Here is a 230,686-nt window from a genome sequence, read left to right as displayed (position 1 = left end):
CCTCGTCGGCCGAGCAGATCGAGGCGGGCGGCGGCTATGCTGAGTTCTCCACGAACGAGGCGAACCTCGAGAAGATGGCGGGCCTCGGCCACGGCGACGCCGATCAGGGCTACGGCGACATCGATTATGCGATCTACCTGCGCGCCGATGGGGGCCTGGAGATCTACGAGCAAGGGGTTGGACAGGGGTACTTCGGGACCTACCAGGCCGGCGACGTCTTCCGTGTCGAGGTGTTCAATGGCCAGGTGCGGTACCGCAAGAACGGGCTGGCGTTCCATACGAGCCTGACGGCGCCCACCTATCCGCTCAGGCTCGATACCAGCCTGAACCACGAGGGCGCGACCGTCACCGGCGCCCAGGTCGTGAGCTGCGCGGCCGGGGACACGAGCTGCATGCCGCCGGGGTTCTGGAAGAACGTCCGCCATGCGCCGGCGAGCGGGGGCTCGCTGACGCGCGCCGCCGGCTGGGGCTGGCATGCCGGGGCCTCGTCGGTCCAGCAGATCGCGTCGGACGGCGGCTACGTGGAGTTCTCCACGAACGAGACGAACCGGTACAAGATGGCGGGCCTTGGCCACGGCGACGCCGATCAGGGCTACGGAGACATCGATTACGCGATCTACCTGCGCGGCGACGGGGGGCTGGAGGTCGTGGAGCAAGGCTACGGACAGGGGTACTTCGGGACCTACCAGGCCGGAGACGTCTTCCGCGTCGAGGTGCAGAACGGCCAGGTGAGCTACCTGAAGAACGGGGCCGTGTTCCACACGAGCAGCGCGGCGCCCACGTACCCGCTCGAGCTGGATACAAGCCTGTACGACGACGGCGCGACCATCACGAACGCGTCGGTCTCGGGCGCCGGCGGCGGGGGGGACCCGACCACCGGCTGCGGCGAGGTGGGGCCCGGCGACGAGCTCAGCGGCACGAAGGTGCCCACGTTCTGCAATCACCCCACCACGATGCCGAACGGAGATGCGCCGCCCATGGGGCAGTACTTCGGCCATACGTGCACTTCGGTCGTGCTCCAGACCGTCTATTACACGCACACCTCCGGCAACCACAGCGGGCTCGACTTCTCCGTCCCAGCGCGCAGCCCCCTGTACTCGGTCGGCTATGGAAAGGTCATGTGCGCCGGGCCAAACGCCTGCACGGGCAGGTACCCCACCGCCCGGGGCGCGCCCGCTCAGATCGATCTCACGATCCGCTATGGCTCGGTGTACGTCATCTACGGGCACGCCGCGTCGACCCTGGTGGCGGAGGGCGATCTCGTCGTCCCGGGGCAGGAGATCGGCGAGTCGTCGGACTGGCCGGACAACGACCACCTGCACTTCGAGGTCCGCCGCGTCGCCGACAACAAGGCGCCGAACCCGGTGCCCTTCTTCTCGCCGGACATCCGGAGCTATCTCGAGGGCACCGTCACCGACGCGCACTTCTGCACGGGGCACTTCGATGATCAGGCGGACGTGGGGTTCACGTCGACCACCCAGCTCGACGAGCGGCCGTGCACGGACGCGAACGACGGCACGACCGGCCCGATCCGCTGCCAGGAGGTGTGCGACTACAGCCCTGCGGACTGCGAGGTAAAAACCTACCCCAACGGGTACAGGGAGGTGCACGAGTACTGCAGCGTCTTCAGCTGCGGCGGCGGCGCCTTCGCCTGTGGGCTCCGCCGGAACACGGCCGCCCAGGCGTGCCAGTGACACCCGCGCCGTGACGCCGCCCATCATCGGCCAGCGCTGTTGAGCCGAGCTCGCCGGCGCTGCCGCTCCTCACGGGCGCGGCGATCGCCGTGGTCGCCGCGCTCATGGCCGCCTCGGCGACCATGCAGCAGGCCACCGGGATCCTCGGCGACGCGATCGAGAGCGTCCGCCTGGTGCACAGCCTGCAGATCGATCTCCTCCGCGATGCACATCAGATCCACCGCGGCGGCGGGTCCGCCAGCGGCGGGCCGATCTCCACCTTCCACGAGTGGGAGATCGAGCTAAGGGAGGGCCTTGCGGACGCTCACCGTTACGTGAGCAGCCAGGAAGAGAGCGGCGTGCTCGTCGACGCAGAGCGGCGCGTCGACGAATACCTCGTCGGGCGTCGAGCCGGCGATGCCGGCGACTCACCCCCCTCGCCGGACGCGCCGGCGCTGGCCACCGATTCGCTCGCTTTCGACGAGGCGTTCAAGGCCCTCGACCGCCTGGTCGAGATCAACCTCCATCAGGCCCGTGCGTCCCAGGCGCTCGTAGAGCGTCTGGGCCGGCGCGCGACCACCGCCGGCGTCGCGGCCGTCCTCTTCTTCATGGCGGGCGCGTCCTCGGTCCTCATCAGCGCGCGGCGGCTCGTCTACGGCCCCGTCGTCGCGATCCAGGAGGTGATCGGCCGCTACGGCGCGGGGGACCGCGCCGCGCGCGCGCCGCTCGTCGGGCCGCGCAACCACCTTGACGTCGACCGCCACAGGTCCTGTTTGCTCCATGTCCAGCAAGGACGCCGCGAAGTCCTGGGCTGCGGAGTCCATCAAGGCAGGCACGAAATCCCCGAGCCAGATCGCCTCGGAGCGGGCCGAGCGGGCACGCCGGATCGCCGAGCGGCAGCGCGACCGCGACGCGCGGCGCGCGAGCGGCGACGCCTCCGCGAGGTGAGCCCTCTTCGCCCGGCCGCGCCGTCAGGCGCCATTCCCCGCCGCGCGCCGCCATCGGCTCTCGCGGCGCCCGGCCTTCCCCTCGCGCTCCAGCTTGAACGGATGAATTTTCGAGGCGCATCCGAGCGAGCGGCCACGCCGGCGCTGTGACATGTCATGTGACATGTCACGCTAGGATCGTGACATCCGGCCGTGCCATGTCATGGCGGCCATCCCAGCACGCCTGACCGCCGCAGCGGCTGAGGCCTCAACACGCTCAGTCGCGCGCGGATCGGGCCGACTTGGAGCGGCTCCCACGATGGCGCGGAACGTGCAATAACGTGCAATGCTGCTCGCGGGGTCCGGTCGTGCAAGCGGAGACGCGTGCACCCTGCGACAAACGATCGAGACTGTGATTTGACCATCGTCGGGCGCGGCGCCCTCCCTGCGGGGGCCATGCGAGCGGCCGGATATGCCTGTCGATGACAGGCGCTTGCCGCCTCGAGGGGAGCTCGGCTGAACCAACATCACCTGGTGGGAGGAGCAGGGGTAAGCTCACTGCGAGCTGGTCGCGGCGACGCAGGATAGTCGACGCAGCGGAGCGCGCTCAGCTGTCCGATTGACCAAACGAATCATGGTGTGATTCTCCATCGATCGCCCAACTCCGCTTACCGTCTCAAGCAGCCAAACCATCGAGCAAGATACCGTCGCAATGCATGCTTGACCAGATACGCGGCGTCACACAAAACAACAACGGTCCGGCGATGGAGCCGAGTTGAAAAGGGGGAATTGTCCGCTTGATATCGAAGAGATCGTCGTAACGGCTTCCGAGGATGAGACCCAGGGGCGCTCGCTCGCGCAAGGAGCGTTCTGTCCCCTGAGGTGAGCGTGGCGATTCGCCCTTGGCATCCTCCGAATCGTCTTGCTTTGTCTTCCACTCGCACATGGACGCCTGAGCGCCGTCGCTCGGGCATGACACCAACCCAGTACAGTATACAGGAGCAAATATGAACACCGAGATCGCCAACAATGCCGCCGTTCAGCAGACCAACGATGCCTCGCCGGCCCTGAGCCGCATCACGCTCGACAACGTCCTGCAGGCCGTCCGCCGGATCGAGGAGAGCGAGGTGAACAACCGCCTGAGCATCGCGATGTGGCCCGAGACCTGATCCTACAGGTCTGGGCGTAGACCAGGGGAGCGCCAGGGAGGGTCTCGCCGCGGCGCCGCCGTGCGTCGCTCGACCTTCCCTGGCGTTCGCTCCTGTCCTCGTTGTCGACCGACTCCGCGTCACGTGGCCGGGGTCGGCGCATGTAACATGGAATTCGAAAAAATCATGTGACGCAGATGCGAAACAGCGAATTTCAGTCCCTGGTTGACCGCTACGGCTACTACTCGAGCGCGGCGTTGCTGGTCAAGTACGTGCAGTTCCTCGACTGCCTGCAGCAGAACTGGCGCTGCGGAGACGTACGGAAGAACGTGGACGTGATGTCCCGCTACTCGCTGCTCAGGGATCACTACGCCGAAGTATCAACGAGCCTGCTCCCGAGCATCCACGCGGATCACGTCCGCGAGGTCGACCTCGGCGGGCGCTCGTATCTTCAGTACGATCGGGAAGCGTTCATCGCCCAGCGGCCCGGCGGAGCGCCGCTCAGCGGATGTGCGTACCGTCGCCTCGACCCGCGCAGCGTCGCCGACGCTGTATTTTACATCTACTCGATCGACAGGCGGGGCGAGATCATCATCAACCCGGAGCCCATGGCGGTTCACGACATGTTCTTCCGGAAGGACGGCGCGAGGGTCACCCATGCTCACCTGCTGGAGGACCGGGACCTCCTCTCCGCCTGCTCCGGAGAGGCGATATTCGTCAAGGGGGGATCCGACATCGTCTTCGCGCTGATCAACAACTGCTCGGGTCACTTCCTCCCGAGAGAGAAACATCTCCAGTACGCCGTGGGCGTGTTCTCCGCGGCGCTCGGCGTCCCCGCGGAGAGCGTCTTCGCGTTGTGCGTGGGCAGAAGGTAGCTCATGGAATTTGAAGCCTCGTTCATCATCGCCGAGCGCGACTTCCCCGAGCTGCGCGGGATGTACGTCCAGCGCTATCAGGACGCGCTCCAGTACACGCTGCGCCAGTCGCGGGTCTACATCGATTCGGACCAGCTGCTCCTCCATCGGTCGCGACAGTCTGCCTCTTTCGTGACCGAGCCGCGGGGGGCGCACTGCCTGCTGCACAAGAGGAACGTCGCCATCTACGACGGCTACGTCGCGAGAGAAGAACGCAAGCTCAAGTGCAGCGACTATGCGGACGTGCAGGCCATGGTGGACGTGTTTCAGCGCTCGGTCGGCCTCTCGGCGCCGCTCGCGCCCAGGCTCGTTCTCGTGTCGGAGCGGCGGAACGTCGTGGTGCAGACCGTCCCGCAGCCTGTGTTCATCACGTTCGACGTCGTCGATGCGTACGCGACCGACAACACGCATCTGCTGCGGTTTTACGCCGTCGAGTTTGAGTGCAATGGCGAGCGAGCGGACGACCGTTTTCTCCGCGAGGTCGCCGGCTTCAGGGAGCGCGTCTCCGACGCGGTGCTCCTGCACTCGTCGAAATATAGCCACTCGATGAGCTCCCTGTGACCTGACGCCGCGAAGTCGAGCCGCCATGGACCGAGCATTCCGCAGATACGCAGTCATCCAGTCGATCTCGATCCTGTTCAACAACATGCACGTCCTGCTGTTGCCGTACTGGTACTACGAGCTCACCGGATCCAAGCTCCACAGCACCGCGATCTTCGCAGTCGAGGGGGTCTTCGCGCTCGTCGCGGTGCCGTTCGTGGGCGTCCTCGTGGATAACCTCTCGCACCGAAAGCTCACGGTGATCGCCGAGGCGGCGCGCGGCGCGTCGGTGGCGTGCCTGTTGGCGGTGAGCGGAGCGACGCCCGTCGTCGTCATACTCATCCTGGCGGCGATCAACAGCGTCGCGTCCTCGGTCTTCTTTCCGCTCCAGCAGGCGGTGATGAAGAACAACGTCGGACACGAAGGCGTGCTCAAGGCGCAGTCGCTCTTCTCGGCGGTGCAGGGCGCCACGCTCATCCTTGGGCCGGCCTCCGGCGCCTGGTTGGCCGGGGTGGTGGGCTACAAGGCGGTCTTCGCGCTGAACGCCGCGAGCTTCCTCCTCAGCGCGGCGAGCCACGTCTACATCAGGGATCCACAGCCGCGCGGGGGGCGCGTCAGCTTCCACCGCGACATCCGCGACGCCGCCTCGTACCTGTCCAACCGCCCCGCGCTGCGGATGGTGTATTTTGTCCAGTTCGCCACGTACGTTGCCGTCGGCTCGCTGGGCATTCTGTTCATCTATTTCTTCAGGCTGCGATCGATCGGGCTCAACGGCATCTCCATGATGATGGCCGCCCAGGGCGCGGGTGTACTGCTCGGATCGCGCCTCGCGGCCAGGTCCCCGCTGCGCGCGGACAAGCACGCGCCCTGGACTTCTGGGGGAATGGGCCTCGTGCTCTGCGTCCTCGCAGCGGTCCCCTCGCTGGGCCGGCCCCTGATCGGCCTCCTGATCTTCGTGTTCGGATTCCTGTTCGTGAACCTCGGCGTGGCGACGAGAGCGCTGGTCCAGGAGAGCGCCGAGGTGCACATGATCGGGCGGCTGTCGTCGCTCTTGAGGTTGACCATGCTCGGCGGATCCATGCTGTCCACCCTGGCCGTGGTCCTCCTGTCCGAGCGCGTCGAGGCGGACGTTCAGCTGCTCTTGCTGGGGCTGCTGCTGGCGCTCGCGAGCCTCGCCATCTTGGTTGGTCGACGTAGGAGTCAGGTGGTCACATGAAACTGGTGCTGATAGATCTGGCGGACGACGGCTACAACGCTTACCCGTTCGGGCTCTATGCGCTGAAGGCATACTTGAGGCTGCACGTCGCGCGGCTGACCGTCGAGGTCAGGTCGTTCAAGTGCGGCGCGCCCCTGGACGACATCCTGGCGCACATCGAGGGAGAGCAGGCGGATATCATCGGCCTCTCGTGCTTCGTGTGGAACGAGCAGAAGAACCTCGAGATCGCGAGGCGTGTGCGCGCCCTGTCGGACTCGAGGTTCATCATCCTGGGCGGCCCCCAAATCGAAAAGGGAGCCGCAGAGGTCGAGCGGCTCCTGATCGACGGCACCGTGAACGCGGCCGTGGTCGGCGAAGGCGAGATCCCCCTGTTGCACATCGTCGAGGGGATCGCTCGTGGTGGAGCGGTCCCGTCAGGTATCGAGAACGTGGGGGTGCTCGCCGCGGGCGTCGTGCGCTGGGGCGGCGAGCCGACGTACGAGAAGTGCATCGACTACCTGCCCAGCCCCTACGCCGATCTCGATGATCTGCGGCAGATAGTCGCCGCCACGGGGGTGGCGTTGTACGAGAGCGCCAGAGGCTGCCCGTACCTGTGCACGTTCTGCGATCAGGGCGCCAAGGCGTTCCGCTCGCACTCGATGGAGCGGATCAAGAAGGACCTCTCGGAGATCTTCGCGCTCGCGCCCAGGAAAATCGTGTTCCTGGACAGCACGTTCAACGTCTCTCCAGCCAGGACGAAGGAGATCCTCAGGTTCATCATAGCGCATGGCCATGAGCTCGAAATCGAGGCGGAGGTCAAGCCGGAGCGCTGTGACCAGGAGATGGTCGAGCTGATGCGGATGGCCGGGATCAAGAGCGTCGAGCTCGGGTTGCAGTCGACGAAGAGTCAAACTCTGGAGTTCATCAAGCGACGCAACAACTTCGAGAGGGTCGCGGCTTCGGTCCAGATGCTGATCGCGTCGGGCATCAACGTGTACATCGATACCATCATCGGCCTGCCCGGGGAGTCGCTCTCCGATTGGCTGGCGACCATCGACTACTGCTTCGGGCTGGGGGACGTCGCGATCTTCTCGAGCACGCTCAAGATCCTGCCCAACGCAGAGCTGAAGCGGGATATCCAGGGCATGGGCTTCACGTACGATACGGCGCGGAGCTGCGTCATCCAGCGGAGCGACGCCATGTCCGCGGAGGACCTCGAGCTGGCGCGGCTGCACCAGAAGATGATCAAGCTGTTCTGGAACCGCAGCTCCGACAGGCCGTGGCTGCGGCAGATGATCGTCGAGAAGCTCCACGGAAGATTGACGCTGTTCACCTCGGAGCTGCTGCAGCTGCTCGGTGCAGGGACCGACCCGGAGCGGTTGAAGTCTCGTCAATTCTGGTTGGACCACGCGCCGGCGACGACGGGTGCAGGACGGTATGTGCCTCCCGCGCCGCGCGGCAGGCACCTCAAGGTCCTCTCCTGAGATCCGCCGTGTCCGGCCTCCGCTCCACCTCATCGCGCAGGAGCGCGCGCTTCGACCACCCCAGCTGGGCTTGAGCGCATCAGACAAGTCGTCTGTGCACCCGAGGCGCAGCCCTTCACTCGGTCGCCTGCGGGGAATGAGCTCCGCTAATGGCTGAGGTGCGATCCGGAAAAATATTGACCAGGGCCCGGGTTCTTCGCTATGCTCGTTCGGCTCAGCCGCTTCGGCACGTCAAGCTATCGCAGGGGCCAGGATGGAAACACGAGCGATTGAAGGCGACGACAGAGTTGAATACGGAACGTTCGAAGCTGCCGTTGAGCGAAGCAGGAAGATCGAGGAAGATCTTCCGAAGAATCCAAAGAAGTACCGCGCACTGACCGGAGACCGGCCGACAGGGAGACTCCATGTAGGTCATCTGTTCGGATCGCTGCAGAACCGCGTCAGGATCCACGAGCTCGGAGTGCCCACGTACGTCGTCATCGCCGATTATCAGGTCCTCACCGACAGGGATACGTTCGAGAACATCTCCGAGAACATGCGCCAGCTCGTCATCGACTATATCTCGGCCGGGCTCGACCCCGAAGCCGGCAATCTCGTGATATTTCCTCACAGTCATGTTCCCGAGCTGAATCAGCTCACGCTTCCATTCCTCACGCTCGTGACGAACGCGGAGCTCGACCGGAACCCTACGGTGAAAGAGGAAATTCAGGCTGCGGGCCTCAAGAGGATCAACGCGGGGATGTACGTGTACCCGGTTCACCAGGCGGCCGATATCCTCTTCTGCAAGGGAAACCTCGTGCCGGTGGGAAAAGACCAGCTCCCTCATCTCGAAATCACAAGGACCATCGCGCGCCGGTTCAATGACCGGTTCGCGAAGAGACAGCCGGTCTTTCCCGAGCCGCAGCCGCTGCTCAGTAAAGCTCCTGTCATCCTCGGGCTCGACGGATCCCAGAAGATGAGCAAGAGCAGGGGAAACGCCGTGATGCTCAGCTCCACGGAAGACGAGACAGTGGCCCTGATCAAGAAGGCGAAGACCGACTCCGACCGCGTCGTCACGTTTGACCCCGAAAAGAGGCCTGAGGTGTCCAACCTGCTTCTCCTCGTGTCGCTCGCGACCGGGGAGGATCCGCACGCGGTGGCCGCGCGGATCGGCGACGGGGGAGGCGGCAAGCTCAAATCGCTTCTCTCTGAGACGCTCAACGAGTTTCTCCGCCCGATCAGGGCGAAGCGGCGTGAGCTCGAAGCCAATCCCGACTACATTCAGTCGGTTCTCCGCAATGGAATCAGGGACGCGCGCGCGGTGGCTGAACAGACCCTCGGCGAAGTCCGCCGTGTCATGAACATGGAGATATGACTGTCGTGCGCCCGGCCAGAAGCAGGACGGGCGCGACGCCGCTCTTGTCCTCGCCGTGCCCCGCGGCGTCCGCAGCTCCGCCATGGCGTCGCCAGGCATCACCGCGGCGCTTCATCGCCCGGTACGGCGGTGAACGCCTGCGCGACGCCTCCGCGAGGTGATCCCGCTCTGCCCGGCGCGCGGTCAGGCGTCGTTCTCCGCCGCGCGCCGCCATCGGTCCTCGCGGCGCACCACCCGCCCCTCGCGCTCCAGCTTGATCAGGTGAGCCTCGAGGCTCAGCCGCGCGAGCGGCCAGACGAGCGGCGCCGTGTCCGCATAGGCGACCGGCAAGAGCGCGTCGAGCGACGTGCCGCTCGCGCCGCCCTCGCCGCCCGCGCCGGCCGCCTCGAGCGCCGCGAGCACCAGCCGCTCCCGCCCAAGCCGGTGCGCGATGTAGCGCCGGAACAGCGCCTCCGGCGCGCCGATCGGCCCGCCGTGCGCCGGCAGCGCGACCCGCGCCCCGAGCCCCGCGAGCCGATCGAGCTGCGCGAGGTACTCCGCCATGTCGCCCTCCCGGGGATCGATCAGGATGGTCCCCTCGCCGGCCACCATGTCACCGCAGACCAGGGCGCCCTGCGCCTCGTCGAGGAAGCAGAGGTGGTCGGGCGCGTGCCCCGGCGTGTGGAGCACCCGCAGCGCCGTCGGCTCCGGCCCGCCGAGCCGCACCACCTCCCCGTCCGCGAGGCGGCGCGCGAGCGGGACGCCCGGGAGGCGCGGGGCCGCCTCGGCGTGCCCCCAGACCGGCAAGCCGAGCTCGGCCGCGAAGAAGCGCGCGCCGCCGACGTGATCGGCGTGGTGGTGGGTCACCGCGATCGCCACGAGCGACCGCCCCTGGGAGGCGAAGCCGCGCGCCCACGCGAGCCACTCGCGGCGCTCGTCCTCGTACGGCGTGGCCGGCTCGACGAGCAGCACCTCGCCGCCGCCGAGCGCGTAGCTGTTCGTGTGGGTCGCGGGCGGCAGGGTCGGCGTGCGCGCGGGGAAGGCCTCCACGCCGCGCACGCCGGGCCCGACGGGCTGCGGGCGGATCACCGCTCCACGACGACCGCGAGCGCCTCGCCGCCGCCGATGCAGAGCGTGGCCAGGCCGCGCTTCGCGTTCCGGTCCTTCATGGCGAAGAGCAGCGTCGTCAGGATGCGCGCCCCGCTCGCGCCGATCGGGTGGCCGAGCGCGACCGCGCCGCCGCGGACGTTGACCTTCTGGGCGTCGAGCCCGGAGAGCTTGTTCACGGCGAGCGCCACCACCGCGAACGCCTCGTTCACCTCGAAGAGGTCGATCTGGTCCGTCGGGATGCCGAGCTTCTTCGTGGTGTTCGCGATGGCCGCGGCCGGCGCCGTCGTGAACCACTCGGGCGCCTGCGCGGCGCCGCCATAGCCGACGATCCGCGCCAGCGGCGTGAGCTTGTGCTCCTTGACGGCCCGCTCGCTCGCCAGGACGAGCGCGCTCGCGCCGTCGTTGATCGACGACGCGTTGGCCGCGGTGATCGTCCCGTCCTTCTGGAACGCGGGCTTCAGGGACGCGAACTTCTCGGGCTTGCCGGCAGGCGGGCCCTCGTCCTCCTTCACGATCACGGCGTCGCCCTTCTTCTGCGCGACGGAGACGGGCGCGATCTCCGCGGCGAAGAGCCCCTCGCGCTGGGCCGCGACCGCGCGGCGGAAGCTCTCCTTCGCGTACTCGTCCTGCGCCTCCCGCGAGAAGCCGTGCTCCCTGGCGCACGCGTCGCCCGCGGTGCCCATGTGGAAGTTGCCGTACGGATCCCACAGGCCATCGTGGATCATGCCGTCCACGAGCTTGCCGTCGCCCATGCGGTAGCCCGAGCGCGCCTGCGGGAGGTAGTAGGGCACGTTCGACATCGACTCCATGCCGCCGGCGACGACGACGTCCGCGTCGCCGAGCGCCACCGTCTTCGCGCCGAAGAGGACGGCCTGGAGGCCCGAGCCGCAGACCTTGCTCACGGTGGTGGCCGGCACCTTGCTCGGGATGCCGGCGAAGATGGCGGCCTGCCGGGCCGGAGCCTGCCCGATACCGGCGGACAGGACATTGCCGAGGAACACCTCCTCGACGGCCTCCGGAGACAGCTTTGCCCGCTCGAGCGCCGCCCGGATGGCGACCTCACCCAGGCGGGGGGCGGGCAAGGGCGAGAGTGCGCCCAGGAACGCGCCGATCGGCGTCCGGGCCGCTGCGACGATGTACACGGGGACGGGCAGGGTCATGATCTCCTCCAGCAGCGCTGATGCCATTTCATTCGATGACGCCAGCCATGCGCCTTGCGAATGTGCCTTGGGTACCTCGGTTGGCCTGGGGGGGCAAGCCGGCCCCGGGGACGCTCCGCTGCCTGCGCGGTCGCGCGCGCGGTTGCCTGCGCGGTTCGTTCGGTTCGCGGGTTCACATCGATCATCGATCGCCCCCCCGGCCTCGCTCCGCCGGCCGGGCTCTTCGCGACGCTGCTCCTCGCGATTTCCTCGAGATCGTGTGTTCCCACCCGGCCGCCGCGCGCCGCGCCTCGCGGGGCGGGCGCCGCGGCTGTGCGCAGGCGCGCGAAACCGGGAGAGGAACGCAGTCGTCGTGCGGCCGCTCTCGGACGGAATCAAGCTCCGCCCGAGCCGGATCCGGGCTGGCCCTGAGCGCCCGCGCCCTCCGGGCCGAGGCCCCGCCGACTCGTCGCCTGGGCGCGGCGCGCGGCGCGCGGCGACGCTGGCGCGGGCCGGGGGGCGCTATGTGGTACGCCGGGGACGTCGCGTGATATCGTGCGCGCCGATGGGGAAGGGGGGCTGTCCTCCCTGCGCCCGGGCGGACAAGGAGCGAACGAGCGATGGTGAATGCAGGCGATCGTGCCCCCGATTTCTCTCTCGAAAGCGACAGCGGTAAGACGGTGGGCCTCGCGGATTTCCCGGGCAAGACGGTCGTCCTCTACTTTTATCCAAAGGACGACACCCCCGGCTGCACGCGCGAGGCCCAGGCCTTCTCCGCGGCCCTGCGCGCCTTCGCCGAGGCCGGCGCCGTCGTGCTCGGCGTCTCCCGCGACTCCGTCGAACGCCACCGGAAGTTCAGGGACAAGTACGATCTCGGGGTGACGCTCCTCAGCGATCCGGATCTCGCCGCGCACAACGCCTACGGCGTCTACGGCGAGAAGTCGATGTACGGCAAGAAGGTGATGGGCACCATCCGGAGCACCTTCATCATCGGCCCCGACCGCGCGGTGAAGCACGCCTTCGGCGCCGTGAAGGTCGACGGACACGCGGACGAGGTGCTCGCGCTCGTGCGCGGAGGCGGCGGCCGCGAGGCGCCGCCCGCGAAGAGCGCGGCCAAGGCGCCCGCGAAGAGCGCGGCCAAGGCGCCCGCGAAGAGCGCGGCCAAGGCGCCCGCGAAGAGCGCGGCCAAGGCGCCCGCGAAGAGCGCGGCCAAGGCGCCCGCGAAGAGCGCGGCCAAGGCGCCTGCGAAGAGCGCGGCCAAGGCGCCTGCGAAGACGCGATAAAGGATCCCGTGAACCGTCGGACAACGACATAGCCGACTCGCGGCGTGCGGGCTGTCGATCGCCTGATGGATGGCATCGCGAGGGCCTCCGGCGCGGGGGCGGCGGGCTCGCCAAGCTGGACGGGCCCGGCGCTTCATGAAAGAATCTGTACCGTTGCTTGCAAATCGATGAAACTACCACGACACCAGGGCTCATCTCTCGATCCGCTTCGTGGCAGGTGGAGCGATGAGCGCTGGAGCGAGGGAGCGAGGGAGCTGGATCATGATGTTGAAGCATCCGATGCTACGGACTTTTGCTTTGCTGAGCTGCCTCTCAGCGATCGCCGCGTGCGGCGATGACGAGCCGCCGCCCAAGGTGACCGAGGGCGACGGCGGCGGCGGAGGCAGCGGGGGGGAGGGCGGCACCGGCGGCACCGGCGGCGTGCCGGTCGAGACGTGGGATCTCGACCGCAGCAAGCCGCTTTCGGACGTCGCTCCGGAGTTCACGGAGGCGGAGCACCCGCTCGCGCCGGGCGCCGTGCTGGCCGATCTCAAGGCCCCGCTCCCCACGAACGCCACGTGGATGAACTTCGCGCTCGGCCAGGGCGATCAGCGGATCAACGCCGCGCCGTACGACCTCAAGGCGGTCGGACAGGCGCTGTCGATCGCCCGGCCCGACGTCGTGGTGGAGAGCGCGTCCGTCACCTCGGCGGACCTGACGCAGCTCGCGCTCAGCGCGCGCCAGGCCTTCTCCGGCCACACCGTCAAGTCGGCCGATCTGCTCTCGGTCACCGTGGAGTGGGCGGCGGAGGGCGGCACGATGACGGCGCCCATCGTGTACGGAATGCCGTACGTGACGGCCACCTACGACGGGCTCGCCCCCTCCCTCCGCGCCGGCGACGGCGTGGCGATCACCGAGGTCAACGGCGGGTCGACGAGCCCCACCACGGTCACGGGCGATCGATTCGAGATCTCGCTCAACAACGGGCAGACGTGGGTGCTCTATGCGTTCCCCGAGATCAGCCTCGAGTGGGACGCCCTCTCCATGACGGCGGACGAGGCGTACGAGGGCTCGCTCCGCCTCGCGCTCGTCCCCGGGCCGAACGCCGCGGCCGCGCTCGACGACCACGCCGCCGTCATCCCGGTCGGCGGCGACATCGAGGCCTCGGTCACCGAGGACACCGCCACGGTGCGCTTCGTCTGGAAGACCGAGGGCGAGGGCGATCTCCTGACCATGGCGCTGCCGCACCATCAGGATCGCCTCGATATGTTCAAGTCGGCGGACGTCTCGTACCCGACCGTGATCGGCCAGATGAAGGGCATCTCCGGCGCGAGCTGGAAGCTCGAGTACCCGCTCAGCACGATCGGCTGGGACGCGCCGCGCCGCGCGTCGGACGAGTGGGGCATGGACATCATCACGGCCCTCGAGGAGGACAAGGGCTTCATGCCCGACGAGGCGGTCGCCGGGACAGACCCCTATTTCGGGGGCAAGCAGATCGCGAAGCTCGCGCGCCTCGCGCAGATCGCCGAGGTGGTCGGCAAGGCGGATCTCGCGGAGGAGCTCAGGGCGCGGCTCAAGTCGCGCCTCAACCCGTGGCTCAACGGCCAGAACGACAACCCCCTCGTCTACGACACGACGTGGGGCGGCCTCGTGACGACCAAGGGCCTGGCAGACCAGACCGCCGACTTCGGCCAGGCGTATTACAACGATCACCACTTCCACTACGGCTACTTCCTCTACGCGGCGGCCGTGCTCGCGAAGAGCGATGAGGCGTGGCGCGAGGAGTACGGTGACAAGGCGCTCTGGCTCGTCCGGGACATCGCGAACCCGAGCGCGAAGGACACGTTCTTCACGCCGTTCCGCAACATGGATTGGTTCAGGGGCCACTCGTGGGCGTCAGGGCTGTTCCCGTTCGCGGACGGCCGCAACCAGGAGTCGACCTCCGAGGCCGTCAACGCCTGGTACAGCATGCAGCTGCTCGGCGAGGCGCTCGAGAACAAGGACGTGGAGAACCTCGGCCGGGTGCTCCTCGCCATGGAGACGGCCTCGGCGCAGACGTACTGGCAGGTGACCGCGGACAGCACCGTCTACCCCGAGCCGTTCAAGAACAACGGCGCCGTCGGCGTGCTCTGGTCCACGAAGGCTGACTTCGGGACGTGGTTCGGCCCCAACCCCGAGTACGTCTATGGGATCCAGCTGCTCCCGATCACGCCGATCTCGGAGTCGCTCATCTCCAAGGACTGGGTCCAGGACGCGTGGCCCGTGATCTCGGAGACCACGCAGGACGCGGAGGACCCCTGGAAAGCGTTCCTGATCGCGGCGCACGCGACCGTCGACAAGGAGGCGGCCTGGGAGGACGCGCAGGCGCTCACCACGCTCGACGACGGCCTCAGCCGGACCGCGCTCCTCTACTGGATCGCCACGCGGCCCTGAGCCGGCCGCCCTCTCCCTGAGGTATCCCCTCAGATTCTCGGGAAAATTCACAGGGAGGCGGGGAGACGGGGAGGGAAATCTCCAAAATACTCCCTGTCTCCCCGTCTCCCTGTTCAATTTTCCCGCTGGAAAGGGCTGCAAAATGAGGGGGTCTCAGGCCCTCTCCCTCCAGCGCCACGCGGCCCTGAGCCGGCCGCCCCTCACTCCTCAATCGATGGGCTCGACCCGCACGTCGACCGCGAGGCGCTCCGCCCCGCCACCCACGTAGATCGTGCCCGAGGTCGGCGTCGCGTCCACGTAGTTGCGCCCGACCGCGACGCGGATGTGATCGGTCTGCGTCAGGATCCCGTTCGTCGGGTCGAAGCCCTTCCACCCGATCTCCGGCAGGTACACCTGGACCCAGGCGTGCGACGCCTCGCTCTGCCGCTGGTTCTCGTGCTTCGGCCCCGTGTAGATGTACCCGCACACGTAGCGCGACGGCACGCCGAGCAGCCGCGTCAGGCAGATGAACAGGTTCGTGAAGTCCTGGCACACGCCGCGGCGGTTCGCGTACACGTCGAACGCCGTCGTGAACAGGTTGGTCGACCCCTGCTTGTACTCGTACTCCTCGAAGATCGACGCGTTCAGGTCGAGCAGCGTGTCGAGCAGATCGTAGCCGTTCCGCTCCACGAAGGTCATCGCGTACTCGATGAGCTCCGCGAGCTCGCTCTCGGCCAGCTCCGGCGGCAGGAGGAACGGCTGCAGGACCTGGCGCTGCCACGGCATCCACACGAGCGGGATCGTCGACCGCGCGCGCAGCGGGCGGAAGCTCAGCGGATCGGTGTCGAGCAGCTCCACCCGCGACCTCGACTCGATGACGAGATCATGGAACGGCGTGTCGAGCAGCACCCGCCGCGCGCGGTTGCCGAAGACGTCGTCGTACTCGCGCTGCTGGCCCTCGACCGACACCTCGATCTCGTTGTGCAGGAGCGTCTGAAGCCGGTCGTGCGCCGGCGTCAGCCGCAGGAGGTGCGTGCTGCGCTCCACCGCGGTCGCGTAGTGGTACGACGTGCGGTGCACCACCTGGAAGCGGCGGATCGCCGCGTGCACGGGGCGCCGGACCGGCCGCGACGAGAGCGGCGGCGTGGACGACGACGGCTTGCGCCGGTCGGTGCGCGGGGACGCCGTGGCCCGGAGCGCCCCCTGCCGCAGCACCACGAGGTGCCCCGGCGGCACGCGCTTCCAGGACGCCGCCCGCCCGCCCGCGTGGACCTTGAGCTCCTCCGACGAGACGATGACGCCCTTGCGGCTCTTGACCCCCCGGCGCGTCAGGTCGACCTCCAGATCGTCGTCCCCGAACGCGAGGCGCTCGTACGGCGGCAGCACCTCCCACAGGAACGCGTCCCCCTCGCGATCGCGATCCGCGTAGACCACCAGATCGCGGCCGTCGGCCAGGACCGTCGTGAGGGGGCCGTGCTCGTTCATCTCGTCGAACCAGTCGCGCAGCACCGCCGGATCGATGTCGCCGATGCTCCGGAGGTTCTCCGACGCCATCCAGCGCATGAGCTCGCACAGGATGAGCTCCGTGTCCGTCGAGCCGACCGGCTGGAAGAGCGATTTCGGATCGACCTCGATCCGGTCGACGAGGCTGCCGCTGTGCGCGAACAGCCAGTCGCGCCCGCCCCAGCTCCGGCTGAACGGCTGCGTGTTGGCGTCGTTGACGCTGCCCCACGTCGCCGTGCGGATGTGCAGCACGAGCAGCGACGACTCGAGGTGCTCCCACGCCTTCACGAGCTCGCTGCGGATGCTCCCCTGCGGCGGCGCCGGCTCCTTGAGCACCGAGGCGCTCGGCTCGCCGCCGGGGTAGTAACCGATGCCCCAGCCGTCAGGCAGTTTGCGCCCGGGCTGCAGGCAGGTGAGATCGAAACATGGGGCGAGCTCGCCCTCGAACGACATCGCGAGGAGATTCGGCATGGGTGCGTCGGCGACTCTGGCGGCTACTGGCTCGTGACCGTGGGGCTACTGTCGGGCGGCCCGTAACCGAGCAGCTCGCGACCGATACCGTCGCAGATCATCGCCGTCTCGTCGACCACATGGGTGAGCGCCGCGTGGACCGCCATCGGGTCGAACGCCTCGGTGGCCCTGTCGGCCACCCACTGGTGCAGGAGCTGGAGCCGCTCGAGGCTCTCGCCGCCGGGGAGCGCCACGCTGTCCGGCGGCCGGATCTCGCAGAGGCGCGCGAACGCCGCGTGGACGCAGTGCCGGATCGAGCGCGGGAAGCGCGGCTCGTAGAGGAGGAACTGGGCGACAGCCTGCTCGCTCACCTGACCCTGGTTGAGCTTCATGAACGGCTCGAACCCGGAGCAGGCGCGGAGGAGCGAGAGCCAGAGCGCCGTCTCCACGACCCGGTGCTGCCTGCGCAGCGCGCCCTGCGCCTGGGTGCTCATCTCCGACGGCGGCGGCGGCGGCAGGTTGGTCAGGGCGTGGTGGTGCACGTCGAGCGTGCGCGCGGTCTGCCCGACGCGCTCGAGCAGCACGCCGAGCCAGATGAAATCGAGCGGCGTGTCGTTGAGCATCGTGCTCTGCGTGAGCCCGAGGCAGAGCTGTGTGAGCTGGCGTACGCGCCGGTAGAAGGCGTAGCGGCTCGACCTGAACTCCTCCCGCGCCTCGTCGCTGTTCACCCAGAGGTGGAGCTCGTTGACGGTCTCCCACACCTCGAGGCTGACGACCTCCCGGATCGACCGCGTGTTCCAGCGCGCGGCCGAGATCGAGCTGCGGAGGCTCGTCGGGTTGTCCTCGTCGAAGCTCATGTAGCGCTGCACGAGCTCGCCGTCGGCCGCGGCCTCCTCGCCGTGCTCGGCCCCGAAATGCGCCTTCTGCCCGGCCACGATGATGACCGGAAGCCAGCACTGGTGCGCCGGGATCTCGGCGTCGAGCGCGAGGTTCTGCGTGACGGCGAGGATGCGGGCCATGTTCTCGGTCCGCTCGAGGTAGCGGCCGAACCAGAAGCAGTGATCGGCGACGCGGGAGATCACGGGGCCTCCGGGGGGGCAGGTCCCGGCGCGGCGCCGGGAGGGTCGTTGTTCGCGGCAGCGGGGCTCGCGTCGGAGCCGCCGATCGAGGGCGTGCGCTGCGCGCTCTCGCCTGGGCCCTTCAGGACCCAGGTGTCCTTCGAGCCCCCGCCCTGGCTCGAGTTGACGACGTAGGAGCCAGCCACCAGGGCGACGCGCGTGAGCCCGCCGGGCAGCACCCACGCGCCGTCGCGGCCCGTCAGCACGTAGGGGCGCAGGTCGAGCCTCCTCGGGACCGCGGTCCTCGCGGTCGGGTCCCAGGTGGGGCTCGTCGAGAGCTCGACCCGGTGCTGGGCGATGTAGCGGCGCGGCGTCGCCTGGATGCGCGCCCGGAACTCGTCGCGCTGCGCGGCGGTCGACTGCGGCCCCATCAGCATGCCGTAGCCGCCGGCCTCGTCGACCGCCTTGACGACCAGCTGGTCGAGGTGGTCGAGCACATAGCGCCGGTCGTCGTCGCGCATGCAGAGGTAGGTGGGGACCTGCTCGAGGACCGGCTCCTCGCCGAGGTAGTAGCGGATCATCTCCGGCACGAAGGGGTACACGGCCTTGTCGTCCGCCACGCCGTTGCCGGGCGCGTTCGCGAGCGCGACGTTGCCGGCGGCGTAGGCGCGCATCAGGCCGCGCACGCCGAGCATGCTGTCAGGGCGGAAGGCCTCGGGGTCGAGGAACGCCTCGTCGATGCGGCGGTAGATGACGTGGACCCGGCGGGGGCCGCGCGTCGTCCGGACGAAGACCTCGTCCTGATCGACGAACAGGTCGGGGGCCTGCACGAGCTCGAGCCCCATCGTGCGCGCGAGGAAGCTGTGCTCGAAATAGGCCGAGTTGTAGGGCCCCGGCGTGAGCACGACGGCGCTCGTGCCGCTCGGGCTCGCGGGCGACACCGAGCGCAGCGTCTCGGCGAGCCGGGCCGGGTAATGGTCGACCCGCTGCACGCGCGCCTTGTCCAGCAGGTGCGGCAGGACGCGCTTGCTGATGAGCCGGTTCTCCAGGACGTAGGAGACGCCGGACGGCGTGCGGAGGTTGTCCTCGAGGACCCGGAAGGTCCCGGCCGGATCGCGGATGATGTCGACGCCCGCGATGTGGATGCGCACGCCGCCCGGGGGCCGCAGGCCGTGCACCTGCTTCAGGTACTGCCCGGAGCCGAGCACGAGGTCCCGGGGGACGCGCTCCTCCTTGAGGATGCGCTGGTCCCCGTAGACGTCGTCGAGGAAGAGGCCGAGCGCGCGGACGCGCTGCTCGAGGCCCCGCTCCATGTGGGCCCAGTCCGCCGCGGAGAGCATCCGGGGGATGAGGCAGAGCGGGAAGATCTTCTCCGCGCCGCGCTGATCCGCGTAGACCGAGAACGTGACGCCCTGGTTGAGCAGGGCGAGCTCCGCGAGGTGCTGCGCGCGCGCGAACTCGTTCGGCGCGAGCGCGCCGAGGAGCGTGGCAGTGCGCAGGAACTCGGGGCGAGGAGCGCCGTCTCGACCAAACAGCTCGTCGTAGGCGCCGGGGAGGGGAGTGTAGCCGGCGAAGAGGCCGGCACCCGGGTTCTCTAACAACACTGGAGTGAAGCTACCGCTGGACGGCCCTGGAGGTCCATGGGCCATTTGCGCTTTCTGCCGCGATGGAGGCAGTGGCGCGGTCGGCTGATCGACTCGGCCTACTCGGCGTCGAGGATTTGCCGCTCTCTGGAGCGCGTGAGCTCGTCGACCGCGGCGAGGAAGGCGTCGTAGTCGATCGGCTTGGGCAGCACCCGAGCGACACCGAGGCTCGTCGCGTCATGTTTTGAAGACGCGGATGAAACAATGACTGGTATACGGGCCGTCTTCTCGTTGTGCCGGAGCGCCGTGAGCAGGCCCCAGCCGTCCATCACCGGCATCATGATGTCGACGACGAGCAGATCCGGCGGCGCGATCTGGTCGAGCAACGCCAGCGCCTCCTCGCCGTTCGAGGCGCAGCGCACCTCGTAGCCGCCCTCGCTCTCCAAGATCATGCTCACGACCTCCTGGATGTTCGGCTCGTCGTCCACGACGACCACGAGCTTGGCGCGGCTGTTCGGCGCGCTCGATCGTGTTCGTACTTCTGCGTTGCGCCGCACCGTCCGACCCCCGAGCGTATCGACCAGCATGCCGTTCTCCCTCGCGCTCTCCGGACCCCGAATTCTCCGGATGAACGAGAGTATTCCCCACGCGCTCCGTTCCGTCGCTGCGTGGAATCCAAGATTGAAAGCTCAGGAGACTCCCGAAAGCGGTGGGGGCCGCACGCTTGCGTCATTACGCCCGAACCACGATCGGGCGCGCGGCGCGACCAGGACATCCACGCGCGCACGCCCATGACACGCGCGTGTCGGCCGCGCGGACGCGCGGGCGCGGGAAAGTTGGCCATTCCCGAATTTCCAGGACGAGCGCGCCATGCGTCCGCCCTGCGTCGTCGTCGGTCGCCTGTTCCGAGATTCCTACTGTCCCGCGCTCTCGAGCTCCGCCGTCGCGTCGTGGTAGGCGCGCGTGACGTCGGATTCGTCCAGGATGCCGACGATCTTGCCCTCGGCGTCGGTGACCAGGAGCTCTCGCACGCGCAGCTCCAGCAGCACCTGGAGCGCGTGGTGCAGGTCCTCCGCTTCGCTGACCGAGGCGGGGCTCGCCATCATGTCGTGCGCGATCGCGAGCCCCGAGAGCTCGGGGCTCGTCGCGGTGGCGCGCAGGATCTCGGCGTCGATGGTGCCGACGACCTTGCCGTCCTCGGAGAGCACGGGGAAGGTGTCCTGCCACTCGCACGCCGCGATGCGCTCGACGACGATCGAGGCGGGGGTCCGCGCCTCGAACGACACGAACGGGCGGCTGCGGATGACGATGTCGGCGACGCGGATGCTGCGGAGCACGTCGACGATGAGCTCACCCCGGTGCGCCGGGGACTCGCGCTTGGTCGCGACCTGCGCGCGGTACAGGGTGCTGTGCCTGAGCGCCACGAAGGCGATGCCCTCGCAGAGCATGAGCGGCACGAGCAGGTCGTAGCTGCCGGCGAGCTCGCAGACCATGACGAGCGAGGCGATCGGCACGTGCGCGATCCCGCCGTAGAACGTGCCCATCCCGACGAGCGCGAACGCGCCGGGGTCGATGCGCGGGTCGCCGAGGAGGAGCTCCGCCGCGCGCCCGAAGGCCCCGCCCGTGAGCGCGCCGAGCACGAGCGAGGGGCCGAAGTCCCCCGCGCTGCCGCCCGAGCCGACGGTGAGCGAGGTCGCGACGATCTTCGTGGCGAGCAGCACGAGCAGGAGCTGCACCGCGGTCCACCCGCCGGGCAGCCACGGGGCCCCCGTGATCGCGATCTGGGCCGCGCCATACCCCGCGCCCAGCATCCCGAACCCCTCCCCCGGCCTGTCGAAGCGCGGCCCGAGGAGCATGAGCAGCGGGGTCACGAGCGCGCCGAGCGCGAGGCCGCCGAGCGCGGGCTTCGCCCAGGGCGGCAGCGGGATCCGGTGCACCGTGTGCTCCACGGCGTGCAGCGTCCGGAGGAAGAGCGTGGCCACGAGCGAGACGACGAGCGCGAGCGCGGCGTAGAGGGGGAGGTGGCTCGGGATGAACGGGTAGCGGGGCGCGTGCGCGAAGAGGGTCGACTCGCCGAAGAAGTAAATGAAGACGGAGTACGAGACGACGCTCGCGAGGATGGAGGGGATGAGCGCGTCGGCCTCGAAGTCGTCGCGGTGCAGCACCTCGACGGCGAGGAGCGCGGCCCCGAGCGGCGTCCGGAACACGGCCGCCATGCCCGCGGCCGCGCCGGCGATGAGCAGGATCCGCCGCTCGCGCGTGTCCACCCGGAGGGCGCGCCCGATGATCGAGCCGATCGCGCCGCCGATCTGCATCGTGGGCCCCTCGCGCCCGCCGGACCCGCCGCAGCCGAGCGTGAAGATGGAGGCGAGCGCCTTCACCACAGGGACGCGGCTGCGGATGTGGCCGCCCATGTGGTGGAACGCCCGGATGAAGGCGTCGCCGCCGCCGCCGCGGGTCTCGGGCGCGAGCTTCGCCGTGAGCACCCCGCCGACGAGGGCGCCGAACGCCGGCAGGACGAGGACGAGCCAGGGCCGGAACGCCCCGATGTGCGCGCTCGAGAGCACCGCCTCGCCCTTGGCGCGGAGCGGCTCGTAGCCGGTGACCGCGATGAAGAGCTCGTGCTCGGCGAGCTCGAGGGCGGCGAAGAACACCGAGCCGGCGATGCCGGCCGTGACGCCGACGAGGATCGCGTGGAGCAGCACCCGACCGACGAGCTGGAACGGGATCGGCCCCCGCGCGCGGGGCATCGGCGTGCGCGCCGCCCCCGTGCGGCTGGGGCGTGATGGGGAGTACTCGCGGGACGACATCATGATCTCGTGGCCCAGGGCCTCCCCCCTCGAGCGATGGGCCTGGCAGGAGCGGTAGCTTCCCTGATCTTCGGCGGGTTGCCGCCTGAAATCGCCGCCAGGATCGCCGTCCCCGGAGGCGCCCTCGCGGTGTCGGCCTCCGCTCGGTCTCCGTTCGGCCTCCGTTCGGCTTCCGCTCGGCTTCCGCTCGGGCCTCCCGCGCTCCATGAGCGAGGAAGGAAGCCTGGCGCGGGCGCGGCACCCGGACCCGCCCGAGCCCGGACGAGGTGGAGTCATGACGACCGATCGGAGCACCGTCGAGTACGGCACCCTCATCACCGGCGACGCGAGCGTCACGATGGGCGACGCGGCCGTCCAGACGACGGACGAGAGCGTCCGCACGACCGCCGAGACCGTGGTCACGCCCGTGGTAGCGCTCGAGCTGGCCGCCGAGATCCTGGCGGGCTCGCTCGGCCCGCTGATCGACGAGGATTACGTGCAGGGCAAGACCCGGTTCCGGGACGTGCTCTGTGACCGGATCGACATCTCGCAGCTCGAGGCGGAGGAGCTGGTCGACGATATGGAGCGGTCGGGGCGGATCCGTTTCATCGGCGTGGCAGAGGGCCGGGGGTGGCACATCCAGCAGGGAGCGGGGGTGCGTTGATCGCCGCTGTCTCGCGCAGAAAGACGGGCTCGCCGGTGGTGCCTGACGAAACAATTCCCTTGCCGGCGTACTCGACTCGTGGCCTACGCTGAGGCGCCTATGGAGGACGGTACGAAGCCGCGCAGGGCTGTGGTCCCGAACGCTCCGCCCGCTCCGCTCGTGATCGTGGCCGGTTGTCCTGCCGAGCTCGTCGCCGTGTGCCGGGAGGCGGGGGCCCGGCTCGGGGTGACGGTGCGCGAGTGCGATCTGCGCTCGCTCCGGGCGACGAGCGCGGCGTCGCATCTGTATGCCGTGATCGTGGGGGAGGAGCTGTACCGGTTCGATCGGGAGGTGTTCGACGCGATCATCCGTCAGGCGCCGGCGTCGCTGGTGCGCGTCGATCGCCGGGAAGCGGACGACGAGTCGGCGCGGCGGCTGCTCGTCGATGCCGTCTTCGAGTCGGCGGCGACCGAGCCGAGCAGCGGGATCCGGTCCATCCTGACGTGAAGCGGCGCGGCGCGACGGCGCACCGCCACCGCCTGCGTCAGGGCCTGCGCTTCATGCCGGGGAGGGTGGCCTTCTCGGGCGGCGGCTCGAGGTACTCGATCTGCTCCGCGGACAGGATGCCGTACTTCGGGTTGGCCGCCGCGCCGCCGGTCGACTTCGTGAACGTCACGCCGTAGGTGCCGGTGACCTTGACCTTCGCGCCGACGGCCGGGATCGGGTTCGGCAGCTCCTGGCCCCAGAACTCGTCCGTGAGCTTCGCCTCGCCCTCCTTGCCGCGCGGCGCTTTGTCGATCGCCTCGATCATGCTGTAGATCTGCGCGAAGTTCGAGGCCCAGCCCATGACCTCGACCATGTCCTTCGTCTCGCCCTTCTCGTCGGCGATCGCGAAGCTGGGGACCGGCGCCTTGCAGTCCGGCGGGTCACCCTTGCCCGTCTTGTGCACGGCACAGGCGGGGGCCTCCGCCAGGTTCGTCTTGACGATGTAGCCGACGATCGAGAGCTTCTTGCCGTTCACTTCCTCGAAGTGGACGCGGCTCCGGAGGTCGTGCGTGACGCCCCAGACCGTGTAAGCGTCGCCCTGCTTCTTGTTCTTCGCGGGCAGCGTCGGCACCGCGGGCAGGGTCGCTTTGCGGCCGCTGAAGGCGGGCTTTGCCTGGTAGGGCTGCTCGTCCGTTCCGCACCCTGAAGTGCCCGCGACGAGGAGGATGGCGGCGAGGAGGGTTCGACCGAATCGGGCGTTCATGGCATCTCCAAGGTCAGCGTGACGGGCACCTCCAGCAGGAAAGATCCAGCGCTGGAATAGCCCTCGGACAGCGGTGCGCCGCGTGCGGGTCAGGCGCCTCTCGCATGCGCGCGCGACGGCGGGAAACGGCTAACACGGCCGCGAGTCGATCGTAAAGAGAAACGGAGACGTCCCCCTCTCTTCATCGATCCTCGTCGCGCATCGGCGCGCGGCAGCGCGCGGCAGCGCGCCGCGGCGGAGGGCGGGCGGAGGACGGTAGAGCGCGACGGGCCGCTGCCGGCGCCGCCCGATCGCGGGGCAGGAGGGCGTGAGAGGCGGGCTCGGCAAGGCGCGCGGCGCGACCCGCCCGGGCTCCGCCCGGCGCCGCCAGGCTGGGTTGCGCGGGCCTCCGCGGCGTTCTCCCGGTCCCGGGGTTGCCTCGAATACGCGAAGGACGTGTTTCCGCTCTTCGCGATGGCAACATCGATCGAGTACCCTCTCCGTCCCATGCGCGAGACGACCCTGCGCACCGCTTTCGAAGCCTCGAAGGTTTTGGTGATGATCCTTGCTGGCGGCGAGGGCCGCCGGCTCGGCCCGTTGACGCACGATCGGGCGAAGCCGGCCGTGCCGTTCGGCGGCCGGTACCGGATCATCGACATCGTCCTCTCGAACTTCGTCAACTCCGGGCTGCACCGCATCAAGATCCTCACGCAGTACAAGAGCGCGTCGCTAGACGAGCACATCGCCCGAGCTTGGCGCCTCTCGCCGATGCTCGACAGCTTCATCGAGACCGTCCCTGCGCAGCAGCGCACGGGCAAGAGCTGGTTCAAGGGGTCGGCGGACGCCGTCTACCAGACCCAGCACGTCATCACGGACGAGTCGCCCGAGCACCTCTGCATCTTCGGCGGCGACCACGTCTACAAGATGGACGTGCGCCAGATGCTGCACGATCACCTGTCGCGCGACGCGGAGGTGACCGTCGCCGCCATCCCGGTGACGAAGGAGGAGGCTCGGGCCTTCGGCGTCATCGAGTGCGACGAGTCGGGGCGCATCCTCGCCTTCCACGAGAAGGTGCAGGATCCGCCGAGCATGCCCGGCAGGCCGGGCATGTGCCTCGCGTCGATGGGCAACTACATCTTCAAGACGAAGGCGCTGCTCGACGTCCTCGAGCACGACGCCGCGACCGAGGACAGCGCGCACGATTTCGGGCGCGACATCATCCCGCGCATGGTCCAGAGCGGCAGCCGCGTCTACGTCTACGATTTCCACGAGAACCTCGTCCCCGGCGAGGACGAGGGCGCGGGGTACTGGCGCGACATCGGGACGATCGACGCGTACTGGGCGGCCCAGATGGATCTCGTGAGCATCCAGCCGGCGTTCAATTTCTACAACCCGCGCTGGCCGATCCGGACCGGGATCAGCCACGACCCGCCCGCCAAGTTCGTCTTCCGCGACGAGGCGAACGCGCGCGTCGGCATCGCCACGGACAGCCTGGTGTCGCTCGGGTGCATCATCTCCGGCGGCAGGATCCACCGGAGCGTGCTCTCGAACCGGGTCCGCGTGAACTCCTTCAGCCACATCGAGGAGTGCGTGCTGTTCGAGGACGTCAAGATCGGGCGCCACGTCAAGCTCCGCCGCTGCATCATCGACAAGGACGTCGAGATCCCCGCCGGCGCCGAGATCGGCTTCAACCTCGAGGAGGACCGCAAGAAGTGGTTCGTCAGCGAGGGCGGGATCGTCGTGATCCCGAAGCGCGCCAAGATCGACTCCCCGTAATGCGCCTGACCAGGGCCCAGCGCGGCGCCGTCCGGGTGGCCGGCGCGTAACTCTCCTGAATTGCATGTAAAATTCCGATCACGGCGCGTGGCGATCGCGGCGCGCTCGCCGGCGGGGCCGCGCGGTCCTGCCGCGTCCGCGCGGACGGGCCTGGGCGCCCCCCATGGAACGGGCGTCCCTGCTACGTTGGGTGTGCGATGCCGCGCACGATCATCATCGGTGACGTTCACGGCTGCCGGGATGAGCTGGCGCGGCTGATCGAGCACGTGGGCCTCGTATCGGGCGATCGGGTCGTCATGGTCGGCGATCTGATCGTGCGCGGCCCTGATCCGTGCGGAACGCTCGATCTGCTCCGGGAGGTCGGCGCGATCTCGGTGCGGGGCAACCACGAGGATCGGCTGCTCCGCTGGCGTGCCGGCCGGAGCGATCCTCGCGGCGAGCCGCTGGGGGAGCTCTCGAAGGAGACCGCGCAGCAGCTGCGCAAGCGGGACTGGGCGTGGCTCGAGACGCTGCCGTACTGGCTGGATCTGCCGGAGCACGGGCTCCGTGTGGTCCATGCAGGGTTGATCCCCGGGCTGCCGATCGAGCGACAGGATCCGCACACGTTGATGTACGTGCGCTGCCTCGGCCGCTACGGCGAGCCGGTCGAGCGCCGCGGGGGCAAGACGCTGTGGGGCCAGACGTACCAGGGCCCGCCGCACGTGGTGTTCGGCCACAACGCGCGGAGCGAGCCGCAGATGCACGCGTGGGCGACCGGCATCGACACGGGCGCGGTCTACGGGGGGCGCTTGACGGCGATGGTGCTCCACGACGGCGAGCGCGTCCCGCCGCCGGCGGCGCGCTCCGAGGTGCTCGTCTCGGTCCCGGCGCGGCGCCGCTATGTGGGGCGTTAAAAATGCTCCGCGTCTTCCAGCGGTTCCGCGCGATCGGCCGCGCCTCTCTGCGGGAATTTCGTTAGGCTCCCGTCCGCGCCGCGGCCGCTCTCCAGGCCGGCGGCCCGTCACGGAGCAAGCCAGGTGGAGCCTCGATACCCGTTCGTTGCAGTCGATGTCCCCGAGCCGGAGGCCGACGAGATCGGCGCCCTGCTCTTCGAGCTGGGCGCCAGCGGCGTCGAGCAGCGCGACGAGCAGACCCTCGTCCGCGGCGCGCGCTCGGGCCAGGTGACGCTCGTCGCCAGCTTCGAGGATCACGGCGAGGCGATGGAGGCCATCGCGGCGCTCGGGGAGCAGTCGCCGCCGCTCGCCGCGCGGCTCGAGGAGGTGGTGGGCGACGCCTGGCGCGACGCGTGGAAGGAGCACTTCGCGCCGTTCGCGCTGACGCCCACGATCACGGTCGTGCCGCCGTGGGCGGAGCGCGCGCCCGAGCGCGAGGGCGAGCGGGTGCTCCTGCTCGAGCCGGGCAGGGCGTTCGGCACGGGGCTCCATGCGACGACGGCGCTCGTGGCGGAGCTCCTCGACGAGCACGCGGCGGAGCTCCGCGGCCGCGAGCTCCTCGACGTGGGCACGGGCAGCGGCATCCTCGCGCTCGTCGCGCTGGTGCTCGGCGCGGAGCGGGCGGTCGCGATCGACAACGACGAGGACGTGATCGAGGTGGTGCTCGAGAACGCGGCGCGCAACGGCCTCGAGGGCCGCATCGAGGCGAGCGCCGGCGTGGTCGAGGGGGTGACGCGGCGGTTCCCGTGGGTCGTCGCGAACATCGAGGCGCGGGTGCTGCGGCCCTTGGCGCCGGAGCTCGCGCGTGTGCTCGATCCGGGCGGCTGGCTGATCCTGTCGGGCATCCTCGAGAGCGAGCGCGACGATCTGATCGCGCGGTACACGTCGCTGCCGCGCGCGCTCGAGCACGTCGCGACCCGGCCGGATCCCGCGTCGCCGGGCGGCGATCGCAGGGCGGGGCGGGGCGACGCGGGCGGCGAGGGCTGGGTGGCGCTCCTGTTTCGCGCGCCGGGCGGCGCGGCGTCCTCGCCGGGATGAGCGGCCCGGGGCTCTTGCGGGTGCCGCTCGGCGCGATCGCGGCCGGCGTGATCGCGCTGCCGCCCGAGGCGGCGAGCTACGTCGTGCGGGTGCACCGCCTCCGCGAGGGGGATCGGTTCGTCGTGTTCGATCCGGAGCTCGGGGTCGAGGCGGAGGCCACGCTCGAGTCGATCGGCCGCCGCGGGGCGGAGGCGCGCATCGACGCGCCCCGCCCGGCCGCGCTGCGGCCAGGCCGGCGCGTGACGTGGATCCAGGCCGTGGGCAAGGGCGACAAGATGGACGCGGTGGTGCGCGACGCGACCGAGCTCGGGGCGACGCGGATCATCCCGGCGATCTCGGCGCGGAGCGTGGCGCGGCCCGCCGAGGAGAGGAGCCAGCGCTGGCGCCGGATCGCGGTCGAGGCGGCGCGGCAGTGCGGCCGCGGGGACGCGCCCCGGGTGGAGGCGCCGATGAGCCTCGCGGCGGCGCTCGCGGAGGCGCAGGCGGCGCCGTCGACGGAGGGCGGCGCGCTGGGGATGTGCCTGGATCCCTACGCGGAGACGCCGCTCGGCGCGCGGCTGGCCGCGCTGTCGCCGGGCATGGAGGCGGCGTTCGCGGTCGGGCCGGAGGGCGGGTTCACGCCGGAGGAGCTCGGGATGTGCGCGGCGCTCGGGTTCGAGCGGGTTCGCCTCGGCGCGCTGACGCTGCGCACGGAGACGGTGTGCGCGGCGGCGCTCGGGGCGCTGATCGCGGTGAGCGACGCGCGCGCGGGGTGATGGGGCGGCGGTCGGCGAGCGGCGCGCTGGCCAGCGCTGGTCGCAGCGCCAGCGGCTCGCCGTCTCGAGGTGCGGCGCGGTGGATCGCGGCGTTGCTCGGCGCGCTCGCGGTCGCGCTCTGCGCGTGCAGCAACACGGCAGACGCTCCGAGGAGCGCGCGCGCGCCGGCGCCCGACGGCGCCGCGCTCGGTCCAGCGGAGCCCGACCCTGTGCCGGCAGCGCCGACCCCGGCCGTCACCGCCGCGACCGCGCCCCCCGAGCCGGCGCCGTGGCCCCGAGCGCGCCCGCCGCGCGTCGAGACGGACTGGTGCATCGACGGCGTCGACGCGCTCGACGAGGAGACCTGCTACGTCCTGCCCGACGCGCCGACCCGGACGCTGCTGCTCTATCTCCACGGCATCGTCCCGCCGGGGAAGGAGAGCCAGCAGAAGACCAACTTCGAGACGGTCGTGTCCCGCGCCGCACGGCGCGCGGGCGTCGCCGCGCTGATGCCGCGCGGCAAGGTCGGCCTCGCGCCGAAGGGCTACGCGAGCTGGTGGGGCTGGCCGACGGGCGGGCGGGCGTACGACGAGCACGCCGCTCCGCTCGTCGCGGCGTTCGCGGAGAAGCGGAGGAGGCTCGAGGCGATCGCCGGCGCCCCGTTCTCGCGCGTGTACGTCGCCGGCTCGTCGTCGGGCGCGTACTTCGCCGCGGCGCTCGCGCTGCGCGGCGGGATCGAGGCCGACGGGTTCGGCGCGATGTCCGGCGGAGGAGGTCGCGCGACGCCCGAGCTCTCGACGCTCGCGCCGAGGCCGTTCTACATCGGCTTCGGCGCCCACGACACGGTGGGCGGCTCGGCTCACGCCCTCGCCGGCGTCCTGCGCGGCGCGGGCTGGCCCGTGCGCGTCGCCGAGCACCCGTTCGGCCACGGCGCGAAGGAGGTGTACCTGGACGAGGCGTTCGCCTTCTGGCGCGAGCACGAGGCGCGCTGATGATGATCTCCGCGTCGTGCTTGACCATCCCGGCGATGCCGTCTCTGACCCCGAGACCTATGTCACGGTCGTGCGCGCCAAGGAGCGCCGCGGCACGGTCGTGCGAGGGAGATCACTCGCCGCGACCGAGGAAGTCCATCAGCCAGGTCATTGCCGGCCGCATCGTGCCGTCCGGGTACAGGAGGCCCGTGCGGTCCCTCCAGGTGGAGCCGACGACGTAGCCCCAGAGGGTGATGCCCTTGACGGCGCTGTGGTTGTAGAACATCGGGAACTGCTCCTCCATCACCCTGCGCTGCTCGTCGTCGTCCGCGAGGTCGATGTCGTACTCGGTGATGTACACGGGCAGGCCCGTGGCGGCGAGCCTGTCGATGTAGCCCTTCACGGTGCTGGTGTCGATCTTGTACGCGTCGTGGGCCTCCGCGCCGAGGCCGTCGATCGGGGCGCCCGCCTCCAGCGCCGCCTTCACGATCTCGACGAAGTGGTTGTGATCGCTCTCATACTCGATGTTGTTGTAGTCGTTGAGGATCAAGGTCGCGTCCGGGCAGAACTCGCGAGCCCACTTGAAGGAGTTGACGATCCAGTCATAGCCGCTCTCGCCGCCGCCTCCGATGGCGTTCATGAAGGGAGGCAAGGTGTGGGGTGGCGGCTCGTTGACGACGACGATGTACTTCGTGTCGGGGTACCGCTCGCAGAACGCCTGCATCCAGTCCCTCACGGCCTGCCGCTGCTCCTCCGCGGGGAGCCTCGTGAGCCACGCCGCCTGCGTGGCACCCCACACGAAGCTGTGCTGCATGAAGGGGATGTCGTTGTCCTGCGCGTACTCGTAGATCGCGTCGAGCCTGCTCCAGTCTCGAACGCCGCGGCTCGTCTCGACAGAGGGCCACTTGCCCTCGATCTCGGGCGTGATCTGGTTCCAGTGCTGGATGAAGCCGTCGCGCACCTGGCCGTTCGTCGTGATGTTGCCGACGAACTTGCCGGTGCTGCCGCTCGAGCCTCCCGACCCGTCGCTGGAACCGCCAGCCCCGGAGCTGCTCGGTCCAGCGCCTCCGGCGCCTCCGGCGGCCCCGGCGCCTCCGTTGCCACCGTCGCCGGAGCCGCCCGTACCAGAGCCCAGAGCGCCCGTGCTGCCCGTGCCGGCCCCGCCGGCGCCCGTTGCGCCGGCGCTGGCGCCATGGCCCCCCGCTCCCGTCGTGCCGCCCGCGCTCGACGAGCCGCTCGGGCCATCGTCAGCCTTGTCCACCTTGCCAGAGCAGCCGGAGAGGGCCGCGATCCCGAGTGCGATCGAGGTTGTGCCGCACAGCCATCGAGAAGAACGGTTCTTGTTCATGCCAACCATCCGCAAGCTGAAGGATCGTGACCGGTGACTCCCGGAGCGGGAAAGCCGAGGGGAGCAGCGCGAGGTAGAGAGCATGCGCCCAGCGCCACGCACGCCGGACAGACCGGCCCCTGGAGTTCCCGTTGCCCCTCGGATCTATCACGACCCGTGCCGTGGAGCGATCCTCCACGGTCACGAGAGCGGGCGAACAGCGTGAGAAGCGACGCGGCGCGCCGCACCCTCGCGGCGCTCCCCCGGCGGGTGCGGCGCGCGACGCCGCTCTGTGCACCTGAAAGACGCATCTCCCCGCCACAGCCAGTACAGGAGAGCATGTGAATTGAACGCCAGGGCGCCAAGGCGCAAAAAAGCAAGAGAGCGATAGGGGCATTCTTGCGACCATTGACCACGTGGCGCGAGCACGAGGCGCGCTGATCCCGCGCGTCAGGAATCCCGCCCGGCCTTCCGCTGCCGCGAGGTCCTCGACGAAGCGTCCGTGGCAGGACAGCCGGATGGCGCGGCGTCGCAGGAGGAGCACCTCCTCGCGCGGGAGCAGGAGGAGCACCTCCTCGCGCGGGAGATCGCGCTCGCGTTCGAGCAGGCCGTGGGGGCGGACTCCGTGCGCTACGGGCTCCTCGCTGGCGCGCTGCCGCTCCTGGCGGGGCTCGCCGTCGCCCGGGTGGCTCCGGCCTGCGCGGACGCGCCGCTCCTCTCCGTGTGCACCGCCCTGTGCCTGGGCGTCGGCGTTCCATCGGGTGTGTGGCTCGGCGCCCGCCTCGTCCGGGGCTCGGCGCCCGCATCGACCTGGCTCGGGGCGAGCGGCGTCGCGGTCCTGGCCGCGAGCCTGGGCTGCGCGGGCCTCGGCATCTCGGGCCTCCTCGGCGCAGGCGCTGGCCTGGTCCTCGGCGCTGCGTCAGCGAAAGTGCTCTTGCGCGCTCCGACGTAGCTGACACGGGGGGCTTCCGTGGGATCGCGCGCTCGGCGTTCTTACATTCGCTCGGGTCTCGCGGTAGAACGCGAGGTCCGTCAGGTAAGACAGCATGATCTACAGCTTCCCAAGCTATGTGCCCGGCATTGCGATCGCCGTCGCGGTGCTTGCCGCGTCGATCGGCGCGCTCCTGCTGTGGAGGCGTCAGCCGCTGGTGGTTGCCTTGATCGCATTCGGGGTTTCTGCGGTAGCGGGTGGCCTCTTCGCGCCGATGCTGGCGATGGATCGGGTCGTTCTCGACGACGAGAAGCTGGAGCAGACCACGGGGTTCTGGTTCGCGCCGACCGTGAAGGGATTTCGTCTCGCTGAGGTCGAGTCCATCGCGATTGGCACCGCCAGGGATAGAAAGAATCGCGAGATTGAGGTGTGGATTGTGAAGGGGAGGGACGGCCAGGTGCAAGAGATCGACCCTGGTGACCTCTGGGAGATGAACGGTCAGGACATCCTCCGGCGCCTGAGAGAAAAAGGGATCGACGTCAGGCGATGAGGAGAGGTTTGCTTATCCCGCGCTCGGTGTCGGCGACCGTCGCCGAGGCGCCGAGGTTGCGCGGCGCCCGAGGCCTCAGCCGAGCCACGCCTCCGCGAGCGCCAGCAGCCGTGCGTTCTCGGGGACGTTCTCGAGGAAGCACCGCCGGATCTCAGCATCCGGGATCCGGTCCGCGCGCGCGAGCAAGTCTGCGCGCGCAGCCGCCAGGGCCGCGCGCGCCTCGTCGGTCGCCCCCGTCGCGTGGAGCGCCTCGGCGTGCACCAGCGTGAGCTCGGTCGCCTCCGGAGGCCTGAGCCCGATCGCTTGCAGGCGCGCCACGAGGTCCTCTGTGATCGCCGCGGCCTCGGCGGCGCGGCCTTGGGCGAGCCTCACCTGCGCGAGCACCGTTCTCGCCCAGTCATCGGCCAGCGAGGGCATCACGGACCCCTCGATCGCCGCGAGCGCCTCGCGCTCGGCCGCGGCGAGGTCGCCGCGCAGGCAGAGCAGGCTCGCGTGCAGCACGCGCGTCAGCCCCTCGAAAAACCGATCCTGCTGCGCCGCGAGGGCGCTGGCGAGGTCGGCGATATCCGTGATCGCCTCGTCGAGCATGCCGCGCGCGCAGCGCAGGACCGCGCGCCACCACCGGGCCATCCGTCCGCTCACGTCGGCGCGGGAGCTCCCCTCGGGCAGGAGGGTGCGCAGGATCTCCTCGGCGCGGTCGTGGACCCCGAGCTCGACGTAGGCCTGGGCGATGCCCACGCGCGCGTACTCCACCGGCAACCACATCCCCGCCGCGTCGAACGCGGCCTCTGCCTGGCGCACGAGCTGGAGCGCCGCCCAGCCGTCACCGCGAACGAGGCGCGCCTCCTCCGCCTGCATCAGGCGCCGGTGGCCGGACACAAGCAGATCTCGGCGGCCGAGCGATTCGTCGAGGCGATCGAGCCGCGCGCCGTAGGCCTCGGCCAGCTCACGTCGCTCCACGAACATCAGCCGCGACCAGGCAAAATACAACGCTTCCGCGAAGGCTGCGGCCGCCTCGGGGTCGGGGTCCGTCGCGAGGAGATCTCCAGAGACCAGCTCGATGCGCTCCGCCGAGCCGCACTCCTCCAGCGCGCTCCAGAGCATCTCGGCCGTCGCCAGGCACCAGTTCCGGCTCCCGGGTCGGGCGAGGCGCTGCACCTGCTCCGCCAGAGCGCCCGCCCGATGCTTCTCCCTTACCCAGGAGAGCGCCTCGCACTGCACGAGCCGCAGCGCCCCGTGGAGCTCGCCCTCGGCGCCGCACTGCACGCCGCGCTCCGCGCGCTCGATCGCCCCCGCGGTATCGCCCCCGCGCAGGAGCAGCGCCGCCGCCTCCAGGTAGCGGGCCGCCGCCTGGGCGCGCTCGCCGCCGCGCTCCAGGTGCTCGGCGAGCACCCCGGGATCGCTCTCGCCCGCCGCCGTGAGCCACGCCGCGGCCAGCTTGTGCCCGAGCGCGCGATCGGCGTCGGTCAGGGTCGCGTACGCGCCCTCGCGCAGCAGCGCGTGGCGGAACGCCAGCTCCTCCTCGCCCGGAAAGCGGCTCTCGGCGCGGCGCTCGATCACCTCCCGCGCGACGAGCGACGCGAGCGCTCCGCTCACCGACGAGGCGGGCTCGCCGCAGGGCAGGCGCAGCGTCTCGCCCACCCAGGCCGCCGCGCCCGTCGCGGGCAGGGTCACGTCATCGCGCCCGGGCGGGGGACCGCCCTGGGCCTGCGGGGCGAGATCGCCGCCGAGCAGGCGCCGCGCCCCGCCGGCCCAGAACACCTCGCCGAAGACGCTGGCCGCGCGCAGCACCCGCCGCTCCGCCGGATCGAGCGCGCTGATCCGCGCGTGCACCATGGCCAGCACGGTCTCGGGCAGCGCCTCGCCCCGCCCCTCGCTGACCGCGCGGAGGAGCTCCTCCAGATAGAACGGGTTGCCGGCCGCGCGCTCGACAAGCTCGGCGATCCTGGTCGCGCCCACGGCGTCGCCGAGCGCGTGCACGGCAAGCCGCTCGGCCGCGCGGCGCGGCAGCGGGGCGAGCCGGATCTCCTGGACGCTGCGCTCGGCCCACAGCCCGGGGAAGCGCTCGTGCACCTCGGGGCGCCCCAGCGCCAGCACGAAGAGCGGCCGATCCTCGAGCCGGCGCAGCGCCTCACCCAGGAGCCGCACCGAGGGCAGGTCGCCCCAGTGCAGGTCGTCGAGCGCCAGCAGGATCGGCCGGGCCTCGACCTCGGCGGCCACGAAGTCCTCGAAGGCGCGGCCGATCTGCTCCGCCATTGCCGCCGGGTGCTGGCGCGCCGCGCGGAGGGCGGGGCTCTCCTCGTCGGGGAAGGGCGCGCCCGCGATCTCGCCGAGCATCTCCGCGACGCGGCGCTGCTCGGCCTCGGGCACGCGCCGCGCGACCCGCGCGCGGATCCGCGCCTGCCGCTCGCCGAGCGGCGCGCCGGCCAGCGCGCCGCTGGCGCAGCGGATGGCCTCGCCCAGCACCCCGAAGGGCGCGCCCTCGCCCACCACGTCGGCGCGGCCCGTCCAGATCTCCACGTCGGGCCGGAGCGCGCGGATGCGCTGGAGCGCCTCGTCGCAGAGGCGCGATTTGCCGATGCCCGGCGGCCCGGTCACCAGCGCCGCCCGGGCGAGCCCCTCGCCGGCGCACTCCTCGAAGAGGTCCACGAGCGCGCGGATCTCGCGGTCGCGGCCGACGCACGGGCTCTTTCGCCCGAGCAGCATGCGCGCGCCCCCGCCCGCCTCCCGCTCGCCGTGGAGCTCGAAGCCGGCCGGGCCGCGCCGCACCTCGAAGCGGGGGTCGAGCAGCGCCCGAGTCACCTCGTCGAGCATCGCGACGCCTGCCGCGCGCCGCGCGCTGGCCAACATGGTGGCGGCGCGATCGATGAGATCCCCGACCGGCGTCTGCCCGGTGAGCTCCGCGCGCCCGGTGACGACCGCGATCCGCGCCGCGCCCCCGCTGTCGTCGAGCAGCGGCCCCAGCACCATCGCGCACCGGGCCGCGCGCGCGGCCTGATCGGTCGCGCTCCCCTTGCTGTGGAGGCTCACCAGCACCCCGCCGCCGGCGAGCTGGTCCACCCGGCCGCCGAGGCGGGAGATCGCGGCCTCGAGGCGCCGCCGCCGCGCCGCCGGCACCTCGGAGGGCAGCGTCTCGCCGGCCGCGCCGGCGGCGCCCGCCGGCACCTCGGAGGGCAGCGTCTCGCCGCCGGCCGCGCAGGCGGCGTCCGCTGGCGCGGCCATGACCAGCGAGAGCACGCGCTGCTCCCCCGCGGTGAGCGCCGCGCCGGGGACCGGCGCCGGCTCGCCGCCCTGCGCCCCGAGCGCGCGCAGCGCCGCGGCGACCTCGGCGGCGCTTGCTGGCCGTGCCGCCGGGTCCTTGGCGAGCAGGCGCGCGACCAGCGCATCGAGCGCCGGCGGCACGTCGGGCCGGAGCTCGCGCACCCGCGGCGCGGGCTCGATCAGCAGCCGCGCCAGCACCGCGAGGACGTCCGTCCCCGCGAAGGCCGGCCGGCCGGTGAGGCACTCGAAGAGCACGGCCCCCAGCGCGAAGACGTCGGCGCGCGCATCGGCGCGCTCGCCGCGCGCCTGCTCCGGGGCCAGGTAGCCCGGGGTGCCCATCACCACGCCGGTCCGGGTGTGCAGGCTCGTCGCGCCGCTGAGGCGCGCGATGCCGAAGTCGATGAGCTTGATGCGGCGCGGGTCGCCGCCGACAAGGAAGATGTTCGAGGGCTTGATGTCGCGGTGGATCACGCCGCGCGCGTGCGCCGCGGCGAGCGCCTCGGCCGCGGCGAGGGCGAGGGCCACGCTGTCGTCCACGCCGAGGCCCGCGCGCGCGATCCGCGCGGCGAGGTCCTCGCCCTCGAGCCACTCCATGGCCAGCCAGCGCTGCCCCGCGTCGGTCACCCCCTGGGCGACGAAGCGCACGATGCCAGCGTGGCTCAGGCCGGCGAGGATGCGGCACTCCGCGGCAAAGCGCTCTTCCTGGCGGTCGCCCTCGCCCGCAAGGAGCTTGAGCGCGACCGGCTCGCGGCGGGCGCGATCGAGGGCGCGGTAGACGAAGCCCATGCCGCCCCGGCCAGCCTGGCGCTCGATCACGAAGCGCTGGGCGAGGAGGTCGCCCGGCTGTGCGCTGGCTGGCGGCAGCATGGCGAGAGGATGGGGCAGGGGTGCAGCGCGGTCGAGGGCGCGGCGCCGCAGCGGAGGTTCCCGGCGCGGCGCCGCTTCGAGCTGGCGGCCTTGGCGCCATGGTGGTTGTCCTGCTGAACCGGGGAAACCTCCCGTAGCAGCACCTGGAGCGCAGGCGAGATGCCCGGTCGGGCCGTGTTCGCTCAGCCGTCCGGCGTCTGAGCCTTGAGCAGGTACAGGCGCGTGAGGGGCCCCTGGACGACCGTGCTGCGCTCGAGCTCTTCGCTTGCGCGGCTCTCCGCGTTGATATCGTTCAGCGTGAGCAGCAGCCGATCGGACGTCGAAATCCCCAGCGTGTGGATGTGCCGCAGGCTCTGATGGGGTGCGACTGCCACTCTCCGCCATGGCGCCGCCACCCCTGAGCAGGAGCTCTCCTCGCGTGGCCGCCTGGGCGGCGGAGAACATCGACCTCGGCCTGGGCCTCGGCCACGTCGAGCCGCTGGTGCTCGGTCCGGCCGTCGTCCCCGAGATCACCGACCCAGCCGAGGCGGAGAAGGACGCCGAGCTGGTGGTGCTTTCGGCGGTGGCGCACGGCAACGGGCCGAACGGGCTCACCGTGGTCCGGGCGGCGCTCGTTGCGCTGGGCCGGCTCGACCAGGAGCACGCGATGGTCTACTTTCAGGTCATCTGGAGCGGGTTGCGTGAGCCCATGCGGCGGGCTCTGGAGGCGTTGGTCATGGAACGGCAGATCGAAGGCGAGGCGAGGTTTCCGTTCGTGCGGGAGCTCATGGATCGCAGCAAGCTCGCGGGCCTACGTGAGGGCGAGCTCAAGGGCAAGAGGGACACGCTTCTGCGGCTGCTTGCGCGGGCAGGGATCATGCTCACCGAGCGCGAAAGTGCGCGCGTCCAGGCATGCACGGACATTGCTACTCTCGACCGCTGGCTCGATAACGTCCTTGGGGCGAAGACCGCCGCCGACGTGCTCTCCTGATGGTTGACGGATGCGGCCAGATGTTATTCGAACGGCTGCTGCCTATTCCTTCCTCTCGATCGTCTTTTCGATGACGATCTTGTGCTGCCCAGCGCGTTCGAAGGGGGCGCCGCAACTCTGAATGGCAGCTCATGACTGACGAATGCTGCCAAGCTCCCTGTTGAGTGCAGCAGAATGTGTGATTTGACGTCGCTCGGATCGGCTTTGAAGCCAGTCTTCGCGGAGGAGGACCACAGGCGGTCCTTGTTGGGTCGGCGATTGTTGGGTCAGGAGACGAATGGCGTGGTTGTTCTCCACGGCTCGGGCTCCTGCTGGTCATGGCGTGGATCTTCTTCGCGGACCGGTGACCATCCGCATCGAAGCCCAGCGTCGCCCAACGAAATGGCGTCTTGGCGCCGGTCGGAGAGCTGCTTGCTTCGCGAGCGCCTCAGCGCCAGCGCGCCAGCTCTTGAACGTTGATGCGATAGACCGGGCTGATCCGCCCCCGCTGCTCGGGATTCGGGCAACGCAGACCGGGGACGTCGTCGGACGAAGCCAGCTGGGGGAACATGTTCGCCAGCTGTCCCCTGTTCGGGCCGCCCGGCTTGCGGTTGTATTCCTGCAGCAGGAACGCCACGAACTCGGCTTCGGTCCACGCCGGGTCTTGCGAATCGAACGTGCTGAAGCGCGGCTCGCCGCCGACGTTGCCGAGATAGACGGCATTGGCACCCTGCCAGGTGGCGAAGGAGCTGTCGCGGTGGCGCTTCACGTAGTCTGGATGATTGTAGAAGTACACCCAATCGCCGGGGCGCAGCTGGTCGACGGAGTCCACCGCCAGCGCCACCCGCAGCTTGCTCACGCTGCCCTCGTCTCCCGGCGCGACTTGCACGATGTCCTCGGTGACCGCGTCGAGCGCCGCCGTGCCGACCGTCTTCATGAAGGCGCGCAAGAAGCAGATGTGAAGCGCGCTCATGCACTCGATGGCGATGGGATGGGCGTCGCAGGTGAACAGATCCTCGAGGGCGGCGGACGGGCTGAAGTCCTCGGTGTTGGCAAAGTTCATGGTGACCGAGTGGGCGGGGTGGTGGTTGTCGACGGGCGCGTCCGCCATCCACGACCGCTGCGGGAAGCGATAGACACCGCCATCCCATTCGTTGGCGTAGAGGAAGCGTCGATCCTGGCCCGGACGTCGCGCGGTGTTGAGCTCGCGGAGGCCGTCGATCATCCATTGGCCGAACAGAGCCTCTCGGTGCTCGACCACGCAGGTGCGGACAATGTCGACCAGGTCGCGCGCCCGGCCTTGCATGGGCTTCGAGCGGGCGTGGTTTCTGGCCAAGTCCAAGAGCAACCTGCCGCGATAGAGCCGGGCCCGGTCTGCGTACCGGGGCGGGATTTGACCTTGCTCGACCTTGGCCAGGCGCCGGAGCAGGATGCGCCGCTCGTTCTGGAGCTTTCGCGCCTTGTTGAGCACACGGCGGATGTGCTGGCGCTCGGTGGGCCAGTCGGTATTGCCGGGCGGGGCCGTTGTGTGGTCGAGACGGACGAGCTCCTCGTCGATCCGCTCGATGCGCCGCTGGCAGCGCGCGGCTGCCCGCAACAACGCCGCCACGGTCAACGGCACGCGCGCACCCGAACCGCCGCGCCACTTGCCCACGCAGCCGCGATCGGGCGCCGTCGCATCGCTTACCCGATCACCAGCTCGTCCGCGATGGCCTGCGCCTTGGCCTCGCTTGTCACATTCCGGGCGCGGAGCGTGGCGACGAGCGCCGCGTACTCCGGCTGTTCCTCGAACGAGTCGCCGAGCTCGAAGCACAGATCCACATAGCTGGTCACGTGGGCCTCGAGGTGAAGCCCGTGGCCCGCCGCCCGCTGGAGCTGCGCCTTCAGGCGCTCAATCAGCGTCTCGTCGTTCGTGCTCCAGACCTGCTCCGGATACATCACCCGCACGCGTTCGAGCAGGCGCGGCATGAGCTCGGCGTCCGGGCGCCGGGCCAGGAGCTTCATTTGCTCGCGCCGGATGGTCAGCACGACGCAATTACGACGGCTTCGTCGACCCGTGTCAAGGACGATAGGACGAGCAAGGCTGATCCTGCAAGCCCGACCCCGCCGAGCGCGCCTCCCCCTCGCGCCAACGACGGAAGGACCACGCCGCCGAGCCCTCCACGCCCAGCAAGGACCGGAGCGAGGCTCCACGCCTGGACGAGCTCCGCGGCGAGCGTTCCCGTGCAACCGTTGGCGCCGTACAACACCCACACCCGCGGCACTGGAGTGGCCAGCAGGAAGCCCGGAAGCCGCTTGTCGGCTCGGAGGGCTGGCACGCCGGTTGCTTGTCTATGGCATTGGCACACATGGAGTGGATGAAACCCGCGATTCGAGCGTCCTTCGGCCTGGGGCCGCGGCACAACGATCCGGGTTTGGCACACCGGCACACCAGCCCCCGTGCCGCCAAAGGAGCAGGAAAATCCGTGCACACCCAACGAATTCTCTCCACCCTGGTCAGCGTTGGCTTGCTCGCGGCGTGTTCTGGTTCCACCGAACCGGGCGGGCCGGGCCCCGCCGGTCCCGGCGACGAGCGTCCCGCAGACATCGGAACCCAGGTGCAGCTCGAGCTCAGCTCGGTCGCCGCGACCGAAGTCGAAGCCCAGGTGGCCACCGCCAAACAACACGACGCGGCATCCCTCCAGGAGGCCTACGCTGTCTCGTTTTCGAACGATCTGGGCTACGGTCTCACGGACGTTCAGAACCTCGATCTGATCCAGAGATCAGAGCTGGGCCTGAATGACGCGGAGCTCAAGGTCCTGGCCGCGAACGGCTTCGTAGTTTCCAGCCGACTTGCCTATCCCAGCTTTCCCTACGCCTACGCTGCCATCTACGTGCACGATTTGCCGGTCTTCGTGAGCGGCGACATGGTGCTCGAAGCGATGCACCGTTCGTACGACGACATCTTGCAGGCCCTGGAACAGGCCGTCTTGATCCCGCGTGTCGCCCGCTTGCTCGACACGATGCGTGCTCGCCTGGCGTCCGGAGATTCCGGGCTCTCGGAGCAGGCAGCAGCCGACGCGGACTTCTACCTGACCGTCGCGCGCAGTCTGCTGATGGGAGCGCCCAGCGAACCCGTGGCGGGAGCCAGCAAAGCCGACGTCGCGTCCTTCCTGGCTCATGCCGAGGCGGCCGACGGAGAACAGCAAAGGTCCATCTTCGGCGTTCCGCGCCGCTTCGACTTCTCGCAATTCAAGCCTCGGGGCCACTACACGGACACGGTGGCGCTCGAGCGCTATTTCCGCGCCATGATGTGGATGGGACGCATCGATTTTCGGCTGATCGAGACCATGCCCAATGGTTCGCGCGTCTTCTGGCGCCGTCAGCTCGAGGCGGCGCTGGCGATGCGTGACTTGATGGATGCCGCGGCGCTGGAAGACTGGTCGGGCATCGATCGAACCATCACCGCGTTCGTTGGTGAGCACGACTACATGATCGTGCCCGAGCTGGACGAGCTGTTGCAAGGCCTGGGGGTGTCCGATGCGAGCGGGCTTGCTGCCATCGATGACACGACGATCGCTCAGGCGATCATCGAGGGGCGCTACGGCGAGCAGCGCATCGCGAGCCACATCATGCGAAAGGATGGCGGCGATTCCACGTTCCCGCTCAATGCGAGCTTTGCGTTCTTCGGGCAGCGCTACGTGATCGATAGTCACGTGTTCTCCAACGTGGTGTACGACCGCACCGCGACGCGCGTGGTCCCGAACCCGCTCGACGCCGCGTTCGCCGCCCTGAAGAACGACCACGCGGTGAGCCTGCTCGCGAGTGAGCTCGAAGAATGGAACTACGCCGGCGATCTGGCGGCCGTCCGGGTCATCGCCGACGCGCACCCTCCATCGTACTGGGAAGGCAGCCTGTACACGTCCTGGCTTGGGGCGCTACAGACGCTCTCGGCGAACGCCACGACCCTGGGGCCAGCCGCGGAAGGTCTACCCAGCGTGGCGCGCAGCGAGGCGTGGGGGCGCCGTTTGCTGAACACTCAGCTCGGATCGTGGGCGCAGCTCAGGCACGACACGATCTTGTATGCCAAGCAGTCGTATACCGGCAGCAATGGCTGCGACTTTCCGGATGCGTACGTCGAGCCCTACCCCGAGCTGTTTCAAAGGATCGCCAGATTCGCCGGCCAGGGCCAGGCCTTGGTCGATACCCTCGACTTCAGCTTGAACGGGAACGACACGTTGGCCGAGCAGGTGAGCGCCTACTTCGGCACCCTGTCGCGTATCGCGACCACCTTGAGTGAAATGGCGGAAGCGCAGCGGACGGGCATGCCGCACTCGGAGGAGCATCTGACCTTCATCAAGCAGGCAATTCACATCGAGGGCGGTGGCAGCGGTGACCCCTGGCAAACGGGCTGGTACAAGGATCTGTTCTTCGATCCCGTCGACGGCTTGAAGAGCGACCCGACCATCGCCGATGTGCACACGGACATCGGAGGCGACCTGCCGGTCCCGCGATCTCCGTCGGTGCTGCACGTGGGCACCGGCAATCCACGCATGATGGTCATGACGGTCGATACCTGTCAGGGTCCGCGCGCGTACGCGGGCGCGGTGTTCGCCTACCACGAGCACCTGGCGGAGGGCTTCACCCGACTCACCGACCAGGAATGGGCTCGGAAGCTGTATCAGGATCCGCCGGCCGATGTGCCGTGGATGGCGCCGGTGCTGGCGGAGTAGAAACCGGCGCGGCGAGGCCCAGCGCTGTGACAACCTGCGGTTCGACGCCCTCCGTCGACGTCGCTCCTCCTGGCGCCCTACGTCGAGATGGCCGACGACCTGGCGTCCCGTCGACGAGACCCCGCCAGGAAGCGCGAAGCCGTCCCGGCGCCCCCCGCCCGCGGCGGGCGACATGCCGCTCGCGCACGTGATGGGGTGGCGAATGCGGCACGCCTCGAGGCTGCTCGAGGACGGGCGCCTGAGCATCCAGGACATCGAAGAACGGTGCCGTCGATTCATGGCGGGCTTGTCGTCCGGCGACGGGGCGCCGGGAACCGGCGAGGCGCCACCGTCATGAGGATGGCCGCCTCGACTCCTTCTCGTGCGCGTCTTGCGGCCTCGCTCCGCTCTCGGGCCGGCGCTGGTACGCCCCCGGGGTTCCGCCGGTCACGCGCCGGAAAGCGCGCGTGAACGAGATGGCCGAGTCGTAGCCGACGCGATGAGCAACCTCGGCGATGGGGACGCCCTCCCGCAGGAGCCCGCGCGCGCGGTCCATCCGGATCCGCGTCAGATACTCGAGCGGCGTCTGGCCCACCGTGCTCCGGAACCTCTCCGCGAAAGCGGAGCGAGACATCCGCGCGCTGCGCGCGAGGTCGTCGATCGTCCAGCCGCGCGCGAGGTCCTCGTGCATGTCGCCGAGCGGGCGCGCGAGCCGCGTGTCCGCGATCGCCGCGAGGACGCCCCTCCTCGGCCCCTCGCCGGTCTGGAGGTAGGCCCGGACCGCCGAGATGAAGAGCGCCTCGGCGAGGCGGCGGATGATCGGGATCGATCCGATCTCCGACGAGCAGACCTCGAGGCGCAACAGCTCGATGAGCGACTGGAGGCCGTGGCTCCGGTTCTGATCGATGCGCAGGTGGATGAAGCGCGGGAGCGCGACGAGGAGAGGCTCGCCCTCCGTCGGATCCACGTCGAAGGCCACGCTCACCAGCGTGGAGCGCGCGCCTCCGCCTCCGTAGCGGATCAGATAGCCGTCCCGGCGATCCTCGAGATCGGTGCAGTCCACGGTCGCGGAGTCCAGCGAATCGGACAGCACGTAAGGTTCGCCATCCAGAACGAGGAAGAGATCGTGTGCGCCGAGCAGCCTCGGCTCCGGGAGCGCGCGCGTGCGCAGCCAGCACGATCCCGCGACGATGAGCACGAACTTGATGGGGCCGCGGTGCGCGACGCGGTGTCCCCACGGCGCTGACGCCTCGAAGCGCGTGCACAGGGCGCTCTCGACGTGCAGCGAATGAAAGAGTCGGCTGAGGGCGTCCATCGCCTCGCTCCTCCGGCGCCCATCAGGCGCCCCATCTGGACGATCGGTTTATTTTTTTGATGTTTCAGGCATAGAAAGTCTACATGCCGGGACGTACGGTGCAACGGCGAACGGGCGGCGAACACGGGCCGCCGTCCCGCCGACGGGCGGCGAGCAGCGCTCGCGCGCCGCCAGCGACCGAAGAGCGCCCGGAGAGAAGAACGATCATGCGGATGATTTTCACGCGGCGAATCGCGTCCATCGCGGCCTCACTCCTGCTGCTCGGAGGCGCTCTCACCCTCCCCGCCGCGTGCGCCGCCCCGGCCCCGCCGAGCAGCAGCGCTCCGAAGAGCCCGGCGGCTCCGGAGCAGCCCGCCGCGACGCCGGCGGCACCGGCGCCGTCTCCGGCGGCGAGCGCGCTGATTCCGTCCGGCGGCGAGAGGCGTCAGGCGGGCTTCTATCACACGCGTGTGGGCGACATCGACGTGACCGTGCTTTCCGACGGCACGTTCGGCCTGGATATCTCGAATGGCCTCGTCCTCAACGCCAAGCCGGGTGAGGTCGACAAGCTCCTCGCGCAATCCTTCCAGAGGTCGCCGATCGACGTGTCCTTCAACACCTTCCTGATCCACAGGAACGGCAGGACGATCCTCGTCGACACCGGGTGCGCAGAGCTCATGGGCCCCACGACCGGGAAGCTCCCCGCGTCGCTCTCTGCGGTGGGTGTGAGCGCCGAGAGCGTCACCGACGTCTTCCTCACGCACGTTCACCCGGATCACTCCGGCGGGCTCGTGATCGGCGGGAAGAGGGCCTTCCCGAACGCCACCGTCCACCTGAACCAGAAGGATCTCGACTACTGGATGGACAAGGCGGCCGCCGCGAAGTCCTCGGGGATGCAAGCCCAGTTCTTCGCCGCGGCGCAAGCCACGTTGCAGCCGTACCTCGACGCCGGGCGAGTGAAGCCGTTCACCGGAGCGGCCGAGTTCTTTCCGGGGTTCCGCGCGGAGCCGGCATACGGCCACACGCCCGGTCACACGCTGTACGCTCTCGAGAGCGGCGGCCAGAGGCTCCTCCTGTGGGGCGACCTCGTTCACATCATGGCCGTTCAGTTCGACGATCCCTCGGTGGCGGTGGCCTTCGACGTGAACGCGCCGATGGCCGTGGAAACGCGCAAGAAGGCGCTCGCCGACGCGGCCGACAAGGGCTACCTCGTCGCGCACACCCACGCCCCGTTTCCCGGGCTGGGCCACGTCCGGAGAGACGGAGAGTCCTACCGCTGGGTGCCCGCCCCCTACGTCGACGACGCGAAGAGGAAGTAGCGCGACGCCGCGAGGACGCACGGACGGGCTCACCCCCGCGGATGGATAACGCGCATGGCCCCCTCTCCCTCGGTGACGATCCGATCGAGCGCCTCGAGCGCGCTCGATCGGATCGTCACCGGCTTCGCGCCCTCGAGGTCGAACGCCTGGGATTACCGCGACGTAGCACCAAGCGGAAGGTATCCTACCGTATAGCTGTACCTTACGGGCATCCGATTTCTACGCTTCGGCGCGCACAGCTGAGGGAAGCCAAAGATGAGCCAGCAAGAATACGCATCCAGAGAGTTCCACCGTAGGATCGGCGCTTCCCAGGTGGTCGTCCGCTGTGGCGCCGATCTCGAATTGCAAGCTGAGATGCTCCTCGATGTCGTGGCCAGGTGCCACGAGGGAGGTACTGCGCTGAACGATGGGGCAACCGTGGAACTCGGAGATATTTCCTTCACGCTGCGCCACGTGGGTGGCGAGGTCGTCGTGCACGAGCCAGATTTCAAGGGCAGCCCACCACACGATGCCGTTCCTGGGGCGGACCAAGCCCTGCGAATTCTCAACGAGCAAGAGGCGGTCGTGAAGCGTGTCGGTGCCAAGCGGTCAAGCGCGCCGCTCCGTGCCCTGGTAAGGATGGAGAAGAGTAGTCTGAGGTCACTCCGCGTCTGCCTACGTCGAATGGTTCCGAGCGATCCCCAGGATTCCGGCTGGACCATCGGTGCGTTGCGCGATCCCGCCGGACCGGAGGAGGCTTGTCATGTCGACGGTTTCAGAGATATTCCGCGTGCGCCCCTGGTTGGGAAAGGTCCTGACGCTGCCAGCTGGATACCGCGCGGTGCTGGACTTTCACAACATCGAGTCTATCGAGACCGACGCCGGTGAGCACGTCTGGATAATCGATCCATCGATGCTGGCGCACCTCTCGCGATCGGCGCTGAAGGAGAGGAGGCTCGCCGATCTCGAGAGGACGGTGAACGCACTGCTCGAGTCCACCACAACGGAGATCGAGAGCCTTCGCCCGCTTCGCCAGCTCGCGCGGCGATGGGGAGGTGGCCCCTGGATGGCGTACGCCAACGCGCTCACCGCGCTGACCCGCCTGAAGCATGACGAGGGCAAGGCCGTGGAGGTCCGCTCTCTCGTGGAAGACCTTTATACTGCGCTCTCACCGGATGGAGGGCTCGCTGGGGAAGAGGCACCGTTCGCGATCACCGAGAATTTCACCACGCTCTATCGCAACCATTGGCGGGTTGGAGCGGCGGAAGTGCTCGAGGGCCTGCTCGCTCCAGGCTCGGGCCAGCATGCAGCGCTTCTCTTCCAGCGCGCCGTGCTTGCCAGTGACGCGGGTGACCATGCCGGCACCGTCGAGGCGCTGCGACGCTCGGTCGCGATCGAGCCACGCTCGCCCACCTTGTGGTTCCTTCTCGGGACAGCCCTGCTCGAAGCCTCGACGCTCGAGGAGACTCCCACCGTCCTCCTCGATCCAGCGGGTGAAATAGTCGAGGCTTTCGACCGCGCGCTCACGCTCCTCGATGTCAGGGACACGCTGACGGTGGATCACTGCGTCCGCGCCCTCGATCACCGATATCTGAGAGCAGACTGGACGCTGGTGGATCTTCTCCGCAAGCGCACCGTAGCGCTCCGCGATGTGGGTCGACTCGACGAAGCACTGGCGTCGGCTAACCGCCTCGTCGCCGCCGCCCCGGATGAACCGCGATCATGGGAAATCCTGGGCACTGTGCTGTTCGAGCTCAGTCGTCACGACGACGTGATCAACGCTTATAGCGCGGCCATCGGATGCAGCGTGCAGGCGCCTCCAGAGCACTCGATATTGGCACGCCATTTCGCGAGTCCATGGTATAACCGCGCCGCGGTGTACGCTCTGCTGGGCCAGCGCGCTGAGGCTATTGCCGATCTCAGGCAAGCCCTCGCTGTTGCGCCCAGTTGGGCCGAAGTCGTGCTCTTCGACGAGCGCTTCAAGGGGCTCACTGCGGACGGTGAGCTCCAGCGCCTCGTTGAGGAAGGGCGTGCGGCGGCTCAGGCGTGCCAACAGCAGAATCTCGACGATGGGTAAGCTGAAACGGGCACAGATGTCTGCGTTGACCTCCGAGCGCAGATTCAGCGCGCCGTCTTCGACGCGGAGTCCGGTCAGACCTGGTCAGAGTGGGAGATGATCGGTACGACGACCGACCGTGAGTCGATCACCTTCCGTGGCGTGGTGATCTCCACCGCGCGCGACGGCAAGATGGCGTGGAACCGCTTCTACTTGGATGAGGTCGTCGACCGCTGACGGCAGCGCCCGATCTTCTTCCGCGTCCAGGCCGTGTGGCCCATGCGCGCAGGAAGATTTCCTGTATCGACGGAGCTGCTGCCGGATCGCTCGTCGTCGAGGTCAGAAGGTGATGCACGTGACGGTGATGTCGCCGCTCGCGTCCGCGCTGCACTGGAGGACATCGAGGCACTCATTCGACTCGTCGATGCACCCATTGCAGCTGGCACTGTCGCAGCCCTGGGGCAGGTCGCGACACTCGTGCCGGGTGGACCCGCAGCCGTCGGGATGGTTCGCAATACATATTTGAGCCGCCTTCTCGCAGAACAGCTCGCCGCACGCGAAGCGCCCTTGAGGCGCGGGCCCACAGTTTCCGAGGCTCGAAGTGCCCACGCCGGCGGAGTCCGCGAGACACGCGTTGTCGTAGACCTTGCCGTCGCAGCCGCAGACAGGTGGACCGCCCAGGCCGCTGCATGAACCGGGCACAGCACAGTACTCCGTCGGGCAGAGTTCGTCGGGCAGGCTCGTCCCGCACGCATGGTCGCCGAACAGGCAATGCGACCCCGGCTCGCAAGGCCCATTCATCCCGCACGCCTCGCCAGCTGCCTCCGAGCCGGAGCTCCCGCTGGCGCCGGCGGTCGACGTGGAGCTCGGAGTTTCCGCACCGGAGCTCCCGCTGGCGCCGGCGGTCGACGTGGAGCTCGAGGTATCCGCACCGGAGCTCCCGCTGGCGCCGGCGGTCGACGTGGAGCTCGAGGTATCCGCAACGGTGACAGAGTCGCACGCCGCAAGCAGTGCGGCCGTCAGCAGCGCGACGGTGACAGCAGCCCATGATCTTCGCATCGATGATTGGTGTGGCATACGTTCGCCCCGGGCAAAGCCCGTGCCAGACACGTTGTGCCCCGATCTCCGTTGTTTCTTCCTCTGGCGCGCGAGGCTCGTGTCGCCTTGTGCCGAAGTTGGCCATGGCACCCCCCAGTGCCTCCAGAGGGTGTCCACCCCCTTCGGCTCGATGGATCGAGTGCCTCGGAAAGCCCATTTCCCCCTCAGTGCCTCCTGCCCCGGATCGCCGAGAACTGGACCTGGGTCCCGTTCAGCAACGCCTTCTGCGCCAACGGCGATGCGGCCGGCATCGGCGTCAACCTGACCGGCAAGAGCAAGCGCGTCGTCGTCTATCTCGAGGGCGGCGGCGCCTGCTGGGACGAGGACACCTGTTATACGCTGGGCCATCCTACCGTATAGCTGTACCCTACTGGCTCTACCTGCCCGGTCCCCGTTTTCTGCACACCCCTTGAGTACGCCCGCGCTGCCCGGGTTTCACCGAGCGTCGTCCACGGCGGCACGCCGGGGATCCATGCTTGACGTCCGCCGCTCTCCTCCCAATGGACGCGCTGCCCAGCGCTCCCTCAAGGAGGTCCTGTTGAGCTCCACATTCGCGGAGGACGCGTACCCTTCACCCGATGAGCGCGCTCGGTTGCGCGAGAGCCTCACACGATCGCCGCCCGAGATCCCGCCCGTCTACTTCTACGACGATCTCGGGAGCGAGCTGTTCGAGCAGATCACCCGCCTCGGGGTCTACTACCCGACGCGCACGGAGATCGGCATCCTCGAGCAGCGCGCCGGAGACATCCTGCGCGCCGTCCGGCCGCGGCGCCTCGTCGAGCTGGGCAGCGGCGCGGGCCGCAAGATCCGCATCCTGCTCGACGCCTGGCGGTGGGTGGGCGGCGGCGAGACGTGCACGATGCTGGACGTGAACGGGCTCTTCCTGGAGACGTCGATCAGCCGCCTCCGCACCGACTACCCGGAGTACACGTTCCGCGGCGTGATCGGTGATTTCACCACCGACCTGCCGCGGCTCGGCCGGGGCGGGGGGCGCCTCGTGGTCTTCCTCGCGGGCACCATCGGCAACCTCTACCCCGACGAGCGGCGCGCCTTCTTCCGCGAGGTCGCGCGTGTCATGGAGCCGTCGGACGCGCTCCTCGTCGGCGCCGATCTGGTCAAGGACACGGCCCGGCTGGAGGCCGCGTACGACGATCCGGAGGGCGTGACGGCGGCCTTCAACCGCAACGCGCTCCGCGTGATCAACCGGCGCTTCGGGGCGAATTTCGCGCCCGACGCGTTCGCGCACCGCGCCTTCTACGACGCGGCGCGGGCGTGGATCGAGATGCGCCTCGTGGCCTCGCGGCGGATGCGCGTGCAGATCCCGGCGCTCGATCTGCGGCTCGATCTCGAGCGCGGCGCCGAGATCCGCACCGAGGTGAGCTGCAAGTTCACGCGCGACTCGCTCCAGGCCTCGGCCCGGGCCGGAGGGCTCGTGGTGTCTTCGTGGCACACCGATCCCAACCAGCTCTTCGCGCTGGCCCTGCTCCGGCGGAACGACGCGTGACGGAGGCCTCGTTCGAGGCGCTCCTCGCCGCCGCGTGGCGCCGCAGCGACGATCTGTTCGCGCTCGTCCCGGAGGCGTCGATGGGGCGTCGGCCCATCGCGCTGCGACACCCCTTCTCGTTCTACCTGGGGCACCTCCCGGCCTTCGCGTGGAACCAGATCGGCCGAGGCGTCCTCGGGCTCGGGCCCATGCGGAGCGATTTCGACGTGCTGTTCGAGCGCGGGATCGATCCGGCCGACGAGGACGGCGCCCGCGCCGCGTCGAGGGACGCGTGGCCGGCGATCGCCGAGGTGATCGCGTACCGCGACGAGGTCCGCCGCGCCGTGCTGGCGCGCATCCCCGACGTGCTGGCGCGCGCCGAGGACGTGCTCGGCGCGCGGGGGCGGATCCTCCAGCTCGTGATCGAGCACGAGCGGATGCACCACGAGACCCTGATGTACATGCTCCAGGAGCACGGCGCCGCGCGGCGCCCCGACGGCGCGCCCGCGTTCGTGGGCGGCGGGGGGCGCGCGGCCGAGCCCCGGCACGTCCCGGCGGGCCGCGTGGTGATCGGCGCGGACTTCGAGGCGATCCCGTTCGGCTGGGACAACGAGTTCGGGCGCGCGGAGATCGATGTTCCGGGCTTCACCATCGACTCGTTGCCGGTGCGGAACGGCGATTACCTGGCCTTCCTCGAGGCGATGGAAGACGGCGCGCGGGCCGGGCTCACGCCCCGTACGTTCGTGCGCCGCGGAGGCGGGCTGGCGGTGAAGACGATCTTCGGGCCGGTCTCCTTCGAGGTCGCGTCGGGCTGGCCGGCGCAGGTCTCGGGCGAGCAGGCGCGCGCCTATGCAGTCTGGCGCGGTGGGCGCCTGGCGACCGAGGCCGAGCTGCGCCGCGCCGCGTTCGGCGAGCCGAGCGGCGGTGTGCGCGCGCGTCCGTGGGGGCACGCGCCGGGCGAGCCGCGTCATGGCCAATTCGGCTTTCGCGGATGGTCGCCGGTGCCGACGGGCAGCCACCCGGACGGCGCCAGCGCGTTCGGCGTCGAGGAGCTGGTGGGCAATGGCTGGGAGTGGACGTCCACGCCCTTCGCGCCCTTGCCCGGCTTCGTCGCGTACGCCCGCACGTACCCCGGGTACTCGGCGGATTTCTTCGACGGGGAGCACGACGTCGTCTTCGGCGCCTCGTGGGCGACCGACGAGGGGTTCCTCCGGCCGAGCTTCCGCAACTGGTATCGCCGGGACTATCCCTATGTCTTTTCGAGCTTCCGGGTCGTACGCGAGGCGCCACGCTCTCGGCGGCGATGATCGAGCTCGATCAGGTGACCAAGCGCTACGATGGAATCGCCGCTGTCGACAGCGTCTCCCTGCGCGTCGAGCCGGGCGAGCTGGTGGTCCTGCTGGGCGGGTCGGGATCGGGGAAGACCACGACGCTGAAGATGACGAACCGGCTCATCGAGCCGAGCTCGGGTCGCATCCGCGTCGAGGGCGAGGACGTGACCACCGTGCCGCCGCACGCGCTCCGGCGCCGCATCGGCTACGTGTTCCAGCGGCTCGGGCTCTTCCCGCACCTGACGGTCGCCGAGAACGTGGGCATCACGCCGGCGCTCCTCGGCTGGGACGCGAGGCGCATCCGTGGTCGGGTGGACACGCTGCTGGAGCTGGTCGAGCTGGATCCAGCCGAGGTCCGCGATCGGCGGCCCGACGCGCTCTCCGGCGGCCAGGCGCAGCGCGTGGCCGTGGCGCGGGCGCTGGCGGCCGAGCCGGGCGTGCTGCTGCTCGACGAGCCGTTCGGCGCGCTCGATCCGATCACGCGCGAGCGCCTCCAGCGATCGTTCGCGCGGGTGCGCCGGAGCCTGGGGTTCTCGGCGATCTTCGTCACGCACGACGTCGTCGAGGCGCTGCTCCTCGGCGATCGCGTGGGCGTCATGCGCGGCGGGCGCCTCCTGCAGCTCGCGCCCGGCCGCGAGCTGGTGCGCGCGCCGGCCGACGACTACGTGGCCGATCTGGTGCGCGGCCCGCTCGAGCAGGCGCGCGCCGTCGAGTCGCTGATCGCGGGCGCGCCCGCGCGAACGATCGCGGGAGGCGACGCTTCGTGAAGGAGCAGCTCGCCCTCCTCCCGCGCTACCTCGCCGCCCACCTTGGGCTCACGCTGGTCGCCCTGGCGCTGGGCGTGGCCGTGAGCGTCCCGCTGGGCGTGCTGGTCACGCGATCGCGCCGCCTGGAGGGGCCGGTGCTGGGCGTGGCGAGCGTCGTCCAGACCATCCCGAGCCTGGCGCTCCTGGCCTTCATGGTACCCGTGCTCGCGGCCCTGGGCGCGCGCAGCATCGGTTACCTGCCGGCGCTGATCGGCCTCTTCCTCTACAGCCTCTTGCCGGTCCTCAGGAACACGGCGGCCGGCCTCTCGGGCCTCGATCCGGCGGTGATCGAGGCCGCGCGCGGCGTGGGGATGACGCCCCGCGAGCAGCTCCGCCGCGTCGAGCTGCCGCTGGCGCTCCCGGTGATCGTGGCCGGCGTGCGCACGGCGGCGGTGCTGACGGTGGGCACCGCCACGCTCTCCACGCCGGTCGGGGCGCCGAGCCTTGGTGACTACATCTTCAGCGGGCTGCAGACGCGCAACTACACGGCCGTGCTGATCGGCTGTGTGGCCTCGGCCGGGCTCGCGCTGGTGCTGGACGGCCTGGTGCGTGGCCTGCTCGCCGGCGTCACGCGCCACAGCCGGCGCCTCGTGCTGCTGTGTCTCGGCGGCTTCGCCGGGCTCGCGGTCTTCGCGGCCACCCCGGTCGTGCGCGCCCTCCTCGCGCGCGATCAGGTGTCCATCACCGTCGGCGCCAAGACCTTCACCGAGCAGTACATCCTCGCCGGCATCGTCGCCGGGAGGATCGAGCGCGTCGCCGGCGTGCCGGCGCGGACGCTGGGGTCGCTCGGATCGACGGTGGTGTTCGACGCGCTGAAGAACGGCGAGATCGACGTCTACGTCGACTACTCGGGCACCCTCTGGGCGAACGTCCTGAGACGGAGCACGGAGAGCGCGGACCGCGCGTCGGTGCTGGCCACGGTGGAGAGGGAGCTGCTCGATCGGTACAACGTCCACGTGGCCGCCGCGCTCGGGTTCGAGAACACCTACGCGCTCGCCATGCGGCGGGCCGAGGCCGAGCGGCTGGGGATCCGGCGCATCAGCGATCTCGGGGCGCGCGCGCGATCGCTGCGGGTGGGGGGCGACTACGAGATCTTCCAGCGGCCGGAGTGGCGCGCCATCGAGCGCGTGTACGGCCTCGCGTTCCGCGAGGCGCGGAGCATGGATCCGTCGCTGCTCTACGAGGCGCTGCGGGCGGAGCAGGTGGACGTGATCACCGCCTTCTCGACCGACGGGCGGATCATCGTCGATGATCTGGTGCTGCTGGAGGACGATCGCCGGGCCATCCCGCCGTACGACGCGCTCGTGCTGGTGAGCGATCGGCTCGCGCGCACCCGCCCGGAGGTGCTGGAGGCGCTGCGCGGGCTGTCGAGGACGATCGACGCGCAGAAGATGCGCCAGATGAACGCGGCCGTGGACGAGAAGAAGGGCTCGCCGGCCGCGGTGGCCGCCCGTTTCCTCGATGAATTGCGGCGCTGAATTCTTCTGCGCTGGGCCCCCCGCGGGCCGGCCGTTGGGGCTCGCACGTTTGGCGCGGCGCGATCGGCCTTGAGGTGGAACGCGCGTTCCAAGACCGTCGGCCCATGTCGAAGGGTATCGACGTCGTGGGTTGGCGCGGATGCGCCAAGCAGACGGAGCTCGGGGCGGACAGGACAAGCAAACGCGTTCCGCAAAGCCAAGATTCTCGGAGCCGTTCCTGACTCGTGCAGTCCGACTGCACGAGCTCATTGACAGAACGGGCCCTATGCGCTCAGGCAGGTCTTCCGCGCCTGAAACGCCTGGGATTACCGCGGCGTAGCACCAAGCGGAAGGCATCCTACCGTATAGCTGTACCCTACTGGCTCGGGCGCGCCCCGTAGATGGATCCCCGCGCGCGACCCTAGTCCGCAGCCGAGCTTTGACCAGACGGCACCGCGCCTCCTGGCGCACGAGCGCCTCGATACCTTCCGCGTGAGCGCACCGTTGAACAGTCTCAGAGCGGGCGGGCACTCACCGAAGTAGCACCGACGCCAGGTCGCCGGCCCGTCCGTAGACCTGGGTCGCCGGTGCTCTCACGCGCCAAGTCTCCCGCTGTTCTCGGGAGCTCGCGGCGCGCGTGCTTCTTCCACCCAATTCGACGGCGTTTTTCGGAATCTCGGTCTTCGACCGCCCTTCCGAAAAGCTGCAGATCAGCGCTCGATCCCCTCGAACGCCGATTCAGGTCGCACTTTTGCCCGAGGAGCTCGCATGAATCGTAGTCGTTATTTGTTCTCGGCGCTGTCCCTCCTATCCGCTCTCGTGGTCGTCGCGTGCAGCGACGCCGAGAAGGGCAGCAGCGGCTCATCCGGCTCCGGTCCGGAGAACGGCAACGCGGAAGCGCTGCCGTGCGACGTCGACAAGATCCTCTCCACGAAGTGCCAGACCTGTCACGGGGCGTCCCCGAAGTTCGGCGCGCCGTTCCCGCTGGTCGACCGGAGCGATCTGGTCGCGCCCGCGGTGAGCGATCCCAACAAGAAGGTCTACGAGCTCGTCGCCGCACGCGCCCGCGACACCGCGCGCCCCATGCCTCCGCCCCCAACCGAGCGCCTGACCGCCGCGGAGCTCGCGATCTTCGATCAATGGATCGCCGCCGGCATCCCGGCCGGTAAAGACACGTGCGTCGACCCGGGCGGCGGCGGAACCATCGACCCTCCGACCCTGAGCTGCACACCGGATGTCCTGCTAGCGCCATCCGCGCCTTACGTCATGCCGAAGGACGTCCAGGACCAGTATATGTGTTATGGGGTCGATGTAGAGATCGGCCAGAAACGACACCTCGTCGGGATCGTGCCCCGCATCGACAACAGCACCATTGTACACCATATCCTGCTCTTCAAGGCGGATGAGGCGTCTCCCTCGACGCCCACGCCGTGCAATGGGGGCGACATCATGGGGGCTCTTTTGGCCGTCTGGGCGCCCGGCGGCAAGGCCACGGAGCTGCCGCTAGAGGCGGGCTTCCCGCTGGAAGGCACGGCACACTTCACAATCCAGGTGCACTACAGCAACATCAAGGGCCTCGACGGGCAGCAAGACAGCACCGGCTTCGACGTCTGCACGACGACGGAGCTCCGCCCCAACGACGCCGGCATCTTCGCGTTCGGCACAGAAGACATCAACATCCCGCCTCACGGCTCGCTCGACGTGAGCTGCGATTACCAGTTCCCGCGGGATATGGGGGCGATTTCGGTAATCAGTGTTATGCCGCACATGCACATCCTCGGCAAGCACCTGTCGAGCAACACGGTGCCCACGGACGGCAGCGAGCCGAGCAACCTGGGGCTCGCCGATCCGTGGAACTTCGACAACCAGATCTGGTACGATAACGATACCATCCTTCGAGGCGGCGACACCGTGAGGACGCGTTGCGCGTGGGACAACCCGGGCAACCGTGCCGTGGAATTCGGGGAGCGGACGCAGGATGAGATGTGCTATAATTTCGTGATGTACTATCCGTCTCAAGAGCTAGAGTCAAAGGTGGGGGACTTGACTTCTCCGACGGAAGACGTGTCCTGTGTGACGACAAAATAGACCAGCTCGTGCAAGACGCGCGGCCTGTGCCCAGGCGGAGGCGCGCGCCGTTCGGTGAGAGCGCTCGTAAGCCTGGCGAACAGGAGCACGAGCGCTGGCTTCTCGAGCTTCTCGAAGAGCTCCCTCCGGCTCTCGCCGTAGCGTTTCATCACACGGCTGTTGATGTCGACGAGCAGCATCGGCGATGCGCACGTTGAGCGCTGCGAGCGAGTGAAAGACCTCGTTGTGAATACGGGCAAAAATCCATCTCTTGACGACCTGCACCGCAACCTTGGCCTTGTCGCGTGGATGCTTCGGTCGCGCGGGCAGCACCGTCGTGCCGTAATGCGAGGCCATCTCCTCGTATGTCCGCTGCACCTGAGGCTCGTACCGGCAGGCGCGCGTGACGCCGCTCTTGAGCTCGTCGCACACGACAGCACGCGGCACACCGCCGAAGAACGCGCAGGCACGGCAGTGGCTCCCGATCCAGTCCGGTCCCCTCTGGCTGCGCGTCGCCTCGGCGTACGTGTAGCTGGACGCGCCCAGCACGGCGACGAACAGCTCGACCTCGGTGACGGCGCCTGAGGCAGAGTCCACGAGGGTCGGCTTCTTCCCCGCGTAGTCCACGAACATCTTCTCGCCCGCGACGTGCACCTGGCGCATCACCAGGCCGCGCCGCGCGAGCCACGCCGGGTACCGGTTGCAAAAGGCGGTGTACCGCAGGCCGTTGGGGTGCTGCCGCAGGTACTCCAGATGCAGTAGCTCCAGCGTCACGTGCGGCCGGTGCCGCTCGCGGTGAATCCAGGCGCAGTCGGGCTCGACGGGCGCGACCCCCGGCTCGACGACGGACGTGCCGTAGAGCGCCCGCTGCAGCGCCTCATCGTCCAGTTGCGTAACCTGCTCCCAGGTCGTGAGGCCGGCGGCCTTCGCGCGCGCCAGGACGTTGCCGACCGCCCCTGGGCTCGTGCCGTTGCTCGCCGCCGTCTGCCGGTGCGTACGGCCCAGGAGTCACTTCTGCCGAAGAATCTCTCGCGTTTTGTTCATGGACAGTCGCTCCGTTGCCACCTGGGACCCTCCTTCAAGGCCCGGGTGGGTGGACCCGACGTCCAGCGCCGCTACGCCTCAGCCTCGTGCGCCGCGCAGGATGCACCAGCGCGATCACGAACGTGATCCCGCTGATCACGATGGTGATCCTGGTGATCACGATGCGGTGATCTCGGTGATCACGATGGCGTGAAATCCGCACCACGCAACCGGCGTCCCCGGCCCGTCGATACCTCGGGCATGATCGACCCTGACGAGCTCGCCGCCATCGATGAAGCTGTTCTCGCGGAGGAGGACTAAGCCTTCTACCTACGCGTTGCCACCGGCCTCGTGTTGGAGCTCGCCTACGACGGCTGCGGACTGTTCGCCGCAACCTGGCGGTCCGGGTCATGGTGGCGGGTGGTCGAAGATCGGGGAGGCGTGATTCCTCGCGGCAGGCGGGCTCGAGCCCGGAGCTTGTTGGTGCATCCCTGCGCTACTCTGGTAACTTATGCATTATGATACAGAAACTCAACAAATTCGGCGGCGTGATAGACGAAGAGCGAAGATTTCGAGAAGTCTGGAGACTTGTACATGATACACAAGAGCTCGCCGAGGATGAGCGAGCGGTTTACGAAGCGCTGAGCACCCCAGAGCATGAGCTTGTTGACTGGAAATCAGTAAGCGATTCCGAGCTGGCCAGGAAACTTGGTTGGCCAGCTAGGCGTGCAGAGCGGGCCATTGAGTCGCTTGTCAAGAAGAGGATCGAGCCTTATTTATAGGCTCGCGGGCAACGCAGTGTTGGGGATAAATGGAGGCGCCCCCGCCGCGAGCGCTTCGGCACGGCGGCGAGGCGTAGGCGACCTCGGCGGAGCCGCGAGGACGCGGTCCTGATGGGCATCCCGAGGCTTCGGTCGACCTCGCTGAGCTGCTCTCCCTCGCCCACGAGGGGATCTCCCGGAGGGCGAGGGCGCCCACTTCCGCCGGCGTTGTGGGTCAGTGGATCCGCGACGGAAAGCTGCCGGTCGGCCGGCGGCGTACAACTGGCGCCGCTGTCCCCTGCGCGGGAGCACGGCGACCAAGCCTGCCGCGTTCCCGGCGGAGCGGCGACAGGCCGTCCTGAGGCGGCGGGCTACTGCCGGCGTGAGCTTGCTCGCCCCTCCGGTGCTGGCGGCAGGCCGAGCAATCGTCCGATCGCCTCGTGAACGACGCTGGCCGCCATGTAGTCGCCGACTGCGACCGCACGGGTCAAGGTCTCGGCGAGTGAGGCGACCACGGAGGCCCGAGGCGACGGACCCGTGGGCGCCAGCCCCCGCCGCCCAGGGCTGGGCGGTTGGGCCTGGGTTGGGTCGCTGCCTTCCGAACGGGTGCGATCGGTGGTCTGGTGCCCCCAAAATCCCGGGTGAAGTGACGGATCGCGACGGTTCGGCACCGCAAATTCGTTCCTCCACAAAAAGATGGATCGCACTCGTCTCCCGGTGGACGTTCCTCCAAGAAAAGACGAGTGGCACTCGTCTCCTGGTGGACGTGCCTCCAAGAAAAGACGGGTGGCACCCCTCTCCGCGCTGGAGGTGGCTGCAAGACGAGAGGGCCGGCACCCATCTCCCGGTGGACGTGCGTCGAAGAAAAGACGAGTGGCACTCGTCTCCCGGTGGACGTGCGTCGAAGAAATGACGAGTGGCACTCGTCTCCCGGTGGACGTGGCTCCAAGAAAAGATGAGTGGCACCCGTCTCCCGGTGGACGTGGCTCCAAGAAAAGATGGGTGGCACCCGTCTCCTAGTGGACGTGGCTCCAAGAAAAGACGGGTGGCACCCGTCTCCCGGTGGAGGCGGCTGCAAGACGAGAGGGCCGGCACACGTCTCCTGGTGGACGTGCCTCCAGGAAAAGACGGGTGGCACCCGTCTCCGCGCGCGCTGGAGACGCCGCCCTCCGACCCCGCGATCCCTGGCCGTTCCTTCTCGCCGGCGCTCCGGCGTCAGCCTCCCCCCTCGATGCCGCTCGTCCCGTTCCCGTCGACAGATCCGGAGCGCCCTTCGCGAGCTGCGCGCGGCGATCGCCCCCGTCGCTTTTGTGAGCCACCGGGACCCCCTCGCGACCACCTAGTCCAGTTCCCGTGGTCTTGCCCAGCGCAGCCCTCGCCCCCCGGCTCACCCTCGTCCGCCCGAGCCCCCTGGCCGGCCTGGACGACGCCGGCCTCGCCCGCGCGGCTACCGAGGGCCAGCCAGGCGCCGCCGGCGCCGTCTGGGACCGCTACGGCGCCCTGGTGCACGGCCTGCTCCGCCGCGTGCTCGGGCCGGGCGGCGACGTCGAGGACCACGCCCAGGAGACGTTCCTGCAGTTCTTCCGGGAGGTGAAGAACCTGCGGGATCCCGCGGCGCTGCGGCCGTTCCTCCTCGGCATCGCCGTGCGCGTCGCGCGGTCGGCGCTGCGGCGCCGGCGGCTCCGGCGCTGGTTCTCGCTCACCGACAGCGGCGCGCTGCCGGACGAGCCGGCCGAGGGCGTCGACGAGGGCGCGCGCGAGGCGGTCGCGCGGCTCTACGCGCTGCTCGACAGGCTGGACGACAGGGCGCGGCTCCTCTTCGTGCTGCGCCACATCGAGGGGCTGGAGCTCGCGGAGACCGCGCAGGCGAGCGGGATGTCCCTGGCCACGGCCAAGCGCCACCTGGCCAAGGTGACCGCGCGGGTCCACGCGATGGCCGAGCGGGATCCGCTCCTCGCGGCGTACGTCGAGCCCGTGGAGGAGGCGAGCGATGGCTGATCCGAAGCCCGGAGTTCCGCCGGAGGTCGCCCTGCGGCGGCTTGCGGCGCTGGCGCGCGAGGCGGGGGCGGCCTCGCCGGCGGACCGCGCGCTCGCCCGCGGCCGCGCGCGGCTGATCGACGAGGTCGAGCGCCCCGTGCTGCCGCTCGCGCCGCGGCGGCGCTGGCTCCTGCCAGCGGCGCTGGCGCCGCTGCTCGTGATCCTGGGCCTCTGGGCGCTGCGCCCGGCGGCGCGCCTGTCGTACCAGGTCGACGGTGTCGCGCCGGGAGACCGCGCCGACGGCGCGGCGCTCGCGGACACCTACGTGCGCGGGGGGACCAGCGGGGCGACGGCGCGCTTCAGCGAGGGGACGACCGTCCGCTTCGCCCCGGGGGCGCGCGGGCGCGTCACCGCCGTGACGGCGCGCGGCGCGCAGATCCACATCGAGGGCGGCGCCGCGCACTTCCGGGTCGCGCACCTGCCCGAGGCCGAGTGGGTCGCGGCGGCAGGGCCGTTCACCGTCAGGGTGACGGGCACGGAGTTCGACCTGAGCTGGGAGCGCGAGCGGCTCGAGCTGACCATGCAGAGCGGCTCGGTCGTGGTCCGCGGCCCGCTCGTCGCGGGTGGCGTCGCGCTCCAGGGCGGCCAGCGCCTGGTCGCGGACGTGGTCCGCGGCGAGCTCACGATCGCGGACCTGAGCGCCGCCGGCGCGCGCGCGCCGGAAGACGGCGAGTCGCGCGACGTTGGCGCGCCGGCGAAGACCGACGTGCTGGAGGACGCCGGGGCGCCGGCCCAGATGGGCATGCTGGAGGACGCCGAGGCGCCGGTCGAGCTGGGCGGGGCAGCCCTGGCAGGAGCGCCGGCCACTGCGGGAGCGCCGGCCGCGGCGGGAGCGCCGGCCGCGGCGGGAGCGACGGTCACGACCGATCCGATGACGACGCTCGCGCCAGCTCCGGCCGCGGTCCGTGCGCCCGCGGCGCCTGCGCCCGCCTCGGAGAGCTGCAGCGAGCATGTCGCCCGCGGCGACTTCGCCGGGGCGATCGCGGTGGCGGAGGCGCGGGGCATCGACGCGACGATCGCCGCGAGCCCGCTCCCGGAGATCGCCGCGCTGGCCGACGCCGCGCGCTACACGGGGCGGAACGACCTCGCGCGGCGCGCGCTGCTCGCCGAGCGCTCGCGCTTCCCAGGCTCGCCCGAGGCGCGCTCGGCGGCGTTCCTCCTCGGTCGCATGGCGGAGGCGGGCTCGCCTGCGGCAGCCATCGACTGGTACGATCGGTACCTCGCCGAGTCGCCGGCCGGCTCGCTGGCCGCCGAGGCGCTCGGGCGGAAGATGGTCGTGCTGCGCGCCTCCCAGGGCGACGGCGCGGCCCGGCCGATCGCCGAGCTGTACCTCGCGCGCCACCCGCACGGGGCGTTCGCGGCCGCCGCGGCGGAGATCCTCCGCCGCCCATGAGGCGCAGCGGGTTCAGGCTCGCCCTTGCGCTGTGCGCCGCGCTCTTCGTGTCCCGGGGGGCGAGCGCCGCCGAGGCGATCGGTGTGATCGTGGTGCGCGCGCCGCACGCCGGGAAGGTCGTCGAGGAGGCCACGGTGCGCCTCGAGGGCGAGCTGCGCGCCGTGGGCTTCTCGGTACGCTCCCTGGAGGGCGCGCCGGGCGTCGACGGGCGCGCGCAGATCGAGGGCGCGGGCGGCGTGTTCGCGGCCATCGCCATCCTCGAGACCGACGGCGGCGCCGTCGCCGACGCGTGGATCGCGGATCACGCGACGAAGGAGACGCTGGTCCGCCGCGTGGAGCTCGGCGTCCCCGGCGCCAGCAACGCGGCGAGCGATCTCGCCGTGCGGTCGGCGGAGCTGCTCCGGGCCAGCCTGCTCGAGCTGAGCGGCGAGCAGCGGCGCGAGCTGCCCGAGCGGGTGGCGCAATGGATCGCCGACGCGGCCGCGCCGGCGGGGCGCGAGGCCATCGCGCTCGACGCGACGCTGCTGCAGCCGCGAGCGGCGGTCGCGCCCGCCGAGCGATCCACGGCGGCGCGCGTGCCGGCCGCTCCTGCGGGCGGATCCCGGGCGGCGCGCGGGTCGGCCGCGCCCGGGCGACCCGACCCCGGGAGCGCCGCGCCCCGGGCGCCCACGGCGCCCACGTCCGACGCGCGCCGGCTGAGCGTCGAGGCGGGGCTCGCGGCGCTCGCCGGCGACGTCGGGATCGTCCCCGGGCCCTACTTCCGTGTGGGGCACGATCTGACGGCGAGCGTCTCGCTGCGCGGGACCCTCGTGCCGGCCGTCGTGGCCAGGAACCTCGACGCTCCCGGCGGGCGCGTGGCGCTGCGGCAGACCGCGGCCATGATCGGCCTGGCGTACGCCGCCGGCCCCAAGGCGTGGCGGATCCATCCGGTGATCTCGCTCGGCGCGGGCGTCTACCATGTGACGGTCGCCGGCCGGGCGAACCCTCCTTATCGCGACCGGCGTCAGAGCTGGCTCACCGCCGGCGTCTCCGCAGGGGGCGGCGTCGGCGTCCGCGTCTTACCGTACCTCGCCGTCCACGCGGCGCTCGACGTCTTCGTGCTCGCAAGAGAGCCTGTCTTCACCATCGCCGGTGTGGAGGTGGGCCGCACGGGGCGCCCGGCGCTGCTCCCGAGCCTCGGCCTGCGGGTGAGCTTCTGAGTCGCCGGATCCTTCTGAATCGTTGATTTTGGTGAGCCACCGAGACGAGCTCGCATCCACTTACCAGAGCGAGGCACATCCCGGCTTCGCTTCGAGAGGGAGAGTCATGCGTCATCATCTTCTTTCGCGCCGTCCGCTGCTCGCCGTCGCAGGGCTGTTCTTGATGCAGGCCGCGTGCGAGGTGCGCTTCATCGAAGGGGTCGACTCGCCAGAGGAGAGCTCGGGCACGGGCACGTGTGTCGAATGTTGTTCCTCCTCGACGGACTGCACGACCGGAGGTAGCGCCGTGGGCGGGTCGAGCGCCGTGGGCGGGGCGAGCGCCGGCGCGGTGTGCGGAGATGGCGTGGTGGACCCGGAGTGGGAGCAATGCGACGACGGCAACACGGCGGATGGAGACGCGTGCTCGAGCGACTGTCAGCTCCGCGCAGCGGGCGCGGGCGGGGCGAGCGCCGGCGCGGTGTGCGGAGATGGCGTGGTGGACCCGGAGTGGGAGCAATGCGACGACGGCAACACGGCGGATGGAGACGCGTGCTCGAGCGACTGTCAGCTCCGCGCAGCGGGCGCGGGCGGGGCGAGCGCCGGCGCGGTGTGCGGAGACGGCGTGGTGGACCCGGAGTGGGAGCAATGCGACGACGGCAACACGGCTGACGGAGATGCATGCTCGAGCGACTGTCAGCTCCGCGCAGCCGGGGGCGCGGGCGGGGCGAGCGCCGGTGCGGTGTGCGGAGACGGCGTGGTGGACCCGGAGTGGGAGCAGTGCGACGACGGCAACACGGCTGACGGCGACGGGTGTACGACCGCCTGTCAGCCCGGCCCGGCATAGAGCCGTGAGCATCGTGGGGCGGCGCGCCCCGCCGCCTTCACCCGATCACGGCAGCACCGCGCGCCTCGGGCACTCGCCGTCGCCCTGGAAGTCGCCGAGCGTGCGCGCCTGCGCGACCACGTAGTCGTACGCCGTCTCGATCGGGCCGCCGGACGCGCCGGCGAGGTTGTACTCGTCGCCGAACACGTCCGCGGCGTTCACCTGCTTGAGCTCGTCGATCGTCGTCTCACCGTCGCCGTCGAGATCGCTGTCCGCGATGTACTGCGCGTAGCGCTTGGTCAGCTCCACGCCCGCGGTGATGTTGTCGAAGAACCAGTGATCGCCGTGGATGGTCGGCTTCACCGCGACCGAGCCGCTGGTCGGCACGCTGAACCCGTTGAGCCCGTCCTCGGTCGCGCAATCGTCGAACGACGTCCCGGCCGAGAGGCCCCAGCTGAAGCGCACCCGAGCCGCGGGGACGCACGCGTCGCCGGGCGGCGGGCACGACTCGCCGTCCTCCTTCTCGATGGATCCCTCGAAGAACAGCGAATAACCGCCCTCGACCATGAGGTCGACGTCGGCCGCCGTGGTGGGCGGAAGCGTCTTCACCCCCGCCTTCGCGTTCGGGAGATCGAACCCGAAGCGGTCCCAGCGCACCGCGCTCACGTCCTGGAACTCCGCGATCACGTACCTCGTCGCCGGGGCGTTCTTGAGGTCGAGCACGAACACCGAGTCATCGCCGAGCGTCTCCTCGGCATCCGAGCGCGCCGCGCGCACGTTGCCGATCGTCACGAGGAACCTCTCGTACGTGACCTTCCAGCCGTCCGCGATGTTCTCCTCCCCCGTGCCCGGCTCGAGGCCCTCGGGGATGGTGTCCTCCGGCTCCACGAAGATCTGCACGGCGCCGGTCTCGGACGTCGCTCCGCCGTCATCGCTGCACCCGGCGACGAGCGCGAGCGCGCACGCCGTCACCACGAACCCTGTCACGTTCAGTCTCTGCATGATCAAGCTCCTGAGTCGTCTCGAAATCCCGACGAGCGCGCACGAGCGCGCCCGGCGAGCGCAGGCCCGCGCTCCTCGCGCGCCCAGCGCCCGCATCACCCTCTGGCCTCGTGAGATGCTCAGGCCGCCGGCGGGGAGCTCTTCGGCGCCAGGATCAGCAAGGGGATGGGCCGGACCTCGGGCGAGGGCCGGATCGAGGCGAGGCGGACGACCTCGAGCAGCGTGGCCTCCGCCACGCGGTGCACGGGCGCGCCGAGCTGGCCGCGCAGCGCGAACGCGTCGCAGTGCTCGTCGCCCTCGTGGCGCGGCGCGAGCGCGTCGCACAGGTCGTCACCCCCGCCGGGCCGCGCTCTGGGCGCGCCGGGCTGGTCGCCGGGAGGACGGCGCTCGGCGTGCAGCGTCGCCGCGGTTACGGCGATCGTCGCCGCGTGGACGAGCTCGCCGTGCTCGCAGCGGGCGTGCCGGACGAAGAGCGCGTGCGTCAGGCTGCACAGCTGGGCCGCGAGCGCGAGCGCCACGAGCCAGCGCGCCCGCCACCGGCAGGCGGGGCTCCGGCCAGGCCGCCGCCGCGCTGCGGCCGTCGCGCGGGCCGGACGGGGGCTCACCGAGGCCGCCTCATGGCGACGTCGACCAGAGGAACTGCGGCCGGTGCACCGCGATCATGTCGTAGCGCAGCCGCTGGTGCGCGGGCGACCCCGGCGCGATGGCGACGCTGGTCGCGCCTCCCTCGGCCAGGGCGTCGAAGTCGACGCTCGCGAGCCACTCGTCCACGACGTCGAAGCGGACCACCAGGCGGACCGGCGCCGCGCCGACCCTCGCGGCGACCGCGAGGCTCGGGACCGCGAGCAGCCCCTGGCGCTGCGGCACGGCGTCGACGTCCGCCTCGAAGTCGAGCGCCTCCGCGCCCCGCGTCGCGCGCCCGCGCAGGTGGACGGAGCTGACGCCGGGAGCCTCCGGCGCCGGCGCGGGCGACGACTCGGTCGAGAACCAGTGGATGCCGTAGTTGAACGACACGCTCCGGATCTCGCCCTCGAAGCCGTGGACCTGGCCGAGCGGCTGCGGCGTGGGGTCGAGCAGGTTCACGCGCGTGATCGTGGTCAGCTCGGCGATCGCGGTCTCGCACAGCGTCGACGCGCCGGAGTCCGCGGCGCAGAAGTAGGCCGGGCCGAAGGCGACCGTCGCCTCGTCGAGCGCGATCGTCCACGCGCCCGCGGCGATCTCCCCGGGGACGTCGGCCTCGGCGTGCGCGGCGTACGTGACCTCGGGCTGGCCGGTGCCGGCGCAGGCGGATGCGGACAACGCGGGCGACCCGAGGAGGACGGCGGCGAGGAGGCGGCGCGCGGCCGGGGCGAGGTTCGGGGCGTTCATAGCGAGAGCGTCACGTTCGCGAGGAGAGAGCGCGGCGGCCCGGCGCTGATGTGCCGGGCCGGCAGCTCCGAGGGGATCGATGGCCGTGACGCGCCCGCGGCGCCCGGCCAATACGACTTGAACGAGTACTCGGTGTCGGCGTACTCGGCGTCGAGCAGGTTCTGCGCCTCGACCCCGACCTCGATCCAGGGGCCGCCCTGCGCGGCGTCTCGGCCGACGCGCAGGCTCCGCCGGAGCGAGAGGGACGCGTCCACCACGAAGACCGGCGCGGCGGTCTGCGCGTACGGCAGCGGACGAGGGGAGAGGAACGTCGCGCCGTAGCCGAGCCGCCCCTCGACGGGCGCGCCGGCGATCGTGAAGAGCGGCCGCTTCAGCGCGAGGTCGGCGCGCACCACGACGGGCGGCACGAACGGGAGCTGCTGCCCCTTCACGTACGGCGGCGACGGGTTCTCGGGCGTCGGCGGGGGCGGCTCGTCCAGCGTGGCGTGGACGAGCGTCGCGCTCACGCCCGCCGTGAGCGTGGGGCTCGGCGCGGCCTGCAGGTAGGCGACGAGCCCGCGGCGGGTCGTCCTGCCGATGCGCACGAGCGCGCCCTCCGCCGCGTCGAACGCGAGGTCGTAGGAGAGGCGCGTCTCATAGGCGGCCGCGGTCACGCTGAGGCCACCGCCGGGGCGCAGCGTGGCGCCGGCCTCGTAGCTCTTCACGGTCGCGAACGGCGCGTTGTCCCCGTCCTCGAGCAGCCGCGCCTGCGGCGAGCGGTAGCCGTGCCCGTACGAGGCGGAGACGCGCAGCGCGGGCAGCGGATCGAGCTCGAGCGTCACCCGCGGGCCGGCGGCCAGGCCCGCCGCCGTGCGACGGAACCCCTCGATGTGCGTCTCCTTCTGCGCCGCCGGGATGAAGTTGCCGATGCGGTCGTCCACATCGAAGACGAGCAGGTCGGCGCGCAGGCCGCCGCGGAGGCGCGCGTAGCGCGACAGCTCGAGCAGCGCGTCGGCGTGGGCGCCGACCCCGGTCACCTGGATCGACGCGTCGACGCGCTGATCCCACGTCTCGTTCTGCGGCGGCTGGAGGAGGTTCTGCGCCTGGTCGACGCCGTTGGTCTGCACCTCGGCGCCGACGGCGACCTGCCCGGTGAGCCAGGGCGCGAGCGGGATCCTCGGCGTGCGGTAGGTGAGGCCGCCGCCGAGCGCGGCGTCCTGGTTCGCCTGCTCGATGAGGTCGCCCCTGCCGACCCACTCGGGCCGCCGGCGCGAGCGCTGCGTGTAGCCGGTGAAGTTCATCCGGCTCCGGTACCCGGACGTCGCCGCCCAGAGCCAGGCGCTCTTCTGCGAGCCGTCGTCGTCCGATCGCTCGACGCTCAGCGCGAGCTGTAGCCGCGTCGACGCGGCCGACTGCGCGCGCGCCGCGAGATCCGGGTAGGCGTCGTGGAAGCCGACGCGCCCCGCCTCGACGTCGTCGCGCCGGAGCACGCCCGCGAGGTTCGCGCGGCCGCCGTGGGCCGCGACGTGCAGCAGCGCCGAGTACTCGTCCGGCAGCGGCACGCGGTACTGGCCGACGGCGCCCCCGGAGATCGCCCCGCGCGCGCCGTCGCCGAAGCCGTCGGTCGCGCGCACCACGGCGGCCCCGAACGTGTCCTCCGACTGCGCCTCGGGCGCCCAGACCGCGAGCAGCCGCCGCGTGCCGAACGAGCCGAGCGTGCCCTTGAGCTGGAGCCCGCGCTCCTCGACGCCGAGGTCGAAATACGCGCTGCCCGCGACCGCGAAGTCGCCCTGCTGCGGGTCGTAGACGCCCTCGACGACGCGGAGCGACCGCACCACCTCCGGGATGATCACGCTGAGGTCCGCGTAGCCCTGGCCGTGCACGTGCGAGCGCTGGTTCAGCGGGATCGGCCCGACACGGAGCTCGACGTCCTGGCCGTGCTCCGCGTCGAAGCCGCGGAGGAAGATGCGCTGCGCGACCGCCTCGCCCTCGGGGTGCGCGATGTGGACGCCGGGCGCCGTGCGGAGCAGATCCGCGGCGGTGGCGTGCGGCGCGGCGGAGAGCGCCGCGCGGCCGATCCGGAAGTCGCTCGCGGCGCGGCGCGGCGGGTTCGGGCGGCCCTGCACGTGGATCTCGATCGGCTTGCCGGGCTCGGCCACCGCGTGCGGGCCGGCGACGCCCCCGGCGAACTCCACCGGCTTCGGCGCCGCCGGCCGGGGCGGCGGGGGCGCCGCCCGGCGATCCGCCGCCTCCGGCGCCTCTGCCTGCGCCGGCGCGGGCCGCTCCTCGTGGGGGCCCGGCGCAAAGTGGAACGGCACCCGGATCCGCGCCCGCAGCGGCGCGCCGCCGCGCATCGCCGGCGAGAAACGCCACCGCCGCACGGCCTTCATGGCCGCGTCATCGAACGCCGCGCCCCCGGACTCCGCCACGACCGCGTCGCTGACCGTGCCGTCCTTCTCGACCGTGACGAACAGCGTGACCGTCGTGTCGATGCCCTCCGCGAGCCGCTCGGGCGGGTACTCCGGATCCACGTGCTCGAGGATCTGCGGCGCCACGGGCGCTTCGGGCCGCGCCTCAGGCTGCCCGAGCGCCAGAGGCGCGGCGAGGGCGGCCGCGGAGAGGCAACAGAAGAAGGACAGCCAGCGCATGAGCAACCGAGCTCAACGCGACTACCACGCCGCACAGCGGCGCCGCAAGCGCCGCACCGCCGCGCAGCGCGCGCAAACGACGGTGACGGAAGCGCGTGACGTCCACGCGCGCGGCTTTCCGGCGACAAGTCGCGCCGGTGCAGCGGCGGTCTCGCCGCGGGGCGCGGGGCCGTGTATGGTCTCATCATGCCGAATGAGACGCTCGTCCAGGCGGTCAAGACCATCGTCGCCCTCGCGCGCGGTGGCGACCTCGACGCGGCCTACAAGGGATACCGCGACCTCTTCCAGAAGCCGGAGTTCCTCAAGCAGCGCCCCGAGGATCAGCGCCAGGTGCTGCGCCTCATGATCCTCGCCAAGGGCGTCCCGTCGACGCCGACCGAGGCCATGATCGAGGCCCACCGCGCCGCGGTCCCCGCGCTGACCGAGCTCGTGTCGATCCACGGAGATCCCGGCGACCACGAGCTCCTCGGGCTCTGCCACGTCGTGCTCGGCAACGTCGAGAGCGCCGACAAGATCTTCCGCGCCGGCCTCAAGATCGAGCGCGAGCGCAACCCTCAGAGCGATCTGTGCGGCACGCTGATGAAGCGGATCTCGCTGCTCTAGTTCCGTACGTCCGGTTCAGCGCGTCCGATCGAGGGGGCACCGTGCTCGCGTGCCTCCATGCGCTTCGCCTCGCTGCGGGGCGCTTGCAGCGGCCTGGATCCACAGTGAGCGCGGAGCCTGCACGGTAGCGCGGGCGACGGCGGAGGGGCGCTCCCCCGGGGGCTCGCAGGCCGTCCGCAGTGACGTGTCACGCGCTCGCAGGCCGCCCGCCGTGACATGTCACACGCGGGTGACACGTCACACGCGCGTGTGACATGTCACGGCGCCGCTCCTCGTGCTCACGCGGCGTGAGCTCCTCGCTTCGTAGCGTGGGACGTTCGCGTCCGGATCGCGGCTTTGCCGGTGCCGGCGAGGTTTTTCTTCACGAGAGCCGATCTGCCGGACGAGGACTTCGCACGGCGTGTGGCGATGGCAAGCCGCTTGCTTTGTTCCGTCCAGAACAGCCGTCGCTGTCTCGCACCTGGGACGAGAAGAGACGGCGCGCCTTCTGGCGCATGCATCCGATGGGCTGTGCCGGCGCGCCCGGCCTCCATGGCGGCTGCGTTTGTCCTTGGATCAGCTGGATTGGATCGAGGTGGTGAAATGACACAGGCATCGTGGAAGTTGATATCTAGATTTTTTGGTCTATCGCTGCTCGCCGCGGCCGGATGCACCGTCGAGGCGGTCGGGGCACCGGAGGAGCTGGGCGAGGCGCCGCAGGCATCTGTCAGTCAAAAGCGGTTCGGCGCGTGGTGCCAGGAGACCTTCGAGAACGGTTGGCAGGACGAGTGATTGACGCGTGGGATCGCTGCTCCGCGTTCAACGACGAGCTCGACGATACCGATACCAAGGTCTTTTACCAGAACCTCCATGGTGCCAAGCCCTACTGGGAGGGGGCGTCCGACCAGGTCTACATCGAGGACGTGGACCTCATGTTCGCCAATACCCACGGCGGCGGCTGGTTCGACTCCGCGGTCTACGCGATGTGGGACGACGGCGATCTCGTGCACTCGACGGACCTGCGATGGGGGAACGAGGGGGTTGGCCTGAGCATCTTCGCCTCGTACGCCTGCGAGACCTTGAAGTACTCCGATAACCGCACGTGGCAACGCTGGAACGTGGCGGTGAAAGGCGGGCTGCGCATCATCCTGGGCAGCCATGACGAAGTCTGGAACTCTGATACGACCGACGAAGTCGGAGAGGATTTCGCCGACAACATCCAGGGCGGCCAGTCGCTCAGGAACGCGTGGAAGGACGCGCTGAGCGACTGGTACTACGACAACGACGCCGCCGCCGTCTCCTTCGGCAATAGCCTGGCGGACTGCGAGTCTCGTCGCGACGGCATGACGTGGAATAACTACACGTCTTTCCCGAGGCGAACGGACGGGAACGTGACCCACTGGTGCTACGTGGCCTGGGAAGATGTTTGATTGACGCCGGCTGGTCTAGAGGAGGAGCTACAGTGAATCGACAAATGATGAAAAGGTCAGCGGTCGCGGCCCTGGTCGCGTCAATCGCGGTGCTGTCGTCCGGCGCTCAAGCTCGTGAGAGCGCGTACCGGGCGGAGCTCGGGGCTCGCTCGCGCGCGAGCGGGCTCGGCGCCAAGACGGTGGAGTTGCTGCAGCGCCTGCCCGGCAGGGGCAATGCTGAAGTGGCGAGCCTCGTGACGTCCCGGCTGCGAGCGTCGGCCGGCGTCCTGCGGCTCGCGGAGGGGAGCGAGCAGCAGAGCGTCGACGGGAGCCGCCTGCAGGTCACCTCGACGAGCGGGTGGTCCATTCGAGTGAGGGAGGATGGCACCCGGGTGGAGTTCGATAACCGCGGTTATCTGGAACAGGCGGCGGCGAGCAAGGTGGCGGTGAAGGACCGTATCTCGCACGAGGAGCTCGAGCAGATCGGCAAGAGCTTCATTTCGAAGACGCTCGCCGGCCTGATCACGACGAAGGCCGGCGAGGAGCTGGTCCCGCTGAAGAGCGAGTACGAGGTCCACGGAGGCGGTGAGGGCGCGGGGCCCAAGCAGTACGAGAACGTCGCGGCCAACACCATCATCTTCGGACGCACGGTGAACGGGATCGCCGTCCTCGGCGCCGGCTCGAAGATCGCGGTGACGTTCGCCAACGATCGCACCCCGGTGGCGTTCTCCTACGACTGGCCTGAGTACGCCGCGCTCGGCGAGCGGCAGGACGTGCACGACATGCCGGTCATCAGCGAGCGCGTGTCCGCTCTCGCGTCCATGCGCTTCGGAGCGTCGGAGGTCGAGGTCAAGCGGTTCGAGTGCGGGTACTTCGATCGGGGAGCGAAGAGGAAGCGAGACGTGGCCGCGCCGATCCAGGCTGCATGCGTCGTGCACTACGTCGGCCGGCGGCAGGTCCAGGAGGTCGCCGCGCACCGTGCAGCTCCGGAGAGCGGAGCCCTGGTCACGGCGATCTCCGACGCCATCCCCGTGGGGGCTCATGTGCTGGAGGACGCGGCCTGGCCTCACGCTCAGGCGCTCAGGAAATACGGGGACGTGTGCGCGGTCTCGGAGATCTCCGACGCCCTTCTCCCCGACCAGTCTCCGCGTTAGGGTGACCTCATGAAGAACCGGTGGACGGCGGCGGGTATGGTTATCTATGGCTGTTTGGCCGGCTGCGGTGGTGCTGAAACGCCGCAGGGAGACTGGAAGCAGGTGCTTGCGTCGCTCGATGGCGAGCCGGCGACCTTCTCCCTCTCCTACAGGGCCGAGCCGCCGGATGGAGCGATCGTGCGCGCTGCCGTTCATCAGGGGGGGATCGACGCGCCGTGCAGCTTGTACTCTGGATCGGAGACCACCAAGGGGGACTTCTGGTATCTATCCGTCACGGCGAACAGCGCGCGCTCCGGCGCGTTCAACATCGTCCCGCAGATGAGCGGAGGGGACGGCTTGCCTGAGCACAGGGACAGCGCGCTCGTGCGCTTGATCGATGTGCGCGGCTGGGAGAAGAGGCGGGTCTACACGGCGCTTTCGGGGACGGTCACGTTCGCGGACGTCCCGCTGGACCTGGAGGAATGGGCGGAGGGGCGGCCGATGGTGATGGACATCTCCGCCTCGTTCCCGGACGAGCCCATGCAGAGCCTCGGCTGCTCTGGGGGAGGGAGCGGCGACGGGAGCATGTCTGTCCATCAATGCGAGTGCGGCAGGGACGACGGGACGACGGTCACCTGCACGCCGGATGTGCCAGGACAGGACTGCTGCCTGCGCGAAGCCGGTTCGGGCGCGGGACCGCAGGTCCGGTTGAACGCGGTAGCCCAGCAATGCCCAGACATGTGCAGCTTCACCGATCCGGGGCTGGCCAGGCACTGCCGGGCGCTGAAGGATGGTAACTGAGAGTCGGGTGAGCGTGAGGCCTTGGCGGACCGTCTTCGCTCGCTCCTTGTGCCGGTACTGCCAAGCGCTGAAGAAGACCCTAACCACGCGTCAGGTGAGCATGAAAATTGGGTGGAGTGCCATTGCTTGCATTTGGGTCGTCGGTTGCGGCGCGGGTCCGTCGGAGGGAGACGGCTCCGCGGGAGGGTCGAGCCGCTGCAATGGCGGATGTGAGCGCGACATCTGGCCGAGGCTCATCCTCGGGATCAGCGGCTCGACGCCAGAGGCGGAGCTCGACGTGGTCGTCCTGGCGGAGGGAGACCGCTCGGGGGAACGCGAAGCCCACCTGCGAGGGTGCCCGACGTCGCTCCCGGCGCGGCATCTCTGCTCGTACGGCATACTGGCGAGCCCGGAGGACAGCACGATCACGCTGACCCTGACCCTGAAGGGCAGCGGGGCCTCGGAGGAGGTCGTGATCGACCTCGCGGAGTATAACTCCTGTGGTCGACAGATCAGCTATTTGCTGGTCGAGCATGACGGAGCTTCGCTGAAAGTCGGTGAGCCGACGCTGATCTCCCCCTGTCAATCGATCCCCGAGTGAGCGCGCGCACCGGCCGGCGCCGCCCCCGCGGGCGTGGCCGGTCCCGCCCAGCCACCACGGCGCACGAGAGCCGACCACCGCAGGTCGGTCATCGAGGCAAGGACGCCGGCGATCTCCACGAGAAGGTGGCCAAGTCGAGACTGGTTTCGGGCGGCTTCCGTCCTGTTAGGATGCCCCCCGGGCGCCATGACAGCGCGCCGTCAGGGAGTCCATGCACGTCATCGCGGTCGCGAGCCAGAAGGGCGGCGTCGGAAAGACCACGATTTCCCTCAACCTCGGGCTTGCCCTCGGGCGCGCGGGCAACCGCGCGTTGATCCTGGAGCTCGACGCGCAGGGGAGCCTCGGGCTGTCGCTGGGCCTCGCGGATCGCGCGCGGCCGGGCGTCGCGGAGCTGCTCACGGGCGCCGAGCGGCTCGAGTCGGTGCTGCTCCGGACGCGCGAGCCGCAGCTCCAGGTGCTCACCGTCGGCCGGGTCGATCCCACGACCGTCGCTGGCTTCGAGGACGCGCTCGCCCGCGGGCCCGTGCTCCCGAGCGTGCTCGCGCGGCTCTCGCCGGACTTCGACATCGTGGTCGTCGATTGCCCCGCGGGGCTCGGCAAGGTCACGACGCGGGCGCTCGAGGTGGCGACGCACGCGCTCCTGCCGCTCCAGGCCGAGCCGCTCGCGCTCCGATCGGTCGGCCAGCTGCTCGCGGTGATCGATCGCGTCCGCGCCGAGAAGAACCCGCACCTGTCGCTGCTCGGCATGGTGCTGTCGATGTTCGACCGGCAGGCGTCCGCGTCGCTCGACGTCGCCGAGACGCTCTGGACGAAGTTCCCCGACGGGATCATCCTCGACACGGTCATCCCGCGCGACGAGGCGTTCCTCGAGGCGTCTCTCCGCGGGGCGCCGCTCCTGCTCATGCAGAAGCGCCCTCCGCCGCTCGCGCGCGTCTTCGATCAGCTCGCGAACGACGTGCTGGTTCGCCTGGACCCCACCTCGCCGGACGATGACGATGGCCCGATCTCGCTCCTCCTTTGATGTCGACGGCGCCGTCGTCACCGCGGCGGCGCTGGTCAAGCGGTCGAGGTCGCGGAGGCCGCGGGCGGCGTCGGTCGCGCCCGCGGCCGAGCCGCTCGTGTCGTTCGAGTCCCGGCCGCCGTCCTCGCGGGCGGAGCCGGAGCCGACGTCCTCGTCGCCGCTCTCGCCGTCGTTCGAGGAGCTCGCGCCCTCGAGCGACCTCCTGCCCCTGTCGGGCGCGGGCGTAGGCGGCGAGCTCGGGCTCCGGGGCGCGCTGCCCTCGTCGGCCGACGACGTCGACTCGCGGCGCGGCTCGCCGCTCGACCTGCGGCCTCTGGGCTCGCCGCCCTCGTTCGCGGCGGCGCGCGAGCCCCTCGAGGAGCGGCTCGACGGCGCCATCGAGGCGCTCTCGGCGGGCCGCGCGCCGCGCTTCCCGGACCTCGCCGCGGCGGGCGGGCCGGTCGCGCGCTGCGAGCGGGTGATCGAGTGGATCGCCGAGGCGACGAGCGCCACGGACGTGTTCCTCGCGGACGCGGCCGGGCTCCCGTTCGCCGGCGCGATCCGCGACACGGAGGCGAGGCTCGCCGCCTCGGGCCTCATCGCGTCGGCGATCGGCTCGCTCGTCGCGGCGCTGCCCGGCGCCCCGTCGCAGCGCTTCGAGCTCTGCGTCGGCGACGGGCCGTTCTTCCAGCTCATCGGGTTCCAGGTGCGCTCCGCCGCGTACATCGTCGGCCTGATGCGCCCGGGCCCGCTCACGCCGCGCGAGGCGCACGCCGTCCGGATCGCGTGCCGGCACGCGATCGACGCCGCGGTCGGGGTCGTCGGGTGAGCGCGGAGCACGGCGAGCCCTCGTTCGGTCGTGGCGTCGCGGCCGGCGCGGGCGCGCTGGACGACGACGACCCGCTCGCGCCGATCGCGCTCGACGGCATCGGCTACGGCGTCGGCGGCCTCGACGCCATCGTCGTGTTCCACCTCGGCGACGCGCGCGTCCACGCCGTGTTCGTCCGCGAGGGCGCGGCCCTCTCTCCGAGCGACGTGGCCGCGGGGCTGCGCGACGCGTACCTCGGGAGCCAGCTCGCCGCGCAGCGGCTCGTCCCGGAGCGGGAGGGCTCGATCCGCCCCGCCCGCAGCCGCGGCGCGCGGTCGTCGAGCAAGCCGCCGCGCTCGCAGGGCCGCTCGGAGGATCTCCCGGACCCCGTGGTCACGCTCGAGCTGAGCGGCCGGACCGTCCTCCTGCGCCGCGTCCGCGCGTGCGTCGTCGCGAGCCTGTTCGACGGCACGATGCCGCTCGGCATGGCGCGGCTCGTGGCGCAGCGGCTCGCCGCGACGCTCGCGCCCGAGCTGCCGCTCGAGGAGCCGCCCGAGGAGATGCTGAGCGACCCGTCGGGGCTCTTCGAGGAGCCGCTCAGCGCGGACACGGTGGACGATCTCGTGCGGGGCGTCGCGCGATCGGCGCCACCGAGGGGCTCGTCCAGCATCCCGTCGCGCCGGACGGGCGGGACGCCGCCGCCCGTCGATCCGCCGTCGGCCGAGGTCGCGCGGATCCAGCGGCTGCTCGCGCTGCTCGAGGCGCGCGCGCCGGAGCCTCACGTGGCGCGGCTCCGGCTCGCCCTGCGCGCCGGGCTGACGCCGCTCGCGCTCGAGCACCCCGACGGGCTCGGCGCGGAGGCGATGGTGCTCGTCGAGACGGCGGTCGCGGACATCCTCGGCCTGGAGCGCGCCGCGCTGCGGAGGCTCCTGTGACGGCGCTCCGGCACGGCCTGCGGGGCCGCATCGACGGCCCGCTCGGCGATCTGGTCGGCCCGATCGTCCCGCACGGGCTGCTCCATGTGGCGGATCAGCTGGTGATCGCGCACTCCCACCACTTCGCGCTCTTCCTGGAGCAGACGATCTTCGACGCGCTCGGCGGGGAGAGCCGCGGCGTGCGCCGGCAGGCGGCGTTCGAGGCGGCGCACGCGCTGCTCGGGCCGCTGTACGAGGACCGCCACGGAGCGTCGCCGCGGGAGAAGCTCGAGCTCGCGGGCGAGCTGTTCGCCGCGATGGGGCAGGGGCGTCTGCGGTTCGAGGTGAGCGCGGAGGGCGGCGCGGTGCACGCGGACTCGCTCTTCCACGGGACGAGCTTCCTCGCGAAGTACGGCGGTCGGATCCAGAACCGGCTGGCGGTGGACGCGTTCGCCTCGGGCTACTGCGCGGCCGCGGCGAGCCTCGCGTTCCCGTCCGACTGGGGGCGGCTCGACGCCGACGAGGTGACGTGCGTCGCGCGGGGCGACGCGACTTGCACCTTCCTGCTGACGCGGCGGTCGGAGCGGCCGCGCTTCGGCGAGGCGCTGACGCGCAAGCAGATCGAGTCGGCGCGGGTGCGCTGGGAGCCCGAGGGCGGGCCGCTCTCGCGGGCGCAGCGCGTCGAGGGCGCGATGCTCGAGGAGCTCGGGGCGCTGCGGTCCGACGAGCGCGGGCTCATCTCGGCGTACGGGGTGAACCTGGCGCTCTTGCCGGTGGGGTACATCGATCAGAAGACGTTCGACACGGTGCACCTCATCGAGCGGCGGTCTCCCGAGCTGGTCCCGGGGTTCGAGGCGCTCGTGCGGGAGGCGGCGCAGACGGGCGCGTTCCACCTGCTCGGGGGGATGCTCTCGTCCTCGTCGTTCGAGGCGGCGTGCGGTCCGGTGGGCAGGGACCAGCACGAGCGCCTGGAGCAGCTGCTCGGGCTCGCCCGCGCGCTCGGCTGGGGGGCGCTCTCCGCGCCGGAGTTCCAGCCGGGCCGGGCGCTCGTGCTGCGGGCGCCGATCACGCACGAGAGCGCGTATTACGCCATGAAGCACGGGCCCACGGCGCGGGGGCGGCTCCTGTTTCAACAGGGGACGGCGCTCGCGATCATGCAGCTCCTGCACCGCGTCGATTTCGGGACGGTGCGGCCGATCGACGCCGAGACCTATGGCGGGCTGTTCAAGATGGGGACGCGGTTTCGCGTGCAAGAGACGAAGTCGCCGCTCAGGGGCGATGGCGCGTGCGAGGTGCGGGTGGAGGCGGTCGAGGACAGGTGGTGACGATCTCGTTCGCCCGCGAGCAAAACGAAGCCTGAGGTTTTGAACGGCGAGCTCTCCGGGAGGGCCGGCGCACCAGCGGGAGGCCTGCCGATATGCTACTAGGTGCGGCCTATGCCAGGACTTGTATTCCCCTCAGGCTCGTTTGTCGCTTATCTCTTTGATTGCGACGGGACGATCGCGGACTCCATGCCGGTCCATTACCAGGCGTGGCTCGAGGCGCTCGCCCCGCATGGGTGCGAGTTCTCCGGCGAAGATTTCTACGGCTGGGCGGGGATGCCGACCGACCGGATCGTCGAGCTCCTGAACGGGAAGTACGGGCTGCGGATGCCGGTGGCCGAGGTCTTCGCGGCGAAGGAAGCGGCGTACCACCGCCTGATACCGACGGTGCGAGGCGTGCCTGAGGTCGTCGCCGCGCTCCGCGACGCTCCTCCGCGCGTGAAGCGCGCCGTCGTCTCGGGGAGCCCACGGGCGTCCGTGGAACGGACGCTGGAGTTCCTGGGCCTCCGCGGGTACATCGACGTGGTCGTCGCGGCGGAGGATTACGCGCGGCCCAAGCCGGCGCCCGACCCGTTCCTCGAGGCGGCGAAGCGCCTGGGCGTCGAGCCCGCGCGGTGCCTGGTCTTCGAGGACGCCGCGCTGGGGATCCAGTCCGCGCAGGCGGCGGGCATGCCGTGGGTCTTCGTCGATCCCCGGGCGCTCGCCGCCGAGCGTGGGTGAGTGGGGCGGAGAGGGCCGGCGGGGGATACCTCGCCTGGCTCGCGTGGAGGCCGCGCGTCAGTGGGCCGCCGCGCGCCGCTCGGGCCGCGCGTTCCACACCCGCGTCGCCAGCGCGAAGCCGACGAGCGCGACCGGGAGCATGGCCGCGGGCCACGGCATCCAGTTCCCCGGGTCCTTCGCCGCGTCGCCCGAGGGCAGGATGCTCCCGTAAAGGAACGATTGCGCCGCGGTGCCCAGGTAGACGAAGCCGTCGATGATGCCAGTCGCGACGCCGGCGTTCTTCCTCCCGCCGAAATCCATGCTCGCGGTCCCGGACAGCATGCCGTGGACGCCGATCACGCAGAGGGACATGAACACGACGGTCCACCCGGCGATGGGGAAGCTCAGCGTGAAGAGGACGATGACCGCGCCGAGCACGAGGCCTGCATACAGCACCGAGGCCACCGGGCCCCGGCGCGAATCGAAGACATGATCGGAGATGAAGCCGGCGAACACGCCGCCCAGGATGCCGGCGATGCAGAGGAGCACGCCCCAGTGCGCCGACACGAAGCCCTTGAGCCCGGTCTTGTCGGCGAAGACGAGGTACCACTTCATGACGGCGTTGCGGAGGAAGCCGCTGCAGAACTCGATGGCGACGATGATCCAGATGACCCGCTGCGAGAACATGCGCCGTGCGACCGCGATTGCCCCCAGGCGCCCGCCGGTGTCGCCCGAGGACGCGTCAGCTGTGTCGAAGTCCTGGAACCCCGCCTGGCCCGGCGTGTCGCGGATGAGGAAGACGTCGAGCACCAGAAAGCCGAGCAGCAGCAGGGCGGGGACGTGGAACACCCACGGCATCGGCAGGTGCTTGGCGATGAATCGACTCCAGTCGTAGGCGAAGTAGAGCCCGAGCGAGATCAGGATACCAAAGACGCCGCCGAGCATCCCGCGCTCGCGGACGTGGAACCAGGGCGCGTTGACCTTGACGATGGATACGGCGCCGAAGCTCTGGAAGTACATGTTGGCGGAGAAGAGCACCGTCATCGCGGTGATGGCGGCGCTGTGGTCGAGCCGCCCTTCCTGGGCGAGGCGGACGGCCACGCCCATCAGGACGTTCATGAGCGCGGATCCGCCCGCGGCGATCAGGATGGTGGCGCGCCCGCCCCAGCGGTCGGTGAGCGGCCCGTTCAGCAGGAAGGCGACCCCATAAACGGCCGAGCCCCAGCCGTCGATGTTCCCGAACTCGTGCTTGCTGACGAGGTGCAGCGCGTCGAGCTCCGGCGCGTTGGCGGAGAGGTTGTACCGCCCCATGTAGAGGAAGGCGTACGTCAGCCCGAGCGGAAACCAGTTGAAGAACCGCCGGCGCCGGAACTCCTCCGAGTGCCCGAGATCGATCTTCGGCAGCCGCCGCATGACGACCGCGATGGCCGTGAGCAGGAGCAGGATCGGCAGCAGCTGATTGAGCCACACGGGCATGGACGCCCTTCGACGATAACGGCCCCCCGCACGAGCGGCCATGCCTTCGCGCTTCCCCCGCGCGCCCGCTCGCTCGAACTCCGTCCGTGAGGTCGAAGCGCGTGCAGTGACGTGTTGCTGTCCTGAGAGCTACCCGCGAGAGCCGCGGTCAGCTGCCGTAAGGCAGCCCCGGAGATCTCCAGGGGGCCCCTTCCGAGCCCCCTCCAGGATCATCCCCCCCGCCCGCGGAAGATCGCGTGGCGGAAGAAGTTGATCTGGCTCTTGGCGAACTCCTTCGCCGCGTCCAGCCGGTCCCCTTCGCGCGACGAGCTGCGGATCAGCAGCTCCCCGTTCTCGTAGAGCTCCCGCGTCTTGCTCCGCTGGAGCTTCCCGCTCGAGGTCTTCGGCAGGATGCCCGCCCCGACCGCCACCACGTCATCGACGGTGAGCCCCATGGCCTGCTGGACGACGCGGCGCACCTCGCCCTTCAGCGCCTGCTTCTCCTGATCGTCCGACGCCGGGGTCTCGAAGACGATGACCACGCGCTCGCGGTCGTTGTGCGGCTTCATCGTCCCGAACGCGATCACGTTGCCCTTGCGGACCCCGGAGACGCGGCTCGCCTCCCACTCGAGATCCTGCGGGTAGTAGTTGCGCCCGTTGACGATGATGACCTCCTTCGAGCGCCCGCAGATATAGACCTTGCCCTCCGCGAGGTACCCGAGATCGCCGGTCCGCAGCCAGCCGCCCGCGAACGCCTCCTTCGTGAGATCCGGGTCGTTGAAATAGCCGGGCATCACGCTCGGGCCCCGCAGCCGGAGCTCCCCGACCTCGCGATCGCCGAGCGGGCGGGCGCTCTCCGCGTCGTCCGACGCGAAGACCGCGATCTCGTGCCCCTCGAACGCCGACCCGCACTGCACGAGCGACGACGCGCCCTCGCCGTCGGCCGGGACGGGCGTCGCCTTGCCCTCCTTCCAGAGCGTCTCGCCGTCCACCGCGTCGGTCTGCAGCCCGGCCCCGAGCGCGCTGAACGACACCGCCAGCGTGCTCTCGGCCATCCCGTACGAGCAGACGAACGCCTTCTCGTCGAACCCGACCGGCGCGAACTTCTCGGCGAACGCGCGCAGGTTGTCGGCCCGGATCGGCTCGGCGCCGCACCCGGCGACCCGCCACGTCGAGAGATCCAGCCCCGCCATCTCCTGCTCTCGGATCCGCTTCACGCAGAGCGCATAGGCGAAGTTCGGGCCGAACGACACGTTGCCCCGGTGGCGCGTGATCGTCTCCAGCCAGCGCACCGGGCGCTTCAGGAAAAGGAGCGGCGGCAGGAACGTGATCGTGTTGACGTAGTAGAGCGGCGCGATCACGAAGCCGATGAGCCCCATGTCGTGGTAGAGCGGCAGCCACGACACGCCCGTGTCGACGGACTCGCGCACCGCCAGGCCGAGATCCACGATCGCCCGCACGTTGGACGCCAGGTTCGCGTGCGTGAGCACCACGCCCTTCGGGCGCGACGTCGAGCCGCTCGTGAACTGGAGGAAGCACACGTCGTCGAGCTCGACCTTGACCGGCTTGAGCTCCTCGCGGGCGCCCCGGAGGCCCTCCACCGCCACGATCTGCTCGAGCTCCGGCGCCTGCGCCTGGATCGTGCCGAGCATCCGCTTGATCTCGGCGCTCGTGAGCAGCACCTTGGCGCCGCTCTTCGCGACGATGTGCAGCGTGTTCTCGAGGTAGCCGGTCAGCTTGCCGAGGCCGGTCGGCGGGTAGATGGGCACCGGGATGACGCCCGCGCGGATCGCGCCCAGGAAGGCGAAGATGAAATCGGCGTTGTCCGGCAGGATCAACGCGACGCGATCGCCCTTCTGGAGCCCGAGCGCCTGGAGCGCGCCGCCGAAGCGCGCGCTGGCCCGCTCGATGCCCCCGTGCGTGAAGAACGGCTCGTTCTCGCTGGACTCCTCGATGAAGCGATAGCCCGTCTTCGTGCTCGCCGCTGCGTCCTCGATCGCCTGCGCGACCGTCCGCGGTTTCCAAACAGCCGTCATCCCGAGAGCCTTCCTTCGTTCTTGAGCCGGAGCTCGATGGCCTTGACGACGTCGGCGACCGTGTCGACCTCGCGCAACATGTCGTCGGGGATCGAGAGGTCGAACTTATCCTCCATATCCGCGACGATCTCCATCACTCCCAGCGAGTCGAGGCTGAGGTCGGCGACGAGGTGGCTCGACTCCTCGATCTTTACCTCGCCGGCCGTGTGTCCTTCCAGGAGCTGGATGATCTCTGCCCGCAACGTCTCCCGTGTCCACGTCATCCTACGTTCCTACCCTAACTGCGGCGTGGCGAGGAGGGGCTTGCTCGGCCGCAAGGCCGCGGGAATTCGGCGTCGCACCCCCTGACCCGACGCTCGCGCGTGCATCAGGGACGGGCGGCGTCGACGATCTCGCGCAGCCGACTGAGCCCCTCGAGCGCCCGCGCGCCGTACCACATGAGGTCCTTGCCGTCGCACCTGATCACGTGGCCACGGCGGGCAGCGGGGATGTCGAGGGAGCGAAATATTGCCGCGTCGGCGTCGGTGAAGGCGTGCGGCTCATCGGGCAGCAGGACGAGCTCCGGGGCGCGGGCGATCACCTCGTCGAGGGTCACGCGGGGGTAGCGGAGGTCGCGGCCCTGGACGCGCTCGGGGGGCAGCGGCGGCGCCTTGCCCAGGTCGGCCGCGAGCGGGTAGCGCCGGGGCCGATCCTCGAAGACGTTCTGCGCGCCCACGAGATCGAGCACGTCGGAGAGGAACGTGTCGCCGTGGACGGTCATCAGCGGGTCCATCCAGATGGGGACGAAGGCGCGGATCGGCGGGCGCTCGCGGCGCCGCGCCTCGGCCGCGGCGTGGGCGCGGTAGGCGGCCGCGACCAGCTCGCGCGCCGCGGCCGCCGGCGGCTGGCCCGGGGCGCCGTCGGCCGGGGTGGCGGGCGCGCCGGGCTTCGCCGCGGCGTGCCCGAGCAGGCGCGCCAGCCGGGCGAGGTGCGCCACGCCGTCGGCGACCCGCTTCGGGAACGAGACGAGCACCCGGAGCCCCGCGGCGTCGAGGCGCTCGATGTCGCGCTTGCTGTTCTCCTCCTGGTTCGCGACGACGACGTCGGGGTCGAGCGCGGCGATGCGGTCGACGTCGGCGTCCTTCGTGCCGCCGACGAGCTCGATGCCCTCGACGTCCTCGGCGGGCGCGACGCAGTAGCGGGTGCGGCCGACGAGCCGATCCCGGGCGCCGAGCCGGAGGAGCGAGTAGGTGTCGCTCGGCACGAGCGAGACGATGCGCCGCGGAGGGGAGCGCCACTCGTGCTTGCGCCCCCGGTCGTCGACGATGCGGATGAACGACCCGGCAAAGGCCGGTCCCCAGCCTGTGCTGAACGCCATGCGCCGGATGTAGCCCGCCGCCGCGCGCGCTGCACGTGAACTGACGTGAACTGACGTGAACTGACGTGAACTGACGTGAACTGACGTGGACTGCGCCGCGCCTGAGCTGCGCGCCCCAGGGCCTGAACAGCGCCGCGTCCACTTAGTTGGCCCGCCCGGGCGAAGTCTGCGACGACGGCTCGTGCAGATCGATCGCCTCGATGTGCGTCGCGGAGGCACGCTCCCGTACCCGCCTTCCGGCCTGCCCGCTCTCCCCCTCGGCGCCGCGCGCGAGGAGACACCCCGCCGCCGCGCGGCGCCCCGCGGGGGGCGGCTGCTGCCGTGCCAGATCGGCCGCTACACGCTGTTCGATCACATCGGCCAGGGAGGGATGGCCGATCTCTACCTGGCCCGGGTGCGCACGGACCTCGGCGCCGCGCGCCTCGTCGCCATCAAGGAGGTCGCCCCGAGGTTCGCGCACGACCCGCGCTTCGTCGAGATGCTCGCGAGCGAGGCCAGGCTCGCGGCGGGGCTGCGCCACGCGTCCATCGTGCAGGTCGAGGACCTCTGCCGCGAGGACGGCTCGCTCTTCATCGCGATGGAGTACGTCGAGGGCCTCGACCTGCGCGAGCTGCTCCGCCGCTGCGCGCGCCAGAAGGTGAAGTTCCCGGTCGCGTTCTCGCTGCTGATCATCGCCGAGGCGCTCCAGGCGCTCGCGTACGCCCACCGGAAGGGCGTCGTGCACCGCGACGTCTCGCCGTCGAACGTGCTCCTGAGCTTCGAGGGCGAGATCAAGCTCTGCGACTTCGGCATCGCCCGCGCGCACGAGCGCTGCGGAGCCATGGACGAGGCGCTGCAGGGCAAGGCCGGCTACATGAGCCCCGAGCAGGCCCGGGGCGAGGCGCTCGACGCGCGATCCGACGTCTTCGCGGCGGGCATCCTGCTCTGGGAGCTGCTCGCCGGCCGGCGGATGTACAGCGCGAGCCCCGGCGCCGCGCTCTCCAAGGAAGCGGCGCGGGGCGATCTGCTCGAGCTCGCGCGGCGCGCGTCGATCCCGCCGCTCGTGGAGCGCGGGCTCCCCGACGAGGCGGCGCTCCACGCGATCGTGGCGCGGGCGCTCGCGGTCGCGCCCGACGAGCGCTACCCGAGCGCGGCGGCGATGCTCCAGGACATCGCCGCCTACGCGGCGGCGGCCGAGCTGACGGCGAGCCCGCTGCGCTTCGGGGCGTGGCTGCGCGACAACTTCGGTGCGGAGCTGGTCGCGCCCCGCCGGGCGCGCGAGCGCGCGGTGCGCGCGCTGGAGCTCGGTCCGCCTGCGGTGATCGAGCCGATCGCGGCCGCGGCCATCGCGCCGAGCGCGAGGGAGGCCGTCACGCCGAGCGCGATGGACATCGGCGCGCAGGGCGCGATGGCGATGGCAGCGCCGCCGGCGATGGCGATGGCAGCGCCGCAGGCGATGGCGGCCGCCGCGCTGCCCGCGAGGGCGGCCGGCGCGCAGGTCGCAGAGCCCGCCGCGCTGGCCCTGGCCGAGCCGCCGCCCTGGGCCAGGGCGCAGCCTCCGCTCGCTTGCCCGCAGCAGCGCCGGCTCGTGCCATGGCTCGTGCACTGCGCGCTGCTGTTCGCCCTCGCCGCGCTCGTCATCGCGGGCTGCTATCTCGCGGCGCGCTAGCGCCCGCTCGGTCGAGGAGAACGTCGTATCTCGCTCCCGTCCGGCGCGCCGGCGCCGGTCGCCGTCAGCCCGCGTCGGCGATCGGCGCTTCGGGCACGGGCACCTGCATCTCCGGCCTCCGCTCGCACGCGTCGTTGCCGATGCCGACGCCGTAGCGGTAGATGAGCTCTCCGCCGAGCCAGCCGCTTGCCCCCGCGAGGCCGAACCCCGCGGTCGACAGCGCGATCCCGAGCGGCCGCAGCCCGATCGCCCGGGAGGCGAGCGAGGCGCCGTACAGGCCGGCGATCGCGAGGTTCACGGCGCCGTGGACGAAGCCGATCCGCTTCGCGGGGCCGAGGGTGGTGCTCCAGTCGGCGAGCCCGGCGAAGGTGGCCACGAGCGCCCCGCCGAGGCCGATGGCCGCGGTCGCGTCCGCTCCCCGATGGAGACGACGCCGCCTGCGGCCGATGCCGGCGAGATCGAGCACCAGCGCGCAGGACCAGGCGCCGATGGGGATGGTCACCAGCACCGGGTGCAAGGGGTGCCCGAGGAACTTGCCATGCAGCACCTTGGCGACCGTGGGCGTTCGCCTCAGGACGGATTGGATGCCGCGCTGAAGCGGGTCGGCGATCCGGTCGATCCAGTCCTGCTCCTCGATTCCCCCCAAGACTGCGGTTCCGATCATGTTCCCCCTCCTCCGAGGCGCGTGGCTGCGCGGATTTCCAGCGCATGGCGCCAGTCCCGCCGACCGTCCAGTGGTGAACCCCTGACCGGATCCCGAGCAATCGGCGGACCCCGCGGGAGCGGGTCGGGTGTTCCCATCCCCCTCCCGCGGCGCGTGCCTCTGTGACGCTCGAGCAGGCCGCGCAGTTCGCTTCTGCAATGATGTTTTGCCGAAATTTCAGGTTCGAAATCAGCGAGCGCCCCATCTGAAGTGAAATACGTTCGAATCGCGAATCCCGCGGATGGCATGGACGGTGCTCTATGTCCGGCCAGCGCTGCCGGCGCGGCCTTCCCCCCCCCCCCGAGGCCCCGGCGGCGCTTTTTTTTGGAGTCTTTCCTTTGCGGGCCCGGCGCGGCGCCCGCGCGCACGCCCTGCGTTCCTCGTCCTGGGCGGCGTTCTCTGGTATCTCGCCCGTGCCGCGCCACGCGCGGCCCTCCGGAGCGATGCCCCTCCTCGCCGATGTCGCGGTGCCCGTCCCGCTCTCGCAGGCCTTCACCTACGAGGTCCCTGCCGCGCTCGCCGGCGAGGTCCGACCGGGGGCGCGCGTCCTCTGCGAGTTCCATCGGCGCAAGCTGCTCGGCGTGGTGCTCGCCGTCAGCGAGCGCAGCGCGGCCATCGATCCGTCCAAGATCAAGCCGCTCGCGGCGCTCGTCGACGCGCGTCCGGCGCTGCCAGCGGAGCTGCTCGCCTTCCTGCAGGAGCTCGCCGCCTACTACTTCGCGCCGATCGGCGAGGTGCTCCGCCTCGCGCTGCCGGCGATCGAGCGCGAGCAGGTGCGCGCGCTCAAGGCCCAGGGGGAGCTCGACGGCGTCCTCGACCTCGGCCGCTCCAAGCAGGTCGGCGGCCGCAAGGTCGCGTACGCGAGCGCGACCGACGTCGTCGAGGAGCCCGGCACGCTCCGCGGGCAGGCCGCGGCGGTGCTCGCGCTGCTCCGGGCGAACGGCGAGCAGCCGGTCGCGCGGATCGAGGAGCGCTTCGGCAACGCGCGCAGCGCCCTGAAGAAGCTCGCCGAGCGCAACCTCGTCGCCCTGGACGAGCGCGAGCCGCCGCGCGACCCGTTCTTCCGCCGCGCCGAGGAGCGCGACGTGCCCCCCGAGCTCAACGCGGCGCAGGCCGAGGCCGCGGCGCGCATCGACGCGGCGCTCGCGGCGCTCGCGCCGTCCGGGGGAGGGGAGCACCCTGCGATCGCCCAGCAGGAGCCGCGGCCCGCCGGGCAGGAGCCGCGGCCCGCCGGGCAGGAGCCGCGGCCCGCCGGACAGGAGCCGCGGCCGAGCGCGTTCCTCCTCTTCGGCGTGACAGGCTCCGGCAAGACCGAGGTGTACCTGCGCGCCATCAAGAGCTGCCTCGACCGGGGCCGCGGCGCGCTCGTCATGGTGCCGGAGATCGCCCTCACCCCGCAGCTCGTCGCGCGCTTCCGCGCCCGCTTCGGCGACGAGCTCGCCGTGCTGCACAGCGGGCTGAGCGACGCCGATCGCCACGCGATGTGGGCGAGCCTCCACGTCGGCAAGGTGCGCGTCGCCATCGGGGCGCGCTCCGCGCTGTTCGCGCCGGTGCCGGACCTCGGCCTCATCCTCGTCGATGAGGAGCACGACGGCTCGTTCAAGCAGGAGGAGGGCGTGCGTTACCACGCGCGCGACATGGCGCTGCTCCGCGCCCACCGCGCGGGGGCGGTGTGCGTGCTCGGCTCCGCGACCCCTTCCATCGAGTCCGTCGCGCTGGTGCGCCGCGGCAAGCTCGCCGAGCTGCGCCTGCCGGACCGCGCGCACCGCGAGGCCAGCCTCCCCGAGGTCTCCCTCGTCGATCTCCGCCGCTTCCGCGCCGGCCCCTCGGGCGATCCGCTGATCTCCTTGCCGCTGCACCGCGCGCTCGAGAAGACGCTCGCGGCGAAGGAGCAGGCGATCCTCTTCCTGAACCGCCGCGGCTTCGCGCCGAGCGTCGTCTGCGGCTCGTGCGGGACGCTGACCACGTGCGACGCCTGCTCGGTCGCGCTGACGTACCACCGCGGGCGGCGCCGCGACGCGCGCCCGCCTTCGCCGGGCGGCGCGCCCGCGCCCGCGGCGCCGCTCGACGAGCGGCCGGAGGGGGGGCGGCTGCGCTGCCACTACTGCGACTATGCGGGGCCGCTGCCGGACCGCTGCGGCGCGTGCGGCGCGCGGAACCTGCTGCTCGAGGGGCTCGGCACCGAGCGGCTCGAGGCCACGATCGCTGGCTCGTTCCCGGAGGCGCGCGTGGCGCGCCTCGATCGCGACGTCGCCGGCAAGGATCGCTCGCAGGCGATCCTCGCGAGGATGCGCGAGGGCAAGATCGACATCCTGGTCGGCACGCAGATGGTCACGAAGGGCCATGACCTGCCCAACGTGACGCTGGTCGGCGTGGTGAACGCCGACGCCGCGCTCGGGCTGCCCGACTTCCGCGCGGCCGAGCGCGGCTTCCAGCTGCTCGTGCAGGTGGCCGGGCGCGCGGGGCGGCGCGACCGCCCCGGCCGTGTGCTCATCCAGACGCGCAACCCCGAGCACCCGGCCATCGCGTTCGCCGCGGCGCACGACGTGCCTGGCTTTCTCGAGCGGGAGATCCGCGACCGCGAGGAGGTGGGTTATCCGCCCGCCACGCGCCTCGCGCTGCTCCGGATCGACGCGGTCGATGAGAGCGTGGGGCGCGGCGCCGCGGCGAAGCTCGCGGCCCACGCCCGCACCTGCCCCGAGGGGGTCTCCCGGCGCGTCGAGGTGCTCGGCCCGTCGGCGGCGCCGATCGCGCGGCTGCGCGGGCGCTACCGGTTCCGGGTGCTCCTCCGGGCGCGCGATCGCGGTCCGCTCCGGGGGGCGCTCGCGGCGCTGGCCGGGCTGATAAGGGATGGCCTTGACCGGAACGCCCGGGTGATCATCGACGTGGATCCGGTCGCCATGCTGTGACGGGTGATCCCTGGGAGACGGGCGCGCTCGCCGCGCCAGCGACGCTCTCTATCCAGATCCACGCGCGGTGAGGCCAGGCGCGGTGAGCTCGCCGAGCTCGTCGCGCGACGCGCGCGAGAGCCGCTCGAACTCCGCGCCCAGCCAGTCGAGGAACGCCGCGTCCCACGTCGGCCCTTCCGGGCGGGACGCGACCGCCTCGGCGAGCTCACGGTCCCAGCGGCCGTAGACGTCACGGAGGAGCGCGTGCGCCCGGCGGCTCTCGGCGGACGCAGGATCCGTCTGGCCGTCCGTGCGCTCGGCGAAGGCGTCCTCGCAGAGAAAGTAATTGCATGTCGCGGCCCGCCGCTCGGCGGGGACGGAGCAGCCGCGCGCGCCGTGATAGACGCACTTCGATTGCCGCGGGGCCGTGCGCTCCTCCCGCTTCCGCACGCGCCGGAGCTCGAGTCCGCGGCTCACGGGGAGCAGGTTGCCTGCGGCGATCTGCTCGAGCAGCCAGCCACGGCCGTCGAGGGAGACGATGCGCCCGATGTCCGTCCAGTCGAGCTCGGGCGGGCTGACGCAGCACCCCGCGGGGCCCTGCGGGCACTGGGCGCACAGCGTCGAGTGCAGCCGGGTGTGCTCTCCTGAAAGCTCCAGACGGATCATCGAACCCCTTGCCGTCCCCCGAAGGCGCCGAGACACGCGCTCGAACCAGCGCACATCCCGCCAGCGGACTCGCCAGGAATGACAGAAGCGCCCCGCGGCTGCAACCGACGCAACCGACGCAACCGACGCTGACCCCGCGTCGATCCGAGCTGCGGCCAAGCGCCCCTCCTCACCGGCATAGCGATCGAGAGGCGCGAGAACTCGCACTCCCGGGCGCTCTTGGAGGAGCTGAATCAGTTATAGTAAGTAACGGACATCGACGTGCGCCCCCGCGCGAATGCAGGGAGAAGCGTGCGATCGTCCTTTTCCGGCCGCGGCGGGAGTTGATAGGCTGCGCCGGCCATGAGCGATGCGCTTCCCAAGGAGGTCGGTCGAGCCATTCGCGTGCTCCGGCAGCTGCACGGGCTCACTTACGCCGAGTTCGCCGAGAAAGCGCGCCTCTCGGCGACCTACCTGCGGCAGGTCGAGCGCGGCGAGCGCGATCTCGGGCTCGGCGCGCTGGCGCTCATCGCACAGGGGCTCAACTGCGATGCTCGGCTCCTCCTGCCCGGCGACGGGAGGAGCCCGGTCTCCGCGGTCGTCGCCGATCGCTTCGATCGCGCGCCCGAGGCTCTCCAGGAGGCGCTCCTCTTCCTGTTGATCGAGCCCGACGACTCGCCGAAGAAGCAGGCCATCCTCGCGCTCATCAACGAGGATCCGGAGCGCGCGCGGCTCCGCTCGCGGCCTCGGTCCGAGGAGCGCGGGTCGCGCGGCTCCGCTCCCTCGTCATCGAGCCGGCGCGGGCGATGAGCCCCTGAGCCGTCACGTCCGCGCGGAGCAGCCCGCGACGCGAGGTGGCCCAGCGCCGGACTCCGGCCGGCCGCCGCCCCGCGCCTCTGCGCCGGGCATCGACGCGAGGCGCCGCGTGGCCAGCTGCTGAAACGCGGCGAGCGCCCGGCTCCGCCGCTTGTACGCCGTCGAGAGGGGGACTCCCGCCCGGCTCGCGAAGTCCGCCATGGGGACGCCCTCGATGTCGTGGGCCATGAGGATCGCGCCGAACTCGGCGTCGAGCTCGCGCAGGACCGCGCGCGCGAACAGGCGATCGCACGCCGAGATGATCTGCTCCTCGGCCGAGGGCTCGTCGAGCTCTGCGTCGAAGTCGTCAGGCAACGGCTCCTCCCTCCGGCGCCGCTCGCGCAGCCCGTAGTGGGACGCGGCGTGGACAGCGATCTTGTTCAGCCAGCGGTCGGACGGCCCGAGCTCCGGATCGTAGTTCCCGAAGCTCTCATGCGCCGCGAGCATCACGTTCTGGGCGATGTCCCAGCGATCCCGGCGCGGAACCCCCAGGAGGCGAAGCCATCGCCGCACGAGCACGATCGTTTTCTTGTTGAAGATCCGCCAGTAGGCCCCTTCTCTGTCGTTCGGCGGCCCTGAACCGTGGCCTCCACGCCCCGTTCCCGACATCGCGTAACGATCGTTATCACAAGAAACGGAACTTGCAAAAACTGGTCGGGGCCATCACAGGCGAAATTCGATCGAAAAAGTGGTCGAATGTATGGACATGTGGTCGTCTCCTGCGCCACCCTCCGCATGCGCAACTGCGCGCATGCAGGCCGAATCGCTCGGGAAAGCGCCGCTTGACGATGGTTCTCGGGATGTAACGATCGTTCCTCACCCGAACCGCCCCAGGGGGCCTTCCGGCATCGTCGGCCACGATGGTGCTCCCGCCCGGCTGCTGGGGTGCGATCGACGCACGGGCCGGCTCGGCGGCTGCCCGGTGCACCGCGGCGGCGGGCGCCTCCTCGCGCGGGCAGGCGAGACAGGCGAGACAGGCGAGACAGGCGAGACAGGCGAGACGCGTGAGACGCCGCCGCTTTCCTCGCTGGACGCCGCCGCATCGCGCCGGTAGACAGGCGGCGCTCGATGCACAGCTTCCATCGAAGGATGCCGGCCCCACGGCGGAGCGGCGCGCCCTGCGGGGGGCGTGTCGCGACCGTCCGCGCGGGCGCTGGCGAGGCGCCCGTCGCTCATGTCGGCTGACGCGGGGAAGCCAGGGACGGCGCACGGCGACGACGCGGCGCCCGCGGCGAGCGACGCGGCAGGGGCCCCGGCGGCGCGCCAGCGGGTCGCCTACTTCGGGCGGCCCGGGACGTTCAGCCACGAGGTCGCGTCCCGGCGCTTCGGCGCGAGCGCGGAGCTCACGCCCCGGCGCACCATCTCGGAGGTGTTCGACGCCGTGGCCGGCGGCGCGGCGACCTACGGCGTCGTGCCGATCGAGAACGCGGTGGGCGGACCGATCTACGACACCGTCGATCAGCTGATCCGCCGCGAGGGCACGGGCGCCGCGCTCGTCGTGTGCGAGGAGCTCTCGCTGCACGTCACGCTGTCGCTCCTCGGCAGGGCGGGCGTGGCGCCGAAGCGCATCTATTCGCACTTCGTCCCGCTCAAGCACTGCGGCGACTGGCTGCGCGAGACCTACCCTGACGCGCAGATACTCGAGGCCGAGAGCACCGCCGAGGCGGTCGAGCGCGCGGCGCAGGACGGCGAGGCCTGCGCGATCGGCAACAAGGGCGCGGCGGCCATCTACAAGCTGGAGATCCTCGTGCCGAAGCTCGGCGCGAAGGGCGAGAACATCACGCGCTTCTTCATCGTCGGGAAGGCCGCGGAGCCGCCGGCCTCGGGGGGGCGGACGCTGCTCCTGTTCGGGCTGGACCACCGCCCGGGCGCCCTGGTCGCGGCGCTCTCCGCGCTCGGGAGACACCACATCAACCTCACGCGTATCGTCTCTCGCGCGCTGCCGGACAGCCCTGAAGAGTACCTCTTCCTCGTCGAGTGCGAGGGCAGCACGGAGGAGCCTGCGTTCAAGGAAGCCCTCGCGTTGCTCGAGCAGCACGCGACGGGCGTACGCTCGCTCGGCTCGTTCCGCGTCAGCCAGAAGTACGAGTAGGCGCCCCGGGCCGACGCGATGACGATCGCCGATCCGCGCGGGCGCCGCGCGGCGCGGCCGGTGCGTCGGATGACCGCGAGTCCACCGCGGCGGACGCGCGCCAGCCGCTCGTCGCGTGGGCGCCCCCACGCGCGGGGACAACAACGCCGCTGCGAAGCTGGGAATATCTTCGCGCGGGGTATCCCGCGTGACTCATACGCTCTTTTCAATAACCAGTTACCCCTCGCCTGTGACTAGAACGCTCGACAGGTGCGGTCTCGCACTCCTCACTAGGCAGGGTGGCATGGATCTACATTGGCGATGGCTCTTCGTGGTGGTGCCGGCGCTCATGGGTTCTCTGGAAGCGTGTGGTGTGGACCCATGGGATTCGGAGTTGACGGTCGACAGCGAGATGCAGAGCGGCGGGGCGAGCCAGAAGCGCCTCCCCGTCGGCGCGAGCTGCAGCTGCGATGCGGACTGCGACGGCGAGGCGGCCGTCTGCATGCTCGGCATCTGCATGCAGCGCGCGGAGGGGCTGTGTACGGCGCCGAACAGCGAGCAGGGCTGCGCGCCCGGCTCTCGCTGCTTCAACACGGACATCCTGACCGACTCGGGGGTGTGTTATCCCCTCTATGATCCAGAGACCTGCGATGGCGTGCAGAGCCGTCATGGCCTGTGCTCTCCTCGGCGCGGCGACGGGTGCAACGCGGCCTGCGGCGCGGCGTGCGCGGAGGATACGGTCGGCGCCGGGGAGATCGGCGCGGCCTGCGACGCCGACGAGGCGTGCTCGCTGCGCGGCGCGACCTGCTATCGTGACGAGGATCCCTCGGCGCCGAACGGCTGGGTGGAGGGGTACTGCCTCGCCTTCGACTGCGAGAGCGATGACGAGTGCGGGCCAGGCGCGGGCTGCTTCCCCGCGGCGGAGGGCGGCTCGCCGGTGTGCATGAACACCTGCGGCAGCGATCTCGACTGCCGGCCTGGCTACGTGTGTCACACCGTCGACGGCGAGGGCAGGTCGGCCTGCTTCGCCGGCTGCGACGGCGCGTCGACCTGCCCGGAGGGCACGACCTGCCTCGGGGAGCTCTGCGTATCGGACGATGTCGCGTGCTCACCCGACGTTCCGTCCGGCTGGTGTCCGGAGGGCAGCTCCTGCGATGGCGGCGAGTGCCGCAAGGGCCCCTCCGCCTGCGGCGCCGAGGGCGACGCCCTCGAGCCCAACGACGACCTGGGAGCAGCGGTGACAGCGCCCATGGGCGTCACGAAGGACCTCACCCTCTGCGAGGGGGACGAGGACTGGCTCAAGATCGTGGTGCCCGAGCGGACCATCGTCCGCGTGGGCATCCGGTTCCGTCAGGCCGCCGGGGACATCGATCTGGTGGTCTATGACGGCGTGGGCCGCCTGCTCGGCTCGCGCGACGGCGCGCAGTACCCGTACGCGTACCGCGATCAGGAGACGGACACCGAGTTCTACGGGTTCTACTCCGAGCGGGGTGGCGCCGAGTACTTCGTCCGGGTCGTCGGCCACGACGGCGCGCAGAACGTCTATGGCCTGGACGTGACGTCGACTCCGTATGTCGACGGCCCGAGCTGCGTGGACGCCGGCTTCTCGTTCGACGAGTGCGCCGGCTTCGGCGAGCGTGGCGGCGGGCTCTTGCCGTTCCCGTTCCCCGACCCCGACGACTCGGTGGTCGGCGGCGGCTACATCTGGGAGACGTTCAGCAATTACCGCTTTGCTCGGCGCGAGCTCATCATGCTCGTCCGGGACGCCCTCGCGGAGACGCTGCATGCGTTCCCAGGCACGACGCCGCTCTCGCTGATCGACGTCTGCCAGATCAACGGCGTCACGCCCGGCTACGACGTCGACAGCCCGCGTCACCCCGAGTCGACGCACGACCAGGGTGGCAACATCGACATCGCCTATTTCCAGACGGACGGATCGAACGATGGGGAGATCATCTGCGGAGACGGGTCGAAGCACGAGGACGGGTACTGCTCTTCGGCGGCGAAGCGGAAGCACATCGTCGACCTCGAGCGGGAGGCGTTCTTCATGGCCAGGCTGTTCCGCTCGCCCCGCACGCGCGTCATCGGCGTGGACAAGGTCATCGCGCCGTTCCTGTCGAGGACCGCGGCCAAGCTGAACGCCCTTCCGGCCCGGGATCGGCGGAAGATCACCGACGACGAGCTCGCGAGCTTCTCGGACCGGATGGCGTACGGCGAGGGGTGGCCGTATCACCACCACCACATCCACCTCAGCATGGACTGGTGGCCGAAGAAGACCGCGGCCGGCGGCGGCATGTCGGAGGCGTCGTTCGCGGCGCCGCCCGCCATTTATCGTTCGCCAGCGCTCGCGGCCGAGCAGCGGATGGTGTGGCCACCGCGGCCCGACCGCGGTCGTGCGATGAACGACTAGGTCCGGGCGGCGTTCCAGGGCCTGCCCCCCGGCAACCGGCGGCGCTCAGCCATCGCCTTCGGAGCGCACCTTTCGCCGGTCGGCTCCGCGGGGGCGCTCGAGCGCCTCGCGGACGCGGGCGTGGTCGAGCGGGTCGCGGCCGTCGAGGGCGAGCTCGATGTACTCCATACGGTCGCTCCCCCAGAAGAGCTCGTCGCCCAGGAAGGTCGTCGGCACGCCGAATACGCCCCGGCCGACCGCGCGTGCGGTGCTCTCCCGGAGCGCCTCCTTGGCGGTCGGCGCCGACGCCCGCTCGATGAGCGCGCGGCTGTCGAGCCCCTCGCGATGGAGCGCGGCTGCGAGCTCGTCCTGCGAGCCGAGATCGATGCCTTGCCCCCAGCCGGCCCGGAAGATGGTTGAGACGACCCGGCGCTGCTCCGCGCCGGCGACCTCGCGCAGCGACAGCCGCAGGGCGAGCAGCGGGTTGAAGGGGTGGTACTTGGGACAGGCGAGCTCGATGCCGTGGAGCCGCGCATGGCGGAAGGCATCCTTGTAGGCCCACTCGCGCTTGGGCGGGATCTCGGCGGGCCCGAGCTGGCCCCAGTGGTCGAGCAGGCCGGCGAAGAGCACCGGGTGCACGTCGAGCTCCGCGCCGTGGCGGTCGCAGATCTCCTGGATGCTGAGCCAGGCGAAATAGGCGTAGCCCGAGATGTAATCGAAGTAGAAGTCGACACGGTCGGCCATCGCGGGGTCCTCAGGTGCTCGTTGAACGTGCGCTGCGCTGCGGGCCCTCGGAGGAGCCCTGGCGCGATGTCAAGGTCCCTCAAAAGCTGGTGGTGGTCAAATCAGACTCCCAACGAGGCCGCGCCATCTTCGCCGCCCGTGATCATCTGTCTTCCATCGTGCGCGAGCGCTAGATCCCACACGCGGCCATCGCGGGTCGGCGAGCCTTGAGTGACGGGGGACGGCTCCTACGGACCGAGCCCCGAGAACGCATCGTGCTCCGCTTGGTTGACGAAGGCGAGCCGGTCATCCAGTACGCCCGGATCGTGACGACGGCCATCGAAACCGGGTTCTCGGAGCTCTGTCTAGGCTGCAAGCACATTGTAAACGTCAGGTGCTGGCGTCGCTTGCGGTAGAGCCCGCCTTCCCGGCTTCTCAGGCGACAGAAAGTTCCTTAACCGCGTCGATGCGCGTGAAACAGCGGAGGATAACTACATGAGGGCGGGAATGTAGGATCAGCTCGGGTCCCGTCTTCCACGCTCCGCGCCGCCATGCTTTAATGCCGCCGTTCTTGGGAAGATGCTGCCGCCTTTTCGGCGCCTTGTCCGGACGGACAGGTCATCGACCACCTGAGGAGAGTTTCTTATGAGCAAGGAACGAGATACTGAGACCCAGGGCCCGTTGTTCAAGGTCGTTGACCGGCGGCAGGCGCTCCTGGGGTTGGGGGTGATTGCCGTCACCGTGTCGTGCGGAGATGGCGGCGAGTCCGATGATCCCAGCGGCGCCGGCGGAGGCTCTGCGAGCTCCGGGGGCAGCGGGTCCACGGCCTCGGGTACCGGAGGCGGGGGGCCCGACCCCGCCACCACCACGTCAAGCTCGAGCGGCGCGGGACCGGCCACCTCCACCACGGCAGGCACGGGCGGCTCAGGCGAGGGAGGCTCCGAGCCGGGCGCGGGGGGCGCGGGAGGTAGCGGCGGCAGTGGCGGCGGCGACGGCCTCCAGGCGCCGCCGTTCGACAACGTGCCGACGTGCAGGGCGATCAACAAGACGGACGGCGCCGGTCAGGGCCCCTTCTTCATTCACGAGCTCGAGAAGAACGACGACATCTCCCTGGTCCGACAGGACATTCGTGGTCGCTACAATGAGAGCGCGCCAGAAGGTGTGGAGATGCACCTCCACCTGCGCGTGGTCGACCTGAGCGCGCCCGACTGCGATGGCAAGGGGGTAGGCCTGCCCGACGTGGACGTCTACATCTGGCACACGGACGGGCAGGGGTTCTACAGCGGCTTCGGGACGAGGGGTGCTGCCAACGAGCAGAAGCCCGACGCGCCCTACGCGGGCAGGCCGGGTCAGAACGATCTCACCAACACGGACCGTTTCTGTCGCGGCGTGCAGACCACGGACGCGAACGGCGTCGTCTCGTTCAGGAGCATCTTCCCCGGCTGGTACAACGGCCGCGACGTTCACATCCACTTCGTCTGCTTCAAGAAGGGATCGATGTCGAAGGGTCGCACCACGTACCAGGGTGGAGACCACATCTTCACGACGCAATTCTACTTCGATCCCGCCTTCACCGACTCCGTTCATACCAAGTACGAGCCGTACAAGGCGCGCACCACCGGCAACCTGGCGAATTACTACCAAGGCGCCATCAAGGCCGACGAAGCGGGCAACAGCGGCCTTCGTGCCAAGGCCGTGATGGAAGGGGACATCGTGATCGCTCAGATGCAGATCGCGGTGAATCCCGGCTAGGCAGAGCGGGCTCGCTCCCTTCCCACAGCTGCGTCGACCGACCGGCGGGCGCGTTCGAGCCGCTCTGGCGGGCGCTCCTCGCCGGTCGAGGATGTTCGTTCGGCGAGACCTCGCTCATGAGAACGTCTCGAGGCCACGGGGATCCCGCACGCGCCTCCTTGAAGTAGCATCACGCGTTCGTCTCCGTGCGCGGGCAGGAAGAGGGACGGCAGGCATGCTAGGGTCGGGGCCATGAGACGTGATGGCCCTGACGCCGCTCCTTCGCCGATGGCCAGCGAAGTCGGCGGCTACTTGATCCGGCAGTTCGAGATAGCCTGGCAGCTCACCAGCTTTCACCTCGACGGGCTCTCCACCGAAGAGTGCTTGTGGCGCCCTGCTGACCAGGGGTTGCACGTCACGAAGGCCGCGCAGCTAGGGGGCGAGCTTTCGCGCCCCTTCAGAGAGCTCCTCGGCCGGAGGGCGTGACCCTGCCGGCGTCCTTCAGCCAGCCGCCGTTCTATCGCATGAAGTCGAGCGCGGCCGTCAACCTCGGCAGCTCCAGGAAGCCCGATCAGGGCACGACCGTGATCCGGTCGAGCGCGGGCGGGGAGATGGGCGAGTTCGCCGCGAAGTAGTCCCGCAGCGCGTCCAGATCCAGCGCGCCGCCGAGCCGATCGGTGCCGTCGTTGAGCACGGTGAAGCCGTCGCCGCCCGTCGCCAGGAAGCTGTTCACCGTCACCCGGTACGTCCGCGCCGCCTCGATCGGGACGCCGTTGATCTGGATCGAGGCGATGTCGACCTTCGCGCCGATGGGCGCGCTCTGGCTGTAGGTGTACGTGAAGCCGTTCGAGATCTGCAGGATCAGGCTCTGCCGCACGCCCCCCGTGTCCAGCCGGAACTGCTGCTCCAGCAGCGTGTCGATCTGCGCCCCCGTGAGGGTCATCACGACCAGGCTGTTGCCGAAGGGCTGCACCGTGAACACCTCACCGAACGTGACCACCCCGTCGCTGACCTCGGTGGCAGAGGCCGCGTAGGTGAGGTCCGCGCGGATGCCGCCCGGGTTCATGAACGCGATCTCGGCCCCGCCGGTCCTCGCGTCGCGCGTGGCGGCGAGCTGGGCGTCGGCGATCACCGCGCCCATCGTGAACAGTCCGGCGCCCATGGCCGGGACCGCGCGGTCGAGATTCGCGGTGATGGTGCCGACCTGCACGCTGGCCAGCGGCGCCGCGAGATCCTTGTAGCGCGTCACCAGGGTGCTCACGCCCGCGTCGGGCGCTTCGCGCGTCACGATGACGTTGTTCGCCGTCTTCGCCGTCACGTCGCCCGTGCTCTTGCTGATCTCCAGATCGATGTCCGTCACCAGACGGCCGAACGACGCCGCGCTCGTCACGATCTTGTCGCCGAGGATGCAGTTGTACGCCTGATGGGTGTGCCCTGAGACGATCACGTCCACGGCGGGGTCGATGTTCGTGGCGATGTCGATGATGGGGCCAGAGAGGCCCGGGCACTCGTTGAAGAGGCCGGTGGGGAGCCCTCCCTCGTGGAGCAACACGACGATCGCCTCGATGCCCTGCGCCTGGAGCTCCGGGACGATGTCGTTCACCGTGTCGACCTCATCCATGAACGACAGCCCCGCGACGCCGATCGGCGTCACGATGGACGGCGTGTCCTCGAGCGTCATGCCGATGAAAGCGACCTTCACGCCGTCGAACTCGCGGATGTCATAACGCGGGAAGAGCGTCCTGCCGCTCGTCGTGTCCACGACGACGTTGGCGGCGAGGAACTTGAAGTTCGCGCCCGGGAAGAAGGTGCCGTCCGTGCAGCCGTCGGCCGGGCTGCACCCGCCGTACTGCATCCGGAGGAGCTCCGCTGTGCCCTTGTCGAACTCGTGGTTGCCGACGCCGTTGATGTCGAGGCCGAGGAGGTTCATGGCCTCGATCGTGGGCTCATCATGAAAGAGCGCCGACACCAGCGGGCTCGCGCCGATGAGATCGCCGGCCGAGACCACCACGGTGTTCGGATTCGTGGCGCGGAGCGCGGCGACGCGGGACGCCAGGTAAGTGACGCCGCCGGCGTCCACGGTGGTGTTGGTGGGTGTGGCAGGTACGGTGATCCTGCCGCTGCTGCCTGTAGGGGGCTCCAGGTTGCCGTGGAAGTCGTTGAAGGCGATGATCTGCACGCTCACGGTGTCGCCGCCGGAGCCGCCAGCGCCGCCGGCGCCATCCGAGCCGCCGGTGCCACCGGAACCACCGGAGCCAGCCGCGCCAGAGCCACCCGAGCCGCCGGCACCGGAGCCGCCTGAGCCGCCGGCACCGGAACCATCGGAGCCAGCCGCGCCAGAGCCACCCGAGCCGCCGGCACCGGAGCCGCCTGAGCCGCCGGCACCGGAGCCGCCGGAGCCAGCCGCGCCGGAGCCGCCGGAGCCAGCCGCGCCGGAGCCGCCTGAGCCGCCGGCACCGGAGCCGCCCGAGCCGGCAGCGCCGCCGCCCGAGCTGGTACCCGTCGCGCCGCCGCTGCCGCTGGACACCGAGGCGGTGGTCGTCGCCTCGTCATCGCCGCAGCCCGCGCTGGCGGCGGGTGGCACGCACAGCGCGGCTCCGAGGAGCGTGACCCGCCACGTTCGTGCGCATCGCCCGAGGACCCACGAAGCTCCGCTCGATCTCATCTCTGCTCCTCCACGTCGCAGCGCTCGCCGCTCCATGGTGCCACATGCTGGATTCCCCTGGAAACGGCCATGTGAACGCCGCGCGGCGGGCTCATGGCCGGCCGCGGCCGCGGCTCCAGAACGCGACGACGTCCTCTGGCAGCTCGCGCTCGCGCAGGACCCGGAGGTCGTCGGCGTCGACGCCGAGCACAGCAGGGATGCCGCGGCTGCAGTGGCGGGACCACATGCTCAGCGTGTAAGCCCCCGTGTCGCGGATGAGCACGAGATCGCCGGGCGACAGCTCCGGAAACGCGAGCTCGCGGGCCAGCACGTCGCCGCCGAAACAGAGCGGGCCGCCGAGGGTACACGGCGAGAGCGGCCCCCCCTTGGGTTCGGCCTCGGGATCGAGCGCCATGAAGTCATGGTGCCAGTCGTCCGGGTGATACGCGCGGCGCAGCAGGAAGTCGGCTCCGAGGTGAAGGATCGCGGTGCGCCCGGCCGAGTCCTTCTTCACGTACTCCACCCGCGAGACCGCGAAGCCGCAGCCCGCCTGGATCCAGCGCCCGAACTCGGTGATCAGCGTGGTCCCCTCCTCGAAGAGCGTCGGCACCTCGCGCCGCAGCGCGGCCGCGTAGTCCTCGAGCGCCGGGGGGCGGTCCGTGCTCCGGTAGGCGACCGGCAGACCGCCGCCGATATCCATGGTCCCGGCGGCGAGCGGGCCCATCGCGCGCCGGAGCTCCTGGCGCAGCGCCTCGACGCGGCCGATCCCGTCGATGAGCTGCGAGAGCGCGCACCCCTGCGAGCCGACGTGCACGTGCAGCCCTGCGAGCCACGGGTACCGCGCAAAGGCAGCGCGCACCGCGTCCGCCTGTTCGAGGGGGACCCCGAACTTGGAGCGCCGATCCGCGACGCTGGTCAGGGCGATGCTGGAGGCCCCGACCTGCGGGTTGATGCGCAGCCCGATGCGGCTGGCCGCCCCCCCGTGGCCGACGAGCTCGTCGATGCGTCCGAGCTCGTCGAGGTTGTCGGCGTTGAGCCGCACGCCCAGGTGGAGGGCCTCCGCGATGTCGGCGCGGGACTTCGCGGGAGAGTCGTAGACGATGCGGTCGGGCGGGCAGCCGGCGGCGAGCGCGAGCTTCACCTCCTCGAGCGAGGCCGCCTCGAGCCCCGCGCCGCAGTCGACCGCCGCCCGCAGGACCTCGACGAGGGGGTTCGCCTTGATCGCGACTGTGTGGAGGGCGCCCGGCGGAAACGCCGCGCCGATCCGTCCGATGCGCGCCCGCATGCGCCCGAGGTCGTGGAACAGGACCGCCGGCTCCACATCCATCCCGCGGCGCCGCGCCTCGCGGAACGCGCGCGCCATGCTCCCGGGATCCAGCCGATCCGTGTCGCTCATGGAACCTCCCTACCGCAGTCTGGCGCCCCGGAGGGCGATTGTCCGCCCCGCGCCGGCGCGGCGAACGGCAGAGGTGCCCTGTTTCCTCGAAATTTCGTGACGTTCAACAGGCAGCGGGCAGGCGCGGTCCCGGCTCGCCGAGGGGGGCCCGGGTCGAGCCGAGGGCGTGACGCACTTCCCCCTGGGCGAGACACCCGTGCGCTCAGGCGTCGACGATGATGTTGAGAATGCTGGTGATCAGCCCCGAGGTGTACGTGGTCGGCATGACCACCTTGCCAGGCGGCGGATTGAGGCTGGACGCCGGGAGGTTCGCCGAGCGAGCCGCGTAGGCTGGCTCCTTCTGGAAGACCTCCGCGCTGAGATCCGCGTCGAAATAGAGCTGCGTCGTGATCAGCCTGGTCGTGGCTCCGTTGATGCGAGCGACCATGTGGACGTGGACCGGCCGCCCCGCGTCCGACCCGGGATAGATCGACTTGAAGCCCACGATCCCGTTGCGGTCCGAGAGCTGCACGCCGCGGCAGAACCGATCCTGGCTCTCCGGCGTGTGCTCGGCCGCGCCCGTGGACGGCGTGGAGGGGCTCTGATGCTCGAGGCCGCTGGTTTGCCCATCCGCGTCACAGTGCCAGATGTAGACCTCGGCGTCGGGGATGGGCTCGTGGTTGTTCCGGGCGTCGAGCAGGCGGACATAGAGCCGGAGCTCGCAGCCGGGGTGGTTGTCCCGGATGTCGCTGCGAAACAGGCTGATGTCGTTCGGGATCTCGCGGTCGTCGATGAAGAACGGACCCCCGATGTCCGTGGCGGTCACTCGGCAGCTGCCGGCGCCCTTGAAGATCGACGGATCCAGCGCGTCGGCGCCGCCTGCGCCCACGCCGCCGCCGGCGCTGCTCGAGCTGGTGGCGAAGGGGCCGGCGGTGCAGCTGCCCGAGCTACCAGGGCCGCTCCACGTGCCCTCTCCGCCGCCGGTGCCGCTCCCGCTCAGGTCGCCGCCCCTCTCGTCGTCCTCCCTGCAGGACACGAGTACGGGCTTGGTGATGGCGAACGCCCCGAGCTTGACGAGGGGCTGCCGACGGTTGAAGACCCAGTCGAGCAGCTCTCGCGGCACGGCTCCTTGGCTATTACGCATACAACGGTCTCCTTCGATGAGTCGCTGATCTGACCCGTGCAATCACGCTGGCTTGACCGGACAGGGAGCGGCGTCCCGCCCCGGGGCTGCCCATGCTGGCGCCGTGGCTGACGGTGGGGCCGTGGTCGACGCCGCCAGCTCCGCTGGTCGCCGAGGAGGCGCTCGTCGACGCCGCGTCATCGTCATCGGGCGCGTCATCGCTGTTCCCGGTCTCGGACTGGCGCGCCACCATGACGAGCGACGGGATGAGTGCGCCGAGGATGGGTCGGAGAGCACGGGTACCGAAGCTGCCCGAGGACAGGCTGCCCCACCCGTTGTTCACGGTGAGACAGTGCTTCAAGGACATACGGGCTTGGCCCTCCTAAGCAAGAACCGGGCGACGCGCCGAGGTGCGCGGTAGCGGAGCGACGTACCGCAAATCGTGTCTTTCTCGCCCCGTCCAGCTCTATCGTGGCAGAGCCAGGGCTCTCATCGAAGCAGCTCTGGCGAAGAAGTGCAGTGCGCGCGGAGCGCACAAGATTTCCTGTGTGACTCAGACGAATTCCCGGAACGCGCCGATGTGATCACGGCACGGGCTCGAGGAGGGGCCAGGCCGGTCCTCGGAGGCCGCCGCGGGGCACCTGACCAGCGCGCAGGCGGGCGTGGAGGGCTCAGGGGCGCCGCCAGGGACGCGCTCTCCTGTCGGAAGGCCGACAAACGCTTCTGATTTTGCCGTTTGTGGTGTACTAGGCGCCCCCTCGAGAGCTCGAGCCGGACCTCCTGCATGACCCGCATCCTCCTCATCGACGACTCCGCCGCGATGCGGACCTACATGCGAGCGGCGCTCGAGGGGGCGCCAGAGCTCGGGCCGGCGGTCGAGGTCGCCGAGACGGCGAGCGGGTTCGAGGCGCTCCGGCGGATGCACGGGGGCGCCTACGACGCGGTGATCATCGACATCCACCTGCCGGACATCGACGGCCTGGAGCTCATCCGTTTCATCCGGCAGAGCCGGCACCATCGCGACGTAGCGGTCGTCATCGTCTCGTCGATGTCCTCGCCGCGCGAGCGGGAGCGGGCGTTCCGGCTCGGCGCCCATGCGTTCGTCGCCAAGCCGTTCGCCCCAGATACGCTGACGTCCGCCGTCCGGCGGGGGGTCGCGTCGAGCCAGCTGGGCCTGCGCGTCGCGACGTAGGCGGGCGCGACGCCTCGCGGCGAAGCTTCCGGCGCACCGCTCCGAGCTGGTAGGGTGCGCGCCATGACGCTCCTGTCCCACCTACGCCGCTTCCGCGTGGCTGCGCCGCTGGCGCTGCTCGTCGCGACCGCCTGCTCTGCCTCGTCTCCCGCGCCCCGCGTCGAGCCGCCGCCCGCGGCCGCCGCGCCGGTGCCGGCGTCGTCCGGCGCGCCCGGTGAAGTCGGCCCGACCGGGCTGCTCTCGGAAGAGGACTTCAAGGCCCTCCACCAGCTCAGGGCGGACAAGGCCCCGCCCGCGCGAGGACAGACGGTCGAGGTGGCTGGCACGAAGGCGTACCTGAGCCTGCCGCGGGACGCGAAGCCGCCGATCGCGGGCGTCGTCGTCATCCACGAGTGGTGGGGCCTGAACGAGCACATCAAGCACTGGACCGATCGCCTCGCGGAGGACGGGTATGCGGCGCTCGCCGTGGACCTCTACGGCGGCAAGGTCGCGACCACGCCGGACGACGCGATGGCGGCGATGAAGGCGGTCGACGAGGCGAAGGGGATCGAGGTCGTGCGCGCGGCGCACCGCTTCCTCACGACGGACGCGCGCGTCCTCGCGCCGCGCACGGCCTCGATCGGGTGGTGCTTCGGCGGCGCGTGGTCGCTCAAGCTCGCGCTGAACGAGCCCGAGCTCGACGCGGCCGTGATCTACTACGGCCGGCTCGTCACCGACCCCGCGCAGCTCAAGGCGATCAAGGCGCCCGTGCTCGGCATCTTCGGCAACCAGGACAAGGGCATCCCGCCCGAGGTCGTCAACGACTTCGACAAGGCGCTCCACGACGCGGGCATCGAGCACGAGGTGCTCCGGTACGACGCCGACCACGCCTTCGCGAACCCGTCGGGAGAGCGGTACAACACGAAGGCCGCGGCGGACGCGTGGGAGAAGGCGCGGCGGTTCCTGGCGGCGAAGCTGAAGGGGTAAGGAGCGGCGTGGCTGGCGAGGAGGGCTCAGGCGGCCATCCTCCTCGCCGGCCAGGCGCTCAGCGGGACTTGAGCCGCTCGATCTCCGCGCGCGCCTGCGCCAGCTGCTTCTCTGTCTCCTCGCGCAGGCGCTGCTCCTCCTCGCGCAGGCGCTGCTCCTCCTCGCGCAGGCGCTGCTCCTCCTCGCGCAGGCGCCGCTCCCTGTCGAGCTCCGCGGCCAGCTCCTCGGCGACGCGCTGCGCTTCCTCCTGGTGGGAGATGACCTGATCGAGCATCCCGCCAAGGCGGGCAATCCTCTCGCCTCTGTCCTCGAGAAGGGCGTTGCCCGCGAAGAAGCGGAGGCGCGTGCCGTCGAGCAGCAGATCGAGGCCGAGCACCTCGGAGGCGAACCGGCCAGCCTGAGGCACGATGCGCTGGTAGGCGCGCGGGCGTGACGGGTCGCTCTCCTCGGCGGCGGGCAGCCTGTAGGCGTGCAGGCGCAGGCGGGCGCGGTCGAAGAGGAAGTACTCGTGGATGCCGAGCCGGGCGTAGCGGTCGACGTTGAGCTGGTGATCTTTCGTGCGGCTGCCGGCCACGTGGACCTCGATCACGAGATCGAGCCCCTTGCCCTCGTGGTCGACCACCCACCGCATGCGCTCGTGGGGCTCGACGTCGATCACGGCGAGCAGGTCGGGCGCGAACCGCGGCTCGCCGGGGTAGAAGACGGCGAGCTCGGAAGAGAGATAGATCTTGCGGGCGGTGCGGCGGAAGAAGCCGTCCAGGGCGTCGAGCGCGTCGCGCTTCGCCTTGCGGTGCGGGTCTCCCTCGGGAGGCATGAGCTCCAGCGGGACCTCGGCGGGGAGCATATCGACGACGCGCGCGCGCTCGGCCGGGGTCATCCGCGCCCACTGCTCGCTCGTCGGCGCGCGCGGGTCCGCAGGGTCGAAGAGATAGCCGGTAGGGAGGGCCTGAACCACACGCGAAGCCTAGCTCAACCCACCTCGCTCGGGGAGGCTCCCAGGGCGCCGGGCGCCAAGGTGACCCGTTACGACCAGGCATCGTTTTGCGTGTGATTTTCAGGGGCGGCCGTCGCTCATCGCCTCAGCGGAGCTCGCGCAGCGCTGCGATGAGCTCCGCCAGCGACGTCGCGTCGCTCCGATCGAGCGCCACCGAGCCCGCGGCGAGCGCCTCGGCGAGCGCGCGCGAGCCCCCGGCCTCCGGCGCGGCGGCGGCGACGGCCGACTCGGCGCGCGCTATCTCCGTCACGAGCGCGCCGATCGCCCCCGGGTCGATCGCAGCCGCCCTCGCCGTCGCGGAGAGCGCGCCCGCGGCGCTCTCGACCTGCTCGACAGAGGCGCGCGCCGAAGCGTGGAGCTCCGCCAGGCGCAGCCGCTCGAGCAGCGCGCCGTAGGCCGACTCCATCGCGGCGAGCTCGCGCAACGCGAGCGCCGCCGGGCCCTCCGCTCCCTCTGGGCCGGTCGCGCCGTCTTCGCCGGGCGCACCGGGCGCACCGGGCGCGCCCGGCGCGCGCCGCTCCGCGATCTCCACGACCTCGGCGCGCGCCGCCCGCACCTCGCCGAGGAACGCCTCGATCGACGCCGCCGCCGGCGCGAGCGCGCCCGCGCCCAGGGTCGCGAGCGCCTGCGTCGCCTCGCGCGGCCGCCGCCGCAGCAGCCGCCGGAGCGGCGCGTTGCACGCGATCCGCAGCGCCGCGGCCTCCGCGGCGGCGAGCACCCGCTGGCCCATCGACAGCTTCAGCGCGGCCTCGTCGCACGCGCGCGCGAGGTCCTCGGCGAGCGCGCTCGCCTCCGGTCGCTCCTCCGATGGCGGCGCGTCCTGCGCGCCGGCGAGCTTCGCCTCGAGCGCGGCGCGCGCGCCGGCCAGCGCGCCCACCGCGGCGCGCAGCCGCGCGACGGCGTCGTCGGCCGCCGCCGTCTCGGCGGCGAGGTCGTCTCCCTCGGCGTACGCGCGCTGGCTCGCCGCGAGCAGCCGGCGCCGCTCGTCGCCGGCCCGCAGCGCCGCGGCGCTCCGGCGGGCCCGCGCCGCCCCGAGCGCAGCCGCGGCGCGGGCGCCGAAGGTCCACGCGCACGCCGCGGTCGCCCCGAGCGCGGCCGCGGCGGCGATCCCCACGGCGGCCGTCGGGACGGCCGCGCCCGCGCCCGCGCCCACGCGCAGCCCGACCATCCCGGCCGCGAGCGCGCAGGCCGCCGCGCCCGTGCCGACCGCGCGCGCGCCGCGCTGGCGGGGCGCGGCCTCGAGCGCCGTCACGCCGAGGTAGGCCACCGAGCCGAGCGCCACGAGCAGCAGGACGAGCGACAGCGGCGACGTCAGCGTGACGACGAGCCAGCCGAGCAGCGAGACGTCGATCATGGCAGCGCGCCGCTCGCCAGCGCGACCTCCCGGTCCTTCGCGCCGATCGACCCCGGCGCGCTCGTCACCTGGAACGACGCCCCGTCCCACACGATCGTCGTCACCACGAAGCGCACGTCCCTCCCCGGCGGATCGCTGCGGAACCGGACGCGCCACTCGAGGCGCGCGAGCTCCGAGGCGGGCAGCTGCACCGCCGCGAGCCCGACCGCCGGCGCGAAGGTGCCGTCGCCGAGCGCCGCGTCCACCTGGCCGTCCCGCGCCGCGAGGGCGAGCTCCGCGGCGTAGTCCTCCCAGAGCACGACGCGCAGCGCCCCGGGGCCGCTGAAGAGCTGGAGCTCCTTCAGCTTGCGGGCGAGGCTCTCGGCCTCGGCGCCGGCCGCGGGGGCCGCGCCGCCGCCCCCGGCGAGCAGCCGGCCGATGCGCGCCGCCGACAGGAGCCGCGCCCACGCGCGCGGATCGTCGGGCCCCGGCGTGCCCTCCGCGGCGGCGACCTTGCGCTGGATGCGGAGCGCCTCGTCGACGCGCCCGCTGCCCGCGGCCGCCGCGGCGAGCCGCAGCCAGCCCTGGGGTTCGGCCGGCGCGAGGTCCGTGAGCGTCGTGTACTGGCGGTACGCCGCCGCGTACCAGCCGTGCCGGAGGTAGACGTCGCCGAGCATCGCGCGCGACGCGGGGCTCGTCGGATCGAACTCGACGACCTCCGAGTACGTGCGCAGCGCGTCCGCCTCGAAGCCGCTCGACGCGAGCACGTCGCCGAGATCGAGCGCGAGCGCCGGGCTCATGAAGCCGCGGTCGCGCAGCCGCCGCCCGTAGGCGAGCGCCTCGTCCTTCCGGCCCGCCTCCGCGAGCAGGCGCACCCGCCGGATCTCCCCCTCCGGATCGTCGGGCCGGTCGGTGAGCGCCTGCCGCACCAGCGCGAGCCGCTCGTCCACCGCCGGGAGCGCCGCGAGCCGCTCGTCGAGGAGCGCCCAGCTGGCCCTGGGATCGACGCCCCCGAAGAGCGTGCGCCGCACCGCCGCGGAGATCGCGGGGTCCACGCTCCGCCTGAGGAGCGCGTGCGCGATGAACCGCTGCGCCTCGGGCTCGCCGGCGAACCGGGCGAGCAGCGCTTCGGCGCCGCCCTCGGTGGACACCCTCGCCTGGAGGAGCGAGAGGAGCGCGGCCCTCGATCGCCAGTCCGGCAGCTCGCAGGTCGTGAGCGCGCCCTCGTAGCGCGCGATGAGCTGCTCCGCCGTCGTGGCGCGGGCGAGGCGCTTCGACCAGACGACGATGCGCTCGGCGAGCGGCCGCCGCGCGGCGTCGCTGCACGGCGCCATCGCGACCTGCGGGCGCCTCGGCGGCGGGGAGGTCCGGGAAGCGGGGCGCACCGCCGCGGGCGCTGTCTTGCGGGCCTTCTCCAGGCGCGGGATGGCGTCGGACGGCGTGATCGCACCGCCGCCGCCCGTCGCGCGCTTGAAGCCGGTCGAGCCGATCGTGGCGAGCTCGGACGGCTTGTCGGCCGCCGGTGCGCTCATGGGCGCAGCCGGCGGGCGGGGGGCGGCCGGCTGGTTCGCCGCGGCCTCCTGCTTCTGCCGCAGGGGCTCTTGCTCCGCCTCCTCGGCCGGGCGCGCCGCCTCGGGCGCGGGGGGCGGGGCCGCCAGCGTGGCGCCGGGCGCGGCGACATCTCCCTTGAGGCTCTGGTCCCGCTCGTTGCCCTGCTCCGCGATCGCCGGCGCCATCGCCGGCGCCGCCGCCGCCTGCGCCCTCGCGCCGTAGCCGCCTTCTTTCGCCGAGCTCTCCTCGTAGGCCGCGCTCGGCTCGCTCCTCGAGCACCCGGCGGCGACGGCCGCGGAGGGCGGCGCGAGCAGCGCCGCGAGCTCGCGCTCTCGCTGGGGCGTGAGCGCCGTCAGCCGCTCGCCCCGGAGCGGCGAGCGCCGCCGCCGGATCCCCTGGTTCACGTAGGCCTGCTCGCTCTCGAGCGCCAGCGTGCTCGTGAACGGCGTGATCAGCCCGTAGTCGAGCCCGAGCTCGACCACTTTGCCCCGGTGCGCCTCGATGTCGTCGCCGTCCGCGAGCAGCCGCCGCATCTTCTCGGCCGCCCAGAAGCGCGGCACCAGCGCCGCGCCGACGCCCCGATCGAGCTCGATGGGGTGCTCGCTGGTGTACTCCTTCCCGGCGAGCCGCCCCTTCACGATCGCCTTCGTGGGCAGCGCGTGGTGCGTGCGCGCGAGCAGCACCACCTCCTCGCCGCGCGACACCTTGCCGCTCGCGGTGAGCATCGGCTCGTCGAGCCCTGCGCCGAGGTCGATCGCGAGATCGGTGATGGTCGGCGTCTTGATCGCGCCGGCGAGGCGCAGCACCTCGGACGTCGATCCCTCGGCCTCGTCGATCCGGAACGCCTGTCCTCCCCCGGCGCGCGCGAGCTCGCGGAGCAGCGCGTGGTTCGAGTTCTCGCCGACGCCGACCGTGAAGAAGCGCGCGCGCGAGCCCGTGAGCGAGCGCCGGAGCCGCTCCGCGAGGCGCGCGCCCGTCACCTCGCCGCTCGTCGCGAGCCCGTCGCCGATGTAGATGACCGCCGGCTGCTCCTTGCCGTGCACCCGCCCGAGCGCCGACTCGAACAGCGCGCCGAGGTCGGTCGCGCCCCCCGTCGCGTGCTCGGCCAGCCGCGTGAGCGCGGCGGAGATCTCCTTGTCCGACGCCTCGGCCAGCCCGTCCTTCGGGTGCAGGACCGCCGGCGCCGAGTCGAGCGCGATCAGCGCGAAGTGGTCCGACGGCGACATCGCCCGCAGGATCGCCTCGGCGGCCGCCGCCTTCTGTTGCCGCGCCGACTCGTCGGCCGACGCCGACGTGTCCACCACGACGACCAGGTCGGCGGGCAGCTCCGCGAGCTCGGCCCAGTCCACGTCGGGCACGTACCTGGCCATCACGTAGTCCGCGCGGTCCTCGCCCGCGGCGAAGCGCGACACCCGCAGCGGCGACGGCTTCACCTTGACGGAGGCCTCGAGCTGGAAGTCCGCGCGCGGCTCGTAGCCGCTCCGCCGCATGCTCACCCGCCGCCCGCCGTCCTCGATCACCGCGTCGGCGAGCGTCGCGATCTGCAGCCCCTGGCCGGCCTGGCCGAGATCCACGGACAGGGAGAACTCGCCGATCTGCACGGGCTCGCTCGCGCGCATCGGGTAAACGTAAGCAAGCTTACCTGATGGCGCGCTGAGCATCTCCACGTAGCGCAGCACGACGCGCCGGGAGCCGCTGGCGGGCACGGGGAAGATGCGGGCGCGGTAGCTGTGTCCGTCGACCCACTCGAGCAGGGCCGGCTCGTGGCCGGTCTGCACGGCGGTCTGGTACCGCTGCGCCGCTTCCTTCCGCTCGATGACCTCGCCCTCGACGAGCACGCCGTTGGTCTCCACGGCGAACGAGCTCACGATCGCCCGCTCGGGCACGGTGAACCAGTACCAGCCCTCGACCTGGCGTCCGCCCGGGTTCGAGAAGGTCTGGTCCACCTCGGTCTCGGCGATGCCGTCGCGCAGGACGGCCCGCACGGCTTGCCGGCTGATCTCGAGCGTGCGCGCCTGCGTCCCGGGGGCGCCCTGCAGGTCGACGCCGTAGATCCGGCCGGATCCGCTGCCTTCGCCTGCGAGCGGCCGGTGGTCGCCCATGCCTCCGGTCCAGTCCTCCCAGTAGGCGAGCGGCGCGACCTTGGGCGCGGCGCCGCCGGCGACCGTCGCCTGCTCCCCTGCGTGCACCTCGACGCGCCCGCCGGGGGCCGCGACGACGGCGAGCCCGCGCGCCACGTACACGCTCACGGCGTCGCCCGAGCGCCTCATCGACAGGCCGGCGTCGGCCGCCGAGACGTTGACGTCCCCGAGCGCGTGCGAGAGCCCGCCGCGCCCTTCTGGCGGCGCGTCGAGCCAGACCTCGCCCTGGGCGATCGAGAGCCCCTCTGCGCGGAGCGCGATCTCCGAGTCTGCGCGGAGGAACACCGCCGAGCCGTCGGCGAGCCGGACGAGCGCCCGCGCGCCCTTTCCGGTCGCGAGCTTCGCCCCGACCGGGACCGGGATCCCGGACACCACCGTCGACTTCCTTTCGCCCTGAGCGTTCGCCGCGAGCGTGACCTCCCCCGAGGACAGCTCGAGCCGCGCGCCGATGGCGCTGGTCTTCTCGGGCTTCGTCTCGTGGGTCAAGACGAGCGCTGTCACGCTGGCGGCGAGCGCGAGCGCCCCGAGCGCGAGCCGGAAGCGCAGGCCGCGCCTGCGGCGCGCAAGCTCGGCCCCCGCCCTCGCTGCGCCCTCTTCTGCCGGCGTGTCGGCCGGCTCTACCTGTTCGTGCGACGACATCCAAGACCTCCTCGCCGCGGTGGCCCTCGCCCCCGGGAGCCCAGCGCGGGGCCGCATGCAGACGTCTCATGCCCCCCCGGCGATCTACGAAGCGATCGCGCTGGTCATCGTAACGGGAAAGCGCAGCGGAAGCGTAGCCCCAAGCCGGAGCGGGACGGCGGGCGGCGCTCATCCGGCTGCGGCCTGGCGTGGGCACGAGCTGCGAGCCGTCCAGACACCAAGAGAAGAGGAGAAGAAGAATTGAACGCCAAGGCGCCAAGGCGCCAAGACGCCAAGAGAAGAGAAAAAGCTCGTGAAGGCGCCAGAAGAAGATTGGAACGCCAGCGAGCGAAGGAGGAGAATTATTCTCTCTCGTCTTTTGGCGTCTTTGCGCCTTGGCGTTCCAATCTTCCTCTCCATCCAACCGGCGCTTCAGGCCACCTCGCGCCCCGCGGGTCAGGCGCGGCGAGCGCTTTCAGAGGGCCAGGGTCCTCTCTATAATCTTCATGGAACAGGCCGCCTGGTCAGGGTGGAAATCCGCGACGTGACTCGCCTCGCCCAACCGCGGGTCCGGGTCGCCCCAACCTGGGTTGGGTCGGGGGGACCCTACGCGGCGGGTCGCGTTGTGCTCCGCATGGAAGCTCTCTATGCTCTGTCCATGCAATGGACACATCGATTGCTTGTAATTTCCGTCGTGAGCTGTCTCGGCTGTGAAGCGAGCGACCCGGAGGCAGGCGTCAGCGCCGGCGGCACGGGTGTTCCGGACGTCTCGGGCGGCACTGGAGGCTGGGGCGACGCCCGGGACCCGGACTTCGGTGGGATCATCGCTTCGGAGGGAGAGTTCGATTCCATCCCGCTCGAGGGCCTCACGCCCTGCGCAGAGCGCCCGGTGTTCTGCGAAGCTGGAGGCACCTCCGCCGACGTTGCGGCGGAGCGCCTGCTGGAGATCGGCGAGGATTGCGTCATCGCCACGAACTTTCCGTGCGGCGCTGGGTTAGCGGTCAAGTTCGATGAGATGGGCTGCGCCGTAGGGACACAGGATCCTGACATCGACGCGAGAGCGGCGTCCTGCGTCATCGAGGCCATCACGGCGGAGCGATGGGCTTGCGCCACGGGCATGATCGTGCGCGCGGGCGCCTGGACTTGTGAATAACCGGCGCTCGCCTCGACACGCCATCCCGGGCCGCCAACGCCCAAGAGTGGGGTCAAGCAAGTCGATCGGCTCTTGCAGACGACGCAGGCGCAGGCGACGACGCCGGCGCCGCTCGCGTCGCATGGGAGGTGCGCGGCCGCTCGCGATGATCGCGCTGAGGACGGTCAGGGGGCGACCGACTCGGATCCTGGCGAGCAGTCCCCCGCGAGGGTGCTGCAGCTGAGCCGGTTCTGCATGAAGCTCACCCGCCGCGGGATCTCGACCTGCTTGACGAAATTCGAGAGGACGCCGGTGCCGTCGGGGCCGGGGGTCGCGAACGGCGCCACATGATAGAAGGTGGCGAGCTGCTGGGTCTCGGCGTTATGGCACCCGTTGCAGGTCTGCCCGGCGAACGCGTGGCGCAGCGGCTCGTCCGCGCCGGGGAAGACCCATTTCGTGGCGGAAGGCACGATGTTGCCCTCCGCCTCGCCGCCGAGGAACGAGGGGTCGAGCGGCGTCGCGCCGGCGATGATCCCGGTGCGGTTCGCGAGCAGGAAGGCCTCGAGGCCGGCGTCGCCGTTGAGCTGCTGGTCCGGCGTCTGGGCGGTCTCCACGAGCCGAAGGAAGGCCTGGTAGCCGGTCGGCTCGGGGACGAGGTGGAACTCCCGCCACGACCAGGGAGCACCCATGAGGTCTTCGCTCGTGCGGAGCTGGGCGAGCGCGCTCGCGTTGGGGTTGCCCATCGTGCTGCGCTCGGCGCCGCGCTGCGTGAAGAGATCCGTGATCTCCTGGAGCTCCTGGTTGTACTGGGCGCCGAAGGCGTGCTGCCCGAGCGCGTGGAAGCGGGCAATCCAGCTGTGCCGGTCCGGCGCGATCGAGTTGGTCGGCAGGCGGTACTCGAAGATCACCGTCATTCCACCGATGAAGTGATTCGGCGGAACGATGCCGAACACGAAGCGCGCCTCGCCGCTGCCGCTCGCGTGCAGGTCGGTCCGGTTGAAGATGCCGAGGAGCCGGAACGGCGCCTGCGCGACGTCGAGCTTGCCGTCCGGCCGCGTCGGCCAGAGGTTCAGTAGCGAGAGCGTCCCCCGGTTCGTCGTGGGATAGCCGTTGATCGTCAGCGGCTGGAAGCCCTCCAGCCACTCCGCCACGAAATCCGCAGGATCGACGCCGCTCGGGGTCATCTGCTCGATCAGGTACCGGAAGCTCCAGGGCCCGCCCGTCGCGTTCGATGTGCGCGCGTCCTGCGTGACCGACGGATCGACGATCGCGATCTCCTTGTAAGGATCGAGGGCCGGGCCCGCGCCGCAGGCGCCGGCGCAGGTGAAGCTCTGGATCCGATCGGCCGTGACGCTGCCGAGGTTGACCGAGCTCGGCGTGATCGTCGCGCCCGGCTTGGACGGGGTGAGCGTGTACGTGCCCGCGGGCAAGCCGGTGAAGAGGAAGTTGCCGTGGCTGTCGGTGACGGCCTGCGCGCTCGCAGCGCCGCTGAGCTGGACGATGACGCCGCTCATCCCTGCATTCGAGGTGTCGTTGCCGACGTGCCCCGCGATCGCGACGGCGCCGTTCAACGCAGCCTCGGCGATGTCCAAGGATGGCTGCTCCTCGAGCGGCTCGACTCCGCAGGACGAAAGGACAAGGGCAGAGAGCGCGAGCAGGCGAGAGGGCAAGGGGCGTAACCTGGTTTTCATCGACAAGGATCCTTTCACGACAGGTGGAACGGGCGCGCGGCCGTGCTCGCCCGATCTTGGGCCTCTAAGAAGGTCGGAGCCCCGGTCCGTCAAGAGGTTTTACATTACTTCACAGGCTTTCCACGAGGCGGAGCGCCTGCGCGGCGTCTTCTCGGCGCCGGAGCACGTGATTTCCGGCGGACGCGCGCGCCGCGCCGGATAGGAAACGGTAGAACTCTCGCCCGAGTCAAGCCCCGCGGGGACGGCGCCGGGCGAGCCGTCGTTCGCCCATCCGAACACCCGCTTGCCCCGTCGCAGGGCCGGCGCGCCGTGCTCCGGGCGCAGCTGTGCCTCGACGACCGCGGCGAGCGCTCACCATGACGGGCTCGGGCGGTGTGCCCAGCTATGCGGCGTCGAGCCCGAACGCCATCGGTTCCCACGTCGGGTCGCGTGCGGGTGCTGCCGTTCGCGGGTGTGAGGGGAGGTTGAGATGAACGAGGATGCGGCGCACGGCCTTTGGGTCCGTGATCGTGGAAAGCGCGCGCATCTTCCGTTCGCATCTCGGGCATCGCAAAGCATCGAACCCGAAGGTGCGTTTCATGAGCAAGGCCCACTCGACGTAGCGCGACGTCGCGAACAACTCCCCGTCGAACGGCCGCCCCCAGTGCAAGACCGAGATCAGGGTCGGCTCAACTCGCACCGTGGGCTCGGCATGCGCGAGGCGGCCCTCGCCCCCGGGAGCCCAGCGCGGGGCCGCATGCAGACGTCCCATGCCCCCCGGCGACCTACCGAAGCGATCGCGCTGGTCATCGTAACGGGAAAGCGCGCAGGAAGCGTAGCCCCAAGCCGGAGCGGGATGGCGAGCGGCGTTCACCCGGCTGCAGCCTGGCGTGGGGACGAGCTGCGAGCCGCCCAGACGCCAAGAGAAGAGGAGAGGAAGATTTGAACGCCAAGGCGCCAAGACGCCACGAGAAGAGAAAAGGCTCGTGAAGGCGCCAGAAGAAGACTGAAACGCCAGCGCGCCAAGGGAGCGAAGGAGGAAAATATTCTCTCTTGTCTTTTGGTGTCTTTGCGCCTCTGCGCCTTGGCGTTCAAATCTTTCTCTCCACCCGATGGGCGCTTCAGGCCACCTCGCGCCCCACGGGTCAGGCGCGGCGAGCGCTTTCAGAGGGCCAGGGCCCTCTCTATATCTTCATGGAACAGGCCGCCTGGACAGGGTGAAAGTCCGCGCGATGCGCGAACGGCGGTTTCTGTGGGGCTATCCATCATAGGAGGGGGCGATGGCAGGATTGCTTCCGGAGTTCCGGAGGTTCATCGACTACGTGTCTCTTGTCTCCCGGAGGCGGGGGCTGCGCCGGGAGCTGCCGGGCGACAGGTTCCTCGCCGAGGTGGTGAGGACGGTCGATGGCGACACGCTCCGCGTGCGCGACGAGCAGGGCGTGACCCATCCTGTCCGCATGCTCTCGATCGATACGCCGGAGACGCACTTCCTCGGCGCCTCGCAAGGTTACTGGGCCGAGGTGGCCGCCGAGCGGCTCTCCGAGCTGCTCCCCGACGGCGCCGAGGTCGAGATCCAGACGGACGAACAGCCGTTCGACGCCTACGGTCGCGTCCTCGGATACGTCCTGTCGCGCGGTCGGCTCATCAACCGGCAGATGCTGGAGGAGGGCCTGGCCACGACCTACATCGTCGCCCCGAACCTCCGCCATGCCCGGGAGCTCTCCGAGGCCGCGCGGCGCAGCTTCGCCGAGCGCCGCGGCATGTTCGGCGACGCCAGCGTCCTGCTCCCGTACGAGTTCCGGTGGAGGATGCGAGGCCAGTCGAGCGCGAAGCTCGTCGGCAGCCTGTCCCGAGGCGAGGTGGTCGATCTGGCGGAGCGGGAGCGGGTCCCCGTCTGGGATCGGGTGTTCTTCTTCGACGCGAAGGACGTCAAGGCGCCGTTCTTCCGCGTCACGCCGGAGCGGGGCGAACAGGGCGGCTGAACGGATCGCCGTGGGGCGCGCGCGCTCGCGCCGCGTGCGCCCCGGTCGCGCACGCGGCGCGACGCGGGCCATGATGCCACGGATCGTGGCAGTTTGCCTCGCGCCGCCCCGCACATCGGCTGGACGGAGCGCGCTCGTGAGCTCCGTGGGCACGGTGACCCGCGATGGCGCGAGGCGTGCTCGTTCGCCGAGCCGAGCGAGGAGGCACGATCTCCCGCGCAAATTGCCCCGCTCCGCGCCTGATCAGGAACGGAGCGCACAGCGGGCGCGCCCCTGGCACAGGAGTCGCCTGCGGGCGGAACTGCCCATGGCGCCTCGGCTGTGTGCCCGGCGCGCCGCCATTCGTGTGTACCGGGCGGGAGCTCCGCGCGCCGGGAGGCGGGGCGCTCGGCCGGCCATTTCTGACGACGCACCCCTCGTGAAGGAGCCGCTCGTATGCCTGTGAAGAGAATGGATATCACGTGCATGGCCGCGTGCACTGCCGCGCTCTCGCTCGGCCTCGTGCACTGCGCCTCGACGCCGGGGGCGGTACCTCTGGAGCCTGACAGCTCGCGTGGCGCGCCGCCTGGGACGGCCGAGGCGGTCGCGCCGACGGGCCCGAGGGCGCCCATGAACGCGTATCCGCCGCCCGGCCCCGACACGCCGCGCACGAGCTACCTGCCGGTCGACGAGAAGGAGCCGTTCGCCGCGCTGATGGCCCGGATGAAGGCCGACAAGCCCGCGTTGATGAAGCGCCAGAAGACGCTGCTCGAGGCGCGGTACGACCTCGCCAACCGCCCTGCGCCGGGGGTCACCATGTCGCGCGGAAAGCCCGTTCAGGGCGGCGTCAGGGTGAAGCTCGAGAAGGGGACGACGTGGGAATCGCTGGCCGCGCTCACGCCCGACGCCATCCGGGACCAGGGGCTCTGGCCGCAGGGCTTTCTGCCGCTGCCCCACCCGAACCATCCGGAGGGAGGGATGGTCTTCCCGAAGTTCGAGATCGAGGAGATCAAGCGCCAGGAAGGGCGCGACCTCACGCGCTTCGATCTCGACTTCGACCTGCCGGACCACATCATCTCCGAGTTCCCGCCGCCGATCTACCTCACCACGCGGCCTGATCTGGGCGACGTCTCCAGGGGGCAGCTCGTCACCATCGCCAACTTCTACGAGCTCTTCAACGGGATCCTGAACCCGAAGCAGCTCGAGGGGCTCCGCCTCCTCGTCACGCCTTTTCCGCAGCAGCAGTTCAACGCGACCGCGGATCGGCGCTCGGAGAGGGCGAGCCTCGGCGTTGCCTGCTTCGATTGCCACGCCAACGGGCACACGAACAACGCGACCCACCTCGTGGGCGACATCCGACCGCAGGAGTTCCGTCACCGGATCGACACCCCCACGCTGCGCGGCGTGAATGTCCAGCGGCTCTTCGGTTCGCAGCGCGCGCTCAAGACCGTCGAGGACTTCACCGAGTTCGAGCAGCGAGGGGCATACTTCGACGGCGATCTCGTCATCGGCGTGAAGAAGGGGATCAACATCCTGGACCGCGGTCACCAGGTGCACGCGATGGCCGAGTTCCAGGAGATCCTCGACTTTCCCCCGGCGCCGAAGCTCGCGTTGAACGGGCGCCTCGATCCCGCGAAGGCCACGCCGGAGGAGCTCCGCGGAGAGCAGATCTTCAACGGCAAGGGCCAGTGCGCGACGTGCCATGCCGCGCCGTACTACACGGACAACCTGATGCACAACCTGCGGGCGGAGCGCTTCTTCAAGCCCGTGCTCATCAACGGACGGATGGCCACCGCGGACGGCCCCATCAAGACGTTCCCGCTGCGCGGCATCAAGGACAGCCCTCCCTACCTGCACGACGGGCGCCTGCTCACGCTGGAGGACACCGTGGAGTTCTTCAACCTCGTGCTCGGCACGAAGCTGACGGCGCAGGAGAAGGCCGACCTCACGGCGTTCCTTCGGGTCCTTTAGAGCGACGGTCACCCGCTTCGGATACGGGCCCACCTCGGCGTTTTCGGTGCTCAGCGCACCGGAGTGCGCTTGCGCGCCGAAAACGCCGATCTGGGCCCGTCTCCTGTGCGGGAGACCGCCGCTCTGCTCGGCATGGTGCTGAGGGGGGCGGAAAACGCTGTAGCAGGGCCGCGGCTACCGTTGCTCGCGACGACCTGCTCCCGCCGCGGCTCCGCAGGAGAGGCGCGTTGCGATGCCGTCGAGCACGCAGTCGAGGCCCCTGTCGAACGCGGCGTCGGCCGGCGGGTGGGTGGCGTCGTTGACCAGCTTGGCGAGCGTCGGGAAGCGGCCGGTGGCGATCATCCGGCGGATGTACGCCTCCGACGCCCGCTGCCATTCGGTCTGATCCATGCCACTCATGACCTCGGCGCGCAGCTCGTTGGCCTCGCCGCGGATGGCGCCGATCACGTACGCGTTGACGGTCCCGACCGCCATCATGACGGCATCGATGTCCTCGAAGCCCGGAGCGCCGCTCAGCGCGGCGAGCGAGGCCTCGAGGTGCGCGAGGGCGTTCGGGCCCAGATGGGGACGGCCGCCCAGCAGATCGATGAACCACCCGTGCTCCCTGGCGGCCCGACGGGTGCGGTGGGCGATCGTCCGGAGGGCCTCGCGCCAGCCGCCGGGGATGGGCCCCGCGGACGCCATCTCCCCGTACACCGCGTCCACCATCAGATCGAGCAGCTCTTCCTTGGTGTCCAGGTAGCCGTAGAGGCGCATCGGGCCGGCGTCGAGCGAAGACCCGATCTTGCGCAGAGACACCGCGGCAAGACCTTCCGCGTCGGCGAGCGCGATGGCCGCGCGCATGATCCGGTCTCTGCTCAGCGGCCCGGGAGCGGGACGGAGCGCCGGCTCCGGGCGGTCCCAGATGAGGGAGGCGCCGGTCACGTGCGGTTTTTTCTGCCGTGCGGTCATCGCTCGTCTTGTTCGCATCAGCAGCCGGTTGACAACAAATCCGACGCGATACACTGTATCGTAGTGATACACTGTATCAAAGGACGGTTCTGATGCACGTAGAATCGACGTCGGTGCTCGTGGTCGGGGGCAGCCTGGTCGGCCTGTCGGCCGCGGTGTTCCTGGCCTGGCGAGGTGTGCGCACGGTGCTGGTCGAACGGCACGCTGGCAGCTCGCCGCATCCACGCGCGATCGGCTACACGCCGAGGACGCTGGAGCTCTATCGCGCGGTCGGGCTGGGCCAGCACATCCCGCAGGTGCCGCCCGGCTTCCGGCTGCGCCGGGCTCGGGTCGAGAGCCTGGCCGGGGCGTGGTTCGAGGAGGTCCCGTGGACGCCCGGGGAGCAGGTGGCGCCCGCGATCGAGCGCTCGCCGTGCGCGGGCGCCGCGATCGCCCAGGATCGTCTCGAGCCCAGGCTTCGAGACAGGGCGGTCGAGCTCGGCGCCGACGTGAGGCTCGGGACCGAACTGACCCGCTTCGAGCAGGACCCAGGCGGCGTGACCGCCTGGCTGCGCGGGCGCGACGGGCGAGAGGTCGCGCTGCGCGCTTCCTACCTGGTGGCGGCGGACGGCCACCGCAGCGCGATCCGCGAGGCGCTCGGGATCGGCCGCGCCGGGAGAGGGCACATCCGGACGGCGCGCAGCGTCCTCTTCCGGGCTCCGCTCGAGGAGTACCTCCGAACGGGGGTCACGCAGTTCGCGATCGAGCAGCCGGGCTTCAGCGCGTTCCTCACCACTTACGGCGATGGGCGCTGGGTGCTGATCTTCTGGGATGACGAGGAGCGCGACGCGGCGACGTTGAGAGCGCTGAGTTCCAGGGCGATCGGCAGGGCCGACCTGGAGATCGAGATCGTCACCACCGGGCGCTGGGAGATCAGCGCCCTCGTCGCCGATCGATTCACGTCCGGCAGGGTGTTCCTCGCCGGGGATGCCGCGCACACGCTGCCGCCCAACCGGGGCGGTTACGGCGCGAACACGGGCATCGAGGACGCCCACAACCTTGCGTGGAAGCTGTCAGCGGTCCTGTCGGGCGCGTCGACGCCGGAGCTGCTCGACACGTACGACGCCGAGCGGCGCCCGATCGCGTGGCTCCGGCATCACCAGATCTTCGCCCGGGAAGACTACAAGGCGCACGCGGGCGGGACCGCCGGAGGCGCGCCGATCATCGACGACGACGCCATGGAGCTCGGGCAGCTGGTTCGATCGACGGCGGTGCTCGGCGCCGGCGACGGGCTCCCGCCGGCGTTGCGGCCCGAGCAATGGGCGGGTCAGCCCGGCACGCGCGCGCCGCACGTGTGGGTGGTGAGGGGCGGCGAGCGGCTGTCGACGCTCGATCTGTTCCAGCGACGCTGGGTGCTGCTCACCGAGGACGCGCGGTGGTGCCCCGCCGCAGCGCAGGTCGGTGAGCAGCTCGGCATCGAGCTCGAATGCGTCCGCATCGGCGCGGAGGTGCGGCCATCCGAGGAAGGAGCGTTCTGCAAAGCGTTTGGCCTCGGGGCCGGGGGAGCGTCGCTGGTCCGCCCGGACGGCTACGTGGCGTGGCGCTCGCTCGACCTGCCGGCGGATCCGCGCGGCGCGCTCGCCGATGCCCTCGGGCGGGTGTCGTCCGCCGCGCGCCGCACCGGCGAGCCCGCCGCCCTCACGTAGGTGATCATCGCCAGCCAGGTCGACCGACGATGCTCACGATCGATGGATCCGGAGGACCGGGCACGCAGAGGGCCAACCGCTCACTTCACATAGAAGGCTCGCACCGGCGCAGCTACGCCCTTCAGCCGGAGCTCGCCAGCGGCTTCCAGCGGTACGGCGCCGTCCAGCAGCTTCGCCGTGCTCTCGCCAAGGAGGATACGGCCCGGCTCACTCGCCGTCTCGAGCCGCGCGGCGATGTTCACGGCAGGTCCGATGACGGTGTAGTCCGAGCGCGCCAGCGACCCGAAATTGCCCACGACGGCGTCACCCGTGTTGATGCCGGCGCGGGCGACGAGGCGAATCCCATCACCCAGGCTCGGCAGCGTGGCCTGAAGGTCGCGGGCGAGCGCGACGCAGCGACGCGCCTGCTCGGCCGGGTCGAGGGGATCGGGGGCTCCGAACACGATCATGACGGCGTCCCCGACGAACTTGTCGACCGTGGCTCCGTGCGCGTGCGCCACGTCGGCCGCCGTCGATAGGTACTGGTTGAGCAGCCGCCCGACGGCCTCGGCGCCGAGCCTCTCCGACAGCGATGTGAACCCCACGAGGTCGGTGAACATCACGGTCACCACCCGCCGCTCGGGCTCGGCGTCCATCCGCAGCTCTCCGTGCGCGGCGCGCTCGACGAGCGACGGCGGCAGGTAGCGTCGGAGGACGGACTCCGTGAGGTAACGGTGGAGCTTGGCGGTTTGATTCACTGCGTAGTTCGACGCAAAGAAAACCAGGAAGATGCCGGCAGCCATGTTGGCCATCACGGTCGCTGCCGCCGCGGGCTCAGCGTAGAAGAGGTGTGGAGAAGGTGGGCTGAACAATGGATGCGGCCGGATCACGCCGGTGAGCTCGAGGGTGCCCACGCCACAGTACAGACAGGAGCCGAGGACCGCAGCGAAGAGGCCGAACCGAAAGTCGAGGAAGATCCGGTACAGCGCGACGAACATGACGATGTACAGCGCCGACGGTGACACCAGCGTTCCGGTGGCATGCATGGCCAGCTGATTCGATGCGAGCTCGGCGGTCAGCGTGACATACGTCAGCGCGCGAGCGATGATCGAGGCGTCCCGCCCTCCGCCCCGCGTGACCGCCAACAAGGCCCCGTTCGCGACGATGGAGACCGCCAGCATGGCGAGCCAGGCGGCCACGACGAAGCGTGCGTGCGCCGGGTGAGGCGCGCGCTCCGCAAATGTCGATAACGCCAGTCCCGCCGGCACCAGGATGGGTGCAGCGACGAGGAACTTCACGCCAGCGGCGGTCCGGATCCGCTGGCGCGTGGCGCGCTGCGCGCCCGTGTCCGTCAGGAACTCGCGAAAGAACACGCGCACAGACGCGCCGAGAGGGCCGGCCCCGCTGTGCTCCTGCATCTCACCGACCGAGGCGCGCACCGGACGAGCGTACACATCGTGCGCCGGCGCACGCAAGCGTGGTCGTCAATCGGCCGCTGCTGCGCCCTGCTCCGCGCGCGGGGACGGAACGCTCATGATGTCGGGCAATCGCCCCGCCGCGCGCTACGACCGGGTCGGCGGTCTCTCGATCGGGCTGGCGCCCGGATCACCTCAGGTAGTCGGAGATCGCGTCGTACCAGCGGCCCGCCATCCGGGCGTAGCCGGCCTTGTTGGGATGGACCCCGTCGCCGAGCTCGGACGTGGGGAAGTCCTTGAACTGATCGACGAAGAGGACGTGCGCGCCCTTGCTGGCGCGCGCCTCGACCAGCGCGGGGATCTTCGCGTTGTACGTGCTGACCGCGTTTGCGCCGCTCGGGAAAGGAATGATGTTGCTCACGACGATCAGCGCGTCGGGCGCCTCGGCGATCAGCTCGTCGATGAGCGCGCCCAGGCGGGTGTCGGCGCCGTTCGGCTCTCGATACATGTCGTTGGTGCCGGCGTGGAGCAGCACGATGTGCGGCATCTCCCGGAGCCCCGGGGTCGGTATACGATTGGCGATCTGCTGGATCGTCTCTCCGCTGATGCCCTCGTGATTGCGGGGGAACGGCTTGCCATCGACCATCGCGGGGCCGTTCCCCGGCTGCGTGCCCGTGAAGGTGACCTCGTGGCCGTCCTGCGTGGCGAGGTGGAAGAGCTCGACCCGGTAGCCGCCGTCGGAGCCGAGACCGAAGGTGATCGAGTCCCCGAGGGGCAGAATCTTGCAGGCGCCCGTCGCAGGGCAAGGCTGGAACCCTGCATCCGGAGAGCCCCCGCTCCCGCTCGTTCCTTCCGCTGCGCTGCTGCTGCTGCTGCTGCTCGCGCCCCCAGCCCCTCCGGCGCTGCTCGAGCTGCTGGAAGAGGCCCCACCGCCCGAGCCGCTGGTTGCCGTCGTGCTGCTCGCTCCGCTCGTTGTCGAGGAGACTCCCGAGCCCTCACCCGCGCTCGTCGTCTGGGCGCTGCCGGAGGAAGAAGCACCTCCTCCGGAGCCGCCCGAGCCGTCGGACGACCCATCGGAAGCGCTGGAGCAGGCCATGGAACCGACCAAGAGGAGGCCCACGAGCGGAATCCCGCGGGCAAAGGTGCCGAATGCGCCACGACGGACGAGCAGCGGAGAGGTCGAGGTAGACATGTGAGCAGCGCTCCCGGTCAGCGACCGAATAAAATTATGTTGTAAGCAGAGAGAGCGGGAGCTCGGCGCAGTGTCACACCACCCGCACAGCCTCTGCGAGGAAGTGAAGGGAAGGGTACGTGGCGCTCGCAGCGAGGTCGTTCAAATTCCCGGCGAAGGTTTTCAGGATCCCGACGCGCGGGATCCGATCCACCCGGCGCCCGCGAGCAGAGGTGTGTGTGCGCTCACATGCCGAGCGCACGAGGGGCTTGACCCCCGTGTTCCTCGACGTCGACGATGCTCCGGGGCGACCCCAGGCATGACCGCGGAGTTCTCAGCAAAGTACGGGGCGGCTCTCACCGGATCGGACTGGGTGGGGCTGCCCCTCCGGATCGGGTACGTGCCCGAGAGCGGCCGGCTCGAGGGGCTCTCGGCGGAGAGCGATGCCGTCCTGGTGTGGACGGGAGGCCCCTCGCAGGTCGACATTCACTTCGCGGAGCCGACCTCGGGCGAGGTCCGGGAGCATTCCTTCGAGCGGCTCTCGGGAATGATGGACCTCTTGCCGCGGAGGACAAGGCTGCACAGCGTCGCGTGGCGGGGGCGGCCCTCCGTGTGCACGTCGGTGAACTTCCCCGAAGCATCCATGTTGGCTCTCTGTGCGTCTCCGTCCGCCGTGCTGGTCCCGGAGCGGGAGCCGCGGTTCGGTCTGGTCGACGCCCATGTCGTCGACCTGGTCCGTCGCCTGCAGGCGCAGGCCGAGGGGCAGGAGTACTTCGGGGCCGTCTACGTGCAGTCGCTCTGCCTGGCGCTGGCTTCCTACCTATCGGCGCGGTACGGAGCGGGATCAGGGGCGGAGATCTCGCTGCGCAACGCGAGCCTCTCGAGGAGCCAGCGAACCCAGATCGAAAAATTCGTGGACAGCGAGCTCTCCTCGAACTTCGGGCTCGTCGACCTGGCGGGGCTGGTGGGCTACTCGCCGGACCATTTCTCGCGCTTGTTCAAGAGCGCCTTTCACCAGACTCCCCACCAGTACGTCATTTCGCGCCGCATCGAGAAGGCGATGACCATGCTCCAGGACGAGCGGCTGTCCATCGCGGAGATCGCGCTGGAGTGTGGGTTCTCCAATCAGGGGCACCTCACGACGGCGTTCAAGCGCCGTACGGGGACGACGCCGGGCGCCTATCGAAAGAAGTGAGCGCGCGGCCGGGCTCCTCGGGCGCAGGGGATCCCCTCGCGCCGAGCAGCGCCTGGCGCTCCGGCGCGCGCCGGGGGCCGCGCCGTCCGCGACCTGCATGAGCGGCCGCGCGCGGGTTCCGCGATCACTGGATCGGCGAGGCCGGCGGGCCCTCGGCTTCGTCCTGGGATCCATCGAGCGTCAGGCCCGGATCGACCGGGGCCACCGCGCTTCGCAGGGCGAGTTGCCGCTGCAGTAGCTGCTTGGTCCACGGGACGCCCGACACCGAGCGGATGAGGCTCCGGTGATCCGCGCCGAAGTCGATCCGCGGCACCGAGAACGGCGCGTCCGCGGAGCTACGGAATCCGCTGACCGTCGCATAGTCGTCAGGCCAGTGGGTCACGGCTCCCAGGAAGCCGAGCCGGCGAAGCGTCGCGCACTCGCGAGGACCGAAGTCCGCCCCCACGTGCCCGTTCGGATAACAGAAGATGGGGACCGGGCGCCTGGCCTCGGCGCGCAGGCGCGCCCAGGACACGTGGATCTCGTGCTTCGATTGCGCGTCGCTCGTCCTGGAGAGCACCGGATGGGTGACCGTGTGCGGACCGAACGTGATGCCGCGCGCCTCGCACGCGCGGACGTCATCCCACGACATGGGCGCGTAACGCGCGGGAGGGCGCGCCGGGAGATCGACCTCGGCCGCGGCGGCGAGCCGCTGGATGGCGCGGAGCTTCTCGGTCTCGGGCACACGCTTGCAGCGCTCCATGAAGCGCCGCGCGAGCTGCGCCCGCGGGACGCCGTCGTCCAGGCGGATGACGTGGCGGAGGCCGCCCACCATCACGCTGAGCTCGCGGCGCCGCGTCGTCTCGAACACGTGCTCCACGCGGTGCCACCAGCACCACAGATGGCCGTCCAGATAGCCGCTCACCACGAAGATGGTGGCCGGGCAATCGAACTCCGCGAAGATCGGCGCGGCGACCGTCGCCTGGTCGATCGTGCCGTCATCCATCGTGAAGGCGACGGCCCGGGCGATGGGCGGCTCCTCGCCCGCGAGGCCTCGAAACAGCCGCTCGAGCGACACGAGCGGATACCGCTCGCGTCTCAGGAACTGCAGCGCGCGCCGGAGGGCGCGCGGATCGAGGCCCTCGATCCCGCGATCCGGGTCGGCGAGCCGATGCATCACGATGATGGTCGAATGGCCGTGCATCATTGGTGTGAATGGCCGCGTCGCCCACGGCGCGGCCAGGAGATCCGAGAGCCATTGCATTGCGTTCGACATGAGTCGTCCCCCCCTCGAGAGCGCGTGAAAGCAGCAGCGTTCGGCGACGGCGGCGCTCCGCCGCCTGATCAGCTCGCGAGCGGCGCCGGCGAGCGCGACGACGGGTGCTCGCCGAGAGCTCGCCTGTCGTCGCGGTGTGGGGCGGCGGTGCTTGCGCGCGGCGTCTGGTCCGCGCCCCAGATCCGGGCGAGCAGGGCGCTCGGGCAAACAGCGGCGACACGCCGCGAATGCCGCAGGAGCAGCAGCGCGTACAGTTCCATGTAGCGCTCGGCCATCCGGATGGCGGAGTAGCGCCGGAGCGCGAGCATCCGGCCGCTCCGGCCCATCTGCGCGGCGCGGGCGGGATGGCGTGGAGCTCCGAGAGCCTCGCGGCGAGCGGCGCTACCTCGTCGGACGGCACGAGGAAGCCCGTCTCCCCGTGGACGAGCACGGTGGACACGCCGCCCACGTCGGTCGCAACGACCGGAAGCCCAGCGGCCATCCTTGGGAACACGAGCCTCGATACCGCAATCGGTCCGTACCACCATACCCCTCTCCCCCCATCGAGTAGACTGTCGATCTCTCGACTCGACCGCTCATCGAGCGCCAGGCATGCCTCGCTGTCCTCCCGCCGCGCCTCTCCGGTACGGAACTCACCGTCCAGGGCATCGCACGAGCGAAACCGGGACGGATGGGGCCTCGACCTGGCAGATCGACACAAGCGCTGCAACACGCCGCATGACTACATTGCGGACGGCAGGGGCGCGACTCGAATACACTATACGTCGAATTCACGAACTGACAAGCACATCGCACAACAAACGAGAAGACCGGAGTGCGGGGGCTGCACAAATTCAAAAAGGACATGGACCGCGGCGCCCAAGCGTGGTGATCCGTCCCAGTCTTCGACTGGCCACGTTCCGCGAGGGCGACATCTCACCGGCCCAGGAGCCCGTCGAGAGCCCGCGTGGGCGGCCCCGTCGCTGGCCCACAAAGTCTTTGGTTTTTGCCAGGTTACAAAAATCGTCGCCGGCCGGTCACGAAAGGTGAGCCGCGTCTGGCTCGCCTGAGCACTGTAGAGGGCGTGCCGCGGCTCGGGCCGGGGGTCGGTCTGGGATGGAGCGTGGCTGGCAGCGGTTCGCCCTGCGGCGGCGCCGCGGGTGACTTCGGATCATCGTCTCCTCACGGAACATGGGACACCGCGATGGATATCGCCGGACGGAGGACACCTCGATGCGGATCGCAGACGGCGCAGCAGCGCGCGTCTGGGGGGCTGCGTCGAGCGCGACCCGCATCAACGGCTGCGCGCCGGTGCATCGCGGAGGTAGTCGAGCAGCCGGGCCTCGTCGCTGCCGATCATCCGATCGATGCCGTCCTCGCGGACATGGCGCTGGATCTGCAGCGCTCCCGCGGTCGTCCGCACGAGGATGGCGATGCGCCGGAAGCCGCCCATCACGACCGGCCGAATCCGCTGCATCGCCGCCTCGAACTGCGGATCATTCCGCCCCACCGCCGCGCGCAGATCGATGAGCAGACACAGCCGATGGCGGTCGACCCGGTCGAGCGCGCGGCCCACCTCCATCCACAGCGCCTCGAACTGCGTGGCAGACTCGGACGGCAGCGGGCTCCGCGTGACCCGCGCGATCTGCGAGACCGGGTCGACCGTCACGGTGTGGTGCGCGTTGCGGAGGAGCTCGAGCATGGCCAACGACCATGCTATCAGACCCAGAGCAGCCGAGCGAGCGAGCGAGCCGAGCACCCCGGGTGAAGCTGCCGAGTTCGCCGGCGATCCTCGGTTGCCCCTAACCTCCTCGCCCTGCTGCACGGCCGGGCAGGAGCAAGTAGGATCTACCGATGACCGACCTGCCCGTCGCCCTGCGGCCGCTCGATGTCACCGAGCTCGGTGCGTTCGTCGAGCTCGTGATCTCTTCGTACGCGGGCGAGCGCGCGAGCGCCGTGGACGCCCGGACTGCGGACGCGCTGCGCAACGCGCGCTCCCAGGTGGAGGTGCTCCTGCCGCAGGGGCTCGCCACCCCCGACCACCACCTCTATTCGGTGCTGGAAGGGAATGCCGTGGTCGGGCACCTCTGGATCGGGATGACCAGCGTGGACGGGTTTCGAAGCGCCTTCATCTACGAGTTTCACCTGCGTGAGGACGCCCGCGGCCGGGGCCTCGGGCGCCGGGTCATGGCGCTCGCCGAGGAGGCCGCCCGCGGCCTGGGCGCGCGGGATATCGAGCTCCACGTCTTCGCGCAGAACACGCGGGCGCGGCGGCTCTACGAGTCGCTCGGCTACCGGATCACGAGCCTGAGCATGAGAAAACGCCTCGGTTGACGTCTGCACGGCGTGGCTGAGAGCGCTTCTGGCGCCCTGAAGAGAGAGCTCGAACCACAGAGGCCCAGAGGACAGTGGCGACATGCGGGCGCGCGCGGCGCCGGCGCGCCGATCCGCTCACCGGATCGCGAGCGGGATGCCCGGTGATCCGGACGCGCCCCGGAGGGGCAGCGGGCTGTAGACGTAGAAGAACTCGTAGGGGCTCTTGTGGCCGTGGGGCCGCTCCTGGAGCTCCGCGGCCAGATCCGCGGCCAGCTCCGAGAGCACCATCACCTCGTGCATGAAGATTCCGCTCTTCACCAGCAGGTGATGGTGCACCGGGAAGATCACGCCCGGCGCCACCGGAGCCTTCGGCGGGAGGACCTCGATGCCGAAGTTGTCCGACCCGACGCAGGCGATCCCCTTCGAGGAGAGCCACTTCGCGACCTCGAGCCCGATCCCCGGCTGGGCCAGCCCCACGCCTGGCTGCGTGTAATACCCCTCGGTGCCGAGCTCCCAGTTCTCCTCCCAGCCCGTGAAGATCAGCACGACGTCGCCGGCGCCGATGTCGCGCGCGTCCATCTTCTGCGCGCGCAGCGTCTTCATCACCATGGGCAGCGTGATCTCCTGGCCGAACGCGAGCGTCTCCCCGCCGTTCGCGTAGCGCTTGACGTCGAGGAGCACGCCGCGCGTGACGAGCGGCTTCACGTTCTCGACGCCGAGGTGCGCGAGCCCGTCTTCCGTGAGGATCTCGGCGCCAGTGAACTGGTTGTAGAAGAGCGCGTCGGCGGGGTCCGTGCTCCCGGGCGGGATGTAGCCGAAATGGCCCAGCGCGTCGAACTCCGTCCCCATCTGGCCGAACTCCCCGTGCATCACCTCGGAGTTCGTGACCTGCTGCTGGATGACCGCGGTCGGCCCGGCCTCCACGGAGAGCCCCTGGTTGCCCGGGAACGTCGGCATCCCCGGCTCGTAGACGTGACCCAGACGATAGACCTTGCCCTCCTTGATCAGGCGCTTCCCCTCGAGGACCTTGTCCGGCGTCTGCGTGTTGGAGGCGCCCGCCTCGTCGTCAGGGCCCCACGGCGAGGGACCGGGCATTGGATCGTAACTCTCCAGCATCGGCACGCCGCGGGCCAGCGCTGCCCCCGCGACCAGGCTGACGGCCATGGTCACCACGATCGCGCCACGTAACGGCATCACTCCAGGCTTCATACGCAACCTCCTGGGTCACATCGCACGTTGTACCGACAGCGCCCCGCGCTCCATGATGGGCGCGGGCGCATGTCATCACTAGAGTACACCGTCAGGGGCGCCTGAAACCTGCTCTCCCGAGGTCGTCGCGGGCTCCGCCGATGCCGTGAAGGCCTTGTGCGTACCCGCGTACACCCGGTCTCTCGGTGGGTGCGCGCTCGGTCACCAGCGGAGCCGGCGTCCCAGCGCGTAAGCGATGCCGCTCTCCAGGGTCCCTTTGGTGACGATGCCGCTCAGATCGGCGCCGATCGTGGTGAGCGTCTGCGCGATCTGCGGCTTGATGCCGGTGAGCACGACCCGGGTGCCGAGCAATCCCGCGGCCCGGGCCGCGTCGACGAAGGATTGCGCCACCCGCTCGTCGACGATCTTCACCCCGGTGATGTCGAGGATGGCGATCCTGGCCTGCTGGGCGGCGATCCCTTCAAGCAACGTCGTCAGGATCTGCTCGGCGCGCGCGGGGTCGACGCTCCCGACGATCGGCATCGCGACGACGCCGGGCGCCAGCGGCAGGAGCGGCGTGATGAGCTCCTGGATCGTCGCCTGCTGCATCTCGATGAGCTGCCGCTGCATCTCCGCGCGCTCGGCCTCGGCCTGCTTGGCTCGGCTGATGTCCACCGAGATCGTCCCGACCGCGTAGATCTCCCCCTCGCCGTCGCGGATGGGGAACTTGGTCGACAGGTAGGTGCGCGGACCGTTCGGGAAGACGAGCACATGCTCGGAGGCGGCCGGGCGTCCGGCGGCCGCGACCTCTTCATTGGCTTTTCGTATCGAGGTGGCCGCCGGCGCCGGGAGAAGGTCGTAGACGACCCGCCCCAGCAATTCCTCGCGGCTCATCTTGTAGAATGACTCGATTTCGCGGTTCACGAGGAGGAGCCGGCCCGCGGCGTCCACGGCGACCATCATGGACGGCGTGTATTCGAGGAACGCATGGAGCAGGCTCTCACTCCGCTCGAGCATCTGCTCCGTGTGCTTGCGCGGGGTGATGTCGTGCGCCGAGCCCAGCATCCGCCGCCCCGGTCCCTCGCGGCCGAGCGCGACGCCTCGCTCGAGGAACCATCGCCAGCCGCCGTCGCGACCGCGCACGCGGTACTCCACCGTCGCCTGCTCCCCGCTCTCCGAGGCGGCCACGCGAGCCCGGTACTCCTCGATGCGATCGATATCGTCCGGATGGACTATCGGGGACAGGCCGTCGCCGCGGGGCGAGCCCGCCGCGGCTCCGCCGCCCTCTCCGACGAGATCGGCGAGCTCCCGGTTCCGGTAGACGTACCGCCCCTCATCGAGATCGAGCACGTAAACGAGGCTGGGCAGCGCGTCGAGCAAGCGCTCCGGGAAGCCGCGGCCGGCCTCCTCCAGCTCGGCGACGCGGGAGCGCAGGCGCTGCACTTCCTTCTGCAACGCGTCCAGCTCCACCTCGAGCGCCACGGTCTTCTGCGCGTCCATCGCCGTCCAGGGCGATGTTATCCCAGCCGCGGGCTGAGGTGGATCACAATTTTCCTGGGTATCCTGGCTCCAGCACGATCGCGCGCGACGCCTCGTCGAGCTCGATGTCGGCGCGGGGGATCTGGCCCGTCAGGCTGTCGAGCCAGCGGGTGATCAGGTGCACCTCCTTGTCGGAGAGCTCCTTCCCGAGCTGGTGTCTCGCCATCATCCTCACGGCCTCCTCCAGCGAGGAGACCGAGCCGTCATGGAAGTAGGGGCCTGTCTTGGCGACGTTGCGCAGGCTGGGCACCCGGAAGACCATCCAGTCGACGTCCCGCCGCGTGATCTCGTAGCGGCCCCTGTCCTTCGTGTCGGGCCACGGCTTCACGAGCCCGGTCTTCTGGTACATCGTCGCGCCGAGGTCGGGCCCGAAGTGGCAGGAGACGCAGCCGAACTCGACGAACACGTTGAAGCCCGCCCTCTCCTCGGCGCTCAGCGCGGTCTTGTCCCCCTCGAGGAACACGTCCCAGCGGCTGCGCGTGAACAGCGTGGCCTCGAACGCCGCGAGCGCCCGCGCGACGTTGTCGAACGTCACGGCCTGCGGCTGCCCGGGAAACGCCAGCGCGAACGCCTGCCTGTACCCCCTGGACGAGCGCAGCGCCGCCTCGATGCCCTCGGGCGCCGACGCCATCGCGCTCCGGGACTGGAGCTCTTCCTTGGCCTGATCCACGAGGTTGTTCTGCCGGCCATCCCACAGCAGCGCGAAATAGCCGGCGACGTTGTAGACGCTCAGCGTGTTTCGCGGAGGCTCGAGACCCTCGCTCCCGCGCGATAACTTCCTGTGATCCACGCCCCAGGCCTCGAGCGGGTGGCACGAGGCGCAGGTGAGGTCGTGGTTCCTGGACAGGCGCGGATCGTGGAAGAGCATCCGGCCCAGCCTGATCTGCGCCGCGGCGGCCGGGTCCGGCGGCTTCGCCGGGCCGGCGGGCAGGGGCGCGAAGCTGGCGAGCCGCTCCGGCGCGATCGCCGAGGGCGCCGTCGGCGCCATGCGGGTGAGCCCGAAGGCGAGCAGCGCGGCGGCCGCGACGGCGCCGCCCAGGATCACGGTGAAGCCCCGCCGGGGCCGCGCCGGTGCGGCCGAGCTGGCAGCCGCGTTGTGCTGTAGGTCCGCCGCTCCCTCGGGGAGGGTGGACGTGACGAGCGGGCTCACGGATCGGTGCGAGCGCGGCTGTGCGTCGGCCGATGGCCGCTGCGCGCTGCTGGCGCCACGCGGGGATCTCTCGCCGGTGCTGCTGCTGTCTCTTCGCGCGGGTGAGAGCTGCTCGGTGGCCGCGAGGGATGGATCGCAGCGGTCAGGCCGCTCGCAGGCGTCACCCGGCGCGCGGTAGCTGCGGATGTGCTCGACAGAGGCGCTGGCTGCCGGCGTCCCGAACGGCTCGATCGCCTGGGCCAGCTCGACGATGGTCTGTGGGCGCAGGCGCCGATCCTTCTCCAGGCAGCGCAGGATCGCGCTCTCGAGCGCCGCCGGCACGTCGACTCCCCATGCGCGGATGGCCGCGGGCGGGGCCTCGACGCCCGCGAGCAGGCTCTCCGGCGTCCACCCGACCTCGAAGGGGCGGTGCCCGGTGATGAGCTCATAAAGGATCACGCCGAGCGCCCAGATGTCGGCGCGCTCGTCTGCCCACTTCAAGCTGAGCGCCTGCTCGGGCGCCATGTACGGCATGGAGCCCGCGATCACGTTCGAGGTCGTGAGGCTCCCGGTCCCGTCATCCACGGTGGATTTCGAGAGGCCGAAATCGAGCACCTTGATGAGCGCCGACCCGTGCTCGTCCCTCGCCAGGAACAGATTGGCCGGCTTCAGATCGCGGTGGACGATCCCGTGCGCGTGGGCCTCGGCGATCGCCTCGCACGCCTGCAAGACGAGGTCGACCGCCTCGGCGACGGGGAGGTGATCGCGCGCGCCGAGCACCTCCCGGAGGTCGAGCCCCGTCAGGCGCTCCATGACCAGGTACGGCGTGCCTGCGTCGAGCAGGCCTGCGTCGAGCACGCGCACCACGTGCCTGTCCTGGAGCGACGCGGCGGCCCGGGCCTCGCGCAGGAAGCGCTCCACGGCGTCGGCCGTGCGCATGCAGCCAGGGAGCAGCAGCTTCAGCGCGACCGGCTGTCTCAGCGCCACGTGCTCCGCGGCGAGGACCACACCCATCCCGCCGCGCCCGAGCACGCGCTCGACCCGATACCTCTCTGCGAGGATCTCGCCCGGTGCTGGGACTCCAGGGATGGATGCGTCCATGGTCTCTCGACGAGCTGGCGACGCGGAGAGGCAGGCACGGCCGCCCGGGCTCGTCGGCGCGACACGGCCCTGCGGCCGGGAACATGGGCGAGGTGATCCCCACCGGCAAGGGCCCGCAGCGGGCGAGCTGCGGTGTCAGGCCGGGAGGGCCGTATCCCGGGCCGCCAGCCGCCGGCGGCGCGCATCGCGGAGGCGCCTTGCCGGCAAGACGGCCAGCGCGAGCGCGAAGGCCACGAGCGTGGAAGCGCTGCGCGTCGGCTGACCTGGACCGCCAATGCGGCAGCCGCCACCCCCGCCGGCGTCGGTCCCAGGACTGCCCGTACCGGCCGACGCCGTGCTACTGCCCGCGTTCCCGCCGCCGCCCGCAACACTGCTGCTCGCGCCGCCGCCGCCCGCCTCACCGCCAGAGCCGCCGCTGCCCGGATCACCGCCAGAGCCGCCGCCGCCCGGATCACCGCCAGAGCCGCCGCTGCCCGGATCACCGCCAGAGCCGCCGCTGCCCGCAACACTGCTGCTCGCGCCGCCGCCGCCCGGATCACCGCCAGAGCCGCCGCCGCCCGCAACACTGCTGCTCGCGCCGCCGCTGCCGGCCTCACCGCCAGAGCCGCCGCCGCCCGCAACACTGCTGCTTGCGCCGCCGCCGCCCGCCTCACCGCCAGCGCCGCCGCCGCCCGCGCCGCTGCTGCCCCCGGGCGCGCACTGGCCGGCCTCGCAGGAGCCGCTCAGGCAATCGGTGTCGGCCACGCACGCCGCGCCGTCCAGGGACGGCAGCGCGTACACATAGGCCGCGCCGCTTCGGTCCAGAGGGGCGCTGTGGTACGGCGCCCCGACGACCACGCTCCCGCCGGCGTATCCCGCGCTCCACCCGAAAAAATCCAGCGTTTGCCCATCCGACGGCGCGAGCGTTCGCGCCTCCGTCCATGTTCCTTCTCCTCCGTGAAACACGGACACGATCCCCTTGTTGTCAGCCACGCCGACGAACCCGGCGACCACGGCGTTGCCCAGGAGCTGCACCCCTGTCGCCTCGCTCCCTCTCAAGGCGGGCACGAGCTTCGCCTGCTCGGTCCAGGCGCCGTCGCTCCGCGTATAGATGTACACCGCGCTCTTGGCTCCGATCGCCGCGGTGTCCCCCGCGAGATCGACCGAGAAGCCGAAGGACCCGCGGGCGCTGATATCATGCGGCAGGAGCTTCGCTTGTTGGGTCCAGCTGCCCCCATCCCGCACGAACACGTAGGCCGAGCCGGCGAACGCGCTGCCTTCGGGCGAATCCGCCGCCGCGCCCACGATCGCCGTGTCGCCCGACACAGCGACCGACCAGCCGAATCCCCGAGGGCTGTCCTGAGGCACGAGCTCCACCCGCGGCGACCACGCGTTGCCCGTCCTCGTGAAAGCAAATGCCTTGCCCAGCACGATGTCGATGTCCTCTCCCACCGTGCTTGCGACGACCGTGTCCCCGCCGACGTCGACCGCCATCCTCGAGAAGCTCAACGCCGGATCCTCGGGGACGGTCAGCTTCGCTTGCTCCGACCAGGCGCCGTCGCTCCGGACAAACACATAGACGCGCTCTTCGTACGGCCGCACCTCATAGTTGGCGCTGGCCATGACGGCAGCGGTATCGCCGTCGAGGGCCACCTGACGGCCGAACACCATGCCGTTTTCGCCGTCGCTGGGCGCGAGCGTGGCGTCGAGCGTCGCGGCCCCGCCGGTCACGGTGTAGACGTGCGCAGCGCCGCGGGTCAGGCTGTTCTCGTCCGGCGCTCCGATCAGCGCCGTGTCGCCGCTGCCGGCGACCGCGAACCCGAACACGCGCTGGAGGGCCGGCGTCTCCTCGGTCAGCTTCTGGTCCTCGGTGACGGTGAGCGCCGCGCGCGCGGCCGCGAGCGGTCCCTCGTCGGGGCCTGGAGCGGCGCACGCCGCAGCGCAGAACGCTGTTGGAATCACGATCATGCGTTCGATTCGCCAAACCTTCATCGGGTGCACCTCGGAGCGCGGAGCGTAGCCGGAGCGCCGCCTCGTGGGAATCGGGGCGGAATCGCAGCGGTCCCGTGCCGGGCGCTGGCGCCAGTGCCTCGTGTGGTCAGCTGGAGGCGAAGACTCGCAGGGTGGGGGGCTCTGCTCCACGTCAGGTGGACGCCGCGCGCGACATGAGTGGTGACCTTCCGCGCCCGACTCCGCCGATGAACCGATGCCGGTAAGGGGTGCGCGAGGAGCCCCATGCGGTGGACCCGACGCTTCTCTCCGGGCCGGCGCTGCGCTAGAGGGCAGCATGCAAAGCGTGTTGGAAGCGTTCACGGCGTGCGGGTGGGCGGCGTGGCTCGCCCTCCTGGCCGGGATAGCCGGCATCGCTATCGGCCTTGCGGGGGCGGCGATGCTGGCGACGAAGGCGCGGGGCATGGCCTGGATCCCGGGCGCCATCGCCGTGCTGCTGGGGCTCAGCGCCGTCTCGGTGGGGCTGCTCGGCCGCTCCATCGGAATCGCCCGCGTGGAAGCGGCGCTTGGTTATCCCGGCGTCGAGATCGACGCCACGCAGCGCGAGATGATCCGGCGCGTCGGCACGGAGGAGGCCAATCAGTGCGTGAACATCGGCGCCTCGCTGGGCGCCCTGCCGTTCGTGATCGGCGCGGCCGCGGTAGGGATCGGGCTCGCGCTCCGCGACAAGCCGGCTTGATGGATCCAGGGCACCAGGCACATTGGCTCACGCGCCTGTGCCGGTGGGACTACTCTTCGCTCTCGAAGGGACCGAGATCCGGCGCGGATCCGTTGTACTCCACGCCGACGTCGACGCCCGCATCGCGGAGATCGCTGCCCGGCACCAGCTTCAGATAGTCGACGTCCGGCAAGCTGCCATCGGCCTTGCGGGGGCCCTTGAGCAGGCTGGTGTCGACGCTCACGAAATCGCCGCTCGTGGCCGACAGTCCACCTTGCCAGCTGTTGTTCGTGATGCTCGTGGTCGTCGCCGACAGTGACCCGTTCGTTCCCAGGGAGATCGTGTTTCTGATGGTCAACGACGCCGCGATGTTCGAGGTGCTGAAGTTGATGTTGCTGCCATTGGCGTGCGCCGCGCTGTTCAGGATCGTGACGCTGCCGCGGTTGCTGTTGTGGTCGAAGCCGTCGTTGACGTTCCCCGCGGCGATGCAACGCGTGTAGATGGCGTTGTGGCTCAGATCTTTGCCGTCGCTGCCGCCGGACTTGAAGCCGTTGCCGTCGCCTGCGCCGGCCGAGCCATTCTTGAGCTTCCCGTTGTCGATGGCCCAGCAGTCGTCGTAGGTCGTGGTGACGTTGTTTGCAGGGCGCAGGTAGCCGTCCCAGCCATCATCGAGGTTGTTCCAGGCGCGGCAGCCCACGAACTTGTTGCCCGTGCCGACGTCGAGCTTGGCCGCGAAGCCGTCGGCGTTCTCCAGGCTGGAATCGGCGTTGAAATACGAATCGCAGTTGAGCACCAGGTTGTCGGCCGCCCCTCCGCCCAGCTGCAGTCCGGTGTCGGCGCATTCGACGAACGTGGAGTATTCGATCACGTTGTGGGAACCGCTGACGAACATGCCGTTGTCGCCGGCTCGGAGAACATCGATGCCGTAGATGTGCCAGTAGTCGCCGGACAGGACGAGCCCGCGATTGCTGGAGCTCTCCGCCATGGCGGAAAAGTCGAGCAAGGGGCGTTCGCTGTCCAGGGGGTAGGCGCGCAGATCGATGGTCGAGCCGCTCATGCCGTCCTTGCTCAGGCTGAGGGTCGTGTTGAGCGCGTAGGTGCCCCCGCGCAGGTAGATGGTGTCACCCGCGTTCGCCCGAAGGAGGGCGGCGGCCAAGGTCATGGGATCACGCATCGTTCCCGACGCGTCCGCCGCGCCATCCGGAGCCGCGAAGAGGGCATCGGGATCGATCGTGGGCGCTCCGCCGCTTCCCGACCCGCCGCCCGCCCCCGTGGTGGCGCCGCCAGCGCCGTTGCCGCCCGTCCCCGTGGTGGCGCCCCCGCCGGCGCCGCCAGCTCCGTCGCCGCCCGAGCCGGCGGCGCCCCCGCCGGACGCCGTCGTGCCACCCGTCGCGAAGGTGCCGCCTGCGCTCGAGCTGCCGCCGCTCGTCGGAGCCCCGCCGCTTCCTGGATTGTCTGTGTCAGCCGCGCCGCCGTCAGAGCAGGCCGCACTCGCCAACAACACGCTCGGGGCCAACAGGAGGCGCCACAGACGGCCGCGTCGGGTCTGGAGCTGAGGCTTGGAGCTCGGGTTCATGCGATGGAAGCATTGCCACGCCGCCAATAGGCCGTCTAGCGCGCTTCGTACGAAATGGGAGAACGGGGCGAAGGGCTGCGACACGCGAGCCGCGGCAGCGCTCATGCGCTGGCCGGGACTCGGCGCTTCCGGCGCGCTCTGAAGGCCCAAAGCACGAGGTTGAGGAGCGCGAGGCTCGCTCCATCGGGCCGGTGGCCGCCAAGCGTGCTGCACGCGCATCCGGCCGAGTCGTCGGCGCTGCTCGTGCTCGGATCGGTGCCATCGCCGCCCGTGCCCAGGGTTCCGCCGCTACCGACGCTCGTCGTGCCGCCGCTGTCTGCGCCGCCGCTTACCGCTCCTCCGCTTGCGCTTGCGCTCGCGCCGCCCGACCCCGTATCCGCGGTACCGCCGCCGCCCGAGCCAGCGCTCGCCGCGCCGCCGGTGCCGGAAGCCCCGGCGGTCTCGGTCTCGGCCAACCCCGTCTCGAAGCAGCCAAAATCCGGAGCGGAGCCTGCGTAGGGCAGCCCGACGTCGACGCCCTTGTCGATGGCGTCGCTGTCCGACGCGAGGCGGAAATTCGTGAGCACGGGCAAGCTGCCGTCCGCCTGTCGCGGAGCGTCCAGCCCCATTTCGGACGGATTCTGAAAGTCCGCGTCCGAGACCGTGACACCCCCCGCCGTCCAGGAGTTGTTCGCGTCGTCGGCGCCGTTGCGGTTCGAGAACAGCGTCCCGCCGAACGCCAGGTTGTTCCGGTAAACCCCGACGGTGATGTCGTTCCCGTTCGAATCCATCCCGAGCATGTTGAAGTCGGGGCGATTGCCGTACGACGTGTTGTTGTAGAAGTAGAGCGTGCTCGGGTGGTGGTTCGCATAGAACCCTGCCGCCCTGTTGAAGGCGGCGAGACAGTTTTGCACCGTGTGGGCCGCGGGCTCGGCCGGAAATCTCGCCGGATCGGCGCCGTAGCCGCCGCCCTTGAAGCCGTTGCCGTTGCCGATGCCGGTCTGCGTCCCCGGCTTGTAGCCGTTGTACCAGGCCCACGAGCGCTCGACGAGGCAGGCGGCGCCGGAGTTGATGAAATCGTAGCCGTCGTCCGCGTTCCACCAGGCGCGGCAGCCTCGGAATACATTGCCGGTCTCCCGGGCGCCGACGTGACAGCCGAAGCCGTCCGCGCTCTCGCCCGCGCCGTTCGACGTGAGCTCGTCGAAGTTGTCGTGCGAGTCGCAGTTGAGCACGAGGTTGTTGCTGCCGCGCTGGATGAAGATGCCGGCGCCCATGATGTGGTGGACGTCGAGCGCTTCGAAGATGTTGTTGCTGCCCTGATTCCACACGCCCCAGGACTCGTGGTTCAGGTTGTTGTTCTGGCGAACGCCTTTGATCTCGAGTCCCTTGAGGTGAATGTAATTGCCGGAGACGAGGATGCCCTTGATACGGCACGAATCCCTGATGCCGTCGAAATCGAAGACGGGCTTCTCGCCGGGCGCCGCCCAGTACTTGATCAGGTTGCCGGCGCTCCCGCTCTTGTTCAGCACCACGCCGCTGATGGTCGCCGTCCCGCTCGAGCAGGTGGTGGTGCCCTCCGTGTACGTGTACGTGCCGCCTTTGAAGTAGAAGACGTCGCCGGCCTGGGCCACGCTTTGCGCTTTGGCCATCGACGCGAACGGCGCGGCTTCGGTGCCGGTGTTCGCGTCGTCGCCGGCGGGCGCCGGGGCCACGTAGTAGTCCTTGGCCCAGCCGCTCGTCGCGACGAGCAGCGGAGCGCCCAGCGCGGACAGCGAGAGAAGGAGTCGCACGTTCATTTTTGCACCAGCCCGAGGTCGTCGAGGTTGAAGCCCGCCGAGGCCGAGGGAAAGCACACCCAAACGTCTTGGAGACGTCAAGCCCAAACTGCAGGACCGCCGGGTTGACAGTCCCAGCGTCTATGCGATATCGGCTGCAGGTGGGCCGCCGGAGCACACGGGGAGTGGATCCATGCGACGATTCGCGATCTCTCGTTGGCTGATAGCGTGCTTGGCGAGCTGTACGTCGGCGCCGCCGTCCACGCCGGGGGACGGGGTCGTCGAGGGGCCTCCGCCCCCTGCGCCGACGTGCCCGACCCAGAAGCTCGCGTTCACCAGGGAAACGGGGTGCGTGAACGATGGATCCCTGGAGTTTTGCCTGCCGTCGGACGACGCGGCGCTCCTCGCGCGCGTGCGGGGCATCGCGCCCGCGATCCGGGCCGGCTCGTCGAGGGGGCGCGCCAGGTGCGATGTGCCCGCAGAGACGCTGTACTTCTTCCCCACGGGAGACGCCGAGTGCACCGCGCGCCATGGCGCGCTCGAGGACGCGGCATGGGACCAGGTCTGTCGTATCGCCGCGCTGCCCGAGGTGCGGGAGATCGTGCCGACGTGGTACGAGTGAGCGCGGGCGGGCGCTCCTGCGCTGGCTCGCCGGCTGAGCGGCCCGGCCGCGCGGATCGCTGGTAGAACGACGCCGCGGAGAGGGCCGCCGACCATCCCCTGGGCGTGAGGGGGTGAGCAACCCGATCACGGGCACGCGAGGCCGGCCGCTCTGGAGTCACTTGACACCGCTCGGGGGCGGCACCTTGTTCGCCGTGGCCCGACCCCTGCCGTGCCCCGCCCGGCTCATGCGCTCTCGGCGGAGCGCGTGGCGCTCGTTGCGGCGAGCAGGCACGCCGGTGAGGCGCTGGGCTTCCATTTACGTTACGGCGAAACTCCAGCTCCGGGAAGAGGAGGGTACATACATGGCTGATCGCTGGGAGGACTCTGCTCGCACGACGAGCTTCGGATTGCAACTGGTCGAGCCCCATACCTTGCGGGAGAACCGCGGCTCGTTCATCGGGCTCGGCATCGCCCTTCTGGTGCTTGGCGCTCTCGCGATCCTCATGCCCGTGATCGCCTCGCTGGTCACGGCGGTCGCCATCGGGGCCGTGCTGGTGGCGAGCGGCCTCTTCCAGGGCGTCCACGCCATCCAGCACCGGCGATGGGCCAACTCCGGCTGGTCGCTCGCGAGCGCCCTGCTCCAGATCGCCGCGGGCGTCCTGATCGTGGTCTTCCCGTTGACGGGCACGGTCACGCTGACCTTGATCCTCGCGGCCTTCTTCTTCGTGGAAGGCTTCCTCAAGATCGTCCGCGCGCTCCAGCACCGCGAGATGCCCGCCTGGGGCTGGCTCCTGTTCGACGGGTTGCTCGCGCTGGCGCTCGGGGTCCTGATCTGGTGGCGCTGGCCGAGCACCGCGGCGTGGGCGATCGGGCTGCTCGTGGGCGTCAACGTCCTCGTCAGCGGCACGTCGATGCTGCTGATCGGCACCGCCGCGCGACAGCGGCCGGTGGCCAGCATGTGACAGGCGCCCCGGGCCGGAGACCGCGCCTAACGCTCGTCCCTCACTGGCCACCACCGCTCGTGGCGAGCAGCCACGTCTCGACGGCGTGCGCGAAGCCCTCGTCGGCGTTCGACAGCGTGATGAAGTGGGCTTGCCGCTGCACGACGGCGCGCGCCTGCCCCATGGCGATGCTGAGCCCGCTCTCCCTGAACATGAGCACATGGTCGGGCAGCTCGCCGATCGCGGCCATGGCCGCGCCGGAGAGGCCGAGGCGCGCCGAGAGGGTCCTCGCGACCTCTCCGGAGTTGGCCCGCGGGTGCATCACCTCGATGCAATGGGGCACGGGGCGCGACGCAGAGAAGAACGCGCAGGCCCCCTGCAGGTCCGACTCGCCGCGCTCCAGCACCCCGGCGTCGTCGCTGACGCCGACGATCTTGACCGCGCTGTCCACGACGCCTTCCCAGCGCTCGACGACCCTGGGGACACACTGCGCGACCGCCTGCTCGCGCGCGACGTGCGGCGCGTCGGCGCGGCGCACCAGCCAGTCGTCGCCCTGGTAGACCCAGACCGCGGCGCCGTGTCGCTCCAGGGTCGCGATGACGACCGCGGCCGCGCCGTTGTCGAGCGGGTGCTGCTCGATGACGGAGAGATCCGGCCGCACCAGCATGGCGCCGCCGAACGCGGCGACCGGCGTCGCGATCCCCAGCCGCCCGAGCAGGACGCGCAGGCCGCGCGGCGAGCGCCTGCTCATCAGCGCGAGGTCGATCCCGGCGTCGCGGAGCCGACTCGCCGCCTGCTCCGCTCTGGGGGTGAGCACGCCGTCGGGCGTGAGGAGCGCGCCGTCCACATCGGCGAGCAGCACGCGAATCGCGGTCATGCGGCTCTCCTCGCCAGCGGGGTGGCCAGCGAGGGCGTACGCCACCCGCCGAGGTCGGCGACGAGGCGGTCGGCTTCGGCTGGGCCCCAGCTGCCCGGCTCATAGGGCGAGAGCGGCGTCGCCTGGTCCAGGACCGGATCGACCACGGCCCATTGCGCCTCCACTTCGGCCTGGCTCGCGAACAGGGTCGGATCGCCGGCGAGCGCATCGCCGAGGAGCCGCTCGTAGGGCCCCAGCGCCTCGGACAGGTCGCTCGCCACGAGCAGCTCGGTCGGCTGTCCGGCCATCAGCTCGCCGGGCGCCTTGATCCGCACGCCGACGGCGAGCTCCGGGGCCGGGGCGAGCCGGATGCGCACGTAGTCTGGAGCCCCGCGCCCGACATCCTCGAACACGGCGTGCGGAGGCCGCCGCAGCAGGACGATCACCTCGGTCGCCGTGACGGCGAGGCGCTTGCCAGCGCGGATGCAGAACGGCACGCCCGCCCAGCGCCAGGTGTGGATGCGGAGCCGCGCGGCGCAGAACGTCTCGACCTGCGACCCTGGCGCGACGCCCGGCTCGCCGCGGTACCCGTTGTATTGACCGCGGACGACATGCGCCGGATCGAGCGGCGCGATGGCCCGCAGCAGCCGGACCCGCTCCGCGCGCACGGCGTCCGCGTCCCCGGACGGCGGTGGATCCATGGCGAGGCACGCGACCACCTGCAGGAGGTGGTTTTGCAGGACGTCGCGGATGCACCCGGTGGCGTCGTAGAACCGGCCGCGGCCCTCGATGCCGAACCGCTCGGCCATGGTGATCTGGACGCTCTCGACATGGTGGGAGTTCCAGACCGGCTCGAGCAGCGCGTTCGCGAAGCGGAAGTAAACGATGTTCTGGACAGGCTCTTTGCCGAGGAAGTGGTCGATCCGGAAGATCTCCTCTTCCGGAAAGACGCTCGCGAGCGTGCGGTAGAGCGCCCGAGCGGACTCCAGATCGTGGCCGAACGGCTTCTCGACGACGAGCCGCCCTCGCCGCACGCACCCGGAGCGGTCGAGCGCCTTGACGACCTCCTCGAACAGGTCGGGCGGCACGGCCATGTAGTGGAGCGGCCGCTGGGCGGTGCCGAGCCGCTCGCGGAGGCGGTGGAACGTCGCCGGATCGGCGTAATCCCCGCTCACGTACGAGAGCCGCGCGCACAGCTCGCGATACACGCCCGCCTCGAACGCGCCCGCCCGCTCGAGGCTCTCGCGGACGCGGGCGCAGAGCTGATCGAGGCTCCACGGGCTCTTGGCCACGCCGACGATCGGCACCTCCAGCTTGCGGCGGCGGATCAGCCCGGCCAGCGCCGGGAAGATCTTCTTGAAGGCCAGGTCGCCTGTCGCTCCGAAGAGCACGAGCGCGTCGGCGGCGTTCATGCCGCCTGCTCGGCGGCGCCGGACATCACGCGCCGCATGCCCGAGCTCTCCTGGCCTTCAGCTTCCATCCATCCAGTGCGCATGCGCTCGGCTCCTCGCATCTCGCCATGGCCCCGGGGGGCCCTGGTCCCGATCCGGCATCGCGTGTGCCACGCTGGATCGGCGCGAGCACGCCTTTCGTCACGCGCGTTGTGACGCCGTGCGCCTGGGCTTGCCTGCCCTGACGGCCCGCCTCTTCAACAGGAGAGGGAGGCTCTCGATCACGTCGACCCGATCCGCGATGAACAGCGCGACCCAGTGGGAGAGCCGGTGATCCGGGACCTTGTAGGCGACGCGGCGCAGCGCGCCGCTCGCTCCTCTCGGCGGCAATGCGGTGCTGAACACCGGCGTCGGGCGGGCGCGCCCGGGGTGCCTGAGCAGCGGCCCCTCGATCGGCTGCTGCTCGGGCTCGAGCCAGTGCGCGCTCTCCAGGAGGCGCGGCGGCACCTCCCTCGGGACGCCGGGCCTGTCCTCGAGGCAAAGGTCGACTCCCCAGTACGGCAGCTCCCTCGGCAGCACGATCTCGGCTTCCATGATCGCCTCCTCCTCGATGACGGAGTTCACTTGGCCCCCCGCGGAATGAGCACGCATTTGAGGATCCCGTCGGTCCTCGCCGCGAACACCCGGTACATCTCCGCGGCCGCCTCGAGCGGGGCGCGGTGGGTGATGAGCGCCCTCGGGTCGATGTTCCCGCTGCGGATGTGCTCGAGCAGGCGGGGCATGTACCGCTTCACGTCGCACTGCCCGGTCTTGATCGTCAGGCCTTTGTTCATGGCCGCGCCCACGTCGAGGAGGTTCCACGGCGGCCCGTAGACGCCGACGATCGAGACCCTCCCGCCGCGGCGGACCGACTGGATCGCCCAGTTGAGGGCGACGGGCGACCCGGCCTCGAGCTTGAGCGCCTTGCCCAGCACGTCGTGCAGCGCAGAGCCGTTCGCCTCGAGGCCGACCGCCTCGATGCAGACGTCCGGCCCGCGGCCGTCGGTCATGTCCCGGAGCGCGGACACGACATCCGGGGTCTCGCTGAAATCGAGCGTCTCTGCCTTGTTGTGCCGGCGCGCGAAATCGAGGCGGTAACCGACCGAATCGACGGCGATGACCCGGCGCGCGCCGAGGAGCCATGCGCACCGCTGGGCCACGAGGCCGACGGGCCCGCAGCCGAAGACGGCCACGGTGTCCGCGGGGCCGATGTCCCCCATCTCCGCGGCCTGGTACCCCGTGGGGAGGATATCCGAGAGAAAGAGCGCGTCCTCGTCCGAGAGGTCGTCGGGGATCTTCATGGGGCCGACGTCGGCGAAGGGGACGCGGACGCGCTCGGCCTGGCCGCCCTGGTAGCCGCCGGTCGTGTGTGAATAACCGAAGATCCCGCTGGCGAGCGTGGTGAGCGGGTTCGTGTTCTCGCAGGCGGAGGTGCGCTCTCGCTGGCAGAAGAAGCACGTCCCGCAGGCGATGTTGAAGGGCACCACGACGCGGTCGCCGCGCTTCAGCGTTTGCACCGAGGCCCCGAGCTCCTCCACGACGCCGGTGAACTCATGGCCGAAGATGGTCCCCACGCGCGTGTCAGGCACGTAGCCATGATAGAGGTGCAGATCCGAGCCGCAGATCGTGGCGCGACTCACGCGCAGGACCACGTCGTTCGGGTGTTGAACCCGAGGCTCCGGGTTTTCCTCGACGCGGACGTTCTTCGGCCCATGGTATGTGAGCGCCAGCATTCGCACGACCTCCCAGCTTGCTCGACAGGGCAATGCAAGCGGTGAACCAGGCGCGCGCGCTCGTGGGTGCACCTGGCGTAGGCATCGGCTCTCCGGGCTTCAAGCGCCCAGCCTCGGGACATCGAGGACATCGCTGCTGGCGCCGGCGGCCCGGGCGCCGTTCGCGGTATCAGCGATCGTTCGTCTTCTTCTTCTCTTTGTTCGGCAGCGGCGGCAGCTTCAGCTTCTTCGGATCGTCGAGCGCGCAGGCGCCCCCTTGCCGAGGCGATAGGCCGCCATCTTGCGCTTCAGGGTGTTCCTGTCGATGGCGAGCGCGCGCGCCGCGCGCGAGAGGTTGCCCTGGTGCACCTCGAGCGCGCGCCCGATCGCGGCGCGCTCGGCCGACGCCACGGCCTCCGCGAGCGGCGCGACCTCCTCGCCGCCTGCCTCCGACTCCGGCGCTCGCGCGATCCCGCCTGCGCCGCCGCTCGCGGGCCGCGCCGCCGGCGACGCGATCTCCGGCGCGAGATCGCCCACGTCGACCGTGTGCTCGCAGAACACGCCCCACCGCTGCACCTCCGCGCGCAGCTCGCGCACGTTGCCCGGCCAGGCGTGCTGGTAAAGGCTCCTCAGCGCCTCGCGCGTCACCTCGAGCCCGCGCCCCTTGCGCCGCGACTGCACCTCGTCGAGGAACGCGCCGACGAGCACCTCGATGTCGCCACCCCGCGCACGAAGCGGGGGAACCTCGATGATCGCGCCGCGGAGCCGGTAGTACAGATCCTCGCGGAACGTCCCTTCCTCGACCATCGCCGCGAGGTCGCGGTGGGTGGCCGCGAGGACGCGGACGTCCAGCTCGATCTTCGCCTCGCCGCCCACCCGCCGCAGCGTCCCGTCCTGGAGAACGCGCAGCAGCGACGCCTGCACCCGCGGCGACAGCTCGCCGATCTCGTCGAGGAACAGCGTCCCGCCGTGCGCCTGCTCGAAGACGCCGCGCCGCCGCCCCGCGGCCCCGGTGAAGGCCCCCGCCTCGTGGCCGAACAGCTCGCTCGCGAGCACGCCCTCGGCGAAGACGCTGCAGTTCTCCGCGATGAACGGCCCTTTCGCGCGCGGGCTGTGCTCGTGGATCGCCCTGGCCGCGAGCTCCTTTCCGGTCCCGGTCTCGCCGACGATCAGCACCGGCACGTCGGTCGCGGCGACCCGGGCGATGCGGGCGCGGAGGAAGCGCATCGGCTCGCTCTCGCCCACGAGCACCGTGTCGCGCGTGCGCGCCTCGGCCCGCAGGCGCACGACCTCCTCGCGCAGCGCGCGGATCTCCGGGAAACCCTCGATGTCGAGCCGGACCTCGCGCACCGGCCGCGGGTGCGGGTGCGGCACGAACGCCGCCGGGATCACCTGGAGCATGCGCGCCGGCAGGATCCCCGCCTGCACCAGGATGACCCAGAGCGTCTGCGCCTGCGGCGTGCCGGCCGAGAGCAGGACGTCCGTCGCCCACGCCGCCTGCGGGAAGGCGCGCTTGAGCTGCGCCGAGAGCTTCCCGAGCGCCCGGAAGAGCTTCGCGTGGTCCGACGGATCGTCGACGTCCACGACCCGGAGCTCGATCCGCGGCGCGCGGGCCCGCGCCTGCTCGACGAGCGCCCGCGACGGCGCCTCGCCCGCCGGGATGGTGAGGACCACGATCGCGTCGTAGCGGCTCTCTTCCTGGTCGAGGAGCCGCAGCACCGGCCCGCGATCGCCCTCGGGCCGGCGGCCGTGGTGCGCCGGCGCCGGCCCGAGCGTGCCCGCGTCCGACCAGGTGAGGAGGAGGCGATTCACTGGTGCACCGTACACCAGACGTGGTGCACGATGTACCACTTTATCTGGTGCACGGCGCACCATGTTGAGGCGTTCTGCCGGCGTCGCCGCGGGCCGCGCGCTGGCACGGAAGCCGCAAGTCTCCTCCGCATTCCCATGGGCATTCCCGTTCCCATCCGCGTTTGCGCCTGCCTTTGCCTCCTGCCCCGGAGATCTCGATGAAAGCCCCCGCCGACAGCGCAGTCCTTCCTGCCCACGCCCGCCTGGTCGCCCGCGACGACGTCTGGCTCGAGGGCAACGCCGTCCAGCAGCTCGCGCGCGTCGCCGCGCTGCCGGGCTGCGTCCGCGCCGTGGGCATGCCGGACCTGCACGCCGGGCGGGGCATCCCCATCGGCGCGGCCTTCGCCTTCGCGGACCGGGTCGTCCCGGAGCTCATCGGCGGCGACGCCGGCTGCGGCGTGCGGCTCGTCGCGACGTCGATCGGCCGCGTGGCGCCGGACGTCCTCGAGCGGCGCGCCCGGCAGGCGATGGACGACGAGCCGCTCGCCGAGTGCGACCCGCGGGCGGTGTTCGAGCGGGTCTGGGAGCGCGGCGCGCGCGGCTTTGCCGAGGTCGACGGCGTGCCCGAGGCGCTCGCGCGGCTCGCGGTGGCGGAGCCGGAGGACGGCCTTCGCCCGAGCGGGGACGCCTCGCCGTACCGCGCGGGCTACGAGGGCGCGCTCGGCTCGGTCGGCGGGGGGAACCACTTCCTCGAGGTCGCCCGGGTCGGCGCGCTGCGGGACCCTGCGGCGGCGAAGGCCCTCGGCCTCTCCGCGGGGGAGCTCGTCGTCGTGGCGCACTCCGGCTCGCGCGGGCTCGGCGGCGCGCTGGGGCAGCGCTGGGGCGGCGCGGTGCTCGAGGGGGACGCTGCCGAGCCGTACCTCGGCGAGCTCGCCGGCGCGTGCCGCTTCGCGCGGGCGAACCGGCTCCTGCTCGCGTACCGGATGCTGCGCGCGCTCGGCGCCTCGCGGGCGTCGACGATCACGGGCGGGCTCGACCTCACCCACAACGACGTCGCGCGCGAGGCCGTGGGCGGCGAGCTGGCGTGGGTGCACCGCAAGGGCGCGGCGCCCGCCCGGGGCAGCGACTTCACCGTGGTGCTCGGGTCGCGCGGCGCGCCGTCGTGGGTGATGCGCTCGTGCGACGCGGAGGCGGGGCTGCGCTCCGTCGCGCACGGCGCGGGCCGCAAGATGGCGCGCAGCGAGGCGCGCGAGAAGATCGCGGCCAGGTACCGGCGGCGCGAGCTCGCCCGCACGGAGCTCGGCGGCCGCGTTGTGTGCGACGATCCGGCGCTGCTGCTCGAGGAGCACCCGGACGCGTACAAGCCGATCGAGCCGGTGATCGAGAGCCTTGTCGAGGCCGGCCTGGCGACGGCGGTCGCGCCGCTCGTGCCGGTGCTCACGGTGAAGCGATGAGCCGGTCGTGGGTGCAGATCAGCGCGGGGCGGGGGCCGGTCGAGGTGCGGCGCTTCGTGGCGCGGCTCGCCGAGCGCATGGAGGCGCTCTGCCAGGAGCGCGGGCTCGCGGTGGTCGACGTCACGCTGCACGGCGACGAGGACGCGCCGGCCTCGGTCGAGATCCTGGTGGAGGGCGACGCGCGGCGCTGCCTGGAGGGCGAGCTCGGGACACACGCGCTGGTCGAGCGGAGCGCTGCGCGGGGGAAGGCGGCGCGCAAGCGGTGGTTCGCGGGGGTGGCGGTCCACGCTGCGGGGGCGGACGCCGGGACGGGCGCGGGCGAGGGCGTGGATCTCGGCGAGCTCGAGATATCGGCCTGCCGCGCGAGCGGGCCGGGGGGGCAGCACGTGAACAAGACCCTGTCGGCGGTCCGGATCCACCACCGGCCGAGCGGGATCACGGTGCGCGTCGCCGATGAGCGCTCGCAGCGCGCGAACGTCCGCCGCGGGGTGGAGCGCATCGCCGAGCGGCTCGCCGAGCGCGCCGCCCGGCGCGTCGCGGAAGGGGAGGCCGCGCGCTGGAGCGAGCACGACCGGATCGTCCGGGGGGAGCCGGTGAGGACGTACCGGGTGGGGCGGAAGAGCGCGCTCGTGGTGGCGGAGGCGCGGGAGGCACGGTGAGGGGGAGCGGGAACGGCCCCGCGTCACGTCGGCGCCTGCTGGACTGCTCGTGCGACTACGTCGACGAACAGCCGCTGGAGCCTTCGTCGCTCTAAGAAGCGGATCTTGATGGTGGTCCGCCGCTTGCCGACGAACGCGAAAAGTGCCCCGCACCGCGCCTCTAACCCACGCGCTCGCGAATCAGACCCGAAAGCCGCTCGAAGCGGTAACGCATGTCCACCGGATCCAGCGTGACGAACACCTGCACGCCCGCCGGAATCATCGCGCCGCTCCGCCGAGGGCGCGGACCACCTCGATCCCGTGCGCCTTGGCGCGAGCTACTCTCTCCCGCCTTCTGTGCCGTTTCTGATTTTATCCAGCAGCAGGACCGTACCGCGCACGACGATCACCAGGAAGAGCATCAGAGGGAACGGCACGCAGAGCCCTATTCCGATCAAGATCATCAAGCTCGCCTTGAACAGCCCGCCTGCGAGCATGAGCAGCAGACCGACCGCCGCGTGCCAGAAGAACAGCCTGAGCCACCATCCCGCAGAAAATAGACCATCTCCCGGCATACTGACTCCGTGCGTTCGAGGGGGAGACCTCTACGACATACTCGGCCTGTTGACCCTACCCGGGTTGCCACCAGACCCCGGTTGATCCATCGATGGTCGACCCATCGCCATCGGGTCGTCCATCGGCAAGCACGCTTTCGTCCGGTCCAGCAGGGCCTGCACCCGAAGATAGGACCTCGTATCCCAGACGAGCGCTTCGCCGTTCGTCGTCCCGTGCGCCCGGCGGGCCGGCGCCGCTCCGCGCCCAGCATCGCCGACCCCGGCCAGAGCCGCAAGGAGCCACCCCATGGCGATGAGTGGGCGGCTACAGAACGCCGACCGCTCATTGGCGGACCGTGCGGAGACGCCTGGCGAGCCGCTCCCGGACAGCGTCCCAGGGCTCGACCTTCGCCGTGCCGCGGTCGACGTCCTGGAGACGTCGCTCAACCTCGGCGAGCCAGGCAGCCTCAACGTCCTCGTCCGCGGGTCCGTCCAGGCTCGCGAGCAAGCGATTCGCGACGTCTGCTGGCTCCTCCGCCGGAAGTTGCAGCGCCTCGGCGAGCACGGCATTCCTGGACGGCATGTCGGGATTGTAGCAGGATTTGGGCCCATGGGTATCCCCGACGACCGGACGGGGGAGTCTGGGCGCCGACGACTTCCGCGACGCGCCATGCGTGGGCGCCGCTGCGCGTTCAAGCAGCGCCCCCTCTGTTCCAACGTCCCCGCACATGCCCATGGTGACAGTGCAACGCGAACCTTCGCGGCTCGGCAGCACAACGTACCGGCGTTCGAGCGTCAGACCGAGCGCGGCGAGGGAGGGTGATCGTCAGCAGCAGCGTCTGGTTGGCCGGCAGCGCGCCCTCGCTCAAGTTTTCCCCATGTCCGTCAATGGATGTTCCCGCTCCTCTACACGCTCGCTATTCGTCGCTCTTGCGTCTGGTCCACCACTCCCGAATCCTGGGCCGCGTGACGTTCATGAAGTAATCATCCTCTGTCGCGCGCTGCGCTTCGACTTCGCGTCTCATCTGCGCCGCCTTGTCGGGATCGCGCTCTCATCCAGCGACTGGCTGACAGGTCCTCCAACCCTGCATGAATCGGCAGTACAAAGGGCCGGGCATAATGCCGGACGCACGGCTCGACGGCGTGGGCCCGTACGAGCAGGCCAAGATCCAGGCCGAGCTCGTGTGCCTGGAGGAGCGTGGCCGGGGGCTCGTGGTGCCGGTGGGCAATGCGTCAAGGTGTCGCACCTCGTCGAACCATGCAGCCGTAATCCGGCCTTCGGCGCGCACATCGCCGCGCTGCGACAAGCGCGACATCGTGTCGCAGGACCTCGGCAGCGGGCGACGCTAGCCTGTTTCGCGATGATCCAGCGAGACCAGGACGGGCCTGCCAATGACCCGGCCCGTTTCCCTCACGGCGCGCGAAAGGGAAGCGGACCGGTGGGGCTCCGGTCGCCGCAGAGCTCGCGCTGGCGCCGCGTGGCCGCGCTGGCCGTCGCCCTCGCTGGCGTGGCGCTCACCGGCAGGGCCGAGCCCGCGCCGCCCAGCCAGGCGGCCTCCGAGCTCGTCGACTCGACCCCGGCGCCTGGCGAGAGGGCGCTCGCGGCGCGTCTGCTCGCGCCTTGTTGCTGGGATCAGACGCTGGATGTCCACGAATCGGAGCTGGCGCGCGATCTTCGCCGCGAGATCCATGCGCGTCTCCGTCGGGGCGAGGCGGCCGATGCCATCGAGCAGGACCTCGTGGCGCGTTACGGCGAGCGCCTCCGTGCGGCGCCCTCGTCAGGCACGCTCGGCCAGGTCGCGCTGGCATTGATGCTGGGCATCGCAGCGACCTTTCTCGGGATCTTCGCCCTGTTGCGATCGTGGCGGAGCAACGCAGCGCAGGCCGCTCCGTCCGGAGGCACCGTCACGGCTGCTCGCGACGAGTACGACGAGCGCCTCGACGACGAGCTCCGGGAGCGCGACGCATGAGCGCACCCGTCTTCCCGGTTGATTGGAGAGGAGGCTCAGCAGGGACATCTTGTGATGACCGCGGCGCAGTGGCCGCGGCGGAAACTCTTCGCCCGGATATCACCGGCTCCCCTTGAAGGATGGCTGCAGGGTGCGACAACTTGCTGCACGCAGGAGAGCCGAGCTTCGAGTAGGCTCCGCTCCGGTGCGGTGGTGACGACGTTGTGGCCTCGTAGCTTGAAAGGTTGCCTGATGGTTTGTTCAATGGCTCGTGTCACGTTCCTTGGCGTGGCCTGTCTCGCGGCTCTGAGCGGATGCGGCGGGAGCGATGAGGACGTCATCTCGAAGACGTTCGCGCTGCGCTTCGCCGCTAAGGTCGGCGACAGGCCGTTCTCCTGCACTGACACGTTCGATGGAGTCGGCACGACCGGATCGTCGGTCAATGCGCTCGATTTTCGCATGTACGTCTACGACGTCCGGCTTGTTCACGGCGACGGGTCCGAGGAGCCCCTCGCGCTGGAGCAGGATGGCCAATGGCAGCGCGACAAGATCGCGTTCCTCGACTTCGAGGACGGCACGGGCTCATGTGAGACCGGCAGCCCGGAGACGAGGACCGAGGTTGTTGGCACCGCGCCCGCCGGCGATTACGCCGGTGTCAGGTTCAACGTGGGTTTGCCCCCGGAGATGAACCACCTGGACGCGGCGACGGCCCCGGCGCCCCTGAACATTCCCGGCATGTGGTGGTCGTGGAAGGGCGGCTACAAGTTCGTGCGCCTCGACCTCATCTCGACGATGAACCCGACCTACTTCTTCCACCTCGGGGGTACGAAGTGCGAGGGTACCGTGAGCGAGGGTTACTCGTGCGCCGCTGACAACCTCGCCGATATACGCATCGACGGGGTCGACCCGGAGTCGAGCACCATCGTCTTCGACATCGCCAGATTCTATGCCGAGTCCGACCTCGACCACCAGGTCGACGGCGAGACGGATCGCACCTCCGGTTGCATGTCGTTCGAGGGCGATCCAGAGTGCCCGCCCGTCTTCAACGCGCTTGGCATGGGCTTCGATGGCGTGAACCCGTCCGCTGCGCAGACCGCCTTCCGGGTGGAGTGAGATGTACATCCTCAGAACGGCGACCTGCCTGCTCGCGTCGCTATGGGTCTGTGCACTTGCCGGCTGCGGTGCCTCCGACGAGGACATGGACGAGCCGAGCGACGCGGAGATCCTCCCGGGCGACCCCCGCTTCGAGCGCGATCCGGCGCTCGACGTGGAGAACATCAGCGCCGCTGTCGAGAAGCGCAGCCACAACATGGGGCAGAACTGCATCGGCTGCCATCAGCCCCACGGGCCTGGCAAGGGGCTCTTCACCACGGCCGGGACGGTGTATGCGCCATCGGGCACGCCGGTGACGGGCGGAACGGTCGAGCTCCGCACGGCCGGCGGAGGCGAGGGAGATCTCGTGCTCTCGGTCGCCATCGACGGGAACGGGAACTTCTTCACGACCGAGCCGCTGCCCTTCCCGGACCAAGCGCTGTATTTCTTCCTGCGGTCCCAGGACGGCGAGGGGACGAACGAGATGCCGTTTCCATCCATCTCAGGAGCGTGTAATCTGTGTCACAACGAACAGCGCCGCATTCTGCTGGAGTGATCCGCGCAATCGCGTCGGCGGCGCTCGTCGCGCTCGCGGCGGCGTCGTGTGGGGGCGAGACGGAAGCGACCTTGCCGGTCGACGGCTACGAGCTCGCCTTGCCCGTCGGCTTCCCGAAGCCGTGGGTGCCGCCCGACAACCCGATGACCGAGGCGAAGGTCGCGCTCGGGCGCGCCCTGTTCTTCGACGAGCGCTTGTCGGGCAACGGGACCATGGCGTGCGCCTCGTGTCACGAGCGCGACAGGGGGTTTGCCGACGGCAAGCCCACCCCGACCGGCTCGACAGGGGACACGATCCCGCGCAACGCGATGGGGCTGGCCAATGTCGCCTATTTCCCGCTGCTCACGTGGGGCAACCCCACGCTGTCGTCGCTCGAGGAGCAGGCGCTCGTCCCGATGTTCGGCGAGAACCCGGTCGAGCTCGGGATCACCGGCGCCGAGGACGTCGTTCTCGGCCGGCTCCGCGGCGACGAGGCGTACAAGGCCGCGTTCGTCGCCGCCTTCCCCGGCGAGAGCGAGCCGATCACGTTCGATACCGTCGTGAAGGCGATCGCGACGTTCGAGAGGACGCTCCTCTCCGGGCGCTCCGCGTACGATCGGTACACGTACGGCGGAGAGGCGGGCGCGATGTCCGAGGCGGCGTTGCGCGGCATGGACCTCTTCTTCTCCGAGCGGCTCGAGTGTTATCACTGCCACAGCGGGATCAACTTCACGACCGCCTTCCGGAGCGCCGAGACGAAGCAGGCCGAGATGGATTTCCACAACACCGGCCTCTACAACCTCGGCTCGGACGGGGACTATCCATCCGGCGGAGAGGGGCTGTTCGAGTTCACCGGCGACCCGGCCGACAAGGGGAAGTTCCGCGTTCCTTCGCTGCGCAACGTCGAGCTGACGGCGCCCTATATGCACGACGGGAGCGTGGCCACCCTGGAGGAGGTCGTCGACCACTACGCCGCGGGAGGCAGGACCATCGACGACGGGCCGTTCGCGGGCGTGGGCAGCGAGAACCCGAACAAGAGCACGCTCGTCAGGGCTTTCACCATCACGCCGGAGGAGAAGGCGGATGTCGTGGCCTTCATGAAGAGCTTGACCGATCCGGAGTTCGCAGCCGTGGTGGACGGCGCGCAGGCGCCGTGACCGGTGGGTGTCAGTTACCTCGGTTACATCGGCCGGCCCCCGCTCGCGCGGACGATCTCCCCCGTGACCGCGGTGTTCGCCGCCGAGCACAGGAAGACGATCGTCGGCGCCACCTCCTCGGGCCGCAGCAGCCGCCCCACGGGATAGGCCTTCCCGCGCTGCGCGACGAGCTCCGGTGATGCCTGCGCGCTCACCCGGTCGGTCAGCGTCAAGCCCGGCACCACCACGTTGGTCAATATCCCGTGCGGTCCGAGCTCGCGCGCGAGGACGGACGTGAGCCCGTGGAGCGCCGCCTTGGCGGCGGCATACGGCCCTGCGCCCACCACCCCGTCGAGCGCCACGCCCGAGGAGATATTGACGATCCGCCCCCATCCGCGGGCCCGCATCGAGGGCACCGCGGCCTGGATGGCGGCGAAGGCGCCGTCGATGTTGTCGTGGATGACGCCCTGCCACTCCGCGAGCGGGATGTCCTCGAAGCGCGGCGCTTCCCAGGGCAAGCGCTCGCTCCAGCGGACCGCGTTGTTGACGAGCACATCGATCTGCCCGAAGCGCGCCACGGTGGCCGCGACGGCCGCCTTGACGGACTCGACCGACCCGAGGTCGAGCTCCAGCGCGACCGCCTCGCCGCCTCGCCCCTCGATCTCCCGGACGACCTCTCGGGCCTTCTCCCGCTCGCTCCGGTAGGTGAGCGCCACGCGGGCCCCCTCGGCCGCGAGCTGCAACGCCACCTCCTTGCCGATCCCCTGCGAGCCACCGGTCACCAGCGCGGCCCTCTTCTCCAGCCCCAGCTCCATGCGACACCTCGCTTTCGACAGGAAGGTAAACAAAATGGAAGAATCTTCCAAGATGAAACTGGAAGAATCCTCCAGTTGGGCCGGCTGGCCAGCGATGCGCGGCTGGGGTAGGGGAGGGGCCATGGCCGTGGCTCGACAGAACGGCGTGGCCCGCCGGGAGGCGCTCCTGGACGCGGCGCTCCGCTGCTTCGAGCAGCGGGGCCTCTTGCGCACCGGCATCGAGGACGTCCGCAAGGAGGCGGGCGCGAGCCCTTCGAGCGTGTACCACCTCTTCGAGGACTTCCCGGCGCTCGTGGCGGCGCTGCTGGAGCGGACCTTCGAGCGGCTGGTGGGGCACGTGACCGCGCGCGTGCTCGCCGCCAGGACGGCGCGCTCGGCGGTGCGGACGCTGGTGGAGGCGCACTTGACCTGGGTGTTCGACCACGAGGGCGAGGCGCGCTTCATGTACCAGGCGCTCGCGCTGGAGCTCGACGGGCATCACCGCGCCGCGCTCCGGGAGACCAAGGCGCGGCTCAAGGCGGAGATCATGGCGCACCTCTCCGAGCTCGGCGTCTTCTCCGGGGCGCGCTCCTCCGAGCTGATGGTCGACGTGGTGCTGCTCGGGCCGGCGCACCAGGCCTGCCGCGCCTACCTCTCCGCGCCAGGCGCCGTGGACCCCGCATGGATGAAGGCGACCCTGCCCGAGCTCGCCTGCGGGGCGATGGGCAAGGTCGACCCGCCGCAACGGGCGGCCCGGACAGGGCGGCGCGCCGCTGGCGTGGAGCCGCGCCAGCAGCCCGGCGGGAGAAGGAAAGGCAACCCGGGGTGAGGATGTTCCTCATTGCCCGCCAGAACGACGATCGCCAGTGCGAGCTCCGGCTCCTTGAACAGCTGTCGCGAGAACGGCCAGAACACCAATCATGTTGAAACCCGGAGAATTTTCACAGGGAGGCGAGGAGGCGGGGAGGAAGAAAAAAAGAATCTCTCCTTCTCGCCGTCTCTCGCTCCCCGCCTCCTCGCCTCCCTGTGAAATTCCTGCTTTTTCTCGGGGTTTCAACCCGTTTGTCGCTCTAGTCTCCTGCATGGCTCCCTCCCGGCTTGACACGATCCACGCGATTCATGCTACGGTCCCCCCGAAGCCACCCGACGCTGCGATGGCGGCCCGGCCTGCGCCGGTCCGTAGCGCGTCCCTGGTGGCCTGCGCGACCCGAGACCACCGGGACGACCTCCGTGGTCGCCAAGGCTCGGAAAAACATGGCTGAGACGAAGTCGGCATCAACGACGCTGCCCCTCCTCACGTTCGTTCTCCGCAACTACAAGAATTTCAATGCCCGCGCGACGCGCGACGCGCTCCTCGCGTACTGGGAGCACATCGAGCGCGGGGGGAAGATGTTCTGGGCCGTGGCCGGGGCGATGTCCTCGGCCCAGCTCGGTATCACGCTGGCGCCGGCCATCCGCGCCGGCCTGATCCACGGCATGTCCGTGACCGGCGCCAATCTGGAGGAGTCGCTGTTTCGCCTCGTGGCGCATGACGGCTACCGCGACTTCCCCGACTACCGTTACCTCACCAAGCAGGACGACACGCGGATCCTCGAAAACCGGATGCGGCGCGTGACCGACACCAGCATCCCCGAGGACGAGGCCTTCCGCGCGGTGGAGAAGCACATCGTCCCCATGTGGGAGCGGGCGACGGCGAGCGGCGAGCGCCGCTTCTGGCACGAGTACTTCTACGATCTGGTCCGGGCGGTCGAGCCCGCGCTCCACCGCGGACCGCCCGAGGACTGCTGGCTGCTCGCCGCCGCGGAGGCCGGGCTGCCGCTGGTGGTCCCGGGCCACGAGGACTCGACCTTCGGCAACATCTTCGCGTCCTACGTGAGGCGGGGCGAGTGCAGCGCGAGCATCGTGAAGTCGGGCATCGAGTACATGGCCGCGCTGTACGATCAGTACCGCGCGCTCAGCGCAGGCGCGGGCGTGGGGTTCTTCCAGATCGGCGGGGGCATCGCGGGGGACTTCCCCATCTGCGTGGTGCCGTCGCTCAAGTACGACCTCGAAGAGCCGGCACGGCCCTGGGCCTACTTCTGCCAGATCTCCGACTCGACGACGTCCTACGGCTCGTACTCCGGCGCCACGCCCAACGAGAAGATCACCTGGGACAAGCTGACCGAGGACACGCCCATGTTCGTGATCGAGTCGGACGCCACCATCGTGGCGCCGCTCCTGCTCGGAGCGCTGCTCGAGTGCAAGCGCCACCCGGCCGAGGCGCGGGCCATCATCGAGGCGCGCGGCGCGTGAGGGCCGGCGGCTTTCCTTATCCCTGAAGCGAGGTTGCAAGACGATGAGCAAGAAGAAGGTCCTGATCACGGGCGGCGCGGGCTTCCTCGGGATCAATCTGGTGCGGCACCTGCTCGAGCGCGGCTATGACGTCACGTCGCTCGATCTCCTGGACTTCGACTACCCCGAGCGGTCGCGCATCCGCGAGGTGCGCGGGGACATCCGCGACGCGGCGGTCGTCGACGAGGCGGTGAAGGGGCATGACTTCGTCGTGCACACGGCGGCCGCGCTGCCCCTGTACACGGCGGAGGAGATCTACACGACCGACGTGATCGGCACGCGCCTGGTCATGAGCGCCGCGCGCCGCCACGGCGTCGAGCGCGCCGTGCACATCTCCTCCACGGCCGTGTACGGCATCCCCGATCACCACCCGCTCTGCGAGGACGACCGGCTCGACGGCGTGGGCCCGTACGGGCAGGCCAAGATCCAGGCCGAGGTCGTGTGCCTGGAGGAGCGCGGCCGGGGGCTCGTGGTGCCCATCATCCGGCCCAAGTCCTTCATCGGCCCGGAGCGGCTCGGGGTCTTCGCCCTGCTCTACGACTGGGCGCTCGACGGCAAGGGCTTCCCCATGATCGGCGACGGCAAGAACCGCTATCAGCTCCTCGACGTGGCCGATCTCTGCGAGGCGATCACCCTGTGCATGACGAAGGATGCGTCGATCGCCAATGACACCTTCAACATCGGCGCGAAGGACTTCACCACCATGGGGGAGGACTACCAGGCGGTGCTCGACGCGGTGGGCAAGGGCAAGAAGATCGTGCCCTTCCCGGCGGCGCCGGCGGTGCTCGGCCTGCGCGCGCTCGAGGCGATGGGCGTGTCGCCGCTCTACAAGTGGGTCTACGAGACGGCGTCGAAGGACTCGTTCGTGTCGATCGAGAAGGCCGAGCGGGTGCTCGGCTTCACGCCCAGGTACTCGAACAAGGACGCGCTCGTGCGCAACCTCGAGTGGTACCAGGCGCACCGGAGCGAGTTCGAGAGCCGCTCGGGCGTGACCCATCGCGTGCCCTGGAAGCAGGGCGCGATAGGCCTGTTGAAGGCGTTCTTCTGAGGGCGCGCGGCGCCGGGGCGAGCGAGCTCATCACGACCGCTCTCGCGATGCCATTCGCGTATGCAGCTCGCCGCTTCGACCGCCTCCATCGCGGGCTCGGCGTCGTGTCGGGCCTGCTGAGCCTTGCGTTCGGCGCCTTCCTTGTCTACGAGATCGGCTTCGTGCACGGCCTGTTCACGGGCCACCCGCAGTGGACCCCGGGATGAGCATCGAGGACGACGCCCCCCTGCTGCAGGTGATGAGCCATCTCGGCCTGACCCGGGATGGGCTGCTCGGCATCGGCGGTGAAGCCTGCGTGTTTGCGCTGGGCATGGAGAGGGTCGTGCGTATCCACCACCCTGGGACCGTCCGGGATACGGTGGTTCGACGAGCCCAGCTGCTCGAGGACTTCCACCAGCCCGCGAGCGCCGTGCCGTTCTCGATCCCGCGTGTCCTGGAGATGACCGAGCTGCACGGCCGCCTCATCACCGTCGAGCCGCGGCTCCCCGGGCGGCCCCTCTTGCAGGTGCTCGGCGAGGCGGCCGGCGCCGAGCGGGAACATCTCATCATTCGCTTTCTCGAGACCTCGACGCTCCTGAGAGCCCTGCGCGTGAGCGCTGCGTGGTACGGCGACCTCTGCGAAGCCGAGCCGATCCGTACGCCCTCTTACCGCTCCTACCTCGAGCTGCGCGCAAGGAAGAGCCTGACCTGCGCCGGGAGCGCGTTCGACGGCATCGAGCCGGCGCGTCTGGCCGCCGCGCTGCCCGAGCCGGAGCGACCGAGCTTCGTGCACATGGACTTCTATCCAGGCAATGTGCTGGTCGAAGGCCAGGAGGTGAGCGCCGTGATCGACTTCGGGGGCCTACCCATCGTGGGAGACGCCCGGCTCGATCCGTTGTCTGCCGTCATCTACCTCACGCCGTTCATCACCACGACTGCCACGGATCGCGATCGAAGCCTCGCCCGGGAGTGGCTGCAGGCGCAACACCTCGACGCGCTGTTCGAGCCCGCAGAGCGATGGCTCGCCGCCCGCTGGTCGTTCGCGACCGACGACGTGCGCTTGCATCGATGGTGTCGACGCGTGTTGCTCGGACACCCGGGGGATCCGTGAAGCGGACCCTTGGACCCACGCGGCGGGCGGTTCCTCCAGCCGTCACCACGGGGCCGCCCGTCTGCTTTGCCGATCGTCCAGGCGGGGGTGGAAACCACCTGGCGAGTCAGGGTGAGAGCGCTGCACATGAGGCCGACGCGAAGCCCGGTACGCTCCGGCAGTCGCCGCGTCGCTAGAAAGATACGGCGGAGCGCTGCGTCGACGTGGCCCTCGCTACTTTTGGTAACGTGTGAGCCGCTCGCTACTTTTGGTAACATGTGAGCCGCTCGCTACTTTTGGTAACATGTGAGCCATTCGTGCGATGCGTCGATCCGCGTGCATCGTGCATAATCCTTTGAGCGCCTTCCGGGGGTTTTGTATCCTCACCCTATGCTCAAATCATCGCGATTCTTCCACTTCGAGAATTTTCCTGCGTCATCATCCTTGGCGCTCGGTGCGATGTTGTTGCTGGGCACGCTGCACGTCAGCGGCTGCGGCGATGACGGGGAGGACACCTCCAGCGGCACCACCGGTGGCCAGCAGACGACGAGCAGCAGCAGCGGCGGCACGCCGGGAAGCTCCTCCTCCAGCGGCGCGGATCCCAGCACGACCTCGGCGTCGGCCGGGGGGGGCGACGGCGGCTCGAACCCCGCCGGCACGGGCGGCGCGGACCCCGCCGGCACCGGCGGCTCGGACCCTGCCGGCACCGGCGGAACGGGTGGAGCAGGAACGGGCGGTGGCGGTGATGGAGGAGAGGCGCCCGAATCCGGCCTTCCGCCGGCGCCCGGCGCTGGCAACGTGCCGAAGCCGGCCGGCGCGGCCGGCGGGTTCAAGGTCATCGACTGGGCCGGCTTCGCGGGCGCCGTGACGTACAGCTTCGACGACGTGAACCAGACCCAGATCCAGAACTACGACGCGATGAACGCCCTCGGCGTGCCGTTCACGTTCTACGTCTGGACCGGCAGGCAAGAAGCGAACAATCCGGTGTGGCAAAAGGCGCTGATGGACGGGCACGAGCTCGCCAACCACACGAGGAGCCACTCGAGCATGGACAACAACGGCGCCGATACGGACGCCGCGACGAAGGACCTCAAGGACAAGTTCAACGTCACGCCGTACACGATGGCGGCCCCGAACGGCGCGGATGTGTACGAGGGCATCGCCCGGACGCGCTTCATGATCAATCGCGGCGTGTCCAACGCCCTGATCGGCCCGAACGACAACAGCAATCCGTTCAAGCTGCCCACCTACATTCCCCCGACCAACGCCTCCAAGGCGCAGATGGACGCGGAGGTCGCGAGCGCGCGAAGCGGCAAGAAGTGGCGCACCTTCTGTATCCACGGCTTCACCGGCGGCAGCGACGGCGCCTATCAGCCCATCCCGTTCCAGGCCTGGGTCGATCACGTCAAGGCCGTCAAGGAATACGGCGATGTGTGGATCGGCACCATGGAGACGATCGGTGCCTACTGGCGCGGCCAGAAGGCGATCACCGACGGCACCAACACCAAGAACGGGAACGACACGACCTACAACTGGACGCTCCCCCAGAACTTCCCGCCGGGGAAGTACGTGCGCGTGACGGTCACCGGCGGCACGCTCAAGCAGGGCGGCGTCGCGCTCAAGTGGCATCCGCAGGGCTACTACGAAGTGGCGCTCGACGCGAAGTCCGTCACGCTGTCGCCCTGACGCGAGCCGCCCGAAGCCCCGCGCCGCCACCGGCGCGGCTTCGGGCGTAGTCGACCCCACCCAGGGCAGGTCCCGCAGCTGGGGCTTGACGTCTCCGAAGCGTTTGGGTCTGCTCTCCCCCCAGCGAGAGCGCGTCTCATGCCTGATATCAGCGATAGAACCATGGGGAGCTTCGCTCGGTTGCTCCGCGAACCGGTCATTCATTTCCTCTTCATCGGCGCGCTGTTGTTCCTCGGCCACCGGCTTGTCGCCGGTGATCCCAGGGAGATCGTCGTCAGCACGGGCCTGAAGGCGGACCTGGAACGGCAGTTCCGCGACAACATGGGGCGGCCGCCGACGGAGGCCGAGCTGGCGGCGGCGCTCGACGGGTGGAAGCGGGACGAGGTGCTCTACCGTGAGGCGCTGCGGGAGGGCCTCGATCGGCAGGATGCGACGGTGCGGGTCGCATTGGCGGAGAGGCTGCGGACACGGGCGGCTCAGCCGAGCGCGGCGCGGGCGCCGACGGACGCAGAGCTGGACGCGTGGCTGGCTTCTCACCGGAGCCAGTACGAAACGCCGCTCCGGTACGATTTCGAGATCGTAGCCTTCTCCAAGAGCGACCCGGCCGCAGAGGAGCAGCGGTCGACGTATCGACGTGCGCTGGCCGACGGTGCGGACCCAAGGACGCTCGGTCGTCCGATCGAGGGTGGCAACCTCACCCGCGATTCACTCGCAGCCAAGTTCGGACCCGCGGTCGCCGAGAGCATTGGCAGCTCGCCGCTCTCGACGTGGCAGCCCCTGGAGACCCAGGACAGCCTGCTGCTCGTGCGGGTCAACCAGATAGGCGGGGGGCTGCCCAGCCGCGAGGCGATCCGCGCGACCCTCACCATCGACTGGGCCGCCGCAAGGAAGAAGCAAGCCGTCGACGAGTTCGTCGAGAGCCTCCTCGCGCAGTACAGGTTCAAGGAGAGCCCTTGAATCGTTCGCATCTGCTCCGGCTGGCTCGGTCCCTGCCGTTCTTGCTGGCCCTGCTCCTGGCGCCTGTCCCGGCGGCCGGCCACGCGCTCAACTCAGCGCTTCTTTCGCTGACGGAGGTGGAAGGTCACGACGGGCGGTTCGCCGTACGCTGGGAGGCGAGCTCGTCCGCGCTACAGGCCGACCTCGCGACGCCCGCCGTGTTCCCCGCGGCCTGCAAGCTCGACGGAGCAGTTCTCGACTGCGGTCACGACGGCCTCGTCGGCACCATCGAGCTCCCCTGGCTCGAGGGGACCGAGACCAACGTGATGGTGGTTGTCGAGTGGCGGAATGGAAGCCGGCTTGTCCGGGTGTTGACCGGCAACGACCCGAGCCTTTTGGTCTACGGTATTCCCGCCTCCGCCGGGCTCGGCGCGCTCCGGCCGATCATGGTCGATTACACGTGGCTCGGCGTCGAGCACATCCTGACCGGGTTCGACCATCTCCTCTTCGTCATCGCGCTCACGCTCCTCGTGAGCGGCGGCCGGAAGCTGCTCGGCGCCGTCACGGCCTTCACGGTCGCGCACAGCCTGACGCTGGCCTGCGCCGTGTTTGGCTGGTTGACGCTGCCGGCCCCCCCGGTCGAAGCGGCCATCGCGCTCTCGATCGTGCTGATCTGCGGCGAGTGCATCCGGCCGACCGACTCGCTCACCCGCCGGGCCCCATGGGCCGTCACGTTCGCCTTCGGGCTGCTTCACGGGCTCGGGTTCGCGTCGTCGCTGCTCGACATCGGGCTGCCGGAGAGGCATGTGCCGATTGCGCTCTTGTTCTTCAACGTGGGCGTGGAGACAGGGCAGCTCGGCGTGATCGCGCTGGTGGTCGCGCTGCGCTTCCTTGCCGCGCGCGTCCCCACGCAACCAGCGACGGTGAGGCGCGGCGTGGTGTATGCGATGGGCGCAATGGCAGGCTACTGGTCGATCGAGCGCGTCGTGGCGATGCTCACGGACGCCAGCATGTAGCGGAGCCCGCAGGCGGCGGCGTGGAGGCGGCCCCTTCGCGCTGCACCGCAGGCCCGACAGGCGCCTCGCCGCTCACCGCTTCTCGCCGCTCCCTGGCGCAGCGGGCGCGCCGCCCCCAGGCGTCGCGTCCACCGCGCCCGGCCCGAGCAGCGTGCCGCACATCGTCTTGCACAGGATGTCGGTCGGCTTGCACTCGCACTTGCCCTGCTGCTTGAGCTCGAGCTTCCCGCGCATCTCCTCGACCGTGAACTGCGCCATCCGCTCGACCCGAGCCATGTCCCACCCCTCCTGGACCTGCCGGGGCGTCCGCGGCTCGGTGGCCTTGCCGTCGGGCTCGGCGCAGCAGCGGAAGCTCAGGAAGTAATAATAGAACCCCTCGTCGTGGGTGTAGATCTTCGGCCGGCACTGGTTGCGCACGCCCTTGTACCAGGGGCCGCCGGTGTGGACGCTGTCGAACTTGCCGCGCCAGCCGCCGCTCGTCTCGCTTGCCACCACCTCGTCGGTGTTCGCGGGCAGGTCGGCGACGCCATAGTCGCTGATGCATTCGGGCTGCGACCCGCTCGGCACCCCCTTCCAGAGGCGGGCCAGCTCGCCCGGATCGCGCTTCGCGACCTTCTTCATGTCGGGATCGTCCCAGAGGTGGTCGCCGTTGCACTTCGTCGCGTCGCGCGAGTACCCGTAAGGGAACGGCTTCATCTCGGGGCCCTCGCACGCGAGCGTCCACTCCGACTCGGTGCAGAGGCGCTTGCCGACGGCGGCGCACTTGACCTGCGCCTGGTGGAAGCGGTTCATCACCTCGGGCCGCTCCCCCTTCTTGTTCGGCCACTCGTACGTGTCGATGCAATAGCGCTTCTTCGTCTTGTCGCCTGTGCAGCGGGCCGGGGCAGGGGCGAACTCCTCGCAGATCGTCTTCTTGTTCGACTTGTCGTACCAGCTGCGGAGGCAGCTGTGCTCGACCTCGCTGCAGTACTCGCCCTCGACGAGCTTCATGTCGGCCGGGCACGCCTGCTCCTCCGCGGCGGCGCTCTCCCCGCCGGCCGTCCCCGCCTGGGCGGCGGGCGCGCCGGCCTCCGGGGCGGTGGGCGCCGCGGCTCCGGCCTCGGCGGGGGACGGCGCGGCCGCGGGCGGGCGGCCGTCGTGCGCGCGCGGGGACGGCACCGTCTGGGCGGGCTCCGGGGGAGCGCCGGAGCAGGCGGCGGCGAGCGTCAGGGCGGGGAGGGAGAGGGGGAGCAGGAGGCGTCGCATGCCCGGCGTCATAGTCGAGATCGCGGCGAGGGGAACCAGGCTCGCGCCGTTGGATCGACGCCGCGCGCCCTGGCCGGGCCGGAGGCGGTCCGGCGGGGGCGCGCTCCCTCCGGCGGCCGCGCGCCGGGCGCTCTCCGGGAGCCCCGGCTCCCCGCGTTGACGCTGCCGGATCTCGCCCTCTGCTCCGGCAGGCCATCGACGCACACAGTTCGCCGTTCCCGCCGGAGGCGCGTGATATCGTGCGCCCGAAGGCAGGAGGAGTATCGCTGATGATGCGTACGGCTCGTTTCGGTTCGCTGGTCCTTGCGTTCGTCTTTGCCGCTTCGGCGGCCGCCGTTTCGTGCGGCGACGACGGCGAAGCCCCGTCCAGCGCGGCAAGTGGCAATGGCGGTGAAGGCGGCGGGGGAGCAGCGGGGGGCGGGGGAGCAGCGGGCGGCGGCGCAGGGGGATCGGACGCCGGCGGCGTGGCGATTCCCGATCTCGACGGGGATGTCCGGGCGGTGACCGACGAGCTCGGGGTCCTTCACCTCGAGTGCGCGTCCGACGACGACTGCTTCGCCGCGCTCGGTTACTTCCACGCTCAGAATCGATTCTTCTTCATGGATTTCATCCGCAACCTCGTCGAGGGGTCGCTCGGCGGGCTGGTGAAGGCGGGCGCGCAGGTGCTCGAGCAGGACTATCGGAACCGCCATTTCTTCACGACGCGCGGCGGCGAGCCGCTCGAGAGGGCGCTCTACGAGCAGGCGAGCCCGAAGGTGAAAGGGCATCTGGACGCGTATGCGCGCGGCGTGAACGCCTGGCTCGCCGACATGCGGAACAAGAGGAACGGCGCGACGCTGACCGTCGAGTACAACCTCGCGCTCATGGTGAAGGACGCGATCCGCGACTGGACGCCGGAAGACAGCACCGCCGTCGGCCTCTACGTGCTCAACGACCTCTCGAACAACAGCGGGGAAGAGCTCGAGCTCGCGGCGCAGATACCGCTGTTCGACGCGGCGCTCGCCGCCGATCTGTTCTCGCCCGCGCCGGTGTTCGACGCGTCCACCGTGCCCGCCGCGCAGACGGCGGACCTCGTGCGGCCCTTCGCGCCGGTGGCCGTGTCGTGGCTCTCGCCGCACCGGGCGCTCCTCACGGGCGCGGCGGAGCGCGCGGCGAAGGTCGGCGACGGCCGGCGCAAGATGGCGGGCGACGCCGGGTCGAACAACTGGGCTGTCGGCCCGGGCCGCACCGAGAGCGGCCACGCCATCCTGGCGAACGATCCGCATCTGTTGCTCGGCAATCCCAGCACCTGGTTCCCTGTCGAGCTCGACGCCAGGAGCAGGGGCGACGGCGAATACCACGTCGCCGGCGCCACGATTCCGGGCATGCCGAGCGTGATCATCGGACAGAACGAGTCCATCGGCTGGGGCGTGACCACCGCGTACTACGACCTGGCCGACGTCTACCTGGAGACGCTCACCGGGGACGGCGCGTCGGTCGATTTCAAGGGGGAAGACGTGGCGATCGTCGAGAAGAAGTTCTCGTTCAAGGACGCGGCTTCCGGCGAGACGATCGAGAAGACCTTCCGCTGGGTCCCGCACCACGGGCCCATCGTGAGCGAGGACGCGGACGCCGGCACCGCCGTGACCATCCGGTGGCGCGGGCACGACGGCGGGACGGACCTCGACGCGCTCTTCGCCCTCGGGCGCGCTGGAAGCGTCGCCGAAGCGAGGAGAGGGCTCGAGGCGGCCAGCTTCGTCAGCCAGAATTTCGTCGTCGTCGACACCGAGGGGAATATCGGCTGGTTCCCGTACAGCAAGGTGCCGGCGCGGCCCTGGGCGTCGCCCGAGGTGCCCGCGTGGCTGCCGCTCCCGGGTGACGGAAGCGCCGAGTGGGGCGACCCGATCCCGTTCGCCGAGCTGCCGCAGCTCCTCAACCCGCCTGCGGCCGCGATCGCGACGGCGAACGGCGACATGACGGGCGCGACCGCCGACGGCGATCCCACGAACGACGGGCAAGGCGCGCTCCAGGCGTGGGGCAAGGCCGACGGGACGCGCGAGCAGCGGATCCTCGATCTGCTCGACGCAGGCGGCGACGCGCATTCGCCCGACACCATGACGGCGATGCAAGGCGACACGTACTCGCTCTATGGCAGCTTCGTCGTGCCTGCCGTGCTCTCGGCGGCGGAGCTGGCGACGTTGACGGACGAGGAGCAGGCCGTCGTCGACGCGCTCGCCGCCTGGGACCACACGTGTCCGACAGGGCTCGACGGGCACGATCCGGTGGACGCGGGCAAGGTGGACGACGCGACGCTCGCCGCCGAGTCGATCGGCTGCACGGCGTTCCACGCGACGTTCTATGCGATCGTGAGCGAGGCGCTGGGCGACGAGGCGGCGGCGGCGGGCCTCGATGAGCCCGGGTTCGGGCTGACCGTCGTGGCGCGCGCGCTGCGCGATCCGGCGCGCCTGAGCTCGGGCCCTCTGCTCTGGGACGACGTGACCACCGACGACGTGGCGGAGACGCAGGACGACATCGTGCTCCGGGCGCTCGCGAAGGCGGCCGCCTCGCTCGCGGTCATCGGCCCGGCGGACGACTGGCGCTGGGGCCGCGTCCACACGCTCACGCTCCGCAGCATCTTCGATAACTTCAACCTCGCCGTGTACAACGACGGGCCTTACGCCGCGCCGGGCGGGCTCTTCACCGTCAACGTCGCCAACCCGAGATCGCGCGCGCTCCCGCCGGACGGCGGAAAGCCCAGCTTCGCCTTCGCCAACGGGCCGTCGATCCGCCTGGTCATCGACGCGGATCCAGCGGGCCCGAAGATGCGCTTCGGGCTCCCCGGCGGGTCGGACCTCCACCGCGACAGCGCGTTCTACAACAACCTCCTTCCGCAATGGCTCGACAACGAGCCGCTCGAGTTCCATTTCGGGCCGGGCGCGGTGACCGATCCGGCGAGCGTGGTGGACATCTCGCCGGCGCGCTGACCCCGCGCGATCGCGCGGCGGGCCCCCCGGCGGCGCCATGTCGCCGGGCGCCGCCGGCGCGAGCGCGCGGGTCATCGCGGCCGCCGCCCGCGCCGGCGCGTGACCCAGACTCCCAGGATCCCTCGGCTCCGCAGGTTCCTGGGACACCGATGATTCCACTCGATCGCGCAGAGAAGACCGTTGCGCCTAGGGCTATCCCCTGCTCGTATCCGGCCGCGCCTGGCGCCTTCTCCTGCGCTGCGATGAGGCGCGAATGAGCATTGGCCGTGAAGCGATCCCTGATTCGTGACCTGCGCCGGAGTCTGAATTACTTATCTCCCCATCGCGCGAGACTTTCCGTGTGCCTCGCGCTCACGCTCGTCTCGGGCGGCCTGCCCGCGCTCGAGCCGCTCGCGCACCGCGCGATCTTCGACCAGATCTCGGCGAGCGCTGGTGTCTTTGGCCCCGGGAGCGGGCCGGCCGCGCCCGGGGAGCAGAGCGCCCGGGCCCTCGCCTGCCTGACGCTCGCCCTGTGCGCGCTCGTCGTCCTCCGGCAGATCGCGGAGGGCCTGGGGGCGCTCGCCGTGTGGCGGGTGCGGCTCCGCATCAACCGCGACCTGCTCGACGAGACCACCGCGCGGCTGCACGCGCTGCCCCTCTCGTACCATCAGGAGAGGGGCGTCGGAGAGACGATGACGCGGGTCGATCGCGGCATCACGTCGCTCATGGACTGCCTTGCTTCGGTCGCGTTCCAGCTCTTCCCGGCGCTCGTCTACCTCGTGGTCTCGCTCGGGATCATGCTCCGGCTGAGCCCGCTGCTCGCGCTGGTCGCGGTCGGGTTCATCGTGCCTCCGCTCCTCTTCGGCAGGGCGACGACCGCGCGCCTCGTGGAGCGCGAGCGCGAGGTGCTCGACCGCTGGTGCGGGATCTACAACCGCTTTCAGCAGGTGCTCTCGGGCATCAAGACGGTCAAGGCGTTCGCGCGCGAGGCGGACGAGCACGCCCGGTTCATCCGTTCCGTCGAGGAGGCGCAGGGCGAGGTGCTCCAGAGCATCCGTCTCCAGACGCGGCTCTCCGCGGGCCGGAGCGTCTGCGTCAACATCGGCCGTGTGGCGCTGCTCGGCGTGGGGGGCCTCCTTGTCCTCCGCGGGGAGCTCGGCGTGGGAACGCTTGTCGCGTTCCTCGGCTATGTCGGCGGCCTCTATGGCCCCGCGCAGACGCTCCTCGGCGTCTACGAGACGGCGCGCCGCGCCGAGGTCGGCCTGGCGGCGATCTTCGGCGTGCTCGACGCCGAGGTCGCGGTCGCCGATCCGGAGCGCGCCGTGAGCCCGGAGCACATCCGCGGCGACCTCGAGCTCGACCAGGTGAGCTTCCGCTACCAGCACGCCGCCGGGCGGGCGGTCATCGACGGGGTCTCGCTCTCGATCCGCGCCGGTGAGTTCGTGGCGGTCGTGGGCCCGAGCGGCGCCGGGAAGAGCACGCTCGCCGATCTGCTCCTGCGGCTGCACGATCCGACCTCCGGGGCGATCCGCATCGACGGGCTCGACCTCCGGGCGCTGTCGCAGCGCGCGCTCCGGCGGAAGCTCGGCATCGTCACGCAGGAGCCGTTCCTCTTCGAGGACACCATCGAGGCGAACCTCCGGTATGGCTCGCCCGACGCGACGAACGAGGCGCTCCGCGCCGCGGTGAGCGCCGCCTGCGCCGAGGAGTTCATCGAGCGGCTCCCCCTTGGGTATCAGACCCTCGTCGGCCGCGGCGGCGTGGCGCTCTCCGGCGGGGAGCGGCAGCGCCTCGCGATCGCGCGCACGCTGCTCAAGGACCCGTCGGTCGTGATCCTCGACGAGCCCACGAGCAGCCTCGATATCGAGAGCGAGACCGCGGTGCAGCGGGCCATCGAGGGGCTCTCGCGGGGCCGCACCACGCTGCTCATCGCGCACCGGCTCTCCACCACCCTGCGCGCCGACCGCGTCGTCGTCATCGAGGGCGGGCGTGTCGTCGAGCAGGGCCCGCCCGCGGCGCTCCTCCGCCGCGGCGGGGCGTATCGCCGGATGATGGATCTCTGGCGGGCGCACGAGCCCTCCGGGGCGAGAGGCCTGGGCCACCGAGCGGGGGTGCTGGAGCTGGCCCCGCTCGAGGCCGCGGCGGTGCCCGGCGCTTGAGCGGATCCCGAGGCGCCGGTCAAAGCATGATCCTGAGCTCGCCTCCGGGCGCCGGGCGCGCCCGTCAGAGCTCCGAGAACAGGCCCCAGAAGGCGCCGGGCGCGAGCGCGTCTTGCCGGTCGTGGCCCTTGCCGCTCGTCTCGCACCAGATCACCGGATAGCCCGCGTCGCAGCCCTGATAACGAGCGCAAGGCGCCGGGTCCTCCGGCTCCGGCGCGGCCCCGGCGTCGCAATGGTTCAGCTCGAGCAGGCGATCGCGCTCGGCGTGATTGCGGTCGATCGGGTTGTCCTCGTCGTCCGCGTCGTGGATGAAGATGCGCGCCACCCGCCCGACGCAGTCGCGCGGCGTGCCCGGCGTGCCGCCCGAGACCGTGCCCCTCACAGCCCACGGCGCTCGCGGCGGCGAGCGACACGGCGAAAAGCGCGCTCCACGTGTTTCGGATGATCATCGAACTCGGCTCCCTTCTCGTCGCCCCTGACCCGCGGCGAGCAGCCCGAAGATAGCCGAATCGAAGCGACCGAACGTCGAACAATCGTGGTTCGGCGACGTCGACGCCAGCCTGCGACCTCGTCATACAGATTGCTTCCTACAAAATGAAAGCAGCCCCGTTCGGCGCGTCGATCGTGCCGCTCGAATCTCGCATTGATCGCCGTATTGGCGCGTCGATTTGCCGGTGAGCGAGCTTTACTTATCGCATTCGAAAGCTACCCTCCATTCATGCGAATCCTTGGAATCAGCGGAGGCCACGAGCCGGACCATATCGGTTATCCGAGACCAGCATTCAATGCGGCGACGTCGCATGACGGCGCCGCCGTCCTCCTCGAGGACGGAGAGGTCGTCGCGGCGATCGAGCAGGAGCGGCTGAACCGCCTCAAGCACTCGAACAAGGCCCCCTTCCAGGCGGCCCGCTTCTGCCTGGAGGGCCGGGGGCTCCGCGTCGACGAGGTCGACTACCTCTGCTTTTACATCAGCGAAGGCTGGTGCAACGCCCAGGTGAAGCGCGGGCTCTTCTCCGCAGACCCCGAGCTGCGTACGGCGAACGACGTCATGAGGCGCCTCGTGCTCGCCGAGTTCGGCGTCGACGTGAGGCCCGAGCGCATCCAGTTCGTCAAGCATCACACGGCCCACGCGATGAGCGCCCTGATCGGCTCGGGGTACGAGAGCAGCCTCGTCCTGACGCTCGACGGCTGTGGCGACGGCGAGTCGGGCTCCGTCTCCGTCGGCTCCGGCGGAGCGCTTCACTCGCTGAGAGACATCCCGGAGCGGGACTCGCTGGGCAATTTCTACGTCCAGGTGATACGGTTCCTCGGGTTCTCGCTGTTCGACGAGTACAAGGTGATGGGGCTCGCCCCGTACGGCGATCCGCGCAGGTACCGGGCGCTGTTCCAGGCGATGTTCACGCTGCTCCCGGAGGGCGCATGGGCCATCGACTTCGACAAGATCGTCGAACTCCACGGCGCGATCCGGCCGCGCGCGCCGCGGGAGCCGATCACGCAGGACCACAAGGACATCGCCGCCTCGCTCCAGGAGGCGCTCGAGACCATCGTCTTCCATTGCCTGCGGTACTTCCAGCGCGAGACCCGGCAGGTGAGCCTCTGCTTCGCGGGCGGCGTCGCGCACAACTGCACCTTGAACGGGAAGATCCTCCGCTCCGGGCTGTTCGAGCGGGTGTTCGTCCAGCCGGCCGCGCACGACGCCGGCTGCGCGCTCGGCGCCGCCATGGCCGTGCACTCGCGAAAGGCCCCGGCGCGGCGGCCGCCCGCGATAAGCCATCTGTACTGGGGAAGGCACATCGGCGAGCGGGGGGAGGTGCGGAGAGCGCTCGACGCGTGGCGCGATTTCATCCGTGTCGAGGAGCTCGCCGATGCGCCGAAGGCCGCCGCCGAGCTGCTCGCGGCGGGCAGCGTGATCGGGTGGGCCCAGGGGCGGTCCGAGTTCGGCCCCCGCGCGCTCGGCAACCGCAGCATCCTGGCGGATCCCAGGCCGGCGGCGAACAAGGACCTCATCAACGCCATGGTGAAGAAGCGCGAGGAGTTCCGGCCCTTCGCGCCCGCGGTGACGGAGGAGGACGCGCGCGACTATTTCGATCTCGGCGGCGCGGAGGCCATGCCCTTCATGATCTTCACCGTGCCCGTCCACGAACAGAAGCGACAGCAGCTCGGCGCCGTCACGCACGTGGACGGGACCGCGCGGGTCCAGACGGTCTCCAGGCGCACGAACCCGCGCTTCTGGCAGCTCATCCGGGCCTTCGGCGACCTCACCGGCGTGCCGGTGGTGCTCAACACCTCGTTCAACAACAACGCCGAGCCGATCGTCGATTCGGTCGACGATTGCGTGACCTGTTTTCTGACGACGCGGCTCGACAAGCTCGTTGTCGGCGACCACCTCGTCCACAAGGAGCCCGCGCCGCTGTCGGCTTATGCGGAGCTCGTCCCCTCGTTTCCGACCTTCGTGAAGCTGCTCTCGCTGCGAGGGCCCACGCCGGGCGGCTACGAGGTCGAGCGCGCGATGGTCACGACCTACAATGATGCCCGGACCCCGGTCTCCGCCGAGACGTTCGAGGTCCTGTGGCGGGCCGACGGACGGAAGCGGCTTCGGGAGCTGCTCGACGGCGTGGAGGATCGGGAGGCGGTGATCGCCGAGCTGATCGAGCTCTGGTCGCAGCGCGTGGTGCGACTGCTGCCTGCCACCGGCCATTGACGGCGGAGGAGGGGGGGAGCCGCCGAGCGCCCCGCGGCCGGCGCTCCCCCGCATTCTACCGGTATCCCGCCATGGTGATGATCACGTCCTCGGGGCAGATCTGGTCGGTCTCCACCTCGAACCCGTGATCGCGCAGCATCCGCCGGACGCGCTCGCCTCTCCCGCCGAAGTCGTGCAGCTCGAGGACGACCGCCCGGATCCTCCCCCAGTCGCCGGGGCGAATGCCTTCCAGCACGTCGATCTCGGCCTTCTCGACGTCGATCTTGAGCAGGTCGATCTGCCCGATCTGCTCCCGTTCGATGAGCTCGGACAGCGTCGCGAGCTCGCATTCCACGCGCCTCATGCCGCGCCTCATCCACCAGCCGTGACAGTCAATGAGCAGCGAGTTCACCGCGCGCGGGAGGTGCTTCATGTAGGCCGGCAGATCCGCGTGGTGCTTCTCCCGGATCCGTTCGTCGTAGATGGCTGCGAGCGTGGCTTCTTTGTCGTCGCTCGCCATCATGTCGTACATGCTCGAGATGGCGCCCTGGCGTGGAGCGTAGTGGAACGTCGCTGTGCCCGCTGTCCGACCCAGGCCCGCGCGGTGCAGGCGCACGCGCTCCGATCCGGACGATCTCAGGTTCATCCGGAGGAGCTCGAAGGTCTCGGGGATCGGCTCGAAGCAGTGGATCCGCGCCCGTCCGCCGGTGCGCTTCAGCACCTCGAGCGCGAAGAGGCCGATGTTCGCGCCGACGTCGATCACGGTCACCTCTCCGCTGGCCAGGAGGCTCTGCACGCGAGGCCTGAAGTAGCCCTGCACCTGGAGATGCAGGGTCCTCGCCATGTCGGGGACGCGATCGTGAACGACCCTCTGATCCGGCAACTGGATTGCGAATGTCTTCATGATGGCTCATCCAAACGTGGTGTGTCCGTCCCTCGCGCCTCCGCGCGCACGCGCGCGGAGGCCGCTCACCCGCACGCGCGCGCGATCGCCCGCAGATCGTCGATGACGGCGCCGGCGACCCGCTGCGCGGTCGCTGGCGCGTGCACGTTCGCGCTGTAGCGCCACCGGAACGTCAGGGCCCCTCCGCGGACGAGGACGTGGCACTCGAACAGGTTGAACCGCAGGTTCGTCGCCGCCTCGTCGTAGCCTGTGGACTCACTCGCCACGCGGAGGATCGAGCCCGGCGCAGGCGGCTCGATGCGCCCCTGGTAATTGAACAGGATCCCCGGTCGCTTCCGGAGCCGTCCGAGCTCCGCGCTGAGCCGGGCGTCGCCTCCCAGGTACTTGAGGAGGTTATAGCCATGGCCCCCGCTCGGTATGTGATCGATCTGCCGGCTCGTCTCGAGCAGCGCCGCGAGGGGCTCTTGCTGGCTCGAGCGCCGGAGCACGAGCACCCGCTCGGCGCTCAGCCAGCCCACCGTGCGCGACGCGTCGAGCTCCGGGTGATGGGGCATCAGATCACGCCCCGAGTTGAGGACCATGATGTCCTGCCAATCGCGGCCCGTCCAGGCGGTCACGCCGCGGAGGACCGCGGCGATGAGCGCGTGCTCCGTGCTCACCCCGAAGCGCGCCGGCAGGTCCCGCAAGATGACCTGGGACTCCTGCTCTGGCAGCGACGCCCAGTGATCGCGGACCGACTCCACGGTATAGAGATGACGCGTCGCCGGATGGTCCGCCGGGAGGAGATCGATCTCGTCCCAGGGCAGCGAGAGCCAGTAGGCGCGTTCGTTCGGCAGGATCTCATCGCTCACCCACCGCTCCAGCGCGCGCGTCCAGCGGCCGGACGAAACGCCCGTGGGCGGCAGGCGGGGCGTGGCCGTCGTCGCGAGCTGATCGTAGATGGATTGCAGATCGAGCGCGGCGATCATCATCGACATCCAGTCGACGACGAGGTGGTGCGCGTTGAGCCACAACCGGCCTCGCCCCTCCTCGTCCCACCGGAAAAACACGATCCGGAACAGCCGCCCGCGCTCGAGCTCGTAGTCGTCCTGCATGCGATCGCAATGCCGCTCGAGCTCGGCCCGGCGCCGATCCTCCGGGACCCTGGACAGATCCACGCAGGCGAACGGCGCCTCGGTCCACGGCACGTCGATCACCTGGCGAACGCCGCTCGGGGCGCGCTCGAAGCGCGCGCGGAGCGCCTCATGGCGGTTTGCGAGGATCAGCGAAGCGCGCGCGAGCCTGTCGAGATCGAGCGGCGCCGCGGCCTCCAGCAGCAGGTTCACGTTCCAGCGCGCCGGGCGGGTGCGCTCGCGGGCCTCCTCCAGATACCAGCGCTGGAGGACGGTGAGCGGCCGCTCCCCATTCTCTGGTTCCACGTCCACCGCCGGGCGGTCCGGGGAGGCGCAAGCGGCCGAAAGGCGCGCGATCGTCTGGTGCTGGAAGAGCTGCCTCGGCGTGACATTGAGCCCTGCCTCCCGCGCCCGCTCGACCAGCGCAATGCCAAGGAGCGAATCCCCTCCGAGCGCGAAGAAATTGTCGTCCACGCCCACCCGATCCAGCTTGAGGACGCCGGCCCAGAGCGCGGCCATCCGGCGCTCTGCCTCCGACGACGGCGCCCGGTAAGCCGCGATGGCCCCCTCGTGGCGCTGCGCGGCGAGCTCGAGGAGCGCCCTCCGATCGACCTTGCCGTTGGCCGTCAGCGGCAGGCGCTCCAGCGCGATCCACGCGCCGGGCACCATGTACTGCGGCAGCCTCGCGGCGACGGCCTCCTCCAGGACGCGAGGCTCGAGCGCGGCGCCCCGCTCCGCCACGTAGCAGGCGACGAGGCGCCTGGCCCCGCTCGGGGTCGACTCCACGCACACCACCGCTTGCTTGATCTCGGGATGCTGCGCCAGCGCGGCCTCGATCTCCCCGAGCTCGATCCGGTTTCCCTGGATCTTCACCTGGAAGTCTTCCCGTCCGATGCACTCGATGTTCCCGTCCGGAAGGAATCGCCCTAGATCGCCTGTCCAGTAGAGCCGCTCGCCCGTCTCCGGGTGCTCGAGGAAGCGCTCCGCGGTCTGCGCAGGATCCCGGTAGTAGCCGCGGGCGAGGCAGATCCCACCGACGTACATGCGGCCGACGACCCAGTCGGGACACGGCCGCATGCGCTCGTCGAGCACGTGGACACGCTGGTTTGGGAGGGGCTTGCCGTAAGGGATGCTCCTCCAGGTCGAATCCACCTCTCCGACGGGATAGAAGATCGACCAGATCGACGTCTCCGTCGGCCCCCCCGCTCCGATGACCCGCGCCCCCGGGCAAGCGCGGCGGATCCGATCGGGCAGGGGCACGGGGATCCAGTCGCCGCTCAGGATGACCCAGCGCAGCGAGGGGCACGCCAGAGGACCGCCGCCGAGGTGCTCGACGAACATCTGCATCAGCGCAGGCACCGAGTTCCAGACGGTGACCCGGTGGGTCTCGATGAGCTGCCGCCAGTGCGCCGGATCCCGCGCCGCCTCGGGCGAGGGGAGGACCAGGGCGCCTCCCGCGCCGAGCAGACCGAACACGTCGTACACCGAGAGATCGAAGTGAGCGGCGGAGAGCGCGAGGGCGCGATCGGAGGGAGAGACCTGGAAGCGCTCGTTGATCTCGAGGATCGTGTTCAGCGGGCCGCGGTGATCGAGCGCCACGCCCTTGGGCTTCCCCGTCGAGCCCGACGTGAACAGCACATAGGCGAGATCGTCCGGCCCCTGGACCGCCGTGACCGGGCTGTCGTCCTCCGGCGCGGACGCGCCGTCGCCGTCGACCGCGATCAGGCGCAGGGCCTCGGGCCAGGCCAGCGAGGAGGCCAGGCGCTCCTGCGTGAGGACGATCTCCACCTGTCCCTGATCCAGGACCGAGCGGATGCGCTCGATGGGCCACTCCGGATCGACGGGCAGGTACGCCGCCCCCGATTTGAGGGCCGCCAAAATCGCGACGATCTGCGCCCACCCCTTCGTCGCGGCCACCGCGACGAGCGCGTTCGGCCGGGCTCCGAGCGCGCGAAGGCGCCGGGCGAGCGCGCTGCTCCTCCGATCGAGCTCTCCGTAGGTGAGCGTCCTCTCGGGGCTGATGACCGCCGGCGCAGCGGGCTGCAGCGCCGCTTGCCGCATGAACCCGCTGTGCAGGAGATCGCTCGAGACCTCACGGGTGGTGCTGTTGACGCCGGCGCGGACAGCGCGCTGCCGCTCCGGGAGCTCGATGGCCGCCGCGCTGGTCCAGGGCGCGCCGTCCCGGGAGAGGCGCCTCAGGAGCGCCTCGTACGCCTCCAGGAGATCCGCCGCGAGGCCTTCAGGGAGCAGATCGTCGGCGGCGCCGAAGCTCAGCATGAAGCCACCCTGGTCCTGCTGGATCTCGTGCTCGATGCAGGGAGCCTGCGCGCCTGGTCCTCCTCCCTCGGGTCGGAAGGGCCCAGCGACGTGCAGCCTGACGGCCGTCGCGCCGGGGTGACGCACGGCTTCGTCCGGCGCTCGTGTTCCGGGCGCGGCGAGCGCGATGGCCTCGTCGAAGGCCCGGACGAGGTCGACGAATGGCGCCTCGCCGCCGCGGCTCACCTCGATCTGCCCGCTCCCGGCGCCGATGGAGACGGACAGCATTCCGTTCGCCGGCTCGCCCGGCGCGCCGACCACGACGGCCAGCGGCGACGTGCTCCACGCGGCGACCGCCTGCGCGAAGGCGGCGGCGACGGCCGCGCCCGGGGCCGCGCCGAGGAGCGCAGCGCGCGCCTCGAGCCCGCGGACGAGCCCGGCGTCGACGCGCCGGGCGTGGCGGACGAGCCGAGGAGGCTGCCCCGCGAGGTCGCTCCGCACGAACGGGAGAGCGGGCGCCGAGAGCGCCCGGCGCGCGGCCGCCGCTGTCGCGGGTCCGAGCGCCTCGCCGCGGAGGAGCGCCGAGACCCTCTTGTCGGGCTCACGCGCCGCCTCGGCGAGGAGGCGCTGGAGGAGCTCGGCGTGGCGCGCGATCGTCGCCTCGCCGAACAGCGCCGTGTCGTACTCGATATGGCCGCTCAGGGTCGCTCCGTCGTGCTGCATCGACAGGGTGATGTCGTACTGCGACGTCCCCGGATCGAGCTCGATCGGCGTCACCCGCGCCCGCCCCAGCGCGACCGGCGCGGGCACCTTGGGCTGGAAGGCGAACATCACCTGGAACAGCGGAGTCCGGCCGAGGTCTCGCTCCGGTCGAACGGCGTTGACGAGCCGCTCGAAGGGGATGTCGGCGTGCGCGAACACGCGCACCGCCGTGCCGCGCACTCGCGCGAGGAGCGCGCTGAAGGGCGGGTCGTCCCCGAGGTCGCCGCGGAAGACAAGGGTGTTCACGAAGCACCCGATGACGTCCTCGAGCTCGCGGTGATCACGCCCCGCGATCGGCGTCCCGACGAGGAGGTCCGCCTGCCCGCTGAGCCGGTGGAGCAGCCCGAGGAACCCGGCCATCAGGACCATGAACGGCGTCGCGCCGCGCGCGCGGCCGAGCTCCTCGACGGCCTCGGTCAGCGCTCGCGAGAAGCGGAAGTGGTGCCGCGCCCCCTGATACCGCTTCTCCGCAGGGCGAGGGTGATCCGTCGGGAGATCGAGCGTTTGACTGGCCCCCGCGAGCTCGGCCTTCCAGAAGGCGATCTCCTCGCCCCGCGCCGCCTCGTCCCAGCGCTGCCGCTCGTGGACCGCGTGGTCGCCGTGCTGGACGGGGAGCGGCTCCCAGCGCGGGCGCTCGCCCGCCGAGATCGCTCCATAGGCGGCGGCGAGCTCGCGCACGAAGATCTCGTGCGACCAGCCGTCCGTCACGATGTGGTGCATCGCGAACGCGAACAGGTATCGCTCGTCGTCGATCTGCGCGAGCTCGGCCCGGACCAGGGGGCCTCTGGCCAGGTCGAACGGGCGTCCGGCCATCCGCCGCAGCCGCGCGAGCGCCGTCGCCTCGCGCGCGTCCCGAGCGAGCGCCCGGTGATCGATCTCCTCGAAGTCGAGCTGCGCTGACGGCTGGACGATCTGGACGGGAGCCCCGTCCACGACGCGGAACACGGTGCGGAGAGCCTCGTGCCGCTCGATGACGGCGTGGATCGCGCGCTCCAGGGAGCGCACGCACAAGGGCCCCGCGATCTCGGCCGCACCTCCGACGTTGTAGGCCCCTGTCCCGGGCGCCAGCCGGTCCAGGAACCAGAGCCGCCTCTGCGCGTACGACAGCGGGATCACCCCGCCCGGGTCGCGCCGGCGCAGCGCCGGACGCTCCGACGGGCGCGCGAGCTGCTCGATCCGCTGCGCCAGATCGGCGAGCGCCGGCGTGTCGAACAGCCACCGGAGCGGCACCTCGGCGCCGGCGCGCTCGCGGATGCGGGAGACGGCGCGCATCGCGAGCAGCGAATGGCCCCCGAGCTCGAAGAAATGGTCGGTCCTGCCCGGCGCGCGCCCGAGGAGCTCTTCCCAGACAGCGGCCACGAGCCTCTCCATCTCGGTCGCCGGCTCCTGCCGATCGCGCGCCGGCCCGCGCTCCAGCGCGTCAAGGCCCGGGAGCGCATTACGGTCGATCTTGCCGTTCGGCGTCTGCGGCAGCCGGGGCAGCTCGACGAAGCGCGCCGGGAGCATGGCTTCGGGCAAGAACGCGCGCGCGTGCGTCCGGAGCGCCTCGGGGCTCACCGGCCCGGCCGCGGGCACGTAATAGGCCACGAGCACCGCCTCGCCCACCGCGTCCCGGTGCGCCGCGCAGACGCATTCCCTGACGCCGGGGTGGCGCGCCACGGTCGCCTCGATCTCGCCGAGCTCGACGCGGAAGCCGCGGATCTTCACCTGATGATCGATCCGGCCGAGGAACTCGATCCGCCCGTCGTGCGTGATCCGCGCCAGGTCGCCGGTGCGGTACATCCGCGCGCCCGGCGCCGGCGAGAACGGGTCTTCCACGAACCGCTCCCGGGTCAGGTCAGGCCGGCCGTGATACCCGCGGGCCAGGCCCGCTCCGCCGATGTACAGCTCCCCGGCCACGCCGATCGGGAGCCGCTCGCGCCGCTCGTCCAGGAGGTAGATGCGCGTGTTGGCGATCGGGGATCCCAGGGTGATCCTGTCCGGATCGTCGACGCGCGCCGCGGCGGACCACACGGTCGTCTCCGTCGGGCCGTACAGGTTCCAGAGGCAGCCGGCGCGCGCGCCGATCTCCCGGGCGAGGTCCGGCGGCAGCGCCTCCCCGCCTGCCAGCGCGCGGAGCTGCGGGCTGCCCGTCCACCCCGCCGCGAGCAGGAGGCGCCACGTGCTCGGCGTCGCCTGCATCACCGTCGCCCCCGAGCTCTCCAGCGCGCGCAGGAGAGCGGCGCCGTCCCGCGCTTCGGCGGCGGACACGAGGACCGTCTTTCCGCCGACGCTCAGCGGCAAAAACAGCTCCAGGACGGAGATATCGAAGGACGCCGTGGTCACCGACAGCAGCACGTCGCCGGCGTCGAGGCCGGGGCTTTCCCGCATCGCCTCAAGGAAATTCACGACGCTGCGGTGCTCGACCTGCACGCCTTTGGGGTGCCCGGTCGAGCCCGACGTATAAATGATGTAGGCGAGGTTCCGGCTGCAGGGCGGCGCCGCGAGTGGCTCCTCGGCCAGGCCGGAATCTGCCGAGAGATCCTCGAAGAACGCCGTCCGTTGCGGCTCGCCGGCGAGCGGGAGCTGCAGCGCGCGCTGCGTGAGCAGGACGGCGGCCCCGACGTCGCGCAGGATATAGGCGATGCGCTCGCCCGGCAGCGCGGGATCCAGGGGCACGTAGGCGCCGCCCGATCTCAGGATCGCGAGCAGCCCGATGACGAGATCGATCGAGCGATCCATGCAGATCGCCACCGGGACGTCCGGGCCGACGCCCATCGCGCGCAGCCGGCGCGCGAGGCGGGCCGAGGCGCGGTCGAGCTCTCCGTACGTGATCTCGCCCTCACCGAACGAGAGCGCGACGCGCTCGGGATGGCGCCGCACCTGCCGCTCGAAGAGCTCGTGGACGCAGAGCTCCTCGGGAAACGGTCGCTCTGTCCGGTTCCATTGCTCGAGGCGCAGCGCGTCGTCCTCGTGCACGACCGGCAGGTGGAGCACGCGCGTGTCGGGGCGCGCGGCCGCCGCGCGCAGGAGCGCTTCATAGCTCCTGAGCATCCGCTCCGCCGTGTCGCTGCGGAACAGGTCGGTGTCGTACTCCAGATCGAGCCGGAGGCCCTGCGGGCGGTCCCAGGCCTCGACGGTCCAGTCGAACTTCGACGTCGTCACCGGCACCTCGATCGGCTCGAGCGTGAGCCCCGTGAAGGCCGGCAGATCGGCCGCCGCGGTCTGCAGGATGAACAGGGTCTGGAACAGCGCCGCGTGGGACGTGCTCCGCTCGGGCTGCAGCGCCTCCACGAGCAGCTCGAACGGCAGATCGTCGTGCGCGAAGGCGTCGAGCGCGCCGCGCTTCGTGCGGCGGAGCAGCTCGACGAAGCTGGGGTTGTCCGAGAGGTCGGCGCGGAGCGCGAGGTTGTTGACGAACATCCCGGCGAGCGGCTCGATCTCCCGCCGCGTCCGCCCGGCGACGGGCGACCCGACGACGACGTCGAGCTTCTGCGTGACGCGACAGAGGAGGATCTGGTACGCGGCGAGGAGCGCCATGAAGAGGGTGACGCCCTCCCGCTGGCACAGCGCCTTCACCGCCGCGCTGAGCCGCGGTGACAGCGTGAGCGACGCCTTCGCCCCCCGGTGCGCCTGCGAGGCCGGGCGCGGCCGGTCCAGCGGAAGCTCGAGGAGCGCCGGCGCGCCGCGCAGCCGCTCCTTCCAGTACGCGAGCGCTCGTTGAAGGCGCTCCTGGCTCCACTGGCTCCGCTGCCAGACGGCGTGATCGCCATACCGGACGGGCAGCTCGGTCAGCCGCGGGGCGCGGCCCGCCACCAGCTCATTGTAGAGCGCGCCGAGGTCCCGGAGCAGCACGCCCCAGCTCCAGTGGTCGCTGGCGATATGGTGAGTCGCCATGAGCAGGACGTGCTCCTCTGCGGCCAGGCGAAAGAGGGCTGTCCGGAGGAGGTCGCCTCGCTCCAGGACGAAGGGCGCATGGGCGATCTCTGCGCACCGGAGGGCGAGCTCGCGCTCGCGGGCCGCCGGATCCATCGTGGAGAGATCCGTGACCGCCACGGCGACGCCGGACGGCGGTAGCACCTCCTGGTAGGCCTCCTCGGCGTCCTCGCCGAAGCGCGTCCGCAAGATCTCGTGCCGCTCCACGAGCAGCGAGATCGCCCGCTCGAGCGCGGCCGCGTCGAGCGCGCCCCGGAGCCGCGCGGCCCCGTGGAGGTTGTAGGCAGGGCTGTCCGGCGCGTACCGGTACAGGAACCAGAGCCGCTGCTGCGCGAACGACAGGGGGAACCTCGACCGCGTCCCGGTCCGCTGCGGCCCCGCCGCCGCGCCGCCTCCGGACGGGCGTTGTCCCTTCAGCTTCGCGACGAGTGCCTTGAGCTCCTGGGACGACAGGCCTTTGATCCGCTGCTCTAGCTCGCTCACCTCGACGCTCCTCTCCCAGGTTCCGGCGCGTTCACGGCTCAGGACGGCTCGCCGGGCGCGTCCGCGTCTGTCATCGACTCGAGCATCGCGAGGCGCTCGGCGAGCGCGCTCGTGATCTTCTCGGCGAGCCGGGCGACGGTCGCCCCCTCGAACATGTCCTGCTTCGGCAGATCGACGTCGAACGCGTCCTTGATCCGCGAGAGGATCTGGATCGCCAGGAGCGAGTGGCCGCCGAGGCTGAAGAACTCGTCGTGGATGCCGATCGGCCGCCGGCCGAGCAGCTCCTCCCACTGCGAGCACACCACGCGCTCTATCTCGTCGCGAGGCCGCTCGTCGTCGCCGAGGGGTCGCCGCGGGCTCGCGGAGGGCTCCCGCCGGGCGCGGCGCTGCTGCTCGGCGAGGGCCGGGAAGTCGCGCGGCGAGACCACGATCTGCTCGGGCCCGGTGAGCGCGAGGATCTGCTCGATGGCCTTCATCCCGTCCTCCGGGTCGATGCCGCGCGACATCCTGTGCGACGGCGTGGTGAGGGCGGCTCCGGCGCCGCCGTGGACGCGCTGGAGGACAAAGCGGGTGACGTCGGCGATGACCCGCCCCTGCTCGTCGAGCAGGGTGACGTCCGCGGAGAGAACACGGCCAGGCTCGGTCTCCTCCCGGCGCAGGCGAACATGGCTGAACAGCCGCGTTGGAGTCGGCGCCAGGCAGGCCACGCGGCCGTACCCCGCGGGGAGGTAGATCCCTCGAGGGTCGAGCACGGCGGTCACCGAGGTGGCCACGTCGAGCAGCGCCGGATGCAGACCGTACACGGACAGGTCCTCCGCGAACTCCGGGCGAAGACGGAGCTCGGCGAGCGCCTCGTCCTCCCCGACATGGAGCGATTCGATGCAGTCCCAGCGAGGTCCCCACCGGAGCAAGCCGCTCGCGTTGACGGCCTCGAAGAGCTGCCGCGCGGCCGCAGGGCGGCAGCGCCGCCGGATCGACTCGACCGGCGCGTGCTCGCGCGTCTCGTCGAGCGCGGGTATCCAGGTGCCTGACGCGAGCCGCTCCCTGGCCCCGGCGGGGCCCGGTGCGAAGATCGAGAATTCGGTCCGCGTCCCGCTCCGCTCGCTCTCGAGACAGACGTCCTGCGGCGCCCCGTCCTCCACGCGGCAGGGCGCATGGAAGCGGACCTCGTGCAGCTCGACGGCGCCCATCCCCGCGAGCGTGGCCGCGGCCCGCGCCATCTCGATCAGGGTCGTGCCGGAGACCAGCCCGGCGCGCTGCGTCCGGTGCTCCGCGACAGGCCAGTCGCGCGCGAGGCTGAACCGCTTGTGGAACACCCGCGGCCCGGTCGCCGCGCCGTCGACCCGGTCGATCAGCGGGTGGCGGCCCCGGAGGCTCGACCTAGGCCCAGGCGGCAAGGGCCCTGGCGGGGTGATCCCGGCCCGCGCCGCCATCCCGATCTGCTCCCAGCCGTCCCAGGCGACGGCGAAGCTCGGGTTGCCGGTCGCGCTCTGGTGCGCCCCGGCGAAGGCGTCGAGGTACGCGTTCGCGGCGGCGTAATCCGCCTGTCCAATCGCCCCGAGATGGGACAACGTCGATGAGAACAGCACGAGGAACGGCTGCTCTCGCTCCTGCCCGAGCTGGTCGGCGAGGTTCCGTGTCCCGGTGGTCTTCGGCGACAGCACCCGGCAGATCTCCTCGTTCGTCCGCGTCTGGAGCGGACCGGCGCCCGGAACCCCGGCGCCGTGGAAGATCCCGTCGACGCGCCCGAAGCGGGCCCTCGCCTCGGCGAAAACGCGCGCCACGTCCTGCGGCTCGGCCACGTCCCCGGCGGCGACGACGAGCTCTGCGCCCTGCGCCTCCATCCGCCCGAGCGCCTCGAGGATCTCGGCGGTCGCGGCCAGCGCCCCGTCGCGCTCCCGGTAGCTCGGCCACTCCGATCGCGGCGGGAGCGGCGTCCTCCCCATCAGCACGAGCTTCGCCGACCAGGCGCGCGCGAGGTGCTCGGCAAGGCGCAGCCCGATCCCACCGAAGGCGCCCGTGATCAGGTAGACGCCCCCGCGCCGCAGGCGCGACGCTTCCGCGGCCGGTGATGGAGGGAGGATCGCCTGGAACGCGGGCACCCAGCGCTGCTGCGCGCGCAGCAGCACGAGGTCGTGCTCCGGCTCGCCCGCGAGCTCCCGGAAGACGGCCCGCGCCCACGACGTGGTGGTCTCCCCGTCCCGCGGCGGGATCACATCGACGGCGCGACAGCGGACGCCGGCGAGCTCGTTGCCCAGGCTGCGGCAGAGGCCGACGAGCGCGGCATGGTCCGGCGAAGGGGTCGTCTCGCCGGCGATCGCGTGGGCTCCCCCGGTCACGATCGCGAGCTCGATCCCCGCCCCTGGCGGCGCGGCGCCGAGGCTCCGCGAGACGGCGCACACGCTGAGCAAGCCCCTCCGCAGGAGCTCTTCAGCGCCCTCGCCCGGCCTCCCCAGCGCGCTCCACAGGTGGACGATGCGCCGGGGAAAGACGCCTTGCCCGTCGAGGGTCGAGAATAGCGCCCGGAGATCCTCCTCGCTGTCAGGGCGCAGGACGAAACCGAGGTCGCCCGACGCAGCGAACGCCGGCCCGGGGCGGGCGGTGATCACGCGAGCGCCCGAGCCGCGGATGTGCGCCTCGAGCGCGCCCGCGCCCTCGTCTGCGTCGGTGAAGAGCAGCCACGGCGCCTCGTTCGCTGGCTGGGATACCGGGGCGGCCTCGTGGAGACGAGACCAGCGGAGCCGGAACAGCCGCGCTCCTCCGGTGCCCTCCGCGCCCTCGGGAGCCGCGGTCTCCGTCGCGCTCGCGGACGGCTCTGGCAGGCCGTCCTCGACCGCGTGGCGCCTCCGCTCGAAGGGGTAGGTCGGCAACGGGACGCGGCGCGCCCGGGCGTCCGGGAATACCGCCTGCCAGCGCAGGTCGGCGCCGCGCGCCCACAGCTCGCCGGCCGCCTCGAGCAGCACGCGCCGGCCCTTCCCGGCGTCGCCCGGCCCGGGCATCAGCGGAACGGCCGCGCTCTCCGCGTTCCCCCCGAGCCCCGCGCGCACGAGCGAGCACAGCGTCGAGCCGGGCCCGACCTCCACGAACAGATGCGGTCCCTCGCCCTCGAGCGCCGCCTTGACGCCGTCGCCGAAGCGGACCGCGCGCCGCAGGTGGTCAGCCCAGTACTGGGCGCTCCGCGCCATCGAGCCCGTCATCCACCCGCCGGTGACGTTGGAGAGGAGGGGAATCCGGGGCTCCCGCAGCGTGATCCCCGCCATGACCCTGCGGAACTCGTCCAGGATCGGCTCGGTCGCGGCGGAGTGGAAGGCGTGGGAGGTCTGGAGCCGGCGTCCCTTGATCCCGCGCGCGCCGAGCTGCGCCTCGTACCTCGCGATGGCCGCCTCGGGGCCGGAGACGACGCACAGCTCGGGCCCGTTCACCGCGGCGAGCGACAGCGCTTGTGGCAGGCTCTCGAGCGCCGCCCCCTCGGACAGCGGCACCGCGAGCATCGCCCCGCGCGGCAGCGACTGCATCAACCTCGCGCGCACCGCGACCGCCCGGAGCCCGTCCTCGAGCGAGAACACCCCCGCGACGCAGGCCGCCACGAGCTCGCCGACGCTGTGCCCGAGGAGCGCCTCGGCGCGCACGCCCCACGACTCCTCGAGCAGCCGCGCCGCGGCGTACTCGACGGCGAACAACGCCGGCTGAGCGATCTCCGTCTCCCGGAGCTCCTCGGCCGGGCCATCGAACAGCAGCGCTCTCAGATCGCGGCCAAGGAGCGGGCGGAGCCGCTCGGCGCACTCGTCCAGGGTCTCCCGGAAGACGGCGTGCTCCTCGTACAGCGGCCGGCCCATTCCGGGGTGCTGGCTCCCCTGTCCGGTGAACAGCATCACCACGCCGGCGGCGCCCGTCCGCGCCCCTCGCCCCGGTCTGGGCGCGCGCAGCCGCGCGACGGCGTCGGGCGACGACGACGCGACGACGAAATCACGGTGCGAGAACCTCCGCCTCCCCTCGAGCAGCGTGAACGCCGCGTCTCGCAAGGAGATCTCCGGGTGCCCCTCGAGGTGCTCCGCGAGGCGCGATCGCATCGCTGCCAGGGCCGCCTCGCTCCGGGCCGACAGCGCCAGGATCTCGCTCTCTCCGCCGGGGGTCGGGTGATAGGCCGGCCCTTCCTGGAGGACGGCGTGCACGTTCGCCCCCCCGATCCCGAACGAGCTCACGCCGGCTCGCCGAGGGCCGTTGTCCCTCGGCCAGGCGCGGAGCTCCGTGTTCACGTAAAAAGGGGACCTGTCGAGATCGATCTCCGCGTTGGGCCGCTGGTAGTGGAGCGTGGCCGGGATCTGCGCGTGCCGGAGCGCCAGCACCGTCTTGATGAGCCCGACGATGCCGGCCGCCGTGTTCGAGTGGCCCACGTTCCCTTTCACCGATCCGAGGGCGCACCGGCGGAGCGGGGCGGCGGCGCGCCGGAAGGCCTGCTCCAGGGCGCGGACCTCGATGGGGTCGCCCAGCGACGTGCCGGTCCCGTGCGCCTCGACATAATCGATGGTGTCCGCTCGGACGCCGGCCACCTCGTGCGCCATCACGATCACCGAGGCTTGCCCGTCGACGCTCGGGGCGGTGTACCCGACCTTGGCGGAGCCGTCGTTGTTCGTCGCGGACCCGAGGACGATCGCGTGGATGAAATCGCCTTGCTCTATCGCGTCCTCGAGCCGCCTCAGCACGACGACCCCGACCGCGTCGCCGAACACGGTCCCCGCGGCGTCGGCGTCGAAAGGACGGCAGTGGCCATCGGGAGACGTGGGCCCGCCCTTCTCGTAGAAGTACCCGCGCCGCTCCGGGAACATCACCGACGCCGCGCCCGCGATCGCCATGTCGCACTCGACGGCGCGCAGGCTCTGGCATGCTTGATGGACCGCCGCGAGACCGGTGGAGCAGGCCGTCTGGACGCTGATGCTCGGGCCCTTGAGGTTGAGTTTGTACGCGACGCGCGTCGTCAGATAGTCCTTGTCGCTCGCGATCAGGAGCTGCATCGCCTCGGAGGACTCGAACTTCTGGAGCAGCGCGCGGTGGTGCGAGAGGAGATACGAGTTCATCTTGGCGCCGGCGAAGACGCCTATCCAGCCGGGGAACCGCTCGGCGTCGTAACCTGCGTCCTCGAGCGCCTCGTACGCGCACTCGAGGAACAGCCGCTGCTGCGGATCGATCCACTGCGCCTCCCGCTCGCTGTATCCGAAGAAGTCGGCGTCGAACCACTCCGGCCTGTCGAGGCCAGGTCGCGCCTTGACGTAGCCCGGATCCCTCACCTGGGCGCGAGGGACCCCGGCGGCGATCAGCTCCTCTTCCGTGAAGCGGGCGATGGACTCCCTGCCATCGCGCAGGTTCCTCCAGAACGCCTCCGGATCGTTCGCCTGCGGGAACCGCCCGCTCAGCCCGACGATCGCGATGGCATCGCGCAGATCTTCGAGGTCCTGCATCGCTCACTCCTCCGGCTTGTTCCGGCGCGAGGCCTGCTCCGGCGTGAACGGCGCGGGCGCGCGCCGCTCCAGGCCTCGCTCGCGCTGCCGCTGGGCGCGCGCGGTGATGGCGTCGAACCGGCCGCCCTCCGCTGCGCGCGGCGCGGCCCCGACCGCCGCCGCATCCTCGCCTCTCGCCGAGGGGGGCGCGTTCACCCCGAGCGTCCTCAGGTAGGCCGCCTGCTGGGACACCGTCGGATGCTCGAACAGGTGCACCAGGGGAACATCGCGGTTGAAGCGCTCGCGGAGGCCGCGCGCCATGCTGACGAGCAGGAGCGAATCGCCCCCGAGATCGAAGAAGTTGTCGTCGTGACCGACGCGCGGGCGTCTCAGCACCTCGGCCCAGATGCCGGCGATGGCGCTCTCCAGGCCGTCGCTCGCCACCGCGGCGGGCCTCGCCCTGGCTCGCTCGGCGGGCAGCGGCGCGTCCTCCCGGGCTGACCGCTGCGCGCCTTCCGGGACCGACCGCTGCGCGCCCTCCGCCGAGCCAGGGAGCCTGTCGACGACAACCACCCTGACGGGCTCCTCCGTCCAGCGCTCTGCGACGTACGACGAGAGCGCTCGCGCGAGCCCATCGCGCGGCCGCTCCGGCCTCGCCAGGGCGGCGCCCTGCGGCGACGCGGCGCGCGTCGCGGCGTCGACCATGGCCGCCAGCGCCGCCGACTCGCGGGCCAGCGCCTCGAGGGTGGTGTCCGAGTCCGAGATGGCCCCCCCGACGAGGCCGTGGAGGTATTCGTGGCGCGGGCCGACCTGGAAGAGGTGGGCGACCTGCGCGAAGTCGAATCCGCCCGTCTGGCAGAGGCCGATCTGGTGATCCGGCGCCGTCGACTCGAGCAGGTGGGCGATGACGCCGGCCTCCATGAGGCACAGATCCCGCGCCCGGCTGCCGTACACCGGCTCGATGGCGCCGAGATCCGCCACCAGATACACGCTGAACGCCGAGCTGTCGAACGCCTGCCCGTTGGGGCCCCCGTGGACCGACCGGTCGATGTGCGCGCCGGGCTGGATCGTGACCAGCTGCTCCCGCTCGGGGTGGAAGTAGTACGTGCCGCCGGGGACCCGCTCGATCCGATCCGGCTTCACATACAGATACACGTGCACCGGATACAGGTTGCCCGCCGAGGCGTAGAGCTGCTTGGCGAGCGGATAACCTGGCAACCTCACCGGAGACAGCTGCCTCAGGAAGCGCGCCAGGCGTTCGAAGGTGATGGGCTCGCTCCGGAACTGGCGATAGCTGCGCCGCCGCGCGAACGCCGAGAGATCCTCGTCCGTGCGCGCGCGGGCGATCAGGGGGATGGCGGCCCCGGAGAGATCATCGCGCTGCGCCGGCTTGCTCAGCTTGAACTTCAGCCTCGCGATCGGATCCTGCAGCAAGGGGACCTCCGGGTCCGCGGTGCCCCGCGGCGGCGCTTCCACGCCGGACTCGCTCGCTGGATCCGGAAGGGCGCTGCGATCGACCTTGCCGTTGCTGGTGAGGGGGAGGCGGGACGTCTCCACGAAGGCGCCCGGCACCATGTAGTCCGGGAGCTTCGAGGCGATGAACGCCCGCAGCGCGGGCGCCTCGAGCGCCCTGCCCGGGGCCGGAACGACATGGGCGATGAGCCGCTTTCCACCGCTCGCCGTGCTCCCCACCGAGACAGCGGCGCTCGCCACGTCGGGGTGCTGGAGCAGCGCGGCCTCGATCTCCTCGAGCTCGATCCTGTGCCCTTGAATCTTCACCTGGAAGTCTTCGCGTCCCAGGAACTCGATGTTCCCGTCCGGCAGACAGCGTCCCAGGTCGCCGGTCCAGTACAGCCGCTCTCCGGTCTCCGGGTGTGTCACGAAGCGCTCGCGCGTCCGCTCCTCGTCCCGCCAGTAGCCGCGCGCGAGGCCCACGCCGCCGATGTAGAGGCGACCGGGCACCCCGTCGGGACACGGCTCCATCGCCCCGTCGAGCACGTAAAACCGCTGGTTCGCGAGCGGCTTGCCGTAAGGGATGCTCTTCCAGCTCGGATCCACGCGGGTGATCGGATAGGCGATGGACCAGATCGACGCCTCCGTCGCCCCGCCGAGGCTCAGCACCGACGCGCCCGGGAACGCCTCGCGGATGCGATCGGGCAGGGTCACGGGGATCCAGTCCCCGCTGAGGAGCACGGCGCGCAGGGGCGCGGGGGCGCCCGGGCGCTCCGCCCGGTGCTCGACGAGCATCTGCATGAGCGCCGGGACGGTGTTCCACAACGTCACGCCGTGCCGGGACATCAGCTCCTCCCAGTGGCCGGGATCGCGCAGCCGGGCCGGCTCGGGCAGCACCACCGCGCCCCCCGCCGCCCACAGGCCGAAGAGGTCGTAGACCGACAGATCGAAGGCGAGCGACGAGAGCGACAGGACACGATCGGACGCGTTCACGCCGAGGCGCGCGTTCACGTCCGCGAGGGTGTTCACGGCGCCGCGGTGATCGATCGCCACGCCCTTCGGCCTCCCCGTCGAGCCCGAGGTGAAGATGACGTAGGCCAGATCGTCGGGCCGCTGAACGGCCTCGAGGGGCGACTCGTCCTCTGACGGCCCGCCCGGCGCGTCGAGGGGCACGACGATCGTCCCCGCGGGCCACCGGGCCGGCTCCGCGAACCGCGCCTGGGTGAGGACGATCTGCGCCTCGCCCTGCGCCAGGATCCCCCAGAGCCGCTCCCGGGGCCACGCCGGATCGACGGGAAGGTAGGCCGCCCCGGACTTGAGGACGCCGAGCGCCCCGAGCGCCTGCGTCATGCCCTTCTCGCAGGCGATGGCGACGAGGGTGTTGGGGCGCGCGCCGCGGGCCCGCAAGGCTCGGCCGAGGGCGTTGCTCTGCCGGTCGAGCTCACCGTAGGTGATGCTCCCCCCGGGCGCGATCACCGCGGGCGACCCGCCGCGGGCCGCCGCGCTCCGGAGGAACGCCGCGTGGAGCAGCTCCTCGGGCGCGGCTTGCTGCGTCCGGTTCATCCGGGCGCGCGCCTCCTGCTGCGCGATCGGGAGCGCGACCCTCGCCTGCTGGAGCGCCTCGTCGCCGCGCGCCAGCCGCGCGAGCAGATCCAGATAGGACTCGAGCATCGCTCCGACCATCCCCTCGGGGAAGAGCCCGTCGACGACATCCCAGGAGAACGCGAGCTCCCCCTGGTCCTCGGTCACCTGATGATCGAGCCACACCTGCGGCGTCTGGGTGACCATGAAGACCTCCTCGCCGAGCCAGGAGAACAGCGATTGCGGCTCGGCCCCTCCCTGGCCGAGCAGGCTCGTGAACACCACGGGGACGCTCGGCGCGTGCGCCTGGCGGAGCGCCGGGATCGCCCCCGCGCGCCGGTGCTCGATCGCCCTCCAGATCTGGTCCTGGGTGGCGCGCGCCAGCTCGGAGACCGCTTTGCGCCCGCCCACGTCGAAGCCCACGAGCACCACGGTGGTGAAATCGCCGACGATCTCGGCGACGTCCTCGTGCAGCCGCGGGCGCTCGAACGACGTCAGCGTGAGCGAGAACTCCGGGCGGGCGCTCCACTTCCCGAGCACCTGGGCGAACGCCGCGAGGACAACGGCCGACGGCGTGAGGCGGCTCGCCTTCGCCCGGCTCTTCAGCGATTCCCACGCGGACCGGTCGAGGCGCCCCCTGTGCCGCACGAACCGGGGCGGCGTGACCTCTCGAGGCTTCCTGGCGAGCGGCAGGTCGGGCGCGGGGGGGAGGCTCGCCACGCGCTCGCGCCAGAACGCGAGCGAGCGCTCGTGATCCGGCGTCTGTCGATGGCGCTCCGCATCGACGATGCAGTCCCGGAAGGTCACGCCGAGCGGCGGGAGATCGAGCTCGGGCTGCTCGTAGAAGCGCTCCAGATCGCGCGAGACGATCCCGCAGCTCCAGGCGTCGAGCGCGAGGAGATCCAGGTTGATGTGCACGCGGCGCCGGCCGTCTGGAAGGAGCGACACGCCGGCGTCGAACAGGGGCCATTCCGTGGGCGCGAACACGCGGTGGGACAGCCGATGACGGATGTCATCGAGCGCCCGGCCGGCGTCGGCCGGCGTCATCGCGCGGAGATCCCATATCTTCGGCTCGAAGCGGGGCACCGTCCGCTGCACCCGCTGGAGCCCGTCTCCGGTGAACACGGCCCTGAGCATCGCGTGCCGTGCGATGACCCGATTCCACGCTTGCTCGAAGCGCTCGAGATCCAGCCCCTCGCACTCCCGCTCGATGTAGCCGTGACAGCCGACGCCCCCGAGGTCGAAGGCGCTCTCGCGCCCGACCAGATACGCCCGTTGAACGTCGGTCTGGCGAAAGGGCGCTCCCGGGTCGTCGTCACCTGGGCTGACGGCGGGGACCTCCTCCTCGCGGCCGCCGGGCGAGGGCGGCTCGGCGAGCAGGCGCGACAGCTCGTTCAACGTCATTCCCTCGATCAAGCTCACCGGCGCGATCTGCCTGCCGCTGAACCCGGCGATGCGCTCTGCGAGCTGGATCGCCTTGACCGACTCGAGCCCGACCTCGACGAGCGGCACGTCCCATCGCAGCCGCGCGGCGTCCACCTGAAGGATGTCTCCCACGAGCGCCCCGAGGCGCGCTGTACAGCTCGAGCCGCCGGCCTGCGCGCCTCTCGTCGCGGAGGCCCCGTCCTGGGCCGCGGCTGCGCCGGGCGCTCCATCGCGCGCCGGCGCGCCGTGGAACACGCCGAGGGGCTCCAGCTCACCCCGCAGAAAAGCCGCCTTGCACGCCCTCCGCTGCACTTTCCCGCTCGTGGTCTTGAGGAGGCGGCGCGGGGGGAGGAGCACCACCGCGTGCACCGGCAGCCCGAACTGCTGCGCCACGGCGCCCCGAGCGGCGCGCGCGAGCGCCTCGAGATCGAGCCCGCGCTGCCCGCGCTTGATCTCCTGGCAGACGACGATCGCCTCCGGCTCTTCGACAGGGAAGCTCACCCCGTCCTCGAGGCTCACGGAGAAGGCCGCTCCCCCGTCGGGCGCAAAGGCCTCGTGCGCGGAGCTCACCGCGAGCTCGATGTCCTGTGGATAGTAATTGCGTCCTCGGACGATGATGACGTCCTTGAGCCGCCCTGTGATGAACAGCTCCCCCTCCTGCATGAACCCGAGATCGCCGGTCCGCAGGAAGCGCAGATCGCCTGTCCCGCGCAGCCGCGCGCCGAACGACGCGCTCGTCGCCTCCGGATTCTCCCAGTAGCCGCTCACCACCGCGCTGCTCTCGACCCACACCTCGCCTACCTGCAGATCCGGCGCAGCCTCTCCGCTGGTTGGATCGACGATCGCGACGCGCGTGCCGGGCAGGGGCCGTCCGCAGCTCACGAGCTCCTGTGCGTCGGACTCCGCGGCGGCGCTGGCGCGCGCCCGCCCCTGTTGCAGCTCCGTGGAGCTCACCGTGACGACGCGCGGCGGGCGCCTCGGCGAGGCGCTGACCACCAGCGTCGCCTCGGCCAAGCCATAGGAGGGTCGCAGCGCGTCGGGCCGGAATCCGCTCGGCGCGAAGGCTGCGATGAAGCGCGCGAGGGTCCCCGCGCGGACGGGCTCGGCTCCGTTGATCACCGTCCTCCACGTGGAGAGATCGAGCCTGGCGCGCTGCTCGGCGGTCGAGCTCGTCACGCAGAGATCGAAGGCGAAGTTCGGCGCCGCGCTGTGGTGGCCGCGGTGGCGCGACAGCGCCTCGAGCCAGCGCATGGGCCGGAAGACGAACGACGCCGGAGGCATGCTGGTGCATCTGCCGCCCACGAAGAGCGGCAGCATGATCCCGTGGATCAGCCCCAGATCGTGGAAGTGGGGCAGCCAGCTGACGAAGGTGTCGCCGCGCTCGATCCCGAACCCGTCGGCGATCATGCGGCAGTTCTGCAGCACGTTGCGATGGCTGACCATCACGCCCTTGGGGCTGGAGGTCGAGCCGGAGGTATATTGCAGGTACGCGACGTCGTCTGTCGTGCCGCGCGCGGCGCGCGCGTCCTCCACGCCACGCGCGCCGCCCGCGCGTCCGGCGTCGGCGCCCGAGGAGCACTCCTCCAGCGTGTGAACGGCGAGCCCAGAGCGCGAGGTCGGCGCGCTCCGCTCCCGCGGCGTGGCTCTCGCGACGATCGTGCACGCAGGGGCACAGTCGGCCGTGATGGCGTCGAACCGAGATTCCGCCCGATTCGGCCGCGGGAGCGAGGTGGGAACAGCCACCATGTCCGCCAGCAGACAGCCGAAGAACGCCTCGATGAACTCGAGGCCAGGGCCGAACAGCAGGATGACGCGGCTCTTCGGCGGATAGCGCGCGCGGAGGAAGGCGGCGATCGTTCGAGCACGGGCGTGGAGCGCGGCGAACGAGAGCGCCGCCGTCTCCTCCTCGCCTTCGTGGAGATGCACGTACGCGGGCGCGTCGCCGAGCTCTTCCGCGCGGCGAGCGAGCAGCTCAGGAAGTGACGCTATGGCGCTCCGAGATCCAGACAGATCATCCTGTGCGGCGCCGGGCGCATGCCCAGAAAAAGTCATGCCAAGTGTCACGAACGGTTCCTTTCGATTCAAGCACGCAAGACCACCTGCGCGCGCCCAGGCGCTTCACCCATCGAATCGATGCATGCTTCCCGCAGCGCATCGAAGGCTTCGCGGGGGATGCAGGGTGCGCCAACGGTCGAAGTGATCCACCGGGCTCGGCGCTCGCTCAGCTGCGAGCCCGAGAGGATCGTGGGTTACGGGGAACGCTCGAGCAACGGGCGCAGGTCATGACACGAAGAAGAAGCCCTGTCTAGCCCACCAATCGACGGAGGATGCCGTCCCCTGATGATGCGGAAGAAGCCTGTAGCGCGGTGATGTGCGGCGCGCGCTCACTCCATGATCGCCTCGCAGGGATGCAATTGTTAAATAATGTTATTTGTTGTTTAGAACGACGCCGGGCGACGGGCCCGGTCGCATGAAGAGATCCCGAGCTCGCTCTGTCGCAAACTGGCGAATGGGTACTCGCGCGCCAGCGCTCACGCATCAGCTCGCCGGGCGGGGGCGCAGGGCGACGCCGCACGCCCGCCCTGAGCCGTTGCGGCGGGGGCCGGCCATCTTAGAGGCTGCCCAATGTCCGTGCACCTCCGCGTCGTTGGAAAGCCCCGCCCGCCGGACCGCCCTGCCGGCGCGCAGCTCACCTCACCCGACATCCTGCGCGGCCTGCACGCTCGGAACCCCGCGGCGGAGCGCCGCCTGCTCGACACCTACGCGGGCCTCGTCGAGCGGATGCTGTTTCGCATCCTGGGCGACGTCCGGAGCCTGGAGGATCTGGTCCAAGACGTGTTCGCCCGGGTGTTCTCCCGCATCGACGACGTGCGCGAGCCCGAGGCGCTGAAGCCCTTCATCACCAGCGTCACCGTGTTCGTCGCGCGCGAGGCGCTCCGCAAGAGGCGCAGGCACCGCTGGCTCGCGTTCTTCGCGAGCGACGAGCTGCCGGAGGTCGCGGCCAGCGCCGATCCGGAGGCCCGGCAGGGCGTGCGTGCCTTCTACCGCGCCCTGGAGACGCTCGACGCCGACGATCGGCTGGCCTTCACGCTGCGCATCGTCGAGGGCCAGGAGCTCGCGGAGGTGGCCGCTGCGTGCAAGGTGTCGCTCGCCACCGTCAAGCGCCGGATCCAGCGCGCGGAGCTCGCGTTCGTCGAGCGCTGCAAGAAGGATGAAGTTCTTTCTTCCTGGCTCGCGGAGGGCGACCGATGGACCTGAGGACCAAAGACGTCGCGGCCGTGGGGCGCCGGGTCGCCGCGCACCAGGATGCCGCGCTCGAGCGGCTGGTGCGGCCGTCGACCACAGATCGACTCGAGGCGATTTACCGCAAGGAGGCCGCGCTCTCGCTGAGCGCCAGGGCGGCTCCCCGCTCACGGCGGCTCGGCGTCGCGCTCGCTGCGGCGTGCTTCGCCGCTTCGGTCCTCTGGTTCGTGCTGTTCCGGCCGGGCGATCCGTTGACCTACCGGGTCGCGGGGGCGCCGGGGGCCGTCGGCCGGTGGGTGGCGGCGGACGCGTCGCAGGTCGGGCTCGACTTCTCGGACGGGTCGCGCGTGGACCTCGCGCCCGGGACGCGCGCTCGCGTGACCGAGGTCGGCCCCCGGGGCGCGAGCGTCCTCCTCGAGCGCGGCTCGCTGCGCGTGCGTGTCGTGCATCGGGACGACACCCGGTGGGTGGTGGCCGGGGGCCCTTTCGAGGTCCACGTGATCGGCACCGAGTTCGACATCACGTGGAACACGGAAGCCGAGGAGCTCACGGTCTCGATGATCACCGGCCGCGTGCGCATCCTGGGCCCATGCGTCGACCCCTCGGGGCGCGCCCTCGCCGCCCCCGAAGCGACGCGGCTGGCGTGCGCGGCTCCTCGACCCGTCACGCCGCGGGCGTCGTCGCCAGCGCCTGATCCGGAGGCCATCCCCTCCGCGCAGCCTCCCGCGCTCCTCCCGGGCGCGAGCGCCGCCGCATCCGCTCCCGCGCCCGCCTCCGCGCCTGCGCCCGCGCCCGCCCCCGCGCCACCTTCCCTTGGCTCGCCGCAGCCCCGCGCGGGCGAGCCCCTGGCCGAGGCTCCCGCCGAGCGCTGGCGCGCGCACCTCGCCGCGGGCAAGCTCGGCGAGGCGCTCGCGGACGTGGAGCTCCTGGGCATCGACACGGTGCTCGAGCGCGCCGGCGGCGCGGAGCTCGTCGATCTCGGCTCCGCGGCGCGTCTCTCGCGCAAGCCGGACGTCGCGGCCAGGTTCTACGAGGCGGCGCGGCAGCGGTTTGCCGGGAGCGACGCCGCGGCCGCGGCCGCGTACCACCTCGGTCGCATGGCGTTCGACGGGCGCGGCGCCTGGGCGGAGGCCGAGCGCTGGTTCGCCGTGTACCTCGCCGAGAGGCCGCGGGGCGCGCTCGCGCCGGAGGCGCTCGGCCGCTCGATAGAGTGCGCGAGGAACCTCCAGCTCCGCGCGCGCGCCCGCGAGCTCGCCGCGCGCTACCTCGCGGCGTACCCGAACGGCGCCCACGCCGGGCTCGCGGCGACGCTCGCCCATGGGGCCGATTGAGGGTTCCGTTCGGCAGCCTGCGCGCTGGATCGAGCCTCCTCCCGCGGAGGTCGCGGCCGCCGCGCCGGCGCCGCCTGCGCTCGCCGGGGGCGCGCGCCGTGGCGAGCTCGATCGGCTGCGCGCTCGTCGCTTTGCTGGCGTTCGCGGCCTTCGCAGCGCCGTGCTCCGCCGAGGAGGCGCCGCCGATCACGGTCGTCGCCGGCGCGCGCGGGGCGCTGGCGTACCGGCTCTCGCAGGAGCTCGAAGCGGCGGGCCTGCAGGTACACGTCCAGGCGGGCCCCGTGGCGGCTGGTTCCGGCGGGCTGCTCATCGTCATCCCCGAAGGCGAGGAGGGGGCCATCGAGATCTGGTCGGACTCGAGCGGGCGCGCGGACCTGGTCGCGAGCGTGGCGCCCGACGGCCCGCTCGACACCCGGGTGCTCCGCGCGGCGGAGCTGGTGCGGGCGCTCCGGTCGACGGCGTCGACGGCCGGGGCCCCCGTCGGAGCCGTCGCACCAGAGCCTGTGGCCGTCGCGCCGGCCCCGGTCCAGCCCTCTCCCGCCGCGCCTCCAGCCGCGTTGTCCGGTGAGGCGTGGCGGAGCCCGCCGCTCCGCGCCTGGGCGCCGCCCTCGCCGCCGTTCGCGGTGCCCGCGGCGCCCAGGGCCCCGCTCGTCGAGGTCGGCGTCGCGATCGCCGTGGGATGGCAGGCGCCTGGCGCCTCGCTGGCGCTCGATGCCTCGCTCCGGATCTGGCCCTCGGCCCGGATCGGCGCCGGGCTCCTGGCGGACCTGTCGGTCATCGGTCCGGAGATCGAGGCGTCGGAAGGCAAGGTTCGCTTTCGCCGCTCGCTCTTCGGCGCCGAGCTCGCCCTCGCGCCCATCGAGAGGAGCCGTCGGTTCGGACTCGTCCTCTCCCCCGGCGTGGGTCTCGGTTACGTGAGCGCGTCCGGCGATGCGAGACCGCCCTATATCGACAGCGACGAGTCCACCTTCACCGCCTTCGTGTACGGGCGAGGCGAGGCGCGTTTCCGGCTCGTCGACTCCGTGGTTCTCACGGCGGGCGCGCTCGGCGGCGCGGCGATCCCGCCTGTCGACATCCGGTTCGCAGGACGGGTGATCTCGACATTCAGCCCGCTCGCGTCGTTCTCGCTCGGTGTCGTCGTCCAGCGGTGAGCCGCCGCCACGACAGGCGGCCATTCATAGGAGCAAGCCACGCGTACTTCTTCAATCGAGATCGGAGAGGCCTCCTTGAAACAGCTCCTCGTACCTGGATGCACCGTGCTCATGACGCTTGTCGCCGCATGCGACAGGATCCCGCTCGATCCCATACGCGATGATGGCGCCGGAGGTGGCGCGACGGGAGCGGGTGGGGCCGGCGGCAGCGGCGGCGCAGGCGGCAGCGGCAGCGGCGGCGCAGGCGGCAGCGGCGGCGCAGGCGGCAGCGGCGGCGCAGGCGGCAGCGGCGGCGCAGGCGGTAGCGGCGCCGCCGTCGGCAGCGGCGGCGCAGGCGCCGGCGGCGCAGGCGCCGGCGGCGCCGTCGGCAGCGGCGATTCTCTGTGGAGCCGGCACTTCGCCGCGAACCCACGCCAACCCCAAGTCTGGGTGGGCAGCCGTATCGCCGTGGACGAAGCCAGTAACCTCGTCGTCGCGACGGCGGTCGCCGATGGCGTCGACTTCGGCGCCGGTCCGCTTTCGACCGGGGGCGCCCTGGCCTTCGCCCTCGCGAAATTCGACGACGAAGGCGAGAACCTCTGGCACAAGGAATTCTCCGGTTCCGTCTACCCGCATGACGTCGCGGTCAACCAGGCGGGGCTCATTGCCACGACGGGGGTGGTCTACGGGACCGGCGTCGACTTCGGCGGTGGTTTGCTCGTGGGGCAGGAGTCGGGTGGCGACGCCTTCGTGGCTGTCTTCACGGCAGACGGAGAACACGTCTGGTCGGCTCGAGTCGGCGTCGACGGCGATCAATGGGCGGACAGCCTCGCCATGGATGCAGCCGGGAACGTCGTCGTGGCAGGGACGTTCATGGGTCAGATCAGCGTCTGCGGCGCCTCGCTGACCAGCGTCGGTGACATGGACTCGTTCATCGCGAAATTCGACCCTACGGGGAATTGCCTCTGGAATAAGCAGCTCGGCTACACGGAGATCCACAACGTCGCTCTCGACGCGTCGGGCAGCGTCGTCCTCGCCGGCAGCTTCGGCGACTATTTCGCCGAGGCGATCGACCTCGGCGGCGGGCCGCTGACCACCGCGGGCAGCGAGGATATCTTCGTGGCGAAGCTCGATGCTGCCGGTGAGCACGTCTGGAGCAAGCGGTTCGGCGACGAGGCGCTCCAGAGGGCGTACGGCGTCGCGGTCGACGGCGCTGGAAACGTCGTCATCAGCGGGACGTTCCTCGGGAGCGTGGATTTCGGCGCAGGTCCGCTGGTGAGCGCAGGAGGGTACGGTCCTCTCGAGCCCGGCTCGGTCACGTGGGGCGGCAACGCCTTCGTGACCAAGCTGAACCCGGCAGGCGAGCTCCTCTGGGCCAGGCGTCTCGGGCAGTATGGGCCGCAGACGGCGCTGGACGTCGCGGCGACCGTGGACGGCGAACTCGCGATCACCGGCTTGATGTACGGCGACGTCGACTTCGGCACGGGCCTGATGGACTGCACTTATGGCGATGCCTTCGTCGCGAAGCTCGATGCGGCGGGCACGGTCCGCTGGGTGAAGCACACCGGCGGCAGGGGGCAACAGTACGGCTATTCCACGGCCATGGACGCGACCGGCCACGTGTACGCCGCCGGCCCGTTCCTCGGCACCATCGACTTTGGCACGGGGCCGCTGGCGGCTCCGGCATCTACCCGGGCCATTTTCCTCGCGAAGTTCGGCCCCTGAGTCCGCGGACGGCGGTCCGCGAGGTGGCCCTCAGCGCAGGCAGGCGCCGAGCCATCGCGCGGCGTTCTGTCCGAGGGCGGGGCCCAGGAGCTCGGGGGGCAGGTGAAGGCCCTGATAGGTGCCGATGGTGCGGGCCGGCTGGTCGGCGGTTTGACGAAAGAAGCGAAACTTGTCCTCTTTCAAGAGACCCATGTTCGACTCCACCTGCAGGTCCCACAGCTCCATGGACATGGGGTCCAGCCCGCTGGTCACGAGATCGGTCCCGAACAGGAAGCGCTCGGGCCAGCGAGAGAACAGCCTGAGGAGCTGGGCGCGCTCCCGCTCGAGGCTCGCGAACCCCTCTGTCGCCGGGCCGGCGGAGCCATGGCTCGTATCGACGAGGAGGCGCGGAAACGCCTCCATCAGGGACTCCATGCGCGCGAGGTCGGTGCGGCTGCCGCAGAGGTGCGCGCACACGAGCTGCAGGTCGGGGAAGGCGCGCAGGACCGCCTCGAGCTCGCTCCTGTAACGGACGGTGTTGGCATGAAGGAGAACCGGAAGCGCCTGATCCGCGAGCGCCTGCCACATCGCCTGGTGCGAGGGGTCGTCGAGGGGACGCTCGTGGAAGAGGTTGTGCCCCTGATAAAGCTTCACGCCGCAGGCGCCTCGGCGGCGCAGCTCGGCGAGGTACGCGAGGTCGTTGTGACCCAGATCCAGGGTGACGAAGGGAATGAGCTTTCCACGGTGAGCCGCTGCGGCGTCGAGGACGATGTCGTTGCCTGCGCGGTAGCCGGAGAGGCCAGCGCCGCCGCGGCCGCTGGTCAGGTCCGGGCTCGCCAGGATGACGGCGCGATCGACGTGATGCTTGGCCATGTGCGCGAGCAATGGTGCCACCGCGCTGGCCTCGGTCAGGTGCACATGGATGTCGATGACCTCCTGGCGGGCCGGCGGAGCCGGCGACGAACGGCACCCCAGGACGGCGGCGAGCGCGGCGCCCCACGCGATGCTCCGGAAGCGAGCGCCGCGCTCGGCGCGTGAGTTCATCGAAGGAGGGCGATGAGGGCGGCGGCGACCACGAGAGCGATGAGCGACGATTGGATCCATCGCCGACAAGGATACGCCGTGGCGGGGATGGCGCCATAAGAAAGGAGGGAGTCAGGAAATATGAAAAAATGATGTGAGCTGATGATTCGCTTCTGAGCCTGCTTTGTGCGAACGCTCGATGTTCGCGCCTCGAGGACGAAGTTTCGCCCTGGAGGTCGTTGTTCATTTGTGCCCAGTGGAGTTATTTATGTCGCTCATTCGTAGCTCGGTTCGTCTCATGGGGTTCGCAGCGCTCTACGCGTCTTTGTTTGGAACGACATCTTGCTCGCACTGGCTGGATAATGGCGTGGGCTCAGGCGCCGAAGGAGGCGGCGGCAGCGATGCCAGCGGCAGTACCGGCATCAGCGGCAGCGCCATCAGCGGCAGCGGCGGCAGCGGCGGTAGCGGCGCCACCAGCGGCAGCGGCGGCAGCGGCGGCAGCGGCGGCAGCGGCGTTGGTGGGGCTGGTGTAGGCGGGGCCGCGACCGGGGGCGGCGGAGCGTCTGTTTGTGCAGACGACGCCTACGAGGCGAACGACGCGTCCGCCTCTGCGGCTCCGCTCGCCTATGACCATACCGACGACAGCCTTGGTCCCAGCGCGTGGTTCTCGAAGATCGATTTCGTCCTCTGCCAAGGCGACGAAGACTGGTACCTGCTCGACACCACCTCTCTCGGGATCGAGGAGGTCAACTGGAGCCTTCGCGTCCTGGCCTCCGGGGCAGAGCTGTGCGGCGCGGGTTGTGAGCAGTATACTCCGCCCTCCGGTCCAGAGAACACGTTGATCGTGGAGGTCTACAGCGCTGCCACGATGGAGCTCCTCGGGGCCGAGGAGAGCGATCATGGACGGGTATGGCTCGATGGAGGGGGCGCGGGTTCGGCGAACGATCTGCTGCTCCGCATCTATGGGCCGCCCGAGGCGAACTACCCGTACGACATGAGCTTCGTCGCCAAGTCCTATGAAGGGGAGGACGAGTGCGAGTGCTGATCTTCGCCTAGCCCCGCGACGCCCGCGCTCCTCTCTGCTTCCGTGTCCCGGGGGGCCGGGCGGCTCGGCGCTGCCCCGCGCACCGCCGGGCACGAGCTCGGCGCCCGCTCAGCCCTGCTTCGGCGCCTTCATCCGCGCCGGATCCACGCTCACGTCCCGCGCCACCTTGCCGAACGCGATGACGCTCCGGTCTCCGTTCCGCTCCTCGATGACCACGCGCCGCACCGACCACAGCTCCGGCCCCGAGGTCATCTCGAGGCTGCGCACGTGCTTCGCGACCTCCTCGGCCCGCGGCCGCGCCGCCAGGGTGATCCCGTCCGCGCGGCTCGGGATCGACAGATCGTAGCGCGCCCGCAGCTTCCCGAGGTCGCCGCCGAGCAGCACCAGGAGGTCCGAAAGCACCGCCCCGAAGCGCCCCGCCGCGCCGCGCCCCGCGCCCGCCGCGCCCTTCGGCGTCGCGAAGCCGAACCCCTCGGGCGTGATCCAGTAGGTGATCGCGTCCGGCGGCTTCAGCTCCCACCGGAGGCGGTCGGGCAGCACCAGCGTCATCTCGCCGTCGCTCTTCACCGCCGTCGCCAGCAGGCCGATGCTCCGCTCCTGCGTGAACGGCGCGACCAGCGTCTTCACCGACGCGCGCGCCCGCGTGATCTCGGCGAGCGCGTCGCCCACCTCGTCCGCGCGCGCGCGGCGCGCGTGGCTGCCGATCGACAGCGCCCCGCCGCACGCCGCGAGCCCCATCAGGAAAGATCGTCGCTGCATCCTCGCCTCGTCCTCTGACATGGTCATGTCAGACGAGCGGGCCGCGCTCAATCCGCAATGGGCTTCGGCGTGTTGGGCCCGCTCTCCGGCAGGTCCGGCTTCGCGATGTACTCCTTCGGGAGCTCGCCCGTCAGGGACTTGAGCCACACCACGATCTGATCGACCTGGGCATGGGACAGGTCCTTGCCGAGCTGGTGCTTGCCCATGAGCCGCACCGCCTCCTGCAGCGACGAGACGGACCCGTCGTGGAAGTACGGCGCCGTCATGGCCACGTTGCGGAGCGTCGGCACCCGGAAGACCATGAAATCGGCCTGCTTCTTCGTGATCTCGAAGACGCCGCGGTCCATCGTGTCGGGCCACGACCGCACGAGGCCGAGCTTCTGGAACATCGTCGCCCCGACGTGCGGGCCGAAGTGGCACGTCACGCAGCCGACCTCGACGAACGTGTTGAACCCTTCCTTCTCCGCGTTGGTCAGCGCCTCGGGCTCCCCCTCCAGGAACAGGTCCCACCGCCCGCGCGTGATCAGCTTGCGCTCGAACGCGCCGAGCGCCTTCGCGGTGTTGTTGGCGTTGACGGGCCACGGATCGTTCGGGAACGCCCTGCCGAACGCCTTCACGTACTCGGGGATGGAGCGCAGCGTCGCCTCCAGCCGCACCGGCGTCATCGCCATCTCGCTCGGGTTCATCATCGGCCCGTTGGCCTGGGCCTCGACGTTGTCGAAGCGCCCGTCCCACATGAGCGAGAAGAACCCCGCGGAGTTGTACACGCTCGGCGTGTTGCGGCGGCCGCTCTGGTGCGCGTGCCCGATCGACACCTTGGCGCCGTCCGCGCCGTAGCGGTCGAGCGGGTGGCACGAGTTGCACGAGAGGTCGTGGTTCTTCGAGATCCGCGTCTCGTAGTAGAGCATCCGGCCGAGGTTGATCTTCTCGTCCGTGAGCGGGTTGCTCGAGGACGTGATGACCGCCGGCAGCGGGTTGAAGCTCCCGAGCCGCTCCGGATCGATCTGCACGGCCGGCTCGGCCGGCGCCGCGGCGGCCGCGCCCGGCGCCGCGGTGGCCGCGCCCGGCGCCGCGGCGGCCGCCGGCGCGGGCTGCGTCCCGCCGGTCGCCGGGGCGGACGCGGACGCCGTCGTCTTCTGCACCAGCCAGGCGCCGACGCCGGCGCCCGTCGCCGCGACCAGCGCCGCCGCCACCACGAGCGGGGCCGCCTTGCTGCGGGGGCGCACGTGGGCGGTGGGCTGGTCACCCGCCACGATGATCGTCTTGTGGAAGGGCACGGAGGTGCCTGAGACCGTCCTCGATGGCGGCGGCCCGTCCGGGAGCCCGCGGATGAGGAGGCCGTGCGGGGTCGCGTGGTGGCCGCTCTGGGTCGCGTGGTGGTGACCGCTCTGGGTCGCGTGGTGATGGCCGCTCTGGCCGAGCTGCCCGCTGTGCGTGACGTGCTCGGGCCAGCTGCGGGGCGTCCCCACGGGCGTGGGCGGGCGCCGCGTCGAGAAGTCGCCGGGGTCCGGCCAGCTGCGGGACGTGCTCCCGGGCGTCGGCGTGCGGCTGCGGGGCGTCCCCACGGGCGTGGGCGGGCGCCGCGTCGGGGCGTCGGGGTTCGGCGGCCCCTGCGAGGGCGGCGGGATGTCGGCCTGCACCGAGTCGGGGAGGGGCCGCAGCATGCTCTCGTGGATCGAGATGCCGTGCGGCAGGAGCATCCGGCACTCGTCGAGCATCTCCGCCGCGCTCTGGAAGCGCAGGTTCCGGTCGATCTGGAGCGCGCGCTGGACGATCTCGGAGACCTCGTAGGGCACCCAGGGCGCCAGCGACTGGATGGGCGGCGCCGGGGTCGAGCAGATCGCGACGATGAGCTCGCCGAGCCCCCGCGAGTTCCTGTAGGGGGTGCGCCCGGCGAGCATCTTGAAGAGGACGATGCCGAGCGACCAGACGTCGGTCCGGCCGTCGACGTCCCGCATGTTGCGCGCCTGCTCGGGCGACATGTAGATGGGCGAGCCGATCAGGTTGCTCGTGGCCGTGAGCTCCTGGTGGTGCTCGAACGAGTCGTCGGCCTGGATCTTGGCGACGCCGAAGTCGAGCAGCTTGACCGCGTACTCGCCCCCGTCGCGCCGCGCCAGGAACAGGTTGGCGGGCTTGATGTCGCGGTGGAGGACGCGCGCGTCGTGCGCCTTGATGAGGCCCATGCACGCCTGGGCCACGATGCAGAGCGCAAGCTCGGGCGGCAGGGGGCCGAGCCGCCGGAGCATCTGGTCGACGTCCTCGCCGTTGAGCAGCTCCATCACGAGGAAGGGCAGGCCGGTCGCGCGGTCCCTGCCGCTGTCGAGCACGCTCGCGATGTGCTCGCTGTCGATCGCGCCGGCCGCCCTGGCCTCGCGCTCGAAGCGGGCCATCACCGCCTCGTCCTGCGCGAGCTTGCTCGTGATCACCTTGACGGCGACGCGGCGGCCGGTGCCCAGGTGCCGTGCCTCGTAGACCGCCCCCATCCCGCCTTCCCCGAGCAGTCCGAGGATGAGGTACCGTTGATCGAGGGTCGTGTTGATCAGGTTGATGTCCGTCATGGTCTGGTCGACCCGGTCGCCGCTCCGATGCCGCGACCTTGGCGCCCCGAATCGCATTGTCGGACGGAAGGTCGCGCTAGGCAATCTTGCGGTAAGGCCACGCCGGACGAGAGGTGTCCCACCTCCGGTGTATGGGCGTGGGAGAGAGGGCACCCCGAAACCGCGCCGAAAACTTGCGATTTCGCGCCGGGTATGTCGCTGCTGCGCTGCGGGGAGGGCCTTCGTAGGCGTGGCGGCGCGGCGCTTTCGTGCTCGCCGTGGGATGAGGCGCATCCCGGGCGCGGGGCTGTCGCGCTCGCTCGCCACGCTCGCCACGTCCGCGTCACGGCATGGAGACGGCGCCGCCGCGCTTGCACGAGGGACGGAGCGGTTATTTAGTTGCGTCTGTTTATTTAAGGATTGTCGTTGCTTATTTAAGGATTGTCGTTGCCGCGCTCCCCGCCTTCGTGGGGTGAGCCGGCGCGCTCCCAGGCGGCGTAGTCGCCGCTCGTGAGCAGCGGATCCTCGGGCATGGCGTCGGGCTCGGCCGTGTCGAGCGCCGGGTCGAACGTGGGGTTGAGCAGTCGGGTGAGGTCGAAGCGCAGGAAGCGGCCCGCGAGGTGGGGGCCTTCGCTGACCCAGAGGACGCGCGCCGTGGCGTCCATGACGACGGCGTGGGTGGCGATGAGCGCGTCGATCGCGCGCCGGTCGCCGAGCGGCAGGGGCGCGCCGCCGCGCCCGCGCCGGTCGCGCAGGACGTCGATCGCCGCCTCGATCGTCGCGCCCTCGGGCAGCGCCGCGAGCCGCTCGTCGAGGCGGTCGCGCCGCGGGCGGGTCGAGGTCTCGGCCTGGACGCGGAGGTTGCGCGGATCGCCCGCGAGCGGCCCCTCGAAGTGGTTGGTGAGCGGGACCTTGCCGCGGCCCCGGCGCGCGTGCAGCGGCGCGCCGGGCGCCCGCTCGGCGATCGCCGCCTCGCCGCCCGCGTCGACCAGCATCACGAGGTGGGAGACCATCGGCGCGCGCGCCTCGAGGATCGCGAGCGCCTCGTCGACGCTCCGCGCGCGGCCGAGCACCTCGCGCATCGTGTGAACGACCGGCTCGCCTGCCGCCCGCGGCTCGCCGGCCCGCCCGCCGTGGACGACGAGCGCGAGGCCCGCGGCGTTCATCCCCGTCACCGCGCCGATCAGGCCGGGCCAGGACACCGAGGCGTACGGGATCTTCCCCTGCTCGTGGACGAGGAACACCGCCTTGCCCTCGTCGAAGACGGGCCCGGCCTCGAAGTCGAAGTTGCGGGCGAGCACCGCGTGCCCGCCCGCCGACGCCGTCCCGGTGAGCGCGAAGCTCGTGCAGCCGATGAGCGGCGAGTGCTCGAACGAGAGCGCGATGTCGTAGAGCGACTGGAGGAAGACGAAGCGGTGGTACGTGGGGAGGACGCCGTCGAACGGGTCGGGCGAGAAGGCGCGGGCCTGCGCGGCGATCTCGCGCCGGACGCCGTCTGTCATGCCCTCGTCGACGCCGCGGAACTCGAGGCGCGACAGGTCCATGATGAGCCACCGGAGCGGGGCGACGGGCACGTAGCGGTGGAACTGCTCGTAGAGGGTCCCCTCGTTCTGGACCATCTCCGGGTAGAAGAGCCGCCCGTGCTGGTGCCCGATCTCCTCCGGCGACCCGGAGAGGCGCGCCTCGAGGATCCGCCCGCGGCGGCGCGCGTAGGCCGGGCCGAGCACGCGTAGCCCTCCCGGCCCTGTCTCGGGCTCGCCGGCGGCCGCGCGGATCGGGGGCGGCTCGATCCGCGTCGCGGCGGCGATGCCGAGGTGCGCGAGGATCGGCGCGGCGAGGAGCGCGGCGGCCGCGAGGAGCTTGCGGCGGTGGCGTGCGAGGCGCGACGGCCGCAAATCAGGGAGGCGCCGTCGCCGGCTGCCGCGGGTGGGGGTCGAGCTCCGTGGCGAGCGCGCTCGCCGCGGCCGGGCGGACCGGGTCGGGGGACAGCAGCGGCGCGGCCGGCACGTGGCGGAGCCCGCGCGTGAGCGCGAGCGTCGCCACCACCCGGCGGATGATCCGCGCCGGATCGCGCACGCTGTCGAAGTGGGTGAGCCGCTCGCCCTCGGGCGGGTAGATGACCCGGATCGGCGCCTCGACCAGGCGGACGCCGGCGGCCACCGCGCGCAGGAGGATCTCCGCCTCGAAGGCGTACCCCTCGTCGCGGGCGCCGAGCGACAGCGTCGTCCGGAGCGGGTAGCGGCGCAGGCCGCACTGGGTGTCCGCGAAGGGGCGGCCGGCGAAGAGGGAGAGGAAGAAGTTCGAGATCCGGTTCGACATCTGGTTCGCGCGCGGCGCGCCTGCGCCCGCGAGATCCCGGATGCCGAGCACCAGCGCCTCGGGGTCGGCGTCGGCCTCGATGAGGCGCCGCGCCTCCTCCGGCGGGTGCTGTCCGTCCGCGTCGATCGTGACCGCGACGTCGAAGCCTGAGGCGAGGGCGAACTCCATCCCGGTGCGCAGGGCGGCGCCCTTGCCCTGGTTTTCCGGGTGGCTCAGCACCGTGGCGCCGGCCGCGCGCGCCCGCTCGGCCGTCCTGTCGCTCGATCCGTCGTCCACCACGATGACGGTGCCGGCCAGGCCGTGGACCCGGAGCGCCTCCCGTGTGACGTCCCCCACGTTGCGCTCGGCCTGGTAGGCGGGAATGATGGCGCAGATCCGCATGAGACAGAGCGCGATTACCACGGTGTGCCCTGGATGAACAGCGGCAGGCGCCCGGAGCGCCGTCCTCGCCTGCTCCGCCGCCGTCCTGCGTTCCGTCGCGTCTGGATGAGCGAGGTCGTCTCGCTGCTGGGCGACTGGATGAGCTTCGTCGCTGTGAGCCTGCTCGCGCTGGGGGGCGAGGGGGGCGGGGTCGTGGCGCTCGCGCTGGTGATGGTGGGGCATCACCTCCCGATCGCGCTGTTCGCGCCGGTGGCGGGGGTGCTCGCGGACCGGCTGGATCGGCGGTGGCTGCTCGTCGCGACGAGCGTGGTGCAGGGCGCGCTCACGGTCGGGATGCTGGGGGCCGCGGTCGTGGGCAGCGTGGTCGGGGTGCAGGTCCTCGTCTTCGTGCGCGCGTCGGTGGGCGCGCTGCGCTTGCCGGCGCAGAGCGCGGTGCTGCGCCATGTGGTCGAGGAGGACGAGCTGCTCGAGGCGAACGCGATCGCGTCGGCGACGTGGAGCGTCATGTTCGCGGTCGGGATGGCGTTCGGCGGCCTGATCGCGGGGCTCGGCCCTGCGGCGGCGCTCGCCCTGGACGCGGCGTCGTTCGGCCTGGCGGCGCTGTTCCTCCGGGGGCTCCCTCCGATGGTGGCGGAGGGGCGGCCGGCGGAGGGCGGCATGCTGTCGGCGCTCGCGTCGGTGCGCCGCGACATGGTCCTCGCGTGGCGGCACGCGTGGGAGCGGCCGCCGCTGCTCGCCGCGGTGCTCGCGAAGACGCCGGTCCACATGGCGAACGGCGGGGCGCTCCTCTTGCTCAACCTGCTCGCGACGCAGCTCCCCTTCGCGGGCACGGGCGCGCTCACGCTGGGCGTCCTCCAGTGCGTGCGCGGCGCGGGCACCGGGGTCGGCCCGCTCGTCGGCGTCGCGCTGGTCCGCCGCGGCCTGCGGGGCGAGCGCGCGGCGACCGGGGCCGTCTGGGTGACGTTCGGGGCGATCGCGGTGTTCGCGGTGACCCGCCACCCTGCGGCGCTGCTCGCGGTCGTGCTCGTGTGGGGCCTGGGCAGCGGGGCGAACTGGGTGCTGTCGAGCTCGGAGATCCAGCGGCTCTCGCCGGATCGTTTCGTCGGCCGGCTCTCGGCCGCCGACAACCTGGCCCTCACGGTGGGCCTGTGCGGGACGTTGCTCGGCGGGGCGTTCCTGGTGGAGCGCGCCGGCGTGCCCTCGGCTTCCGCCTGGCTCGGCCTCGGCGCCGGCGTCGTCACGTGGCTCGGGGCGCAGTGGATGCTGCGCCGGCGGGCCGCGGCGGTCCCGGCGGTCCCGGCGCCGCCTCCCTTGCCCCCCGAGACCGAGCGCAGCTAGCCTCCCGCCCCGATGATCCCGGACGTGTGGGCGCCCCTGAGCGGCCTCTCCGTGCGCCGTTGCGAGGACGAGGGCCTCATCAACGGCACCTGGCTGGCGGGCGATCCTCCGCGGTACGTGGTCCAGCGGGTGAGCCCCATCTTCGCCCCGGAGGTCCACGACGACATCGAGGCGGTGACGGCTCACCTGGCGGCCCGCGGCCTCGCGACGCCGCGGTTGCTGCGCACCGGTGACGGCGCCCTGTGCGCGCGCGATGCCGAGGGCGCGGTATGGCGGGTGATGGACTTCGTCCCTGGCCGCACGCACCACCGGGTCGGCTCTCCGGCGCTGGCGCGCGCCGCGGGGGCCCTCGCGGCCCGGTTCCACCGGGCGGTGGACGATCTCGAGCACGTGTACCGCCACGTCCGCGTGGGCGCGCACGACACGGCGCTCCACATGGAGCGGCTGGACGGCGCGGCCACCGGGGGTGAGGGGCGGCGGCTGGCGGACGCCATCCTCGACGCGTTTCGCACGTGGCGGGGGCGGCTCGACCTGCCGGTCCGGCACTGCCACGGCGACCTCAAGATCTCGAACCTGCGCTTCTCCGAGGCGGGGGAGGGGATCTGCCTGCTCGATCTCGACACGCTGGCGCTGCAGTCGATCGACGTGGAGCTCGGCGACGCGTGGCGGTCGTGGTGCAACCCGGTCGGGGAGGACTCGACCGAGACGCGCTTCGATCTCGAGGTCTTCGCCGCCGCCGTGGCGGGCTACCGCGAGGCGAGGCCGCTCGGGGCGGAGGAGCAGGAGGCGCTCGTCGACGCGGCGGAGCGGATCGCGCTGGAGCTCGCGGCGAGGTTCTGCCGGGATGCGTTCGAGGACCGGTACTTCGGCTGGGACCCGTCGCGTTTCCCGACGCGGGTCGCGCACAACCTGTACCGGGCGGCGGGGCAGCTCTCGCTGGCGCGCTCGGCGCGGCGCCAGCGCGGGGAGCTCGCGCGGCTGCTCGCGGGGGGGTGACGAGCGCGGCTGCGCGGGAGCGGGCGGGCATGTCGGGAGATGGGCCGTGCCTGGCCGAATGTGCCTGAGCCACCGCCGGACCGAACTCGCGCTCGATGAACGCGACCGCCTCGGGCTGAGTGCATCGTGGATGGTCGACGAGGCACCGCGCGAAGCGCGGTCAGCACCAGCGGTTCGTTGGGCGGGAGACAGAGAAAGAGAGAGTTCACAGGGAGACGGGGAGACGGGGAGGAGAGATATATATACAGACCAAGGTGGAGAGGCGAGAGGTGGGGACCATTCTCGCCTCCCCGCCTCCCCGCCTCCCTGTGAATCTTTCCTTCTTCCTTTCCGCCCAACATGCATTGAGGAGAAAGTCGTCGCTGAACGCTCCGAAGGGATCGGCGGCGTTTGGTGCTAGCCCGCGGTCACGCGCACCCCCGCCGCGCCGAGCGCCTTGATGCGCTATCGCCCCAGGCGCTCGTCAGAGCTCCGCCACCGCATAGGTCATCACCGGCTGCACTCGGCCTTTGACCGTGATCTCGCTGATGGGACGTGTGTTGAAGACGTCCTTCACGAGGAGGTGCGTGTCCTCGCTGAGGAGCACGCTCACGCCGAGCTCCTTGGTCGCGCTCTCCAGGCGCGAGGCGAGGTTCACTGCGTCGCCGATGACGGTGTATTCCATCCGCGCTTCACTGCCGATGTTGCCCGCGACGACCTCGCCGGTGTGGATCCCGACACCGGTCTTCAGCGCCGGGATTCCCCGTTTGGCCAGTCGCTCGTTGAAGCGCTCGAGCGCGGCGCGCATGCGGATGGCCGCGCGCACGGCGCGCACGGCGTCGTTCGGCCTGGGGACGGGCGCGCCGAACACCGCCATGATCGCGTCGCCGATGTACTTGTCGACGACCCCGCCCTCGTCGAGGATGATGGCCACCATCTCGGTGAAATACTCGTTGAGGAGCCCCACGAGCTCATGGGCGTTCATCCGCTCGCTGATGGTCGTGAAGCTCCGGATATCGCAGAAGAGGATCGAGACGGTGAGCGTCTCGCCGCCGAGCTGCACCTTGCCGGCGAGCAGGTGCTCGAGCACGGATTCGGTCATGTACTTGCCGAAGGTGCTGCGGAGCTTGTCCCGCTCCTTGAGGCCGTCCACCATCGAGTTGAAGCCGGTCGCGAGATCCTCCAGCTCGTCGCCGGTCTTCACCGCCTCCACATGGACGTACTGCTGTTGCTCGAGGTGCTTGAGGGCGACGTTCACGCGGGAGAGCGCGCGCGACATCGTGCTTGCGAGGCGCGCGCCGAGGATGAGCGAGAAGAGCGCCGCGAGGGTGAGCACGCCGGCCGCGAGCATCAGGTTCTGGCGCACGATGTTCCGGACGTCGGTCACGTCGAGCGCCATGACGATCGAAAAATCGCCGGCCTTGCCCCGGAGCGATCGGGGCGCGAAGCGGGAGAGGGCCCACAGCGAGCTCGCGTCCTCGACGATCGTGGGGTGGGTCTCGTCGCCGATGACGGCGCCTTGGAGCAGCTCGGTCGGGAAGCGCGCCGTGCCCGTGACCCTCTTGCCCGACGGATCGACGAGCGCGATTTCCACGCCGAGCTTCGTCGCCACCTCGTCGAAGTAGGTGTGATCGATGGGGATGCAGGCGAGCAGCGATCCCGCGTCGCTCCTCGCATGCTGGGCGATCATGTACGCAGGCGGCGAGCCTGGCTGTCCATCGCACCCGTGTACGAGCACGTCCCGCAGGTCGTCCATCTCCGCGAGGCCCGAGAGGCCTTCGGTGAGCCCGGGGACCTCGTCCGTGCTCGGGGGCGGCGCATCGAGCCCCCTCGCCGCGACCAGATTGCCGAGCTCATCGAAGGCGACGATGGAGACGTTGGGGTGAGCGGCGATGACGGCCTCGAGCGCCGTCCCCACGGCCGACTCGTTCCGCAGCCGGAGCCCCTCGACCAGCTCGCGCGCACGAGACGCCTGGCGTGAGGTCGCCGAGATGGCGCGCTGCTGCTGCCTGAGCTCCAGCCGGAAGTTGCGGATCGCCTGCGGGACGCGCTCGCTGATCTGCGCGAGGAGCTGCCGGTGCATCACCCAGGACAACACGGGGAGGGCTGCGAGGGTCGCGAGCGAAGAGAGCGCGACGAGGACGGTGAGCTTGGCGCGCACGGTGCTGAGGCGGAACATGAAGACCTTCATCAAAGCAAAGTCGGCTTCCGGTGGACAGCGCGTCGACATGTCGACCTGACGTCGAAGTTCGAGCGCTCCTTGAAGGAGACCAGAAGGGCCTCTGTGTGGACGGCCAAGATGTGGCGGGCATTGGTGATGAGCGTGGCGGTGCGCGTCAGCACATCTGTGAACGCGCTGCGCGCGCGGCTGTTGGCGGGGGGTGAGCGAGGCGGCCCGGGCGCTGCTGGGCCTCCCGGCGGTATGTCGAACATGGGGAAGTGCCTGCTGGTTGATGCGCCCGAGGATGTCGGACATGGGCGGGTGCCTGCTCGGCGAGGCCCCCAGGCATGTCGGACATGGGCGGGCGCCTGCTCCGCCACGGCTCCCGGGATGTCGCGACATGGGCGGGTGCCTGCCAGGCGAGGCCACCGGGCATGTCGGACATGGGCGGGTGCCTCGCCGAGCAGGCCGCCGGGCATGTCGGACATGGGCGGGGGCCTCGCCGCTCACGCCCCCGGCATGTCGCCGCGAGCGGTCCGGCTACAGCTCGGGATCGGCGCTCACCGCCGGCGCGGCCGGCGCCACTTCGCTGGGCACCGTCGGCGGGCCGGGGGGCGTGGGCGGGGCCTGCTCGGGCGCCGCGCGCCCGCGCAGGGCCCGCTCGCGATCGGCGTTGAGCTTGTCGACGTAGGCGAACAGCCGCGCCTCGTGGTCGGCCGGCAGCTTGCTGCCCTCTTCCTGGATCTCGTCCCGGAGCGCCTCCCGGAACCGCCCGAGCAGCCCGACGGCGGCGCCGCGGAGCGGGCCGGTGGCCGCGGCGTTCTCGCCCGTCGCGAGGAGCGTGGCGCGCCTGCGCAGCAGGCCATCGATGTCGTCGCCGGCGGCGACGAACGCCTTCACCCAGTCGTGCAGGGTCCCTCCGCCGGGGGTCGCGGCGGCCTTCAGCTCCGCCTTGAGCCGGGTCAGCTCGGGCCGGTTGTCGAGCGCCGCCGACGCCTCGTCCGCGTACGGAGCGCGGAGCACGTCGAGCTTCGGGACGAACGCCTGCTGCGCGGTCGCCGCCGCTTCCTTGAGCGCCGCCGGCAAGGCGGGGTGCGCCTCGACGGCCTTGCACAGGAAGAAGACGGCCGCCCCGAGGCCGTCGTGCCGGGCGTCCGCCTCGGCGAGCTCCCTGGCGAGCGGCGCCTGCGTGCCCGCGGCGTCGGGGATCGCGTCGATCTCCTTCTGCTTCGCCCTGAGCCGCGGCTCATACAGCTTGCCTGTCGCCGACAGGCGCAGCTCATCGGCCTTGTCGGTCAAGAGATCGCGCAGCGCGAGCTTCAGGTCCCCGATCGTGAGATTGCGCAAGGTCACCTCCGTGAATGGCGTGATCGGCCACCCCCACGGCCGCACGGGCGGCCGAGAGGGCGAGCCAAGGAGTGTTGCTGGAGCGTCACAGGATAATGAACTTCTCCGCATCCGGTAGTCCGAATTCGATGGCTCGGAGGCGCAGCGCCTTCGGGTGCGCTGAAATCGTGCTGGGAACCGGTCGAGTTTGGCGCCTTTCGTGGCGAGACCGCCCCGCCTGTTATCGCTTGTAATTGCTATTTACGATGCCGTTTGCTCCCTTCGCGGCCGCGGAGGAGACCGATGACGTCCAGGTGGATGAGACGGGTGTGGCGGCGGTGCGCGGGTTGCGTTCTCTTGCTCATGGTGGTGAGCGCGCCCCTCGGTGCGTGGGCTCAAGCGTTGACGTTGCGCCGGATAGGCGATCCCTTGCGCGCGCGGCTCACCGGCGCTCGCGGCGGCGCCGAGCTCGCGGCGGCGCTCGCCGGGGACGCCGCCGTGCTCGCGAGCGCGGCAGACCCCGCCGGCGGCCCCGACGGCCTCGCCGTGGTCCCGATGGTGGCCTTGCCAGCGGACGTTCGCGCCGATGGCGCTGGCCCGGGGGCGGACCCGTGGGTCCTGTTCGACGGCCGCGGCGATACGGGGCTTCGCAGCGAGACCGGGGAGAAGGTGCGGATCCGGGTCTCGTTTCCGCAGCCGACCGCGCTCGAGGCGCTCTCGCTGTACGGGCGCAGCGAGGGCGCGCTCACGGTCCGTGCGGAGGACGGCGCCGAGCTTCAGGCCGCCTCTGGCCTCGTCGACGTGCCGCTCCACGACACGCGCGAGCGCTGGACGCGTCTTCCCATGGCGGTCACGGCCCAGCACGTCGTCATCGAGTGGCTTCCTTCGGGGGAGCGCGGGCCGCAGGAGATCCTGTTCTGGACCGCCGGCGCGCCCACGCGCGGTCTCTCGGAGGTGGAGCTCGCCGATCGCGTGCTCGCGGGGCGGCTCGCCGGGGCTTACCAGTTCGCTGCGACGTCCGAGCGGGCGACCGTGACGCGCACGGGCGGCGAGCGATCGCTGTCGCTCCACGTGGACACCGATCCACGGGCGCTCGCGCGCGCGTTCCTCGTCTACCAGCTGGAGGGCCGCGGCCACTGGTCGAGCGTGAACCGGCAGATCAACGGCACGGCCCCGCGCGGCGGCTCCCCGGCGGCAGCGCCGGCGACCGGAGGTCTGCAAGTCGAGGAGATCGCGCCCGCGTGGCTGAGGCGCGGCGAGAACGTGGTGCGGTTCCGGCCTTCCGCGGAGCAGGAGCACGGATTCACCGTGAGCGCGCTCCGGGTGGTCGGGATCCCGCACGCCGGTATGGTCGAGGCGCGTTCCGCTGCGGAGGCGCCCGCCGGCGCCCGGCCGGCCGGCGGCGAGCGCGCGCGTCGAACGGAGGCGCTGAGCCTCGATTTCGGCGCGCGTGTGGCGCCGCACGCGCTCCTCTTCCAGCTGACCAGCGCGGGCGCCGGGGAGCTCCAGATCGCGCCCAGCGAAGGCGCGGAGAGGCTGCGCTTCGACCTGAAGGACCTGCCGCCGGGCTGGCACCGGTTCGATCTACCGGAGTCAGCGACATGGCCGGGGGCGGCCTCCGTGCAGATCGCGCGGGCGAAGGGGAGCCACGCCGAGGTGTCGGACGTCGCCGTGGTGGCGAGCCCCGTCCCGTCCCGCGCGCGGAGGATCGCGCTGAGCACGCCGCTGCATGGCGAGTGCGCCGAGGGGAGAGCCCATGTGCGCGGGTTCCTCGATCTGGCCGGCGAAGACGCGTCGCGAGCACGGCTGTTCGCCGGCGCGGAGCCGGTGGCGCTGGGCGACGACGGCAGCTTCGAGCTCACGCTCCCGGAGCCCGAGGGGGCGAGTCACCGGGCGTGGACGGCGCGCCTCGAGGCGCGGCTCGAGGACGGCACGCGCCTCGGTCGCGAGCTACAGCTCGGTCCGTGCGCCGCGGGCGCCGCGCCGAGCGGGCTCGTCGTGGACCACGGCGCGCCCTATGGCGCGGTGGTGAGCCCGGACAAGGGCGCGGTGCTCTCGTTCGCGGGCGCCACGCTGGATATCCCGCCTGACGCGCTGGAAGAGACGACGCGCATCACGATCCGCCCGCTGATGCCCGTCCAGGTGCAGCCGATGGGGCGCGCGATGCGCAATGTGACGCCCGAGGGGCGCGCGTTCCGCTTCGGCCCGCACGGGCTCAAGTTCAAGAAGCCGGTGAAGCTGACGTTGCCTGTCGACGCCGCGGCGATCCCGAGCGGCGCCAGGGCCAGGGAGATCTTCGGTTTCTACTTCGACGAGACGGTCCAGCGATGGACGAAGCTCGGGCGCGTGGAGGAGGGCGGGGCCCGGGAGCTCACGAGCTTGACGGATCACTTCACCGATTTCGTCAACGCGGCGATCTCCATGCCGGATCAGCCGGGAGCGCAGTCGTTCGATCCCAACGCGATGAAGGGCATCCAGCTCGCGAGCCCGTCCGCAGGCGTGTCGTTCATCGAGCCGCCGGAGGCGAACGGCCAGGGCACGGCGCAGCTGTCGTTCCCGATCGAGGTGCCGCCGGGCAGGCATGGCATCGCGCCGGATCTGGCGGTCACGTACGAGAGCGAGCTGGGTAATGGCTGGCTCGGCGTGGGGTGGGATCTGCGCTTCTCGGCGATCGAGATCGACACGCGGTTCGGCGTGCCGCGGTACACGGGCGACGAGCTCTACACGCTCGACGGCCAGATGCTGCGGGCCATCCCCGATCAGCCGGGCAGGTACGAGCGGCGCGTCGAGGGCGCGTTCGATCGCATCGAGCGCCTCGGGGCCGATCCCGGGAGCTTTCACTGGGTGGTCACCGACAAGGACGGCACCCGGTATACCTACGGCGAGAGCGCGGGCGCGCGCCTTGCGGACCGGTCCGGCGAGGCCGGGATCTTCCGCTGGAACCTGGAGCGGGTGGAAGACACGTTCGGCAACCGGATGCGGATCTCGTACTTCAAGGACGCGCCCGAGGGCGAGGACTGGGTGCAGCTCTATCCGCAGCGGATCGACTACACGGAGCACGAGAGCGGCTTCCCCGGAGCGCACTATCACGTGGTCTTCTCCGTGGACGACGGAGCGCAGCGGAGAGACGTCGTGAGCTCGGCGCGCGCCGGCTTCGAGGTGCGGACGACGCGGAGGCTCACGCGCGTCGACGTGACCATGGGCCAGGCGCCCGACGCCGAGGAGATCATCCGGAGCTATCATTTCACGTACGACGCGCCGGACCCGCGGCACCATCACAAGTCGTTGCTGAAGAGCATCGCTGTCCACGGAAACGGCGGTGAGGAGCCGCTCTACGAGCACAGCTTCGAGTACTTCAGCCTCCAGCAAGAGGGCGGCGAGCTCCAGGTGTTCTCGGCGCCGACCGAGTGGAGCCGCCCCGCGGAAGGGCGCGATGGCCTCGGGGCCACGAGCTCGGTCGAAGGGGGGCTCAGCGCGTTCGTCGGCGTGGGGCCGACGGTGTGTGATCCGCACGCCGGGCTGGGGGTCTCCGTCTCGTTCGGGGCGGACGACGAGGACGTCGCGTTCACGGACATCAACGGCGACGGGCTCCCGGATTTCGTGGGCAGCAACGGCGTCTGGCTGAACTCGCTCCCGGATCGGTCGAGCGGAAACGCGTTCTCGCCGGAGAGCGTGGGCAGCACGCACCAGATCACGGCCGGCCTGCAGGGGGCGATGCACCTGTTCCAGGAGCTCGGAGGTCTCGGTCTCAACCGCGCCTGGAGCACCGCGACCGCGCAGAGCCTGCTGCTCGACATCAACGGGGATGGCTTCCCGGAGCTGCTGGATGGGAGCGGGGCGACGCTGAACCCGAACAACGCGCGGCTGGGGCCGGGCGCCCGCGGCGCCGGGTTCACGATCGACGAGGATTTCAGCGATGGCGAGCAGGTCGAGGCGCTCCGCAACGCGTTCTACCGGACCAGCGCGCTGGTGAAATGGACGCCGCCGATCGACGGTATCGTCGTCATCGACGGGGGCGTGTCGCTGGCCGGGGGCGGCGCGGGAGACGGGGTGATGGCGTCGATCACGAAGACGACGCCGGCGCCGCGGTCGAATGACAAGTTCCGCCGCGACCACCTGCCGCTCTGGCAGAGGGACATCGGGCCGAGCGATGCTGCGTGTGTGCCCGAGGGCGAGAGGGGGTGCGGGAGCGGCATCCGCGTCCGCGTCCGTCCGACGGATGCGCTCTATTTCCGCGTGGACCCGAAGGAGGACATCGAGGGCGACATCACGCGCTGGAACCCGCGCATCCGCTATGCGGAGCTCTGCCCGTCGGACTCCTGCCGGCCGTTGCTTCCGCGCGACACGATGCGCCCCGACGCGCTCGGGCGTCCGATGTATACCTATACCTTCGCCGACGATTTCTCCGTGCTCGACCGGAGCGTGCCGGGCTGGGCCGCAGGGGCGGACGGGCAGGTCACGGTGCAGGCGAGCTTCGTCCGGACCGACGCGCTCGATGCGTTCGATGTGCGGCTCGTGCGCCAGGACGTCGACTCGGGGCAGAGCGTCGAGCTCCATCGGACCAGGGTGTCGGGCGCGAAGCTCGGCACCGAGATCGCGTGGCCGGTGTCCGTGCTCCAGGGCGACCTCCTGTTCCTGTATGCCGAGCTCGGCGAGAACGTGGTCCACCCGTCGCGCGTGCAGTACCAGGGGTTCGCCCGGTACACCGAGGTGTGCGGCCACGATGCGGATCCGGGGAGCTGCCGCGCGGTAGGGGAGTGCGCGCCCAGGTCCGGCGCGCCGTCCGGAAAGAGGGTTTGCGGGCTCGACGCGTTGCCCGGCGACGGCGGGCCGATCTCGGTGCCCGAGGAGTCGATCCTGGCGCCCGTGCAGCTGAGCGACAGCACGACTGGCGGGACGGCGCTTTCGCTGTCCCGGCTGGCCATGCCCGAGAGCGGGCCGGTCAGCCTGCTCGGCTCCGCCTCCAAGCGAGTGACGGAGGGGCCGGTGACCCTGCGGGTGGATCGCGGGAGCGAGCGGCTGTTCCGGGAGTTGCTCGGAGCGGAGGCGATCTCGCCGGCCAGGAGCGTGCCTGGCCCGAGCGATCCGGTGGTGTTCCCGGTGATGGAGGGCGAGGAGCTCGCCTTCACGAGGTTCTTCGAGAGCGACGCGGACATGGACACATCGCTGTCGGATCCCGGAGCGTCGGTGTCATGGCTGCCGCAGCTCGTGTTCAACGAGACGGGGACGGTGCTGGACGTGCCCGCGGTGAACGCTCGAGCGATCCCGGATGGGAAGCTGGAAGCCCGCATGGTGGGCGGGTTCCGCGGCTTCAGCTATGGCGAGTGGACGACGGAGTACCCGTTCGACGAGAACCAGCTCCGCCGGAGGCCGGAGGAGAACAGGCCGCCTTACTTCACGCGCGTCGAGCCGCACTGGGAGGGGTACCACGCGAGCTGGTCGCCCGGGGACGCCGGGTTTCCTCTCGTGGGCAGCGTCAGCGGCCCGGTGTTCCGGGGGTCGGGCGCGGACATGTACATCCGGGCCGGGGAGCTCAAGCCGTCGCGCGTCGGCGGCGTCCGCCCGGAGGACGTGGCCAATGTCCCCGGGCTGAGGAAGAGCCACAACGGCTCGGGCTCGGCGGAGCTCGCGCTCATCGGGTCGTTCCAGGTGACGACCGGGACCACCGAGTCGAAGCTGGAGCTCGTCGACGTCAACGGTGATGGGCGGCCCGATGCCGTCACGCAGGGCGGCGTGCGCATCCAGACGTGCGGCAGCGGCGGCCGGTGCGACGGGCAGCAGCCGGGGCAGTATGGCGCCCTGACTGTCGGTGGGCCGGGGGACATCCGGGTCATCGAGACCATGAGCGCGCGGTTCGGGTTCGGCTTCGGATCCGCGGCGTCGGTGGTCGCTGAGAAGATCGAGGCGAGCGCCGAGACCAAGGAGGTGCTCAGCGTGCTGCCCTCGCTCGGCAAGAGCTGGGGCACGTCGCAGACGACGCGCGACCTGCTCGACGTGAACGGCGATGGGCTTCCGGACAAGGTGAGGAGCGCGGGTGGCGTGCTCCATGTGCAGCTGAACCTCGGCTACCGCTTCGGGGACGAGCGCCCCTGGGCGGCGCTCGATCCGAGCGGCGATCCGTTCGAGCCGCTGCCGGAGGTCGACGGGGATCCGCTGACCGCGCTGAGCCGGGTCTGGTCTCCGGAGAAGCTCTCGTCGGTGCGGGTGCAGGACAACACGACGAACAGCCTGCAGGTGGGTTATGCGGGGATCGGCGGCGGCATCGCGCACACGGTGAGCCGGACGCTCGTCGACTTCGTGGACCTGAACGGCGACAGGCTGCCCGACCGGGTGATCAAGCAGCCTGGACAGGGCTATTACCGGGTCCGGCTCAACCTCGGCGACCGCTTCGGGCCCGAGGAGAGGTGGAGCGCGCCGGCGGTGAGCGGCGGGCTGCCGTGGGGGATCGTGCTGGAGAAGGAGTACACGAGGGAGATCAACGGCAGCAACGACGCGCTGTCGTTCTCGGAGACGACGGCGTTCAACGCGGGGTATGGCGTGCCGATCAAGATCCCGACGCCGTACGTGTGCATCGTGCTCGAGATCGCGGCGCAGCTCGGGTTGAGCGACGGGCGGAGCGAGCTCGCATGGGAGGACCTGGACGGGGACGGGACGGCGGATCACGTGCTGAAGCTGAGCGAGGGGATGCTGCGCGAGAGCGACCCGGCGCTGCGGGCGCGGCTGAACCTGACGGGCAAGACCAACCGGCTGTCGCGCGTGGTGCGTCCGCTTGGCGGCAGCATCCGGCTGGACTATGCGCGTGAGGGCAACAAGGTGGCGTATGCGAGCAGCCCGGACGAGCTGAGCGTGGACATGCCCGGCAGCAAGTGGGTGCTGTCGCGGGTGGAGGTGGACGACGGCATGGGCACGCCCGCCTACGTGCACACGTTCGATTACCACCAGAGCGGGTTCTACGACCGGGCGGAGCGCGAGGACTATGGCTTCGCGCAGGTGACGGCGACGCGCGAGGACGGCTCGCAGATCGTGACGCATTACCACAACCAGGACTATTACCGGCGCGGGCTCGTGGCCGAGGTGATCGAGCAGGACGCCGAGGGGCGGCTGTTCAGCCGGCAGCAGGTGGCCTATCGCGCGCCCGGGGCGCAGCCGACGCTGACGGGCTCGTTCTTCCCGGCGGAAGAGCTGCGGACGATGTCGTGGTACGAGGGCAAGACGACGGACCCGAGCGCGCCCGGCAAGCAGACGAGCGAGGAGCGGGACTGGGACGACCGCGGCAACCTCATCGGGGTGATCGAGCACGGCGAGCCTGGCACGCTGGAGGACGACGTCGCGACCACGATCCACTACGTGACGTACGACGGGCCGTACCTGGTGCGGGCGGACAGCGTCGAAGTGCGCGACAGCGCGGGGACGCTGCTGCGCGGGCGCACCGCCGGGTACAACGAGGTGACCGGAGCGGTCGAGTGGATCGCGAGCACGGTGATCGGCGGCAAGGATCCGGCGACGGGCGCGCCATACACGGGAGACGCGTCGACGAATCCAAGATGGGAGTTCACGCACGACGCGTACGGCAACCTGGAGCGGGCGATCGAGCCGCGGGGCTTCACGCTGACGTACGAGTACGACGATGTGGCGGAGACGTACCTCTCCCGGGTGGACGATTCGTTCGGTTACTTCTCGGAGACGTGGTCGGACTACCGCTACGGCGCGGTGAGCGCGGTGCGGGACGTCAACGGCCATGAGGTCCACTACGACTTCGACGCGTTCGGGCGGCTGCGGGCGGTGTTCGGTCCGGACGACCCGCTGACGGCGGCGGAGGCGACGATCGCGTTCGAGTATGCGCTCCAGCCCGGGGAGAGCGTCGCCATGCCGGCGTGGGCGCGGACGCGGCACAAGGACGTGCAGCACCCGGGGGATCCGATCGACACGGTGACGTTCGTCGACGGGCTGGACCGGGTGATCCAGACGAAGAAGGACCTGGAGAAGGATCCAGGGACGGGGGCCGCCGCGGTCGTGGGCATGAGCGTGAGCGGCCGGGTGGTGCTGGACGAGCGGGGGCGCGTCTGGCAGCAGGGGCAGCCGGTGTTCGCGACGGGCGAGGCCACGGCGTTCGTGGACGTGGCGCTGAAGCACCCGACGACGTTCGAGTACGACGTGCTCTCGCGCATCGTCGAGCGGAGGGAGCCGGACGAGGCCGGCGAGGCCGGCGAGGCGGTGACCACGACGAGCTACGATATCGACGAGCTCGATGGCGTGGCGATGTTCGTGGCGACGGAGGTCGACCCGAAGGGGAAGGTGCGCAAGGCGTACCAGGACGTGGACAACGCGATCGTGGCGGTCGAGGAGCGCAATCGGCTGCGCGGGTCGGAGGCGTGGACCACCCTGATGACGCGGTACGGGTACAACGCGGTCGACGAGCTCGTGCGGGTGATGGACACGCGCGGGAACGTGACGACGGCGGCGTACGACACGCTGGGGCGGATGGTGACGCTGACGAGCCCGGACATGGGGCGCACGGAGTGGCGTTACGACCGGTCGGGCAACGTCGGGGCGCGGCAGACGGCGAAGCTCCTGGCGGAAGGTGCGAGCAAGCTGATCCGGTACGAGTACGACTTCAACCGACTCACGCGGGTGAACTACCCGGACTCGACGGACGTGACGTATGTGTACGGCGCGCCGGACGCGGCGGGCGACGAGCACGGCAACCGGGCCGGGCGGCTGGTGGAGGAGCAGAGCGAGGCGGGCAAGAGGACGTTCTCGTATGACCGGCTAGGGAACGTGGCGAAGCTGACGACGGAGTTCCCCCGGCTGAGGGAGCCGCACCGGGGGCCGTACCAGGCGACGATGGAGTACGACTTCGACGGGTTCGGGCGGCTGCTGTCGCTGAAGTTCCCTGGCTCCGGGGCGGAGGTGGTGACGTACGGCTACGACCGAGGGGGCCTTGTGCGGTCGGCGGTGGGAACGAACACGCAGATCAACCCGCAGCACCCGGACGAGCCTGCGGTGACGCAGTACCTGCTGCACATCGGGTACGACGAGTTCGAGCAGCGGGTGAGGGTGGTGCACGGCAACGGGATCGCGACGTCGTATCGGTATTACGAGAAGTCGCGGCGGCTTCGGGAGATCAACGCGGATCACCGCGACAGGTACCTCGTGGAGCGCGGGCTACCGGCGAGGGCGTTCCAGCGGATGCGGTACGAGTACGACCCGGCGGGCAACCTGGAGCGGGTGCGGAACGAGGTGCCGTACGAGCAGGACATGCCGGGCTCGGTGCTGGTGGGGCCGACGACGCAGGAGTACGGGTACGACGATCTGTACCAGCTGCTCTCGGCGAGCGGGACGTACCAGGACCGGAGAGACTGGCAGTACCGGTACCGGCTGTCGTTCGCGTACGACGAGATTGGCAACATCCTGACGAAGGACCAGGCGAGCTACCGGTACGTGCCGCAGGCGTGTCCCACGCCGGTTCCGGCTGAGTGCGACGGGTGGCGCGAGGATCATGCGATCCGGGAGCAGACGTACCGGTCGGAGTACCAGTACCCGGGCCCGCAGCCGCACGCGCCGAGGCGCATCGAGGAGCACCTCGTGGCGGAGTCGATGCCGTGGCCGCGGGAGATGCGATATGACGCGAGCGGCAACCAGACCGGCTGGACGTACCGTGGCTCGGACACGCGGACGACGGACTGGAACGAGGAGAACCGGGTCACGCGGGTGACGCAGAACGGTCAGGTGCTGTCGCGGATGCTCTACGACGGCGACGGCGAGCGGCGGGTGCACCTGCACCACGTGAGCGGCGAGGAGGAGACGGCATACCACGACCAGCACCTGACGCTGCGGGACGGGCGGTTCGTGACGAAGCACATCTATGCGGGGCAGACGCGGATAGCGAGCAAGATGGATCCGGACTGGTTCCGTGACCCGCCGACGCTGTACTACCACCCGGACCACCTGGGCAGCACGAGCTTCGCGTCGAACAACGAGCAGAAGCTGACGCAGCGGGACGAGTACTTCCCGAGCGGGGAGCTGTGGATCGACGCGTCGGACTCGCGGTACGAGCTGAGGCGAGCGTACGTGTTCACCGGGAAGGAGCTCGACCAGGCGACGGGGCTCTACTACTTCGGGGCGCGGTACTACGACCCGAGGAGCAGTGTGTGGCTGAGCCCGGATCCGATCCTGGACGAGTACATGGGGGGAGGGACGAGCGGAGGGGTGTTCAACCCGGGGAACCTCGGGCTGTACAGCTACACGCTGAACAACCCGGTGAACCTGGTCGACCCGGACGGGAGGAGCGCGCAGGGGGCGCATCGGAACTTCCCGCCTGGGGCCAATGGGTGCAGGCACCCGAGCTGCTTCAACGGGCCGGCGGGGCAAAAGTTCCACCAGGAGCAGATGCTGCAGCGGATGAACGCTGGCGCTGCGGCGGCGGGTCGCACGTCTCGCGGTATCGGGGACGGAATGCGCCGGCTGCTGTTCAGGTTCGTCATGCAGCAGCAGCAGGCTGCTCGGCCGCCGGCGCAGCCAGCCGCCGCGCCCGCGCAGCCGCCACAGGCTGCACAGCCGGCGAAGGGGCCGCAGCCGGCGCCGGCGGCGAAGGCGTCTGTGGCGGCCCAGCCAACGAAGCCCTCGCAAGCTGCCCCGAAGCAATCGGACTCATCTTCAGGGACGGCAAAGGCAGGCATTGATACACCCGTGCGAAATGGCCATCTGGCTGGGAAGCCTCACCCGGTCACAGGTGTACCGTTCGATTCCAAGGGTTTCCCCGACTTTCGGGCGGCCGGGGTAGTAGCGGCCGAGGTGAAAATTACTCCTTCAGGGACACGGCCTGGTGACTTCGCCGCCGCGAACCGGGCGGCAGGTCTCAAGGAGACGCCATCAGGGATGACGTGGCATCATCACCAGGACGGGAGGACGATGCAGCTCGTTCCGAGAGCTATTCACCAGAAGACCGGGCACACGGGTGGGTTTGTTTTAACCAAATAGGAGTGACGATGATACGTACCCATGAAGCGGCTAAGTCTGTTGCCGGAAGTGACGTTGAGACTGTCGAGCAGCAGTTCGGTCTTGCGTTGCCCGATGACTACCGCAAGTTCCTCTTGATCAGAAACGGTGGTCGTCCGGAGCGAGATCTTGTGGCTGTTCCGATGTGCGAGGCGAGTCCTTATGCTCGTATACATTTCTTCTTCGGAGTTGGTCATCCGATGGAGTGTTATGATCTTGCGTGGAATCTGGCGAATGGTAGCGATCTTCCCGCTGGCTTGATACCCATCGCGACCACCGAAGGTGCCGACGTGTTCTGCTTGACTCCGTCGGGAGGCGTCGTGTTCTGGGATGGGTACGGTGGCTCTATATTCCCGGTGTCAGAGAGCTTCGACCAATTCTTGAGCCAGCTTTACCGCGATGATCTGTCTCCGGATTTTAGTAACGACGCCGGGTGATGGACACGCGCGGGAACGTGACGACGGCGGCGTACGACACGCTGGGGCGGATGGTGACGCTGACGAGCCCGGACATGGGGCGCACGGAGTGGCGCTACGATCGGTCGGGCAACGTCGGGGCGCGGCAGACGGCGAAGCTCTTGGCGGAAGGCGCGAGCAAGCTGATCCGGTACGAGTACGACTTCAACCGACTCACGCGGGTGAACTACCCGGACTCGACGGACGTGACGTATGTGTACGGCGCGCCGAGCGAAGCGGGCGACGAGCACGGCAACCGGGCCGGGCGGCTGGTGGAGGAGCAGAGCGAGGCGGGCAAGAGGACGTTCTGGTATGACCGGCAGGGGAACGTGGCGAAGCTGGCGACGGAGTTCCCCCGGCTGCGGGAGCCGCACCGGGGGCCGTACCAGGCGACGATGGAGTACGACTTCGACGCGTTCGGGCGGCTGCTGTCGATGAAGTTCCCTGGCTCCGGGGCGGAGGTGGTGACGTACGGCTACGACCGAGGGGGCCTGGTCCGGTCGGCGGTGGGAACGAACACGCAGATCAACCCGCAGCACCCGGACGAGCCTGCGGTGACGCAGTACCTGCAGCACATCGGGTACGACGAGTTCGAGCAGCGGGTGAGGGTGGTGCACGGCAACGGGATCGCGACGTCGTACAGGTATTACGAGAAGTCGCGGCGGCTTCAGGAGATCAACGCGGACCACCGCGACCGGTACCTCGTGGAGCGCGGGCAGCCGGCGAGGGCGTTCCAGCGGATGCGGTACGAGTACGATGTGGCGGGCAACCTGGAGCGGGTGCAGAACGAGGTGCCGTACGAGCAGGACATGCCGGGCTCGGTGCTGGTGGGGCCGACGACGCAGGAGTACGGGTACGACGATCTGTACCAGCTGCTCTCGGCGAGGGGGACGTACCAGGACCGGAGAGACTGGCAGTACCGGTACCGGCTGTCGTTCTCGTACGACGAGATTGGCAACATCCTGACCAAGGACCAGGCGAGCTACCGGTACGTGCCGCAGGCGTGCCCCACGCCGGTTCCGTGCGACCCATGGCAGGAGGACCACGCGATCCGGGAGCAGACGTACCGGTCGGAGTACCAGTACACGGGGCCGCAGCCGCACGCGCCGAGGCAGATCAACGAGCAGCTCGTGGCGGAGTCGGCCCCGTGGTCGCGGGTGATCAGCTACGACGCGAGCGGCAACCAGACGGGCTGGACTTACCCTGGCTCGGGCACGCGTGTGACGGAGTGGAACGAGGAGAACCGGGTCAGCCGGGTGAGCCAGAACCTGCAGTTGAAGTCGCGGATGCTGTACGACGGCGACGGGGAGCGGCGGGTGCACCTGCACCACGTGAGCGGCGAGGAGGAGACGGCGTACCACGACCAGCACCTGACGCTGCGGGACGGGCGGTTCGTGACGAAGCACATCTATGCGGGGCAGACGCGGATAGCGAGCAAGATGGATCCGGACTGGTTCCGTGACCCGCCGACGCTGTACTACCACCCGGACCACTTGGGCAGCACGAGCTTCGCGTCGAACAACGAGCAGAAGCTGACGCAGCGGGACGAGTACTTCCCGAGCGGGGAGCTATGGATCGACGCGTCGGACTCGCGGTACGAGCTGAGGCGAGCGTACGTGTTCACGGGGAAGGAGCTCGACCAGGCGACGGGGCTCTACTACTTCGGGGCGCGGTACTACGACCCGAGGAGCAGTGTGTGGCTGAGCCCGGATCCGATCCTGGACGAGTACATGGGGGGAGGGACGAGCGGAGGGGTGTTCAACCCGGGGAACCTCGGGCTGTACAGCTACACGCTGAACAACCCGGTGAACCTTGTCGACCCGGATGGGAGGAGCGCGCAGGGGGCGCATCGGAACTTCCCTCCCGGGGCCAATGGGTGCCGGCACCCGAGCTGCTTCAACGGGCCGGCGGGGCAAAAGTTCCACCAGGAGCAGATGTTGCAGCGGATGAACGCTGGCGCTGCGGCGGCGGGTCGCACGTCTCGCGGTCTCGGGGACGGCATGCGCCGGCTGCTGTTCAGGTTCGTCATGCAGCAGCAGCAGGCTGCTCGGCCGCCGGCGCAGCCAGCCGCCGCGCCCGCGCAGCCGCCGCAGGCTGCACAGCCGGCGAAAGCGGCGCAGCCTGCGCCGGCGGCGAAGACGGCGCAGGCGGCAGAAGCGGGGAAGGCGCCTGCGACGCAGGCAGCACCACCGAAAGGAGACGCAAAGGGGGACCTGAAATGGGGAAATCCCGCGAGCAGACCAACCTACGGTCACACCTTTGACACTCATGGGGCAGGAGCAAAGAACACCAATGCACTCCTCGGACGCGCAAGAGGTCCCAAGAGCGGCCCTCAAGGGCAATGGACCGATAATAAATCTGCTGCGAAGTGGCTTGCAGAGCAAAGAGCGGGAATTGCCGAGCCCACGACAGTTGCCCTGCCGGAAAAATGGATCAGGTAATTCGACCGGATGGTTCGATTGTTCCGGCAACGAAGGCCACACTCGTTCCACTGCCGAACGGTGGATACCGAACCGCATGCCCTGTGGAGTAAGCATCTATGTTTGAAGTGAGGCTGACTGTGCCCAGTGTTCTGCCACGAAGCGAGAGCGGTCAATTGGAATATGATCCAGAGCTCGATGATCTGGGGTCCGTGCTTCGGGATATATGTGAGGCGCTAGAGGCCGCAGGGGTGGGCTTTCATGTGCGTGTCTGTTCTGATGAGTATTGGCCTGTCACGGTTAGGACCGATCTGTTGGTGGTGATCGAGCAACTCGGAGACGCGCTCGGGCTCTTGGCTCAGGGGCAGGTGGGTAAATTGGAATTCTACGAGCAGGGGGTCGCGCGGGTGGTTTTGCTTACTCCCCATGGTGGAGAATTTTTGATTCAGTGCAATGATCTGATCGTGAAACCAACATCGCATACGGACACCGTTTCGGTGTCGTGTGAGTTGGTGCTCAAGGAGTTGGTGGGTCTTGCTGGCGACTTTCTTCGTGTGTCCAAAATTTGCTGCGGGCAGTTGGCTAGTCACCATTGGTTTGTTGAATGGGCAGACGGTTTGCAGCAGCAGATGGAGAAGCTTCGGAAGTCGAAGGGTGAGTGGTTGCATGGCGGTATTGGTGGTCGTATATCGGCATACGGTTAGCGGGGCGGTCGATTCTGCCAATAAAATCGATCGGTTGACCGTGGCCATCCGGTGGATCGACATTTCGATCGCGGGCTGTGATCGTGACGCCATGGCGAAGCCCATCGACAAGCCCACATCGGCTCTCTGTGCCAACGCCGGCTGAGACAGGCTCCACCTGAAAATCTGTGGTGAGAGGGCGGAGAATGGATCGGACCCGTGCTGAAGCGCATCGCTGTCCACGGAAGCGGGGGAGGACCACTCGTCAGGAAATTAGCGTTGTGGGGAGTCAAGCGAGCGGCAAGGCAAAGCCACGGTCGGACTGGGATTATGTCATGTCGGGCAACGCCGCCCAGAGGCACTCCGCGAGGAGCTCGGTTCCGCGTGGTACTTCTGGTGGGGAGACGACGGCCGGAGGTAACTATTCGGGAATCGATGTGTACAAGGGCGTGCCAGATCCAAATCGTCCACATATTACATTCAGGCCTCAACCCAAGGAGAAGTGATATGGTCTTGAAAATGTGCTCGGACTGGAGGGCTCCTATGGACGAAGGTAAGGTGATGATACTCGGTGCCGAACTGTTTCGCTCGGTTGTGAGCGAGAAACGTCCAGCGTGGATCGGCGGAATACTCGAAGCGGTCCTTGTTGCGGCGCGGTGGGACTTCTTGGGGTTCGGACAGAGAATGCTGGCCATCTGTCGTGACAGAAGCGCTTGGGGTACGGCAGAAAGCCTTTTTCACGAGCTCAGACAGGCCAGCCTGAGTTTCGAGATCGAAGGTTCGCCTGTTGAGTGTGCGATCGTTGATCTTCTTGAGATCTCGGCGAAGGTCGTATTCAATGCAAGCGGAGCCCGGCCGGGGTTTGATGCGCATGCTGGAGAGCGTGTCCTTCCTCGTGTTTGGCAGATTATGAGATTTATTGAGCGAGAGCCTGGTCGCGAGGAGTTGTTGTGTCGAGTTGAAGAGGCCTTGTGGCGAGGGGCTAAGAAGGTATGATGGGACTGGTTGGTGAGTTCTGTCTGCCTAGATTGCCGAGTTCGAGGCTGTTCGGTGGACGGAATGAGTGCGCCTATCGATATGCCAAGATCGGGCCAGCGATCCATGTCGACCTCTGGGCCGGACAAGGGATCACCAGAGCATCGGAATCGGCTTCACCAGCAACCAGACGGGCTGGACGTACCCTGGTTCGGACACGCGTGTGACCGAGTGGAACGAGGAGAACCGCGTCAGCCGGGTGACGCAGAACGGCCAGGTGCTGTCGCGGATGCTGTATGACGGCGACGGGGAGCGGCGGGTGCACCTGCACCACGTGAGCGGCGAGGAGGAGACGGCGTACCACGACCAGCACCTGACGCTGCGGGACGGGCGGTTTGTCACGAAGCACATCTATGCGGGGCAGACGCGGATAGCGAGCAAGATGGATCCGGACTAGTTCCGTGACCCGCCGACGCTGTACTACCACCCGGACCACCTGGGCAGCACGAGCTTCGCGTCGAACAACGAGCAGACGCTGACGCAGCGGGACGAGTACTTCCCGAGCGGAGAGCTGTGGATCGACGCGTCGGACTCGCGGTACGAGCTGAGGCGAGCGTACGTGTTCACGGGGAAGGAGCTCGACCAGGCGACGGGGCTCTACTACTTCGGGGCGCGGTACTACGACCCGAGGAGCAGCGTGTGGCTGAGCCCGGATCCGATCCTGGACGACGGCCTGCGGGAGCTCGTCCAGCGCGCGCCGCGGGCCCTCCGCCGCTCAGGGCGCCGGCTGTGCCGGCACGAAGCGCTCGATGACCGCCTTGCGAAGCAGCTTCGGCGGCAGGATGCCCTGGGCGAGCACGAAGTCGTGGAATCGCTGCGCGTCGAAGCGCGGGCCCATCATGGACTCGGTCTCTCGCCGCAGATCCATCAGCCGGGTGAACCCGTAAAAGTACGAGGTCGCCTGCCCCGGTGCGCGGAAGGTGTAACGCTCCACCTCGGATTGCGCGAGGGGCGGCGAGAGGACCACCTCTTTCTCGAGGAAGGTCCGCGCGGCGGCCGGCGTGATCTTGCCCGCCTGGAGCTCCGGGTCCAGGAAGCCGCGGGCGGCCCGGACCAGGCGGTGTTGTAGAGAGACGAGCTGGCCCTCAGGCGGCATGAACGGGAGCAGGATGGCCTCCGAGTAAAGCGCCCACCCCTCCATGTTGGCGCTGTTCTCCGCGAAGACGGCCCGGGCGATCGAGACGCCCCGCTCGACGAGCGCGGCGAACTGGAGCTCGTGCCCGGGGCGCGCCTCGTGGGCGGTGAGCGTCCATGACGCCGCGGCATAGGTGAAATCGTCGATCCTCCGCAGCTCGTCCGAGGGCCCTGGCAGGCTGAGCGGAAGCACGAACTCCCCCGCTTCTCCCCGGTTGTCGAGCAGCCGCGGCGGCCGCATGCGCGGCGCCGGCATCTCGGCGCTCTCGGCGGCGGTGCCGAGCCGGATGCGCGCCGGCCGCTCCGGCAGCGTGACGAGGCGCTCCTTCCGGATGATCTCTTCGATCTGGGCGAGCCGCTCCTTGTAATGCGGCAAGATCGCCTCGCCCACGAGTTGCTCTTTCTTCAGGGCGCGGATCACGTCCCGGTAGTCCGCGCTCGGCAAGTTGCGTGCTTTCGCGATGGGCAGCGAGAGCTTCTGCATCTGCGCCTTCAGATCGTCGAAGGCGGCGTGGGCCAGCCGAGCGAGATCGGCGGGCGGGATGTCGACGCCATGCAGCTCGAGCATGTACGCGTAGAGCGGCGGCGGCAGCGCAAAGTCGATCCGCGCCTTCGGGAGCACGTCCTTGCGCAGCGCCGCGTCGTACGCCTCGAGCTGACGATTCAGCGCTGCCAGCGGCTCTTCGTGGCCGCTGATGCCGTATTTCCGGAAGAGCTCGCCGAGTCCCTCCCGCACGCGGGCGTTGGTGGCGAGGTGCCGCTCGATCTCCATCCTGGAGGGCGCCAGCAAGCCGGGCTTCCCGAGCTCCTGGTCGAGCCTCTTCCTCGCCTGCTCGGCGATGGGCGCGTGGCCCGCCTCCAGCCCGGCGTACCGCCGGAGCCGCGCGAGGGCCGTGGCTCGGCGCGGCGGCGGGATGCGGTCGTCGAGCAGGGTCGAGATGCCCTCGAACACGAGCCCCGTGGCGTGCACGTAGGTGACCCGGGTTCTCTCCTCGAGCTCGGACCCGCGGACGGCCCGGTCCGCAGCGTCCAGCAAGATCTGAAGATCCTCGGCGACCGCCGGATCCTTCTCGGCCGCTCGGCGCTTCTCCAGCTCCGCGATGGCCTCGCGGTACGCGGCGCGCAGCCGCGCCTCGACGCCGGGCGACAGATCGGAGACCTCCTGGTCGGCGCGCTCGACCCCCAGCGCGCTGGCGCGCTCCGGCGAGAACCTGGCGAGCACGTCGAGGAGGATCTTCGCATGCTCGTTGCTGCGCTCGACCCACGCCGGCAGTCGCGGCGCCGCGGCCGCCGCGCTCTGGCCCGGCGCGGCGGCCGCGCTCTGGCCCGGCGCGGCGGAGGGCGAGGGAAGGGGAGCCGGCGCGGCGGGCGGCGGCGCCCTGACGGTGCACGCGGCGACGAGCAGGGGCGCGACGGCGCGGAGCGAGCGCAAGGTCATGAGGCATCTCTCGCACAGGCGCCCTGGAGCGCCAACCGGCAGCAGAGGAGCAACGTACCCGCGCACCGAAGATGCCTCCCGTGGCCTGCGGCGTGAGCGCGGCCCCCTCGGCGCATGGACAAGTTGTTGAATTGGCACCGCTTTTCAGGGGACGTCGGAGCGCATGGAAAATATTCAGTCAACCCGGGTCAGGTCCCCGCAGCTGGGGCTTGACGTCTTCGGGAACTTTGGATCTCCTTCTCCGCTGGCAGATCTCGGTAGATGAATTCACGATAGTGAAACTGGCCCTGCGGGCCGCGTCGGCCGGCACAGCGCTGAGCCGCATGGGAAAGCGAGCGGTGGAACATGGCAGACATTCGTCATCTGGTCATCGTGATGCTCGAGAACCGCTCCTTCGATCACATGCTGGGTTACCTGCGCGGCACGGGCATGGACGTCGATGGGGTGACCGGCGCGACGAACTCGGACGATAACGGCACGCCGATCACTGGATATCATCTCGAGAGCACGAGAGTCCGGATCCGCCCGCATCACCACCGGAAGGAGGTCGTGCGGCAGATCAACGGCGGCGCGATGGACGGCTTCGTGAAAGGCTACAGCACGAACAGCCACGTCGCCGAGATCATGAGCTGGTACGACCAGCGCGATCTGCTGACGTACGATAGCCTGGCGCGACAGTTCGTCGTTTGCGACCGGTGGTTCGCTTCGTTCGCGGGCCCGACGTGGCCGAACCGGTTCTTCGCGCTCTGCGGGACCAGCGGCGGGCGCACGGGGAACTTGCAATGGATCGACCACGCGACGTTCCTCGACTTGTTGCCGGCCGACTCGTGGCGCTACTACTCGCACGACATCGCGTTCTTGCGCACCGTCGAGAAATACAAGGGCCACCGCGGGCTGCCGATCGCGAAGATATCCTCGTTCTACAGGGCCTGCCGTGAAGGCACGCTGCCCAGCGTCTCGTGGATCGACCCGAACTTCACGCTGGTGGACGTGGACGCGCTGCTGAACTGGGCGAATGACGACCATCCCCCGGCCGACGTGGCGCGCGGTCAGAACCTGATCGCGCGCATCTACAACCACCTGATCGCGAGCCCGTCCTGGCCGCACGTGGCGCTGGTCGTGACCTACGACGAGCATGGCGGGTTCTACGACCACGTGCGCCCGCCGCCGTCGCCCGCGAACGAGGCGGCGCCGTTCGATACGCTCGGCGTCCGCGTGCCGGCCCTCGTCGTCTCGCCGTGGGCTCCGCGCGGCGTGCCGTTCCACGGAACACTCGATCATACGTGCATCGCGCGCACCGCGCTCGAGCTGTTCGCGCCCGATCGCGTGAACGCGCTGAGCCCTCGGGTCACCGCGTCTCCAAGCCTGCTCTCCGTGCTCAGCGAGACCAGGCCACGCACCGACCAGCGCAGGCTCGATGGTATCCCGATCCTGGAGACGGCGGTCGCCCCGATCCACATGGGCTCGACCGCCCCGTCCGGCTTTCACTCGATGGAGCTCACCGACGCTCAGCAGGAAATTCTGACGCTGAAGAAGGCCGTGCTCGAGGCCGGCGTGCCCGTCGAGAACCATTGAGCCAGAGCGCGGCCATCCGCGGCCGCGCGCCCCTCCGAGCGAACCCGGCGTCGACGCGCCCTGCCTCGACGGAGAGCCCGCTCGCCGGCGAGCCGCGCCAGCTGCGCCGCCCACGCGGTGACCTCTCCGTTTCGCGTTACGCGCCCTTCAGCGCCGCCGTGCAGTGCCCGCAGCGCACCGCCTTGATGGGGATGCTCATCGCGCACTCGGGGCACTCCTTCGTCGTCACCTCCTCCGCGTGCTGTCTGTGAAGCTTCCCCATGAGCCGCACCAGGAGGAAGACGCAGAGCGCGACGATGAAGAAGCTCACCAGGCTGTTGATGACGACCCCGTACTGGAGGAGCACCGCGCCGGCCTTCACCATCTCCTCGGGGGTCGCGTACGGACCGGGCCCGCTCGGCGACTTCAGGACGATGTAGTGCCGGCTGAAATCGATGCCGCCCGTCAGGAGGCCTATCGGCGGCATGATCAGGTGATCCACCAGCGTCTTGACGATGTTGCCGAACGCCGCGCCGATCACGACGCCCACGGCCATGTCGACGACATTGCCACGGACCGCGAACTTCTTGAAATCCTCCCAGAACATCGCTTCCTCCGGCGTCGGGGGCTCCTGCCCTCGCGATCGCACCGCTCCGGTATCGTCTCTCCGCGATCAGGGCGCTACCAGCCGCCTGTGCGGACCGCGCGGCAGCGGCGGTCGCCGCCATCCGCGCAGCCGCCGCCAGCAGCACGAACGGTGCCACCGGGCTCGTCCGTGGGCTCCCCCTGGCTAGCCGCTCGCAACTGCGCTTTCCGCGCGGTCCCTCCCGCGCTCCCGCGCGGTCCCCTCGCTCGTCCGGCGCTCCCTCCCCTCTCTCCGCCCGCTCCGCTCCGCGCCTCGGGCCCCCCGCCCGTCCCGCTCCCCCGCGCTCGCAGCGCGGCCGCTGCCCCGCCCT

The 230,686-nt window shown here is 70.5% G+C and carries 166 protein-coding genes and 2 pseudogenes (1 of these 168 cut by a window edge); 96 read left to right on the top strand and 72 right to left on the bottom strand.

Translation table 11 applies throughout. The features are described 5' to 3' along the window. The 8 genes from WMF12_RS37080 to trpS form a co-directional block, all read left to right on the top strand. On the top strand, positions 1-1,694 hold the 3' portion of the coding sequence (locus WMF12_RS37080) for a M23 family metallopeptidase (RefSeq protein WP_437852840.1). It extends 1,540 nt beyond the left edge of the window; 1,694 of the gene's 3,234 nt are visible here — the last part of the coding sequence; its start codon lies off the left edge, out of view; it ends in the stop codon at positions 1,692-1,694. Positions 1,695-1,783: 89 nt separating this feature from the next. Next, positions 1,784-2,770, top strand: coding sequence for a hypothetical protein (locus WMF12_RS37075; RefSeq protein WP_437852838.1), 987 nt, complete (start codon positions 1,784-1,786; stop codon positions 2,768-2,770). Positions 2,771-3,606: 836 nt separating this feature from the next. After that, positions 3,607-3,768: a hypothetical protein gene (locus tag WMF12_RS37070; protein ID WP_437741453.1), complete on the top strand. Its 162-nt coding sequence runs from the start codon at positions 3,607-3,609 to the stop codon at positions 3,766-3,768. A 176-nt stretch (positions 3,769-3,944) separates the two neighbouring features. After that, the gene (locus WMF12_RS37065) at positions 3,945-4,622 is read left to right on the top strand and encodes a hypothetical protein (RefSeq protein WP_437741452.1); all 678 of its coding nucleotides are present in this window, start codon (positions 3,945-3,947) and stop codon (positions 4,620-4,622) included. 3 nt (positions 4,623-4,625) lie between these two features. After that, positions 4,626-5,222: a hypothetical protein gene (locus tag WMF12_RS37060; RefSeq protein ID WP_437852836.1), complete on the top strand. Its 597-nt coding sequence runs from the start codon at positions 4,626-4,628 to the stop codon at positions 5,220-5,222. A 25-nt stretch (positions 5,223-5,247) separates the two neighbouring features. After that, the gene (locus WMF12_RS37055) at positions 5,248-6,417 is read left to right on the top strand and encodes an MFS transporter (protein ID WP_437852834.1); all 1,170 of its coding nucleotides are present in this window, start codon (positions 5,248-5,250) and stop codon (positions 6,415-6,417) included. Next, positions 6,414-7,880 carry a B12-binding domain-containing radical SAM protein gene (locus WMF12_RS37050; RefSeq protein ID WP_437852832.1) on the top strand — a complete coding sequence of 489 codons (1,467 nt, stop codon included), beginning with the start codon at positions 6,414-6,416 and terminating at the stop codon, positions 7,878-7,880. Before WMF12_RS37055 ends, WMF12_RS37050 begins: the two co-directional genes overlap by 4 nt. A 253-nt stretch (positions 7,881-8,133) precedes the next feature. After that, positions 8,134-9,234 carry a tryptophan--tRNA ligase gene (trpS, locus tag WMF12_RS37045; RefSeq protein ID WP_437852830.1) on the top strand — a complete coding sequence of 367 codons (1,101 nt, stop codon included), beginning with the start codon at positions 8,134-8,136 and terminating at the stop codon, positions 9,232-9,234. 183 nt (positions 9,235-9,417) lie between these two features. Here trpS and WMF12_RS37040 read toward each other — a convergent pair whose 3' ends face one another. Together WMF12_RS37040 and WMF12_RS37035 are read right to left on the bottom strand one after the other, a co-directional pair. Next, a complete protein-coding gene (locus WMF12_RS37040) occupies positions 9,418-10,302 on the bottom strand; it encodes an MBL fold metallo-hydrolase (protein WP_437852828.1) in 885 nt (294 codons plus the stop codon). Further along, the gene (locus tag WMF12_RS37035) at positions 10,299-11,483 is read right to left on the bottom strand and encodes an acetyl-CoA C-acyltransferase (RefSeq protein ID WP_437873932.1); all 1,185 of its coding nucleotides are present in this window, start codon (positions 11,481-11,483) and stop codon (positions 10,299-10,301) included. Before WMF12_RS37035 ends, WMF12_RS37040 begins: the two co-directional genes overlap by 4 nt. A gap of 599 nt (positions 11,484-12,082) precedes the next feature. On the opposite strand from WMF12_RS37035, the gene WMF12_RS37030 reads away from it, so the two are divergent. Beyond that, complete coding sequence (locus tag WMF12_RS37030; RefSeq protein ID WP_437852826.1) at positions 12,083-12,745, top strand: peroxiredoxin; 663 nt, start codon at positions 12,083-12,085, stop codon at positions 12,743-12,745. A 261-nt stretch (positions 12,746-13,006) separates the two neighbouring features. Then, positions 13,007-15,157 (top strand): glucan endo-1,3-beta-D-glucosidase, encoded by a 2,151-nt coding sequence (locus tag WMF12_RS37025; RefSeq protein ID WP_437852824.1) that lies wholly within the window; start codon positions 13,007-13,009, stop codon positions 15,155-15,157. Between the two features lie 207 nt (positions 15,158-15,364). Here the strand turns inward: WMF12_RS37025 and WMF12_RS37020 are convergent, their stop codons facing one another. From WMF12_RS37020 to WMF12_RS37000, 5 genes are all read right to left on the bottom strand, one after another. Then, positions 15,365-17,110 (bottom strand): class II glutamine amidotransferase, encoded by a 1,746-nt coding sequence (locus WMF12_RS37020; protein WP_437852822.1) that lies wholly within the window; start codon positions 17,108-17,110, stop codon positions 15,365-15,367. A 23-nt stretch (positions 17,111-17,133) separates the two neighbouring features. Continuing rightward, positions 17,134-18,171, bottom strand: a complete 1,038-nt coding sequence (locus WMF12_RS37015; RefSeq protein WP_437852821.1) for an alpha-E domain-containing protein — start codon at positions 18,169-18,171, stop codon at positions 17,134-17,136. Next, positions 18,168-19,796: a circularly permuted type 2 ATP-grasp protein gene (locus WMF12_RS37010; RefSeq protein ID WP_437852819.1), complete on the bottom strand. Its 1,629-nt coding sequence runs from the start codon at positions 19,794-19,796 to the stop codon at positions 18,168-18,170. The genes WMF12_RS37015 and WMF12_RS37010 overlap by 4 nt, the downstream gene beginning before the upstream one ends. A gap of 53 nt (positions 19,797-19,849) precedes the next feature. Next, positions 19,850-20,317, bottom strand: a complete 468-nt coding sequence (locus tag WMF12_RS37005) for a response regulator (protein WP_012239707.1) — start codon at positions 20,315-20,317, stop codon at positions 19,850-19,852. A gap of 327 nt (positions 20,318-20,644) precedes the next feature. Beyond that, a complete protein-coding gene (locus WMF12_RS37000; protein WP_437852817.1) occupies positions 20,645-22,543 on the bottom strand; it encodes a chloride channel protein in 1,899 nt (632 codons plus the stop codon). Between the two features lie 271 nt (positions 22,544-22,814). On the opposite strand from WMF12_RS37000, the gene WMF12_RS36995 reads away from it, so the two are divergent. Both WMF12_RS36995 and WMF12_RS36990 read left to right on the top strand, forming a co-directional pair. Beyond that, complete coding sequence (locus tag WMF12_RS36995) at positions 22,815-23,183, top strand: hypothetical protein (RefSeq protein ID WP_437544954.1); 369 nt, start codon at positions 22,815-22,817, stop codon at positions 23,181-23,183. A 99-nt stretch (positions 23,184-23,282) separates the two neighbouring features. After that, positions 23,283-23,669, top strand: coding sequence for a hypothetical protein (locus WMF12_RS36990; RefSeq protein WP_437741439.1), 387 nt, complete (start codon positions 23,283-23,285; stop codon positions 23,667-23,669). Between the two features lie 37 nt (positions 23,670-23,706). Here WMF12_RS36990 and WMF12_RS36985 read toward each other — a convergent pair whose 3' ends face one another. Beyond that, on the bottom strand, positions 23,707-24,411 hold the full coding sequence (locus tag WMF12_RS36985) for a hypothetical protein (protein ID WP_437852815.1): 705 nt from the start codon (positions 24,409-24,411) through the stop codon (positions 23,707-23,709). A gap of 486 nt (positions 24,412-24,897) precedes the next feature. Between WMF12_RS36985 and glgC the strand changes: the two genes are divergently transcribed. From glgC to WMF12_RS36960, 5 genes are all read left to right on the top strand, one after another. Beyond that, on the top strand, positions 24,898-26,166 hold the full coding sequence (gene glgC / locus WMF12_RS36980; RefSeq protein ID WP_437741437.1) for a glucose-1-phosphate adenylyltransferase: 1,269 nt from the start codon (positions 24,898-24,900) through the stop codon (positions 26,164-26,166). Positions 26,167-26,363: 197 nt separating this feature from the next. Beyond that, complete coding sequence (locus tag WMF12_RS36975; protein WP_012239701.1) at positions 26,364-27,059, top strand: metallophosphoesterase; 696 nt, start codon at positions 26,364-26,366, stop codon at positions 27,057-27,059. A 123-nt stretch (positions 27,060-27,182) separates the two neighbouring features. Then, the gene (locus tag WMF12_RS36970) at positions 27,183-28,136 is read left to right on the top strand and encodes a 50S ribosomal protein L11 methyltransferase (RefSeq protein WP_437852813.1); all 954 of its coding nucleotides are present in this window, start codon (positions 27,183-27,185) and stop codon (positions 28,134-28,136) included. Beyond that, the gene (locus tag WMF12_RS36965; protein WP_437741435.1) at positions 28,133-28,891 is read left to right on the top strand and encodes an RsmE family RNA methyltransferase; all 759 of its coding nucleotides are present in this window, start codon (positions 28,133-28,135) and stop codon (positions 28,889-28,891) included. The genes WMF12_RS36970 and WMF12_RS36965 overlap by 4 nt, the downstream gene beginning before the upstream one ends. A gap of 92 nt (positions 28,892-28,983) precedes the next feature. After that, entirely contained in the window at positions 28,984-29,862 is an 879-nt protein-coding gene (locus WMF12_RS36960; protein WP_437852811.1) for an alpha/beta hydrolase, read from the top strand. 112 nt (positions 29,863-29,974) lie between these two features. On the opposite strand, the gene WMF12_RS36955 is transcribed toward WMF12_RS36960, so the two are convergent. After that, positions 29,975-31,189: an endo-1,4-beta-xylanase gene (locus WMF12_RS36955; RefSeq protein ID WP_437852809.1), complete on the bottom strand. Its 1,215-nt coding sequence runs from the start codon at positions 31,187-31,189 to the stop codon at positions 29,975-29,977. Between the two features lie 481 nt (positions 31,190-31,670). Between WMF12_RS36955 and WMF12_RS36950 the strand changes: the two genes are divergently transcribed. Together WMF12_RS36950 and WMF12_RS36945 are read left to right on the top strand one after the other, a co-directional pair. Further along, positions 31,671-32,120 carry a hypothetical protein gene (locus WMF12_RS36950; RefSeq protein WP_437852807.1) on the top strand — a complete coding sequence of 150 codons (450 nt, stop codon included), beginning with the start codon at positions 31,671-31,673 and terminating at the stop codon, positions 32,118-32,120. Between the two features lie 94 nt (positions 32,121-32,214). Further along, on the top strand, positions 32,215-32,649 hold the full coding sequence (locus tag WMF12_RS36945) for a hypothetical protein (RefSeq protein WP_437852805.1): 435 nt from the start codon (positions 32,215-32,217) through the stop codon (positions 32,647-32,649). A 75-nt stretch (positions 32,650-32,724) separates the two neighbouring features. Here the strand turns inward: WMF12_RS36945 and WMF12_RS36940 are convergent, their stop codons facing one another. Beyond that, positions 32,725-36,777: a serine/threonine-protein kinase gene (locus WMF12_RS36940; protein ID WP_437852803.1), complete on the bottom strand. Its 4,053-nt coding sequence runs from the start codon at positions 36,775-36,777 to the stop codon at positions 32,725-32,727. 182 nt (positions 36,778-36,959) lie between these two features. Further along, positions 36,960-37,151, bottom strand: coding sequence for a hypothetical protein (locus tag WMF12_RS36935; RefSeq protein WP_437852801.1), 192 nt, complete (start codon positions 37,149-37,151; stop codon positions 36,960-36,962). 44 nt (positions 37,152-37,195) lie between these two features. On the opposite strand from WMF12_RS36935, the gene WMF12_RS36930 reads away from it, so the two are divergent. Then, a complete protein-coding gene (locus WMF12_RS36930; RefSeq protein WP_437852799.1) occupies positions 37,196-37,747 on the top strand; it encodes a hypothetical protein in 552 nt (183 codons plus the stop codon). Between the two features lie 427 nt (positions 37,748-38,174). Here WMF12_RS36930 and WMF12_RS36925 read toward each other — a convergent pair whose 3' ends face one another. Beyond that, a complete protein-coding gene (locus WMF12_RS36925; RefSeq protein WP_437852797.1) occupies positions 38,175-39,380 on the bottom strand; it encodes a hypothetical protein in 1,206 nt (401 codons plus the stop codon). Positions 39,381-39,409: 29 nt separating this feature from the next. Beyond that, entirely contained in the window at positions 39,410-39,730 is a 321-nt protein-coding gene (locus WMF12_RS36920; protein WP_437852795.1) for a hypothetical protein, read from the bottom strand. Between the two features lie 353 nt (positions 39,731-40,083). Here WMF12_RS36920 and WMF12_RS36915 point away from each other — a divergent pair, with 353 nt between their 5' ends. Then, complete coding sequence (locus WMF12_RS36915) at positions 40,084-42,438, top strand: DUF3160 domain-containing protein (RefSeq protein WP_437852793.1); 2,355 nt, start codon at positions 40,084-40,086, stop codon at positions 42,436-42,438. A gap of 331 nt (positions 42,439-42,769) precedes the next feature. Here WMF12_RS36915 and WMF12_RS36910 read toward each other — a convergent pair whose 3' ends face one another. After that, positions 42,770-43,732 carry an AraC family transcriptional regulator gene (locus tag WMF12_RS36910; RefSeq protein WP_437852791.1) on the bottom strand — a complete coding sequence of 321 codons (963 nt, stop codon included), beginning with the start codon at positions 43,730-43,732 and terminating at the stop codon, positions 42,770-42,772. 206 nt (positions 43,733-43,938) lie between these two features. Here WMF12_RS36910 and WMF12_RS36905 point away from each other — a divergent pair, with 206 nt between their 5' ends. Then, positions 43,939-45,030: an MBL fold metallo-hydrolase gene (locus WMF12_RS36905; protein WP_437852789.1), complete on the top strand. Its 1,092-nt coding sequence runs from the start codon at positions 43,939-43,941 to the stop codon at positions 45,028-45,030. Positions 45,031-45,249: 219 nt separating this feature from the next. Here WMF12_RS36905 and WMF12_RS36900 read toward each other — a convergent pair whose 3' ends face one another. Then, positions 45,250-45,585 (bottom strand): hypothetical protein, encoded by a 336-nt coding sequence (locus WMF12_RS36900; RefSeq protein ID WP_437852787.1) that lies wholly within the window; start codon positions 45,583-45,585, stop codon positions 45,250-45,252. Between the two features lie 187 nt (positions 45,586-45,772). On the opposite strand from WMF12_RS36900, the gene WMF12_RS36895 reads away from it, so the two are divergent. From WMF12_RS36895 to WMF12_RS36865, 7 genes are all read left to right on the top strand, one after another. After that, positions 45,773-47,086, top strand: a complete 1,314-nt coding sequence (locus WMF12_RS36895; RefSeq protein ID WP_437852786.1) for a tetratricopeptide repeat protein — start codon at positions 45,773-45,775, stop codon at positions 47,084-47,086. A gap of 1,173 nt (positions 47,087-48,259) precedes the next feature. Next, positions 48,260-48,523 (top strand): hypothetical protein, encoded by a 264-nt coding sequence (locus tag WMF12_RS36890; protein WP_437852784.1) that lies wholly within the window; start codon positions 48,260-48,262, stop codon positions 48,521-48,523. Between the two features lie 178 nt (positions 48,524-48,701). After that, positions 48,702-49,667 (top strand): L-histidine N(alpha)-methyltransferase, encoded by a 966-nt coding sequence (gene egtD, locus WMF12_RS36885; protein WP_437852782.1) that lies wholly within the window; start codon positions 48,702-48,704, stop codon positions 49,665-49,667. Beyond that, positions 49,664-50,953: an SUMF1/EgtB/PvdO family nonheme iron enzyme gene (locus WMF12_RS36880; RefSeq protein ID WP_437852779.1), complete on the top strand. Its 1,290-nt coding sequence runs from the start codon at positions 49,664-49,666 to the stop codon at positions 50,951-50,953. The genes egtD and WMF12_RS36880 overlap by 4 nt, the downstream gene beginning before the upstream one ends. Further along, on the top strand, positions 50,950-51,744 hold the full coding sequence (locus tag WMF12_RS36875; RefSeq protein ID WP_437852777.1) for an ATP-binding cassette domain-containing protein: 795 nt from the start codon (positions 50,950-50,952) through the stop codon (positions 51,742-51,744). Before WMF12_RS36880 ends, WMF12_RS36875 begins: the two co-directional genes overlap by 4 nt. Beyond that, complete coding sequence (locus WMF12_RS36870; RefSeq protein WP_437852774.1) at positions 51,741-53,261, top strand: glycine betaine ABC transporter substrate-binding protein; 1,521 nt, start codon at positions 51,741-51,743, stop codon at positions 53,259-53,261. The genes WMF12_RS36875 and WMF12_RS36870 overlap by 4 nt, the downstream gene beginning before the upstream one ends. A gap of 747 nt (positions 53,262-54,008) precedes the next feature. Beyond that, entirely contained in the window at positions 54,009-55,328 is a 1,320-nt protein-coding gene (locus WMF12_RS36865; RefSeq protein ID WP_437852771.1) for a peptidylglycine alpha-amidating monooxygenase, read from the top strand. Here WMF12_RS36865 and istA read toward each other — a convergent pair. Next, the gene (gene istA, locus WMF12_RS36860) at positions 55,269-56,312 is read right to left on the bottom strand and encodes an IS21 family transposase (protein ID WP_437873931.1); all 1,044 of its coding nucleotides are present in this window, start codon (positions 56,310-56,312) and stop codon (positions 55,269-55,271) included. The two genes, WMF12_RS36865 and istA, sit on opposite strands and share 60 nt — an antisense overlap. Positions 56,313-56,848: 536 nt before the next feature. Between istA and WMF12_RS36855 the strand changes: the two genes are divergently transcribed. From WMF12_RS36855 to WMF12_RS36835, 5 genes are all read left to right on the top strand, one after another. After that, positions 56,849-57,112: a hypothetical protein gene (locus WMF12_RS36855; protein ID WP_437852769.1), complete on the top strand. Its 264-nt coding sequence runs from the start codon at positions 56,849-56,851 to the stop codon at positions 57,110-57,112. Positions 57,113-58,444: 1,332 nt separating this feature from the next. Then, on the top strand, positions 58,445-59,089 hold the full coding sequence (locus WMF12_RS36850) for an RNA polymerase sigma factor (RefSeq protein WP_437852767.1): 645 nt from the start codon (positions 58,445-58,447) through the stop codon (positions 59,087-59,089). Beyond that, positions 59,082-60,521: a tetratricopeptide repeat protein gene (locus tag WMF12_RS36845; RefSeq protein WP_437852765.1), complete on the top strand. Its 1,440-nt coding sequence runs from the start codon at positions 59,082-59,084 to the stop codon at positions 60,519-60,521. The genes WMF12_RS36850 and WMF12_RS36845 overlap by 8 nt, the downstream gene beginning before the upstream one ends. Continuing rightward, a complete protein-coding gene (locus WMF12_RS36840; protein ID WP_437852764.1) occupies positions 60,518-61,720 on the top strand; it encodes a hypothetical protein in 1,203 nt (400 codons plus the stop codon). Before WMF12_RS36845 ends, WMF12_RS36840 begins: the two co-directional genes overlap by 4 nt. A gap of 106 nt (positions 61,721-61,826) precedes the next feature. Further along, the gene (locus tag WMF12_RS36835) at positions 61,827-62,543 is read left to right on the top strand and encodes a DUF4215 domain-containing protein (protein ID WP_437852762.1); all 717 of its coding nucleotides are present in this window, start codon (positions 61,827-61,829) and stop codon (positions 62,541-62,543) included. A 45-nt stretch (positions 62,544-62,588) separates the two neighbouring features. On the opposite strand, the gene WMF12_RS36830 is transcribed toward WMF12_RS36835, so the two are convergent. From WMF12_RS36830 to WMF12_RS36815, 4 genes are all read right to left on the bottom strand, one after another. After that, entirely contained in the window at positions 62,589-63,524 is a 936-nt protein-coding gene (locus WMF12_RS36830) for a hypothetical protein (protein ID WP_437852760.1), read from the bottom strand. A 119-nt stretch (positions 63,525-63,643) separates the two neighbouring features. Further along, complete coding sequence (locus WMF12_RS36825) at positions 63,644-64,129, bottom strand: hypothetical protein (protein ID WP_437852758.1); 486 nt, start codon at positions 64,127-64,129, stop codon at positions 63,644-63,646. 10 nt (positions 64,130-64,139) lie between these two features. Then, entirely contained in the window at positions 64,140-64,892 is a 753-nt protein-coding gene (locus WMF12_RS36820) for a hypothetical protein (RefSeq protein WP_437852755.1), read from the bottom strand. Next, the gene (locus tag WMF12_RS36815; RefSeq protein ID WP_437852753.1) at positions 64,889-67,519 is read right to left on the bottom strand and encodes a TonB family protein; all 2,631 of its coding nucleotides are present in this window, start codon (positions 67,517-67,519) and stop codon (positions 64,889-64,891) included. Before WMF12_RS36815 ends, WMF12_RS36820 begins: the two co-directional genes overlap by 4 nt. A 186-nt stretch (positions 67,520-67,705) precedes the next feature. On the opposite strand from WMF12_RS36815, the gene WMF12_RS36810 reads away from it, so the two are divergent. From WMF12_RS36810 to WMF12_RS36760, 11 genes are all read left to right on the top strand, one after another. Next, positions 67,706-68,122: a hypothetical protein gene (locus WMF12_RS36810; RefSeq protein WP_437710976.1), complete on the top strand. Its 417-nt coding sequence runs from the start codon at positions 67,706-67,708 to the stop codon at positions 68,120-68,122. 582 nt (positions 68,123-68,704) lie between these two features. Further along, positions 68,705-68,893, top strand: coding sequence for a hypothetical protein (locus WMF12_RS36805; RefSeq protein ID WP_437852752.1), 189 nt, complete (start codon positions 68,705-68,707; stop codon positions 68,891-68,893). Next, positions 68,890-69,531 (top strand): DUF6345 domain-containing protein, encoded by a 642-nt coding sequence (locus WMF12_RS36800; RefSeq protein WP_437852750.1) that lies wholly within the window; start codon positions 68,890-68,892, stop codon positions 69,529-69,531. Before WMF12_RS36805 ends, WMF12_RS36800 begins: the two co-directional genes overlap by 4 nt. 44 nt (positions 69,532-69,575) lie before the next feature. Continuing rightward, positions 69,576-70,664 (top strand): hypothetical protein, encoded by a 1,089-nt coding sequence (locus WMF12_RS36795; RefSeq protein ID WP_437852748.1) that lies wholly within the window; start codon positions 69,576-69,578, stop codon positions 70,662-70,664. A gap of 9 nt (positions 70,665-70,673) precedes the next feature. Further along, positions 70,674-71,444 (top strand): hypothetical protein, encoded by a 771-nt coding sequence (locus WMF12_RS36790; RefSeq protein ID WP_437852746.1) that lies wholly within the window; start codon positions 70,674-70,676, stop codon positions 71,442-71,444. Between the two features lie 277 nt (positions 71,445-71,721). After that, the gene (locus WMF12_RS36785) at positions 71,722-72,024 is read left to right on the top strand and encodes a hypothetical protein (protein ID WP_437852744.1); all 303 of its coding nucleotides are present in this window, start codon (positions 71,722-71,724) and stop codon (positions 72,022-72,024) included. A gap of 211 nt (positions 72,025-72,235) precedes the next feature. Continuing rightward, entirely contained in the window at positions 72,236-73,045 is an 810-nt protein-coding gene (locus tag WMF12_RS36780; RefSeq protein ID WP_437764501.1) for a ParA family protein, read from the top strand. Beyond that, positions 73,020-73,853, top strand: a complete 834-nt coding sequence (locus WMF12_RS36775; RefSeq protein WP_437852742.1) for a hypothetical protein — start codon at positions 73,020-73,022, stop codon at positions 73,851-73,853. Before WMF12_RS36780 ends, WMF12_RS36775 begins: the two co-directional genes overlap by 26 nt. Continuing rightward, complete coding sequence (locus tag WMF12_RS36770; RefSeq protein WP_437852740.1) at positions 73,850-74,767, top strand: hypothetical protein; 918 nt, start codon at positions 73,850-73,852, stop codon at positions 74,765-74,767. Before WMF12_RS36775 ends, WMF12_RS36770 begins: the two co-directional genes overlap by 4 nt. Continuing rightward, a complete protein-coding gene (locus tag WMF12_RS36765) occupies positions 74,764-76,071 on the top strand; it encodes a hypothetical protein (RefSeq protein ID WP_437852738.1) in 1,308 nt (435 codons plus the stop codon). The genes WMF12_RS36770 and WMF12_RS36765 overlap by 4 nt, the downstream gene beginning before the upstream one ends. Before the next feature lie 111 nt (positions 76,072-76,182). Then, entirely contained in the window at positions 76,183-76,788 is a 606-nt protein-coding gene (locus tag WMF12_RS36760) for an HAD family hydrolase (RefSeq protein WP_437741380.1), read from the top strand. A gap of 57 nt (positions 76,789-76,845) precedes the next feature. On the opposite strand, the gene WMF12_RS36755 is transcribed toward WMF12_RS36760, so the two are convergent. The 4 genes from WMF12_RS36755 to WMF12_RS36740 all read right to left on the bottom strand — a co-directional run bounded on the left by WMF12_RS36755 (position 76,846) and on the right by WMF12_RS36740 (position 81,615). Then, positions 76,846-78,243, bottom strand: a complete 1,398-nt coding sequence (locus tag WMF12_RS36755; protein WP_437852736.1) for an MFS transporter — start codon at positions 78,241-78,243, stop codon at positions 76,846-76,848. Positions 78,244-78,452: 209 nt separating this feature from the next. Further along, the gene (locus tag WMF12_RS36750; protein ID WP_437852734.1) at positions 78,453-80,258 is read right to left on the bottom strand and encodes a fatty acyl-AMP ligase; all 1,806 of its coding nucleotides are present in this window, start codon (positions 80,256-80,258) and stop codon (positions 78,453-78,455) included. Further along, entirely contained in the window at positions 80,255-80,521 is a 267-nt protein-coding gene (locus WMF12_RS36745; protein ID WP_012239660.1) for an acyl carrier protein, read from the bottom strand. The genes WMF12_RS36750 and WMF12_RS36745 overlap by 4 nt, the downstream gene beginning before the upstream one ends. Positions 80,522-80,625: 104 nt before the next feature. Further along, entirely contained in the window at positions 80,626-81,615 is a 990-nt protein-coding gene (locus tag WMF12_RS36740) for a helical backbone metal receptor (protein WP_437852732.1), read from the bottom strand. Between the two features lie 181 nt (positions 81,616-81,796). On the opposite strand from WMF12_RS36740, the gene WMF12_RS36735 reads away from it, so the two are divergent. Then, positions 81,797-83,263 (top strand): serine/threonine-protein kinase, encoded by a 1,467-nt coding sequence (locus WMF12_RS36735; protein WP_437852730.1) that lies wholly within the window; start codon positions 81,797-81,799, stop codon positions 83,261-83,263. A 64-nt stretch (positions 83,264-83,327) separates the two neighbouring features. Here WMF12_RS36735 and WMF12_RS36730 read toward each other — a convergent pair whose 3' ends face one another. After that, positions 83,328-83,927: a DUF2231 domain-containing protein gene (locus WMF12_RS36730; protein ID WP_437852728.1), complete on the bottom strand. Its 600-nt coding sequence runs from the start codon at positions 83,925-83,927 to the stop codon at positions 83,328-83,330. 482 nt (positions 83,928-84,409) lie between these two features. Between WMF12_RS36730 and priA the strand changes: the two genes are divergently transcribed. Next, positions 84,410-86,875, top strand: coding sequence for a replication restart helicase PriA (gene priA / locus WMF12_RS36725; RefSeq protein WP_437852726.1), 2,466 nt, complete (start codon positions 84,410-84,412; stop codon positions 86,873-86,875). Between the two features lie 48 nt (positions 86,876-86,923). Here the strand turns inward: priA and WMF12_RS36720 are convergent, their stop codons facing one another. Next, positions 86,924-87,520 (bottom strand): hypothetical protein, encoded by a 597-nt coding sequence (locus tag WMF12_RS36720; RefSeq protein ID WP_437852724.1) that lies wholly within the window; start codon positions 87,518-87,520, stop codon positions 86,924-86,926. A gap of 342 nt (positions 87,521-87,862) precedes the next feature. On the opposite strand from WMF12_RS36720, the gene WMF12_RS36715 reads away from it, so the two are divergent. Continuing rightward, positions 87,863-88,309 (top strand): helix-turn-helix domain-containing protein, encoded by a 447-nt coding sequence (locus WMF12_RS36715; RefSeq protein WP_437741372.1) that lies wholly within the window; start codon positions 87,863-87,865, stop codon positions 88,307-88,309. 12 nt (positions 88,310-88,321) lie between these two features. Here the strand turns inward: WMF12_RS36715 and WMF12_RS36710 are convergent, their stop codons facing one another. Beyond that, on the bottom strand, positions 88,322-88,963 hold the full coding sequence (locus WMF12_RS36710) for an RNA polymerase sigma factor (protein WP_437852722.1): 642 nt from the start codon (positions 88,961-88,963) through the stop codon (positions 88,322-88,324). Positions 88,964-89,528: 565 nt separating this feature from the next. Between WMF12_RS36710 and WMF12_RS36705 the strand changes: the two genes are divergently transcribed. Both WMF12_RS36705 and WMF12_RS36700 read left to right on the top strand, forming a co-directional pair. Next, positions 89,529-90,446: a prephenate dehydratase gene (locus WMF12_RS36705; RefSeq protein ID WP_437852720.1), complete on the top strand. Its 918-nt coding sequence runs from the start codon at positions 89,529-89,531 to the stop codon at positions 90,444-90,446. A gap of 283 nt (positions 90,447-90,729) precedes the next feature. After that, positions 90,730-92,835, top strand: a complete 2,106-nt coding sequence (locus tag WMF12_RS36700) for a hypothetical protein (protein WP_437852718.1) — start codon at positions 90,730-90,732, stop codon at positions 92,833-92,835. A gap of 45 nt (positions 92,836-92,880) precedes the next feature. Here the strand turns inward: WMF12_RS36700 and WMF12_RS36695 are convergent, their stop codons facing one another. Beyond that, positions 92,881-93,558 carry a 2-hydroxychromene-2-carboxylate isomerase gene (locus tag WMF12_RS36695; protein ID WP_437852716.1) on the bottom strand — a complete coding sequence of 226 codons (678 nt, stop codon included), beginning with the start codon at positions 93,556-93,558 and terminating at the stop codon, positions 92,881-92,883. Between the two features lie 624 nt (positions 93,559-94,182). Here WMF12_RS36695 and WMF12_RS36690 point away from each other — a divergent pair. Continuing rightward, positions 94,183-95,289 carry a hypothetical protein gene (locus WMF12_RS36690; protein ID WP_437852715.1) on the top strand — a complete coding sequence of 369 codons (1,107 nt, stop codon included), beginning with the start codon at positions 94,183-94,185 and terminating at the stop codon, positions 95,287-95,289. A 267-nt stretch (positions 95,290-95,556) separates the two neighbouring features. Continuing rightward, complete coding sequence (locus WMF12_RS36685) at positions 95,557-95,754, top strand: hypothetical protein (RefSeq protein WP_437852713.1); 198 nt, start codon at positions 95,557-95,559, stop codon at positions 95,752-95,754. Between the two features lie 85 nt (positions 95,755-95,839). Here WMF12_RS36685 and WMF12_RS36680 read toward each other — a convergent pair whose 3' ends face one another. The 3 genes from WMF12_RS36680 to WMF12_RS36670 form a co-directional block, all read right to left on the bottom strand. Beyond that, the gene (locus WMF12_RS36680; protein ID WP_437852711.1) at positions 95,840-97,933 is read right to left on the bottom strand and encodes a bifunctional metallophosphatase/5'-nucleotidase; all 2,094 of its coding nucleotides are present in this window, start codon (positions 97,931-97,933) and stop codon (positions 95,840-95,842) included. A gap of 91 nt (positions 97,934-98,024) precedes the next feature. Further along, positions 98,025-99,308 carry a diaminopimelate decarboxylase gene (locus WMF12_RS36675; protein WP_437852709.1) on the bottom strand — a complete coding sequence of 428 codons (1,284 nt, stop codon included), beginning with the start codon at positions 99,306-99,308 and terminating at the stop codon, positions 98,025-98,027. A gap of 202 nt (positions 99,309-99,510) precedes the next feature. After that, on the bottom strand, positions 99,511-100,431 hold the full coding sequence (locus tag WMF12_RS36670; RefSeq protein WP_437852707.1) for a protocatechuate 3,4-dioxygenase: 921 nt from the start codon (positions 100,429-100,431) through the stop codon (positions 99,511-99,513). A gap of 763 nt (positions 100,432-101,194) precedes the next feature. Between WMF12_RS36670 and WMF12_RS36665 the strand changes: the two genes are divergently transcribed. Then, positions 101,195-101,602 (top strand): response regulator, encoded by a 408-nt coding sequence (locus WMF12_RS36665; RefSeq protein WP_437741362.1) that lies wholly within the window; start codon positions 101,195-101,197, stop codon positions 101,600-101,602. Between the two features lie 63 nt (positions 101,603-101,665). Continuing rightward, positions 101,666-102,568, top strand: coding sequence for a dienelactone hydrolase family protein (locus WMF12_RS36660; RefSeq protein ID WP_437852705.1), 903 nt, complete (start codon positions 101,666-101,668; stop codon positions 102,566-102,568). Positions 102,569-102,626: 58 nt separating this feature from the next. Here WMF12_RS36660 and WMF12_RS36655 read toward each other — a convergent pair whose 3' ends face one another. From WMF12_RS36655 to WMF12_RS36645, 3 genes are all read right to left on the bottom strand, one after another. Next, complete coding sequence (locus WMF12_RS36655; protein WP_437852703.1) at positions 102,627-103,523, bottom strand: Uma2 family endonuclease; 897 nt, start codon at positions 103,521-103,523, stop codon at positions 102,627-102,629. A gap of 124 nt (positions 103,524-103,647) precedes the next feature. Then, entirely contained in the window at positions 103,648-104,916 is a 1,269-nt protein-coding gene (locus WMF12_RS36650; RefSeq protein ID WP_437852701.1) for a hypothetical protein, read from the bottom strand. Then, positions 104,913-109,226, bottom strand: coding sequence for a VIT domain-containing protein (locus WMF12_RS36645; protein ID WP_437852699.1), 4,314 nt, complete (start codon positions 109,224-109,226; stop codon positions 104,913-104,915). Before WMF12_RS36645 ends, WMF12_RS36650 begins: the two co-directional genes overlap by 4 nt. A gap of 637 nt (positions 109,227-109,863) precedes the next feature. On the opposite strand from WMF12_RS36645, the gene WMF12_RS36640 reads away from it, so the two are divergent. Beyond that, positions 109,864-110,358, top strand: a complete 495-nt coding sequence (locus WMF12_RS36640) for a hypothetical protein (RefSeq protein WP_437852697.1) — start codon at positions 109,864-109,866, stop codon at positions 110,356-110,358. A gap of 164 nt (positions 110,359-110,522) precedes the next feature. Here the strand turns inward: WMF12_RS36640 and WMF12_RS36635 are convergent, their stop codons facing one another. Further along, on the bottom strand, positions 110,523-112,028 hold the full coding sequence (locus WMF12_RS36635; RefSeq protein WP_437741354.1) for a carboxypeptidase regulatory-like domain-containing protein: 1,506 nt from the start codon (positions 112,026-112,028) through the stop codon (positions 110,523-110,525). A gap of 1,259 nt (positions 112,029-113,287) precedes the next feature. Between WMF12_RS36635 and WMF12_RS36630 the strand changes: the two genes are divergently transcribed. Together WMF12_RS36630 and WMF12_RS36625 are read left to right on the top strand one after the other, a co-directional pair. After that, complete coding sequence (locus WMF12_RS36630) at positions 113,288-113,989, top strand: thermonuclease family protein (protein WP_437852695.1); 702 nt, start codon at positions 113,288-113,290, stop codon at positions 113,987-113,989. 609 nt (positions 113,990-114,598) lie between these two features. Beyond that, the gene (locus WMF12_RS36625; protein WP_437873930.1) at positions 114,599-115,939 is read left to right on the top strand and encodes a cytochrome B6; all 1,341 of its coding nucleotides are present in this window, start codon (positions 114,599-114,601) and stop codon (positions 115,937-115,939) included. A gap of 174 nt (positions 115,940-116,113) precedes the next feature. Here the strand turns inward: WMF12_RS36625 and WMF12_RS36620 are convergent, their stop codons facing one another. Beyond that, positions 116,114-116,890: a TetR/AcrR family transcriptional regulator gene (locus tag WMF12_RS36620; protein WP_437852692.1), complete on the bottom strand. Its 777-nt coding sequence runs from the start codon at positions 116,888-116,890 to the stop codon at positions 116,114-116,116. Between the two features lie 92 nt (positions 116,891-116,982). On the opposite strand from WMF12_RS36620, the gene WMF12_RS36615 reads away from it, so the two are divergent. Then, positions 116,983-118,575 (top strand): FAD-dependent monooxygenase, encoded by a 1,593-nt coding sequence (locus tag WMF12_RS36615; protein WP_437852690.1) that lies wholly within the window; start codon positions 116,983-116,985, stop codon positions 118,573-118,575. Positions 118,576-118,655: 80 nt separating this feature from the next. Here WMF12_RS36615 and WMF12_RS36610 read toward each other — a convergent pair whose 3' ends face one another. Together WMF12_RS36610 and WMF12_RS36605 are read right to left on the bottom strand one after the other, a co-directional pair. Beyond that, complete coding sequence (locus tag WMF12_RS36610; protein ID WP_437852687.1) at positions 118,656-119,993, bottom strand: adenylate/guanylate cyclase domain-containing protein; 1,338 nt, start codon at positions 119,991-119,993, stop codon at positions 118,656-118,658. A gap of 166 nt (positions 119,994-120,159) precedes the next feature. Next, a complete protein-coding gene (locus WMF12_RS36605; protein WP_437852685.1) occupies positions 120,160-121,089 on the bottom strand; it encodes an SGNH/GDSL hydrolase family protein in 930 nt (309 codons plus the stop codon). Positions 121,090-121,459: 370 nt separating this feature from the next. On the opposite strand from WMF12_RS36605, the gene WMF12_RS36600 reads away from it, so the two are divergent. Beyond that, entirely contained in the window at positions 121,460-122,335 is an 876-nt protein-coding gene (locus WMF12_RS36600; RefSeq protein WP_437852683.1) for a helix-turn-helix domain-containing protein, read from the top strand. Between the two features lie 124 nt (positions 122,336-122,459). On the opposite strand, the gene WMF12_RS36595 is transcribed toward WMF12_RS36600, so the two are convergent. From WMF12_RS36595 to WMF12_RS36580, 4 genes and pseudogenes are all read right to left on the bottom strand, one after another. After that, on the bottom strand, positions 122,460-123,590 hold the full coding sequence (locus WMF12_RS36595; RefSeq protein ID WP_437852681.1) for a polysaccharide deacetylase family protein: 1,131 nt from the start codon (positions 123,588-123,590) through the stop codon (positions 122,460-122,462). Between the two features lie 68 nt (positions 123,591-123,658). Next, the gene (locus WMF12_RS36590; RefSeq protein WP_437852679.1) at positions 123,659-123,898 is read right to left on the bottom strand and encodes a hypothetical protein; all 240 of its coding nucleotides are present in this window, start codon (positions 123,896-123,898) and stop codon (positions 123,659-123,661) included. Positions 123,899-123,969: 71 nt separating this feature from the next. Continuing rightward, positions 123,970-124,071 (bottom strand): annotated as a pseudogene (locus tag WMF12_RS36585) (glycosyltransferase); the annotation flags it as partial. Positions 124,072-124,863: 792 nt separating this feature from the next. Then, positions 124,864-125,394, bottom strand: a complete 531-nt coding sequence (locus tag WMF12_RS36580; protein ID WP_437852677.1) for a hypothetical protein — start codon at positions 125,392-125,394, stop codon at positions 124,864-124,866. A gap of 29 nt (positions 125,395-125,423) precedes the next feature. Between WMF12_RS36580 and WMF12_RS36575 the strand changes: the two genes are divergently transcribed. Next, entirely contained in the window at positions 125,424-125,903 is a 480-nt protein-coding gene (locus WMF12_RS36575; protein ID WP_437852675.1) for a GNAT family N-acetyltransferase, read from the top strand. Between the two features lie 117 nt (positions 125,904-126,020). Here WMF12_RS36575 and WMF12_RS36570 read toward each other — a convergent pair whose 3' ends face one another. The 4 genes from WMF12_RS36570 to WMF12_RS36555 form a co-directional block, all read right to left on the bottom strand. Continuing rightward, the gene (locus tag WMF12_RS36570; protein WP_437852673.1) at positions 126,021-127,094 is read right to left on the bottom strand and encodes a cyclase family protein; all 1,074 of its coding nucleotides are present in this window, start codon (positions 127,092-127,094) and stop codon (positions 126,021-126,023) included. Between the two features lie 201 nt (positions 127,095-127,295). Further along, entirely contained in the window at positions 127,296-128,573 is a 1,278-nt protein-coding gene (locus tag WMF12_RS36565; RefSeq protein WP_437852671.1) for a PAS domain-containing protein, read from the bottom strand. Between the two features lie 43 nt (positions 128,574-128,616). Further along, positions 128,617-130,842 (bottom strand): cytochrome c peroxidase, encoded by a 2,226-nt coding sequence (locus WMF12_RS36560; RefSeq protein WP_437852668.1) that lies wholly within the window; start codon positions 130,840-130,842, stop codon positions 128,617-128,619. A 135-nt stretch (positions 130,843-130,977) separates the two neighbouring features. Continuing rightward, on the bottom strand, positions 130,978-132,813 hold the full coding sequence (locus tag WMF12_RS36555; RefSeq protein WP_437852666.1) for a hypothetical protein: 1,836 nt from the start codon (positions 132,811-132,813) through the stop codon (positions 130,978-130,980). Between the two features lie 295 nt (positions 132,814-133,108). Here WMF12_RS36555 and WMF12_RS36550 point away from each other — a divergent pair, with 295 nt between their 5' ends. Beyond that, positions 133,109-133,510, top strand: coding sequence for a hypothetical protein (locus tag WMF12_RS36550; RefSeq protein WP_437852664.1), 402 nt, complete (start codon positions 133,109-133,111; stop codon positions 133,508-133,510). Positions 133,511-133,559: 49 nt separating this feature from the next. On the opposite strand, the gene WMF12_RS36545 is transcribed toward WMF12_RS36550, so the two are convergent. Beyond that, a complete protein-coding gene (locus WMF12_RS36545; protein ID WP_437852662.1) occupies positions 133,560-135,284 on the bottom strand; it encodes a right-handed parallel beta-helix repeat-containing protein in 1,725 nt (574 codons plus the stop codon). Then, complete coding sequence (locus WMF12_RS36540; protein ID WP_437852660.1) at positions 135,167-136,840, bottom strand: right-handed parallel beta-helix repeat-containing protein; 1,674 nt, start codon at positions 136,838-136,840, stop codon at positions 135,167-135,169. The genes WMF12_RS36545 and WMF12_RS36540 overlap by 118 nt, the downstream gene beginning before the upstream one ends. A gap of 172 nt (positions 136,841-137,012) precedes the next feature. On the opposite strand from WMF12_RS36540, the gene WMF12_RS36535 reads away from it, so the two are divergent. Beyond that, positions 137,013-137,441, top strand: a complete 429-nt coding sequence (locus WMF12_RS36535) for a hypothetical protein (RefSeq protein ID WP_437741334.1) — start codon at positions 137,013-137,015, stop codon at positions 137,439-137,441. Between the two features lie 343 nt (positions 137,442-137,784). Then, positions 137,785-138,384 carry an HdeD family acid-resistance protein gene (locus WMF12_RS36530; RefSeq protein WP_437852658.1) on the top strand — a complete coding sequence of 200 codons (600 nt, stop codon included), beginning with the start codon at positions 137,785-137,787 and terminating at the stop codon, positions 138,382-138,384. 40 nt (positions 138,385-138,424) lie between these two features. On the opposite strand, the gene WMF12_RS36525 is transcribed toward WMF12_RS36530, so the two are convergent. The 5 genes from WMF12_RS36525 to WMF12_RS36505 all read right to left on the bottom strand — a co-directional run bounded on the left by WMF12_RS36525 (position 138,425) and on the right by WMF12_RS36505 (position 144,173). Next, entirely contained in the window at positions 138,425-139,240 is an 816-nt protein-coding gene (locus WMF12_RS36525) for an HAD hydrolase family protein (RefSeq protein ID WP_437852656.1), read from the bottom strand. Next, positions 139,237-140,631 carry a glucose-6-phosphate dehydrogenase gene (zwf, locus tag WMF12_RS36520; RefSeq protein ID WP_437852654.1) on the bottom strand — a complete coding sequence of 465 codons (1,395 nt, stop codon included), beginning with the start codon at positions 140,629-140,631 and terminating at the stop codon, positions 139,237-139,239. The genes WMF12_RS36525 and zwf overlap by 4 nt, the downstream gene beginning before the upstream one ends. A 180-nt stretch (positions 140,632-140,811) precedes the next feature. Next, complete coding sequence (locus WMF12_RS36515) at positions 140,812-141,204, bottom strand: hypothetical protein (RefSeq protein ID WP_437852653.1); 393 nt, start codon at positions 141,202-141,204, stop codon at positions 140,812-140,814. A 26-nt stretch (positions 141,205-141,230) separates the two neighbouring features. Continuing rightward, positions 141,231-142,382, bottom strand: coding sequence for a zinc-dependent alcohol dehydrogenase (locus WMF12_RS36510; RefSeq protein ID WP_437852651.1), 1,152 nt, complete (start codon positions 142,380-142,382; stop codon positions 141,231-141,233). A gap of 219 nt (positions 142,383-142,601) precedes the next feature. Further along, a complete protein-coding gene (locus WMF12_RS36505; RefSeq protein WP_437852649.1) occupies positions 142,602-144,173 on the bottom strand; it encodes a sigma-54 interaction domain-containing protein in 1,572 nt (523 codons plus the stop codon). A gap of 197 nt (positions 144,174-144,370) precedes the next feature. Here WMF12_RS36505 and WMF12_RS36500 point away from each other — a divergent pair, with 197 nt between their 5' ends. Together WMF12_RS36500 and WMF12_RS36495 are read left to right on the top strand one after the other, a co-directional pair. Continuing rightward, positions 144,371-145,606, top strand: coding sequence for an RtcB family protein (locus WMF12_RS36500; protein ID WP_437852647.1), 1,236 nt, complete (start codon positions 144,371-144,373; stop codon positions 145,604-145,606). Next, complete coding sequence (locus WMF12_RS36495) at positions 145,603-146,265, top strand: peptide chain release factor-like protein (protein WP_437852645.1); 663 nt, start codon at positions 145,603-145,605, stop codon at positions 146,263-146,265. The genes WMF12_RS36500 and WMF12_RS36495 overlap by 4 nt, the downstream gene beginning before the upstream one ends. Before the next feature lie 317 nt (positions 146,266-146,582). Here WMF12_RS36495 and WMF12_RS36490 read toward each other — a convergent pair whose 3' ends face one another. After that, entirely contained in the window at positions 146,583-146,819 is a 237-nt protein-coding gene (locus WMF12_RS36490; RefSeq protein WP_437852643.1) for a hypothetical protein, read from the bottom strand. Between the two features lie 322 nt (positions 146,820-147,141). Continuing rightward, a complete protein-coding gene (locus tag WMF12_RS36485; protein WP_437852641.1) occupies positions 147,142-147,381 on the bottom strand; it encodes an addiction module protein in 240 nt (79 codons plus the stop codon). 536 nt (positions 147,382-147,917) lie between these two features. Between WMF12_RS36485 and WMF12_RS36480 the strand changes: the two genes are divergently transcribed. From WMF12_RS36480 to WMF12_RS36460, 5 genes are all read left to right on the top strand, one after another. Continuing rightward, on the top strand, positions 147,918-148,148 hold the full coding sequence (locus WMF12_RS36480) for a hypothetical protein (RefSeq protein WP_437852639.1): 231 nt from the start codon (positions 147,918-147,920) through the stop codon (positions 148,146-148,148). 89 nt (positions 148,149-148,237) lie between these two features. After that, complete coding sequence (locus WMF12_RS36475) at positions 148,238-148,768, top strand: cytochrome c-type biogenesis protein (protein ID WP_437852637.1); 531 nt, start codon at positions 148,238-148,240, stop codon at positions 148,766-148,768. 243 nt (positions 148,769-149,011) lie between these two features. Beyond that, on the top strand, positions 149,012-149,860 hold the full coding sequence (locus WMF12_RS36470; RefSeq protein WP_437852635.1) for an MbnP family copper-binding protein: 849 nt from the start codon (positions 149,012-149,014) through the stop codon (positions 149,858-149,860). Position 149,861: 1 nt separating this feature from the next. Then, a complete protein-coding gene (locus tag WMF12_RS36465; protein ID WP_437852633.1) occupies positions 149,862-150,395 on the top strand; it encodes a hypothetical protein in 534 nt (177 codons plus the stop codon). Then, positions 150,392-151,531 carry an MbnH family di-heme enzyme gene (locus WMF12_RS36460; RefSeq protein ID WP_437852631.1) on the top strand — a complete coding sequence of 380 codons (1,140 nt, stop codon included), beginning with the start codon at positions 150,392-150,394 and terminating at the stop codon, positions 151,529-151,531. Before WMF12_RS36465 ends, WMF12_RS36460 begins: the two co-directional genes overlap by 4 nt. 23 nt (positions 151,532-151,554) lie before the next feature. Here WMF12_RS36460 and WMF12_RS36455 read toward each other — a convergent pair whose 3' ends face one another. Next, complete coding sequence (locus WMF12_RS36455; protein WP_437741317.1) at positions 151,555-152,325, bottom strand: SDR family NAD(P)-dependent oxidoreductase; 771 nt, start codon at positions 152,323-152,325, stop codon at positions 151,555-151,557. A 121-nt stretch (positions 152,326-152,446) separates the two neighbouring features. Here WMF12_RS36455 and WMF12_RS36450 point away from each other — a divergent pair, with 121 nt between their 5' ends. The 8 genes from WMF12_RS36450 to WMF12_RS36415 all read left to right on the top strand — a co-directional run bounded on the left by WMF12_RS36450 (position 152,447) and on the right by WMF12_RS36415 (position 160,390). After that, a complete protein-coding gene (locus WMF12_RS36450; RefSeq protein WP_437852629.1) occupies positions 152,447-153,133 on the top strand; it encodes a TetR/AcrR family transcriptional regulator in 687 nt (228 codons plus the stop codon). 425 nt (positions 153,134-153,558) lie between these two features. Further along, on the top strand, positions 153,559-154,596 hold the full coding sequence (locus WMF12_RS36445; protein ID WP_437852627.1) for a deoxyhypusine synthase family protein: 1,038 nt from the start codon (positions 153,559-153,561) through the stop codon (positions 154,594-154,596). Positions 154,597-154,639: 43 nt separating this feature from the next. Next, positions 154,640-155,683: an NAD-dependent epimerase/dehydratase family protein gene (locus WMF12_RS36440; RefSeq protein ID WP_437741314.1), complete on the top strand. Its 1,044-nt coding sequence runs from the start codon at positions 154,640-154,642 to the stop codon at positions 155,681-155,683. Between the two features lie 47 nt (positions 155,684-155,730). Beyond that, positions 155,731-155,889: a hypothetical protein gene (locus WMF12_RS36435; protein WP_437852625.1), complete on the top strand. Its 159-nt coding sequence runs from the start codon at positions 155,731-155,733 to the stop codon at positions 155,887-155,889. Then, positions 155,886-156,773, top strand: coding sequence for a phosphotransferase family protein (locus WMF12_RS36430; protein ID WP_437852623.1), 888 nt, complete (start codon positions 155,886-155,888; stop codon positions 156,771-156,773). Before WMF12_RS36435 ends, WMF12_RS36430 begins: the two co-directional genes overlap by 4 nt. Before the next feature lie 438 nt (positions 156,774-157,211). Further along, complete coding sequence (locus WMF12_RS36425; RefSeq protein ID WP_437852621.1) at positions 157,212-158,438, top strand: polysaccharide deacetylase family protein; 1,227 nt, start codon at positions 157,212-157,214, stop codon at positions 158,436-158,438. Positions 158,439-158,576: 138 nt separating this feature from the next. Further along, a complete protein-coding gene (locus tag WMF12_RS36420) occupies positions 158,577-159,395 on the top strand; it encodes a peptidyl-prolyl cis-trans isomerase (RefSeq protein WP_437852619.1) in 819 nt (272 codons plus the stop codon). Continuing rightward, positions 159,392-160,390 carry a HupE/UreJ family protein gene (locus WMF12_RS36415; RefSeq protein ID WP_437741309.1) on the top strand — a complete coding sequence of 333 codons (999 nt, stop codon included), beginning with the start codon at positions 159,392-159,394 and terminating at the stop codon, positions 160,388-160,390. Before WMF12_RS36420 ends, WMF12_RS36415 begins: the two co-directional genes overlap by 4 nt. Before the next feature lie 72 nt (positions 160,391-160,462). Here the strand turns inward: WMF12_RS36415 and WMF12_RS36410 are convergent, their stop codons facing one another. Then, positions 160,463-161,635, bottom strand: a complete 1,173-nt coding sequence (locus WMF12_RS36410) for an SUMF1/EgtB/PvdO family nonheme iron enzyme (RefSeq protein ID WP_437852617.1) — start codon at positions 161,633-161,635, stop codon at positions 160,463-160,465. Between the two features lie 464 nt (positions 161,636-162,099). Here WMF12_RS36410 and WMF12_RS36405 point away from each other — a divergent pair, with 464 nt between their 5' ends. Then, complete coding sequence (locus WMF12_RS36405) at positions 162,100-164,598, top strand: penicillin acylase family protein (RefSeq protein ID WP_437852615.1); 2,499 nt, start codon at positions 162,100-162,102, stop codon at positions 164,596-164,598. 338 nt (positions 164,599-164,936) lie between these two features. Then, complete coding sequence (locus WMF12_RS36400) at positions 164,937-166,736, top strand: ABC transporter ATP-binding protein (RefSeq protein ID WP_437852613.1); 1,800 nt, start codon at positions 164,937-164,939, stop codon at positions 166,734-166,736. Between the two features lie 64 nt (positions 166,737-166,800). Here WMF12_RS36400 and WMF12_RS36395 read toward each other — a convergent pair whose 3' ends face one another. After that, complete coding sequence (locus WMF12_RS36395; RefSeq protein ID WP_437852611.1) at positions 166,801-167,118, bottom strand: hypothetical protein; 318 nt, start codon at positions 167,116-167,118, stop codon at positions 166,801-166,803. Positions 167,119-167,454: 336 nt separating this feature from the next. On the opposite strand from WMF12_RS36395, the gene WMF12_RS36390 reads away from it, so the two are divergent. After that, on the top strand, positions 167,455-169,437 hold the full coding sequence (locus WMF12_RS36390) for a carbamoyltransferase family protein (protein ID WP_437852610.1): 1,983 nt from the start codon (positions 167,455-167,457) through the stop codon (positions 169,435-169,437). 55 nt (positions 169,438-169,492) lie between these two features. On the opposite strand, the gene WMF12_RS36385 is transcribed toward WMF12_RS36390, so the two are convergent. The 4 genes from WMF12_RS36385 to WMF12_RS36370 all read right to left on the bottom strand — a co-directional run bounded on the left by WMF12_RS36385 (position 169,493) and on the right by WMF12_RS36370 (position 190,793). Then, the gene (locus tag WMF12_RS36385) at positions 169,493-170,320 is read right to left on the bottom strand and encodes an FkbM family methyltransferase (RefSeq protein WP_437852608.1); all 828 of its coding nucleotides are present in this window, start codon (positions 170,318-170,320) and stop codon (positions 169,493-169,495) included. Positions 170,321-170,385: 65 nt separating this feature from the next. Continuing rightward, the gene (locus WMF12_RS36380) at positions 170,386-178,848 is read right to left on the bottom strand and encodes an amino acid adenylation domain-containing protein (protein WP_437852606.1); all 8,463 of its coding nucleotides are present in this window, start codon (positions 178,846-178,848) and stop codon (positions 170,386-170,388) included. 38 nt (positions 178,849-178,886) lie between these two features. Next, positions 178,887-184,304 carry an SDR family NAD(P)-dependent oxidoreductase gene (locus tag WMF12_RS36375; RefSeq protein WP_437852604.1) on the bottom strand — a complete coding sequence of 1,806 codons (5,418 nt, stop codon included), beginning with the start codon at positions 184,302-184,304 and terminating at the stop codon, positions 178,887-178,889. A 3-nt stretch (positions 184,305-184,307) separates the two neighbouring features. Continuing rightward, positions 184,308-190,793, bottom strand: a complete 6,486-nt coding sequence (locus tag WMF12_RS36370) for an amino acid adenylation domain-containing protein (RefSeq protein ID WP_437873929.1) — start codon at positions 190,791-190,793, stop codon at positions 184,308-184,310. Positions 190,794-191,366: 573 nt separating this feature from the next. Here WMF12_RS36370 and WMF12_RS36365 point away from each other — a divergent pair. The 4 genes from WMF12_RS36365 to WMF12_RS36350 all read left to right on the top strand — a co-directional run bounded on the left by WMF12_RS36365 (position 191,367) and on the right by WMF12_RS36350 (position 196,170). After that, on the top strand, positions 191,367-191,999 hold the full coding sequence (locus WMF12_RS36365; RefSeq protein ID WP_437544827.1) for an RNA polymerase sigma factor: 633 nt from the start codon (positions 191,367-191,369) through the stop codon (positions 191,997-191,999). After that, positions 191,990-193,315: a FecR domain-containing protein gene (locus tag WMF12_RS36360; RefSeq protein ID WP_437852602.1), complete on the top strand. Its 1,326-nt coding sequence runs from the start codon at positions 191,990-191,992 to the stop codon at positions 193,313-193,315. The genes WMF12_RS36365 and WMF12_RS36360 overlap by 10 nt, the downstream gene beginning before the upstream one ends. Positions 193,316-193,413: 98 nt before the next feature. Next, a complete protein-coding gene (locus WMF12_RS36355; RefSeq protein WP_437852600.1) occupies positions 193,414-194,466 on the top strand; it encodes a hypothetical protein in 1,053 nt (350 codons plus the stop codon). A 75-nt stretch (positions 194,467-194,541) separates the two neighbouring features. Further along, complete coding sequence (locus WMF12_RS36350; protein WP_437852598.1) at positions 194,542-196,170, top strand: hypothetical protein; 1,629 nt, start codon at positions 194,542-194,544, stop codon at positions 196,168-196,170. A 30-nt stretch (positions 196,171-196,200) separates the two neighbouring features. Here the strand turns inward: WMF12_RS36350 and WMF12_RS36345 are convergent, their stop codons facing one another. Next, entirely contained in the window at positions 196,201-197,193 is a 993-nt protein-coding gene (locus WMF12_RS36345) for an amidohydrolase family protein (protein ID WP_437852596.1), read from the bottom strand. Positions 197,194-197,539: 346 nt separating this feature from the next. Here WMF12_RS36345 and WMF12_RS36340 point away from each other — a divergent pair, with 346 nt between their 5' ends. Next, on the top strand, positions 197,540-198,217 hold the full coding sequence (locus WMF12_RS36340; RefSeq protein WP_437852594.1) for a hypothetical protein: 678 nt from the start codon (positions 197,540-197,542) through the stop codon (positions 198,215-198,217). Positions 198,218-198,325: 108 nt separating this feature from the next. Here WMF12_RS36340 and WMF12_RS36335 read toward each other — a convergent pair whose 3' ends face one another. From WMF12_RS36335 to WMF12_RS36320, 4 genes are all read right to left on the bottom strand, one after another. Beyond that, positions 198,326-198,976, bottom strand: a complete 651-nt coding sequence (locus tag WMF12_RS36335; protein ID WP_012239600.1) for a LolA family protein — start codon at positions 198,974-198,976, stop codon at positions 198,326-198,328. Positions 198,977-199,023: 47 nt separating this feature from the next. Next, positions 199,024-201,534 carry a cytochrome c peroxidase gene (locus WMF12_RS36330; protein WP_437852592.1) on the bottom strand — a complete coding sequence of 837 codons (2,511 nt, stop codon included), beginning with the start codon at positions 201,532-201,534 and terminating at the stop codon, positions 199,024-199,026. A 413-nt stretch (positions 201,535-201,947) separates the two neighbouring features. Further along, entirely contained in the window at positions 201,948-203,408 is a 1,461-nt protein-coding gene (locus WMF12_RS36325; protein WP_437852590.1) for a C45 family autoproteolytic acyltransferase/hydolase, read from the bottom strand. A gap of 1 nt (position 203,409) precedes the next feature. Next, positions 203,410-204,213, bottom strand: coding sequence for a glycosyltransferase family 2 protein (locus WMF12_RS36320; protein WP_437852588.1), 804 nt, complete (start codon positions 204,211-204,213; stop codon positions 203,410-203,412). A gap of 33 nt (positions 204,214-204,246) precedes the next feature. Between WMF12_RS36320 and WMF12_RS36315 the strand changes: the two genes are divergently transcribed. Further along, complete coding sequence (locus tag WMF12_RS36315; RefSeq protein WP_437852586.1) at positions 204,247-205,551, top strand: MFS transporter; 1,305 nt, start codon at positions 204,247-204,249, stop codon at positions 205,549-205,551. 12 nt (positions 205,552-205,563) lie between these two features. Continuing rightward, entirely contained in the window at positions 205,564-206,547 is a 984-nt protein-coding gene (locus WMF12_RS36310; protein WP_437852584.1) for a phosphotransferase enzyme family protein, read from the top strand. Positions 206,548-207,010: 463 nt separating this feature from the next. Here WMF12_RS36310 and WMF12_RS36305 read toward each other — a convergent pair whose 3' ends face one another. Both WMF12_RS36305 and WMF12_RS36300 read right to left on the bottom strand, forming a co-directional pair. Beyond that, complete coding sequence (locus WMF12_RS36305) at positions 207,011-208,717, bottom strand: adenylate/guanylate cyclase domain-containing protein (RefSeq protein WP_437852582.1); 1,707 nt, start codon at positions 208,715-208,717, stop codon at positions 207,011-207,013. Between the two features lie 510 nt (positions 208,718-209,227). Next, on the bottom strand, positions 209,228-210,040 hold the full coding sequence (locus WMF12_RS36300) for a hypothetical protein (protein ID WP_437852581.1): 813 nt from the start codon (positions 210,038-210,040) through the stop codon (positions 209,228-209,230). Positions 210,041-210,415: 375 nt separating this feature from the next. Here WMF12_RS36300 and WMF12_RS36295 point away from each other — a divergent pair, with 375 nt between their 5' ends. The 6 genes from WMF12_RS36295 to WMF12_RS36270 all read left to right on the top strand — a co-directional run bounded on the left by WMF12_RS36295 (position 210,416) and on the right by WMF12_RS36270 (position 226,001). Then, positions 210,416-220,993, top strand: coding sequence for a SpvB/TcaC N-terminal domain-containing protein (locus tag WMF12_RS36295; protein WP_437852579.1), 10,578 nt, complete (start codon positions 210,416-210,418; stop codon positions 220,991-220,993). Between the two features lie 8 nt (positions 220,994-221,001). Next, positions 221,002-221,448 (top strand): SMI1/KNR4 family protein, encoded by a 447-nt coding sequence (locus WMF12_RS36290; protein ID WP_437852577.1) that lies wholly within the window; start codon positions 221,002-221,004, stop codon positions 221,446-221,448. Beyond that, positions 221,448-223,907, top strand: a complete 2,460-nt coding sequence (locus WMF12_RS36285) for an RHS repeat domain-containing protein (RefSeq protein WP_437852575.1) — start codon at positions 221,448-221,450, stop codon at positions 223,905-223,907. Before WMF12_RS36290 ends, WMF12_RS36285 begins: the two co-directional genes overlap by 1 nt. Positions 223,908-224,005: 98 nt before the next feature. Next, on the top strand, positions 224,006-224,590 hold the full coding sequence (locus WMF12_RS36280) for a hypothetical protein (protein ID WP_437852573.1): 585 nt from the start codon (positions 224,006-224,008) through the stop codon (positions 224,588-224,590). 486 nt (positions 224,591-225,076) lie between these two features. After that, entirely contained in the window at positions 225,077-225,565 is a 489-nt protein-coding gene (locus WMF12_RS36275) for a hypothetical protein (protein WP_437852571.1), read from the top strand. 202 nt (positions 225,566-225,767) lie between these two features. Beyond that, positions 225,768-226,001 carry a hypothetical protein gene (locus WMF12_RS36270; protein ID WP_437852569.1) on the top strand — a complete coding sequence of 78 codons (234 nt, stop codon included), beginning with the start codon at positions 225,768-225,770 and terminating at the stop codon, positions 225,999-226,001. Between the two features lie 23 nt (positions 226,002-226,024). Here WMF12_RS36270 and WMF12_RS36265 read toward each other — a convergent pair whose 3' ends face one another. Further along, on the bottom strand, positions 226,025-226,171 hold the full coding sequence (locus WMF12_RS36265) for a hypothetical protein (RefSeq protein WP_437324815.1): 147 nt from the start codon (positions 226,169-226,171) through the stop codon (positions 226,025-226,027). On the opposite strand from WMF12_RS36265, the pseudogene WMF12_RS36260 reads away from it, so the two are divergent. After that, positions 226,164-226,217, top strand: a pseudogene (locus tag WMF12_RS36260) (hypothetical protein); the annotation flags it as partial. The gene WMF12_RS36265 and the pseudogene WMF12_RS36260 sit on opposite strands and share 8 nt — an antisense overlap. Positions 226,218-226,319: 102 nt before the next feature. Here the strand turns inward: WMF12_RS36260 and WMF12_RS36255 are convergent. Further along, positions 226,320-228,176 carry a DUF885 domain-containing protein gene (locus WMF12_RS36255; RefSeq protein ID WP_437852567.1) on the bottom strand — a complete coding sequence of 619 codons (1,857 nt, stop codon included), beginning with the start codon at positions 228,174-228,176 and terminating at the stop codon, positions 226,320-226,322. Between the two features lie 345 nt (positions 228,177-228,521). Between WMF12_RS36255 and WMF12_RS36250 the strand changes: the two genes are divergently transcribed. Beyond that, positions 228,522-229,751 carry a phospholipase C gene (locus tag WMF12_RS36250; protein ID WP_437852565.1) on the top strand — a complete coding sequence of 410 codons (1,230 nt, stop codon included), beginning with the start codon at positions 228,522-228,524 and terminating at the stop codon, positions 229,749-229,751. A gap of 136 nt (positions 229,752-229,887) precedes the next feature. Here the strand turns inward: WMF12_RS36250 and mscL are convergent, their stop codons facing one another. After that, positions 229,888-230,337, bottom strand: a complete 450-nt coding sequence (mscL, locus tag WMF12_RS36245) for a large conductance mechanosensitive channel protein MscL (RefSeq protein ID WP_437852563.1) — start codon at positions 230,335-230,337, stop codon at positions 229,888-229,890. Positions 230,338-230,686: the final 349 nt, after the last annotated feature.

Origin of the sequence: Sorangium sp. So ce363 (genome assembly GCF_051520435.1) — a bacterium.
Taxonomy (GTDB): Bacteria; Myxococcota_A; Polyangia; order Polyangiales; family Polyangiaceae; genus Sorangium; species Sorangium cellulosum_B.
This window is presented reverse-complemented; position numbering and strand designations above follow the sequence as displayed.

Bases quoted from the DNA above. Each gene is read 5' to 3' on its own strand.
- WMF12_RS37070 (WP_437741453.1), top strand. From the start codon at position 3,607: ATGAACACCGAGATCGCCAACAATGCCGCCGTTCAGCAGACCAACGAT.
- WMF12_RS37065 (WP_437741452.1), top strand. From the start codon at position 3,945: ATGCGAAACAGCGAATTTCAGTCCCTGGTTGACCGCTACGGCTACTAC.
- WMF12_RS37060 (WP_437852836.1), top strand. From the start codon at position 4,626: ATGGAATTTGAAGCCTCGTTCATCATCGCCGAGCGCGACTTCCCCGAG.
- WMF12_RS37055 (WP_437852834.1), top strand. From the start codon at position 5,248: ATGGACCGAGCATTCCGCAGATACGCAGTCATCCAGTCGATCTCGATC.
- WMF12_RS37050 (WP_437852832.1), top strand. From the start codon at position 6,414: ATGAAACTGGTGCTGATAGATCTGGCGGACGACGGCTACAACGCTTAC.
- trpS (WP_437852830.1), top strand. From the start codon at position 8,134: ATGGAAACACGAGCGATTGAAGGCGACGACAGAGTTGAATACGGAACG.
- WMF12_RS37035 (WP_437873932.1), bottom strand. From the start codon at position 11,483: ATGACCCTGCCCGTCCCCGTGTACATCGTCGCAGCGGCCCGGACGCCG.
- WMF12_RS37030 (WP_437852826.1), top strand. From the start codon at position 12,083: ATGGTGAATGCAGGCGATCGTGCCCCCGATTTCTCTCTCGAAAGCGAC.
- WMF12_RS37025 (WP_437852824.1), top strand. From the start codon at position 13,007: ATGATGTTGAAGCATCCGATGCTACGGACTTTTGCTTTGCTGAGCTGC.
- WMF12_RS37020 (WP_437852822.1), bottom strand. From the start codon at position 17,110: ATGCCGAATCTCCTCGCGATGTCGTTCGAGGGCGAGCTCGCCCCATGT.
- WMF12_RS37010 (WP_437852819.1), bottom strand. From the start codon at position 19,796: ATGGCCCATGGACCTCCAGGGCCGTCCAGCGGTAGCTTCACTCCAGTG.
- WMF12_RS37005 (WP_012239707.1), bottom strand. From the start codon at position 20,317: ATGCTGGTCGATACGCTCGGGGGTCGGACGGTGCGGCGCAACGCAGAA.
- WMF12_RS37000 (WP_437852817.1), bottom strand. From the start codon at position 22,543: ATGATGTCGTCCCGCGAGTACTCCCCATCACGCCCCAGCCGCACGGGG.
- WMF12_RS36995 (WP_437544954.1), top strand. From the start codon at position 22,815: ATGACGACCGATCGGAGCACCGTCGAGTACGGCACCCTCATCACCGGC.
- WMF12_RS36990 (WP_437741439.1), top strand. From the start codon at position 23,283: ATGGAGGACGGTACGAAGCCGCGCAGGGCTGTGGTCCCGAACGCTCCG.
- WMF12_RS36985 (WP_437852815.1), bottom strand. From the start codon at position 24,411: ATGAACGCCCGATTCGGTCGAACCCTCCTCGCCGCCATCCTCCTCGTC.
- glgC (WP_437741437.1), top strand. From the start codon at position 24,898: ATGCGCGAGACGACCCTGCGCACCGCTTTCGAAGCCTCGAAGGTTTTG.
- WMF12_RS36975 (WP_012239701.1), top strand. From the start codon at position 26,364: ATGCCGCGCACGATCATCATCGGTGACGTTCACGGCTGCCGGGATGAG.
- WMF12_RS36965 (WP_437741435.1), top strand. From the start codon at position 28,133: ATGAGCGGCCCGGGGCTCTTGCGGGTGCCGCTCGGCGCGATCGCGGCC.
- WMF12_RS36955 (WP_437852809.1), bottom strand. From the start codon at position 31,189: ATGAACAAGAACCGTTCTTCTCGATGGCTGTGCGGCACAACCTCGATC.
- WMF12_RS36945 (WP_437852805.1), top strand. From the start codon at position 32,215: ATGATCTACAGCTTCCCAAGCTATGTGCCCGGCATTGCGATCGCCGTC.
- WMF12_RS36940 (WP_437852803.1), bottom strand. From the start codon at position 36,777: ATGCTGCCGCCAGCCAGCGCACAGCCGGGCGACCTCCTCGCCCAGCGC.
- WMF12_RS36920 (WP_437852795.1), bottom strand. From the start codon at position 39,730: ATGAAGCTCCTGGCCCGGCGCCCGGACGCCGAGCTCATGCCGCGCCTG.
- WMF12_RS36915 (WP_437852793.1), top strand. From the start codon at position 40,084: ATGAAACCCGCGATTCGAGCGTCCTTCGGCCTGGGGCCGCGGCACAAC.
- WMF12_RS36910 (WP_437852791.1), bottom strand. From the start codon at position 43,732: ATGGACGCCCTCAGCCGACTCTTTCATTCGCTGCACGTCGAGAGCGCC.
- WMF12_RS36905 (WP_437852789.1), top strand. From the start codon at position 43,939: ATGCGGATGATTTTCACGCGGCGAATCGCGTCCATCGCGGCCTCACTC.
- WMF12_RS36895 (WP_437852786.1), top strand. From the start codon at position 45,773: ATGTCGACGGTTTCAGAGATATTCCGCGTGCGCCCCTGGTTGGGAAAG.
- WMF12_RS36875 (WP_437852777.1), top strand. From the start codon at position 50,950: ATGATCGAGCTCGATCAGGTGACCAAGCGCTACGATGGAATCGCCGCT.
- WMF12_RS36865 (WP_437852771.1), top strand. From the start codon at position 54,009: ATGAATCGTAGTCGTTATTTGTTCTCGGCGCTGTCCCTCCTATCCGCT.
- WMF12_RS36855 (WP_437852769.1), top strand. From the start codon at position 56,849: ATGATACAGAAACTCAACAAATTCGGCGGCGTGATAGACGAAGAGCGA.
- WMF12_RS36845 (WP_437852765.1), top strand. From the start codon at position 59,082: ATGGCTGATCCGAAGCCCGGAGTTCCGCCGGAGGTCGCCCTGCGGCGG.
- WMF12_RS36840 (WP_437852764.1), top strand. From the start codon at position 60,518: ATGAGGCGCAGCGGGTTCAGGCTCGCCCTTGCGCTGTGCGCCGCGCTC.
- WMF12_RS36835 (WP_437852762.1), top strand. From the start codon at position 61,827: ATGCGTCATCATCTTCTTTCGCGCCGTCCGCTGCTCGCCGTCGCAGGG.
- WMF12_RS36830 (WP_437852760.1), bottom strand. From the start codon at position 63,524: ATGCAGAGACTGAACGTGACAGGGTTCGTGGTGACGGCGTGCGCGCTC.
- WMF12_RS36820 (WP_437852755.1), bottom strand. From the start codon at position 64,892: ATGAACGCCCCGAACCTCGCCCCGGCCGCGCGCCGCCTCCTCGCCGCC.
- WMF12_RS36815 (WP_437852753.1), bottom strand. From the start codon at position 67,519: ATGCGCTGGCTGTCCTTCTTCTGTTGCCTCTCCGCGGCCGCCCTCGCC.
- WMF12_RS36810 (WP_437710976.1), top strand. From the start codon at position 67,706: ATGCCGAATGAGACGCTCGTCCAGGCGGTCAAGACCATCGTCGCCCTC.
- WMF12_RS36805 (WP_437852752.1), top strand. From the start codon at position 68,705: ATGACACAGGCATCGTGGAAGTTGATATCTAGATTTTTTGGTCTATCG.
- WMF12_RS36795 (WP_437852748.1), top strand. From the start codon at position 69,576: ATGATGAAAAGGTCAGCGGTCGCGGCCCTGGTCGCGTCAATCGCGGTG.
- WMF12_RS36790 (WP_437852746.1), top strand. From the start codon at position 70,674: ATGAAGAACCGGTGGACGGCGGCGGGTATGGTTATCTATGGCTGTTTG.
- WMF12_RS36780 (WP_437764501.1), top strand. From the start codon at position 72,236: ATGCACGTCATCGCGGTCGCGAGCCAGAAGGGCGGCGTCGGAAAGACC.
- WMF12_RS36775 (WP_437852742.1), top strand. From the start codon at position 73,020: ATGGCCCGATCTCGCTCCTCCTTTGATGTCGACGGCGCCGTCGTCACC.
- WMF12_RS36760 (WP_437741380.1), top strand. From the start codon at position 76,183: ATGCCAGGACTTGTATTCCCCTCAGGCTCGTTTGTCGCTTATCTCTTT.
- WMF12_RS36755 (WP_437852736.1), bottom strand. From the start codon at position 78,243: ATGCCCGTGTGGCTCAATCAGCTGCTGCCGATCCTGCTCCTGCTCACG.
- WMF12_RS36750 (WP_437852734.1), bottom strand. From the start codon at position 80,258: ATGACGGCTGTTTGGAAACCGCGGACGGTCGCGCAGGCGATCGAGGAC.
- WMF12_RS36745 (WP_012239660.1), bottom strand. From the start codon at position 80,521: ATGACGTGGACACGGGAGACGTTGCGGGCAGAGATCATCCAGCTCCTG.
- WMF12_RS36740 (WP_437852732.1), bottom strand. From the start codon at position 81,615: ATGGCGTTCAGCACAGGCTGGGGACCGGCCTTTGCCGGGTCGTTCATC.
- WMF12_RS36730 (WP_437852728.1), bottom strand. From the start codon at position 83,927: ATGATCGGAACCGCAGTCTTGGGGGGAATCGAGGAGCAGGACTGGATC.
- priA (WP_437852726.1), top strand. From the start codon at position 84,410: ATGCCCCTCCTCGCCGATGTCGCGGTGCCCGTCCCGCTCTCGCAGGCC.
- WMF12_RS36720 (WP_437852724.1), bottom strand. From the start codon at position 87,520: ATGATCCGTCTGGAGCTTTCAGGAGAGCACACCCGGCTGCACTCGACG.
- WMF12_RS36715 (WP_437741372.1), top strand. From the start codon at position 87,863: ATGAGCGATGCGCTTCCCAAGGAGGTCGGTCGAGCCATTCGCGTGCTC.
- WMF12_RS36710 (WP_437852722.1), bottom strand. From the start codon at position 88,963: ATGTCGGGAACGGGGCGTGGAGGCCACGGTTCAGGGCCGCCGAACGAC.
- WMF12_RS36705 (WP_437852720.1), top strand. From the start codon at position 89,529: ATGTCGGCTGACGCGGGGAAGCCAGGGACGGCGCACGGCGACGACGCG.
- WMF12_RS36700 (WP_437852718.1), top strand. From the start codon at position 90,730: ATGGATCTACATTGGCGATGGCTCTTCGTGGTGGTGCCGGCGCTCATG.
- WMF12_RS36695 (WP_437852716.1), bottom strand. From the start codon at position 93,558: ATGGCCGACCGTGTCGACTTCTACTTCGATTACATCTCGGGCTACGCC.
- WMF12_RS36690 (WP_437852715.1), top strand. From the start codon at position 94,183: ATGAGCAAGGAACGAGATACTGAGACCCAGGGCCCGTTGTTCAAGGTC.
- WMF12_RS36685 (WP_437852713.1), top strand. From the start codon at position 95,557: ATGGCCAGCGAAGTCGGCGGCTACTTGATCCGGCAGTTCGAGATAGCC.
- WMF12_RS36680 (WP_437852711.1), bottom strand. From the start codon at position 97,933: ATGAGATCGAGCGGAGCTTCGTGGGTCCTCGGGCGATGCGCACGAACG.
- WMF12_RS36675 (WP_437852709.1), bottom strand. From the start codon at position 99,308: ATGAGCGACACGGATCGGCTGGATCCCGGGAGCATGGCGCGCGCGTTC.
- WMF12_RS36670 (WP_437852707.1), bottom strand. From the start codon at position 100,431: ATGCGTAATAGCCAAGGAGCCGTGCCGCGAGAGCTGCTCGACTGGGTC.
- WMF12_RS36665 (WP_437741362.1), top strand. From the start codon at position 101,195: ATGACCCGCATCCTCCTCATCGACGACTCCGCCGCGATGCGGACCTAC.
- WMF12_RS36660 (WP_437852705.1), top strand. From the start codon at position 101,666: ATGACGCTCCTGTCCCACCTACGCCGCTTCCGCGTGGCTGCGCCGCTG.
- WMF12_RS36650 (WP_437852701.1), bottom strand. From the start codon at position 104,916: ATGATCGACGTCTCGCTGCTCGGCTGGCTCGTCGTCACGCTGACGTCG.
- WMF12_RS36645 (WP_437852699.1), bottom strand. From the start codon at position 109,226: ATGTCGTCGCACGAACAGGTAGAGCCGGCCGACACGCCGGCAGAAGAG.
- WMF12_RS36640 (WP_437852697.1), top strand. From the start codon at position 109,864: ATGCAATGGACACATCGATTGCTTGTAATTTCCGTCGTGAGCTGTCTC.
- WMF12_RS36635 (WP_437741354.1), bottom strand. From the start codon at position 112,028: ATGAAAACCAGGTTACGCCCCTTGCCCTCTCGCCTGCTCGCGCTCTCT.
- WMF12_RS36630 (WP_437852695.1), top strand. From the start codon at position 113,288: ATGGCAGGATTGCTTCCGGAGTTCCGGAGGTTCATCGACTACGTGTCT.
- WMF12_RS36625 (WP_437873930.1), top strand. From the start codon at position 114,599: ATGAACGCGTATCCGCCGCCCGGCCCCGACACGCCGCGCACGAGCTAC.
- WMF12_RS36620 (WP_437852692.1), bottom strand. From the start codon at position 116,890: ATGACCGCACGGCAGAAAAAACCGCACGTGACCGGCGCCTCCCTCATC.
- WMF12_RS36615 (WP_437852690.1), top strand. From the start codon at position 116,983: ATGCACGTAGAATCGACGTCGGTGCTCGTGGTCGGGGGCAGCCTGGTC.
- WMF12_RS36600 (WP_437852683.1), top strand. From the start codon at position 121,460: ATGACCGCGGAGTTCTCAGCAAAGTACGGGGCGGCTCTCACCGGATCG.
- WMF12_RS36595 (WP_437852681.1), bottom strand. From the start codon at position 123,590: ATGTCGAACGCAATGCAATGGCTCTCGGATCTCCTGGCCGCGCCGTGG.
- WMF12_RS36590 (WP_437852679.1), bottom strand. From the start codon at position 123,898: ATGCTCGCGCTCCGGCGCTACTCCGCCATCCGGATGGCCGAGCGCTAC.
- WMF12_RS36575 (WP_437852675.1), top strand. From the start codon at position 125,424: ATGACCGACCTGCCCGTCGCCCTGCGGCCGCTCGATGTCACCGAGCTC.
- WMF12_RS36570 (WP_437852673.1), bottom strand. From the start codon at position 127,094: ATGAAGCCTGGAGTGATGCCGTTACGTGGCGCGATCGTGGTGACCATG.
- WMF12_RS36565 (WP_437852671.1), bottom strand. From the start codon at position 128,573: ATGGACGCGCAGAAGACCGTGGCGCTCGAGGTGGAGCTGGACGCGTTG.
- WMF12_RS36560 (WP_437852668.1), bottom strand. From the start codon at position 130,842: ATGGACGCATCCATCCCTGGAGTCCCAGCACCGGGCGAGATCCTCGCA.
- WMF12_RS36555 (WP_437852666.1), bottom strand. From the start codon at position 132,813: ATGAAGGTTTGGCGAATCGAACGCATGATCGTGATTCCAACAGCGTTC.
- WMF12_RS36550 (WP_437852664.1), top strand. From the start codon at position 133,109: ATGCAAAGCGTGTTGGAAGCGTTCACGGCGTGCGGGTGGGCGGCGTGG.
- WMF12_RS36545 (WP_437852662.1), bottom strand. From the start codon at position 135,284: ATGCGCGTGCAGCACGCTTGGCGGCCACCGGCCCGATGGAGCGAGCCT.
- WMF12_RS36540 (WP_437852660.1), bottom strand. From the start codon at position 136,840: ATGAACGTGCGACTCCTTCTCTCGCTGTCCGCGCTGGGCGCTCCGCTG.
- WMF12_RS36535 (WP_437741334.1), top strand. From the start codon at position 137,013: ATGCGACGATTCGCGATCTCTCGTTGGCTGATAGCGTGCTTGGCGAGC.
- WMF12_RS36530 (WP_437852658.1), top strand. From the start codon at position 137,785: ATGGCTGATCGCTGGGAGGACTCTGCTCGCACGACGAGCTTCGGATTG.
- WMF12_RS36525 (WP_437852656.1), bottom strand. From the start codon at position 139,240: ATGACCGCGATTCGCGTGCTGCTCGCCGATGTGGACGGCGCGCTCCTC.
- zwf (WP_437852654.1), bottom strand. From the start codon at position 140,631: ATGAACGCCGCCGACGCGCTCGTGCTCTTCGGAGCGACAGGCGACCTG.
- WMF12_RS36515 (WP_437852653.1), bottom strand. From the start codon at position 141,204: ATGGAAGCCGAGATCGTGCTGCCGAGGGAGCTGCCGTACTGGGGAGTC.
- WMF12_RS36510 (WP_437852651.1), bottom strand. From the start codon at position 142,382: ATGCTGGCGCTCACATACCATGGGCCGAAGAACGTCCGCGTCGAGGAA.
- WMF12_RS36500 (WP_437852647.1), top strand. From the start codon at position 144,371: ATGAAAGCCCCCGCCGACAGCGCAGTCCTTCCTGCCCACGCCCGCCTG.
- WMF12_RS36495 (WP_437852645.1), top strand. From the start codon at position 145,603: ATGAGCCGGTCGTGGGTGCAGATCAGCGCGGGGCGGGGGCCGGTCGAG.
- WMF12_RS36490 (WP_437852643.1), bottom strand. From the start codon at position 146,819: ATGCCGGGAGATGGTCTATTTTCTGCGGGATGGTGGCTCAGGCTGTTC.
- WMF12_RS36485 (WP_437852641.1), bottom strand. From the start codon at position 147,381: ATGCCGTCCAGGAATGCCGTGCTCGCCGAGGCGCTGCAACTTCCGGCG.
- WMF12_RS36480 (WP_437852639.1), top strand. From the start codon at position 147,918: ATGCCGGACGCACGGCTCGACGGCGTGGGCCCGTACGAGCAGGCCAAG.
- WMF12_RS36470 (WP_437852635.1), top strand. From the start codon at position 149,012: ATGGCTCGTGTCACGTTCCTTGGCGTGGCCTGTCTCGCGGCTCTGAGC.
- WMF12_RS36465 (WP_437852633.1), top strand. From the start codon at position 149,862: ATGTACATCCTCAGAACGGCGACCTGCCTGCTCGCGTCGCTATGGGTC.
- WMF12_RS36455 (WP_437741317.1), bottom strand. From the start codon at position 152,325: ATGGAGCTGGGGCTGGAGAAGAGGGCCGCGCTGGTGACCGGTGGCTCG.
- WMF12_RS36450 (WP_437852629.1), top strand. From the start codon at position 152,447: ATGGCCGTGGCTCGACAGAACGGCGTGGCCCGCCGGGAGGCGCTCCTG.
- WMF12_RS36445 (WP_437852627.1), top strand. From the start codon at position 153,559: ATGGCTGAGACGAAGTCGGCATCAACGACGCTGCCCCTCCTCACGTTC.
- WMF12_RS36440 (WP_437741314.1), top strand. From the start codon at position 154,640: ATGAGCAAGAAGAAGGTCCTGATCACGGGCGGCGCGGGCTTCCTCGGG.
- WMF12_RS36435 (WP_437852625.1), top strand. From the start codon at position 155,731: ATGCCATTCGCGTATGCAGCTCGCCGCTTCGACCGCCTCCATCGCGGG.
- WMF12_RS36430 (WP_437852623.1), top strand. From the start codon at position 155,886: ATGAGCATCGAGGACGACGCCCCCCTGCTGCAGGTGATGAGCCATCTC.
- WMF12_RS36425 (WP_437852621.1), top strand. From the start codon at position 157,212: ATGTTGTTGCTGGGCACGCTGCACGTCAGCGGCTGCGGCGATGACGGG.
- WMF12_RS36420 (WP_437852619.1), top strand. From the start codon at position 158,577: ATGCCTGATATCAGCGATAGAACCATGGGGAGCTTCGCTCGGTTGCTC.
- WMF12_RS36410 (WP_437852617.1), bottom strand. From the start codon at position 161,635: ATGCGACGCCTCCTGCTCCCCCTCTCCCTCCCCGCCCTGACGCTCGCC.
- WMF12_RS36390 (WP_437852610.1), top strand. From the start codon at position 167,455: ATGCGAATCCTTGGAATCAGCGGAGGCCACGAGCCGGACCATATCGGT.
- WMF12_RS36385 (WP_437852608.1), bottom strand. From the start codon at position 170,320: ATGAAGACATTCGCAATCCAGTTGCCGGATCAGAGGGTCGTTCACGAT.
- WMF12_RS36375 (WP_437852604.1), bottom strand. From the start codon at position 184,304: ATGCAGGACCTCGAAGATCTGCGCGATGCCATCGCGATCGTCGGGCTG.
- WMF12_RS36370 (WP_437873929.1), bottom strand. From the start codon at position 190,793: ATGACTTTTTCTGGGCATGCGCCCGGCGCCGCACAGGATGATCTGTCT.
- WMF12_RS36365 (WP_437544827.1), top strand. From the start codon at position 191,367: ATGTCCGTGCACCTCCGCGTCGTTGGAAAGCCCCGCCCGCCGGACCGC.
- WMF12_RS36360 (WP_437852602.1), top strand. From the start codon at position 191,990: ATGGACCTGAGGACCAAAGACGTCGCGGCCGTGGGGCGCCGGGTCGCC.
- WMF12_RS36345 (WP_437852596.1), bottom strand. From the start codon at position 197,193: ATGAACTCACGCGCCGAGCGCGGCGCTCGCTTCCGGAGCATCGCGTGG.
- WMF12_RS36335 (WP_012239600.1), bottom strand. From the start codon at position 198,976: ATGCAGCGACGATCTTTCCTGATGGGGCTCGCGGCGTGCGGCGGGGCG.
- WMF12_RS36330 (WP_437852592.1), bottom strand. From the start codon at position 201,534: ATGACGGACATCAACCTGATCAACACGACCCTCGATCAACGGTACCTC.
- WMF12_RS36320 (WP_437852588.1), bottom strand. From the start codon at position 204,213: ATGCGGATCTGCGCCATCATTCCCGCCTACCAGGCCGAGCGCAACGTG.
- WMF12_RS36315 (WP_437852586.1), top strand. From the start codon at position 204,247: ATGAACAGCGGCAGGCGCCCGGAGCGCCGTCCTCGCCTGCTCCGCCGC.
- WMF12_RS36310 (WP_437852584.1), top strand. From the start codon at position 205,564: ATGATCCCGGACGTGTGGGCGCCCCTGAGCGGCCTCTCCGTGCGCCGT.
- WMF12_RS36305 (WP_437852582.1), bottom strand. From the start codon at position 208,717: ATGAAGGTCTTCATGTTCCGCCTCAGCACCGTGCGCGCCAAGCTCACC.
- WMF12_RS36290 (WP_437852577.1), top strand. From the start codon at position 221,002: ATGATACGTACCCATGAAGCGGCTAAGTCTGTTGCCGGAAGTGACGTT.
- WMF12_RS36285 (WP_437852575.1), top strand. From the start codon at position 221,448: ATGGACACGCGCGGGAACGTGACGACGGCGGCGTACGACACGCTGGGG.
- WMF12_RS36280 (WP_437852573.1), top strand. From the start codon at position 224,006: ATGTTTGAAGTGAGGCTGACTGTGCCCAGTGTTCTGCCACGAAGCGAG.
- WMF12_RS36275 (WP_437852571.1), top strand. From the start codon at position 225,077: ATGGTCTTGAAAATGTGCTCGGACTGGAGGGCTCCTATGGACGAAGGT.
- WMF12_RS36255 (WP_437852567.1), bottom strand. From the start codon at position 228,176: ATGACCTTGCGCTCGCTCCGCGCCGTCGCGCCCCTGCTCGTCGCCGCG.
- WMF12_RS36250 (WP_437852565.1), top strand. From the start codon at position 228,522: ATGGCAGACATTCGTCATCTGGTCATCGTGATGCTCGAGAACCGCTCC.
- mscL (WP_437852563.1), bottom strand. From the start codon at position 230,337: ATGTTCTGGGAGGATTTCAAGAAGTTCGCGGTCCGTGGCAATGTCGTC.